We start from the raw sequence: 230,160 nt of genomic DNA, 5'->3' as shown, positions 1-230,160 counted from the left end.
ACCGGTCCGTTTATTCAATATACTCACGCCAGAATTCGTTCAGTACTTAGTAAAGCAGGTTACAATGAAGCGGCAGGTAGCGCATCGGTAACTACATTAGAAGGGGTAGAGCGCGACCTGATAGTAACGCTCACTAAATTTCCTGAAACAATACTTGCTGCTGCGGCAGACCATAGCCCGGCACTTATCGCGAACTATGTTTACGATGTTGCAAAAACATATAACAAATTTTATCATGAGGTATCAATAATGCAGGCCGATACTGAAAACCTTAAGCAATTTAGATTAAGCTTATCTGCAGGTACAGCTAAGGTGATTAACAAAGCAATGGCTTTGTTAGGGATTGAAGTACCCGAAAGAATGTAGAATACCTTCAACGAATTAACAAGAAAGCCGCTTCTTAGAAAAGCGGCTTTCTTGTTTTACAAATGTTTTTGGTGCCAGATTACCTCCAATGTCCACGTCTCCAAACGTACCCACGATTGCTGTGCACCCAGGCGCCTTGTACATACACGCGATTAGCACGGGGACGGGCGTAATACCCGTTACGGTAAACATATCTGTTTCCTCGCCAAACCCACTCGCCGGGTACCCAATAAGCATTAGCATAAGGTGCAACTGGCCTGACATATACCGGTTCAACTGGCCGGTCTGCCACATAGTAATCGCTTGCGCAGGATGAAAGAGATAGTGACCCCATCATTGCAAGCATAATTCCGATTTTATTTATTGTCTTCATCGGTAAATTGATTTGATGTTACTATCTGACAAAACACAGCTGCGATGGTTTAGCGCTGCTGCCAGTTTTAAAAAGCTGAAAGTTGCAGGCCAGGCTGCGTTTTTTTCATTGGTACATACACATTCCTGAAGTTGTCTGCAGTAAGCACTCGTTTACTAAACTTAAACTCCGCTACCGTTTTATATCGCGCATCTTCATTGAAGGCCTCCTTACGTAACACAGTAAGGTTATCGATTTTAAAGGTATGCTGAAATAAAGCGTTTTGAAATTTAGGCCATAACAAATCAAAGTTCTTTTTAGATAAGTTCTTTAAAATGGTAATGTGGGGAGTTTTGTGTTTAGGTTTTCCAGGAGCTATGGTTTGCATTTGATCAAACCAGGCTTTCGTCATTTCATCCATCTCTATAGAAGCGTATATGGTGTTACTTTCCTTAAAACAATCAAATCCATTTATTTTAAGGTTAATTGAAGGTAACTTTCTTAACCTATACTCCAGGTTCAGAAATGATGGCTCAACAAAGCTCAACATCTTTCTGTCGAGATAATTGACAGTTATATGCGCAATACTGTGCCGGCTTTCAAAACTGCCTATCACATCTGCAGACCAGCTCTTGTATTTCTTTATGAACTCTTTTACCTGTTCATCGGGAGAGAGTACGTATAGGTAATTATATAATTGTGTTATATGTTCGTGTAACATAAGCCTTATTTAAGATTGTTAACTACTGTCATTATTTTTCCGCCGAACCTGAATGTTTTGTAAGCCTCCCACTTTGGCTGGTTTGCAAATGTTTCGCGCTTAACTACTTTAATCTCGCTTACGAAAAATGGCATCACCAGTTGCTTGTGCCTGAAATGCGGCCACAAGGTGTTAAAGTATTCTACATTAATATTCCTCACAACAGTAATGTGCGGAATGATAGCTTTTTTAATACCCAGGACTTTCCTGATTGAGATTAACCATTCGTCTACGGCTGGTGTGATGCGGATAGCGGCGTAAATTGTATGCTTGTTATGCAAGTGTGTGAAATACTTAAACCCGTCTATGTACAGTTGTACTGGCGGGATTGTATTAAAACCCAATTCCATACGCTGGATTGTGCTATCTGCAAAAAACGGCTTTTGCCTTTCTACTTGTGCAAGGCTGATGTGCGCCGGCGAGTTCATGCTGGCGTATTGGCCAATTAACCTTGCCGAAGCACGCTTGTAGCGGTCAATCTCCAGTTTAACTTCTTCAGGAGGCGAAAGCAGGAAAAGATAATCGGCATACCCTGTCATGTACTATGTGTTTGTTGAACACAAAAATGCTAATAATTTTAGCATTTGCAAATTATTTTACATATTTGTGCATGGGTGTTAAACGCCATATAGTACACATAGACCTCGACTCGTTCTTCGTATCGGTTGAGCGCAAGTTTGACCCATCGCTCATCGGAAAGCCTGTTATTATAGGCGGTTCAAGCGATAGGGGCGTGGTGGCATCTGCGAGTTATGAGGCGCGCGCTTTTGGTGTACACTCGGCAATGCCCACGCGGCAGGCACTAAAGCTTTGTCCCCAGGCAGTAGTTGTACATGGCACTTACGGACGTTACAGCGAAGCATCAAGGGAGGTCACAGAGATCATTCACAGGTCAGTACCATTATATCAGAAGACGTCTGTAGATGAATTTTACATAGATCTTACCGGGATGGACCGCTTTTACGATCCTTATGATGTTGCGACTAACCTGCGACAAACGGTCATACGGGAGACTGGTCTGCCCATATCGTTCGGCATGGCATCTAGTAAAACACTTGCTAAAATGGCTACCAATCAGGCTAAGCCAAACGGGCAACTGCGAATACCGCATGGCGGCGAGCGGGAGTTTTTAGCTCCGCTGAACATTCGTAAGATTCCCGGGCTAGGCGAGAGTACCTGCCAAAAGCTGTATCAGTATGGTTTGGAGAAAATAGGGGACCTGCAGCGCGTCAATCTAAAGTTCCTTGAGGCGGTATTTGGCAAAATGGGGACGTATATCTATAATAAAGCAAACGGTATTGATGACAGTGACATTATACCCCACAGTGATCGCAAGTCTATCAGTACCGAAAATACCTTTGAGAGCGATGTGAAGGACAGGCGCACGCTGGAGAACATCCTCGTTAGCATGACTGAAGAACTGGCAGGCAAACTGAGGCGGGAGAACAAGGTTGCGGGCTGCCTTGCTATAAAGCTGCGCTATTCAAATTTCGAAACACATACCGTTCAACAAAAAATTGCACTTACCGCAGCAGAACACATTTTGATTCCGGGTATCAAAAACCTGCTGGATAAAGCGTGGAACCAGCATCGGCCAATAAGGCTGATAGGTGTGAAATTGAGTAACCTGAGCACCGGCAGTTATCAAATAAATTTGTTTGAAGACAATGAGCAGCGCATCCGCCTTTATCAAGCAATGGACACCATCAACTTTCGTTTTGGAGATAAGACCATTTGCAGGGCCGCTGGTATGGAGGTAGGCGCGCGTAGTTTTAACCCGTTCTTAAAGGATTGAAACCAGTTATATTACCGCTTCTGTTTCGCCTGAATTCATAGTATTTCTCTGTGGTTCTCTACGCAGAAACATGTAGGCAAGCGTCACAGCAGTAACAACAGCCGACGCGTAGATGATGTACGGCACACGTACTATTACATCATGGTAGTACCACCCGGCAAACAGCGCCCCCAAGCCAATGCCGGCTTCCAGGGATATGTACATGGTGGCAACTGCCTTTCCACGAAAGTCAGGCTTGCTCATATCTATTGTCCACGCGTTGAGAGCAGGGGACAGGACTCCGTTTGAGATACCATAGAGCACTGCGCCAACCATTAACCCGATAGAGCTATGTTGATAGCCGATCACAACCAACGCGATAACCAATAATGCCAACCCAGCTTTAATAACATGAATGCGGCCATGCTTATCGGATACTTTCCCAGCAACAAAACGGATCAATAACGAGGCAACTGTAAACACCATAAAAAACAAACCTTTGTTCGCTATGCCGACATGTTGACTCCAGTCGGGAACAAGGGTAAGTATGGCACCGTAAGAAACATAGCTAAGCAGAGTAACAATAGCGACGGGTAATACCTCAACGGCAATAATATCTCCCCGGGATATTTTGAGTGCTGATAGCTCAAATTTCTGCTTGTTCTTTAATGTCTCTTTCATATTCATCACCAGTACAATAGACATTAGTGCAAAGAATGATGATGTATAAAATAATGTGTTAAGTGAGTGCGACATACGGATGGCGCTGCCTATAGCGGGTCCAACAGCCATACCTGTACTAAAAAATAAGCCATGCATACCTAATGCTTCGCCCCAGCGTTCGCGCGGTACCATGTCTGCCACGTATGCCGCGGTTGCGGTCGGCTTAAAACCGGTTGAAAAGCCATGTATCAGCCTGATAAACAATAAACCTGAAACACTTGCAAGTACCGGGTATAAAAAACCGCACACAAAGCACACTATCGACCCTACGGCCATTACTGGCACACGTCCAAGTGTATCTGTAAGTCGCCCGCTAAACGGACGGGAAACGCCCGCCGTAAGCGTAAACAAGGCGATAATTAATCCTTTATACTGTGCCCCGCCCAAGCTGCTTAAGTATGCAGGCAGTTCTGGTATCAGCATGTTATAACTGGCAGAAAAAAGCAAAGAGCTCAAACAAACTAAACCGAAATGTAAGTTATAGATAGGGTGCTGAGGTTTAGTCATCAACTATAATTAAGGCCGCAAGTTAAAGTTTCCTGCTGATAGCAACGGTGCTAAAATGTAATTGGCTGCTTAACAAGCAACAAGCCCTTACCTAAGGTAAGGGCTGCCTTAATGTGCCGACGTTTTATATCTTATTGCAAAAACACATATGTCTTCTTGCCAAATTCCATAAACACGTTTAGCTGCTTTGTTACCACTTGATTGTTAGAAGTTACAGCCATAGTATAATTGCCAGGTTCCAGGTCAGAAAGATTGTATGCTTTTGCAACTGAATGCTTTGCAGAAAGATAGTCCCTCATAAGCTCTGAGTTTTTATCATCGTAAAAGGTTACGTAAGTTTTGCCGGTTGTTTCTTTAGCAATCTTGAGGTCTACTACAAGATTTCTTGCAGATGCTGCTACGGTTATCTCATCTTGTATAGGGTCTGCTTTAACGGTTGTAGCTGCGAACAAACCAGTGCTGGCCAACAATAAAAGAGCAGTTAATTTGATTGAATTTTTCATTTTATTCTTTATTTATTATGTTATCTAATCGTTTCAATAATCAAATGAACAACATAATAGCAGTTGCGTAAAATGAAATAGACCAACGGCCGTAAGTTATAGACATACCGTTCACTTAAACGGATATAGCTGATAACGAGCCTTTTTACCAGTATTTTGTGGTTTGTCGGTAAAAACAGCTGTTTGGCAGATCGTATAAGGAGACTGGTAGATAAAAGCCAATTAGTGACATCGTAATTGCCAATTACATAGCTAATTTATACTTACCACGTAATTATCATATTAAAAGTATTATTTTGCATGAGCAAATAGTAATGCAGCCCCTTACAACCTTGCACAACTGTTAATATGCTTTTTAACTCCTTATCTTTTGCAATCTTTCTGCCGATTGTTTTTATACTTTACTGGTTTGTAACCAACAAAAGTTTAAAGCTGCAAAACTTGCTTTTACTGGCATCCAGCTATTTCTTTTACGCTTGCTGGGATTATCGTTTCCTGTTCCTACTGGCTTTCTCCACCTTTCTTGATTTTTATACCGGCCAACGCATTTATGCAGCTGAAAATAAAGCAAGCAAAAAGTTTTGGTTATGGCTTAGTGTAGGTATAAACGTAGGGTTACTGGGTGTATTTAAGTATTATAATTTTTTTGCCGGCTCTTTTATTGATCTGCTTTCAGAGTTTGGCGTAAAAACAACCTTTAGTGCGCTTAACATACTGTTACCTGTCGGCATATCATTTTATACGTTTCACGGCTTATCGTATGTATTCGACATCAGCAACGGAAAAACAAAACCGTGTTACCAATTTGTGGATTATGCCGTTTTTGTGAGCTTTTTCCCTTTGCTGGTTGCAGGCCCAATTGAACGTGCTACACATTTACTTCCTCAAATTCAAAAAGAACGCAGCTTCAGTTACGCACAGGCAGTAAATGGTATGCGGCAAATACTTTGGGGATATTTCAAGAAAGTAGCTATAGCTGATAATTGTGCCGAATATGTGACCATGATATTTAACAACTATCAGCACTACCCAGGCAGCGTAGTGCTGATGGGTGCGGTATTGTTTACCATAGAGGTTTACTGCGATTTCTCCGGATATTCTGATATTGCGCTAGGGGTAGCTCGGTTATTTGGTATAGAACTGCTTCGCAACTTTGCCTTTCCGTTCTTTTCCCGCAGTATTGCCGAGTTCTGGCGCAGGTGGCACATATCCTTATCATCGTGGTTTAAAGATTACGTGTACATACCGCTCGGGGGCAGCAAAGTGAGTGCCTGGAAAAGGGTACGCAACACATTTATTATATTCCTGCTAAGCGGTATTTGGCATGGTGCGTCATGGACGTATGTTATCTGGGGAGCACTTAGTGCTTTATTCATCATGCCATCAATACTAATGAAGAGCAACCGTACCTACACGGATATTGTAGCAAAGGGTAAGCTGTTCCCAACTTTTGATGAACTTTGGCGCATGGCGCTCACCTTTGCACTTACCGTGCTATCATTAGCTATCTTTAGGTCGAGCGATATTGTTAACGCTTTTTACTTTATCGGGAGGATATTTTCTTCGTCAATATTGGTTAAACCAACAGGGGAGATGTTTATGGGCGGTTCGGTACATATTCTGTTCCTGCTGGCAGTTGTTACATTGTTTATGATGATGGAATGGCTGGGCCGTGAGAATAAGTTTGCTATTGAGACTACGGGAGACCGGAAGCCAAGACCAGTAAGGTGGGCATTTTACCTGGTAATAGTCATGCTTACCTTTTACATGACCGGCGTGCCACAACAGTTTGTTTATTTTCAGTTTTAACACATGAAAAGATACCTTTTATATTGTGCTGCTTTTGCTCTGTTGGTGTTGATGACTGCATTTGCCATGAACCGGAATTATTTTCCCGGTAAGGCAATTGGTAACGACGGATATATAGGTGCAATAATTGATAAACATGCCTGGGCTGATAAAACAAAATCGCCCCGTATTATTTTTACCGGGGGCTCGAGTGTTTGCTTTGGGATAGATAGCAAGATGGTAGAGCAGCATACCGGCATGCCTGTAGTTAATATGGGCCTTAACGGTAGCCTTGGGCTTGAATTTATCCTTAATCAGGCCAAATACATCGCTAGACCGTCTGACGTTGTTATCCTATCTGTAGAGTACTACCTCTCCAAAGAAGGTAGTTATAAATTTAAAAAGGAAGCAGAACGGTTGTATCCGCCAGCGGGTACTTTCTTTGAGCATAGCATCAAAAACCGGCTTAACGACTTTTTTATAGAAGACCTTCAGCATAACTTCCATATTACCTTTATGCACCTTATGGGGCGCAAAACAAGGGAATTTCCTAAGAATGTAGTTTATTCCCGTTCGTCGTTCAATGAAAATGGAGATGTGGTCAGAAACTTTGATCCGCATCCGTCTCACGAATTCGTTAACAAGTTTGTTTTAGATTATCAGGTAAACCCTGACATACCGCTGCTGAACGACTTCAAAGAATTTGCAGATAAGAAAGGCATTAAGGTTTATTTCGTTTATCCGCCATTAGATGCTGCCGTTTACAAACCAAAAGAAAAGGTTATCAGCAAAATAGCACAGGAATATGCTGAGGAAATGAAAATAAAAACACTGAATACCCCCCAAGATGCGCTGCTGCCTGATAGTTTATTCTACGATAACGAATACCATTTAATACCTGCCGGAAGAAAAGCACGTACTGAACATGTGTTGCAGCTAATGAAAGCGCACAACATAGTACCAATAAAATAAGCTTTCCTATATTGACCCAGATGTGATATGGTTAGGGGTTATATACATGCAAAATTGGTATTTTAGCGGCCATTAATACTTAGCACTAGCAAACTCATTGCAAAATGTCAGCGGAACTTAAGCAATTCATAAGCAGCTATGCCACGTTTGCGGCAGATGAACTGAATGATATTACCAGCCGTTTTACCGAGCGAAGCGTATTCAAAAATGGGTTCATGCTCCAGGAAGGTGAAGTGTGCACTGACCTTGTATTTGTTCAAAATGGTTGCTTAAGGCTTTATTACGTTGATAATGATGTCGAAATTTCTGTTTGGTTTGCTTTTCCACATTCTTCAGCAATTGATATCTATAGCTTTATAAGTGATAAACCATCTGTGTATTACCTGCAGGCAATTGAAGACAGCACAGTGTGGTACCTGCCAAAGGCCGAGCTTACCACTTTATACGAACAATACCCAAGAATGCAGGAGATGATGCGTAAGTTTTGGGAAGATGCAGTGCTCAACTTGATAGATCGGTTCACCGCTCTTCAGAGGGACTCTGCAGAAAAGCGCTACCTTGATCTAATGGCTAAACCACCGTACCTCCAAAAGATCCCTCAAAAGTACCTCGCGTCGTTTATAGGTGTAACACCTACATCGTTAAGCCGCATACGTAAAGGAATAAGGTAGCCTGTTACAGTTTTACCTCTCTTACCTTTGGCGTTAAAAAATGCATAAGAAGCCATGCTAACAGATATGCACAAGCGCAGATGGTGAATATTATATTATATCCCGCTGTGATGTTGCCCGCTGCCTTATAGTGGTCGAGTATTATACCTACAAGAAACGGAAATAAAATGCCTCCAACAGAACCTGCCATTCCGCCAATGCCCACCACGGAACTTAACGCCTTTTTTGGAAATATGTCTGACGCTGTGGTAAATATATTGGCACTCCATGCCTGGTGAGCTGCTCCTGCAAGGCTGATTAAAGCAACGGCTTGCCAAATATTAGTAGCATAACGCGCTGCAAATATCGGGATGACACAAAAAGCAAATAGCAGCATCGCCGTTTTACGTGCCCTAAAAATGGGCATGCCGCGTTTAATTAACCAGGATGACAGGTATCCTCCGCCGATACTCCCTATTGATGCTGCTGTATAAACAATAACTAAATGGATGTTTGGCTTTTTAAGATCCAGATTGAATGTACTTGAAAAGTAGGACGGGAGCCAGAACAGGAAGAACCACCAGATAGGATCGGTAAGAAATTTCCCTATGAAAAATACCCATGTCTGACGGATTACCAATAATCTAAGCCAGCTAGTTTTTTCGGTAGAAGTATTGTCGTTTGTCTCATCGGCTGCATCACTATGGATGTATTCATATTCCGCCGGATTAATTTTTTTATGTCGTGATGGTATTTCGTAAAAAATAACCCAGAATACCAGCCACACAAAGCCAATAGCACCTGTTATAATAAAAGCCATTTGCCAGTTATACACCCCCAGGATCCAGGGAACCATCACGGGTGCTACAACTGCGCCAATGTTGGCGCCGGAGTTGAAAATCCCTGTGGCCAAAGCACGTTCACGTTTAGGAAACCACTCTGCAACAACCTTAATTGCGGCCGGAAAGTTTCCCGATTCACCAGCACCCAACGCTGCTCTCACCGCGCCAAACCCGAAGGTTGATTTCACAAGTGCATGTGCCATGGCTGCTACACTCCACACTATCAGTGAGACGGTATAACCGAGTTTAGTCCCCAACTTATCTATAACGCCCCCAAAGGCCAATAACCCCATAGCGTAAAATGCCTGAAAAGCCATTACAATACGGCTATAATCCTCCTCAGTCCAATTAAATTGTTTCTCAAGAGTTGGCTTTAACAAACCTATAACCTGCCTGTCGAGATAGTTAATGGTGGTAGCAAAAAATAGCAGGACTACTACTATCCAGCGGTAGTTGGTTTTTTGATTGTTGCTCATATAGGTTGGTTTGCCGTTCTTACAAAGCGGCGTTTGTTATCATTGGTGTTAGGGCCACTCGAGGCGTTAAAAATTTGGCTTTATCGAACTTTTTATCTTTTCCACAGTACTGGTAGTTGCGTCACCTTCAATAAATAGCTTGTCGAAAGCCGCTGCTGTGGCAAAATCAACGATTTCAGATGGAGAGAACCTGTTGTAAAACCCATAAACGAGGCCGGCCATATAGCAATCACCACTACCTACTTTATCTACTACGTGGTTGGCATCATAAACAGCTGATGAATGTAACTGCCCATCAGTGTACAACGCGGTATAATACTCTATGCCTTTACCATCGTCAAATCTAAACGTATTGGCTACAGCTTTACATTTCGGATAGCGGCTCATGATTTCCTGCGAACTTGAAAGCGCCTCTTTAAGATAGATGCTGCGCTGTCCTGATTCATGTATATCAGGCATTACAGGTATGCCTAATAACTTTTCAGCAGACCATACATTGCCCATTATCAGGTCGCAATATTTAGCAAGTGCCGGCATAACCTCATACGGTACTTTATTGTATTGCCACAATTTTGCCCGATAGTTCAGGTCTATTGATATGGTTATGCCTTTGGCGGATGCTGCTTTTAAAGCTTCTTCACACAGGTCGGCTGTTGTTTGCGACAGGGCGGGGCAAATAGCACTAAAGTGAAACCAGCTTACACCATTTAAGACATTGTCCCAATCAACTACACCGGTTTTCAGCTCAGCAAACGAAGAGCCCGCGCGATCATATATTACAGCATCATGCTTCATGTCCTTTCCTTGGGTGAGATAGAACAAACCAAGCCGTGAACCGCCTTTGTGGACGGCTGATACATCAATGCCTAGGTTAGCTACGTACGATAACAGCTGATCGGATATTCCATTATCCGGCAATGCAGTAAAGTATTTAGAGGGGACTTCCCACAAAGCCAACGCGGTTGCAACATTAAGTTCTGCACCGCCGACATGAAAAGGGAGCTTGTTAGTACTAAGCCAATTGCCGTCAGCATCAGGGCAAAGCCTGAGCAGCAATTCTCCAAAAGTTAATACTGATCCTGTTTTATGTGCCTGGTTGAACATATTACACGCCACTGAATACAGAAAATCCACCATCAACACATATCATAGAACCTGTTACGAATTTGGAGGCATCACTTAGCAGCCAAACCAATGCGCCTATAAGCTCATCAGGATGGCCAAAGCGTTTAAAGGGTGTTTGGCGGATTACAGATTGGCCGCGGGGAGTGTAGCCTCCGTCGGGTGTGGTCAGCAGATTACGGTTTTGCTCTGTAAGGAAAAATCCGGGAGCTATAGCATTCATTCGTATGGCATCGCCATAGCGGTTAGCAAGTTCTACCGCGAACCATTGGTTATAGCAATCCACAGCGGCTTTGCCCATATTGTAGCCTAGGACCTTGGTTACTGCCCGTTTGGAATTCATGGAAGAAATGTTAACAATACTACCCGCTCCGGTTTTAGCGATAGCTTCACCGAATATCTGCGTAGGCAGGAGGGTGCCCCAAAGATTCAGATCAAGCACCTTTTTCATCCCTTCCATATTCATTGAGAAAAGGTCTTCCTCCGGCTGTAGCACACCGCCGGGCATGTTACCACCCGCGGCATTTACAAGCCCGTCTATTTTACCAAAACGCTCCAGAACTGTATTCTTCGCAGTATTTAAGGCAACTTCGTCCAAAACATTAGCCACCAGCGCTAATGCCTGACCACCGTTTTTGTTGATAGCATTTGCGCGCTCTTCGGCAATTTGCTGGTTGCGTCCAAGTATAGCAACAGCACCGCCGGCTTCAACAATACCGTTTACAAATGCATTTCCTAAAATACCGGTACCGCCGGTAACCACAATTACTTTATTTTTTAACGAAAACGAATTGTCCATAGATGATGTAAGGCAGAGTGCCAAAGGTTTATTATACTCGCAATTGTACAATTATAGCTTTTTATATAGAAACAAAATTGAGCTTATTTTAACGCAATCGTTTTCGGGAGCAAGCCTAAATTGGGGTTAATGATTTAAATACAATATTTATAACTTTACCTCATCACCATTATAAACTATCTAAATACAAAACTTATGCGCCGACTCTTTAAGGCTTCTGTTGCAGTGTTGCTGCTTTCCTGTTCAGCTATAAATTTATCAGCCCAGCAAGCTGAATTAAAGAAGGACCCCGATGTAATTGGTCGCTGGGATTTAACTCTACAAAAGGACGGTAAGGAATTGCCATCATGGCTGGAAGTTCAAAAATCCGGTACACACACCTTAATAGGCAGGTATACTTATGCATTTGGCAGTGCCCGACCTATATCTGAAGTAAAACCTGCTGACGGGAAGTTTAGCTTTTCTATTCCGCCACAGTGGGAGGAAGGAAACCGTAATATGGATTTCCAATTTGAAGTAAGCGGTAATGCAATTAAAGGGACAATGGTTTATACCGATGGTAAAACTTATGAGTTTAAAGGTGAACGTGCGCCTTTGCTTGCAAGAACTAAGGCGCCTGTTTGGGCAGCACCTGTACGTTTATTTAATGGTAAAGACACCAAAGGTTGGCACACTGAGGGCACAAACCAATGGGTAGTAGAGAAGGGTATATTAAGAAGCCCGAAATCAGGGTCTAACCTGATCACAGACAGGAAATTTACAGATTTTAAATTACATATCGAGTTCAGGTACCCACAAGGTAGCAACAGTGGCGTTTACCTAAGGGGCCGTTACGAATTGCAAGTAATTGATACGAAAAGCGGAGAGCCAGAACCGATTAACAATCAATTTAGCTCGATTTATGGATTTTTGCCGCCTAACAAGATGACGGCCAAAAACCCGGGGGAGTGGCAGTCGTATGACGTAACATTGGTTGGCCGCAAAGTAACTGTTGTGGCAAATGGTACTACTGTTATTTGCGATCAAATAATCCCAGGCATTACCGGTGGTGCAATAGATAGCAAAGAAGGTGAACCAGGACCGATTCTTATCCAGGGAGATCATGGACCTATAGACTACCGCAATATTGTTATTACACCCGTGAAGTAACGCTAATAAATAATCCATAGAATATAAAAGCCTGAATACACTTCTTTATTCAGGCTTTTTCCGTCTTCAGCTTATTCTGATAATCAGACGGGGGCATTCCAAATTGCTTAATGAAGTTTCGTCCAAAATGGGTTTGAGAGGTGTAGCCTACAATTTCGGCAATCTCAAAAATCTTATGATCACCTGCTGAAAGTAGCTCAGCGGCTTTTTTTAACCGTGCAACGTTTATAAGCTCGTTAGGAGTAAGGTCGGATATCGCTTTTATTTTTCGGTACAACGTTGGCCTGCTCATGTTCATAAGGTCAGCTAATTGTTCTACATCAAGGTTTACGTTGGTGAGGTTTTTATTAATCTCATCGTTTAACTTGTCCAGGAACAACTCGTCAGCTTTAGAGTATGCTATGGTATTTACATGTACCAAGGGCGAGCTGGCAAAATAAGCTTTTATCTTGCTGCGATTTTTAAGCAGGTTAGCAATTTGGACTTGCAGATGCTTCGGTGAAAACGGCTTTTCTATATAGGCATCCGCGCCGATTTCAAGTCCTTCAATCTTTGATTGCAGCGTATGTTTTGCAGTGAGCATTATCACTGGTATGTGGCTGCTCTGAATATCAGACTTTATTTCTCTGCATAGTTCAAAACCATCCATCACTGGCATCATCACATCAGTAATTACAAGGTGTACAGCTTCAGTTCTTACTTTATCTAAAGCTTCAACACCGTTGATTGCTGTTAAAACATTGTAATCAGCGGATAAGTCTTCACCTATAAAATCTAAGATCTCTTCATTATCATCTACCAGCAATATAGTCGGCTTATCCATAAAAACTAAAGGTTAAATTCAATATCCTGGTGTATTGGAAGGACCAGAGCAACAGTATTCATGTTATCTTCGGATAGCATTAGGTTAAGAGAGCCTTTGTGCAGTTCAGCCAAATAACGTGATAATGGTAAACCTATTCCGGTGCCGGATTGTTTCTCTGCCTCTTTCATCCGGTAAAATGTTTCAAATATTTTGTCCTTCATCTCAAAAGGAACAAGCGGACCATCATTTTTTACAAGTATGGTGAATGTATTGTCATCTTCACTTGGTGTTAAAGAGATTGACACCTTGCTTACGGCATATTTAAGGCTGTTATCAACCAAGTTTGATAATATCTTATTTAGCGCTTCGGTGTCAACATAGGCATAAAAACTATGATGCGGCAATGTGTTTTTAACCTGCAGTTTTTTGTGCTCTATAGTAGGACGGAAGCGTAGAAGGACATCTTTGATAAATTCGGTTATGTCCGTTTTTACAAAGTTTAGCGAAAATCCATGTGTTTCGGTTTTCCTGAAATCCAACAGCTGATTAGTAAGCGTAAGAAGCCTATCTATGTTACGCTCCATGATGGTGAGGTTCTTTTTGACGTCGGGGAAAAGCGCAACTTTATGCATAACTTTCTCCATAGGGCCTTTTATGAGCGTCAATGGGGTGCGTATCTCGTGAGCTATATGAGTAAAAAAAGTAATTTTCGCATGATAAAGCTCCTTCTCCTTTTCATTTTCCAGCAGATCTATTTTGCGTCGGTTTTTTTCATTAACCGCCCGGTGATAATTTCGCACCAAAATGTAAATGCCAGAAGCAATAAGCACCCCATAAATTAGCCACGCGTAAATACTTGCCCAGTACGGTGGATCAATTATAATGGTAAGCGATGCGTTGTACTGGCTCCACAAGCCGCTGCTGTTAGTAGCCTTAACTTTGAAATGGTAAGTGCCGGTTGATAGCCGGGTAAAATACACCTTCCTGTTAGTGCTTAAGTATACCCAGTCTTTATCCAACCCGGCCATTTTATAAGCATAACCTGCGGTTTGGGGTGAAGTATAGCTTAAAGCCGCAAAATCGATGCTAAAAGAGGATTGGTTGTACTGAAGCTCCACAGTATCTGTAAAGCTTACAGAACGCGACAATGGTGAACCCTTTTTAATTTCGATCTCCTGGTTATTTACCTGAAAGCCGGTTATATACACCGGTGGTTTATAGGTATTGGTGACGAAATTGGCAGGATTGAATTTGATCATGCCTTTCACACAACCAAAATACAAATTCCCTATACTATCTTTATAGCCCGAGTTATAGTTGAACTGGTCACTTAACAATCCATCCGCTTTGGTGTATGTTTTTAAATTACCTGTGTGGCTGTCGCGCTTAACCAGGCCTTTTGACGTACTTATCCAAAGATTTCTTTCGTCGTCTTCAAGCATTGTATATATAACATTACTTGGTAGCCCGTTTTGGATACTAATACTTAAAAAGTTTTTCCTCGTTTTATCGTATTTACAAAGTCCGTTTTCAGTTGCAACCCATATCTCACCACTGCTATCTTCAAATATCCTGTTTACTTTATTGCTGCTGATGCTATGGCTATCATTTACATTGTAGATATAATGTTGCGATTTCCTTATCTTGGAATTATAGTAAAACAGTCCTTCCCGATAGGAACCAACCCAGATGTTTCCTGCTGAGTCCTCCATAATGCTGGTATAAAAAGCGGTGGTTGGTATGTTGGTGATAACCCGAAACTTATGTGTCGCGGGATAGTATTGGTACAACCCCCGCGTTGTACCGGCCAGTATTGCTCCTGACCTGGTTTGATACAGCGTATAGAAGAAGTTGCTTTTGAGTGTTGTATCCGAAAAAACAGTATAATGCCCTATTACTTTCCCACTCGCTTTGTTCAATATATCAAGGCCATGCTCAAAGGTGCCTATCAGCAACTCTTTATCCGTATTCAGCAAACCATGAATGTTTGAAGTGGATATGTCTGTAGCTTTACCCAAAGGCTTGAAATTTTTAAAAAGACCTTTGTTTATATCATACTGGCTTAGGCCACCATCTTCTGTGCCAATCCACAAGCTTTTTTTATCAGCAGCTATTTCTCTTACCGCGTTGCCCGCTAGCGAATTTTCTCCAACCTTTGGAAAGTACTTTTCAAAATAACTATATTGTTTAGCATAATAATTTAGCCCGCCAAAATAAGTACCCGCCCAAATGCCGCCTTCACGATCTTTACAAAAAGTGTATACCGCGTTATCGGTTAACGAATATGGGTCATTGTATTGTTTATGCAAAAGGGCTGCTTTACCTGTATTTAAGTTGAAGTTATATATGCCCGACTCTGTGGCTGCCCAGTATTCATTACCGCTTTTCTTTATAAAGTCACGAACAAACACTTCGGTTTTATCCTCATTATTGGTGATAACGTCACGGTATGTTCCGGCAGTAGTATTAAGCAACTTAATACCCTGGTTAGATGTTCCAACCAGCAAATTGCCATTACCTGCATCAGCTAGTTTTTGAATCCAATAAGCCGTACATGGTTTGGAGTGGCTAAAAACGTCAACCGATGTAAAATGGTCGGTATTGGCATCGTACTTTGTAACCAACCGCGCTGTTGTGGATACCCACAGGTCACCATTAACAAAAGCCATTGATACCGCGTTAATACCTTGCTTATTGTAAACGGTCAGTTTGTGGTTGGCAAGGTTGTATTTGTGCAAAGTTATGCCAGCTATAAACCATATGTTACCGCTACGGTCAGCCTTAATGTCCCGTATCTCGTCGTCTGTTCCTAAGTTAAAAAGTGCAAACCGTTCTGTGAGCTCGTTATACAGGTAAATGCCCCTGTCCGTGCCTACCCAAAGTCTTCCGTCTTTATCTTGATATAAGCAGTAGATGATATTATTACCCAGGCTTCCTTTTTTATCAGCGTCGTTTCTAAATACCTTAAAAGTATACCCATCAAAACGGTTCAGTCCGTCCTTTGTACCAAACCACATAAAACCTTTGTTGTCCTGCAAGCTGCTTAACACGGCATTATTTGAAAGTCCGTTTTCTACCTGGTAATGCACAAAAGAGTATGACTGGCCTAATAGCGTTGTAGTTGATGCGCAAATTATCAGTAAACAATATGTAAGCTTTTTAAGGCTCCGGCGGGAGTACAGATGCATTAAATTTAATTATCGGTAAAAAAGCTGGTGAAAGAATGCTTTTGATTATTGGTATTTAAAAATAACAACAATTGTTTACTAAAATGAAAATTGAGACAAAATGATGAAAGATTGATACGCACGTGCAGCGGCACTCTGTTTTATTCATTCATCTTTGACCTAAGAATCATTAACCTATTGTCCTCCCATAGGACTTTTACTACTAACCAATTATAATATATGAAAAAACTCTTACCTCAAAATTTGGGTTTGATGCGTAATCATTCACCTTATGGAGACGAAGCCCGGCCTTTAAGCTCCAAATTATTCCACTTAATTTACCTGCTATTAATAATTTTTGCTGTTACGCCCGCAGTGGCGCAAACATCAGGACAGATTACCGGCCGAGTTACTGATGCAACAGGACAAGGGCTTCCGGGAGTTACTGTCAGAATTAAGGAAAGTACCGGCACTACAGGCGCAGTTACTGATGTTAATGGCCGCTACAGGATTGCAGCAGCAAGCGGAAATACGCTTGTGTTTTCATTTATTGGTTTTACGCCTCAGGAGATTAGAGTGGCCGATCAGGAGGTGATTGATGTACAGATGCGGGATGACGCCCGCTCACTTAACGAAGTGGTTGTTATTGGCTATCAATCTGTCCGGAAGCGCGATCTCACAGGAGCAGTTTCTTCTATAAGCCCGACCGAGGCCAACCGCGTATCTGCAAACAACGTTGCCGAATCGTTACAAGGTTTAAGCCCCGGCGTAACAGTACGCAGCAGCGGGGCGCCAGGCCAAAATTCTCAGATTGAGATCCGTGGTGTTGCGAGCTTTATTAATGCATCTCCGTTATACGTGATAGACGGGATGATAGCAGATGCAAACAGTACCGTAAACAATGACGATGTAGAATCTATCCAGATATTAAAAGATGCATCAGCTGCGGCGATTTACGGTTCACGCGCGGCAAATGGGGTGGTAATTATCACCACCAAAAAAGGTAAAAAGGGCGCTCCTAAAATAAACTTTACTGCTAAATATGGTCAGCAGCGTATACCTAAGCAGTGGGATGTGATGAACAGTACACAATATGCGGCAACCAAAAGCCAGGCTTATACTAATTCTGGGCTGCCTGTTCCTGCAAGCATTGGGTCTGCATTTAACACTGCTGTAAATACTGACTGGCAGGACCTTGACCAACGTACCGGTAATAATCAGGATTACAATCTTTCTGTGTCAGGCGGATCAGACAACTCAACTTACCTGATATCCGGAAGTTATTTTCGTAACCAGGGCGTGCTAAAAGCATACTCATTCGATCGTGCCAGCCTTCGCATTAACACCGAAACGAAAAAAGGGAGGCTCACTTTTGGCGAAAATGCCATGTTAAGCAATAGCAATAACTATCACCCTAACAGGGGTAACCCGTTCTATGATCTTCCGCAGCTTTTACCAACAGTACCGGTACAAAGTAATGGCTTTATAACAAACAACAATGTTAACCCGATGGGTTATAGCACCGGCACAGCTGATAATGGTGGTGATGTTACTTATGCCTACAACTCGCTTGCTGTAAACGATCTTAGCCAGGGGTATAACAATTACGCTAAAATATTGGGCAACGCTTTTGCTCAGTTCCGCGTATTTGATTGGCTAGACTATAAATTTAATGTAGGTTTGGAAGCTAGCTTTGACTATAACCGCGACTTTCGTAAAAACGGCATATTCTCTTACGCCCAACAGCCTGAACTGAGTTATATTGATCAGGATAGGGAGCGTTTCAGAAACATATTACTTGAGCATACGCTTAACTTCAACAAAACTTTTGGTGTACATAACATTAATGGTGTGGTTGGCTTTAGCGAACAAAGCTCCTATCGTGACCTTACGTCGGCTCGCAAAACAAACTTAACTGTACTATCTACGGGCGAATACCTAACAGAGATAAACTCAGCAGGTGGCGCTCCTTCCGTTTCTGGTCGTGTGGCGCAGGATGATAGGATACGTTCTTACCTGGGCCGTTTAAACTACACTTATAATGACAAGTATCTCCTTACAGCATCTGGACGTATTGACCAGGACTCAAGGTTCGGGCCCAACTATCGAAGTGGATTCTTTCCTTCAGTAGCAGTTGCCTGGAGGCTTAGTAAAGAGGATTTCTTTAAAGCTGACTGGGTTGATAACTTGAAAATTAACGCATCATATGGTGTGCTGGGTATTAATACAATCAATTCCTACCAAAATATAGGCTTAATCAATAATTCTCCTCGTGCGATATTTGCGGGAGATGCAATATTCGGTGGAGCTTACCAGTCAACTTTATATAACGCTGATCTGCGTTGGGAAAAGCGGAAAGAAACCAACATAGGTTTTGATGCAAGTTTATTTCACGACAGGCTGTCTGTTTCAGCTTCTGTTTATAATAACAAATCGGAAGACGTACTGGTTAACCAGGTGTTAGGGCAATTCCTGGGCAACGCAGGTGGCAACCCGCCTGTGAATGCGGCATCCATAAGCAATAAAGGTATAGAGGTAGAGGCAACCTACCGAAATAACAATAATGCATTTAAGTGGAGTGTATCCGGCAACGTTACCACAATTAAAAACAAGGTATTAGCCTTAGGTAACCAGGGTGTCGGCGTCAACTATATTCAGCAGGGTAGCACCCGGTCGCAAATAGGTTATGCGCTTGGCCAATGGTATGTTTTGAAAGAGGTTGGTATATTTCAAACTCAGGATGAGATAAACAACTACAAACGTGCTGATGGTAGCCCGATAGAACCATTTGCAAAACCAGGTGACGTGAAGTTTTATGCTGATCCTAACGGAAAAGGTACAATAAACAATAACGACCGTGTGTTTAACGGATCGCCGTGGCCAACGCTTCAAACAGGTTTGCAATTCAATGCTTCCTACAAGCAATTCAATGTTAATCTGCAGTTGGTCGGCATATTCGGGCTTACTATTTACAACGATATCAGGAGAATACTCGACGGCTATCAGAACTCTAACTTCCGCGCAGACATAAACCCGTGGACACCGACTAACACCAGCACTACCGATCCACGGTTAGGTATTGCTAACGGCGATCCCGGTATAGCCAATAACAACACGCCTGAAAGTTCGCGTTGGTTAGAGAATGGCTCTTACGGACGCATACGTAACCTCGAGATTGGCTACACTTTTGGTAAAGCGGCACTGAAACCTCTGCATGTAGAAAATGCAAGAATATTTATCAGCGGCCAAAACCTGCTTACGGTTACCAAATACAAAGGCTTAGATCCTGACTTGGTAGGTAACGGGTTATTACAGCGCGGTGTGGACGCTGGTAACTGGCCGGCAAACCGTATATACTCGGTTGGTGTCAGCTTTGGGTTTTAATTTTAATTGTTAAAGAAATGAAAAAAACGATCATACTAACTATAGCAGCACTGGTTATTGGTGTAACCAGCTGTAAAAAATTGGATGTTGTTAATCCAAATCAGCCTACTACAGCTGTGTTTTGGAAAACGGCTGACGATGCACAAAAAGGCGTTAACTCAATATACAGTACTTTTCACCGTGCTGGATTGTGCCGCTGGTTCTTTTTTGCCACAATAGTCCGTTCCGATGAAGGCTGGAGTACCAGCCCTGATGCTAACCTTCAAAACAACTTTGACTTGTTTATCAACAATGATTATAACTACGGTAATTATACAGGTATATGGGCAGATCTTTACATCGGCATAGCAAGAACAAACCAGGTTATTGATAATGTACCTAACATAAACATGGATGCTGGCTTAAAAGCACGCTACATAGCAGAGGCAAAGTTTTTACGTGGGTTGTTCTATTTTCATCTGGCATCGCTCTGGGGCAATGTTCCCCTGCAATTGCAAAGTTCGACACCGGTAGATTTGCCGGCTACTGCAAGCCGTGATCAGGTGTGGGCACAAGTACAAAAAGACCTTACTGAAGCTGCTGCAAACCTTCCTGCTAATTACTCAGGTGCCGATGTAGGCCGGGCAACAAAGGGGGCTGCAAATGCTTTACTGGCAAAAGCCTTTATGCAACAGCGTAAGTTCCAGGAAGCTTTGGCTCCATTGCAGGCTGTGATACAAAGCGGGGTATATACTTTAACAAGTAACTATCAGGATAACTTTCTATCTACAACAGAAAATAACTCTGAGTCTGTATTCGAGTACAACAACGCACTTAATCCGAATGACAACCACGACGACGATACTGACCCCAACAACCAGGATAACCTGAACTATGGTTCATCGTTACCGCCATTTTTTGCACCCCGGCCAATTGGTTTTACTGACGGGCAGGCAAGAAGGTGGCCACTTGCCGAGTTTGAGGCAGAAAGAACTACCAACAATCAACGTGATCCTCGGCTTGCTGCTACCTATTTATACGCTTTTACTGATGAAAGAGGTCCTGATTTCTCTCTTATCTACGGGCAAACATTTACTCAGCGGTATGGTAACGCCGTTAACAACGATGTTTGGTTCAGGAAAATGCTAAATGACCAAAACGGGACGGCAACAGGTGATAGTTTTCACTCGCCAAACAACTACCGCTTTATCCGTTACGCAGATGTATTGCTGATGTATGCAGAATGCCTTAACGAAACCAATGCAACAGCGCAGGCTTACCAGTATGTAGATAAGGTAAGGCAACGCGCGGGTTTAGCCACGTTAACATCTGTTAAACCAGGGATGAACCATGACCAGTTTTTGGCGCAGATAAAGCACGAGCGCGTTACCGAGCTTACAGGTGAAGGGCACCGTTGGAATGACCTTGCTCGTTGGGGGGACTTGGATAAACCACTTTCGGCGCGTGATTCAGGCTTTCAAAACTTTGTTAAGGGTAAAAACGAACTGTTGCCGATACCGCAGCAGGATCTCGACATCAATCCCAACCTCAAACAAAATCCGGGATATTAATAATGTTCTTACGGGATGAGTAGCGATGCTCATCCCTTTTATAATTTTCAGCATTTAATCTACCTTAAATGAAGCTACAAAAACGAATACTTTTACTGGCGCTGAGCGTCACACTAGGGCTGTCAGCCTGTAAAAAGAATGGCCCTTTACCTACACCGGATCCCCCGGTAACACCGCCTGTAACGGTACCTGCTGCTCATGCCGACGATCTGCCGCAGGTGGATAATGCCATACCCGCAATCAACATAACCTGGGAGGCTTCAGCAAGGAAAATCTCACATGATGTTTACTATGCGGAATATGGCAGAATCCACAGGGTAGGCCCCAATACACTTGTGCTTACTTATCATTGTGGCGGCACAGCCGATTACTGGAATAACATTGCCATTAGGCGCAGCGAAGATAACGGTACCACATGGGGTGCCGCTCAGATTATCATGAACAGCAGCACGCCAGGATACTACGGATTTTCTAATCCAGAGATACTGGTGATGAGCAATGGCTGGCTGATGCTGGCCTATGTTGGACGTGGTAACCCAGATGACAACGCACACGACAACGTTCAGATACGCATCAGCAAAGACAATGGGTTAAACTGGGGCGATCCGAAAATAATTGCTATAGGCCGATCTTGGGAACCAGGGATGGTACAACTGGCAGATGGTGATATAGAAATGTTTTACTCTAGTGAAGCTGCCTGGTGGCCAAGCGGAAGTCCGGAACAGGACATTCTAATGATACATTCTACAGATAACGGCAGCACCTGGTCTTCGCCAAAGCGGGTGGCCTATTCGCCTGGCGACCGCGACGGTATGGCTACGCCATTGGTATTAAACAATAACAAAGGCATAGTATTCCCAATTGAGTCAGTTAACAATACCAATTCGCCATGGGTGCTTTGGTCATCTACTGACGCAAGATGGAATTATAACACAACCGGTACTACACAAAACGGTCGGCGGTGGCTTGCCACAAGCGATGCGATATTTGGTGGTGCGCCGTTTATGGTACAGCTAAGCACCGGTGAAACCCTGTTATCTGCACAGGATGCAGGTGGAAGAAACATTGGCAGCGATTGGAAGAAAAGCACAATGATGGTGTACAAAGGCAATAGCACAGCAAAAAACTTTAGCCGTGTAAATGATCCATGGCCAAATTTACCAACGGGTGAGGGTGCTTATTATAGTTCAATGTTCCTTAAAGATCAAAATACAGTTGTTTTGGTAACCACCAGGAATTTTAGCGATGGGCACAGTGAAGTATACTGGAAAGAGGGCCACATAACTCACTAATTTTTGCTGCTAAAAATATTTGCTACTACAACACGAAGGATAACGACGGAGATGAAATTGAACTTTGTTAAATTATTATTTATTGGTCTGATCTGTAATGCGCTAAGCACCTCGAGCGCTCTGGCGCAAACAAAAAAACTAAAAACATTCACAAACCCAATATTGCCTTCGGGCGCTGATCCATGGATTACGTATAAAGACGGCTATTACTACTACACAAATACTTTAGGCGACAGTCTCATTATCTGGAAAACAAAGGATATTGCCGACTTGCGCAATTCACCAAAAAAAACTATTTGGGTGCCACCTACAGGTAAAAGCTATTCCCGGGAACTTTGGGCACCGGAGATTCATTTTATAAATAACAAATGGTACATGTATTTTGCTGCAGACGACGGTAAAAATCGTAATCACCGCTTGTACGTTCTAGAAAATACGTCGGCTGACCCATTATTAGGCACATGGACTTTTAAAGGGCCTTTGGAGGAAGCATCAAACAAATGGGCTATTGATGGCTCTGTGTTTGGGTACAAAGGGCAGCTATATTTAATATGGTCTGGCTGGGAAGGTGATGAAAATGGCGAGCAGGATATTTATATTGCGAAACTAAAAAACCCATGGACAGTAGATGGTAAGCGTGTGCGTATTTCTAAGCCGGAGTATGATTGGGAGATGGTAGGAGACCTGCACGATGCGAACAATCCGCCGCATGTAAACGTGAACGAAGGGCCAGAGGTATTGGTACACGGCAATCAAATCCATTTGATTTATTCTGCAAGTGGATGCTGGACAGACAACTACGCTTTGGGTATGTTAAGCGCGCCGGCTTCTGCTGATCTTTTAGATCCGAAATCATGGAAAAAGAATGCTAAGCCGGTATTTCAGCAAAGTAAAGAAAATAGCGTTTATGCACCGGGACACAACTCTTTCTTTAAATCACCTGATGGTAAAGAGGATTGGATACTTTACCATGCCAATTCAAAGCCGGGTTGTGGTTGTGGCGGTCAGCGCTCACCGCGCATGCAAATGTTTACTTGGAATAAGGATGGCACGCCTAATTTTGGCTTGCCTGTAAAAACAGGAGTAGCTATAAAAGCACCGTCGGATATGGTGTATGTAAAGGCTAAACCGCCTAAGGGCAGCGGCACAAAAAAAAGTAACGTTAAACCTGCAGTTCGAAATCAAACTATCTTCTTAAAAAACAAAAAGGACAACTAATATATGATCATGAGAAAACTAAGCAACCTTGTTGTACTACCGTTACTGATATTTTTTGTAACGGCAACAGCCTCTGCACAGGCACCTAAACCTAAAGTAAAGCCAATAGATAAGGGTAAGATATGGACTGTAGATAAAGCTAACAAATGGTACGCCGAACATAAATGGATGATTGGTGCTAATTTTATTCCCAGTACTGCTATAAACCAGCTAGAAATGTGGCAGGCTGATACCTTTGATCCGGCGACGATTGATAAAGAGCTTGGATATGCCGAAGGTATTGGTTTTAACACCATGAGGGTGTTTTTACATAGCGTAGCTTATGGAGTAGACCCTAAAGGTTTCAAGTCCCGGATGAACAAATACCTCGAGATTGCTAATAAGCATCATATACAAACCATATTGGTGTTTTTTGACGATTGCTGGAATCCAAACCCCAAACCCGGCAAGCAGCCTGCACCAAAAGCGGGTATCCATAACTCCGGATGGGCGCAGGACCCTGGTGTTAGAGAGGTAAAAGACCCTAAACAATTCAACCAGTTAGAAGGCTACTTTAAAGATGTGATGGGGGAGTTCAAGCACGATAAAAGGGTGATTTTATGGGATCTATATAACGAGCCGGGTAACAGTACTAAGCGTGATACCTCGTTAGCCTTATTAACAAAAGTATTTACCTGGGCCAGAGATGTAAATCCTGATCAACCCGTTTCTGTAGGCTTATGGGCCTGGGATTTCGAAAAATTGAACGCATTTCAGGCGCTTAATTCAGATATTATTACCTATCATGAATACGAAGATGAAAAGTCACATGAACGTGTTTTGCAGTTGCTTAAAACTCATGGCCGACCATTAATATGTACTGAATACATGGCTCGTTCACGAAATAGTACGTTCCAAACTATACTGCCTTTGTTGAAAAAAGAAAATATTGGAGCGATAAACTGGGGTTTGGTTGCAGGTAAAACCAACACCATTTACGCCTGGGATACCCCAATGCCACAGGGAGGTGAGCCAAAGTTGTGGTTTCACGACATTTTCCATAAGGACGGCACACCTTATAAGCCTGAAGAAACATCTTTCATCAAGCAAATCACCACTCAGCCCAAAACAGAGACGCTAAAATAGCAGTAATGAGTTGGTAATAAGAATATAAGAGCCCTGTGAGATTTTCTCACAGGGTTTAATCTTGAGAACTTTGTTATGTGATCATTCTTGTTAATCTTCCATCATGTAATTTAATTATTGTAAGTATATTAGGTTCTTGTCTCCTGATACAACCACTACACCATGAAAGGCTTACTTAAAAATATTTCAAACACTGCATTAATTATAATGTGCAGTATGCAGGTTTTAGCTCAGATGCCTGTCAGAAAAGGGCCCGCACCTGCCGCTGAAATTAAAGCCGCAAAGGCAGTGGCGGAAGCTTACCCTGACAGCATCAAAGCACAGAAAAAATTTATATATGCGATGGGCTTGGAAAATCCGGAGCTTATTCCGCAATATAAAATCTGGATGAAGAACCACCCCAATAATGTAAATATCCCTTTGGCGATTGGTACAGTGTTTAATAACGCTGAAATGGCGCAGGCAAGGGAGTTTCTGCTTAAAGCCGCAGAACTTGATCCCAAGAATGCAAACGTGTGGTACATGCTCTCGGCAGATGCGGAAAGGTGGGGGCAAAGTGCGCTCGCGAAAAACTATATAGAAAAAGCCACCATTGCAGATCCGGCAGATGTTACCTATGCTTACGTGAACCTGATGTACCTTAAGGATAGCAACCCCGATGTTTACAAACAGAAGGTATACGATTTTACAAAACAGTTTCCTGAGAACGAACGTGGTGCACAAGCGCTGTACTGGTTGGCAGTAGATGCTACAAACATGGATATAAAGAGGAAATACCTAGAAGATCTTCGCACACTTTATCCGCCACAAAAATTTAATTGGTCATATGAGGGAATGACCAGCTTGGCTGATATATACCTTCAAACGGATCCTGAAAAAGCCCTCTCGCTAGCCTCCGAAATGCGTGAAGAAGAAGATTGGAAGATTAGGAAACAAGTTGCCCTTTCGTTAATACAAATCAACAAATTAGAACAAGAGCAAAACTACAAAGAAGCTTTAAATCAACTTAAGCTATTAACCCTGCCAAGATGGAATTACATCAGGAATTTTATTGAGTTGAAAAAATCTTCTTTGCTGGCAAAGTCAGGCGATGTAAAGGATGCTTACGATAACCTTGTATTAAAATTTGCCAAATTACCCAACGATGAATTGTACAGTGCAATAAAGATTTACGCTCATCAAATGGGTAAAGACGAACTGCAAATAGATAAGGACGTAAAAGTAATAAGAGAAGCTTCTGCGGTACAGGCTTTTCCATTTGAATTGGGTTTATACACCGTAAAAAATAAGTTAAAGCTGAATGACTTGAAAGGTAAAGTTGTGCTGCTTACGTTTTGGTTTCCGGGCTGCGGCCCGTGCAGGGCAGAGTTTCCGCACTTCCAGGCAGTTGTAAACAAATTTAAGAATAAGAATCTGGTTTACCTCGGCATTAACGTTACGCCAGAACAAGATTCTTATGTACTGCCTTTTATGAAAAACAGCGGCTTCTCGTTTATACCCTTGCGTGGCAACCCGGAATTTGCAGCTAAGAGTTATGGAGTTCGTGGAGAACCCGAAAACTTCCTGATTGATAAAGATGGAAAAATAATTTTCAAGAACTTTAGTATAGATGGCAGTAACCAAAGAACACTTGAGCTGATGATATCATCGTTATTACAATAACTCACGTTTGCAAGGGGTGAGCCTAATAATTATGTTTTTCATTTTTTAAGATAATGAAGAGCCACACACCCGGACTTGAAGTTTATAGTTTCTATCAGCTTAAGGTCGAGTTTTTCCTGCAGATTGCCGGTATCTAATAATCTTCGTCCATTACCTAATATAACCGGGTGAATCATCAGCTTGAATTCATCTATGAGCCCGGCTGCTATTAGTTCAGGAAGCATGCTTATGCTATCTACAGAAATTGTTTTGCCGGGAAGTTGTTTCAGTTGCAAAAGTTCTTCTGCAGGATTTGCACGAACTATCCTTGTATTTTCATCTGATGTAGTTAATGATCTGGAAACAACTACCCTTGAGATCGAAGTAATTTTTTCAGCAAATTTGTTTTCATCGTATGTGCCGGATTTATCCCTCGCCACATTGGCCCAATAAGGAAACATGAGCTGATACATAATCCGTCCAAAGAAAATAAGGTCTACCTCGTTCATCACTTCAGTGAAGTACTCATGAATTTCCGGGTTTGGATTAAAAAGCGTATGGTCGCAAACGCCGTCAAGGCTTATGTTTATGGCAAAGGATACTTTTCTCATCAACCTGTTGATAAAGTGTTTTCTAATCAAAAATATGTGATAACTTACAGTAATGTAGGTCTGTTTGCGACAAAACGGGGGGGGGGTAAAACAAAAAACCCCCTTTACTGATGTAAAGAGGGTCGTACCCAGAGCCGGAGTCGAACCGGCACGGTTTCCCACAGGTGTTTGAGACCAGCGCGTCTACCAATTCCGCCATCTGGGCATTTGCAGGTAACTAATTACCTAAGCGGGCTGCAAATGTATCTAAACTCTCTTTAATACGCAACAGATATTTTTGCCTGTAGTAAATATTTGCAATTTCGTTAAGCCTGCTTTCCTTTGCAGTGTCATCCAGCGTTTCGTAATCTGCCGTCAGTGTACTTAATGCTTCGTTAATATCACTCTCTATAGCAAGCACTTCTGTTGTTACCTCAGCAAGTTGGGCAGTATCATCAACCTCCATTAGCCGTTCGTTGATGTCCATCATTTCCATCAAAAAATCTGCCGGTAATTGTGGTTTTGCCCCTTCATTTACCAGGTTGTGCTCCTTCAATATGTATTCCAGCGTCTTATTTCCGTCGCTAAGTGTTTGGTAGGCCTTGTTGTTAAGAGTAGAGAGCTCCAGTATTTCTTGTTGCTTACTATCATCTTCATTTGCGTAAAAGTCGGGATGATATTGCTTGCTCAGGGTATAAAATTGTTTTTTTAATGCCGCTGTATCCGGGTGAAAAGACTCTGCGATGTTATAGAAGTCGAAATAATTCATCATTCAAAATTAACGTTTAAGATAGAAAACGAGATAATAAACTTGTAAACGCTATGAGCGGTTTAAAAAAAAACCGCTCATAGCGTTTACATTAAGTAACAGAAGGTGAAATTTACTATCAACCTGTAAAATAAATATATATTTGCAAGCTAATTTAGCCGACATGTTGATTGATTGTCAAGGTTTGTCATTCACCAACTTTGTAAGAGTAGATGAAGCACCTTACCTTATTAGAACCGATCAAGGCATTATTTGTAAAATATGAATTTTTTTAGACCCATTTTGGTACTTGTTTTAACCGCTTTAATTGTTTTTGGGTTATCCATGGCAAAGGCGCAAACTATACCTCAAAATCTTTCAGGCGTAAACGTTAACGAGATCTCAGATATCCAATTGCGGCAAATAATGCAACAAGCGCAATCTTCTGGTCTAACCGATGCACAGTTGCTTCAGATGTTACAATCACGCGGATTATCTGCAGAACAAAGCAGAATTTTGCAAGATAGGGTTACTTCACTACGTAAAACTTATACAAATGCAGATGGACAGTCACCTGCTCTAACTGATCAGTCCTTAACCCGCGGTCTCAATTATAAAGCAGACTCAACTGCCAATCCACCAGCAAAACAGCGCGATATTGCAGATATGTTTACACCAAAGGTTTTTGGAGCTGACCTGTTTAGGAATAGCAACATTACTTTTGAGCCGAACTTAAAACTAGCAACTCCTGTTAATTACATTCTGGGCCCCGAAGATCAGTTAAATATAAATGTTTATGGTGCATCTCTGGTGAACTGGAAACTGGATGTATCTCCTGAAGGTAACATTAATATACCCGGTGTAGGTATGCTAAACGTTTCGGGGAAAACAATTGAGCAGGCAACATCCGCCATTAAGGCAAAACTTACAGCTAATAACTATGCTGTGGGGCGTGGTACTACAGTGGCAGTCACGTTAGGCAACATACGCAGCATAAAAGTGGTGATGGTAGGTGAGGTAGTGAAGCCTGGTACATATACGCTACCTTCGCTTGCTACTGCATTCAATGCTTTATCCTCTGCAGGTGGGCCAAATAATAATGGTTCATTCAGGCAAATTGAGATATACCGTAACAATAGAATTATTCGGCGTTTAGACGTTTATGATTTTCTTGTAAAAGGCGATCAAAAGAGCAACATAGGATTACAAGATCAGGACATAATCAGGGTGCCGACTTACCGCACCCGTGTGGAATTGGTGGGCGAAGTAAAAACCCCGGCCTTATTTGAAGTACTGCCAGGAGAAACTTTGCAAGATGTACTTAGGTTTGCAGGCGGTTTTACTGACCAGGCTTTTACCGGCAGGATAAAAGTATCGCAGATTGAGGACCAGCAACGACGGATCACGGATGTAGTAGAGGCAGATTACAAGAACTACATTCCCTTGCGCGGTGATAAATACACTGTTGATCGTATTTTAGAGCGATATGAGAACAGGGTTATTGTTAGAGGTGCAGTATTTCGCCCGGGCGAGTACGAACTTCAGAAAGGTTTAACTGTCTCTCAGCTAATAAAAAATGCCGCGGGCCTCAAGGAAGACGCTTTTACAGGCCGCGGAAGTATAACCCGTTTGAAGGCTGACAACACAACTGAGTTAATCTCGTTTGATGTAAATGCTGTTATTAACAAAAGCCAACCAGATATTCTGCTTCAGCGAGAAGACGTTGTGAACATATCATCAATATTTGACCTTCGTGACGAATACCGCGTTACAATTAAAGGTGAAGTACGAAACCAGGGTGATTTTGCGTATTCTGAAGGTATGTCCGTCGAAGATCTTATTATAAAGGCAGACGGATTAACTATTGGTGCAAGCCCAAAACGGGTTGAAGTATCTCGTCGGATAGATAATAGTAATCCCAATTCAAAGACAAGTGATTTGGCTCAAGTTTTTACAGTAGATGTCGATTCGCAAATGAAAAAAGGAGAAGCAAATTTCAAACTTGAGCCTTTTGATATAGTATCGGTTTATAGTTTACCTGGGTATGAAAAACAAAGTACAGTGAAGATTGAAGGTGAGGTGCTGTATCCGGGCTACTACACAATCAAGAAAAAAAACGAAAAAATATCTGACGTAATTGCACGTGCCGGTGGTATAACGGCTTCTGCCGACCCTGATGGCGGAACGTTGAAACGTGATAACTTTGCCATATTGGGAGTTAATAAAAATAAAATTGACACAAGTGCTGTAGAGAAAGAACGTCTTGACAGGCTGAGCAGGCTAAAGCAAAATTATAAAGACTCTACCAATATAGAAGCTCCGCAACTTAGGAACAACTTTGTTGGAATTGATCTTAAGAAGATACTCCAGCAGCCTGGCTATAGCGGAGACCTTATCCTTGAAGATAATGACATAATCAGAATTCCTAAGCAGCAACAACTTGTGAGAGTTAATGGTGAGGTGCTCTATCCAAGCGCAGTCGTTTACGAGAAAGGCAAATCTTTTCATGACTATGTACTTAATGCTGGTGGTTACTCGCCAAACGCGTTAAAAAAAGGTGCTTACGTGGTGTATCCAAATGGTACTGTAAGAGGAACGCGAAAGTTTTTATTCTTTAATTCACACCCAAGCGTTCGGCCGGGCAGCGAGATTTATGTAACAAAGAAGCCAGAACACCGCGGCCTTTCTGTAACAGAAGCTGTAGGCATCACGACTGGTTTGGCTTCATTAGCAGCGGTTATATTGGGTATAATTAACATTTCTAAATAGCATGGGACAGCCAGAAACTACTTATAACGACCAAAATTCTGACGAGATTTCCATGCGTATTATAGCACTCAAGGTAAAGAGTGCTTTCCATTATATAGGCCGTAAATGGCTAACGTTGTTATTGGCCGGCCTTTTAGGAGCAGGAGCAGGGGTGGCTTTTTCAATATTTAAAAAGCCTGTGTACACTGCAACTTCCACATTTGTTCTTGAGGAAGAAGGGGGTAGAGGCGGCGGTTTAGGTCAATATGCCGGGCTTGCATCATTGGCCGGAATAGATATGGGACGTGCAGGCGGCGGCATCTTCCAGGGCGACAACATTTTACAGTTGTACAAGTCGCGTGTAATGATAGAAAAGACACTTTTAAGTGAGGTCGACATAAACGGAAAGCGACAACTGCTTATAGACAGGTATATTAATTTTAACAAATTAAGGAAAAAATGGAAGAACAATGCCAATGTGACATTTACTGGTGATCCAGCTAAATTTAACAGAGTACAAGACAGTATTATAAGCGATTTAACAGAAAACTTTAACAAAAATTTGCTTTCGGTAACAAAGCCCGACAAAAAGTTAAGCATTATTAACGTTGACGTGAAGTCGGATGACGAGTATTTTGCAAAGGCATTTAACAATAAACTTGTAGAAACTGTAAATAATTTCTACACATTTACAAAAACCAAAAAAAGCTCACAAAATTTAGCAGTACTTCAAAGGCAGGCAGATAGTGTTAAAAGGGTGCTTGGCTATTCTATAAGTGGGGTAGCATCAGCTATAGATGCCTCTCCAAACGCCAACCCGGCCTTTACGAGCTTAAAAGTACCGTCCCAGAAGAAACAGGTTGATGTGCAAGCCAGTTCTGCTATCTATGCCGAAATTGTGAAAAATCTTGAGATATCAAAAATATCACTCAGGCAAGAAACACCGCTCATCCAAATAATAGATCAACCGGTATATCCTTTGCCTGTAAATAAATTAGGAAAGGCGAAAGCAGCTGTAATTGGTTTTATCGTAACAATAGTATTGACCATAGCGGTGCTGATCGCAATGAAGATGTTGAAGTCGATATCCGTTTAACACTCCTAAGTTCTTCAAATATATTGATGAGGATATTTGATTGTCGCTATCCATAACTATTACTTACAGTTGTTGCTGTTATCAGTCATTGAGGTTATATTTGTAAAACTAAATATCTACCTTTCAAATGATTTTAAGAAAAGATACGGACACTAGACGTTAAGCTACCATGATCTTAAGTTCAATAACTGAATTCTTTCAACCATATAATTTCCTTGCTCACTCTGAAGCTTCTTTAAAAAAATTACTTAATTTGGTTGTAAAAGCTGTAAGCTAGTAGTTTATGCAGCTTTTTACCTTAAAAGTCATAGACATTCGACCCGAAACTGCCGATGCTGTTACGGTGGTTTTCAAACAGCCTGCATTAAAAAAAATCAAGTACCGGGCCGGGCAGTATTTAACATTAATGTTTCGTATAAACGGGCGCAGGTACTTACGTCCGTACTCATTTTCATCGGCTCCATCTGTCAGTCCTAACTTAGAAATAACAGTAAAACGTGTGCCGAACGGTATTATATCTAATCATATTATTGATCAGGTAAAAGTTGGTGATGTAGTGGAAGTAATGGAAGCTATGGGCCACTTTATAATTGATGAAGAGGTTATTTCTCAAGAAAATCACCTAATTTTATGGGGTGTAGGTAGCGGTATCACACCTTTAATGTCAATTGCTAAATACACCTTGCACCATAATACATGTTCTCATGTAAAACTGGTATATGGTAATCGCAATAATGAAGAAACGATATTTAGAAAAGACATCGAGAATTTAAGCGAAAAATTTGGCGATAAGTTTTCGGTGTGTCATTTTCATACAAAACCTACTATAGCTGTTGACGGTCTTTCTATTATCCAGGGGCGGATTAATCCAGATAAAGCACTTTCAATTATTCTTTCTGAGGGCGATCTGAAAAATTCTTTTCATTATATCTGTGGCCCATCAGGGTTAAAGGAGTCAGTTAAAGAAGCTTTGAGCCGGCTTAATGTGCCATCAGAGAGGGTTTTCGCCGAGGATTTTGAAGCAGTGCGCGATCCTGGGTTATTTAACGATATTGTTACCAGGCAAGTAACATTAATTGTGAATAAAATAGAAACCAAAGTAGAGGTAGTTAAAGGTAAAAGCATACTTGATGCTGCACTTGATGCCATGCTTGATGTGCCTTATTCGTGTCAAACCGGAAATTGTTTGGTTTGCAAAGGAAGGCTTCTTAACGGCGAAGTTAAGATGATTGTAACGGGAGAAATACCGGAGGATTTACAGAGTAACGAAAGATTGCTTTGCAGTAGTTTTCCAACTAGTGAAAACGTAATTATGTCAGTTGACTAGCAATATGAAAGTTGTATTATTAGCCGGAGGATTGGGCACCCGTTTATCTGAAGAAACAGTATTTAAGCCTAAACCTATGGTAGAAATAGGTAGTATGCCTGTACTTTGGCATATCATGAAGATTTATTCTACACATGGTTTTAACGACTTTGTTGTTTGCCTGGGATACAAAGGCTACCTCATTAAAGAATATTTTGCTAATTACTTTCTTCATAAATCTGATGTTACCATTGACTTGAGCGACAATTCAATTAGAGTACATGATTCCCAAGCGGAACCATGGAAAATTACCCTTGTAGATACCGGCAACGACTCTATGACCGGCGGACGGATAAAACGTATTCAGCGCTTCACCAATAACGAGCCATTCATGCTCACCTATGGTGATGGCGTAGGAGACGTTAATATTAAAGAACTGCTTGCCTTTCATAAAGCTGGTGGTAAATACTGTACGGTAACGTCGGTGCAGCCATCAGGAAGGTTCGGCGTGCTTGATATAAATGAAAAAAACGAAGTTTATTCGTTTTTTGAGAAGCCAAAAGGCAATGGCTCTTGGATTAATGGTGGTTACTTTGTTTGCGAACCTCAAGTTTTCAATTACATAAATGATGGCGACAGTACTATTTGGGAGAAAGCGCCAATGGAAGGTATTGCAGCCGAGGGGCAAATGGATGCTTACCGTCACCATGGGTTTTGGCGACCAATGGATACCTTAAAAGATAAGCACGATCTTAACGAAATGTGGGACAGCGGCAATGCGCCCTGGAAAATATGGTAGCGACAATAGATTATTTAAAGACTTATTACCAAGGAAAAAAAGTTTTGTTAACCGGACACACCGGATTTAAGGGTTCCTGGCTTTTAAAGATCTTATCTATGCTTGGCGCTGATGTTATGGGTTTTGCATTAGCTCCTGAATCTGGCGCTAATCTTTACGAGTTAATAGATGGGGATAAACTCTGCGAGTCGGTGATTGCAGACCTTCGCAATCGGGAGGCACTACATGCTGCAGTCAGCTCTTTCCAGCCAGACTATATTTTTCATCTGGCGGCGCAGTCGTTAGTTCGTTTATCCTATGAAATACCTTCTGAAACTTTTGAGGTAAATGCAATAGGTACTGCAAATTTATTAGATGCAGCTAAACAATTGAATAAACCCTGCAACTTAGTACTTATTACTACAGACAAGGTATACCAAAATAACGAATGGACCTATCCTTATCGAGAAAATGACCGGCTTGGCGGATATGATCCTTACAGCGCTAGTAAAGCTTGTACAGAACTTGTAATAGATTCATACCGGAATTCCTTTTTCAACTTATCTGGTTATGCTAACCATAAGAAAGCTCTTGCGGTTGCAAGGGCGGGGAATGTTATTGGCGGAGGCGATTGGAGTAAAGATAGATTAGTACCTGATATTGTTAAGGCACTATCAAGGCAAGATGCAGTGATAGTACGAAATCCACGATCGGTTAGGCCATGGCAACACGTTCTTGAACCTTTAGCAGGCTATCTACTTTTAGGTACACAGTTAGCTGCTAATCCACTTAAATTTAGTGGCGCCTTTAATTTTGGGCCTCACTTTACTGATTCTTTGCCGGTTATCGAAATGGTTAAAACGGCAATTAGCAAATGGGGGGCAGGATCTTTCGAAGTTCACGAGGATCCGGATCAGCCACATGAAGCTGCTTTATTAAAACTCGATATCAGTAAAGCGCTTATTGAGTTAGGCTGGCAACCAAAGTTTGATGCTGCACAAGCCGTGGCTTATACAATAGACTGGTATAAAAAATGGCTCGTAAATCCGCAATCAGCGGCGACATATACTGAAAAACAGATTATTGATTTTTTAGCATGAAGTATTACTTGCCGGAAGAAGACTTGCAGCAAATTTTGGCAAGAACCCGCAACCTTTGGCCCCTGGTTGCTGGAAAGAGTATTTTGTTAACGGGAGGTACAGGCTTTTTTGGTAAGTGGATAACTGGTGCTTTTATTTATATAAATAGAGAACTTCGCCTTAACGCTAAGCTTTATATATTAAGCAGGCAGCCGGACAAATTTCTATCAACATACCCGGAGTTTGAAGACGATGCTATAACCTTTATAAAAGGTGATGTTACCAATTTTGGATTTATATTTGAAAAACTTGACTTCATCATACATGCAGCAACAGATGCGAATACCGCAATTAACAACGACAATCCTGCTTTAATATTTGACACCATAGTAGAAGGGACCAGGCACATACTTGAGCTGGCAAAGGATAAGAAGGTTAAATCGGTATTACTGACCAGTAGTGGGGCAGTTTACGGCACTCAACCCGTTTCGGTAACTCATATAAGTGAAGATGATTTCTTTGCTCCCGATGTTTTAGCGAGTAATGCTGCTTATGGCGAAGGCAAAAGAGTAGCAGAAATGCTTTGTGCTATGTATTATCAACGATACGGAATAGAATGCAAAATCGCCCGCTGTTTTGCATTTGCAGGTCCTCACTTGCCGTTAAATGGACGTTATGCATTAGGTAATTTTATTTTCAACGCTATTAATAATCAAAAGATAACCATAGTTGGTGATGGCTCTCCATATCGTTCTTATCTTTACGCCGCCGATCTTGTAATTTGGTTGTTTACAGTATTATTAAACGGACGCCCAAACCAAGCCTATAACATAGGATCGGATGAGGAAATCAATATTCTTGATCTTGCGGGGAAGATAAATAATTTAGCCGAAAAGAAATTACAGGTAGACGTAAAACAGGTGGCGCGCAATCGGGATATGCCGTCAAGATATGTACCCTCTGTGGAGAAAGCAAAAAATGAATTGGGACTTAAGGTGTACACCGACCTTGATACCACAGTAAAGAAAACGTTAGAGTTTTACAGAACAACAACAACGAACACTATTGCTTAGCTAATGTTTTTACCTTGTTATGCAGCTTAGTTTTACAATGAGGTTACTGTTATTAGTTAACCGGATAACTAACAAATTAACAGATAATCATAACTGATGAAGGCATCTGATTTCATAGCTACTTTTTTAGAGAAAAAAGGTGTCACCCATGTTTTCGAACTTTCGGGAGGTATGATTACCCATTTGCTTGATTCTTTAAATCAAAAAACAGCAATAAACATTATCACCATGCACCACGAGCAGTCTGCCGCTTTTGCCGCTGATGCTTTTGGACGTGTTACTGGCATTCCGGGTGTGGCACTCGCAACTAGTGGCCCCGGTGCAACCAACCTTTTGACAGGAATTGGAAGTTGTTATTTTGATTCGACCCCAGCTATATTTATTACTGGACAAGTTAACCGGCATGAGCAAAAAGGTGAAAGGCCTGTACGCCAATTAGGGTTTCAGGAAACGGACATTATAGCAATGGCTAAGCCGGTTACTAAAGCCTGCTTCAAAATTGAAAGCGAACATGATTTGCCAAAGGTGCTGGAAGATGCGTTCCGAATAGCTACAGAAGGTCGCCCGGGTCCGGTGTTGATAGATGTACCGATGGACGTACAGCGCGCGCAAATAGAGCCGAGCCACGAAGTAGAGAGCAACTCAGAGCCAGTTATACTTCTACATGATCAAATGCAGAAGATGATAGTTGATATAGAGAAAGCTGAAAGGCCCCTTTTGCTTGTTGGCCGAGGTGTAAGAGCAGCCTTTGCTATAAGGGAGATGAATGCTTTTCTCGAAAAAACCGAAATACCGGTAGTTACCACTTTGCTTGCTGTTGATGCTATAGCTCATGATAACCTGTTAAGGTTTGGTTTTATAGGTAGTTACGGCAACCGTTGGGCAAACATAGCTTTTGGCGAATGCGATCTGCTTATAGTTGTTGGCAGCCGTTTAGACATCAGGCAAACAGGTGCAGATGTGAAGTTTTTTGAAAATCGTACCATTTACCATGTGGATTGCGAAGCCGGAGAAATAAACAATCGAGTAAAAGGCTGTATACCATTAGTTATGGATGCCAGGCAGTTCTTCATTGATTTTAACAACACCGCCCGAGATATCTCCTTTAAAAGGCCAGATATGTGGTTTGATTATGTAAACGGCTTAAAAGAGCAATGGCCTGATACCAAAGAGCTCGAGCCTAAGGGCATAAACCCTAACATTTTTATGCATAAACTTTCGCACAACTCAAGAGTGGCTAAATGTTATGTGGCAGATGTTGGGAGCCATCAAATGTGGGCAGCGCAATCAGTAGAATTATATGAAGACCAGCTTTTTTTAACCTCTGCAGGCATGGGGGCTATGGGGTATGCATTGCCGGCCGGCATCGGAGCAAGTTTTGCACTTGGTATTAAGCCGGTGATTGTAATCGCCGGCGATGGTTGTATGCAGATCAATATCCAGGAACTGCAAACCATAGTACGTAACAAGCTGCCGGTTAAAATTGTCATTATGAATAATAAAAACCTTGGAATGATACGCCAGTTTCAAGATAGCTACTTTGAATCTCGCTATCAATCAACTTACTGGGGTTACAGTGCACCAGATTTTCAAAAGGTTGCCGAAGCTTATGGTATAAGTTCTATGACAATAGTCGAACAAACCGAAATAGATGACGCGGTACGATGGATGTGGAATGAAGCCAATGCCGATAAACCTATATTACTGCAGGTAATGATTGATCCACATACAAATACCTATCCGAAGATTGCATTTGGCAAACCCATTACAGAAATGGAGCCTTTTGCCAAGCCGATAGAAATGGAAAGTACCTGATTCATATCAAATAGAAAAATGATTAAAAACATAACTACTCCTGAACTGGAACAGAGCCTCCGAGCAATAGCTAAAGCTAAAACCACTCAAGTTATTGTACCAGGGAAAAACTATATACCCGTTACAGGGAAAGTTATTGATGAAGACGACATCTTGCTTGGTGTTGATGCCGCATTAGACGGATGGCTTACCGCCGGCAGGTTTGCTAATGCTTTCGAAACAGATTTCGCCAGGTACTTTGGCGCATTTAAGGCATTACTGGTAAACTCAGGGTCGTCTGCAAATCTTGTCGCTTTTTACGCCCTTACGTCGCCAAAGCTTGGCGAGAGAGCGATTAAGCCGGGTGACGAAGTGATCACGGTTGCCGCTGGTTTTCCAACCACGGTAAACCCAATGATACAGTTTGGCGCTGTACCCGTTTTTGTGGATATAGATATAGCAACGCACAACATTTTATCATCTGCAATCGAAGCAGCTGTATCGCCAAAAACTAAGGCCATAATGATAGCGCACTCACTGGGTAATCCCTTCGATTTGGATGAAGTAATGCGGGTTGCTAAGAAATATAACCTGTGGGTGGTGGAAGATGATTGTGACAGCCTTGGCGCCACCTACCGCGGACAAAAGACCGGCACCTTTGGCGACATCTCTACTTTTTCATTCTACCCGGCACATCATATTACAATGGGCGAGGGCGGTGCGGTGATGATAAATAACCCGGTGCTGGCTAAAATTGCCGAAAGCTTCCGTGACTGGGGCCGCGATTGCTATTGTGAACCGGGAAAGGACAATACCTGCGGATGCCGTTTCTCACAGCAACTCGGCACCCTGCCTTACGGCTACGACCACAAGTACACCTACTCGCACATCGGCTTCAATCTTAAAGTTACCGATATGCAGGCGGCGTTTGGTGTGTCACAATTAAAGAAAATAGATCATTTTGTGCAGCGCAGGCGTGAAAACTACAAAGCACTATACGAGCGCATGAAGGAGCTGGAGGAAATCTTCATATTGCCGGAACCAACACCTAACAGCGACCCCTCGTGGTTTGGCTTTTTGCTGACCCTGCGGGAGGGTGATGCCGCGGACCGGCATATGCTGGTACAGCACCTGGAAGAAAAGATGATTGGAACCAGGCTGCTATTTGGTGGCAACCTGCTAAGACAGCCCGCCTATGCAAACATCAATCACCGGGTAGTAGGGGAGTTGACCAATACCGACATCATCATGAACCAATCGTTTTGGCTTGGGGTTTGGCCGGGCCTCAACGAAACTCATTATGATTACATTTTGGACGTTTTTAAGGACTACATTGCATAATGTTGTTATTTGTTGCAGCTTCAATTCAATATCTTGTACAGAAATAAAATGCAGTTTAAAAAAATGTGGTTTTTGAAGGTTTTGGACAATGTAATTATCTGATCAGGAATATGAATTTAACAGAGGTAAAACTCATCAATTTACCAAAGGTGCTGGATGAAAGGGGTAACTTGTCCTTTATGGAAGAAGGGGAACATGTACCTTTTGACATTAGGCGTACCTATTGGATATATGATGTGCCCGGTGGTGAACAAAGGGGCGGCCATAGCTATAAAACCAATCAGGAACTTATAGTAGCACTATCAGGCAGTTTTGATGTAATAGTGCAGGATGGCGCTGAAACAAAGGTGTTTACCCTGAACAGATCTTATTATGGGTTGTATATTCCTGCCGGCATCTGGCGGCATATGGAAAACTTCTCCACCAATTCGCTTGCCTTTGTAGTAGCTTCAACAGACTTTGATGAAGATGACTACGAGTGCGAGTTTGATGATTACGTAACCTTTAAAGCAGCTGCCCGATGAATACTGTTTACGATTGCTCATTATATGAACTGCCTCGTATTCAGAACCGTACCGGTAACATTACACCAGTGCATAATAACCTGGAGATACCCTTTGCCATAAAAAGGGTGTTCTATTTATATGATATCCCCGGTGGCGAATCTCGTGGCGCACATGCTCATAGAACCTGTCACCAGTTTCTTATAGCAGCCAGCGGCAGTTTTGAGATTTTTTTGGACGATAGTAAGACTAAGCGTATTGTGCAGCTTAATCGACCCTATATAGGCCTGCATATTCCACCAGGAATATGGGCGTCCGAAGTTAATTTTTCCTCGGGTTCAATCTGCCTCGTATTTGCCTCAAATAAGTACGATGAAGCCGATTACATCAGGGAATACCACGATTTTTTGGCGCTCCGCAATAGCAAAAATTTGATCCGCTGATGGTGCAGTTCTTAGATTTATTAAAGGTTAATCAGCCGCATGCTGATGAACTTAGAAAAGCCTTTGAGCGTGTATTAAATTCTGGCTGGTATATACTAGGCAACGAGGTAAAGAACTTCGAAAATGAATTTGCACATTACTGCGGTGTTCAACATTGCATAGGTGTGGCTAACGGCCTGGATGCGCTTACACTCATTTTCAGGGCTTATAAAGAACTCGGCTTAATGACCGATGGCGACGAGGTACTTGTCGCTTCAAACGCTTACATTGCCAGTATTTTAGCAATTTCTGCCAACAATCTTGTTCCTGTGCTGATAGAACCCAATATTGACACCTACAATATTGATCCTTTGCTTATTGAAGAGAAAATTACTTTAAAAACCAAAGCAATTCTACCGGTTCATCTTTACGGACAATTGTGTGATATGGCAGCCATAAACACCATCGCTCAAAAGCATGGGCTTAAGGTAGTTGAAGATTGCGCACAATCGCATGGCGCTCAGCTTAACAGCAAAAAATGTGGCAACCTTGGTGACGCTGCAGGCTTTAGCTTTTACCCAACCAAGAACCTTGGCACCTTAGGTGACGCCGGTGCAGTTACCACTAACGACAGCAAACTAGCCGAGACAATAAGAGCACTACTGAACTATGGTTCACACGTTAAGTACCAAAATGTGTACAAGGGGGTAAATAGTAGACTGGACGAGTTGCAAGCTGCCTTTCTATCTGTTAAGCTAAAGTACCTTGATGAAGAGACAGGCATCCGCAGAAAAATAGCAACTTACTACCTAAACGAAATTAAAAATCCCGAAATAATTCTTCCGGAAGTAACATCAGAAGAGTCGCATGTTTGGCATCTATTTGTCATTAGGTGTAAAAACAGGGACAATCTGCAGGCATTTTTACAAAAACACGGCATTCAAACAGTTGTACATTATCCCATTCCGCCGCACAAGCAACTTGCCTATCGAGAATGGAATAAGGTATGTTATCCAGTAAGTGAGAAGATCCATAATGAGGTATTGAGTTTACCTTTGATCGAGCTTTTCGATCACTTAACAGTGCAAAATTTAATTAGCCGTCTTAAAGCGTATAAGTATAAACAATAAATCATAACAAAAATCAACAATTAACATTCAGTCATTCAGGCACAAATAACCTCTTTTATTGTGAAATGGCCAGGTTAACTCTTTTTGTAAAAAATGATGGTATCTTTGGAACTTTTCAAGAATTAAATCTTTGGAAGATGAATAATAAAAGAACTTAATTTACGAGCTAATCCCGTGTCTACCACCAAAAGTAACTACGTATTCAATCTCTTATTAACTATTGTTAACTTAATTTTTCCTATAATAAGTTTTCCATACGCAGCTAGGATATTGGGACCCGTCGGAATCGGAAAAGTTCAGTTCATAACATCTTTCGCTCAATACTTTGCCTTGGTTGCTGCTTTGGGTATTCCAATATACGGCATTCGAGAGATTGCCAAAGTTCAAAATGACAGAGAAAGGTTAAACAGAACATTCTCTGAATTAACCTTAATTTATGTATTTACAAGCGTTATCATCAGCGTTGTGTATCTCGGAGTTATTTTAATAGTTGACAAATTTAGGGTAGATCAAAGCAGTTATATAGTATCTGCCGGTATAATACTCCTTGGTTTTTCATCTATAGATTGGTTTTACTCAGGCATCGAAAGATTTAAGGTTATAGCAGTTCGGTCTGTAATAATTAAGGCGATCTCATTATTGTTGTTATACTTATTTGTAAAAAAACCATCAGATGTTTTTACTTATCTGATCATCAACATTTTTGCTTTAGTTGGTAATAATCTAATAAGCATGTTACTGGTATGGAAGGATGTAACTTTCACAACCAAGGAGCTTAATTTTATAAGACACCTGAAGCCATTGTTTTTCATATTTAGCACGTCTCTAGCATCAAGTATGTACACACTTCTAGATGTTGTTATATTGGGTTTTTTGTCGGATGAACGCGCTGTAGGCTTTTATTCTGCAGGAGTGAAGCTTGCTAAGATCACCATACCATTTGTTACTTCACTTGGGGTTGTAGCAATGCCTAAAATCAGCTTTAGCTTGAAAGAAGGTGATATGAGTAATTTTTACAATTTATTGGACAAATCATTTAGGTTTATAGCTTTTATTTCAATTCCAATTGCCTTTGGGCTATTCCTTCTTTCACATGAAGCTGTGGTTATCTTTTCGGGAGACAAGTTTTTACAGGCTACCGGGGTCATGAGAATACTTTCAATTATGCCTATTATTATCGGATTTGGCTACTTTTTCGGTATCCAAATACTCATTTCATCAGCCAAAGACAAACAGATGCTGATTTCAGTTACAGTAGGAATGATTGTTAGCGTAGTAATGAACTTTTTACTCATTCCATTTCTAAATGAGATAGGAGCCGCAATTGCAAACATTGTTTCTGAAGTGTTCGTAACTTTAACCTATATGTACTTTGTAAAAAAATACTTCAATTTTAAAGTACCTTATAAATCACTTTGGCAGGCCTTGCTTTCCTCAATTATTTTTGTACCGATAACCATAATGTCTCGTTACCTTATTGGTAATATGATTTTTCATACTGTTATTGCAGTAGTCACATGTGCAATATCTTATGCAGTTATCCAACAGGTTTTTTTTAAAAACGAGTTATCTGTTTGGGTGTATGAAGCACTTATTAAAAAGTTTAAGAGTATAAAACAATGATAGCAGGTTGCACGGTGATTTATAATCCTGAATGGGAGGTGATAGGTAATTTAAAAAGTTATGCTGCTACATTGTCTGTATTGTATGTAGTTGACAATAGCGATATCAAAAATCACAATGTTCTATCGGCCATTAAGGCGATCCCACAGGTAATATACATCGATAATGGAGGCAACAAGGGTATAGCTAACGCTTTAAATGTTGCCTGTAACTTAGCTTTGAAAGCTGGCTATCACTGGATATTGACGATGGATCAGGATACAAGCTTCATGAATACTGCTTTTTTTCACACGGTTGAAAACCTCAATGATGATACAATAGCTATCTGTTCTGCCTCCTATACTGGTAGTTACGATCGTTGGACTAAAAACTTTGATAAAAATTTTGACGAAATTCATTTTGTGGTAACCTCAGGAAATCTACTTAATCTCAATGTGTGGGTAGCGCTAAAAGGATTTGAAGAGAAGCTGTTTATTGATGAGGTTGATCATGACTTTTGCGCAAAGGCTAGAGTTGCTGGCTTCAAGATTCTTACAAGTAAACAAATTTATTTACAGCATAACTTGGGAGTGCCTTTAACTACCCATGGAAGTAATGTCGTTACGGGGCATTCGCCGTTAAGATATTATTATATTACAAGAAATACCCTTTACATAACATTCAAATACTTTTTCAGTGACTTTGCGCTTGTATCAAACAGGATTAAGCATTTGTTCAAAAGTGTGGTAAGAATTATCCTCTATTATCCTGACAAAAAGAATTACGCTAAATTTATAATTAAAGGAGTTTACGATTTTTTAACAGGTCATTATGGTAAACTTGAAATAAATTATACTAAATGAAAAAAGGAGCTTTTACAATTGTAGCAAAAAATTATTTTGGCCTTGCCGAAGTATTAGGATCGGCAATAAAAAAAGTTAACCCGGAGGTTGACTTTCATATTTTCATTGCAGATGAAGTTGATGATGATAAGGCACTTGGGGCAATAAAGCAAAGCAAATTCTTTTATCATGTTGCCAAGGAAACACTGGATTACGCCGAAGACTTGTGGTTTGATACCGCCTTTAAATATAACATAACTGAGTTTTGCACGTTCCTAAAGCCACATTGCGCTGAGTACCTGTTTGGCAAAGATTACGACAAAGTGATTTACTTTGATCCAGACATTTACGTGTTTTCTGCCCTAGACCCAATATTTAGAGAACTGGATGATTCCTTTGTTGTGGTAACTCCGCATATTACCACGCTTGAAATTAACTATACAGGTAACGCGTCGCAAAATGACCTTTTAGCCACTGGTATATACAACTTGGGTTTTGTTGCTTTTAGAAAATGTGATCAGAGTAGCCAACTTTTAAGTTGGTGGAAAAGCAGGCTGCAGGACATGTGCTTTGTAGACAGGGCCGATGCTTTATTTACAGACCAGAAATGGATGGATTTTATTTTCTCGTTTTTTGACAGCGGCATACACGTGTCAAGAGATCTGGGCAGAAATTTAGCACCTTGGAATTTTCATGAGCGCAAGATCAAAAGTGTTGATGGCGCGTTTTGGGTAACAAACCGTGTAACCGGGAAAGAAGATTTTGCACTTATATTCGTGCATTATTCCGGCGTAAACTATCGCAACTTTAAAGATAGTAATCTAAATCTGCCAGATCTCAATTTAGAGAATTATCCTGATTTGCTGCCTATATTTAGCATATACGAACAGGAAGTTACTAAGGGCCGAATAGCCGATTTTCTGAACTTAAGTTATAGCTATAATTATTTTGATAATGGGATAGAAATTCTTCATCTGCAAAGGCGTTTATACAGGCGGGCATTAGCAAATAATGTTACATACGGGAATCCGTTTAAATCGGCTCCTCAAGCGTCTTTTTATCAAAGGCTGAAAAAACAGAAACTAGTAGACTCGTCTTTTGTTAAAAACGAACTGGATAAAATGAGGAAGGACACCTACGGTGATTATTATAAAAAGGTAAGCTATATAAATAAATTTTTCTTCATTGTTAACCGTTTGCTTGGGTTCAAAAAATACTACATACTTGCTAAGTTTTTTATCAAATATTTCAGGCCCGAAAACCAGTATTTTTTGCTTGATAAAAGCGACGTAAGTAAGACCCTGTAAACGTCATGATAGAAATTGCTGTTGATGGACGGCCCCTGCAGGGGCCGCTGAGTGGAGTAGGTAAATACGTGTGGCAAGTCATAGTGAACATTTTAAAGGTTACTTCAAATGTTACTTCTATTATATATACTAACCGCCTACTTTTATTTCCCATTACAGAGTCTAGGGTTAAAGTGTATATAGATAGTCGTTATCAAAACATGAAACCCTTAATTTGGAGGAAATTTTTCCTAAGCCGGATCATAAAAAAGAATCCACCGGCTTTTACATTTTTCGGCGGAACCTTTACCACTTTTAAAAAGTTACCTGGTAAAAGTATTGTTATAGCGTTGATAATAAAGCGTATAATGCAAAGAGATTAACATCACTGCCCGTGAACTTATTTATATGCTCATGACTCCTTATACTTATAAAGAACGACTTATTAAAATGCTTGCTCTGCAATTTAGATGATTTGGATTTTAGAATCCTAAGAAATCCCATTTATTAAACTTGTATTACAATAAACAAATTTCCTGTTATGATGGTCGGTTTATACCAAATTGCTAATAAAGAATGTTACATCATCCTTAAGATTCAGTAAACTAATGATTTTCGCTGTTGATGGGGTTCGATTATCTAGAAAGCCCTCTGGTGTTACATACATCGCTGTATCATTGATTAAGCAACTTGCTGCCGAGCGGCCAGACTGGATTATATATGTTATATTAAGATCTGAAATTCATCCGTTATTAAACGGTGTGTTTAATGAGCATAACATTGAGTTTGTCAAAAGGCCTTTGCCTTTATTTAACAACATTGGTTTGCTATGGTCTTTAATCAAGCTTAACAGAGTTGTTGCGCAATTAAAACCAGATTATTATTTATCACCAAGTACATATCTTTACCCTTTTTTTAACAGAAATCAAATTAAGCAAATTACATTTGTGCATGACATGGTTTTTAAAAAATGGCCAGATACCATGTCGATCGCCAATCGGATATTGACAAACTTACTTTTTAAATATAGTATAAGACGTGCGGATCTGATTTGGTGCAATTCACATTACACCGCCGATGAGCTTAAAAACTATTATCCTGATATAGCATCAAACAAAAAAATTTTTATAGGTGCTGGATTAAACGTTGATTTTAAGGAAGCCTTAGCTCAACGTTTTCAAATTTCTTCACAAGTATCTTCTACAAAAAAGCCGTATTTATTTTTTGTAGGAACCTTGGAGCCTAGAAAAAATATTGAGTTGTTATTAGATATATTTAAACACGTAGCCGAACGATACGATCTGATTATAGTAGGAGGAAGTGGTTGGGGAAATACATCTGATGCAATTTCAACTAAGTTAAATAGTTCCGGCTACCCAAAAGATCAAGTGAAGATTTTACCGAAGGTTGATTTACAAGACTTGATAGGATTGTACAGTAACGCCTATTGTTATCTTACTACATCTTTTAACGAGGGCTTGGGTCTGCCGCTGCTTGAAGCGATGAGTTGTGGCTGCCCGGTTATTGCAGCTCATAATTCGGCAATGATAGAAGTAGTTGAAGGTGCTGGCATTACGGTTAAGTCATGGCTGATTGATGATTGGCTCTCCGCTTTAAAAGATATAGAAGATAACAGAGAAGCCTTGGTAATTGCCGGTTACGAACGATTGGAAGCTTTTCAGTGGAAAATAGTAGTTCAAGAATTTATAGCTTTTATAAGTCAACCTTAACAATGCTTTTAACTGTTTCGATAGGTTTCTCTCTTAGTATATTTTCTTTAGGAAGTTATTTTATTTGGTTTGATAAGCGAAATATTTTCAATCATTTAAGTTTAGGGCTGTGCCTGGTTGCCTACATTATCCCGGCTTTTGTGGTAGATTTTACAGACTACACCAGTAAAGATATTATTGAGCTTTACTCCTTGATTAATTTAATCGGTTCTATAACATACTTAGCTGGTTTGTTTCTAGGGTATAAGTGGAAACAATTGCCTGTGCTTAACACTATACTTCAGTTTAATTTCATAGCCAAACTCGCCAAAGATGAACATAAAGTATCGCAAATCTCAAAACTTTGCTCGCGTATTTACTTGATATCTTTGATCGGTATTTGTACAAGTTTTTTGCTGATGGGTTTCGTTCCGATATTTGCCGCAGACCCTTATATGGCTAAATTTTTTAAAGGTGAATACCAAGCTCCATATTCCAGAGTCGCATTTTTGTATCGCACTTGCAGGCAGCTTCTCGAATTTTTGATGCCATTAAAGGTATTAGATCTTTATTATAGTTTTAACTTAAAAAGTCTAGCTCTGGTTGCCTGCGGAGTGATACTTATTGCGGTAAGTTTGAACAGAACGCCAATATTTAGCGGCATTTTGGTAGCGGTATCTATAATCGTTGCTCTTAGAAAAACTAATAGTGCATTTTGGGTATTTTTGTTTTTTGTACTTTGCTCTTATATTCTCGGCAGCAGCATCTATTATATCCTTGGGCTTTTATATCCCGATACTATCTTTGGCTTGGCGGCTCACGACGTTAACTTCTTCCAAGCTATTGCCTACGGCGCACCCGATATTACCGATCAGCTTCAGTTCTTAAATGCATTTGTAACTGCAGGAAACAAATACACCTACGGACTTACATACGTTGGCGGACTAATACCGTTTAACTTTCCCTGGAACCCATCTGTTTATACACTACTTGTTTTAAATGATACGAACGATATAACACAAATAGCGTCAGGGGGGCTTAGACTGCCGCCATCAGTCTGGGGCTATGTAAGTTTTAGTTGGTTTGGGGTTATCATGTTGCCTTTTACTTCAGGCTTTTTATTAGGCTATGTGGTAAAAAAGTTTAAGAGAATAGCAAACCTCTTACAAGGAAATTCATTAGGTTATTTTACATTTTTCCTAATACAATTTGCGTTTAATAATATTGCTGGCTTTTTCGTCAACTTCTACTTAATCAGTATTTACTCATTACCCGCTATAATAATATATTACTTATTTATAAAGGTCGGAAAGAAAAGGGTGCAAAAACGTGCCGTTGATTCGACTCCCATGATGCCATAATCTTAATATTTTCACTAATGGATACTAAAGTAGTATGTAATGTACGATGCATGATCACAGCCCTGACCGGTATACAACGTTACACACAGGAAGTACTTTCCGGTTTTCCGCCGGACATGATAGAAGAGGTAGCACCGTCACCTGATATTGCACGCGGTTTCAAAGGCCATATGTGGGAGCAGCTTTACTTGCCCGGCTTGTTAAAAGGACGCCTGCTATTTAGCCCAAGCATTACAGGGCCATTAGCTGTTAAAAACCAGGTGGTTGTTATACATGATGTTGTTCCGTTGCAACATCCCGAGTGGATAAACAAATACTTCGCTAAATGGTATCAGCAGCTTTTACCACGACTTGGTAAACAGGTAAAACATATTATTGCAATCTCCGATTTTACCAAGCAAACGATACTGGAACACATAGATATACCAGAAAGTAAAATATCAGTTGTTTATAATGGCGTAAACCATGACTTTTTAACAGGTGAAAGCGCGCCGCTCAGTATCCCGTTTAATAGATACGTGTTGTCGCTCGGATCTTTAGAACCCCGTAAAAATTTACCTCTCTTGTTAAAAGCTTGGAAAAACATATTACATAAAATACCAGAAGATGTTGGTTTAGTTGTTGTTGGGAAAAAAGGAAGCCCTTTGGTGTTTTCCTCTAATAATATTGACGAGATTCCAGAACGTGTATACTTTACTGGGCACGTTAGCGATGAACATATACCATGGCTTTATACTAACGCTATGTTTTTTGCCTACCTGTCTTTTTATGAGGGTTTTGGATTACCTCCGTTAGAAGCTATGGCAACTGGGTGTCCGGTATTAGCTGGCAACAAGACAGCCATACCAGAAGTGATCTCAGATGCTGGTTTATTAGTTGACCCCTATAGTTTAGCAGAGATAGAGGCGGGCATGCTAAAATATTTTGAAGATGATGAAGCCAGAAAAAAAATGGGTGAAAAAGGTAAAGAAAGGGCGAAGTTTTTCAACTGGAAAAAAACGTCAGCTCAAACATGGGATATAATAGACCAGTTTAGAAACTAATAATTTTGCGCATGACAAAACAAGTAAAAACGGCTTTACTTATTCCTACTTACAATGCTGGTGCGTTGTGGAGTGAAGTGTTGAAAAGCGTAATGGCGCAAACATTAACACCAGAGCGCAAAGTAATTGTAGACTCCGGCTCGTCAGATAATACCGTTAGGTTGGCTGCTGAATACGGATTTGAGGTGATTACCATCCCTAAAGCTGAATTTAATCATGGTGCTACAAGGCAGTTATTAGTTGATAGAGTAGAAGGTGTTGACGTATGTGTATTTCTTACGCAGGACGCTATTTTGGCTGACCCAATGAGCCTTCGAAATATAGTTAATATATTTGAAACCGACGATCAGGTAGGTATTGCCTACGGCAGGCAATTACCGCACAAAGGGTCTAAAACGCTTGAGACGCACGCTCGCTTATACAACTATCCTCCTGTATCTGAAGTACTTTCTATAAAGGATAAAGAAAAATTGGGCTTCAGGATATTTTTCTGTTCAAATTCTTTTTCAGCTTACAGACGGTCTGCATTGATGAGCGTTAGTGGGTTTCCATCTGACTCTATAATGGGAGAGGACGCAATTGTAGCCGCTAAATTGCTGCAGGCAGGTCAAAAAAAAGCTTATGTTGCCAATGCTACTGTGCGTCACTCCCATACTTATACATTAGGGCAGGAATTCCGTCGCTACTTTGATACGAGAGTTTTTCACGAACAAAACATATGGCTCTTAAACGATTTTGGAAAAGCCGGAGGGGAAGGTTTAAAATTTGTAAAGTCCGAGATCGGTTATGTAATGAAACATGATAAGTTGAGCATTTTTAAGTCAATTGCTTCGGTATTTGCTAAATGGATGGGGTATAACAGCGGCAGGTTTTACAAAAGGTTGCCGGTAAGTGTCGTAACAAAACTGTCCATGCACGGTTTTTATTGGAAATAACTATGGTAGCCGAAATTACAAACACCAAAATACTTGTAATAGGTGATCTTATGCTTGATCACTACATATACGGAACCTGCAACCGCATTTCTCCGGAAGCACCGGTCCCTGTTGTAGAAATTTCCAGGGAATCGTTTACACTTGGCGGTGCAGGCAATGTGGTAAAGAACCTTGTAGCTCTCAATTGTCTGCCCACTATCATAGGCATAGTAGGAGATGATGACAAAGCAGATATAGTACTTAACGAACTTTCTGCATTTGGAATATCTTTAAATGGGATAGTTAAAGACTCTGACCGTTGCACTATAGTAAAATCACGTGTGTTGGTAGCTAATCACCAGCTAATCCGGTTAGATCGCGAGGTAACTATACCAGTAGCTCCTGAAAAAGGGCAGCAAATTTTAAGCAAACTTCAACAAATTGTAAAGGAGTACGACATTGTTTTAATATCTGATTACAACAAAGGGCTTTTAACTCCGACCTTGTTAGAAGGTGTAATTGATATATGTCGCCAGCAAGGAGTAATGACCCTGGTAGATCCTAAGGGGTTAGAATTTTCTAAATACAAAGGAGTAAATATTATCAAGCCAAACCGCAAAGAGGCTGTTATAGCATCTGGTATAAACATTACTGATAATGATACGCTATTAGCGGCTTGTGCTAAAATACAGGAAATTACAGCATGTGAAAGTGTAGTTGTAACGCTGTCAGAAGATGGTATAGCTATCTTCAATAACAATAAACTTGAGATTATATCTACCCGGGCTCTTGACGTTGTTGATGTAACCGGTGCTGGCGACACTGTTCTGGCAGCATTGGGAGTTGCGCTGGCATCCGGCGAAAGTATTTACGAAGCCTGTAAGTTCGCAAATCAAGCTGCTGCGATAGTTGTAAGTAAAGTAGGTAGCGCTACCGCCACTTTAAACGAGATACACCAAAAAATTGCCGATGAACGTTTTGACAGATAGTAAACCTGTTATAATAGTAACAGGGGCCGCTGGCTTCATTGGGTCGTGCATGGTTCAATTCCTAAATAATTTAGGGCTCGATAACCTGGTGCTGGTTGATGAATTTACATCAGATGGTAAAAAGCCCAATTGGGAAAGCAAAAAGTTTGTTGAACAGGTAGAACGATGTAATTTGTTTGATTGGCTGGGGGCATTTACCGGCGATATCAGCGCCATTATACATCTTGGTGCGCGCACCGACACCACAGAGTTTGATTACAGTGTACACCAAAAGTTAAATGTTGAATATTCAAAGGCGGTTTGGAATTATTGTGCAGAAAAAAGTATTCCGCTTATATATGCATCTTCAGCAGCAACTTACGGTGCAGGCGAATTTGGATATGATGATGATCACAAAATTGTAAGCCACCTTGAGCCCTTAAACCCCTATGGAGTAAGCAAAAATGAGTTTGACAAATGGGCGCTTGCACAAACATTTACCCCATCTGCATGGGCAGGGTTGAAGTTTTTCAATGTTTACGGGCCTAACGAATATCATAAAGGCCGTATGGCAAGCGTTATTTGGCATTCTTATAATCAGATAAAACAAAGCGGGGTAGTTAAACTTTTTAGGAGTCATCGTAAGGAGTTTGAAGATGGTCAGCAACTTCGCGACTTTATATATGTGAAAGACTTACTAAAAGTGATGTACTGGATGCTGAAAATGATGACCATTGGTAAATGGACATTGGCTGAAAGTGGCTTGTACAATTTAGGCACAGGTAAGGCCAGGAGCTTTTATGACTTGGTAACTGCGACTTATAACGCACTGGATACAGAGCCTATTATTGTTTTCATAAATATGCCAGAGGATATACGTGAGAAATATCAATATTTTACTGAGGCAAATATGCAAAAATTACAAGCTGCAGGTTATACTGATAAGTTTTACACGCTTGAAGAAGGAATTTACGATTACGTAAAAAATTATTTAGCTGAAGAAGTTTATTACTAAGATGACAGAAAAAATTGACAGTGTTTTTCAAGATCATATAGAGGTTGCTCAAGCAACACTAGCACAGTTAAAAGGCACCATTGAGAAAGTATGCCAAGTAGTAATTGATTGTAGCAAAAGAGGTAATAAGGTACTACTTTTTGGAAACGGCGGCAGTGCTGCAGACGCTCAACACATAGCCGCAGAATTCGTTGGCCGCTTTGTTAAAGAACGCCGGTCGCTGCCCGCAATAGCATTAACAACTGATACATCTGCAATCACCGCCATAGCCAATGATTATGGCTATGAAAGGGTGTTTGAGCGGCAGGTTGCAGGCCTTGCGGTAAAAGGCGATGTAATTATTGGCTTATCTTCCAGCGGCAATAGCCTCAGCGTCATAAACGGTTTAATTAAAGGTCGTGAATTGGGCTGCAAAACTATCGGGCTTTCCGGACAAAGAGGTGGTAATATGAACCAGCACTGCGACTTGAATATTGTAATCCCGTCTAACACTACCGCCAGAATTCAGGAAATGCATATTCTTATTGGTCATATAATTTGTGAAACAATCGATGATGTTTTCTAAAATAAATGTATTATTCCGCAAGGTTGTAAGCTGTTAAGTTGGCATTGTTTTAGATCAACGCTTTTAGTACTTATCAACTATTAATATATTTTGGTGATAAATTCGTAAATAAAAGCTAATTTTGAAGAACATATTTCTACTGTTTACCCTATGAATACACGCTACTCTAAACACCTTCCGGGGCTTGTTTTCCTGAGCGATCTGTTACTTTTGAATATTGCACTTTACACTTCTCATTTTGTAAAGTTTAATAATCTTGTTTTTAGCAATACATCAATCACCTTTATTTTATTGGTAAACATTGCCTGGGTTGTTGTATCGGCACTTTCTAAAAGCTTTTACGTTTTTAGACCGTTATGGTTACGTGATAACATCAACAAATTCTTACTAACGCTTATCTATCATCTCCTTTGCGTTTTTGGTATAATTTACTTTTTTAAAATATTTAACATTTCCCGTACTGAGGTAATGCTTAGCTACACATTGTTCTTTTTGTTTGTAGTTGTACAACGTTCGGTGCTGTTCTTTTTTCTAGACTATATCCGTAAAAATGGATACAATCATAGACAGATAGTAATTATAGGTGATAATAATATTGCCGACCGTTTGATGAAATCTTTTTCTCAGCATCCTGAATATGGATATGACCTTGCAGATTATATCTCTGAGGAGCAAATATCAGGAATGGAAGAGCCTCAGCTTATACAACACCTATTAAGTAAAAGTCCCAGTGAGATATTTGTATGTTACAAAGAAATGAACACCGACTTGCTAAACAGGCTGGTGAGAATTGGCAATACTCATTTCATAAAAATTAAGGTTGTATCAGACCTGATGCTTGGCAATAACTACGCTCAGTTGATAAGTTATGATGATGTACCGGTGTTACAACTGAACTCCCACCCGGAAATAGGACTTAAAATAAGATTTTTAAAGAGGAGTTTCGACATTGGATTTTCGTTGGTAGTCATGGTTTTAGGTGCTCCAATATTTTTCATGCTGTACGTTATTACAAAGCTATCTTCAAAAGGACCTGCATTTTTCAGACAAGAGCGTGTAGGGCAAAACGAAAAGCCTTTTTACATCTACAAATTCCGTAGCATGAAGGTAAACGCGGAGCTTGCCGGCCCACAGTTGTCCAAGGATAACGACCCTCGAATCACTAAATGGGGACGTATTATGCGCAAGACCAGGTTAGACGAGTTACCGCAATTCTGGAACGTTTTAAAAGGAGATATGTCTGTAGTAGGGCCACGTCCAGAACGTCAATACTTTATTGAGCAGATAGTAGAAAAAACGCCTAGCTACAAAAAATTGCTGCGGGTAAAACCAGGTTTAACATCTATTGGCCAGGTGCATTATGGTTATGCGGAAAACGTTGATCAAATGTGCGACAGGGTGCGGTATGATATGTTGTACCTGCAGAACATGAGCCTTAACTCCGACCTTAACATTATCCTTAAAACTGTTAAGGTGATGGTACAGGGAAAAGGTAAATAATTGTGCCTGTATTTTCAGACCAGCTGAACAGGGCGGTATACACACTGGATTTTCCACAACAAATAATATCTATAGTTCCGTCACAAACGGAACTTTTGTTTTATCTGGGGCTTGGCGAACGTGTGGTTGGTATAACTAATTACTGTATCCACCCGTCACCAGATGTAAGAACAGTTACTAAAATTGGTGGCACTAAGAAGCTGGATATGCAAGCCATACACAGCCTAAAGCCCGACCTCATCATTGCTAACAAAGAAGAGAATGAACGTAGCCAGGTAGAAGCGCTAATGAAGCATTATCCGGTTTGGGTAAGCGACATAGCTGACCTTAATGATGCTTTAGAAATGATTAACGGGGTGGGGCAGATTACTGGAAGCTTTATAGCAGCAAACCACCTTGTTAATAACATAGCGCTAGCTTTTAACGGCATACATCAACTTATGTCATCAAAAAGTGCTGCGTACTTTATCTGGCGTAAACCTTACATGGTGGCTGGTAAGGGAACCTTCATTGATCAGATGATGGGGTACTGTGGGCTTATAAATGTTTTTGATGTTGGCCGATATCCAATTGTAACAGCAACGGACCTCATAGCGGCGGCACCCAAAGTTATTCTGCTTTCCACGGAGCCATATCCATTTGTCGAAAAACATCTGGAAGAGTTTAAGCGAATGGTGCCTAATGCCGATATAATTTTGGTGGATGGTGAGATGTTCTCTTGGTATGGTAGCAGGTTACTACTTGCACCAAAATACTTCAACAGCCTTATTTTCGGCTTACAGCCGTAATTTATTAGCATTGTTAAGCTTCAGGAGTTATAAAATAAAAAGGCCTTTACAGTTGTAAAGGCCTTTTGTGCGGAAGAAGGGAAAAATTGCTTCCCATTTTAGTGCCGCTATTTCAATAAAATTATATATGCATGTAGGGTTCCAAAAAGCCATATTTTTTAGCATTTAACTGGTTAGTGCCTCATTTTTGCTAAGTGCCGATAGGCTTTTTTAGTGCCGCTTATATCTCGTAATCTTTAGCTACAAACACCTTAAATGTTTTGCCTTTAGGATATTCGATATTCTTACCTTTCTTAAGCAAGAAAAAAGGTGTAAGTAGTACGGCCTCGGTAACAGCTGCACCGGTGGTAGTTTTTCCAGTTTCTTTAATGTCGTGATCAGTAAGCTTGACTATGCGGCCATCTTCTAGGGTAAGATAGTCTATAGTAAAAGTCAATGATCCAGGCTTACCCATGCCCCGGGCTTTAGCACATTCAGTTATTTTTCCAAATACTTTCAAGCCCTTATTCAAAATAACTCGATCACCTACGATCAACGGTTCAGAAGTTTCAAATTCCAGCATATCCCCGCTGTTATTCGTTTTGCTTGACACAGCGTTTAGCAGTGAAACGGTGATCATTGAACCTTCTGAAAGGGTTTTCTTGTTTGATGTAGAGGTGTTTACAGCCTCAGGGCCTTGTGCGAATACGGCACAAGATGCCAGCACCGCGAACGCGGCCAGTAGCAACTTTTTCATGTGATTGGTTTGTTTGGTTGGTTAATGTTTACTCAATAATTCAATAATTTTTTCCTTGTCTTTTATAGTGTTTTTTAGAATGTCGATATTCTCTTTAAGAACTTCCATCTGCAACTTATAAGCTATAGCAGTTTCTGAAAAAGAGGTGCCATTACTAGTCTCCTCATTCAACCTTTTAGGGAAGAGGATAGCAACTGGCACATCTAGTACCTCTACCAACCTGACAAGGTCATTGTATTTAATTGAACCATTTACAAGTGCAAGGCGTAAGCCATCAACTGTACGGTTCATCTCATTAGCTAGCCACGAAAGTGATCTTTTTTGGTCTGATAGCACTCTATCAACCGCATCTTTTAAAATCATTACTAAAATTATTCTGCCTGAATAACAGCCAATTACAAAATAAATAGGTGGTATTAACATAAAATATTTGGTATTAATTACCTAATATTTTAGTATTGCATCATAATATTTTAATAAAACTATTAAAAATTTTATAAACGGGTGCTAAAAAACTAGAGAAAGGCAGTAGCCAATTAGGGCGGGTAGAGGTGTAGATCATGTGTGATAAAGTTGTATGCCCGGTTAGAGCTAAATAGCTGCTGTTAGTTTAAGCGTTAAGTGTCATTATAGTATCACAACAAATGAGAATAAGAAGGATGAACAGCAATAAAAAATATCGCATTAACGAGGCGCTGGATAAGCTGCCAATTAAGAAGCATAAGCAGGCCCTGCATATTCTGCCGGCTCTGCTAGGCGTGAGCCAGGCCACGCTAAATAACTACCGGGCAATGGAGGTAGGAGATAAGCAGGATATCCCGCACACGGCCGTGTTAAAGCTCGAACGCTTTTTCGATTTGCAAGCCGGCGAACTGCGAAATTTTGATGTAGATGTAGTGCCGATTAGCAAGCGCCCGGATGAACCGGACGATGTTGCCGGCGACTTTAGCCTAAGCAAATAACCTTAAAACCTATAACCATGACAAATTACACTATTGAGCAAGCTGAACAGCTTAAAGGAAAAGAACTGCTAGATGCCGAAAAGAAGATCGTAGAGCTATTTGGCAACGATAGCAATTATGAAATATACCTGGACCTTAATGGTCATATAGCTGCAAGGTCGCTAAAGGGTGCTAACCTAAGCAGGTAGCCAGGCCATGAACGCCAATATAGCCGCCGCCGTTGCTGAATACCACGTGCTAAAAGATCAGCTCGCAGTTTTATCCCAGGGCCTTGCTGATCATTATGTAACCGATGATGATATCGAGGTGGTACCGGTAGAAGAAATAGAGCTTAAAAGGGCTTTGTTACGCATGTATCTGATAGAAGATAGCATGAAAAAGCTCGAAAAAACCATAGCTCACGATCTCCAATTTGTAAGCCTAACCAATTTTTAACTTATAAAATTTTTGAGAAAATGGACTTTAAAACAGAACCTGGTACGCTTTCCCGCAAACGGGAGTTGATCCAAAAGCGGGAGGCCCTGGAAGCGCAAATTTCGGTAACGGTTGATCCGGCAGCACAGGCGCTGCTACGTAAGGATTACCGCGAAGTAATTAATGAGCTTGATAGCTTTTACGATGATATCCCGGAGGGCCAGCATAATGGATAAATACCCATCTACAGCAGAGCTTCGCCCGGAGATCGTAAAAGCTATTAAAGAATACGGTACCGGCACCTTTTTTTCACCTGATGGCCGCTTCCGTTTGGTAATTGAGTACGGCGAGGCATTCGGTATGTACTTAGTTGATTTTTATTACCTGTACATCTGGATGCATTACAGCTTTTCGATACCTGATAGCGAAGTAAGGGAGGTTGCAGCATGAAATACGGAATTGACATGCACTGGCATGTTTCTATAACAGTTGATGCCGAAACACCTGAACACGCGCTTGAACTAGCCGCTAAAATTTACCCAAACCATACGGCAGATTACATGTACCCGGAAAAAGGTACGTGCATAAGCGTGTACAGTTGTAACGGGTGTGGTGCCCACATTTTAGAGGGAAAAATAGCCGGGATTGATCCCGAAACCGGCGACAGTTACTGTAGCGATTGCGCAGAGGCAATGAAAGAGGCAGACAGGCAGGAAAGGGGGGAGCAATGAGCCAGTACATCAAATTTAATTTCAACTATAACAATAAGCTCATTTGCCCGAGCTACACCACCATCCGTTTGCGGGATGATGCACGGTACAAAGTAGGGGAGAGCTACGATATCTACTTTCAGCTTCGGGATGGCATTAACGAAAACTACCTGGGCAAAGCCATTATCCGCGATATAAGGCATTTTAAGTTGAACGAGCTTAACGTGTTTATGAGCCATATAGATATGGGCTTGCACCCTATTGATGGCAAAAAAGAGCTGTTAACGATGTACGAAGATCAGGTTTCCAATTGGGCCAGCCAGGAGCTTAGTTACATCCTGTTAGAGAACCAGGAGGCCGGCATCCGGTCAGTGATCCCCGACCGCATACGCCTTAAAAATCCATCTGTCAACCTGTTTAACACTGTGCCTTTCGGGTACGAAATAGCCAAATAAACCATGCTTAACCTACTTAAAAAAACCGCTATCGCCGTAATAGTTATTGCGGCACTTTGCTTTCTGATCTTTGGCGCTTACACTATATCCGTTTATATCGGAGCGCCCTGGTGGCTGCTTACGGTGCCTATGGCCCTGGTAATTGGATGGATAATTTATGTGATGTGCAAACTTGCTCAATGGGATGCAGAAGATCGACGTAACTGGTAACCAAAGCACCCGCCTATAGCATAAAACTCTACTCCCTACTAATTTAATTTAACTATGTGCCCTACACCAAAGTACAGCATACGGAAATTCCTGTATGCTATGAACGGTAAAATAACCAAAAACCGTTACCTGATTTGCATTGAGCTCGACATCACCGAGACAACGCTTGACAACTGGATGAACACCCCACTAGGTGCTAAATTCAGCATACCGAGTGACCCGTTCCTAAAGCTCTGCAACATATTCAACTGTCAACCTTCCGAACTTATCAATGGCTAAACAATCCAAAAAGGTCACAAAGATTGACCCTGCAACAATCGATACCTATTTCAAAAAGCGCATGTTCGAGATCGGTATAACCGACACTTCCGAGCACTACTTTGTTGTAGAGGGCGACTTTCCATCACCGGATTTTAAGCAGCCGATATTTGCGCCGGCAGATGCTAACGACCCAAACAGCAACATCGTTATACATTACCCTTGTTTATACGGTGGAGCGGAGCCGATCGACGGCAGCGAAGTACCATTTACACGTGTACGTTATTCGCCGGAGCATCAGCCGGCCGGCAACGTTAAGTACTTCCAGGAGCGCGGTACCGGCGTTCACATTTTTCACCCGCCTGCAGTAGTAAAAAAGTTTAAGGCGAAAGAACACATCGACACGCTGATACTTACCGAGGGTGAGTTTAAAGCCTATACCGGCAGTTTAGCCGGCCTGGACATAATCGGCCTGGGTGGTAAAGATAGTTTTCGGGATGCCGATAAAAAGAACCTGCACCCGGATATTGCGGCCATCGTGCGCGATTGTACCGTTACCAATGTTTTATTGCTACTGGATGCCGATACATTGCAGGTAAAATGGGATCAGGAAGAAGAACCGTATAAAGACCTTCAAAAATCTCTGCACGGCTTTTTCCTTACGGCCGTAAACTTTAGAGAGGCGGTAAAAAACGATACCCTGGGCATCCGTGATGTGTTTTTCGGGCACCTTAAACTAGATAACATCAAACCGGATAAGCCCAAAGAAAGCATAAAGGGACTGGATGATCTGCTTTACAAGAAGCGCCTCGAAAATCCCGACCTGGTTAAGTTTGTTACTGATGATATTGCCCGTTTAGGCGGCGCAAAGGTGTACTTCGATGTAATTAACCTGGGCACCTTAACCCCTAAGAAGATCCGCGATCATTTTTGGTTAAGCCTTAATCGCAACGTACCATCTGCATTTTATGCAAACAATCAGCAGCTTATTAAGGAGCGCGAATTTGTGTTCGGAGGTGCTACTTATAAGTTTAATCCCGAAGTAGGCTTAGAGCTGCTAAAACACGCCGATACAGACAAGTACGTGCGTATAGGCATTAAGTATTACAAAATGATCGAGATCCCGGATGCAAACGGCGTTTTGCAGCCGCAACTCGAAATTTGGTCGCCTACTGAGATCGAGCGCGACTATGGCAAGGGTTTTCTTGCATCGGTTGACAAGTACGATGCCTTTTGTAACGTGCCTTGCAATACCGAAAAGTTTGAAAAAACACCGTTCGGTTGCTTTAACGTGTATTATCCGCTTACCCACGAGCTTGAACCGGGCGGCTGGTCAACTATCGAGGGCGCTTTAAAACACCTTTTTGGCGAACGTGTACTGGCATCGGGTTTTACAAGTTACGAGCTGATACTCGACTATTACACCATCCTGTACAACCATCCAACGCAGGCCCTGCCAATTGTGGTGCTGTTCAGCGAAAAACGCAACACCGGCAAAAGTACCGGCATGTGGATCGCGGAGGATATGTTTTTAGCCAACTACACCGAAATAACCGGCGATATCCTGGAAGATCACTTAAACGATGATTGGGCCACAAAACTAGTTATCGGCATTGACGAGGGTATTATCGAAAAAAACAAAACCCTGCAAAAGCTAAAATCATTAAGCACGGCTCACAAGATCAAGTTACGCGGTATGTACGCCGGCCGCAAGCCAGTACCATTCTTTGGTAAGTTTTGGATCACTACCAACGATAAAAACTTTGTCAAGGTAGACAAGGAAGAAACCCGCTTTTGGATTAACGAGGTACCGCAACTTAAAGCCATCGATCCCGATATCAGGCAAAAGATACAAGCCGAAATACCGGCATTCCTGGCTTATCTGTCAACCCGGGAGATATTACACAAGAAAGTAAGCCGGCATTGGTTTCACCCGGATGATCTAGCGACCGATATCGGCAACCAGGTTAAAGAAAATTCGCGCGGGTGGTTTGAGAAAGAACTAACGGTTATCCTAACTAACAAGTTTTTTCATTACAAGTATCACACGCTCTACTTTACCCACGAAGAAGTTGAGCTATGGTTTGCGAACAAGGCCGTTAAGTTCCGCTCTGATGATATTCGTACGCAATTAAAAGAGAAGTTCGGCCTTGTAGCAAAGCTCGGCCGCTGGAAACAGCCCAACGAGCCGGATATTAACCTAAACACCGCCGTATCTACCTGTACAAAACATCTAAGGTGCTATACATTCAGGATTGAGGATTTTGTATCGGAAGAAGTGATCCGGGAAGAACTATCTGAATACATGGACTACGATGCTATTGTATCTATGCGCGGCACCCAAAAGCACACCTCAAACGATAACGACGATTTACCATTTTAGCATATAAAACATGAACAAAGTACTAAATGTATGGCGTTTTCAACGCTTGTCAGAGAGCTTAGAGAATCGCAATTGGTATAAGGGTTATCTTTTCATGGAAACGCCTAACGGGAACGTTATAGTAACAATTGATCACCGCCACTTTGCCTTTTGGCAAGCAGAGTTCGGGGTCACCTTAGAGGACATCGAAAGCAGGCTTTTACCGCCTATCATCAGCCCACCATCAAACAATGACAATCAACTGTAAAACCCCGATCACCTATTACGGCGGTAAGCAAAATATGCTTAACGATATATTGCCGCTCATTCCGGATCATAAATTATACTGCGAACCTTTTTTTGGTGGAGGGGCTGTCTACTTTGCAAAGCCGCCATCGGAGATCGAGGTTATTAACGATAAGAATGATTTTGTAATCAACTTTTACAGGGTACTTAAAACCCGGTTCGATGATCTTAAACTCGAAGTAGAAGCCTCGCTATCTTCCAGGAGCATACACCGCAAAGCCGGCTATATATTCAAGAATCCAGGCTTGTATGATGAAGTTAAGCTAGCCTGGGCGTGTTGGTACCTATGTAATTGCTCATTTATAAGCAAGTTAACGGGTGGTTGGAAATATGACAGCACAGAGAACAAAGATTGCCAAGTGCTGATTAACCGTAAGGCAAGCTTTAATTACGACTTGGTAAAACGTTTAGAGCTAACACAAATAGAGTGCGACGATGCAATTAAGGTGATCAAAAGCCGCGATAAACCCCATAGTTATTTTCAATTAGATCCGCCATACGCCGATACAGATCAGGGCCATTATAAAGGCTGGACAAGAGAAAATTACGAAGAATTGCTAAATACAAGCGGTAACTTAAAAGGTAAATTTATGTTGCACGGTTTTCCAAGCAATCTACTGCAGGACTACATTGATAAATTCGGCTGGATTTACAAGGAGATTACTAAAGCAAGCCCTGCACGGCGCAACTACACCGACAGCACCTTAACCAGGGGCAATAAAATTGAAGTGCTTGTTATGAACTACAAGCTCGAAAGCAAACAGCTTACGGCGTTTTAGTAACAAATTAAAAAGTTTGACACGTGTCAATAGTGCAGGTGTAAATGTATGTATCGACCTTAGCTGCATAAGAAATAAATAATATGAAAAAAAATCCTTTTATCGAAATCGTTGGATCAAATTCCAATGTTGTATCAATTAACGTTCACTTTATTACTCGATTTGAACCCGCCGGCTACAAAACCAATATCTATGTACAAGAAGGCAACAATGTTGTGTTTTATCCCGCTGACATTCATTACGACGATTTAAAAGGCATGATTGATCGCGCGACTGACTAAACTACTTTCACGCCCATTGTCGGCCTTGTAAATGTGCGATGGTGATTAGACTTGCTACTTATTAAAAGCAAGACTAATCACCATTTTGCGTTTATGCTCATCCTAAGCCATCAGACAGTTCAAGAGCTAATAAATTGGCACAATCATTGGCTTTCCCGCTTTATAAGGCGCTCGCGTAGCAGCGCACACGTGAGCGATAGCGAACACCTTTTAATGCCTTCGTGAGCGATAGCGAGCAAGGCACAACCGGGAGCGGGAGCGACCGCCTTTTTGTTTTTTCGAGAAACGCGCGGCCTTGATCATGCGGGGAGGGGGGCGACCATCAAAAAAATTTTTTACCGCGCCTACAAAATTTAATTCTGCGCTTCTTATATATAATATTCAATTATAAAAAATATAGTGTTACACTGTTACACATAACAAAAAAGAATAGCAACTATACTGATTAATTGGGAGTTAAATGCGTAACAGTGATGTAACACTTTAACTAAAAATGCTGTTACAAGCTGTTACGGTGCTGTTACAAGCTGTTACGCCTCTGTTACGGCGTAACCATCTGGAAAACAGCGTACGTACATCATTTGTAACAGTGTAACAGCGTAACAGCAGGTTTGCGCAACTCTGCATAAATTACTTTTTACCTGTTTTTTGCTCTTTTCCCTCTTTTACCTGCACGTGCTTACCATAGAATATTTGGCAAGCATACTGATATAATGCCGGCAGGTAATTGCTAAACTTTGGTAAACTATTGATTACGCCGCGAAAACGCCCTTTTTGCGTGCAGAATTTTATTTGCCTAATTAATTTAAACTCTATATGCACACCCCACCACCGCCGCCGGCTGTTCACCGGCCGGTACCTGAAATAAATCGGCCAAAGGCCGCCGAAAACTATCCTACAGAACGTTCTTCCATAAGAAGTACAAATTTATTTCGTGGCTTGCTATCCGGCCTAAGCCGTTATATCCCTGATATGCCTAGCTCGCCGATTTGGTTTGGCAAATCATCACGCGGCAAGCATACAAACCGCCTGCATAGCCGAAAACAAGCGAAAAAACGCGCTAAACGGAAAGGCCGGTAATGACAATCGAAAACCAACCCCCGCTAAATAACGAGCTGCCTCCCCAGGGGCCGGAACCGGATGCTTCACAAGGTTATAGCGCCCCGGCCCCCGCAGCTTTACCGCGAAACCGCTTTGCAACCGTAGAGGAACCAAAAAACAAGCAGTTTACCGGTCGAGCAACTGAAAGGGAGTACAACCGCATCAATTCCGCGTTAGCAGCCCGAAAACAAGATGGCAGGACATACGATATCGTTCGCCTTTGCCTGGATATGCTGGATCATATCGAGGATGACATTTTGCAATCATTTACAACTAAGTAATGGAAGATAATAGTAGAGAGCCAGTTCCGGAGTTTGACAATTACCCGGTGGAACCCGTGGAAACAGTAACGGTGCCGGCTAATCAGTTGCAGGCCCTTATAGAGCAAAATGCCGAAATAAAAGCGGATATCCTTATCCTGGTAAATGTGCTGAATGGCTTGCAAGGGCTGTTTTCGGGCAAAGCTTCGCTTATGAGCATCGTACCAGTGATCACGAAGCTTATCAACGACCAAAGGAAATTAAAGGAGCTATCTGCCATCGTGCCGGTACTCGAAAAATACATAGCGAAACCAAAGCAAAATGAGCAATAAAGGAACGCGTACACCGGCAGGCGACGAAAGCCCTATCGACTTAACATCTGTTTTAGCCAAGCCCGTAGCCGGCGCAATATCAGCACCGGTGTTTTCACCTGATACCACCGAAAACGTGGTAGAGCTTGACCCTGAACCCGAACCGGAGCCACAACAGCAACAGCAGCGCCCGGGCGTTTGGGATACGCCGCCTACTGATTACAGCCAGGAGCAACCCTACGAGCCTCAAAGCCTTAGCCCGGATGATCTAGCCATAATAGGCGTAAACATGCTTAACGGGCTGCAATCAACCTTGTTTGCAATGATAAAGCGTAACAAAGCGTTTGAGGAAACCGAATTGGAAATGCTTAACAAGCTAGATCATAGCGGTACCACCGTTTACCCGACTGGTAGTAAGGAAGCTATCGCTATGTCTAAGCTTGCCAGGCATAAAGAATTTGTAAAATCTTTGCCGTTTTCACCGGAGGAAAAACAACGCCTAACCGATGCAACGGTGATCTATGCGCGTACTACTCAAATTAAGGTTAGCCCAGCAATGGGCCTTATCCTGGCTTATGGTGAAGTGTTGGGCACCCGGGCGTTTACAGTATTAGGAGGTACCGACTAATGACTGAAAACACCGGAAAATGGCTTGCCCCAAAAGCGGTGATCATTGCAACCGGCATAGTTGCGTTGATCTTAACAGCTGCTTACATCCTAACCCGTAAACCAAAGCAGGAATACGAGGAACTTGCCGCTGAAACCATGCCGCACGTAGAGCTTAAATAACCAACCATGATACAAAAAGTAACCCTGGGTATTGTGCTGCTCATCCTTATGGTATCGCTTATCACCTTAAACCGCGTTTTCGGCTTGAAAGCGCTCATGCAATGGGAGCTATCTAATTTCGAGATGATCATTAAGCAGCGTACCAAAGCCTTTTTAGATGTATTCCGCAAGTTTAAACAGCACGAAAACGATGGACACTAACCAAACCACGCCGGCCGCTACGCTGAAAGCATTCGGCAACGATTACGTTTACCAGGAAACGTTCGCGCCTGGTGATCAGCAGCTCGAACAATCCGAGGCAATATTTAAGAAAGCCGGTCATAAGATCATGCGAAAACAAAGCAAGGTTACGCCCGGGAGCATCGATCTGTACATCACTCAAAAGAACCGCTTCTAGTAGATGGCATCGAAAACACGCGATCTGCATGTTACCGGCATTGTTGTAGGCCGTAAGGGAACCGGCAAAAGCACCAAGCTTGCCAAAATTGCCAGCGCTTACCCGGCTGATAGTAAGGTGCTCATTATTGATGTAAACGGTTCGCCGGCATACAATCAGTTTAAAGAGATCACCATTAACCAGGTGAAGCTTTTGCGAAAAGGTGTAGTAAGATTGTTAGGTACGCCAAGCACGGAAACTTTGCTGATCATTGCCCGGGATTTCCGCGATGGCTTAGTAATTTTCGAGGATTGCACAAAATACATTGAGGGTAACGTTCGGCCGGAAATAAAAACGTTCCTGGTAGATCATAGGATGTTTCGCGTTGATCTCATTTTTACTTTCCATAGCTTGAAGCGGGTGCCGCCTTTCTTTTGGGAGATGATCAGCTATGTAACCCTGCTGAAAACACAGGAAACATTTAGCCAGGGCATGTACCGCAACCGAGTACCTAACTACGAAAAGGTACTGGCAGCATTCAACAAGGTGAACGCTCACCCGGACAATTATTACAGTATCACCGTTGAAACCCTGATATGACCACCGTACACATTGGAACCGCATTTCTTATCCGGGCCTGTTCCAAAAAGGAGCTGAGGGAGGCTTACTGCGTGTCGGTGAAAACATTTAACAAGTGGCTTGCCGGCGTTCCCGACCTGGGAGCGTACGAGGGCAAAACATACACACCAAAGCAAGTACAAAAAATTGTTGACCATCTAGGCACACCATGAGCGAAAACGTAGTACCAAACATCGAAACCATTAAGACACTGCAGGAAGCCTGGAAAAAAGGCGAATTGCAGTTTATAGCATCATCAACTTACTGTAAGCAGCGGGCGCCGCTCGGTTACATCTATTATCTTATCCTTTATCAAACGGGCGGCCAGGTGGTTTACCAGGGCGCTTACATGATCAAAGTAACCTTAGAAGCTAAACTGCAAAGCCAGGATCGGCTAATAGCATACTTATGCTTTATGCTTGCCCAGGAGCTTGAATAAAATCGCGGGTTTTTCTTTCATTTTTACCGCGATCTCACGCCGGTACCACTGACCAGGTACCGGCCTTTTTTATGCCCGATTTTCCCGTTATGTACTGATAATGTGCTATAAAGCGCGTTCATGTCCCTAAGTAGTAAGCCGGCATCCGGGCGGTGGTAAGTTTGGTTTTAATCAATCAACACACCCACAAAACTATGCTCGGTTTAATCGACAAAAAACAACTTGTAACCCTGGTGCTTGCAGGTGTTCTCCTGTTCCTGTTACAAAAATACCTTACCAAAAAGGTTACCAAACAAAATGGCGAAGTAGCTCACTACATCGGGAACGATGAAATAGGCGTGATCTAACCCGGTAATCAAAGCAAAGTACTCAACCCCTACAACAACAAACTATTTTTTAAGAACCACATGAAAAGAGGAATTTATGCAGGCCGTTCAGTGGCCTTTTTAGGCGCAGGATTAGGCCCGGGCGCAGTTGCAGCTTTAGGCCGCGCTAACAGGTATACAGCCGAAGACCTGGAAAACGAAGCGGCCGGACTGTCTAACTTTAGCGGCGGCATGAGCGGTTACACCGGCGAAGGTGACGATTTCTTAGAGTTTTCGGGCGAAAGCAACGGCAGCTTTATGGATGCCATCCACAAGGGTAAAATTTTTAACCTAACCTTAACCAATGGTAACGCGGCCACCCGTACCGCTTTATTGTGCCCTGGCTTGGTTTTCGCAGCAGCTGGCTTAATTGCTGATGGTGCGTTTAACGATGCTTCAGGAGCTTCAGGTTTAACCGGTACCGGTAACCCGCAATCAATCCTTTTGTTCAACAACTTTATCCGTAATTACCCTACGCTGGTAGCCGGCTTCAAGATCTCTACATCAAACATCAATCAGTTTGAGTGTGTGTTGACCATCCAAAAGGAAAGCCCGTTCTCTGTACACGAGAGCAAGATCATTAACCCGGCTATCTATGCAAGCGAAGCCAACCCTAACACTACTTTAATAACCGTTGGTGAGGCTTTCTACATGGATAACCAAACCAAAATATCTTACCAGGTATTAGGTAGCTCATCCGTTAACATCGGCCTGATCTTCGGAGCCAGCCTTAACCCGGCAAAAGCGCTACGCTCAAAAGCAACCCGCGCCAAAACTACAGTAGCAGCAGTATCAAGTTTTAGGGGCCGTTAATCCTTAGAACGTGTTACTAGAGAGAATTAAAAAACTTATTGAGCAGCAACCCCGAGTTGTTGCTCAATTGTTTACACGGTACGATATCGATGCGGATGTTACACCCCGCAACGTAGGCAACGCAGCAGCTGTGTTTCGCCAACCGTTCGTAAACGACCTGCTTAGCCTGTTACCTGGTTCTAAATTCTCAAACCTTACCGGTGATGATACCCCTGTAAATTTTCAAAATGTTATTGACGGCCTTGCACGTATTAGCCTGGGCACAAGCAATATCATTAACGATGTGAAGGGCAAACAGCGCCTGGGAGCTTACCGCAACCCGATAATACCGCAACGGGCCTACGGGTACCCTGATGATGGTTACGATTATTACGATAACGACCGCATCCTGGGGATTAACAAAGTGGTGTTTTTTATACTGGCAGGTTTGCTCATTTGGGCATTCATGTCGCAAGGGCACAAGAGGTGAACGGATGGGCTACCGAAATAACAAAAGTAACCTGGGTGCCCGATTTGGGCGCGACACCGGCAAGGGTTAACCGCCGCACCGGTGAGATGTTCTTAAGCTATAAGCATATGAAAGCTTTGCCAAAAGAACACCGGTTATTTATCATGCTTCATGAGATGGGGCATGTGGTGCTGCAAAGCACCGACGAAATGCAGGTAGATGATTGGGCCTTTAAAAAGTATGCAGATATGGGTTACTCCCTTAATGCATCTGTAAAGGCACTAACAACAATACTTAACGATCAAAAGCCGGAACATGCCTGGCGAATGTACCTGCAGCTTGAAAGAGCAAAGGAATACGACCGGGAGCATTACGGTAACACAAATATTTAGCACAATGATCGCAAATTCCGACACTACATCCACACCGACTATCCTGGACAGCGTTCCCAACGTTGGACAGCCGGTATACGCCGCACCAATGCCGATTCCGGCACCCACAGTAGGTTCGAGCAATAACAACCAGGTACCAAAAACCGGTATAGTAGCTTCAATCAATACGTATGATGCTGATGATGATAGCGAATTTGAGCCGCGTTTTTGGGACAGCGAAGATGTCCTGGATGAAAGCGCGTTCCTAGGCATCAACTTTAAGAAGGTAGGTCACGCCCTTGGTAACGCAGGCAGGTTCGTTCTTCATAACGTTGGTAGCGCTGGTAAGTTCTACATAAGGCACCTTACGCCATACGGTCAAATTGAAAAGCTTGACAATGATGATTTTACCGGCAGTGATCTTTACAGTAACTATATGGGTATCGACCTGGATGCTGTAGCGCCAAACTTCGCCGCCATCATTAAAAAAGCAGGTGAAAGCGGAGTATTGCACGTTCCAACCCGAATTTTAACTAACCGGGTATACCATAACCACCTGGTAGAAACGCAGCCCTCAAATTACACCGGTGATGACTATTCAGATTTTACCGGCTTAAGTGAAGCTGATCTGCATAAACACCAGGCATTCTTTAACAGCCTAACACCCGCCGAACAAGATGTATACAGCGATTTCCTGGGTATCAACTTCAAGAAGATCGGCAAAGCTATTGGCAGCGCGTTTAAGGCGGTAGGAAAGGCCGGTAAGTTCGTTGGTAAAACGGTAGGTAAAGTAGGCGGCTTTGTGGGTAAAACCATCGGTAAGGGTGCTGTAGGGCTTGGTAAGCTTGCCGGTAAAGGCATAAAGCTAGGGTTAAAGGTGCTTGCATCACAAGCGGGCCTCGATCAGCAAACCGATATGTCCAACGGAGTAGTTATGCCGGCTAATTGGGGCGCGGGTGCTTACGGCGCTGCAAACGAGGACTGGAACCCGGAGCTAGGCGATATCGACCAGGAATACAACCCCGATTTACAGGATGATTACGCCTACGGTTCGCAGTTGGATGATCTTGCAGATCAGCCAAACCGCAGCAGCGCCCGGGAGCTTATCGAAGATGCACTAGGCCCACGGCCCGAGCCGGTACAAAGCGGCCCTAGCATTTGGCTTTTCGTGGCGCTAGCCGCATTCCTGGGCATAGGTTACTATCTCGTTAAACATAAAAAAGTCTAGTCATGAGCCGCAATCTGATATTGGTTATCGTACTGGCAGTGATAGGCTTTGCAGTATGGCTGTATTACAAGGGCAAGAATGCCGGTTTAACGTTTATTCCTGATGTAGCATACCCACACGGTACCGAGGCCATACCTAGCAATTATAACCCTAATCCGCTTGCCGATGAACTGCATGAGGTAATGAAAGGTTTGTTCACTTCGCCGGCCACAAAGGAGAAAGCATTTCAAAAGCTCTATAACCTGCCAACTGATGATCTTTTGGTATTGGTGTATAACACATTCAATAAAAAATACGGGCGCGAAGGTTCCGGCAGCTTAACCAAATGGATAGATGATGAAGTGATCCACACTTACGGGTTCTTTACCTCATCCATCAAATCTAAGCTGCTAGCCCGTTTACGCTCTATAAACCTCAAATAACCCCTTAATTAATTTATATCATGTCAAACAACACAAAGTACATCCTGATCGCGGCAGTGGTAGCAGTTGCCGGCTATTTCCTTTGGAAAAAGTATCACGTAGTTAAAAAGTAAGCCGATGAACCAGGGCAACGGCAACGGCAATTTGGCCGCTATTTTATTCATCATTGCTGCAGGCGCTCTAGCTTTCTTCGGTTGGAAGAAAATTACAGGTATAGAACAGGCGCTGGCATCAAAACCAGCGCCTGGGAAACCTGAACCAACCCCGGAGAAGCAATTACCTGGCAAGCGCGTTATGCGTGTTGTGCAAGGTGAAGCAAGCCTACCGGCCGCAGCGAAAAAGGCTATACTACAAGGTTTGAGCATTGCCGGCTTTTACAGTCCGACCAAAAAAGGGCCGTTGGTAAAAGATTACGATGTTGTTTTCGGCAGCGGTTTTACCGATAAGATACAGCAGTATGCCGGCGCTTTGGACCGTGCAGATCGTGAGGCCGCAAGCTTTTTAAACAAGCTAGGCACCACTGGCTACATTAATACCACCCTGGCTACTATAAACGCCCTGCCTGATGCCGACTTTATACAAACCCTGCAGTGTTGGAAACAGTACCGCAAGGATCGCAGCTTTTACGAAAGCAATTTGTACAAAGCCAACATCGATAATCACGGCAAAGTAGACCTTGTAAACCGCATCTATAAACTAAACATCGGTTGGTAATGCAACAAAAAAGAACCGTGCTAGGTGCTATCCTGGGTAATACAGATCTCCCGGATGTAAAGCTTAACGTAGAGCTGAGCACCCGCACTATAGTCGATCTAAGCCTCGCATACGTTTGCGCCGGCATATTGGTAATTATCCTTTACAACAAATTTTTTAAATAATCATGTCAAACGATCAATTAGAAAAGCTTGCAGGCCCTATCGTACTGATAGCGGTTGTAGTGTTCCTGGTTTGGGATTTCAAGAAAAACAACCTAAAAGGTTTAACTAAGTAATGGACGGTCAGCGCCTAAAATACATCAAGTCAATTGCCGCCGATGCTGTAGAAGCAGCGGCCGGCACAAACTTGTTTCCATCGGTGATGATTGCCCAGGCAGCGCTAGAAAGTGGCAACGGTGTAAGTGTGCTAGCTAAGAAGTACAATAATCACTTTGGTATTAAAGCCTCAGCCGGTTGGACTGGCGCGATAGCTTACCTGCCAACTACCGAGTATATCAGAAACGTAGCTACTAAAGTAAAAGGTGCTTTCAGGTCGTACAGCTCGTTAATTGATGGCTTTGTAGACCGCATCAACTTTTTAAAAAAGAACAGCAGGTATACTAAGGCCGGAGTATTTACGGCCGCAAGCCCGGAAGCGCAGGCAAAAGCACTGCAGGCCGCAGGTTATGCCACCGATCCGCAGTACGCAACCAAGATTGTAGGTATAATCAATAGCTACAACCTTAAGCAGTACGATACAGCCCAGCCCGAACCAATTAAAAAAAAAGCCTAATCACCTGGGTAATTGCACTAGCTATCGCGGTAGTGATCATTTACCTGGTATTTGAAGATTAACAATGTCAGCCATAGCAAAAACTTTCGCAGAACAAATCGCGCCTGATGTAGTAACTGCTTGTGTAAACACCGGCGTATTTCCATCGGTAGTAATTGCCCAGGCCATTCAGGAGAGCGCGGCCGGCCAATCTAAACAGGCCCGTTTCTTTAACAACTTGTTTGGGCATTCGGCCACAAAAAGTACCGGCAAGCAAACTGTAAAAGGCGGTAGGTTTTGGCGCTTTTATGATAGTGTGAGCGAAGCCATTCAGTCACACATTAACTTACTAAAACGCCCGCTTTACAGGCTTAAGGGTGTCACCTCTGCAAAAAGTCCTTATGAGCAGGTATTAGCCATACAAAAAACCGGTTACAATGCCGGGCCTGATCGCGACGTATACGCCAAAAAATTAGCCGCGATCATCAAAGCTTACAACCTGGAGCGGTACGATAGAGAGATGCAACGCATCGAACAGGAAAAAAATACTAACGGCCTGGCTTATGCAGCTCAACCAGGTATCACCCTAGCATTACAAAATTTATTCGGATAAGATGGCTTTTGAAACTGATGATGATATACCGGTAGGAGGGCAAGGCCCTGAGTTTCCCACCGAACCGGCAGCACCGGCGCAAACAACCGGTTTATTTCTTACCGCATCTGTAAAACGTGCCATTGGTAACGGTACAATGCGTTTAGATGCTACAAAAACGTGCGTATTGCCACCGATCACACCGGGTGCTCAATCTGCTATTATGGTAATGGAGCCGGCACCGGGCGCAACCCCGGGCAGAGTATTAGCTCGTTTTTGGATGGATGGAACCTGGCCCGGTGTAGCATCCGGCCTCCCTATTTATGAGGGTTCTATCATTGAAATCATAGGCTTGCAGGACTTGACAAACACCCGCATCATATCTACTGATGGCCTGCAGCACAAATTGAATGTACAATACTTCAGCATCTAATGAAAACCAACAGATCAAGGTTATTCGAGGGAAAAAACACCGGTGGCGGTAGTGGTAGTGGCGGCGGAGATTCAGCTTTTAATGGACAGCGCCCTATCACCCGCCAAACGCCGGGTTTAATTGGTGTCAACCCTGATGCTTTAACCGTTATCGAAATGCTCGAAAACGTGTTTTACCCGCCGGTAGCACCTATAACAGCTTTAACGGTAAATAATCCGGTGAGGGAGATAGGGCAGAGCGCCGCTTATACCTTAACCTGGAACGTTACCAGGCAAAGCAATGCAATCACCGGCATTACAGTCGATGGCGTTGCTAAAGTACCAACAGGCGACAGCCAGGCCGGTACACAAAACGGAAACTTTCCCGGTACCATCGGCACGTTTACTAAGAGCATGACTGCAACAGATGGCACATTAAGCAGCGATGCAACAGCAACGGTAACTTACATGCCGCGTATGTTTTGGGGAACTACCACCAAAGATGGCAGTAGCGCTCATCCTATTTTGGATGCTGATATTTTGGGTCTTGCAGGTTCAGAGCTTCGCGAAGATCGTTTCAAGAACTATGCGAATTTAGGCGGCGGTGGTACTTACTTGCTTTTTGCGTTCCCTTCATATTTCGGTACGCCATCATATGTGATCAACGGCCTTGCAAACACTGCATTTACAAAAGTGCGATCCGCAAGCAACTTTGTAAACAGCCAGGGCGCTACTATCGTGATGGATGTTTGGATCTCCAATAATTTTTATAATTCGGCTTTAGCCAGCGTAACTATAAATTGATATGTCAAAGAATACAGGAACGTTAGTTGCAGCGCCTATAAGGCCCAATGATAGCGCAGATCAGTACCCGGCAGCATATCAAAGTGAGATTAAGGGCGGGCACCACACCCGCGCTACCATTGCCGATAGGGATGCTATAGGAGCCTGGCTTAGAGAGGCCGGCATGTATTGCTATGTTATTGCCGACCAAAGCACTTACAGGCTAAAAAACGACCTGGTAACCTGGGAGCTTGTAGGCGGTAACGGTGATGGCGAGGGCGATAATGATGCCGTACAGCTAATATCCGGCAATTTTGGTGTATGGACAAAATTAGGCGCTTACCACGCCGCTATTGTTGACCAAATGGGGTTATCGTTTAAAACGGATCTTTCTTCATTCCCTACCAGGGCGATAACTTACGTGCAGGGGCAATTTGCCCTTGATGCTGCTTTTGCCGGCACGACAATTACCCTGGGAACGATCCCTGCCAACAACCGCCCGAAAGCTCAGCTAAAAAAATATTTGATCACCGGCAACATAGAAATGTTCTTAGTGATCGAGACAACAGGAGCGGTTAAGATCGTGAGTAAAGATGGGTTCAACCTGCCAGTAAACAACGGAGCAGAGCCTTATTATTTAGATGCTTTCTACAATCCTGATGTTACCCTGGGTGAGATTGTAACCTATACAGCTATAAGATCAGCGGATTTTACTCGGAACGATTGCGGAGTAGGTTATGCCGGCACGGTAGTGTCATTCTCTAAAACGTATCAAAGTACAACTGATCAGGCCACAGCTGATAACATGGCAGCTAATGATCCGGCCTTTGACAACGACGGACAAGCTTACGCCAACTCAACCGGATCATGTACTATAGTGCCCACAAGCTTTATCATAACTAATTTTTACAGCAAGCCCGTAAAGGTTACCCTTGCCAATGGCCAGGTATATAGTGTTAACTATAATCAGAGCAGAACCTTTAATGCACCAGGTGTAACCCGATTTGAAGTAAACATAGGTAACATCGGTGAAACTGAAAATTGGTGGCTCTATGATCCCTCTGATAGCACCATGCAAAACGGTACCATTACAAGTGGTATACCTATCCAAATTCCAATCTATAACGGCCAAACATTCGTGCTTTCGGCAAACGAACCCTTTTACTATTAATCATGAGCGACAGATTTCTAAAACAATCAGAAATAGCCGACCTATTTGCTTCTGCAATTGAGGCGGCACCCGTTTATGCAGATGAAGAAGCGGCAACCGACTTGCCAAATTATACGCTGTACAAAACGCCCGGAGGAGAATTACGCTACAAATTAGCCGTGGCAAGGCCGGAGCCACCTACCAACGGCATAGTCGATGATGAAAACTACAAATTTACGTTTACGGGAGGTACACTCTAATGATCAGACCAATTACAGATCACGAATATCAAATTAACGGCGGCGCCTGGATCGCCTGTAGTAACAGCAATACAATAAGCAACGGTTACGGCACATACACCATTATCGATGGCAACCTGAATGCTGATATTCCGGCCGGTAAGTTAAAAGTTCGTGTAAAGTCAATTAGCGGCAATCCGCCAAGCGCTGTACTTGTAAATTTTACTTCTTTTTCGGGTTTAGTAGTTGACAATGATGCTCAGGCATACTTAACAGCAGCAGGCATACAGCCAGGCCAAACATACACAGCGGGTAACAACCCTGAAGATTTTCCTTTGGCATCTGATAGGGTAATCCGTGCCGTTAATCAAATGTTTGTTGAACTAAAGGCGGCAGGCATCTATAATAAGCTTAGGGCGCTATATCCGTTTTTGGGGCCTACCAACGCGAATAACTTTGTTAATGCTGTAAACCCCGGCACATACGACCTGGTGCCGACCGGTGCTTTTGGTGCAACGTTCGGCCGTTATGGTATCTCTTTCGATGGTGCTAGCAGTCTAAAAACAGGTATTTTTTTAAGTGATTTTGGTGAGAACAATATCAGTTCCGGATTATACCTTATTGGTAACGGAGGCGGGTTTGACTATGGTGTACAGTACTCCGGCACATATCAATATGGCAGTTCTCTACCCAATTTCATTTGGTACAAATGGTACCAGCAGGAAACGACCGGCGCGGCGAACCGTGCCGCAATTTCGGGCCTTAATATCATGAACATGCAGGCCGCAAACTTATCGAATTTCTATTCGAGAGGGGTAAAGCTGCTTACATCCACAAAAAATAATACGCCGAGTGCCACCTTTGCAGGTAAGGACATTTGGCTAGGCAACTTAAACAGTGATAACGCCTATCATGCAGGTGGTTGCAGTACATCTACTTACGGTTTGTTTTTTCTGTCTACTGGCTTAACAGATGCCGAAAGCGTGACCATGACTAATATAATTGAAAAATGGGCATTCTTGATCGGCAGAAATAAAGGCGAGATTCCTTATAACACTTTCCAGTTTTTTGGGGATAGCATCACGTTTGGGCAAGTTGCTGCTCCGGCATATCATGCCTGGTCAAAAGCGATAACCTATTACCGCCGCGCCACTGAAAAGAATTGGGGCGTAAACGGTACTACGATAGTTGATTGTAATACAACGGCTATAAACAACCTCATACCAAAAGGCGGCAATTATACCAAAGTCTTTTTAGCATTTAGTACAAATGATTGCCGTAACGATAACCTGTACGGCACTATGAACATCGAAATGTTTGCTACAAACTACGCGGCCGTTATCGATAAGATATTTGCGGCCGGTTATCAGCCCGATGATGTGGCAATAATATCGGGCTACGCTATGAGTACAACCGATACCGACCAGCATCCGGGCTTAGCCGCGCTGCAAGATCAATACATCCAACGAGTGGCTACCGTAGCCGCAGCCAAAGGTATAACAAGGGTGTTTAATATGAAAGCAGCCATGTTCGCCAGTGGGGGAGAGGATTTTATCAGCGGCATCCACCCTAATAATGCCGGTCACGATTTTATCGGTAGTTACCTCAACGCCTCATTGGGGCCATTTTAACCAAGCCTAATTAATTAAACTATATATGCAAAAAGACACATTATCGGTAAGCAATGTGATTGATCGCCTTGTTTCACCAACCCCGCCATTTTGGAAGAAAGTACGCAAAATTGGCCTATGGATCACCGGCGCGGCGGGTATAGTAGTAGCTGCCAGCGGCGCGGGCCTGGTGCTGCCTGCAGTAGTACTAACGGCCGCAAAGATCATCGGCGCGGTAAGCACCGCAAGCGTTATACAGGCGCAAGCCACTAAAACCGACAGCGATGCCACCGCAGACACCAAATAAGCTAATGCAGGTGCTGCCTTACCTGTTCTCACTCCTTACTTTTTTAAGCGGTTTTTACATTAGCTACCTGTCCTACTCCTTTAAAGTTGATGCCCTGGTAACACAAATTAGCGGCTTAACTAATTCCATCAATACCCTTTCTTCTAAGCAGGAGAGCGCAAACGCGCTGTATAATAACCTGGATAAACGGGTATCGATACTGGAAATGAAAGCGGAGGTAAAGCCGGCAACCGTAAACATCGACAACGATCAAACGCACAAGTGAAAGTTTTCCGCTACCATCCGCCATATAAGCCGAGCGGCCGTACATCATTCCCCGAGACCGCAAAACGGTCCGGGGTTTATCTTATCAAGGAAAATGATAAGTTGGTATACATCGGCGTATCATTAACAGATCTCTATAAAACGCTTTACCGGCATTTTCAAACCTGGAACGATATAAATTACCGCACACAGAAGGTAAAGCCGCCATCCGACCGGGTAACTTACAAAAACCGCATGAAGCGCAACCGGTACACAGTTCGCATCGTGTTTTGTCCACCTGGACAAGCTGCCAGGCTAGAACGCGCACTGATTATAAAGTATCAACCGCGAGACAACGATGTAAAATATTCCCAGTACACGCTTACCCTGGCAGATACAAAGTGCATTAAAGAGTACGATTTTGAACCGGTAGAGCAGGAATGCCCGTTTTAGTTTTTAATGTTCTATATTGCCGCCTCTATTACATGGCTCTTGCCATATAATTGTGATAAGGTTTAGGTTAAAGGCCCGGGACTGCGAGAGTACCCGGGCCTTTGTTTTTCTAAAATAATTAAAACTTAATGATTCCTTTGCTGTCTAATTAGCACGCTGCCAAAAGCAAAAACCGCTTTAAGGTAGATTTAACAACCGATCCAAGATTATATTTGCTAAGCCCGCCTGATCAGCGGGCATATTTTTTTATATGGCATTGGTGTTTAAATCGCCGGGCTTTTATCAATGATCTCCGAATTTTCGTACAGGTCAAGCGATTTCAAATATATATCGGTCTCGTGTAGCGATTGGTGCCCGATCTGCTTTTGCAAGGTCTTAATATCAATCCCCGCTTTATAATGCAGCACCACGCCGGTATGTTTCCAGCTGTATAACGTGTATTCTTTTCCAAACCCCAGCTTACGGGCAATTTTTGAATGTGAGAGGTTTGCGTAATTCTTTTGGATGGGTATAGCGCCGGTAACCAGGTTAATACCAAAAACGTAGTGATCCGGCCGGTAAAGCTCCAGGCTCATAGAGCTGATGTATTCGGCGAAGTGTGGCGAAATGGTTACAGTACGCGGCTTCCCGTTTTTGGTGATGGTACCGGGTAGTTTAATCTCCTTTGTCTTAAGGTTGATCATACGTACCTGTAAACGGCCTATTTCTGCGGGCCTGATGAACCCGTAAAGCATAAACGAGACAAATAGCCAAAGCCTGGGATTTTGTTCGTTTATAGCAGCTTTAAGTACCTCTATTTGTTCGGGAGTGTACGCAATATTGCCGCCCGTTTCTTCTTTCAGGAACTTGATACCGTGACAAACGTTTTTGTCCAGGGCACCCCGTTCCTGCAGCATGGTAAACATAGCAGCCAGGTAGCTAAGATATTTATTGCGGCTGGCATTAGAAACACCGGCTTTGCCCTCTTTCGGCGCTTGTACATAGTCCAGGAATGATATAATGTCAACTTTTTCAAGGGTACGCAGCTTCCATCCAGTCCATCCGGCCAGCTCGCAAAATTCAAGAAATAAGTTCGTGCAGGAATTATAGCTGTTAAATGTAGCCGGCCGTTTTGAGTTCTTTACAACCGGCAGGATGTATTTAAAGGCATCATAGATCGAATAATCTTTTGTGCGATCCGCATAAAGTGCCGCTTTTTTTTCCCGGAGTAATTTCGGGTTGCTATGGTAACCCTCCGCAAGCAGTTTATTGATACCGGCAATACGTGTTTTTGCGTAAGCCAGGCGCTCCATTTTGGTTTTTTTCAGGTTGACCTTGTAGCATCTTTTGCGAACTTTCTTTTGCTTAAGTGCATCCCACACCCAAAAAACGATGTACCAGCGTTCAGTTACAGGCTTTTCGCTGTTTACCAGGTGAGCAGGAGTATAGGGCGGGGTCGCCATGTCTATATTAGGTTTTGCTAAAGAATATTTGTCCGGCAGTGCCGCAATTAGTGACGCAAAAAACAAAAAACCGCCTCTACATTGCTGTAAAGGCGGTATAGTGCGGAAGAAGGGACTCGAACCCCCACGCCTCGCGGCGCCAGATCCTAAGTCTGGTGCGGCTACCAATTACGCCACTTCCGCATTTGGTTTTTAAGAGTTGGCAAAGATAGCTTTAATTAGCAAACTTTAAAACAGAACTTTCATTTTTTAGCTATGTGCCTCATTATGTCTGAATTAAATTTTACATCAGCACTAATGATGTAAAAAATACGTCGGGTTAGCGTTTAAGAACGCATTGCTTGAGCCAAAATTTCGTAAGAACGCAGTTTTGCTTTATGGTCGAAGATATGTGATGTTACCATTACCTCATCAATACCGGTGTGTTCTACTAATGCTCCCATCTTGTCCTTAACCGTTTGTGGCCCCCCAAAAATCGCGTATGACAACATTTGCTCAACAGCTTCCTGCTCGTAAATGTTCCAGGCACCGTCCATACTGTCAATAGGTGGTGGTAGCAACTGTCGTTTGCCTGTTACCACGCCTTTTATAAACAATTGTACAGATGTTGCCAGTCGTTCGGCTTCTTGATTAGTATCCGCAGCCACAACATTGATGCAAGCCATCATGTACGGTTTTTCTAAGTGGACAGAGGGTACAAAGTTCTCCCGGTAAATATCAATGGCCTCCAAGAAGTAAGTTGGCGCAAAATGGCTTGCAAATGCGTAGGGGAGGCCTTTGGCGGCAGCAAGGCGTGCACTATCTGTGCTGGAGCCTAATATCCATATTGGGATATCCAACCCTTCGCCTGGTATGGCCCGTACCTTAGCGTCTGCGTTATCTGCCGAAAAGAAGTTTTGCAACCGTTCTACATCTTTTGGAAAGTTAAACGCTGCGTTAAAGTTTTCGCCCCTTATGGCTAATGCGGTAAGCTGATCAGTGCCCGGTGCCCGGCCTAAGCCGAGATCTATCCTGCCCGGGTAGAGCGATGCCAGCGTACCAAACTGCTCTGCCACAACCAGCGGAGAATGGTTAGGCAGCATAATACCACCGGAGCCAACCCGGATAGTTTTAGTACCACCGGCTACGTAACCAATAAGGATTGAGGTAGCAGAACTTGCCACGTTCATCATGTTGTGGTGTTCGGCAAACCAATAGCGGTTATAGCCCCAATGTTCCGCGTTGCGTGCAAGGTCAAGACTGTTAGGGAATGTATCTGCAGGGGTTTGGCCATGTACCACAGTTGCCAGATCGAGTACTGAGTAAGGTATATGAGAGAGTGTGTTAGACATATGTAGATATTTACCTCAAAAATAATGCTTGGTAAATTCAACAATTGTCAATTGTTCACAAATGACTTTGCTTACACACTAATAAAAGCGAGTTCATGTTATCGTATTTATAATAAGTTACTAACCTATTGTTTTATAAGTAGTTATTGGTAAATTCACATAAACCAAATTAAACCTGTTTACCAATGAAGAATGTACAACACATCCTTGCACGAAAAGGAAGTGCGGTTATTGCCGTTCCTGCTGCTACTACCGTATTAGACGTACTAAAGCTAATGGCCGAAAAGAACATCGGTTCGGTAGTAATAACTGATCATGACAATCAATACTTGGGCTTAGCGACAGAACGGGACTATGCCCGTAAGATCATCCTGATGGGTAAGCACTCTGATGATACAACAGTAGGTGAGATCATGAGCATTAACCTGCCGCACATTACGCCAAAAACATCAATAGACACATGTATGCTGCTCATGAGCGAAAATAACATTCGTTATTTGCCGGTATTTGATGATCTGCAGGTACTTTGTGGCATTGTCTCCATTAATGATGTGGTTTACGAAACCATTCACTCACAAAAAGAAACTATAGAGCAGCTGCATAGCTATATCCACGCTACTTAATTATCTACTATAAACATAAGTTACAGAATATACTTTCAATAATTATTGAAAGTATAGATAATTGTTTTACATTTGTGTTGTCTAAATCAACAAGCAAATGTTTAGTACCCTAATCACCAACAACACACTTCTACAACTTGCCGGACTTGGCCAGGTGAGCCTGGCGCTTGGCTCATTGTTTATTCCCGGTGTATTAAAATGGCGGTCAGAACTGTCTAAGGTCAATCCGCTTATAAAGCAGATGTTTTGGGTGTACGCCGCTTACATATTTGTTATCAACCTCAGCTTTGGTCTGCTATCCATTTTTTGCAGCAATGATTTACTCAGCCACTCCAGGCTGGCAACCATAGTTACCGGCTTTATAGCGGTGTATTGGCTATCTAGGGTAGCTATTCAATTCTTTTATTTTGATCGTTCGGCTCTTCCTTCCGGTAAATGGCAACGCGTGGCCGAAGTAGTATTAGTACTACTGTTTACCTGGTTCAGCCTGTTTTATAGCTTTCTGTTCTACGTGAATTTAAAGGGCTTATAAGATGGAAACAATTACACATGTTAGTTGCTTTGCGGTAATTAATTTGCTGGTGATATTGGTTGGCTACAGCCTTATACGTGCAAAGGCTATATTGCTAAATTGGACAATTCTTATAAGTACTATTGCTGTTGTAAGCTACCTGTTTATTCAGGAGGGTGCGATATTGCGTATGCTGGCCATTATTGCCACAACCTTTACGGGTATGAAGGTGATTGCAGTTACAGAGGGTTACCGCAACAAGAACCTTACACTTACTTTTAAACAGTGGTGTGTATACGCGATAGGATGGGTAGGCATGCGTGCCGAACCGTTTGAAACCTTAGGTGCAAAACCGCTCCCGTGCGCCAGATCAATGATTAACACAGGTATCAGCAGGGTAGTGGCTGGTGCCGCGCTTATCTTGTTAGCACGGTATGTAGAGCATCGGTATCATAGCGATGAGTTCACCTATTTAGCTGTCACGGCTTTGTTGTTGGTGGGCTTTAGTCTTGTGTTGCACTTTGGCTTTCTTGCTATAAGTGCCGGTATGTGGCGGTTCAGCGGGGTGAATACGTACCTGCTATTTCGGCACCCTGCCAGGGCGCTTAGCTTAACAGAACTTTGGAGCAAACGCTGGAACATAGCATTTAGTGAGATGACGTCTGTGGCTGTTTTCCGGCCGTTACGGAAAAGAATGGGTCCTGCGGCGGCATTGCTTATAGCTTTCGTTTTTTCTGGTTTACTGCACGAACTTGCATTGAGCGTGCCTGTGAATGCCGGCTACGGCTTGCCCACGTTATACTTCTTGCTACAGGGCTTGCTCGTCCTGGTAGAAAAGCTTCTTATGAGCAAGAATATCTTTTTCTTAAAAAACAATTTGGTTGGGCGTGTATGGGTGTTCTTCTGGCTGGTGTTACCTATGCCGTTGTTATTTCATCCTGCATTTATCAAAGGAATACTATGGCCGATGGCAGGCTTGTAGCATTGTAGTAGGTAATTTGATGAATAATTTTGTGCGTATCTTACAGTCCCATGAATTTAAACAAAAGACAACCCGAATGGGGCTTTTATGCTGCTGATGGTACAATTGTACCTATATCAGCGTTAACAGCCTCCGGCTTGAAGTATTTAGAGTATTCGGCTACTCAATTGAAGCACCTTTTGGAAGAGAAGATCCGCGAAGAGCGGTATGAACAATGTGCTAATATTCGCGATGAGTTGTTGCGAAGAGCTAAAACTTTATAACTTTCCCATCATCTTTATTGCAACACTTACTACAGTCTGCAAATCCCTTCGCGTCTGATAATATTCGGACGTCACAATTAGCTAGATTCTTTATTTATTAATTTATTTAATTAGTAATTAAAACAATTGCTCAATTCTTCCTGTTGATTCTATACAGTTCACGACAACTGAATATCTAGAAGGTCCATATTACCGGGAGAGGTGTCTACCTATCTCAGATACTTTCCGCTCACCAACAACCAGTTTAACATTAATAATTTATAAAGGAAAGTATGCATTCCCATATAAGGTATTTCTATGTAGTGTTTTGTTGTTTATTGGCGCCTGCGGTACCATAATTTAAGGTTACTGCAGGCTCAATTAACGCGTGAATACAATTAAAGCTTTGTAATAAAAAGGACTTCTATATCAATATTATCTTAAAACAACATCTAAAACCATGAAAAAGTTAGCAACAGCGTTTTTAACACTGGCAGCCATGTTCGCGGCACAGTTCACCAACGCACAAACCAATTCTGCCCAGCCGGACACAGCTACCGTAAATTTTATTACACAGGCCAGTACAGGCAGTTATAAAGAAATAGCTACAGGACGCCTTGCTCAAAAGAAAGCACAAAGCGGACAGGTAAAAGCTTTTGGCTCCCGTATGGTAGCCGACCACTCGTTAGCCAATAATCTGCTTATGCGAATTGTAAAAGCAAAAGGCTACCAGGTACCTGCGCCACCATCAGCGGATGCGGTAAAAGATCCTATGCTCGACAATGCCAGTGGTGCAGCGTTTGATAAAGCATACGCGGCCATGATGGTAGTTGACCACCAAAAAACGATAGCGTTGTTTCAGCACGCTGCTAACACGTTGCCCGACGCGAAGGTTAAAGCTTTTGCCAAAGCACAGCTGCCAGTGTTAAAGAAACACCTTACCATGATACAGCAAATTAACAATAAGGTGAACGGCGCTAAGTAATAACCTGGAAAATGATACAGCACGGTAGCGTAGTGAGAGATTTGGTTGTGGATGAAGGGCGTTACTGTGCTGTTTTCATATTCTGAATAAAGCAGACTAAATGGAAAGTGAAAACATAAAGGCCGCCGGCGACAATGATAATGTTGTACCCGGGCAGCAAAATTACCCAACGCCCACCGATCTGGGCAACCACAATGCGCAATCCGGTGAGCAGATCATCCGCGGTGCTTCGCAGGAAGACCAGCTCGACTCACTAAAACAGAATGCGGCCGATACAGGCCCCGGTTCCAACGAAATAGGTGCAACACCAAGCACGGGCGACGGAGAGCAGCACGGAGAAGATTAATTTAACAAACATCTACACAAATGAAAAAGCACTTAATTATTGCAGGCCTTTGTGCCTGTATGGCCTTTGCTGCTTGCGGCGGGCAAAGCCAAAATAACGACGCTAGCGACAGCGGTATGAAAACCGACTCGGCCAGCAGCAATCGGGATGTTGGTAATAGTGCTGGTACGCCAGACAGCATCCATAGTATGGGCAGCGATTCGTCGATGAGCCGTGCTAAGGAAAATGACACTTCACAACGCATGAAATAATCAATCAAATCAATAACTAAATAATGGCAAATTTCAATCCCGAACATAGCGAAGGGCAGTGGCTAAAGCTATAGAACAACAAACAGCTAAACTGCCGTCAGATTTATTTTTATGGGCTGCATTAGCATCAATGGGTGCGTCGGCAGTTCTTAAAGTAACCAGCAAGCCACACACCGCGCTATTTGTAGGCCAGTGGGCAGCACCTTTTTTGCTGCTGGGCCTTTACAACAAACTAGTTAAAGTAGAAGGCAGCGAATAACGCAACGTGGTTGAAAGTTAGCAACAGTAAAGAGCCCGCTAGTTACCAGCGGGCTCTTTACATTTATAAAAAGACGTTAATATTGTTTACATAACTTAGATGTTGTAAATGCATTTAATCATCTCGCTAATATAATAAAAGCCGCTAAATGTATTAACAAGTTAACTGGTGTGTTATTTGCCGCTTAATCCGAAATTTAACAGTAAGCCATTTAGCCGATTGCAGTCTTTTGGAGACATGGACCTGTAACATGGTAAGTAAACAAGCCAATTTAGCTGCAAATGATTTGTTGTTGTAGCAGCTTCCAACTCAATCAAACTTGATGCTTTTTGAGTAGCGTCAAAACCGTTATTTCTTAAGTAAGCTATTAATTTTTCAGGCTGGTTGTGCTTTACCGGCAGTACCCAATAAGTATTGTTAGTGTTTATACCACCAGCGATTGCAGCCAACGCTAAACCTTCAACAATTTCCCTGGCTTTAAGGGTGCGTGCAAAATTGTTGCTCAAATTAAAATTATTCAATCGCTGTTTTAACAGTATTATATTAGCGCGGCAGGGCCGATAACTTATTTTACCTAGCACATCCGTCCCCGGGATGCCCCGCGTTGCGGAAGATAGCACCTCATCGGGGTCGCGATTAGTTTTCAGGCACCATTTGTAAAATGCAGAATACAACGTTTTTCCGGTAAGCAGCTTTATAGCCAATACCTTCAAAAGCTTTTTACGGAATATTGAGGTCGATTGGCAAGGAAGCGAGTTGCTTAAGTTTATTACTTTTTGCAGCAAATTGGGGTCTCTTATTTGTATCACCGCGCCGCTTACCGCAGTGTTGGTTTTAATCAACCCAAAACTGAACATGGTAATAGCGGCGTTGCTTACATTATCGCCGTAGTAGCCTCCGAATGCTTGCGCGCAATCTTCAATTAACAACAGCCCGCGTTGTTTTGCTAAAGCCGCAATTTTCGTTGTGTCCATTAACGCCCCAAAAAGATGGCTTAACAAAATAACTCTGGTGTTTTTGCTTATCACCGATTGTATATCCTCAGTACTTACCGTAAGTGTATCGAAACGGACAGGTACGGGTATTGCTTTAAGACCATGTGCAGCTATAATGGCGTACATGTCGGGAATGTTGATATTACTTACAATGACCTCTGAGCCGGGAGGTAGCGACAGCGCACTTAATACAAGGTGAAAGCCTGTACGTACAGATAGCGTAATTAGTTTATTCGCATTCAACCCGTATTCTTGTTTGGATAATAGGCGATCGGATGCGCAGTACCAAATCGCCTTGAAGACTTCGCTGTAACTGATATCTAATTTCCCCCGCGGTACCATACCGGTAAATATACCCGTTTACAGCCAAATAGTTGAGCTACTGTTGAGCGTCGGAGGTGTCGATGTCATCCAGTAGGGCGTGGAGGTCACCCGGTAAAGCTGCATGCTCATCAAACCGTTTACGCAGCCTTGCATATTCTTGTCGCTCAAAAAGGCCAAACTTACTTTTAACATCATCCAGCAATGCTATAGCATGGTTTAGCAACTCCTTCAGGTTGGCATCGTGCGGTGTCATAAGCTTTGTATTTGTTTGCAAAGCTAAGTAACTATTTAGTTAAATACTAATATTTTTAGTATTTCTCATATGGGTGGTAGAATTTAATTGTTGGTGCATGTACTATAACCAAGCGGTAAACCGCCTATGATTATACTGCACAATGCATTCAATCTAAAATTATTATAAAGTGTAACAATACCCTGATTTGTCAAAAAAAAGTGTAACATAAACCTCAAACTGTAACATGTTAAAACATGTATATTCTATAGTTTATTGAAAAACAAGCTTATAGAAATTTATAAGTTAAAAAGGGTGTATCAGGTGTAACACTTTCGTATGTTACACCTGATACAAGAAAGGCTTTCCGTTGGGAAAGCCTTTCTTGTTATGCTTATATACCTCCTGACAGGTGTACGTCGGGCTTATGGCCTTCCGGGTCGGGATCTTCCTGCCAGTTGTTACCGGCAAAATCGCGGCGGTCTTCAGTTGTTTCCTGTTGCTCATCCGCTTGTGATTGCTGTTCCTGTTCGGCGGGTACTTCAGCAACAAATACCTCTTCTACCACTAGTACCGGTGGTTCATTGTAGGTTTCATCGTTGGCGCTGCTGGTAGCGTTACCGCCATCCTGCAGGTCCATATATTGTTTAAAGTTGCGTACGTCGCTATCTACCATGTTCTTAAACACCGGATTTAGCAGGTGCGCAACACCGCCGCCAAAGCCACCTGCCGGTGGGCGATAGGAGATAGTAACATCAACCAGGGTGCCATTACCTTCAGGGCTATCCTTAAAAGTAACTTTACCTGCATTATCAACCAATGAATCAGGCAGCGAACTCCAGCCGATCTGGTAACCTGGCGTATCATTCACGATCTCTGCATCCCAGCTTACTGCAGGTACGCCAAGGGGTAGCTTTAATACCCAGTGAGAACGTTTCTCATCAATAACCTCAACGCTTTCCAGGTGTTTCATGAAGAGCGGCAGGTTATCCAGCTGACGCCAGAAATCATATATCTCCTGGCGTGGCTTATTAATAAAGTATGATGAACGTATGTTAACGTTAACCGGTTCGGTAGAGTTGCGGCCCATGCGTGCATATAATTCGCAATGCCCGGTAATGCCGCGGCTAAGCAGGTAACCGCCCGCTCCAATTTTAACTATACTCGAGAACGGGCTTTTAAATATTGATTTCAGCCCCGATAAAGCCAGGCGTGTGCCACCGGCAATAGAGAGGGTACGTTCGGCACTGGAGAGGTTAACCCCCGGCTCCTGATCCCTTACAGGTTCGCGCCATCTGCTGTTTAGTGTTGCTGTTGTTGTCATGGTTTCTAATGTGTTATCAGTTATCTAACAGCACATATACCATCGGGTTTTCTTTTAATGCAATTTATTTCCCTTGCTGTAAATAAACTTAAATTTTGAAAGGTCAGGCAAATACTTCTTCTTTCTAACGAGTTCATGCTGCATAACAAGCTGACCAAGGTTCTTCAAAAAAGGCAGGCAAACGGTGTTATATTCGTACTTATTATCGTTAAGAATGCCGTCCTCATTAGATTGTACAACGGCTGTCAGCATAAATTCAACTTTGTTCTTAAAGTCTATTATATAAGCATTGTCTATATCATAGCCGTATGAGTCGCCTACTTTGTTAAATATCCTTACATCGGGGTTGATGTTGGCCAAGCTGTCGGCACCGTAATACAAAAACTTACAATAGGCAGGGTAGTAGTTGGGCCGCGCGTAACCGGGCTTAGTGCTTTCTGTAGGGTACATACTCATATACTGGTAAATGAACTTGTAGTCTTCGGCACTTAAAACAAAACGTTCTTTAAAGGGGAACGCTTCAGGAAACAGCAGCCTCTTAAGCACCATTTGCTGGTCTTCTAAAGGATACACATTTTTATCGCTAAAGTCGAAGGGTTTCATTACCAGCTTGTCTTCGCTGTTAATATGACCATTACCTTGCTGCATGTTTTCCAGTTGCATAGGATAGTTGTTGCTGTCGCGTTGTGCAGGTTTGGCGTAGATAGCTGCGTTATCTGCATAGAACACGACAGGGTTGGTATTACGTGCATTTTCGCCGCCGTCTCCAACCGCTAGCCTCCCAACAATGCGGGTGTTAGTGAGCCCATACTTTTTAAGTTTCTTGTTGATCTCTTCGCGACCTGCAAATTCGTATATGCGGTTATAAGCATCGTTATCGCTTACTAATAATATTTTTTTTATATAGTTGCTTATTGAAGGGTTACCTGTTTCTGATGAGGTATCCGTCATGATCCTGGTTTGGCCGGAGTAAGCACTATCTGTAATCATGTCGGCGATTTTAAGGCTCTTAATACCTAACCTGTTCGCTTTTTCAAGAGCGAATATGGCAGCAGGCAATTTTACAGTACTGGCAGGGTAGAAATAATGTTTGGGATTAAGCCGGTAAGTATAAGAGGTAAAGTGAGGTAGATTATTTTTATCGCGATCAATTTGTGTGTAGATGATCTGCACCTCGTTTTGAGCAGGATGTTTTAGTATGCTGCCGAACAGATCAGGCCGGGATTGCAACAGTTTTTTCAGGAACACAGTATCAGCCTTTTGGGCACATGCGACACTGCTTAAAAATACCAGCAATAACAAGAGTCGAGTTGTCATAGGATAAATATAGACCCTTTTATTTGCGGATGATAATTGTTGTTGTACTTTTACCCCGCTTAAGGTTCCCGGTGTTGCCATCGAGATTAAAAGGGAATATGGTGTAAATCCGTAACTGTCCCGCAGCTGTAAGCTCCAATAACCAAAGTCCATTCATATGGTCACTGTTGCCGAAAGGTGGTGGGAAGACCGGGCGGAGGGGAGCAAGTCAGAATACCTGCCTCAGCATCATATTATTCATAGCTTTCGTGGATTGAAGCCTGGATGTTACTGCACTGCCCGTTGTGGTTGCGCGTGTTCCATTCTTTTTTATTCGTGCTATGTGATGATATGCGGTTTACGCAATTACTATTTACATATATCACAACATGAACAAAGTTCTACTTAAATTATCTCTTCCAACAGTTTTAATAACCAGCTTGTTATGTGCTGAGTCTAAAGCGCAGGACAGCACCCGCTCCATAAACGAGGTAGTAGTTACAGCTACACGGTCGGCTAAAAAGCTAAGTGAGACCGGCCGCGTTGTTACTGTGATTTCAGCACAGGAAATTGCACGTGCACAGGGCAGGAGCCTTCCTCAATTGTTGAACACAGTACCCGGAATCACCTTCTCCGGAGCTCAAAATGCACCTGGCCTTGCCACTTCGGTTTTCCTGAGGGGGGCATCAACCGGTAATACATTAATTCTGATCGACGGCTTCCCGGCCAACAACGCAGGATCTATCGACGGCAGTTACGACCTGAACGCTTTCCCTGTTGACCAGATAGAACGTATCGAGATATTAAAAGGCAGCGGATCTACCATGTACGGATCGGATGCTGTGGCTGGTGTGATTAACATCATCACCAAACACGCGAAAACAGCGGGTTTAAAGGGTAACCTGCAGGCATCCGGTGGTAGTTATAACACCTTCCGGCAGTCAGCAGGGTTGAATGGTAAGTTAAACAAAACAGGCCTGGCTATTAACCTGTCCAACAACGACAGCAAAGGTTTTCCTGCAGCAGTTGATACTCTAGGTACCGGCACTTTCCGCAAAACGGGATTTCATCAGCGTTCGGCAAGTGTGAATGTTGACCAGGAGCTATCAAGAAAGTTCATACTGAACGGAAACCTGCAGGTAAGTCGCAATACAGGCAACTTGCCTAACGGCACTTTCACCAACGATGAAAATTATGATTACCGCAACACTTTTCTCTTCGGTGGGCTTGGCGCTACCGTGCTTCTGCCAAAGGGCGCTCTGAAATTAAAGGTTACTCAAAACACCGTTAAGAACAACTTTGAGAACCTTGGACCGGATAACGACTCCACCCACCAGGTTACGCGCAACATAGGCCGGATAACCAATGCAGAGGCTGTATTCAACTATGACCTTGGTAGGTACTTTGATATTACAAGCGGCGGTGGTTACAAGTATACCAACAGCAGCCAGTACAGCTTGTTTGAGCAGGCCTTTTACCATCCCGAGCCAAGTGTAATTCCTGCAGGTGCAGCAAACAACAGCATCAGCAGTGTTTATACATCGTTGTTCTTTAAGTCAGATATCTTCCACATGGAGGTAGGCGGCCGTTACAACCACCACAGTACTGCAGGCAATAAATTCACTTATACTATTAACCCGTCTGTGTTACTGGCAGATCAGTTGAAGATATTTGGAAACCTGTCTTCGGCGTTCAAAGCCCCGTCGCTGTATCAGTTAACGTCTCAATACGGCAACCTGGAACTGAAGCCAGAGTACACAAAGTCCTACGAAGCTGGTTTCGACTGGGAGATTGTATCTAACACCCTGTCATTCAATACAGCATTCTTCAAGCGCAATACCAGCAATGTTATCTACTTCTTTACCGATCCTAAAACATTCGCGTCAAACTATGAGAACGGCAGCTTTCAAAAAGACAAAGGTTTCGAAACAGAACTTAAATACAACAGTAAGGTGCTTACCGCCACCGCCTGGTATGCTTATGTAACAGGTAAGCTAACCGATGCTAATGGACTACAAACCAATAATTTATACCGCCGTCCAAAAAACACTTTCGGTGCCAACGTAGCGCTTCAGGCGACCAAGCAAGTTTCTGTAGGTGTAACCTATAAGTACACCGGTGAGCGCCGGGATACTTACTTCAATCCGGTAAGTTTTAAAACAGATATCATCAATCTTAAACACTACAACCTGGTTGATCTGCACCTGGGCTGGGCTGCTACAAGCAAACTGAGCTTATTTGGTGATGTTAACAACTTGCTGGACGTTAAGTATACCGATTGGGTGGGCTACAATACCATGTGCGCCAACTTTACCGTGGGTGCCAACTACCAGTTTAAATAGTGTTTTACATTGCAGAGGATTATCAATAAATTTGCTTCAACATAAAACTGATATGTCATTACAAAAGATCAATACCCGTAATACCGTACTCATCCTCATGATCATCGCAGCTGCGGCATTCCGTTTTTTAAGTTACAAGTATACCGCGTTAAGTAATTTTACGCCCGTAGGTGCTATTGCACTTTTCGGTGGAGCATACTTTACAGATAAATGGAAAGCTTACCTGGTGCCGCTTGTTACCTTGTTTGTGAGCGACATTTTTATCAATTACTTGTATACATCTAAATGGGTATTGTTCTACAGCAGTTCTATATGGCTGTACCTTTGCTTTGCTCTGATGGTATTGGCAGGGTCGTTGATAAAAAAGGTTAACGTTGGTACTGTCGGGCTTGCTTCATTAGCAGCTGTGCTCATCCACTGGCTTGTTATGGATCTGCCATGGCTTTACGGTACCATGTACCCGCATACGCTTACCGGCTACGGTACTTCGCTGGTTGCAGCAATCCCATTCGAGAAAAATATGATTCTCGGCGATCTTCTTTTCGGTACAATCCTTTTCGGGGGATTTGAATTAGCTAAAAGCAAGTACGCCGTTCTGCAAGGCAGGAAACAACTGGCACTTTAAGCTGGCTCCTGTAAATTATACAAGCGGCTTTGCATTTGCAGGCCGCTTTTTTGTTTTATATCGATGCCTTTATGGTCTTAACAAAAACGATAAATGAAAAACATAATAGTACTAACCGGCGCGGGAATAAGCGCTGAGAGCGGCTTAAAAACCTTCAGGGACAGCGATGGATTGTGGGAAGGATATAACATTGAAGATGTAGCCACCCCTGAAGCATGGCAGCGCAACCCCGAACTGGTTCAACAATTCTATAATGAGCGGCGCAAAAATGTTTTGGAGTCACAACCAAACGCTGCTCACCTGGCACTGGCCCGACTTCAGGAGAAGTATAACGTTACTATCATCACCCAGAATATAGATGACCTGCACGAACGGGCGGGATCAACTAATGTGGTGCACCTTCATGGTATAATCACCCGGTCGCAATCCAGCATAAACCCAAATTTGACCTATCCAATGTCCGGCTGGGAAATTAAAATGGGAGAGACCTGTGAACTTGGTTCGCAGCTGCGCGCCCATGTGGTTTGGTTTGGCGAGGCTGTGCCTATGATAGAAACCGCTGCACAACTTTGTAGTGAGGCCGACGTGTTTATACTCGTAGGTACTTCTTTGGCCGTATACCCGGCAGCCGGCCTTATCCACTATGTGCCGCGTGATGTTACCCGCTATATTATAGATCTAAACATTCCGGTTTCATCAGGGGCCAGGGTGGTAGAAATGCCTTATAAAGCCACCATTGGTGTGCCTATGCTGGTAGATAAACTGCTCACAAACGCTTAACCTTAAAATCAATGACTTCTTGTATATTCAACTGGAGCGGCGGTAAAGACAGCGCGCTCGCGCTTTACCATTGCCTGAATAATCCTGAATTAGACATCAAATACCTGGTAACAACGGTTAATGATGCTGTTGATCGTATTTCTATGCACGGCGTACGCACTGCACTGTTGGAACAGCAGGCAGAAAGCATAAGCATCCCTTTGTATCAAATCCGCCTTCCGGAGATGCCGGGTATGGAAGCCTACGACACAATTATGCGCACACACCTGGAGCGTTTTAAAAGTGAGGGAATCACACATTCCATCTTTGGTGACATCTTTTTAGAGGATTTAAAAAAGTATCGGGACAACAGGCTGGCCGAGGTAGGGCTTACAGGTATTTACCCCCTTTGGAAGCGCGATACCCGGGAGCTGATCAGCGAGTTTTTGAGCCTTGGCTTTGGCACCGTGATAGCTTGTGTGCAGGAGCGATTGGAAGAATTTGTCGGCCAGGAAATAGGGGAAGAGTTGATAGCCAAATTACCGGATGATGTAGATGTATGCGGCGAAAACGGCGAGTTCCACACGTTTGTTTTTAAAGGCCCTATCTTTAAAAAAGATATCAGCTATACCACTGGCGAAAGAGTTTTCAAATCTTATAATGCGCCTAAAAACTCTGACGATACTTGCGGCGGCACTGTTCCTGCAAAATCTTCAGGTTTTTGGTACTGCGACCTTTTGCCTGCCTGACTTCGCATTAATTTGGCATATATACTCACCAAATTTAATTATTTAGTATTGTATAAATAACTATAAATCAGGTTTTAATATCTTATTTGGTAAACTTGAATGTTAATTAGGCTCTACTTTTGAAGCAGAAATAAGTACTAATTGCCAAATTAAATTCTGTTTATTTGTTTAGTAAATCTGAAACATCTATTTGCTAGCTACTTACAAAAGTTAGCGTTAGTAATTATATCTATAATATGCTTCTTTGTAGTCTTTCAGCATATCAGCAAAACGGTCGGCAACAGTCTTTAGAAAAGCTTCATCCAGTAACTCAAAAACACTGTTTACACCATCGGTTAAATCCATTTCAGGTATTTTGAAAGTTTGCTCAAGAGAGCCTTTTTCTATCTTGACAATGAACTTTTGGTTCATGCTCAATATTGATATTTTAAAATCCGGGTGCGGGAGTTCTGCAATTATTCTCATGTGTTTTTAGTTGTGGTAAGAAGCCCCTGCAATGGGTCTTGTCCGTTAATAGTGCCTGTACTGCTAATGATCTGGAACCTGGCAAAAAGCTCCTCGCTGTACCAACCCTCACTACGGGTTTTCTTTATCACCTCTGCATGTTGCTTGCTGCCATAAGCAAAGGCTTTCATCTGGTCAAAACTCTCCCATATAGAAAAGGTAGCTTGCCGGTAAACCGGTGCTTCGCCAACGCCAATGGAGGTAATGTACCCGGGAGCTGTAGTCATTAGGTTGGCTACTTCATCCACGTGCGACCAAAAGTTTTTCAATCGACTCATTTTAATGGTTGCCCGGGTGAGTACCGCTATTGCACCAGTTGTAATCTTGTTATCCGGTTTTCCAAAGGGTTCTTTGCCGTCCCACTTGCCATGGGCCTGCATTGGCCTGCATAAGATAGTCCAGCTTTCACGTCCCAGTAGCTTCCACCATTTGGCAACGAAAGAGCTTTCAGCAAACTGCTCATAATCTTCTATGCTGTCCCATGCGGCCATCAATCCCCACTGCTGCCAGTCGGGCTGCAGGTCAAACGTGCCATTTCTACCGCTGCCAAGCAGTTTCCAAAAGGTACAGCCCTGCTGCAGTGCCATTGGCAGGCGGTGTACGGCCATAGCCAGTAAGGCAAAAGGAACCAACGATTTTCTGTATCGAACAATGGTGAGGCTAACGATCATCAACTGCTAAATAAATTATTAAATATGATATTTGGCTTATTTAGTTTTACACCTCGCTTTCTACATTTGTTTTATGGCAGAAGACCTACACATCATCCAGTCGGCAACTAAGGCCGAACAATACGAATCGCTCATCCCACAAATTGAGGCACTGTTAACCGGAGAGCCAGATTTGGTGGCCAACCTGGCTAATGTTTGTGCCGCGTTGAAGGAACAGTTTAAATGGTTTTGGGTAGGCTTTTACCTGGTTAAAGATGGTGAACTGGTGCTGGCGCCGTTCCAGGGGCCGGTAGCCTGTACACGCATTGCCAAAGGAAAAGGCGTATGCGGATCGGCCTGGCAGCAGGAAAAAACCCTGATAGTGCCTGATGTGGAACTTTTCCCGGGCCACATTGCCTGCAGCTCCTTATCAAAATCAGAAATCGTTGTGCCTCTGTTTAGCAACGGGCAAGTTGTGGGCGTACTGGACGTTGATGCTGACGAAACCGACCAGTTTGACCACGTAGACGAAAAGTACCTTACCCAAATAGTTGAGCTGATTAGGTTTTAATGACTAAGGTTTACCTAATTTCCGGCTTGGGTGCAGATAAGCGCCTGTACAAGAACATCATTTTGCCTGATGGTTATGAGGCTATGACAACTGATTGGCTGCTGCCATATCCGGAGGATACCCTAATAAGCTTTGCACAACGCATTATAGATGCATATAAGATTGCTGATGGCGCTATCGTAATCGGAGTGTCCCTGGGCGGCATACTTGCCGTAGAGATCGCAAAAAAGGTTAAGCTCCAGAAAGTAATCCTGATATCGAGCATTAAAACCGATAGCGAGGCGCCATGGTATTTTAAGTTGTTCAGGAACGTACCAGTGTACAAGGGCATCCCGGGCAATCTCATGACGAGGGTTGGCTTTATGGTACGCCCGGTATTTGGTCATATGATGCCGGATGACCTTGAATTATTCAAAAGCATGCTGCGCAACTCATCGCCGGTATTTATGAAGTGGGCCATGCACGCGGTGCTGCAATGGCGAAACAATATTATCCCACCAAACCTTTATCATATTATTGGCGATAAAGATCAGGTTTTTCCGCCCGGCTACATTAAAGATCCAACAGCGGTGATCAAAGGCGGTACACACATTATGGTGTTCGACCGTGCAGCTGAGATAAATAAGCTATTGGCAGATATACTAAAACTACCGTGAAGTTAACTCCAGAATACTACAACAGCGACGACGTGGTTGCCTTAAGCCGCGACCTTATTGGCAAGTACTTATTTACCTGTATTGATGGTGAAGTTACCGGTGGATATATTGTTGAAACAGAAGCTTATGCAGGCGCAATAGACAAGGCGTCACACGCATATGGCAACCGCCTAACCCCGCGTACGAAAACCATGTTTGAGCGGGGGGGCGTGGCATACGTTTACCTTTGTTATGGCATACACGAAATGTTTAACGTAGTCACTTCGGAAGCTGGCCGTCCGCATGCCATACTCATTAGGGCTATACAGCCTACAGATGGTTTAGAGACCATAATGCGGCGCCGCAACATGGAAACAGTAAAGCCCAACATTACCAAAGGCCCCGGTTCGGTAGCGAAGGGCTTGGGAATATCCAGGAACATAAATGCTTACAGTTTGCAAGGCGACACCATATGGATTGAGGACAGGGGCCTTGTTTTTCCTGACGAGCAGGTAGCAGCAGGCCCGCGTGTAGGGGTAGATTACGCCGGAGATGATGCTTTACTACCTTACAGATTTTACGTTCGCGGCAACATTTACGTAAGCAAACCGAACAAATAATCAACATAGCTGTTATACATTCATCTATAAAGAAAAACAGATGAGTGACTGGTCGAAAACAGAGAGCCTGAAATACCTTCAGGACAAAATTAATGAAGTCAGGACTGCTATGCTTACCACATACAACCCTGAAAAAGGGTTTAGCAGCCGCCCGATGGGAACAGCAGATGTAGACGCCGAAGGCAATATTTGGTTCTTTACCAATGAATTTTCTGCTAAAGTAAGCGAGATATCCGTAGAGAACACCGTATCGTTAACCTATTCGGACCCTAAGAACCATACTTACTTAAGTATTATGGGCGAGGCGGAAATTGTGGAAAACAAAAACAAAATGAAAGAACTTTGGAATCCTTTCATAAAAGCCTTTTTTCCTGAAGGCCTGGATGATCCAAAACTTGCCCTGATCAAAATTGTACCAACCGACGCGGAGTACTGGGACAGCAGCAGTAGCAGCATGGTGGTATTGTTCAACATGCTTAAGGCGGCAGTAACCGGCAAAAGGTATGACGAAGGAAACCACGGCAAGATAGATCTGTAGCAAACATTAATATTCTTTAAGGCCGTACTTTTTGAGGACGGCTTTTTTTGTGCATCAGCAATACGCCTTGTGCTTCAGTCCTCTAATGGGGTGTCCCGCTGCTATCTTTTATAGGTGTCCCAAGCGCTTAATAAAAAATAGCAAAATTTCCATAACGTATTATCTAACAGGAAACTAAGTGTAACTTGTTAAATCTTTTGTACTGTCCCTGAGTGTCCCGCCTTCGTTATTCAACTTACTGTAAGCTAATTTGTTAAGTATTTTGGGTGTCCCTGGTGTCCCGCTCTGAAAGCGGGACACCAGGGACACCGATGAATCTAAATGTAGGTTGAACCATGTTGATATTAATTTTGCGGTTTCTGCCTGTAAATGGTGAAATTAGTTGCCGATGATGTACCAGAACAATATAGACTTTGCGCGGGAGCTAGATGCTCAGGATGAGCTTAAAGATTTCCGTAATGAGTTCCTGATCCCTCAACACAAGGGTGAGGACGCCATTTATCTATGCGGTAATTCGCTGGGTTTGCAGCCGCGGTCTGCAGTAGCTTACGTGCAGGAACAACTTAACTCCTGGCAGCAAAACGCGGTAGAGGGCTGGTTCATGGGCAACGATCCATGGCTGAGCTACCATAAGCCGCTATTGAAGCCCCTGGCAGATATACTTGGCGCGCAGGAAAGTGAGATAACCATCATGAATTCGCTTACGGTGAACCTTCACCTGCTAATGGTAAGTTTCTACAAACCAACCGGTAAAAGGTATAAGATCATCATGGAAGCCGGAGCTTTCCCGTCTGATCAGTACGCGGTTGAAAGCCAGGCCAGGTATCATGGGTTTGATCCCAAAGAGGCTATAATTGAAGTAGCGCCGAGGCCAGGAGAACTTACGCTGCGCACCGAAGACATAATCCAAAAAATAGATGAACATGCTGATTCACTTGCATTGGTGTTGTTCAGTGGGATTAACTACTACACCGGGCAGTTATTCGACCTGGAAGCTATTGCAAAGGCGGGACATGCCGTCGGCGCTTACGTTGGTTTTGACCTGGCGCACGCAGCAGGCAACGTGCCTGTAAAGCTGCATAACTGGAACGCTGATTTTGCCTGCTGGTGTTCTTACAAATACATGAATTCGGGTCCTGGAGGGATAAGCGGAGCCTTTGTACATGAACGGCATTTTAACGATACATCACTTAACCGTTTTGCAGGATGGTGGGGTTACCGTCGTGATAAGCAATTTTTGATGGCACCCGGCTTTGAGCCCGAAGTTGGTGCAGAAGGATGGAACGTGAGCACGGCACCTATTCCGTTGTTAGCGTTACACAAGGCTTCGCTGGATATATTTGCCCGTGCAGATCTAAACAGACTTCGCGCTAAAAGTGAGCTTCTAACAGGCTATTTGGAGTATTTAATTGCAGATGTTAATACCAAGATAGGGAATGAGCAGTATAGCATTATTACACCCAATAATAAGTTTGAACGTGGGTGTCAGCTTTCGGTGGTTTGCAAAAGCAATGCTAAAGCTACCTTCAACTATTTAGCAGATAACGGCATTATTGGCGACTGGCGCGAACCGGATGTGATCCGTTTGAGTCCGGTTTCGTTGTACAACACCTTTACAGATGTTTACGCAGCCGCAGAACACCTTTTTAAAGCTTTTACAGACCTTAACTAACAACAATGGTATCTTATAACCCGCGGGAATGGTTCGCGCTCATATTCAAGTTTAACAAAGCCGATACGCTACGCGAGCTTCTGCCACTGATGTTAACGGTTAGCTTGTATGCCGGACTGGTTACATTTGTCATGTTGGATGTATGGCAGGTACCGGAGACCAGTCTTATTCGTAAGATAATTTATGTGCATCAAACCATTGGATTCGTGTTCTCCTTACTGTTGGCCTTCCGTATTAATTCTGCTTATGACAGATGGTGGGAGGGCCGCAAACTTTGGGGTAGCCTGGTGAATAACAGCCGCAACCTTGCTATCAAGTTAAAACATCTTGTTGATAATCAAGATGCATCATATTTCAATCACATCATTCCCCTTTATGCCCGCAAACTACGCGACCATCTTCGCGACCTTTACCGCGATGAAAGCACGCAGACGATATCGTTGGAGCCCACCAAGCATGTACCAAACCAGGTAGCGTCGGCAATTATCGGGCGTGTGTATCAGTTGAATAAAGCGGGAGTGATAAACCCGGAGCAACTGGTAAGCATTACCGCCGAAATCACGTCGTTCACTGACATCTGCGGTGCTTGTGAGCGTATTAAGAAAACGCCTATACCATATTCCTATAGTGTTTTTATCAAGAAGTTCATCTTTATCTATATCATGACTTTGCCTTTCACATGGTGTTTCGATCTCAAGTACTTTATCATGCCCGTGATCGCCGTTATTTTGTATGTATTTGCAAGTATTGAGTTGATTGCTGAAGAAATTGAAGATCCTTTTGGTTTTGATGAAAACGACCTGCCTCTTGATAGTATTTGCGAAGGTATCCAAAAGCACGTGGGAGAACTACTAGGCGCATAACCATGCTTAAAATAGCTTACGATCCTATCTACGCGCACCCGCTGCCACCGGGGCATAGGTTTCCCATGCTTAAATACGAGCTGATACCGGCTCAATTACTGCATGAAGGAGTGATAACTGAGGAGAATCTTTTTTCGCCCGAGCCATTGGATGAGGAGACAATTCTCCTGACACATGATCGGGATTACTGGCATCAGCTTCGTGATCTCACGCTGCCGGCAAAAGAGCAACGAAGAACAGGTTTTCCGCTCTCGGCAAAGCTCATAGAAAGGGAAATACGCATCGCTAAGGGTACCATCGATGGTTGCGGCTATGCCATGAAATATGGAGTGGCGTTCAATGTTGCCGGTGGTACGCATCATGCAGGCAGTAACTGGGGAGAAGGATTTTGCCTGTTAAATGATCAGGCCATTGCTGCCAATTACCTATTGAGTAAGCGGTTATGCTCCTCTATATTAATTATTGATCTGGATGTTCACCAGGGGAATGGTACAGCTCAAATCTTTGAGCATGAACCGAGGGTATTTACTTTCTCTATGCACGGCGACAAGAACTTTCCTTTCAGAAAAGAACGTTCCGATTTTGATATCCCGCTAGACGATGGTGTTGGCGACGAGAAATATCTTAAGCTACTAAGAAATACCTTGCCAGAACTTATTAAGAACCGGAAGCCGGAACTTATTTTTTATTTGGCAGGGGTAGATGTGCTGGCATCAGATAAGTTAGGCAAGCTGTCGTTAAGCCGGGAGGGTTGTAAAGCACGCGACCGCTTTGTATTAGAGCAATGTAAGCTTAACAATATACCTGTACAAGTAAGCATGGGTGGAGGCTACTCTCCGGATATTAAAGACATTGTTGAAGCACATTGCAACACCTACAAGCTAGCAGTGGAGCTTTTTTTCTGATCAAACGATAGCTCCGCTTCATGCTTCTTACTCATTTTCTGGAACCGGAAGAACAGCATGATAGATGCGGACATTAACCCGCAGACCAGCCCGAACCACACCCCAATTACACCATAGTTAAAATGTATACCAACCAAATAACCTATTGGAAGTCCAATCACCCAGTAAGATAAGAAGGTTAAGATAGTGGGCACGTTTACATCACCCATGCCCCGCAATATGCCAAGACCAACTACCTGTGCGCCATCAAACAGCTGAAAGAAGGCAGCAACGATAAGTAACTGTGCTGCAATGCTTACCACTGTTATATCTGAAGTGTAAATATAAGGCAGCCATTGATTAAATGCTGTGAATATTACTGCGGTAAAGCACATAAATGCTATAACAATGTGATAATTAGATATGGCTGATAATCGAAGTTTAGCATGATCACCTGCGCCAAAATAATTGCCCGACCTGATAGATGCCGCAGCTGATATGCCGGCTGCCATCATGTACGTTGTGGATGCTAAACTTATTGCAACCTGGTGAGCAGCCTGCTGTTTGAGCCCGATGGTGCCGATCATGATAGCAGCCCCACCAAACGCGCTCACTTCAAATACGTATTGCATAGCTACCGGAGCACCAATTTTCACCAGCTGTATAATCCTATCCCATTCAAAATTACTAACTGCAAAATTCTCCAGATATTTTTTGAACAGGGGAGAGCGCATCACATAAAATCCCATTACTATCGCCATCAGCACCCTATCAAGCATTGTGCTATAGCCCACACCTTTAATACCCTGCGGTGGAATGCCGAACATCCCTTTCACCAGTATAATACCCACAAGAATATTAAGCACATTACCCCAAATAGTTATTTGCATTGCTTGTTTGGTAAAGCCAAGCCCTTCCGCAAATTGTTTAAAGCCGTTGAAAATAAGCATAGGGATAAGCGACAAACACAGCATAAAGAGGAATGGCTTAGCTTCGGCAACAACCGCAGGCGCTTGATGCAATTTATCAATGAAAAGCATTACACCGTAATATCCTAAACAAAACAAAATAATACCAGCAATTACGTTAAGCAGCAAAGTGTTGGATAATAATCTACCGCATTCATCATAATTTTGCCGGCCATTATGTTGTGCAATCAGAGGTGTTATGCCATAGCTTATACCTATTCCAAGCACCATCGGTACAATAAAAATGCTAATTACCAAAGATACTGCGGCTAAAGAGGTAGTACCTGCAAAGTGACCGATGATAATAGTGTCGGACAGCTGCACCAGGGTATGGCCAAGTTGCGATATCACTACTGGTATAGCCAGTTTAAGGCTGTCCTGGTAATAGGGTTTATATTTATTGTAAAAAGCTCTCATTACTTTCGGGGTGCAAAAGTAACGATTATATCGACGCAGATGCGTTAAGAGTAGCTAACAGCGTTCGAACTTGGCACAAGATAAGTACCCGTAGTAGTACCTGGCGGGCTAACTGGCTGTGTAGAATTCTTCTTTTTCTGTTGTATGCACCCTGATTACGCCACTTAGCACCAGGTTCACGAGGATACGTTGGGCCCTGCGACGGCCAATGTTCAGCATCTCACAAAACTGCTTAATGTTTATCCGCTCTGATTTATCAAGATGTTCCAATAAGGCTTTTTCTTTTGACGAATATTCAATAAGTACACCTTTATTGCTGGATGACTGTCTTAATACTTCAACTACTATTTTGCTCGCTAATACGCTTTTATCTTCAACCCGTATGTAAACCCACCACTTGCCATCTTCAGCCAGCGAGTAATGCGGTTTTTCGCTGCTTTTAGGTATATCTACAACCAAAACCAATTTATCATCGTAGTAGATCTCCTCAAATATAGGATCCAGTGCGGGGCGGCAAAAGAAAGTTGCGGCACGGGTAATCATGTAACGTTCTTCATCTTCAGATTTCACTCCCTTAATAGTACCATCATCCAGCACACCTATAAGCAGCCGCCCACCAACATTGTTAGCAAAAGACACCATTGTTTTGGCAATCTTCTCGCAACTGGTAATGGTCTTCTTGAAATCGAGCGATACGCCTTCACCCTCTAAAATCTGTCTCCTTAAGTTCATTGCCGTTTCTTGTTAATCTTTTTTGTAAGGCGAATGTATCTGCATCCAGTTCTCAGGATTGCTAACAATGCTGAAACCAAATTGACTGTACAATCCATGCGCATCCGCAGTTGCTAAAGACCATCTTCGTAGTCCTTGCAATTCTGAGTGTGCAAGAATAGTTTGCATCAGCCATTTGGACAGCCCGGTTCCCCGATGTCCTTCAAGTATAAACACATCACATAGGTAAGCAAATGTCGCTTTATCCGTGATTACTCTGGCTAATCCAACTTGAGCATTGTTTTTGTATACCCCAAAACACATGGAGTTATCCAAAGCTATCCTGAGCTTCTCCTGCGGCATTCCTTTAGCCCAGTAAGATTGCTTATCAAGGTAGTTAAATATCAAGTCAAAATCAAGCTTTTGCTTATCCGTAGAGATCTCGTAACCCTTTTTGTGAAAGGCATTGTCGTTCATAAATATAGCCATATTTATATAAGGGTTTTAGAAAGGTCAAGGTCTCTTACATAAACCTGTACCAGTACAGATACGCATAGCTCGCCTGAGTTGTTATAAAAATCAATTGGGAAGAATTGTTCGTACTTACCCATTACAATTAACGTCTCCTTAGCTTCTTGTATTGCTTTATCGTCTATACTAATCTCAAAATGCAGATCAGTAAAAGCAGGCTTTAGAAAATCAATTTTAGCAGATTTTGACCATACTTTCAAATTGCGTTTGCGATCTGAATTTAAAATCTGGTGAAACAGTACAGGGAAGAATGGATCTGCTGCGGCAAAAATAGTCCCTCCGAATATTGATCCATTATAGTTTTTGTTGAGTAAACTCTTGTTTACCTTAACCCTTACACCTTTAAAATCAGGTAGGAAACCTATAGTCCAAATCCTCTGAAAAAGGAGAGGGGGGTACATACGCAAGAGCCATTTGAGGGTAGTTGCCGATACTAGCATTGAGGCTAATATCAGAAAAAACATCTTGAATTCAGACGGCTGCTGCCAGTTTAATTTAATGTTGGTACGGTGTTTGCCAACTTTCAACTGATTTGGAAAACAAGTTAAAAGCTAACTGGTTGTACCATTTTATGTAATTAACAAAATCGTCAACTCTAACTTATACTACTATGAAAAAGCAAATTTTGAGTTTCGCGCTTGTCGCGGCAATGATCGGTGGATTGGCAGCAGGATGCAGTTCAGAGAAAGCAGCAGGCAGCGGATCAGATAGCACCAAAACAGATTCTACTGCAACAATGTCGACACCGGCAACTACCTCTGACAGTACTGTTAAAAGCGACACCACAACAAGGGATACCAGCAAAAAAGTTCCCCAATAATTTTTTGCAATCACAAAAAAGAGCCGGACAATCGTCCGGCTCTTTTTGTTGTACTAGAATGCTGATTTAAGTACACCGCCATCGGCACGTAAAGTGGCGCCGTTGGTGGCTGATGATAACGGGCTAGCCACATAAGTCACCAAATTGGCTATTTCTTCCGGCTCTATAAATCTTTTAATAAGCGATGTTGGTCTGATGTGTGCAAAAAAGTCAGTTTCTATCTCTTGCTGAGATTTATTTTGTTCTTTAGCCATCGCTTTGATAAAATCTCCAGCTCCTTCAAAAGCTGTAGGCCCGGGTAAAACAGTATTCACTGTGACGTTTGTGCCGGTTGTAAGCTCAGCTAATCCACGACTAACGGCAATTTGTGCAGTTTTGGTCATGCCATAATGGATCATTTCCGCAGGAATTTGATAACCAGATTCGCTTGAAATAAAAATAATACGTCCCCAATTTTTTGTGAGCATTTTAGGGAGATAAGCACGTGATAAACGTACACCGCTCAAAACATTTACTTCATAAAACCTGAGCCATTCTTCATCAGGGATCTTTCCAAATTCTTTCGGATCAAATATGCCAACGTTATTTACAAGAATGTCTACATCTGGTAACGATGTTATAAGATGATCAATCTGCTGCACGTCAGAAAAGTCGGCAGCAATACCCCGAACGTTTTCATTACCGGTTTCGGACTTTATCTTTTCTACCGCATTGTTCACGCGTTCTGCACCACGGCCATTAATAACTACAGTTGCACCTTCGTTTGCCAACGATTTCGCAATAGCATATCCAATACCTGCTGTTGATCCTGTTATTAACGCTACTTTGCTTTTTATTTGTAAATCCATCGTGTTAGTTGTCTAAATTGAACAATCTTAAGCATGAATTGATGATAATTTATCATCTTGATATCATTATATAATTAGTCCGGAATTGTTGAATTTAAAATAGAAAAAACCACTCAAATATATTATCACATAATTAACATTATGTTAAGTAATATAAGTAAAATCTTGTCCTTTCTGACTAGTTACTTGCCGGGTTTGATAAACAAAAAAGCCACCCTTGCGAGGTGGCCTTTTCTAGTTAGAGAATGTTTATTTAAGTTCATTTAATAACTTGTTGTACTTAGCAACATTAGCATCGTCTTTTTTGCCTTTATAATAAGTAATAAGGTTAGCTAACGCATCGGGATTTTTCGGCTGTAGTTCCACTGCTTTAACCAAATACGGTTTCGCGACGTCAAACTGGCCACTAGCTTTGGCCATTAATCCGTCGTATTGCTTTTGTGATGCTGCATTTCCTGGTAAGTTATTAGCCGCATTAAACGTCTCAATTGCAGGAGCTAACAATACATAACCTAAATTTAAATTGGCTTCAAAGTAGTTAGGATCAATAGCTAACGCCTTTTTATACATATCAGCAGCTTTTGTATAGCTTTCAGTTTTGGTAGCGTTTGCTGCTGCTTTATCTGCAGCAACCTTTGTAGCTTTAGCTTTAGCAGCAGCTCCGTCCGCTGTTTGCGAATAAACTAAACCAGCATAGTAATAAAGCGAAGCATTTTTGGGATCATTGTTAATTGCAGCCAATACTTTGTCAAGTACTTCTTTCGACTTACCGCTCTGCAGGCTAATCTCAATTTCTTTTTTGCGCAATTTTGCACTGTTAGGATATTTAGCAACACCTTCGCTCACAGCTTTAAGAGCACCTACAGTATCTTTATTGAAGAGGTAAGCGTTTGATAGCACCTCGTCATAAATTGTCTCCCCGCCAGAGTATTTAGTAGTCACCAATTTACTAAAATTGCTGATGGCCGCCGGGTAGTTTTGACCATTGTAGGCTGCAAGGCCTGTATAAAGCAACGCAGTGGTATCATCCGGGCGAAGGTTACGATAATAATCGAATGCTTTATAGGCATCACCATAGCTCTTGCTTTGGTAAGCTTTTACTCCTGCATTAAATTGCTGGCGCGACAAGGCTATTTCACCATCTTCAATCACCTTTTTGTATTCACCTTTTGCATCCAGTGTTTTAGCTTTCTTCAATGCTTCTTCAGCAGTTGAAAACAGTTGCGCAGATGTTGAAGTGCTATCAAGATCTGCTAATGTGCCATAAATAGCACCTTTCAACGCTTGCGTTTGTGCCAAATTGGAAGTTTTAGCATCAGCGGCAGCTTTATCAATGGCTGTTTTAGCATTAGTAAGGCTGGTTTTCGCTACAGCAGGCTGTATTTGAAACAGCCCTTGGTATTTGTCAAACTCACTTTGAGCTGTCTTTACGTCTTTTTGCGCAAAGGCAGTCATCGACATAACACCTAAAAGGCCGGCCATTAAAAATTTAATTTTCATACTTTCTGTTTTTGTATTTAAGTTGCGATGAACGTCGGAGCTCCTCTCCTCTTCATCCTAGTTGGTTACTTGTTTTAAACGTTCTGAAATATTGTCCAGCTGTGTTTGATTGCCGGTTTTTGCATAGGCTAATTGAAGTACTTCCAGGCACTTTTTATCTCTGGGCACCATCTCATTAGCTTTTTCCAGCCAAAGTATTGCGTTTGTTATATTTCTGCCGTCGGTATCAGTTTTTACTTCGCTCTTTTTCAGGTACAGCAAGCCTAAATTAAAAACAGGCTCATATGCAGCACCATTTAACTCAATAGCTCTTAAGTATAGAGACTCTGCCTTATCATACTGGTTTAGTCTGTCATAGCAATTTGCCGCCACAAATGTTATTTCTGCGTTAGCAGGGTTGTTCTCTATAAGTTGAATTAACAACGGTTCTAACGAGCGATAATCTTTTTTGTTGTTGTAAATATTGGCCTCGTCCTGTAGCAACTGCTTATCATTAGGCAGCAATCGCCTTCCTCTTTTAATGACTTGAAGCGCCTTTGCAGTATCACCCATGGATTTATAAATTGCTGAGGCGGCGGTTATATACTCTATCCTTGTGCTGTCACTATTTAATAAATTAGTGATGTTTTTTGCTGCTTCCTGTAAATTTCCCTGCTTGTTGCTGGCAAATGCAATGTAGGCGTTTATACGTTTGTGATCCGGCGAGTAGGCCTTTGCTTTCTGGAAAGCGGCAGTTGCTTTTGCAAAATCATTGCTGCTGCTGTATTGAAACCCACGCCGTATGTAAACGTTTGTTAGGCAACGTTTTGAATAATCAATCTCTGGCTGAAATTTATAGGCTTTTTGTCGTGCCGCAAGTTTTTCCAGTAAAGCCGATGTTTGATCCAGGAAGTTCTCCGGCTGATTAAGCTTGTTAAGAGAATCAATGTACAGGATACTTGAATTAACGATAAGCCTGTACATGTTCTTGTCCAGATCGTTAGAGTCTGACCGCGTTACAATCAAACTATCTGCTGATTTTTTCGCTCGTGCTAAAAATTGCAGGTCGTTCTTCTGTTTATAAAAAGCAAGGTTGTTTACTACAACCTTTAACGCTTCTGATTGTGCAGAAGCAAAAGAAGTAATAAACAACCCTACAATTATCAGTAAACCTATTTTACGGGTATGCTGCATAGTAAATTATTATTGTTCTGTTGAATCGTCGGCCGGCTCCTCTCCTTCTTCGCCTGTATCGATTTCTGTATCCGGGCGAATAGGCAGATCTTCTGTACCTGCTTCAATATCGGCATCTGTTTCCAAAGCTATTTCTTTATCCATTTCTGCCTCAGCTACTATTGCCTCTTCTAAAGCTTCTTCCTCGCTGTGTTCTATTTTAGCAACTGATGCTATTGCGTCGTTATCCTTTAATGTTATTAGCCTTACCCCTTGCGTTGCACGGCCCATAACACGCAGCTCATTCATAGCTATACGGATAATGATACCTGATTTGTTAATGATCATCAGGTCTTCCTTATCTGTAACACCTTTTATGGCTACAAGGTTTCCGGTTTTTTCAGTTATGTTTAAGGTACGTACACCCTTACCACCACGGTTAGTAACGCGGTAATCTTCAATATCAGTACGTTTTCCATAACCTTTTTCAGATACCACCAACACGGTAGTCTCTTTATCATCAATGGCTATCATACCTACAACAACGTCGTTGTCGCTATCTAAGCTTATGCCACGCACACCTGTTGCGGTGCGGCCCATAGGCCTTACGGTAGACTCATTGAAGCGTATTGCCCTGCCAGATTGCAGTGCCATAACAATTTCGCTGCTGCCGGTGGTAAGTGTTGCCTCTAGTAAAGAATCGCCCTCGTTAATGTTGATGGCGTTTATACCATTGGCACGTGGGCGTGAATAGGCCTCCAAAGACGTTTTCTTGATAACGCCCTTAGTAGTACACATGATAATAAAGTTATTTTCCAGGTAATCCTGATCTTTAAGGCTCTTCAGCTTAATATAAGCCTTGATGTTCTCCTCTTTTGGTATGTTGATAATGTTCTGGATGGCACGACCCTTAGAGGTACGTGTACCTTCAGGAATTTCGAATACCCTAAGCCAGAAACAACGACCTGCCTCAGTGAAGAACAGCATGTAATTGTGGTTAGATGCTATTAACAAGTGTTCTATAAAGTCAGCATCGCGGCTGTTGCTTCCTATAGCGCCTTTACCGCCCCTGCCTTGTCTGCGGTACTCGGTAAGGGAAGTACGTTTGATATATCCTTCACGTGAGATGGTAATTACAACGTCCTCATCCTCAATAAAGTCTTCTGTTTGCATTTCTGCAGACGAGTGCACTATTTCGGTCTTACGTTCGTCGCCATACTTTTCTTTTATCTCCAGCAGCTCATCTTTGATGATCTGCATACGTAAACCTTCATCAGCAAGTATTGATTTCAAATAATCAATAGTTTTCATCAGCGCATCGTACTCGTCACGGATTTTATCACGCTCCAGTCCGGTTAACCTTCTTAAGGTCATGTCAAGAATGGCTCGTGCCTGTATATCGCTTAAACCAAAGTTTGATATCAAACCCTCTCGGGCTTCATCAGGCGTAGATGATGCACGAATAAGGCGGATAACCTCTTCTATATGATCTAGCGCTATAAGCAAACCTTCCAGGATGTGGGCACGCTTCTCAGCTTCAGAAAGCTCATACTTGGTCCGGCGGATAACTACCTCATGGCGGTGCTCGACAAAGTGGTGTATAAGATCTTTAAGGTTAAGCAGCATTGGCCTGCCGCCCACAAGCGCAATGTTGTTTACGCTGAAAGATGTTTGCAGCGCTGTGTATTTATAAAGGTTGTTAAGAACGATGGCTGCGTTAGCATCGCGCTTAATCTCGTAAACCACCCGTATACCTTCGCGGTTACTTTCATCGCGAATGGCTGATATACCTTCTATTTTCTTTTCGTTAACCAGTTCGGCAGTACGCTCAATCATCAGCGCCTTGTTAACCTGGTAAGGCACTTCAGAAACAATGATGCGTTCGCGATCGCCGTTGTAGGTTTCTATTTCGGCACGGGCGCGGATAACTACACGGCCCCGGCCTGTTTCCAAAGCCTGACGAGGGCCTTCAAAACCGTAGATGATACCACCTGTAGGAAAATCTGGACCTTTTACGTACTTAAGCAATTCGCTGATCTCTATCTGACGGTTGTCTATAAGCGCTACAGTTGCATCAATAACCTCAGAAAGATTGTGCGGCGCCATATTGGTGGCCATACCTACCGCAATACCCGAAGCGCCGTTTACCAGCAGGTTAGGGAACTTGGCTGGCAAAACCGTTGGCTCTTGCAATGAATCGTCAAAGTTCAGCTGGAAATCAATAGTATCTTTATTGATGTCGGCAAGCATTTCTTCGGCAATCTTCTCGAGCCTTGCCTCGGTGTAACGCATTGCCGCTGGTTCGTCGCCGTCTATAGAACCGTAGTTGCCCTGTCCTTCTACAAACGGATACCTGAGGCTCCAGTCCTGCGCCATACGCACCATGGCATCATAAACAGATGTATCGCCATGCGGGTGGTACTTACCAAGTACCTCTCCCACTATACGGGCAGATTTCTTATACGGTTTATTATTACTAAGCCCCAGATCAAGCATGCCGTAAAGTACACGCCTGTGCACGGGTTTTAAACCGTCGCGCACATCGGGCAGCGCCCTTGATACGATAACCGACATCGAATAATCGATGTAAGCTGATCGCATTTCCTCATCAATGTTTATCGAAATTATCCTGTCTTCTCTGTGAGCGCTATCGTTTTCTGTCTCTTCAGCCATTGTGTTTCTAAGTGAGAAATATAATTAGTAAGTCGCTAATAATAGATGTTTTTACACGACCTGCGAAGGTAAGAATTAATATGCTTGCAGGGGCAACTTTTTGCTAACAATCGGTTGTTTTATCCACCTGTTTATACTTAAAACATGATTAAAAGCCCAGCGGAACAATATGCAGCTACTTTACTTTTTTCCAGTATTCCAATACCGTTGTGCCATTGGGTAATTTACCGCTGAAGGCAAGCGTGTCATGGCTTATTTTATATTGATAACGAAGTGTGGTGTTAAGCCATTTAGAAGGCTGTGAACTAAATGTTTGTGTTTCCAGGCAGGTGTCGGGTAATAGCTTATAGTCGCCCTTCTCGTATATGATAGTGTCCTCACCGGGTGCTATAAATGTACCCTGGTAATCGGCCTTGCCATACACACGCAGTAATTTATATTCGGTCGAGGCTTTTTCGGGTTTACCGTTGTATATACCTCCGGCATATTCGTAAGTGCCTTTGAAGGATTTAATAGTTGTGAAGGATAGCGAAAAAAAAATCACAAATACCAATGATAACCTTTTGATCATATTATATCCAATTAATACCCTTTTTTAATAACGATAACGTTCTTGCTTCTTCGCTGCCTTCTTCAGCTTGATAGTTATACGGCCACTTAGATGTTGGCGGTAAACTCATCAATATTGATTCTATTCGCCCGTTAGTTTCCAGCCCGAACTTAGTACCGGCATCATACACCAGATTAAACTCCACATAACGTCCTCTCCGCAGGTATTGCCATTGCTGCTGCGCCGGAGTAAACGGCTTGCTGCGGTTACGATTTATCAGCTCGACATACGTAGGGATAAACGACCGGCCAAGCGCTTTCGAGAACTCAAAAATCGTTTCCCAACTTAGTTCGTCACTTGCCGTAAGTCTGTCGTAGAAAATTCCACCTATGCCACGTGTTTCGTCCCGGTGTTTTATAAAGAAGTAATCATCTGCCCAAACTTTAAATCTGTGGTAGAACTCCGTATTAAACCTATCGCATACGTCCTTTAACTGCTGGTGGAAAAAACGCGCATCTTCATCAAACACGTAGTGTGGTGTAAGGTCTATTCCGCCGCCAAACCATCTCACAGGTGCGTCGCCGTCTTCGGCGGGCATTTCAAAATACCTGATGTTCATATGAATAATGGGCACCAACGGGTGGTTGGGATGTATTACAATTGATACCCCTGTGGCAAAAAAGTTATCATGCGGTACGTTAAGCGCCTTTTGTACCGAGGCTGGCAGCTTACCTTCAACTGCCGAAAAATTAACCCCACCCTTTTCCAGAACGTTTCCGTTTTGTATAACCCTTGTGCGGCCGCCACCTCCACCTTCCCGCTCCCAAAGTTCTTCTTCAAACTTTGCCAGTCCGTCGGCAGCTTCAAGTGCTGCACATATTTCGTCCTGAATTCGGCGGTAATCTTCGGCTATTTGCTCTTTAGTAGGCATATGAGGTTAGTTATGATCAACCGGATAGCTGATCTTATACAAACAATGTCAAGTAGGCAAAGTTGTAAACTATTTAGCCGATAATCAAAAAAGAATTTGGTTGAGCTATTCACTAGCGACTAGTTTAACAAGAACTAGATAGTCCCTGCTTCGTCCTCAACGTAATTCAGATCCTTACCAAAGCTCTCTTTAAGGCGACTCAGAGAGAATAATGCAATAGCTGTTACGATGAACATCATTACGTACCCTGCCTTGATAATGCTGGAATCTTTACCGCCATGTGCGGTAAAGTACCGCACAAACCATTCGAAGATTAGAGTTATGGGAATAAGCGCGCCACGAACAAAGTTGGGCACAGTTGTAGTGACTGTAGACCGAATGTTGGTGCCGAACTGCTCGGAAGCGATGGTGACAAACGTTGCCCAGTACCCTACGGAGAAGCCCATGAACAAACACAGCCAGATAAATTGTTTTTCGGTAATGCCGTAAGCGTTAAGATAAAGGATAACACTGATTAAAGAAAGCACCTGAAACACCAGCATAGTAAGCCTGCGCGAGCGTGTTAGCTGTGCAAATACACCTGCAAAAAGGTCACCTATGGAAATACCGATGTAAGAATACATGATACCATCTCCGGCATTTAGCGGTTCCTTAGCGCCAAGCTCACGGCCAAATTCCGGTGATTGGGTGATGAGTATGCCCACCACAAACCACAATGGCATACCAATGAGTATACAATTCAGGTATTTAAAGAAGCGTTTTCTATCGGTAAATAGCATAAGCATATTCCCTTTAGATACTTTGCTGTCCGCCACATTTTTGTACATGCCCGATTCAAACGTACCTATACGCAGCAGCAATAATAGTACGCCTAGACCACCGCCGATAAAGTAGGCATTTTGCCAGCCGTGCTTAGCTGCCAGGTTTGCAGCTGTGGCGCCAAACAAACCTACCACTGCCACTATCATGGTTCCGTAGCCACGGTTCTCTTTACTTAAAGTTTCGCTTACCAGCGTAATGCCTGCACCCAGTTCACCTGCCAGGCCAATGCCTGCTATAAAGCGGATAATAGCATATGTATTAATGTCGTGTACAAAGCCGTTTGCGAAGTTAGCAACAGAGTAGAGCAGTATAGACCCGAACAGCACTTTTATGCGGCCGTACTTATCACCTATTATGCCCCACAAAATACCACCCAATAATAGACCGAACATTTGGCAGTTGATCACGAATTCTCCCTGTACCCGCATGTCTGCGTCGGGGATACCGATATCATGAAAGCTGGCTTTGCGTACGATGGCAAACACCAGCAGGTCATATATATCTACAAAGTAACCCAGCGAGGCTACTATAACCAGGAAAACAGCGTTTTTGGTGATTTTTGCTGAAGGAGCTTGCGTCATAATGTCAACAAAGAAAATATTGGTTTGGCTAATGTAGATATTGCTGATAATGCAGCCTAATTTTTCTGCACAAAAAAGCCCCTGCTGCATGCAGGGGCTTTTATATTTAAATTATGTCTGGTTAAACTTTTTTAACGTTTACAGCCTGCAATCCTTTTCTGCCGTCCTCAACATCATACTCTACAGTATCGTTGTCTTTAATTGCGTTAACACCGCCCTGCACATCTTTGAAGTGTACAAACAGGTCCTTACCATCTTCAGTAACTATAAAGCCATAGCCTTTTTGTGTGTTAAACCATTTTACTTTTCCAGTTTTCATAAATAATAAATTAATGGATTAAATTTTGTTAAATGATCAGTAAGTAATTCAACTGAGTATAATGGTTTATAGATCAAGTATGGAATGTACAACTATCTACATCAAATATATAAAATTATTAATATCCAAGTAAAATATTTTCCGGGCGTTAAGAAAATGTAAATTAGGCATTTAAACAACAAAAGCCGCCCTGTAAAGAGCGGCCTTTGCCTATAACAATTTTGTGGATTTCAGGATTATTTTACAGCCTGGAAGAAAGCTACATTTGATGATGGAGTAACTTTCAACAAGAACTCGTCGGTACCTTTCTTAAGGTCAACAAAGTATACTGTGTTCTCAAAGCTGTTATCTTCGCCGGTTTCGTATTTGATTACTTCTTTAGCAAAGTAGCCTTCGTATTTAGCTGCGATTTCTTTTTTAGCTTTTTCTGGAAGAGCTTTGTATTGTACAGTTTGTGTTGTACCAAGCAATTCGCCACGCAGGCTGTAGAAAGCCGACATTTGATTACCGTCGATAGTGAAAGTAGCTTTTTGGAAGTTACCTGTAACTTTCCAGGTCACGTTTTCAGCTTTAACAAAATCGGTGTTGAATTTAGTAACGGCAGCGTAAGTTGCGTTATCGCCTTCGTTAGTGGTAGCAGCAGTGTTAGCAGCGAATGAATTAACGGTGAACAGTGCAGCAGTTGCGATGGTTAAAAATATCTTTTTCATATGTCTTTACTTTTTAATTTCTGCAACAAATTTAAAGCGGTGTTGAAGAATTTCCAAATTAAGAGCAATTTTTAAGATATTTTCATAACGGATAGTCTATAAAAAGATATTTTTAAAAAATTGGGTGAATACTTAGTGTATATTTTACAATATGTTAATGAAAACATGTGTTGGTTATTGTATAATGTACACTAAGTAGATTTTGATACAAGTTGCATGGATGATTATGACGTTTAAATGACATAAATGGTCATTCTCAACCATTATCTGCAAAGCCGGGATATAAAGTCATCCCGCCGTCCATGAATATAGTGGTGCCTGTAATGTAGTCTGACTGGTCTGAAGCGAGCCAAACAGCAAGATTTCCAATATCTTCCGGCTTGCCTATACGGCCATAAGGTATTAGTTCCAATAATTTATTGAGTGCTTCTGGTGTATCCCAAGCCTCCTTATTTATCGGTGTTTGTATAGCGCCCGGGCCAATCCCCACCACCCTTATTTTATGTGGGGCAAGTTCCTGCGCCATGCTCTTCATCATAAGGCTTATACCCCCTTTGCTGGCTGCATAGTTTACGTGGCCAGCCCACGGTATAACCTCATGAACGCTGCTCATGCATATGATCTTTCCTGCTGCTTTGCTCACCCCTTCTACCACGCCCTTTTTTATAAACTCGCGGGCAGCCTCCCTAGCGCACAGGAACTGGCCTGTTAGGTTCACACTAATAACCTTATCCCATTCGTCAAGTGTCATATCTACCAGCTTGGCGTCCTTCTGCAAACCGGCATTATTTACCAGTATATCTATATTGCCGTATTTATCTTTTGCAGCAGCAAACATTTTCATTACCTCTGGTTCCTGGCTTACATCAGCCTGAAAGACGAAAGCTTCCCCGCCAGCTTTCTCAATTTGCGCTAAAACTTCGTTTGCAGATTTTTGATTATGAACGTAGTTAACCAATACTTTTGCGCCTGCTGCCGCCAGGGCAATAGCTATGCCTTTACCAATGCCGCTATCTGCACCGGTAACAACGGCAACCTGATTTTTGAGAGTTGTATTTGAGATCATATTTACCTTTTAAAAGGGAATGCCTTTAAGTAAATATGGTTTTAAATATTTGCAGAATTACCCTTCTTAATAGAAGTTGGGTCAATAAACTATCAAAACCTTAAAACGTGGTAAGTACCAATTTAGGTTGGAGGTACTTACAACGCCTTTATATAATCTAAAAATAGGTGTAAAGCTTTCTTTTTATCTTCGGTAAGATCAAAGTCCAGTCGGTGCATGAGGTAGTCTTCCAGGTCGAAATCTATACGCTTTGGGAGCTCCTGCAAAAGCTCTTTACGATGGTCAAGACCATACTTTAGCGCCTTATCAAACTCTTCCATGAAATCGTCCGGAATAGGCTTGTTGGCTATCCAGGCAGCAAATACCATCGGCAAGCCTGTAAACTTCTGCCACTCTTCGGCAAGGTCATATACAAACGGGTATTTGTCTGTTTTGCCAAAGGTACGGTCGCCAATCTGTACGAAGGCGGTACGCTCATCAGTTGGCGCCGCATAGTCAGCGGCATCTATCATCAGTTCTGGTGTTACTTTCCAATAGTTCTTCAACAGCACTTTTGCCAGGTTATTGGAACTGCGTGATTGCGGGTCTAACTGAACACGTGTTGCTTCCCTGATGTCGCAGTTGCTGAAGATGAATACGGAGTTCACCGGGCCAACCGCGCCTATACAGTAAGCCGAAACAATTTCCCATTGTGGCAGGCTGAGTGTAGCCGCTACAGGTATAAGGCCAATATCGGCTTCGTCGTCAATTAGTTTTTGAGCGCAGTCTGACGGCATGTCCAGGCTCAGGTCTATCCTGTCCATTATTGCCGAGCGCTGTAGTCCGTATAAAAAGGGTTTGGTGTTGGTGTAACTAACGGCGGATATTCTGATCTTTCTCACGTATCTGTTCTGGATTCTTTAAATGTTGAGCGTTGTTGAAATCGATGATCTCGTATCTTTCACCGTCGAATCCAATCTTGTAAAGCACAAGGTTCTGATGAGGGAAGCTGTCCATCTCGGTAAGCGGCTTGCCGGTAAGTACACATAGCAGCAAACGTAAAGCACGGCCGTGCATACATATCAACACGTTTTTTTCTTCAGGATGGCTCATTATAATTCCTAACGCTTCACGCTGGCGTACCTCCACTTCATTAGGGCTTTCGCCACCTTCAAATTTCACATCGAGGTCGCCGCTCACCCAAGACCGCATTAACTCTAGAAAAGCACCTTTGGTTTCGGGCGTGGCAGGCTGCCCTTCATATTTACCCCAAGCCAATTCGTCCAGTCCCTCCAGTTTTTCGTAAGGGATTCCGGCATCAATAAAGGGTTGTATGCTTTGTTGGGTGCGTTTAAGCTTAGAAATGTAGATCTTATCAAACGGTACATTTTTGTAAGCATCATAAAACTGCTGCGCCTGGGCCCGGCCCTCCTCGTTAAGATCGGTATCGCGCCCGCGCCCTTGTACTATACCTTGTTTGTTAAGTTCGGTTTGACCGTGGCGTACTATGTATAGCGTCTTTATCATTTTGTTAGATGCAGAGAGCCAAGCTTCAGGACTATTCCACTTTAAGCTTTATTCTTTCTGCTTTTAGCTTAATTAATTACCGGCAGTTTGTAGTAGCGGGGTTTTTCCTGTTCCTCAAACTGATGATCTTTATAGTCAGTTACTACGTTGTACAGCGTATCCCGTTCTATCGGGTGACGTCCTGCATTTTTTATCAGCTCTACCAATTGCCTGGTGCTCATGGCCGGGTGTTGCTCCTCTGCACCTGCCATAGAATATATTTTGGTGGTATCGTCGAGTGTGCCGTCAATGTCATCCACACCAAAATTAAGCGAAAGCTGTGCCGTTGTTCGGCTTATCATGGCCCAGTATGCTTTTACATGGTCAAAATTATCCAGGTAAATACGGGCTATGGCGTAGTTGCGCAGATCTTCCACTACTGTGGATTCCGGCACGTTGCTCATTTGGTTATCCTGGTTGCGGAACTTCAACGGGATAAACGTTTGAAAGCCGCCGGTACGGTCCTGAAGTTCGCGCAGGCGCTCCATGTGGTCAACCCGGTGCCAGTATTCTTCTATATGGCCGTAAAGCATGGTGGCGTTTGAACGCATGCCCAGCTTGTGCCATTCCTCGTGTATAGCCAGCCACTGGTCGCCGGTACATTTATCTTTAGCGATCTTTTCACGTACCTCCGGGTGAAATATCTCTGCTCCTCCACCTGGCATTGATTCTAGCCCGGCATCCTTCATCAGTTTCATGCCGGTAGCATAGTCCAGTTTGGCTTTCTTGAATATATAGTGGTATTCTACAGGAGTAAGCGCTTTTACGTGCAAATCCGGACGGTGAGCCTTGATCCGGCTAAATAGTTCGGCATAAAAGGGAACATCATATTGGGGCAATACGCCGCCTACTATGTGCACCTCCGTAACCGGTTGATCATCGTATTTCTTTACGATGTCCAGCATTTCTTCCATGGTGTACTCCCATCCTTCGCCACGCTGTTTTATTAGTCGCGAGTAAGAGCAGAACTTACAATCGTACACGCACAAATTTGTTGGTTCGATGTGGAAGTTGCGGTTAAAGTAAGTTTTATCGCCGTGTTTTTGTTCGCGTATGTAGTTGGCTAAAACGCCAAGGTAACCGAGTTCTGCTGTTTGGTAAAGCAGCACGCCATCGTTAAAAGTTATGCGTTCTTTTTGAAGAACCTTTTGAGCGATGGCCTTAAGTTCGGGTGAAAGCTGCGGGTTGTTTATCAAAACCTGGAGGGCTTCTGGTGCTTCCATTTAACAAAATAATTTAGGCAAATGTAGCAAAAAGCGTGGGTATGGGGCAAAGTCAATTTACCCTACCAGGTGTTTGAACATCTAAAATGACGGTCAGTTTACCAAATCGGATTAGGTCTCGCAGATTTAGGATCATTACAACTAAGAAAATCATAGTAGTTTTCACTAACTGCTGATTTCAATGCATCTCCTTGCAGCGTTTTCTCCAATAGCTTTTTTCTTCTACTAAAAAGTGTGGAAATTGAAGGTTTTGGAACCGCAAAACGGTCCTATGCACCTACTTGATCTCTTTCACAAACACCTTGATTTCTTTAATTTTGATACCGGTAAAACAATCGTCAGCACAGTTTTTGGGCACATAGCCGGCAGATGAAATTATACCGTTGTTTTCAGCTTCGAAGTAGATCTCGTTCTGCTTTTTGTCAACACTAAGCCACTCCCGCTTCGCTTTAGTATACACTTCATCTATGGTGAGTAGAGGGTGGCCGTCGGCATGGGTGTTTAGTGTAGCGCCGCTTTCCGTCCAGCTGTTTTCGGCGACCAACTCGTTTGTATTTGGCTTGTAATGACCTGATTTATATTTGCGAATAGTTACCTTACCGTTGACAACTGTCAGCTTCGTTTCTGCATGGAAACCTGTCCAAGAGCCGAAATATGCAATATAAGAGTAGGTATTATTAGATGAGGACTTAAAATCTGACCATGCCTCGAGACTTTGATCCAGATTTGTGTTGATGCCTTCTTTTTTGCAGGCAGAAAGGCCCAATATTGTCAATAGTACAATTGTGTAAAGGTATTTCATCAGTTTAGGGTTTTGATGTCTTGAGGTAATTACGTTGAGGATATGAATAACGCTACAACATTGCCGAATATTTCTTTTTAATTTGGCAGCATAAATTACGGAATATGAAACTGGAAACTATAGCGATACACGCCGGAAACCATATAGATGAAACATCACGAGCTGTAGTACAGCCCATAGTTATGGCTACTACATTTCAGCGCGGCGAAGATGGTGGTTACCCCAGCGGCCACATGTATAGCCGCGCATCAAACCCAAACCGCGCTTTTCTGGAGAACGTAATAGCAAAACTGGAGGGCGGTGTAGAGGCTGCAGCTTTTTCTTCCGGTAACGCAGCGGGAATGTCGGTGTTTCAGGCGCTGCAACCAGGCACACACATCATCGCACCGGATGATATGTATCACGGGCTTCGCAATCAGCTCAAAGCCTTATTTGCAGGTATACTGGAGTTTGATTTCGTAGACGTGAATGATGCTGGGGTGTTGAGGTCGCACATAAAAGCAAATACCGGTGTCATATGGTTGGAAACGCCATCTAACCCGCTCTTAAAGGTTACGGATATTAAACAAGCTGTAGCGATAGCTAAAGAACGCGGCATTAAGGTGGTTTGTGACAACACTTTTGCAACACCGGTTTGTCAACAACCACTTTCCTTGGGCGCTGATCTGGTGATGCATTCCACAACAAAATATTTCGGCGGGCATAGCGATCTAATGGGCGGCGCGCTGATTACCGCAGAGAAGAACGAATGGTGGGCGAAAATACGCAACGTACAAACCATGGGTGGCGCTATCCCCTCGCCTATGGATTGTTACTATCTAACTCGCAGCATAAAAACATTGCCTTACCGTGTTCGCGGGCATGTTGCAAATGCGCAACTGCTTACAGCTTATTTAAAAAAGCACCCGAAAGTAGAACAGGTATTGTATCCAGGATTACCCTCTCACCCCCAACATGCAATAGCAAAAGGGCAAATGAGTGCATTTGGGGCAATGTTCTCTTTTACCGTGAGTGGTGGCGAACAACAAGCGTGTAGAGTGATAAACAGCCTTAAACTGTTCACCCAGGCTACCAGCCTTGGTGGTGTGGAAAGCTTGATAGAACACCGTGCATCCGTTGAAGGTCCTGATACCAAGACTCCTTTTAACTTGTTGAGAGTATCTCCAGGACTTGAGCATATAGATGACCTTATTGCTGATCTGGAGCAAGCTTTAGGTTAATGGCGGTATGTTAAACAGTTGCTACGCGCTATTTATCTATTCAACACAACGCAAATTCACCAAATGTTTATAGCATGTTAATACCTGATTGACTTTTAGTAAACAAGTTTGAAGCATGAAAATTACTATTATAACTGGTGTTTTATCGGTGTTAATGTATACCGTAGCATCCGCTCAAATGAAGAGCTCGTTCGGCTTGGGTGCAGGCGTAAATCAGCCTTTAGCTGCAGGGTTTAAAATTGGATGGGGCGCTATAGCTCAGGGCAGTATTCGTTTAAATGATAAATTGGGGCTTGTACCCGCCATTGGGTACGAACGACTTAATGCTGAAACAAACCATACCTACACAATTAACAATGCCATTTACATTACCCGCAAAGCCGATATCTTATACGGTGGGTTGACCTTAAAGTACTATATCTCTAATTGCATCAGCGTTAAACCGGGTGCCATGGGATATATCGTAACTGGCAGCGATGACATAGTTGCAGGAGTTTCCCCGTCGTTCGCTTTAGCTTATGAGCCGACAATCAATAACAAGAAAAACATCGAAATAAGCCTTAGAGCAGATGCAATTAAGTTGCGGACCAATCCAGGCGATACCAGGGGGATAGTAGGTCTGCGGTTGGCATATAATTTCGCATTAAGAAGATAATAATTTAGTTCTACTGCTTCTATCGGTAACTAAAACTTGACTATCATTGAGCCATGTGCAGGTAAGTGATATTTATGATATGACAATAAAATTGAAATATTATTTGGATAGTAAAATTATATCGCCCTATATTTGGAACATTATTTGGTAGCGATACCTTGATCAATTCCCTCAAAAGGATTTTGGTTTATAAAGAAGCGGCGAGAGATCAGGCTCAAAGAACCGCTGGCAACCCTCCGGAATGGAGAAGGTGCCAATTCCTGTCCCGGAAAATAACCCCGGGGGATATAAATTTTTAATCATGAAAAGTACGATCCACTTCCAGCACAATAATCAGCAATCACAAACGGTTAACCGTTCTGCATACAACCATATAAATGGCTGTATTTGTATGTGTTGCTGCTGCTAGCCGGTAAACACACGTCCCTTTTGTTTCTGAAGAAACGTGAACAGCAGGATACCTTATCCTGACGCCTCAATCGTAATATTTCAACAAAATCCTTAAAATCTACAGAACATGTCAAGCTTAAAATTCGAAACCTTACAACTTCATGCCGGACAGGAAGTTGATGCCACTACAGGTGCGCGTGCTGTCCCCCTTTACCAAACAAGCTCTTACGTATTTAACAGTGCCGAGCATGGTGCAAACCTCTTTGCCTTAAAGGAATTTGGGAATATTTATACCCGTTTGATGAACCCGACGACTGATGTGTTTGAAAAACGCATTGCAGCTTTAGAAGGTGGTGTTGCTGCTTTGGCTACCGCGTCAGGTCAAGCTGCACAATTTATAGCTTTGAATAATATCTTGCAGGCTGGTGATAACTTTGTTACTTCTCCTTTTCTTTATGGTGGTACTTATAATCAATTCAAAGTTGCTTTTAAACGCCTTGGGATAGAAGTTAGGTTTGCCGAAAGCGACACTGCTGAGGCTTTAGAAAAGCACATAGATGATAAAACAAAAGCAATTTACGCAGAAACTATCGGCAACCCGGGATTTAACATCCCTGACTTTGAGAAGGTTAGCGGCCTGGCAAACAAACACGAGTTACCACTTATAGTCGATAATACATTCGGAGCGGGCGGCTACCTGTTTCGTCCGTTGCAGCATGGCGCACACGTAGTTGTAGAATCGACCACTAAGTGGATTAACGGCCATGGTACCAGCATCGGAGGCGCTATTGTAGACGGCGGCAACTACAATTGGGGTAATGGCAAATTCTCGCAGTTTACCGAACCTGCAGAAGGTTATCATGGTTTGGTGTTTGCTGATGTATTTGGTGTTAACGGTCCTTTTGGAAACATACAGTTTATTATCAGAGCTCGCGTAGAGGGATTGAGAGATTTCGGTCCGTCACAATCCCCTTTTAACGCCTGGCTTAATATACAAGGATTGGAGACGCTTTCTTTACGTGTGCAGCGTCACGTAGACAATGCCCTGGAACTCGCTAAGTGGCTGGAGCAACATCCGCTGGTTGCCAAAGTCAACTATCCAGGTCTGGAGTCATCACCTCAACACACATTGGCGAAAAAATATCTTAAAAATGGTTTTGGCGCCGTACTTTCATTTGAAATCAAAGGTGATAAAGAGCTTGCTTCCAAAGTAATCGACAACCTTAAGCTTGTAAGCCACTTAGCCAACGTAGGCGATGCTAAAACATTAATTATTCAGCCATCGGCTACAACTCACCAACAACTAAGCGAAGCCGAGCAAGCCGCAGCTGGTGTAACACCGGCAGGGCTTAGGGTAGCTGTGGGAATAGAACATATTGATGATATAAAGGCAGATTTTGAACAGGCATTTGCTAAAATAGAGCAACCTGAACTGGCATAACGATTTTAGTTTTTTTAGTTTTTAAGTGATGTTATCAGGGAGCAACCAAATAAGTTGCTCCCGCGGTAACGATAAAAAAGAAATGAGTTTACAAACTTTTAAATACACAGGCACATTTGAATTTGAAAATGGCCGCAAGTTAAAGGGCCTGCAAATAGGCTATCATACCTACGGTACTTTAAACAAAAATGCTGATAACGTAATATGGGTATGCCACGCTTTAACTGCAAACTCTGACGTATTTGACTGGTGGAAAGGGCTGTTTGGCGACAATGACCACTTTAACCCCGATGAGCACCTTGTGGTATGTGCAAACATTATTGGTTCACCTTATGGCTCTGATAACCCGCTTACCATAAACCCGATAACAGGTCAGCCTTATTACCTTGCTTTTCCTGAATTTACCACTCGAGATCTGGCGAGAGCGCATCAACTCCTTGCAGATTACCTGGAAATATCAGCTATTGAGATACTGATAGGCGGTTCGCTTGGAGGGCAGCAAGCTATGGAGTGGAGCATAAGTGAGCCTGAACGCATAAAAAATTTGATACTCATTGCTACCAACGCACGCCACTCGCCGTGGGGTATTGCTTTTAACGAATCACAACGTTTGGCAATTACTGCTGATCGTACTTTCTACGCCGGAGCGCCAGATGGTGGTGCTAAGGGCTTGAAAGCCGCACGCAGTATAGCACTCCTATCCTACCGTGGTTACAAAACTTACGACATTACCCAGCAGGAAGACGATAGCGCGCTTTTAAGTGACTTTAAAGCATCATCTTATCAAAACTACCAGGGACAAAAACTTGTGAATCGCTTTAATGCATATAGCTACTGGTATCTTACCAAAGCCATGGATTCGCACAATGTTGGTCGTGGCCGAGGTAGTGTGGAGAAAGCGCTGAGCCTGATAAAAGCCCGAACTTTGGTCATAGGCATCAAAACCGACGTGTTGTTTCCTATAGAAGAGCAGCAACATCTATTCAGGCATATTCCAAAGTCGGCTTTTGCTGAGCTGGATTCTTTTTATGGCCACGATGGATTTTTAATTGAAACAGAACTACTAACAAAAATAATTACGTCCTTTTTTAAGACAGACGTTAAAGGAAAAATAATAGAATTGCAAAAGATAGCTTAATGAGTAAGAAATTAAATATTGGCCTCTTCGGCTTCGGAGTTGTAGGCCAGGGACTATATGATATTATCCGTACCAAAAACCTCAACCTCGAAATTGTTAAGATCGCTATAAAAGATCCAAATAAACAGCGTACGCTTCCGGAAGAGCTATTCACAACCGACCGTGACGAGATACTTAATAACCCCGAGATAAATACAATTGTAGAGTTGATAAACGATACCGAAGCAGCATTTGAAATTGTTTCGCGTGCACTTAGTTCTGGTAAGAACGTGGTTTCTGCAAGTAAAAAAATGATTGCTACTTACCTGAACGAGCTTATTGAACTTCAACATAAGCATGGTACGTCCCTGCTTTATGAAGGTGCAGTTTGCGGTAGTATACCAATCATCCGCAACCTTGAAGAATACTACGACAACGAATTGCTGCACTCCATCAGCGGCATTTTCAATGGTTCATCTAATTACATCCTTTCTAAGGGCTTTTTGGAGAATCTGGATTATGATTCGGCACTAAAGCAGGCACAAGAACTTGGCTTTGCTGAGACCGACCCGACGATGGACGTTGGTGGCTTTGATGCTAAATTCAAGCTCATTATTGCAGCTTCGCATGCTTATGGTGTTATTGTAGACCCTAAAGATGTGCTTAACATAGGGATACAAAACCTTTCTGCTAACGACATCCAGTACGCGCGGGAGAAAAATCTGAAGATAAAATTGGTACCAGTTGCTAAGGAGCTCGATGCACGGCATGTAGCAATGTTTGTATTGCCAAAATTTGTTACCGAAAGCGAGTTTCTCTATAACGTGGAATACGAATATAATGGTGTTACTGTACAAGCCGCATTTGCCGACCAGCAATTCTTTTTCGGCAAAGGCGCAGGGGGGCACCCAACCGGCTCGGCTGTGTTGTCAGACATTGCAGCACTGCGTTACGATTATGCTTACGAATACAAAAAAGCAAAAGCTGTACGCGACTTAAACTTTACAAACAATGTAGAGTTAAACATTTATCTGCGTTATGAAGATGAAGAATTGGTTAACGCGCTTGCATTTATTCATATAAAAGAACGCTTCTATTCAGGTGATTATAAATTTGTCACAGGAAAAATCAACTTGCAAAAACTAATAGACAATCAACAGCGTATATCGGATAACAAGGCATTCGTTGCCTTTGCCGATCAGCTAACAGGGGTCAGCTTAGCCTCGGCATAAATATGAGAACGGAGTTTTTAGTAGATACTCCGGACGATTAAAAACAAAAGGCCCAAATTGGGCCTTTTGTTTTTAGCAAGAAATCACATTTAATTAACTATATCGTTCGGTTGATGTCCCATTTCTCCAGGTAATCCCCCACTTTTCTGACAAACCTTCCGCCTAACATGCCGTCTACAACGCGGTGGTCGTAGGACAAGGACAAGAACATCATATGTCTTATTCCAATCGCATCACCTTGTGGTGTTTCAATAACGGCAGGTTTCTTTTTAATAGCACCAACAGCTAAAATTGCTACTTGCGGCTGATTGATAATAGGTGTGCCCATTACGTTGCCAAAAGTACCTACGTTAGTAATTGTAAAGGTGCCATCCTTCACATCATCAGGTAAAAGCTTGCCAATACGTGCTCGGTTTGCCAAGTCGTTTACAGATTTTGCCAGACCAAGTAAACTCAGTTCATCAGCCCTTTTTATAACCGGTACAATCAAATTGCCATTTGGCAAAGCTGTAGCCATGCTGATGTTTATATTCTTTTTCTTAATGATTTGTGTTCCGCTTACAGAAATATTGATCATCGGCATATCAATGATCGCTTTTACTACCGCTTCTATAAAAATTGGTGTTAGGGTGAGTTTTTGTCCTTCACGTTTTTCAAATGGCCCCTTTACCTTATCGCGCCACTCTACTAATTCTGTAACGTCAACTTCCACAAAGGAGGTTACATGCGGCGATGTATGCTTGCTGTAAACCATATGGTCAGCTATCAACTTACGCATACGGTCCATCTCTATTATTTCATCGCCACCTGATACAGATACAGCAGGTTTAGACGCTGGCTTTGCTCCTTCCACCGCTGCTTGCTGGTTAGTAGCAGCTTTAGCTTGCTCAGGTTCTTGTATTTGCGCCGGGGTGCCCTGTTCAACAGGCTTTGGCTGTGCAGCTGGTTTGGGTGAACTACCAGCCGTTCTGTGTTCTAAATATTTTAGCAGATCGTCTTTGGTCAGGCGACCTTCAGCGCCAGTGCCTGGTATACTGTCAAGTTCGGCAGTATTAATTCCTTCCTGTAGTGCTATACTTTTTACCAGCGGAGAATAAAATCGATTTTCAAACTTGCCGGCTGATGCTTTCGGTACTTCTGCTTCAGCAGCATTGCTCTTATTTCTTTCTAGCTGACTTAACCCAGGTATGTCTGATACCACCGAGTCGTCCTCTGCTTTTGCCTCCTGAGGCGTAGATGGCGGAGGTGTAACTGCAACAGGTGCTTGTTGTGCCGAAGTAGGTTCTTCCTCATTGCCAGGGTCGGTTTCAATAACGGCAATGGCCGCACCTACCTGTACTACATCATCTTCCTTGTAAAGCTGTTCAACTAGTTTGCCCGCCACAGGAGATGGCACTTCAGAATCGACCTTGTCGGTCGCAATTTCCATCACTGCTTCATCAATCTCGATGTAATCCCCCAGACTTTTAGTCCATTTGATTACCGTTGCTTCCGCAACGCTTTCCCCCATTTTCGGCAGTAACAATTGGTATTTGGCCATACGCAGACTTTACTTCAAGTGGTCAAAATTATAGAATTTATAACATTATTCTTCAATTTCGTGCAGTAAAGTATTCAACATCGAAAATGCAGCTGTAGCACTTCTTTCAATGTTTTGAATACGTTTATTGCCGAATGTGAATTTCTTTGCTGATGTTTTTGCGCCATTGGACACTGCTATCCAAACTGTACCCACTGGCTTATCGTCAGTGCCACCATCAGGACCGGCAATGCCTGTTACAGCAACAGAATAATCGGACTTAAAGGCCGTCAGCGAACCCGCTGCCATTTCTTTAACCGTTTGCTCACTAACTGCGCCGTATTGCCTTATGGTCTCACTGTTTACCCCGAGGGTATTTTCCTTAGCCATGTTAGAGTAAGACACAACACCCCCTAAAAACACCGCTGATGAACCAGAGTGTTGTGTAATAAGGTGGGATATATAGCCGCCTGTACAGCTTTCGGCGGTTGAAAGCGTTAATCTCCTCTTAGTCATCAAATTTAAAATTGCCTTTTCCAAAGCAACATCCTCATCTGCAACCACAGCATACTTAACACGTTCAATAATCCTAGCGGCATAATCTTCTATTTCTGCACGTAATTGCACCTCGTCATCGCCATCGGCACTCAAGCGTAACCTCACCTGCCCTAACTTTGGCAAGTATGCAAGTTTAATGTTCGGCGGCAAAGCATCTTCTATATCAGCAATTTTCTCGGCCAGGAACGATTCTCCTTCGCCAGCAGTTAAAATGGTCTTGTGGATAATAAAAGGTAGTTTAAAGGTGTCCTTGAGCTTAGGCATAACCTCTTCTTCTACCATGTACTTCATTTCAAAGGGAACGCCCGGCATCGATACGTAAATTTTCCCGTTGTGATTAAACCACATTCCCGGAGCTGTACCATTCTTGTTTAAGATAACTTCGCAGTTGGCCGGCACTTCTGCCTGTTTCCGGTTCACGTCGAGCAAAGGGCGATTGTACTTGGCAAAGATTTGTTGCACGTTTTGTAACGCGGCTTCGTTTTGCACCATGCCTACATTGAAGTATTCTGCAAGAGTTTTCTTGGTAATATCATCTTTAGTTGGCCCTAGTCCACCTGTTATCAGGATAATTTCCGCGCGGCTGGCAGCTTCTTCCAGCGCTTTTAGAATATGTAAGCGGTCATCCGAAACAGATGATATCTGCTTTACTCTAATACCAGCCTGATTTAGCTTTTCGGCCATCCATGCAGAGTTGGTATCTACTATCTGGCCAATTAATATTTCGTCACCTATGGTTATGATCTCTGCCAGCATTAGTTAAAAGATTGATTATTGGTGTAGTCGTTTCGTTTACTCAGTTTCAAATCCTGCAAGATAGATGCTTTAACTTTCAACGTTACGTTGTACGACTTGTAAAAGCCAAAAGGCAGCCACTGTATCGATAAATCCCAGCAATGTAAGTCGCGATAAATGGCGAAAGAAGTTGCGCTACTTAACTTGCCTGCCCTGATATCATAACTCGTATTGTACTGAACTTTCCATTTTTGAGTAAGGCTTACATCGCCGCTTAGCATAACCGTATTGCTAGACGAACTGTTGATGATATTGTTTTGAAAGTTAAATGAATAGTTGATGGATAAATTCCACGGAACATTAAAGTCGATATAAGCACCCGGGTCGCTGTTGATCATTGCCAGGCGTTGTTCCTGATCGGGCGTCATGTTTGCTATTGTATTATCGGTGCGCTGCTTTGGTCGAAACGTTGATGGGTTTAAGCTTGCGCTCATGGAAAGATTAAAGTTTTGAAGCAGCGGGAATTTACCGTCGCTGAAACGAAGCTTGTTTACACGGCGAACATAGTTTTGCTTTACACCGTTTGATATAGAATCTCTCACGAGGGTTTGGTAAGGATCAAACAGGCCGCTAAAATTGATATTGACTTTCTGGTTAAGTATAGATGTGTGACCGGACATGTTGATGGTGGAAAGCTTCAATGAGTCTGCCGCAAAGTTGTAAAACGTAGAAAATGTTAAACCTTGCAGTATTGGTATTTTCCGGTCAACGCCAGATGTGTCGGTACTTTTCGCCTTTACTTTTGCCTCTATTGTATTATCCAGTGAAAAACCAATACCGGCCTGCTTTCCTATTGATGGCCCGCCATATACCGACTGCTCAAAAATAGAGTAACGCTGCGCTGTGTAAGGGTATGGTACCGATGCAGTGCTCACAGCAGTACGGTAGTACCCGTAACTTGGGTCGCCATAGTCGGGACGATAGTTAAAACTAATTTGTGGTGTGGTAGTGGTGCGTATGGCTTTTATATTACCTTTTCTAAACTGGATGGTGCTGTAAACCTTGGTAGACACACCAGCATTTAAGTTGTATTCGCCAGCGCGGGCAAAGCCCCCAACCGTATCAGTTATCGGTATCAATTGGCCGTTAATACTACCACGATCGTAACTTTTTCTAATAGTTTGAAAATACCAGCGTTCCGTATAACTACCGCCGGTGTTAAACTGGAAGTATTTCAAAATGTTAAGGTTTAATGATATAGGTACCTGGTGCTGGAACCCGTTTTGTAAACGGCGGGTGAGCGTTTCTTTGGTAAATAGCTCAGATTCTGGAACGGCGTTCAACTTGTTAGTACCAACAAGACTATAACCTACATTTATCTTCTGATACCATTTTTGCTCCCCGACACGGTCTTTAGGATCAAACGGGCTAATAGTAGCCATGTTAAAGCTGAAAGTGGGTAATTCTAACGTAACTTGTTTTTTTGTTAAATCCTGAGAATGGCCTAAGCTAACGTTTAAGTTAAATGGGGTACCGGCCCAGGTCTTGCCATAAGTGATACTTGACCGAAGGTTGTTTTGAGTTAGCGCTTCGAGGTTATAGTTATTTTGACCGGGATTGTTCTGGTAATAGCTTGATGTTCCGGCGTTCACTGATGCACTGAAGGTTGTACCCGGATGTGCATTAGGATCCTGTGAGTGAGACCAATTGATGTTGAAATCTTTACGTGGAGGATCGCCTACTAAACCATAGTTGTGCGAACCGTAACTCAAAGTAAGGTTACCGCCGTATTTATAACGTTTAAGATATCTTGAGTTAAGGCTTAGCTCATAAGATCCTTTGGAATAAATAGAGCCCATTAACGTAGCGTCAACGTTGTCATTTATGGCTTTATAGTAACCCAGGTTGCGTAGGTAGAAACCTAACCGCTGGTCTTCCCCAAAAGTTGGCAATATCAACCCGGAGGAGCGTGAATTTGGTTTCGGAAAAAAGCCAAAAGGCACAGCCAGCGGCAATGGTACGCCCTCTATCTCCAGGTAAGCAGGACCAGATATTATACGGTTCTTTTGGCCTATACCCTTTGTGATTACAATACCAAAGTGAGTATCTGGAAACGGCAGCTCACAGGTACTAAAAATAACGTTTCGGTAAGCAACTTCATCTTCGCTTATGCGCTTAGCCTGACCACCGGAAATATAGTTACCATCCTGTGTAGTGGCAGGGTTCCAAATCTTCCCCTTCTTACTGTCATAATTAAACAACAATGAGTCAGAAGCTACCGGCTTTTCTTCTTTTTGCTTAGATAGCGGACGGCCTACGTAACGTTTTGTTTTAGGATCAATAGCTCCCCTGGCGAAAATTAAATGCTTCTTTTCATCTATGCGGATGTACTCGGCGTCGAGTTCAAAATCTTCATAGGTTACGTGGGCTTTACCATACAGGTAAGACAACTGATTTACACGATCGGTATGTGTCGAATCTTCCGCCGTAGCTTTAATTATCGACTTTAGTCCGCCCTTTGCTGTTGTATCGCTGCCTCCGGCCGACTTACGTGAAGAAGATTTAACTGTGCTTTTCTGAATTGGTTTTTTCTTCAGGAGCTTGCGATCCCGTATAGTATCAAGCTTAATAATTGTATCTTTAGGAGCAATTTTGATAGAAATACTGTTTGCAGCAGCTATCGTGTTTGCTGTTAACAGGCTCGCAAGCAGAAAAAAGAGGCTTAGAAATTTCAAAATTAATATTGAATATTATTTTTGCAGATACAGTTAATACGGGTAACAGCGTTCAAAACTAATGAAAAATAAACTATTGAGCAGATTGAAAAAGTTGAACTTTGGTTGTGCAGCATTGGTAATAGCCTTCTCATTCTTTTCTTTAAGGTCGTTTTCGGCGGACAGGGATACGGTTTTAAATAGTCATAAGATAAAAACCATTATTATAGATGCTGGTCACGGTACCAGGTCAAATGGGTCCAGGTCTGGTGCTAATGGGTCATTCTCTTACGAAAGTAATGTAACGTTGTCTATAGCACTTAAATTACAGCAGCAGATAGAAAAATCGTTGCCCGATGTAAAAGTAGTTATGACCCGATCTACCGATGAGGATGTACCCTTCCGTACAAGGGCCAATATAGCCAACACAAATAAGGGTGATCTTTTCATCTCCATACACTGTAACTCACTGCCAGACAGGCGGCATACGGAAGTTGTAGGTTATAAAAAAGGCAAACGAGGCAAAAAAACACCTATTTACAAAACAGTTTCATCAGCAGATCGTTCAGGTAAGGGAGTTCTTTTACTTGTTTATAGTACCAAACGCACCGGACCGCAAGTGGAAGCCTTGCGCGAAAACGCCGATTTGTATGATGATAAGGATTACAAAGATCAGTACAATGGGTACGATCCTAATGATCCTGAATCATTTATCATATTGGAGGCGTTTAAAAACCGGTTCAGAAAACAAAGTATCCACTTCGCTAATTTAATTAACAGCGAGTTTGTTGATACTGACGGCCGCCGAAGCGAGGGTGTACGCGAACAGGTACTGTTTGTGCTTGACCATACAGCAATGCCATCTGTACTTGTAGAGACCGGTTATATTAACAACCCGGATGACGAAGAATACCTGAATTCGGAAAATGGACAGCAAGAGATTGTAAATTCCATAGTTAGGGCAATAACAAACTATAAAAAAGAAGCAGAACAACCACGGACTGAATAACTATAAAACAAAATCTACCTGCCTTGAAAATATCTAATGAAACTAAAGTCGGCGCGTTAACTGCTGTCGCCATTACAGTGCTTATATTATGTTATAGTTTCCTAAAGGGAAATGAACTGTTCTCCAGCTCTAATAAATTCTATGCCGTATACCGCAGTGTAGAAGGGTTAACTGTATCAAAACCTGTATTGGTTAATGGTTTTCAAATTGGTTCGGTCTCAAAAATGCAATTGCATGATGACGGCCGCACTACTGTTGAATTCAAGATCAACAACGATTACAAAATACCCAACAACACACTCGCACGGCTGGAAAGTACTGATTTGCTGGGCGGAAAGGCGATTGTATTTGAACTGGGTAACAGCCGCGAATATGCCGAGGATAAAGACACCTTGCGGGCCGATATCCAGGGTAGCCTGGCAGAAAGCCTGCAGCCTATTCAGCGTAAAGCAGAAGTGCTGATGAACAAGGTAGACTCTGCAATGGGCGCCATTAACAAGATCTTGAATCCTAATTTCCAAAAGAATGTGGACCGGAGCTTTGCAAGTATTGCTAACTCGTTGCAAACTTTAGAAGGTACTACCAAAAAGCTAGACGGTATAGTGGGTGCTCAAAGCAGTCACATCAATCAAATTATGAGCAATGCCGAAGCTACATCTGGCAATCTTAGAACAAGTACTGCAAAATTGGACGGTATCGCCACTAACTTTCAAAAATTCAGCGGCGATTTATCTAACTCAAACATACAGCAAACGCTAGAGAACGCGAATAAAGCGGTAGCCGACTTACAAGCTACAATGGCTAAGATCAACAGTACACAAGGCTCTCTCGGCTTGTTAATGAACGATACCAAGATGTACGATAACCTTAATAATGCATCTAAGAGCTTAGACAACCTGCTAATCGACTTTAAAGCACATCCATCACGTTACGTACACTTTTCAGTGTTCGGAAAAAAGGGTGACTAGATTATTGATATTCATTAAGCAACAAAGGGCGATGATTTGATCATTGCCCTTTGTTATTTTAAATCTTTTCTAAAGAAAGTCTTTGTAGTATCTACTCGCTTATCACAAATGTTTTGCCTTCTATTGCAAGCTCGGTATTAGGGAATATACTTTTTGCTTCTTCCAATAACTCATTCAATGTTTTGTAGCGCGCAGAAAAATGGCCTATAACAAGCTTTTCTGCACCTGTCTTTAAAGCTGCTTCGCCTGCTTGTAACGCAGTAGTGTGGTGCGTTTGATTGGCCCTGTCAAGCATATCGTGCATAAAGGTAGCCTCGTGGTACAACAAAGATGTTGATTGAATCTGATCAAAATATTTGCCTGTGTACAAGGTATCTGAGCAATAAGCGTAACTTTTAGGCTCTTCAGGATCAGTAGTTAAATAGCTGTTTTTATAAATAGTACCATTAGGTGCTTCGTAGTCGCTTCCTTTTTTGATTGCTGAAAAATACGGAGTTGGAATCTCCAGCTCTTCTACCCTCTCTTTAATAATCTTCCGCAATCTTCTCTTTTGCTTGAACAGAAACCCAGTTGTAGGTATCCTATGATCGAGCGGAATGGTTTCTACATTAATGTCCTGGTTGTCCAGAATTACTGCCGGCTTATCTGCTGATGTAAAAAAATACTCAATAGGATAGTGCAGGGTTGTTTCTGAGTATTTTAGTTGTACCTCTATAATCTCCTTTAAAGGTTCGGGGCAAAAAAGCTTGAGCGGCTTTTTACGGCCGTTAAGATGCATAGAAGAAAGCAGGCCAACCAACCCCAGGTAATGATCGCCATGAAGATGACTTATGAAGATGTGGTCTATACGGGCCGCTTTAACGTCAAAACGCAACATCTGCTGTTGCGTTCCTTCGGCGCAATCTATAAGGTACAGCTTCTCATTTATATTAAGAACCTGTGCCGTAGGGTTGCGATTAAATATGGGTGTTGCAGAACTGCTGCCCAGTATAGTAACTTCAAATTTCATACCGGGAAAACAAACTAATTATCTTGCTTCTTTTTTCAATTCTTTCTCTATCTCTTCCATAAAAATAAGGTCGATGGCTTCTTCGCAAGAAGGTACAATTGAAAGCACATTATCTAGCTGTGAAATGGTTACTAAGCGGGCTACAGCCTCGTTTAAACCAGAAAGAATAAAAGACCCGCTAGCGTTTTTGCAAAGACGATGACCTACCAGTAAGCTGCTTAAACCTGACGAGTCAGCAAACTTTACTTGTGATAAATCAAGTATTATATTACGCTGGCCTTCCGTGTTGATCAAGATCAACTCCGATTTTAGCTGCGGGGTAACGAGAGAGTTAAGTTTAGATTCGTTAAGCTTGATAAGTATGTACTTCTCGTGCTTATCAACAGTATATTTCATTTTCGTTGAATTAAAGAGCTAAGATATAATTAATTTATCTTTTAATAAAAATTAGAGTTCCAGCAGTGCGCTGTTTATATTGCGTTCTACCCGTTGTAACACGTCTTCATCCCCAGGTTTAACAAAGGCTTCACCCGTAATTTGCTGGTAAAGTTCGATATACCTTTCTGATATAGATAGTACAATCTCGCGGGTCATCTCCGGGACAATTTGCCCGTCTTTCCCCTGGAAGCCATTGTCAATAAGCCACTTTCTTACAAACTCTTTAGATAGTTGTTTCTGAGGCTCGTTATTTTGCTGGCGCTGCTCATAACCGTCGCTGTAGAAGTAGCGGGACGAATCAGGCGTGTGTATTTCGTCAATCAAATATATCTGGTCGGCTACTTTGCCAAACTCATATTTGGTATCAACCAGAATAAGCCCCTGCCCTGCGGCGATCTCTGTACCACGAGCAAACAATTTACGGGTGAAGTCTTCCAGTTGTACATAATCAGCCTCAGTAACAATGCCTTTAGCTAATATGTCCTCACGGGAAATATCCTCATCATGGCCAACTGACGCTTTTGTGGTTGGGGTTATGATCGGTTCAGGCAATTTGTCGTTCTCCTTTAAGCCTTCTGGCAGGGTAACACCACAAAGTGTGCGTTTGCCGGCAGCGTATTCACGCGCTGCGTGGCCGGCCAGATAACCGCGTATAACCATCTCTACCTTAAACGGTTCGCATATACGGCCAATAGTAACGCTTGGGTCAGGCGTGCTTATCACCCAGTTAGGTAAAATATCTTCCGTAGCTTTCAGGAATTTAGCTGCTATTTGGTTGAGTACTTGTCCCTTGTACGGTATCGGCTCTGGTAAAACAACGTCGAAGGCAGAAATTCGATCTGTAACTACCATTGCCAGGTACTTATCCTTAATAGTATAAACGTCTCTTACCTTACCTTTATAGAAGGCAGTTTGCCCTTCAAATCCAAATTTTGTTTCTTTTATAGCGTTCATGTTAGTTGATGAGAGGTTAGTTAAATAGAGGTAAATCAACGGGTTCAGAACTAGGTTAACCTCTAAACTCTAATCATTTATTGTATGTCACCGTAAGCCTCCAGTATGCGTCGTACCAGTTTATGGCGCACTACGTCCTCTCCGCTTAGGTACACAATGTCTATACCTTTAATATCTGTAAGTATACGCAAAGCAGTGTATAAGCCAGACTGCTGCTTTTTAGGAAGGTCTATCTGTGTAACATCTCCCGTAACAATAAACTTTGCCGAAGGGCCCATACGTGTAAGAAACATCTTCAGCTGCATATCGGTAGCGTTCTGCGCTTCATCCAATATTACAAAACAGTTATCCAGGGTACGGCCACGCATAAATGCGAGCGGAGCAATTTCAATAGTGCGGTTTTCCAGGTAAAGCTTTAGCTTTTCTGCAGGGATCATATCATCCAGCGCGTCATATAATGGGCGCAGATAAGGGTCTATTTTTTCTTTAAGATCACCGGGTAGAAAACCAAGGTTCTCCCCTGCTTCTACCGCCGGTCGGGTAAGGATAATACGCTTGATCTCCTTATTTTTCAGCGCCCTTACCGCTAAAGCTACAGCTGTATAGGTTTTACCTGTACCTGCGGGTCCGATAGCAAAAAGTATGTCGCTCTTGTTTATGCTATCCACCATGCGGCGCTGGTTGGTGGTACGCGCGCGCACCATAATGCCATTGGGGCCAAATACCAGTACTTCGCCGCTGGCAAACTTATCTGCAGGTGCACCCTCACTGGTAGCAGATGCAGGTGCTGGTTTTGCACCAAGTATACGCTCTACGTCTATTGAAGTTAGATTTTGAAATTTTTCTACGTGTTGTACCAGGTGATTGAATTTATCTTGAAAAATGGCAAGCTCATTTTCATCCCCTAAAACTTTTACGTCGCTGCCGCGTGCAACTATTTTAAGCTTAGGGTATTGCTTTTTAATGATCTCGAAATGGTCGTTATTTGGTCCCCACAGTACAGCGGGATCTATGTGTTCAAGTGAAATTTTTAGCTCGTTCAATACTATTGATTTTTCAGTTGGCCGATTTTTATGAATTAAAAATTGAATATTTGCACCTTTAAATGCTATCACAAGATTAGCAATAAATATTTACAAAATTAATGGCAATTATAACTTTAACTACCGACTTGGGCGATAAAGACATTTATCAGGCAGCCCTTAAAGGTAGCATCTTAAAGTTGCTCCCAAGCGTAAATATTGTTGATATCACCAATAATGTGGCTGCCTTTAATGTGCAGCAGGCGGCGTTCATTCTAAAAAACAGTTTTTATTACTTTCCGGAAGAAACTGTGCACCTGATTGGTATCGATACGGTGTATAACACCTATACCCGCTACCTTGCAATACGTTACAAAAACCACTACTTTGTTGGGGCAGATAACGGCATTTTTTCGCTGATGTTCGACTCACAGCCGGAGGATATCTTCGAGATAAATATTATGCAGGATCTTAAATTTCTACATTTCCCTCTTGCCGATATATTCGTTAAAGCTGCGTGTCATCTTGCTAACGGCGGCACTCTTGCCGAGATAGGCCTGCCGGTTACCGAGGTGGAAAACAAAATGAACCTTCAGCCAACTGTCGACCGTAATCAAATAAAAGGAATAGTTATTTATATCGACTCCTTTCAAAACGTGATTACCAATATCACTAAAGATTTCTTCAATCGTGTCCAGCAAGGGCGGCGGTTCGTGCTGTATTTTAAACGGAATGAAACTATCAGTCAGCTTAGCTGGCACTATAATGAGGTTCCCGAAGGTGAAAAACTTTGCCTTTTCGGCATAAGCGATCACCTGGAAATAGCCATAAATAAAGGAAACGCCAGCGGTTTGCTGGGATTAAATTTGGGTGATAGTGTGATTATTGACTTTCAATAGCTTACTGCATCTCCACCACGCTACCATCAATCCCCACGTTTTCGTCAAATTCATACTAGTTATCTGCAATACTCCGTTTAAAGCGTATTTTTACACTTTTGGATAAACTAGAGAATGGCAAGAGGACGATTGAATAGCGGCGCAAAAGCTGAAGCAGAACTACCTAAAGCAAAGATTGATAAACAAACCCTTCGCAAAATTGGCAAGCTGGTAAGTTATATTAAACCGTACCGGGGTAAATTCATAGGCGGCTTACTGTTTCTGATCATCTCCAGCCTGGTTGGGCTAGCATTCCCGGGCTTTTTTGGAGCGCTGATTGACGCATCTCAAGGTATACAACGCTTCACTTTTATTCCAGCTAACTTGGCAACCATAGGTAAAATAGCTGTTGTTGTACTGTTTTTACAAGGATTTGTTTCTTTTTTCAGGATAACGTGGTTTGTGCAGGTAGCCGAGAACGCGCTTGCTGCGCTGAGGCGTGATACCTATTTCAAACTGGTAACATTGCCGATGAACTTTTTTGCTAACCGCAGGGTTGGCGAACTGAACAGCCGTATATCGGCAGATCTTTCGCAGATACAAGATACACTTACCACAACCTTGGCTGAAATTATAAGACAGGTGATCATCATGATCGGTGGTATTATCCTGCTAATGGTAATTTCTATTAAGCTTACTATAGCGTTGTTAGTGGTGCTTCCTATCCTTATTGTAGTTGCAATAGTATTCGGAAAATTCATCAGGAAACTATCCCGGCAGGCTCAGGATCAACTGGCAGAGTCTAACACTATTGTAGAAGAGACTTTACAAGGCATTGCTAACGTAAAGGCATTTGTTAACGAAGCTTTTGAAGCCGGAAGATATCAGAAGAACTTACAGAATGTAGTTACGTTGGCAGTTAAGGGTGCAAAATATCGCGGCTTATTTGGAGCATTTATAGTATTTTGCCTCTTCGGTACTGTTTTCTGCGAAATATGGTACGGCTCTTACCTGGTGTCTATACATGATCGGGGATTAACCTTTGGCCAGCTAACTAACTTTATAATTTACGCAGCATTTATCAGTGCAGCAATGGGTAGCCTGCCCGACTTGTATGCCAACCTGCAGAAAGCCGTGGGCGCCAGTGAACGTGTGCTGGAGATTTTGGAAGAAACTGGTGAACCGGTCTCTATAAACGCCATTGAAAATGCCATTGTACAAAAGATAAGCGGCAATCTTTCATTCCAAAACGTTGAGTTCTCTTATCCGTCCCGGCCTGAAGTTAAAGTTTTACACGGTGTAAGTTTTAACGCCGATGCAGGGCAGAAAGTAGCTATTGTTGGGCCAAGCGGCTCAGGTAAATCTACTATGGCGGCGCTTGTTCTTCAGTTCTATCATCCGCAGGGCGGCACCATTTTATTCGATGGGAAGCCTGCAGCTGATTATGCGCTTACAGATATCCGCAACCAGGTGGCCATTGTACCGCAGGATGTGCTGCTTTTTGGCGGCACCATACTGGAGAACATCGCCTATGGCAAACTTAGTGCAAGCAAAGAGGACATTATACAAGCTGCCAAACGCGCAAATGCCGATCAATTTATCACCTCTTTTCCCGAGGGATATGATACAGTTGTTGGCGAACGTGGTGTCAAACTCTCCGGCGGTCAACGCCAGCGTATTGCTATCGCACGCGCATTGTTGAAAAATCCGGCTATTTTGATCCTGGATGAAGCTACCTCTTCTCTCGACTCTGAGTCGGAGCGCTTGGTACAAGAGGCCTTAGAGGAGTTAATGAAAGGCCGCACTTCTATCATCATCGCCCATCGTTTATCTACTATACGTGAAGCAGATAAGATCATCGTGCTGGAAAAAGGCGTTATCATAGAAAGCGGGACTCATCAGGAGTTGGTAGCGAACGAACAAGGCCTATACAGGTACCTTAGCCAGTTACAGTACGACGCAGTGCAGAGTTAAAGTGTCCCGCTTTGAAAGCGGGACACCCGGGACACCTGAATTGTGCAAGCAGCTTATAGCCAATTAGTTGACATAGTAAAGCGGGACACTGCGGGACAGTACAAAAACTTTAACAAGTTGGCCACAACTAATTATCTGTGAGGAACTTATATCATTTATCGCTTTAAGCCAAAGTAACGGCGGGACACCTGTACTCTGCGTTGCCTGGGACACCTGACAGAACCTGAATTCTTCCGGAACTGATCTTAAAATTACCGGCACTGTTAGCAACTATTCAATCAAATCAAGTTCTCCATCAATACCAAAATCGTCAATTTCCACACTAAATTCAGGGTGTAAATTATGCAATTGATATGCCTAAACTTAGACGAACCTAAACTATATTGCGGGCTAATTAAAACACCTACTTTTGAAAAATAGCTTACTTGCACTTCTGTTCGTTGCTTCAGCTTCTGCGGCATCTGCACAAACTATCACTAAAGATAGTACGCTCCAAAAAGCAATACTGGATACCGCCCGTTACGATTCGCTGATGATACGTATGGCTAACGGCGACAAGCGCTGGCCTGTAAAAAAAGCGCCCTTGCCCCTGCCAGGCGCCATACTGCCGTTTAACCGCGTTGTTGCTTATTATGGCAACATGTACTCCAAAAATATGGGTGCCCTTGGCCAGTACGAACCGGTAGAAATGCGTAAGAAGCTAATGGCTGAAGTCAAAACTTGGCAAGCGGCAGACCCGTCTACCCCGGTTAAGCCCGCCCTGCATTATATATGTGTGACCGCCCAGGCCGACGCAGGCCGCAATGGATTGCACAACCTGCGCATGCCCTTCAGCCAGATAGATAAAGTAATAGAAATGGCTAAACCTATTAATGCATTGGTGTTCCTGGACATACAGGTTGGTTTCAGCGATGTACAAACCGAGGTTCCGCTATTAGAAAAATACCTTAAAATGCCTAACGTTCATTTTGGCATGGACCCGGAGTTCTCCATGAAAGAAGGCAGTGTCCCCGGTAAACGCATAGGCACCTTCGATGCCAAGGACATTAATTATGTAAGCGAGTACCTCGCCGGCTTGTGTAAGAAGTATAACCTGCCCCCTAAAATGCTGGTAATACACCGCTTTACTAAGCGCATGGTAACCAACTATCAGGACATTAAGCTGCGTGAGAACGTACAGTTGGTAATGGACATGGACGGCTGGGGCGGCCCGGATCTTAAAAAAGGCACCTACAAGTATTTCGTACAAGGCGAACCGGTACAGTTCACCGGGTTTAAGCTGTTTTACAAAAACGATATTAAACCTGTACCCCACCGCATGATGACGCCTGAAGAAGTGCTCAAGCTGAAACCCGTGCCGATGTACATACAGTACCAGTAATAAAATATTTACCAGATAAGCCGCCCATTATAGCAAACGTCTGAACTCGAATTTAAAGAATTTATTTAATGCACAGAATTCCTTAATTCTATTAATCCGATAAATTCGAGTTCAGACAAGCTAATAAGCGCCCCGAAAAAAATATCTCTTGCAGCATGTACGCCCTGCTGAAACAAAACCTTGCTGAACGCCTGCCGCATTTTACTGATGAACAGGTTAATAACTTCTGCAGTTATTTCAAGGCAAAAACAGTTAAACGTAACGAAATACTTTTGCATGCGGGTGACGTATGCCCGTACCTATACTTTGTAAATACAGGTTGCTTACGTGTGTACATGCTGGATGCAGCAGGTCGCGAGTCTACCCGGTTTTTAATTACCGAGGACAGGTTTGGTACAGCATTCCCCAGTTTTAATTTACAGGAGCCATCGTTAGCTTACATCCAGAGCATTGAGGCGGGCGAGGTACTTTTTATAGATCATCGCAGCTTCAATAGCCTTTTTGATGTTTTCCCGGGTTGGGAACGCGTGTACCGTATCGCCATCGAAAAGGATTATATAGCCTCTATCAAACGGATAGAAAGTTTAATTACCATGGATGCTACGCAGCGTTACAATAATCTCCTGGCCACCCAACCTACACTGATACAGCGGCTGCCGTCAAAGATCATTGCCGATTATCTGGGTATCTCACAAGAGACCCTGAGCCGTTTAAAATCTAAAAAGTAAATTATTGACATTTGTCAAATTTTGTTGTTCCGGTTTTTAGGTCATTTGCATAAACAACAACAGTTATGTACAAAAAGCCTTTCTTACTCACGCTCTTGCTCTTGCCTTTATGCTGCCTGGCGCAGCAAATAAAAATTGGTGAGCGTACTTTTAAATTTAACGATACACTGAGGCACCGGCCATTAACAACGGAAGTATGGTACCCTACTACCGATGCCCGGGAACCATTTGAGATACCTAACTACCCCTTTGTGCATGTAAATACCGTTAGGGAAGCAAAGCTGCCGAATGCCAAGTGCCCGCTCGTGCTAATATCTCACGGCACCGGCGGCAGCCGTATGACCTTAGAGTGGCTTGCAGATGCGCTTGTGGCTAAAGGTTTTATTGTAGCCGCGGTAGATCATTGGGGAAATACTTACGACAATAAAATTGCATTAAACTTTGTTACGCCATGGGAACGGCCGCGAGATATCAGCTTTGTGTTGACGCAACTACTGCAACACCAGGAACTAAGCAAAGTAATAGATGAAAAGCGGATTGGCGCAGCAGGCTTTTCTATTGGTGGTTATACCGTTATAGCCCTTGCCGGTGCAGCGCTTAACCTTGATGCGCTTATTAAGTTTTCCGGCACACCACAGGGCATTAAAGAAATGACCATACCAGAATATCCTAACCTGTCTGCATCGCTGGATGAAGGCGCTGTAAGAGCCTCATTCAAAAATAGCCCTGATCTTAAAGATAATCGTATCAGGGCATTTTTTGCCATGTCGCCAGCGGCGGGGCAAGGTATGCCCGATAGAAAGAGTGTGCGGAGAATTAAGTCACCCTTATTTATCGTTGGTGCGCAGAGCGATAGCATCTGCCCGGTAACTACAAATGCCGGTTGGTACCATAAACTTATCTCACCATCTAAACTATACATTGTGCCGGGCAAAACAGGACATTACGTATTTCTGAACGAAGCTGTGGGAGATACCAAAAAACAGGGAGGTATTTTATTTAACGATGACGCTGCCGTGAACAGGCGTGCGGTGCATGATAAGGTAGCGGCAATAGCAGTAAGTTTCTTTAGCGAAAGCTTAAATTAAAAGCCCCTTTCGGGGCTATATTACAATTTATCTAACGCTTCTTGTTCTTTAAGGGCGTCTATATTGTTTGTGCTGTTGTAATTATCGGCCTGGCTGGTAAAATCCTCCAATATGGAAGCTATCGTATCCAGGTTATCTGCAACGCGCTGGTGCATATCCGGCAGTTCTTTTTCAAGACGTTTATCGCCCAGGTCAATATTGTCAACTTCAATCTTGCCAAGCTTCTGAATAAAAGCTTGCTGACTATTTTTCAAATCTTCCAGCTCGTTAACTATTTTGTGCATCAGCTCGTATTTCCTGATCTTATCCATATTATATGTTTTAGTGTACTTTACCAACTCCCTTAAAAATTTATTGTTTTACTATTTGGATTTATAGTTTTCAACTAATAATTTAGTTGATATGAAAAACATCACCTCTGCCCTGTTACTTACCTGCCTGTCGTTAGCGGTATCTGCGCAAACCAAAGTAGACGACGGCCGGCTGTTAGATTATTACCAAACACAACGCTTTGCCGAAGCCTCAGCATATTTGAAGTCGGTGTATACAGAGCCCGTTACCGATAAAAAAGCATTGTCGCAGTTGGCGTACACGTCGAACATGGCAGGTAACCTACCGGATGCAGAACGGTACTACCAGCGCATATATGATGCAGACTCCAGCAACACGGGCGTACTGCTTAGCCTTGCCGGCATAAACCTGCGCCGGGGGAACAATACTAAAGCAGAAAATTATTACTTACAGCTTATAAAAAGAGACAGCTCCAACTTTTTGGTTTACAAGCAGCTCGCCCGCATTAAGCAGGAGAAAGGCGATATAGCCGGCAACATAGGGTACCTGCAAAAAGCAAATAAGCTGAACCCCACGGAACCGGATGTAGCATCTGACCTGGCGGAGATGTACATTAACCTGAAGATGACCCCGGCGGCAGAAAAGGTGCTTAATGTAGCCACAGCTGCCGACCCGGAAAATATTGTACTGCTGGAAAGCCTGATGAAGCTTACTTATGCACAAAAGAAATGGCAGGAAACAGTAGATGCTTGTTTAAAGCTGATAAAAGCAGGCAGTGAATCTAGCATGATAAAAACCAAGCTGGCGGTATCTTATTACAACCTAAAAAACTACACCTGTGGCGTGGAGACCCTTGCGGAAATACCTGGAATTGGCCAAAATGAATTCACTTATTATTATTCGGCCATGTGCTTCAAAGCACTTAAGGATAACAAACAGGCTATTGTGTTTCTTAATAAGGCTATAACCGATGGCATATCTCCCAGCATAGCATCTTACTACGGCGAGATAGCAGATAGTAATGAAAAGCTCATCAGGTATAAAAAGGCAATAGCAGCCTACCAAAAAGCACTGCAGTTCGACGAGAACCCAATGCTTTACTACTCGCTGGCAAACTTATACGAAACCTATCTTAAAGATAAACCCAGCGCGGTAAGGTATTATAAGAAATACCTCGCAACAAAGCCGCCACTAGTGCAAAAGGATTATATAGCCTACGCCACCAGCCAGGTAGAAAAAGGCAAATAATGTTAGCGCTGCATTAAGCGGGCAACGTACTTTCCAATAACGTCAAACTCCAGGTTTACAACACTTCCCTGGCGCACATTATGCAGGTTGGTATGCTCGTAGGTGTACGGGATAATGGCCACTGAAAAATAGTTAGGTCCGGAGTTGACAACCGTAAGGCTTATACCATTAACGCAGATAGAACCTTTTTCTACCGTAACATTGCCAATGGCAGCGTCGTACTCAAAGGTATATTCCCAGCTGCCCTCCAATTCGGTAAAATTGGTGCATACCGCGGTTTGGTCTACGTGGCCCTGCACAATGTGCCCATCCAGCCGGGCATTCATTTGCATGCAACGTTCCAGGTTCACCGGCTCACCAATTTGCAGGTGCCCTAACGAGGTTTTGTTCAGCGTTTCTTCGATCGCCGTAACGGTGTGTGTACCGTCGGTTACGGCAACAACTGTGAGGCACACGCCATTATGCGCTACAGACTGATCTATTTTCAACTCGTTAGCTATAGAAGATTCAACGGTGATGTGCAGGTTGCCCTGTTCCTGTTTCAAATCAGTTATCTTACCCAGCGTCTCAATTATACCTGTGAACATTATTAAATTCTAGATTGTTGCGGCAAAGATATTGAGGCGATGTGATATCGCGAACTGCTGAATGTCATTTTTGATGATAAGAAGATGCGCTATTTAAAGCAGCTTGGCAGGTCTATGCGCCTGTTGCGGAGGTCCTTCCCTCCTTCCAGTACAGATTTTAGATTTGTTAGATAAAAAGTCCATCCAATTTGGCACTGTACCAGCAAGTTTTTTGTCGGGTCGGGTTCCTGTGGTATATCTTCCTGCACAAGTTCCACTATGGTAAGGCCGTTTCGGGTACTTAGGCTAACCGTAACGGTGGTGTTTTGGGTGAAGGTGAATTTAAGCTGATCTTTTCCGTTCGCTTCCAGCACACTTCCGCGCTCTACCACATCGTTATCGTAACCGTGCCAATGCCATTGATAGGTATCATCTTTTGAAATCTGTTCATCAGCCTGGCGTTTGCGCATTGCTATAGAAAAGAAATCTGCTTTACGCAGAAACCAGCTCTCCAGTCCGCCAGGCGTTGCCCATGCAAGATAAACACTGCGCAAATCGGCGCGGTAATCGCCGCAAAGTTTAAATTGTTTCCAGCGGATGTCTTCCATGGCAATAAGAGGTTAATTGGTTTGTAAAGTAAAACTAAGTATAATGTGCGGTGTTTTAATTATCAATCAAGCCATTATGCCAAAACAAAGTGCCGGTATCCTGCCGTTCCGTATTCATCATAACACCCTGCAGGTGTTCCTGGTTCATCCGGGAGGGCCTTTCTGGAAAAACAAAGACGCAGGCGTATGGTCAATAGCTAAAGGCGAGTACGAAGACAACGAAGAACCAATTGATGCTGCAAAACGCGAATTCACTGAAGAAACGGGGCAAACCATTGATGGTGAATTTACAGATATTGGATATGTTAAATACAAGAATGGCAAAGTAGTACGTGCCTGGGCGGTGGCCGCCGATGTTGATGAGCAAAACATTACAAGCAACGTATTTAAACTGGAGTGGCCGCCAAAATCAGGCAAGATGATTGATGTGGAAGAAGTGGATCGCGCCGGGTGGTTTGATGTGTCGACAGCAAAAGAAAAGATTATCCCCGCACAAGCCGAACTGATAGCGAATTTACAAAAGTTGTTGGACAGCAACCGCTAATCGCCCGGCTCATAATCCACCGGAAGCATGTTGGCGAGTTTGGCTTTAGACCAGGTACCTTCATAAAGCGGACTTTCGGCAACAACAATTCCGTTCATGTCGAAGATGGCGTAGTGCTTGCTGTTGAGTGTGATTACGCTGGTCTCAAAATTTTCCATGTCCAACGGCCGGTATATGTCCCTGAACTGCTCTTCCTCATGCTTTTTAGTGTAAACCACATACAAGTAAGCCGGGAAAGTTATGGCAAAGATTCCCTCACTTGGTGTACTCCTCACCACATTAGACGACGTAAGCGGAGGTTTTATCAAATTCTCATGCCACCATTTTGGCACCTGTTGCTGGTTATACCAATACAAAGCAGAGTCGCGGTTAACCTCGCGGTATTGCTTTAGCTTACGCAGTACCAGTTCTTCCGGAGGGCGGTTTGGGTTGGGTTCGCGGGTGTAGTTGTACATTACAAAACCCTCGCTGGCAAGTTTATTCCTGTATAACGACCGATAAAAGTGCTGCGGCGAACCGTAGTAAGCTTCCTCACGTTTTGCTTTCCATTTCTTTTTCTGCGCCTCGCTGCCGGGCAGATCCTCGAACAAAGCCTTGCCCGAATAGTAAATAGTGTGCGATATACCGTCGCTGCTAAAGCTATTGAGGAGGAACTTGGTGCGGTAGCCTAAAGCAGCATTTTCTACAATCAGGAACTCATCTGAAGACGCTTCAAGGGTTTGTTTCTTACGAAAGTATACCAGGTCCAGAACCCGGGGATTCACAACCTTGCACAGCTTGGCGTTATCATTTACGCCGATGAATTCTTTCTTGAACTGCTCGTAGTTTTTCTTCCAGTCGGCATTGCTGATGATAGTCACCTGCCGCATCATCATCACCTTGGGAGTGAGTTCTATCTGCATATTTATCGGCCCGGAGCCCACCAACACTTCTTTAGAATACTCTTCAAAGCCGATCACCGTTACCACAAGGTTGTACTGCCCCGGCTTTACACCTCTTAGAGTGAAGCTGCCGTCCTCGGCAGAGGCTGTGCCGTAGCTGGCATTGCTGAGAAACACGCTGGCATTAGCAACAGCGCTTTTAGTTACTGCGCTGGTAAGTTTACCGATTATCAAACCATTTTGCGCCATACATACAATCGGCAGGCAAAAACATAACAACACAAACCAAAAACAGCGCATTAACAGGGTTTATTATTTATCGCGAATAAAGCTAAGATTTATGAAGAAGAAATGAAAACGCATTGGTGCAACTGTAACAATAATGTTGAGTAGAATGGCAAGGCTTAGTCGCGCCATAGGTACGGAAAAAGTATTAGTGATGAGGCGATAACAATAGCATTTATAGCAAATAGCACCCCTATGCTGCCATAGCTCACGCTGCGTTCCAATCCATCCATTGCGGCTTTACTCACACGGATAAGCACCAGTATCACAGGAATAACCACCGGAAAACTAAGAATGGCCATCAGCGTACCATTATTGGCCGCTTTGGAAGCAATGGCGGATATCATGGTAAATACGGTAGAAAAGCTGGTACTGCCCAACAGCACGGCAATAAAGTAAAAAGGCATGTCGCCCACATTATTAGGGAAGAACAATAGGTAAACTACTATGGCAAGCAAGCTAAGCAAACCCATCAGCAACGCATTGTAAATGGTTTTAGACAGGATAATAGCCTGCGGACTAGCAATGGTGTAGTAGTAAAGCAACCTGCCCCTGCCCTCCTGCATAAAGCTCTTGGCAATTGCATTTACCGATGCAAATAACATTATGATCCAAAATAGTATGTTCCACACAATTGGATACCCGGCACTATCGCGAAAGCCGGCGTTAAGATTGAACGAGATGTAGCAAACGAATACCGTTGAAACAATATAGAGCAGTATGCCATTGAAAGCATACTTGGAACGCCACTCCAAAACAATCTCTTTTTTTAGCAGGTTAGTGGTTTCTGTAAAAAGCGCCATTGGCGCAAATATATGCAATAATGCAATCCATTTATTAGCTTTACAGTTTATGAGGAAACTTGAACTAAGGGGTAAATGGGTTTTGGTTACCGGCGCGTCTTCTGGTTTGGGGCAGGAAATGGCAAGGCAGCTGGCAGTAAAATACAGCGCTAACCTGATAATTGCTGCACGTAGAAAAGACAAGCTGGAAGAACTTAAAACAGAACTGGAGCAAACCGGCATCTCAGTAAAAGTGATGACCGCCGACCTTTCCGTACATGACGATGTGGTAAGGCTAATTGACGACTGCCTTGCAGATGGTAAATTGTACGGCGCTATTCTCAACGCTGGCATCACTTACTTTGGCAGGCACAGCGAATTACCCTGGGAGCAAGCCGAAACTATTGTTAAAACCAATGTAAGCAGCGTAGCTTATATGACAACACGCCTGGTAGCACATTTCGAGAAAACAAAGGCAGAAGGTGGCGTGATGATCGTAAGCAGCATGGCTGCCCTGTTCCCGGTGCCATATCAGGCAATATACTCCGCCAGCAAAGCTTTTATACTGGCGTTTGCCAATGCCCTGTCCGCAGAGATACAAAACCCCGCACTGTCGTTAACGGTATATGCCCCCGGTGGGATAGCTACAGAAATGACCGAAGGTAAAAAGTTCGACGACCTTAAGGGTTGGCTAATGCCGGTCAAGCAGGCAGCAGCTGAGGGACTAAGTGCATTTATCGGCCGAAAACACATACATATCCCTGGGTTTTTCAACCGCGTTGGTAATGTGTTCATGAACTTTTTGCCAAGAAAGTTTCTTACTAAAAACATGGGCAAGGTATACTACAAAGCACTTTTAAAAGCCGAAGGCGTATGAGTAATGTTTGAGGCGTACCATAAAACACCGGTAGGTTTTGTGCGCATACGTGCAGATGAACATGCGATCACATCTGTAAGCATCAGGGATGAAGAGCATGAAGAAAGTGTATCTGCATCTCCGCTAATTGATGCAGCTATTTTGCAATTAGACGAATATTTTGCAGGTAAAAGGCAATCTTTTAATTTGCCGTTAAATCAGTCAGGTAGTACTTTTCAAAAGGAGGTTTGGGATAATTTGATGAGCGTACAGTTTGGCACGACGATGAGCTACCTGCAGCTGTCCAACCAAATGGGCAATCCGCTGGCGATTCGTGCTATCGCTACAGCCAACGGTAAAAACAACTTGTGGATAATAGTGCCGTGCCATCGCATTATTGGCAGCGATGGTAGCCTTACCGGCTATGCAGGTGGCCTTTGGCGTAAGCGGTGGCTGTTAGATCACGAAGCAAGTGTTTTGGGAATTGGGCAAACTAAATTGTTTGTGTAAAATTGTTACTCTTATTCACCAATTCAGCTATTTTCTTGTGTAGTTCTTCGGGCTCAAACGGTTTGGGTAGTACATCATTCATCCCGGCGGAGATTGCCTCCTTATGCTCGTGCTCATAAGCAGCTGCCGAAAGCGATATGATCGGTACGCTCCGGTTTGGTTCCTCAAGCTCCATTCTTATTGCACGTGCAGCCTGGTACCCGTTCATACCCGGCATGTGTGTATCCATTAGTACAAGGTCGAAGTCTCCATCCTTTAGCTTTTCTAACGCGACACTACCATTATCTGCAACTTCTACATTTATGCTCCAATCCTTAAGCATCTTGATGAGCATAAATTGGTTAATCATGTTATCCTCAGCCACCAGTACATTCAGATTGGTAAATGGCTCAAGCGTTTTGCTTTTTTTGACAGGCTTCTTTTCAACTGTTCTTGCAACCGCAAACCAATTAATAAAATTAAAAACGCTACCTTGCCCTACCTGGCTGCTTACGGTAAGTTCGCCGCCTTTAAGTTCAACCAATTTTTTAACAATAGTTAACCCTAAACCAGTCCCACCGTATTTGCTTGTGGTATCATCTTCCGCTTGTTCAAAAGAATCAAATATTTTAGAGAGGCTTTCTGTAGCAATGCCAATTCCTGTGTCTTCAACGCTAAATTTCAGTTTCACGTTATCGCCCTGCTTCTGTAGTACAGACACCTTTAGCTTCACCTCTCCCCTGTCGGTGAATTTAATTGCATTACTTAGCAGGTTCATCAAAATCTGGTTTATCCTTAAGGAATCTATTATCAGATTTTCGGGAACATCATCATCAACACTTATTGTGAACTCAATGCTTTTTTCGTCAGCACTGAATTTCAACAGGCCGTGAACCGACTGAATTATCTCTCTAATGTTGTGGGAAGAACGTACAATGTTAAACTTTCCGGCCTCTATTTTAGATATGTCCAGTACATCGTTTATAACGCCAAGCAATGATTTGGATGATGTCTCCATCATGTTCAGCAAGTTATTTTGTTGTTCATTTACACCCGTGTTACGCAAAAGGCTTGTTAGTCCAATTATACCGTTGACGGGTGTACGGAGCTCGTGGCTCATGTTAGCTAAAAACGTTTCTTTTACCTTTCTGCCATATTCGGCAGCTTCTTTGGATTTTATCAGTTGCTGCTGATAACTTTTTTGTGGCGTATGGTCGCTAATGTTCATGAAAAGCACTTTGTTGCGATAGGACACACGGCATTCTGCCCACATAATGCTTTTATCAAACGTATTGAACTGGAACTCAAATACAGAGAACTTTTGATTATCCTTTATAACTTGCCCGAGCCGTTTTTTGAATGAATCCTGATCAGATTCTATAGCCAGGTCGATAATGCTTTTGCCATAAACTTCAGCTTGTTTATAGCCTAATAAATCTTCCACTGCCGGGTTGATCGTTTTGATGCGGAGCGTACTGGCATCAACAGAACAAATAATATCCGCGCTATGCTTTATTACTATTGCGTAGTTCTCCAGTTCGGTATTCTTAAGTTTTATTTCTTCCTGAGAACGGGCAAGTTGTATAAAGGAGTCTACCTTGGCAGAGGTAACATAAGGGTCAAGCGGCTTGTAAAGGTAATCAACAGCTCCGGCACCAAAACCCTTTACTACATATTTGCTTTCCTTTGATATAGCAGTAACAAAAATTACCATTATATCTTTAGTTCGCGGGTTCGATTTAAGCATCTCTACCAGTTCAAACCCATCCATTTGGGGCATCTGAACGTCAACAAGCGCTATTGATATATGATTTTCCCAGGCAATCCTAAGCGCCTCATTGGGAGATGTTGTAGTAAAAAGCTTTATATCCTTACGTTCCAAAAGGGCTTGAAGCGTAACAATATTTTCTTCCCGGTCGTCAACTACCAGGATGTTAATGGGGGCCATGTAATAAAAGGTTAAGTACTGTTTTGTAAAAGCTCAAAAATCTCCGTCGTGTGCAATATATATTCGGCAGCATCAATCCCTATAGCGGCGCCCGGCATTTCGCTCATCTCGGCGTCTTCCGGATTTTGAGCTATTGTTAAAGCTCCGCTTTGCCTCAATTTCAAAAGGCCGTTGGCACCATCCTGATTAGCACCTGAAAACAAAATAGCGGCACAATCCTTTCCATAAGAATCTGCAACACTTTCAAAAGTAACGTCAATAGACGGCTTTGAATACCATACTGATTCAGACACATCCAGCGAAAAGTAGCCACCTTTCTCTACCAGCGTATGATAATTTGCCGGAGCAATATAAATAGCATTACTATCTATCGGGTCCTTATCGCTAATTTCCCGGATCAACATACGACTGTTTTCTGCAAACAGTTTTTCTATTTCGCTAAAAAAATTTTTCTTCCGATGAATAACAATGATAACCGTCTTCTTAAAGTCGTGAGGGAACATTTTAACCATGCGGAACAATAGCTTAAACGAACCTGCCGACCCACCTAAAAGCAAGAATTTGGCGGCCTTAAAACGTTTTATCAAATCGTCTTTAGCTGCCAATTTTTTGATAGATGTTTTCCTTCTGATTAATCACCTTAAACTTCTTGCGAAAGTTGTCGCTGCGAATAGTCTCCTTATTTCCTAAACACAAATAACCCAGCGGGCAAAGGCTGTTATAAAACAGATCGAGAATTCGCTCCTGTAACTCTGTCTCAAAATAAATAAAAACGTTACGACAGCTGATCATTTGAAACTCGTTGAATACAGTGTCGGATATGAGGTTGTGTACGGAAAATAAAGTATTTTGTTTCAACTCGCTGTGCACAGCGGCAGCATCATACATTATTGTAAAGTGATCTGTTATGGAGCCGGGCAATCCGGTAAGCATATAGTTTTCCGCATAGCTTTTAATCTTGCGTAAACTATAAATACCTTTTCTTGCCTCTTTAAGCACACCGGTATTAATGTCGGTACCGTAAATAAAAGATTTCTTCGCCAGGTTCTCCTCTTTAAGCAAAATAGCTACTGAGTACACCTCCTCGCCTGAAGAACAGCCGGCACACCAAATCTTTGCATGCTGGTAAGTGGATAAGTATGGAACAACCTGATCACGTAAGGCCCTGTAAAATGCGGGATCACGAAACATTTCGGTAACGTTCACGGTGATCTCTTCTAAAAACTCCTGAAAAAAAGCCGGATCGTTTACAAGGATATGTTTCAGGTCATAAAACTCAAGCTTTTTCAGCATCATAATACGGGCAAGCCGCCTCTTAAACGATGCTTTGGTATAGTCGCTAAAATCAAACCCATGAATCTTCCGCACGAGGTCTATAAGCTCGGTTAACTGGGCAGATGTAATATTTATTTCCTTACCTGTAATTTCTCTCATATCAGCTATCAAGCCACAGCTGCATAAGGGCAATAAGCCTGTCCATATCTACTGGCTTGGTGATGTAGTCATTTGCGCCGGCTGCTATGCACTTTTCCCTGTCGTCCTTCATTGCTTTTGCGGTTAAGGCGATAACAGGCAATTTTGACCATTTGTTTTGCTTACGGATATACCTGGTAGCTTCGTACCCATCCATTTTTGGCATCATTATATCCATAAGCACAATATCTATATCCGGTACTTCTTCCAGCTTGGCAATGGCCTCTTCCCCATCATTTGCAATCACCACATTCAGGTCATACGTCTCAAGCGCGCTGCTCAATGCAAAAATATTGCGCATGTCGTCATCCACTACCAGCACCTTTTTACCTTTAAGGCTGTCCTTGGTAGCAGCAATGGCCTTCTTAGGGGATATTGCTGTTGATGATTGCTGTGCGCCGGATGTCTCACTGATTTTGTTCAGGAAAAGATTAACCTCATCAATAAGCCTGTCGCTTGATTTGCTGGTTTTTACCACCATGGCATTGGCATATTGCATCAGCCTGTTTACTGAACTTTTATCAAGTTCCATAGCGGTGTTAATGATCACAGGTAAAGAAGAGAACTTTTCATCTGCCTTAATCTTGTCCAGCAGGTCAAGTCCGGATATATCAGGCAAATTGAGGTCAAGGATAACGCACTGATAGTCGTTTTCATTAAGCATCCTGAATGCCGATTCGCCATCAAAAGCCTGATCTACGGTAATGCCCTGTGCTTGCATCAAATCTTTTAATGCCTGGCTTTGTGCCTTATGATCTTCCACAAGCAAAATCTGCTTGAAACTTGTGCCGCTGGTGCTCATAATGTCTGTAAACAACTTATCCAGCGATTCTGTGCTAATTGGTTTCTTTAAAAAGCTTATAGCACCTTCGTTACGTACCCGGTTTGCTGCGGCATCTCCTGCCGACATCATGTGTACCGGAATGTTTACGGTTTCTTCGTTTGCTTTAAGCTCCTTTAATATTTGCCAGCCGTCTTTACCAGGCAGCATTATGTCCAATATGATAGCGTCAGGCTGCTTTTCTTTTATAATGTCGACAGCCGACGTACCGTCATGAACCATAACGGCTTTATAACCATGATCACGGGCGTAATCCTGCAATATGTTTGCAAAGTTTTTGTCATCCTCAACAATTACTACAGTTGGTTCACCTGTTGAGGTTGCCTTCTTCGGTACAGAGCTTAAGAAATTGGTAGGTGGTGTAAATGTTTCTACCGTCGGCACGGATGGTTCTTCTTTTACTTTAGCTACAGCTTCAAAAGGCAATATCAGGGTAAATTCGCTACCCTCAGCCGGCTCGCTGGAAAGTGTAATGTAACCGCCCAACAGGCTAGCTAGTTCGCGACTAATTGAGAGCCCCAGACCTGTGCCACCGTATTTACGGCTGGTTGAGCCATCTGCTTGTTGGAAGGCTTCGAAAATGATTTTTTGTTTTTCGGCAGGTATTCCAATGCCTGAATCCTTTATTGAAAATGCAATGGTATTTGCTAACGGCCCCGGCTTTGCGGTGACGGATATCTTCCCGTTTTCCGGTGTGAACTTGAAGGCGTTAGATAGCAAGTTCTTTACCACTTGTTCTACCCTAACCTTGTCGGTAGTGATTGTATCCGGAACATCAGTCAGAGTGGTTTTAAAGTCAATGTGCTTGTTAATAGCCATTTCTGCAAACAAGGATTGCACGTCGGCCAAGATGTCGGCAATGCGGATATCCTCGATTTGCATATCCAGCTTGCCCGATTCTATTTTCGAAAGGTCAAGAATGTCATTGATCAGCGTAAGCAGGTCGTTGCCGGCATTAAATATGACACTGGCATATTTGATCTGATCTTCTGAAAGGTTAGCCGGTTTGTTATCCTTTAAAATGCGTGCAAGTACAAGTATACTATTTAGCGGTGTGCGCAATTCATGGCTCATGTTGGCCAAAAACTCCGACTTGTAGCGTCCCGTTGTTTCCAGTTCGTCGGCCTTCTGCGTGATAGATTGGCGGGCTTCTTCTATTGCCTGGTTCTTTTCTTCCAGCAAACTTGCTTTTTCTTCAAGTTCGGCGTTAATGGTACGTAACTCCTCCTGCTGCACGCGTAGCTCTTCTTCAGAAGCTTGCAGCATCTCGGTCTTATTCATCAACTCTTCGTTGGTAACACGCATTTCTTCCTGCTGTGCTTCCAACTCTTCTGCCTGTTGCTGGGTTTCCTCAAACAGGTCGTGCATAATGGTACGTGCCTGTGCGGTGTTTACTGCTATACCTATATCATTTGCCACCAAAAGGATGTAGTCCTTAACACTTTCCTTCAGTTCGCCACGGAAACCAATTTCCATTACGCCCTTTAGCTTTTTATCGAAGAAGAACGGAACAACAATGGCTTCAATCATCTCATCCTGTACCAACGATGATCCTAAAACCAATTTATCGTTCAGCTTTCCTTTTACAACTACAGCACGCTCGTCCTGTGCAGCCTGGCCAATCCAGCCTTCAGTAATGTTAATACGTGTCTTTAAACCGCTTTCGTCACCAAAGGCGTAGGATGCGTAAAGATCCAGATGATTCTCAGCCTCATTAAATAGATAAATAGTGCCCGTTAGTGCGCCGGCATAAACACACACTTCTTTTAGAATATTGCTGCTGAGTTCTTTTTCACTTTGCTGACCCTGCATCTTTTCGTTAAGGGTGCCTGTGCCCGTGAGCAGCCAGTTTTTCGATTCGTTTTCGGCCAGCACTTTTTCCAGCTCAATATTAGCAACACGAATCTCCTCTTCAATTTTCTTCTGCCTTGCAAAGGTGCCTTGTATGTAGTAAAACAGTATAACAACAATAAGTACAAATACCATTGAACCAATAAGGATAACGATAATGGCTCTGTTCGATGCAGCATCAGACTTAGCTTTGCGCTGTGCAAGCAAACTATTCTCCATGCTTATAACGCGCTCATTAAGCCCCCGGATACTGTCCATGTTCTGCTTGCCGTTTAGGAACATATGGTTATTCACCATAAACTCCAGGCCTTTTGCTTCACGAGTCTCAATATTGGTTTTTAATACAACCAGTTGCCTGTTTACAAGGTCTTTTAATGAATCTATCCTGCGTAGTTGCTCCGGATTGTCCTGCACCATTTGTGATAGCTGGTACAAATTTTCGGTTATACGTGGCACCGCCTGGTTGTAAGGTTCAAGGAAAACTTTGTTATTGGTGGCACCATAACCGCGCATGCCGGTTTCACCATCAATAAGCAATTGCAGAACATTGTTGGTAGTTTTTATCACCTTCTGAGTGTGATCAACCATTACGGTGTCATCCTCTAATTGCTTTATACTATTAAATGATAGTACGCCAACAGCTATAACAAGTATAATTGATACCGCAAAACCTGCCAGTACCTGGTTTCTGAACGAAAATTTAAACATTGAATAAGATGTGGTTTTATCGTACAAATATGTTTAAAAAAACACTTGTACACTAATTATGCAGCAAGTTGCTGCAAATAAACATTATATGTGTATTAAACTTGTTTATAATCGCTTATCTGAGGCTTTCTGGTAAACAGCGCACCTGCAACCGATAATAAAGGGCCTGCAAATAACACATACCATCCCCATTTAAAAGCAATTTGCCTAGTAAGGAATGCATTTATACCCTTGAATGGTATAAAACTAAAGCTGGTTTTTACCTTAAGCACTGCGGCTATAAGTAACAAAATGACTAAGGCCAGTGATATAAACGCAGCCAGCTTTGTAACCTTTGACTGGTTAAGCACCGCGCATATGATGCCTATAATACCTACAAGCATCAATAAAAAACCAAATGGCTGGTTTAGCTGGTAAACGTTCCAGTTAAAGAGGTGAAAAGGCCGGAGCATTGGGCAGTACGTGCCTATGATAAGAATAATAAACCCTAAAACAGAGGTTAGCGTAGGCAGGCGCATGTGTTTACTTTCTAATATCCATCTTGTCTGCGAAGTGGGCGCAATAATCGCGAAGATCTTCCACAATATTCTTTTCGCCGGTTGCACGTAAGAATGTATCGCCCATAGTTTGCAAGGTCTCATAAAAGAATCGTTTCATTTCATCAACCGGCATATCCTTAGTCCAAAGGTCTATTTTAAGGGTGTTCTTAAAACTTTGATCCCATAGCGAAAGCATCATGGCTTGTACAGGCAGCGCCTCTTTGTTCTGAGAATCTGTAGACTCCCACAGAATGTTTTCAGGAACGTTATTGTCGTCGAGTTGAATAGTGAGCTTTATTTCGGCAGTTTTCATTTTACAAGAAAGAATATTACAGCCACCAAAGTTATAAAGCTTAGCTCTATAACCCACAGCTTTTTAGTTTCAGTGAAGAAATTACGAAAAATTATATCCAGCAATGACACAACTACTGCAAAAAGAATAAATATCCAGCCTATTGTGGTGCTCCAATGCTCGTATGGGGAACCGGTAATTTTCGCCCCGTTTATAAAGATGTAGGTAGCAAGAGCAAAAAAGCCTGCAGTAGCAAAGTTAAGCGGTGTGAGCCTGAATTTGCGTGGTTGATTAATGTTTGCGGCCGCTTCGTTTTTGTGCGCCATATTTCTTCGCTGGTTTACTATTTGGATGGTTTGGTTGTTTCTTTGCTTTGGCAGCTTCAAATTTCTTTTTCTGCGCAAGCGACTTCTTCTCGTGAAAGGCACCTTTAAACTCAGGGTCTTCGCGACGCTTTTGCATATCTATTTCCTTAGCCTGCTCCTGGCGTTCGTCGTAAGGTGTCTCTTCCACAAAAACATCCTCCGGGAGTTTAGCTACAGGTATGCTTTGCCTGATCAGTTTCTCTATTTTACGTATGTAGTACTCCTCGGCAGGGTTGCAAAACGTGACGGCCTCCCCATGCTGGTATGCCCTGCCCGTACGGCCTATACGGTGCACATAATCTTCGTACACAACGGGCACATCAAAGTTAATAACGTGGCTTACATCACTTACATCAATACCACGGGATGCCACATCTGTAGCTACCAGCATCTTCACCTCATCGTTTTTGAACGAGTTAATGGAGTTAATGCGCGTGTTTTGTCCTTTGTTGGCATGCAGTACCTTAACCTCCGACTCACCGAATTTACGGATCAGGAACTTAGATACATCTTCTGCTGCTGTACGGGTTTTGCAGAAGATCATAAGCTTTTTAATCTCGTCACTTCTGTCCAGCAGTACTTTAAGCAGATGTATCTTGGTTTTATTGTTGGGCACATGATACAAGGTCTGATTAACAGTTTGCGCCGGTGTGGCCTGCGGCGTAACCTCTATCACCACGGGGAACTCCAGGAAGTTCGAGGAAAGGTTATGCACCTTGTCTGACATGGTGGCGGAGAAAAGCAGGTTTTGCCGTTTTACCGGCACCACTTCCAGTATGCGGTTTATCTGCGGCATAAAGCCCATGTCCATCATCTTGTCAGCTTCGTCAAGCACCAGTACCTGCAACGTTTTGGTAACAATATGGCCGGCGAGATAAATATCCATCAGTCGACCCGGTGTAGCAACAATAATGTCGACACCTTTATTTATCTGTTCAATTTGTTTTTTTGGGCCAAGGCCTCCGTACAAGACTACTGTACGTAGATCGGTATTTGCTGCAAAGGTTTTTATATTCTCCTCTATTTGCATTGCAAGTTCCCTTGTAGGTGCAACTATCATAGCGCGGGCATGCTCGCCCTGCGCATACTTTAGTTTCATAAGTATAGGTAGCACATACGCGGCAGTTTTTCCTGTACCGGTTTGCGCAATACCCATAACATCCTGTCCGTTTAAAATAGGCGGAATGGCTTTCTGCTGTATAGGCGTAGGCTCGGTGTAACCGGCGTCGGCGATCGCATTTAATATCTGCCGGTTAAACTTAAGGTCTTCAAAGGATACAGCCATAGCCGCAAAGATAGTGTTTTAGTTGATTGAGGCCGAAACCTTGCAGGCCATCAATTTACCAAAGCCCTGCTTTCGTGGTATTAATTGAACATATCCGGCTAAAACCTATCTTTGCTTTATGGGCACAATTCTCATCAAATCGGCTACAGTTGTTAACGAAGGAAAACAAATAATTGCCGACGTTTTGGTAAAGGACGGTTTAATTAATCGTATAGATAAAGAGATCAGTTCGAATGCTGACAGGGTAATAAACGCGGAAGGAATGCACCTTTTCCCAGGGTGTATAGATGACCAGGTGCATTTTCGTGAACCCGGACTTACACATAAGGGTGACATTTACACAGAGTCGAGAGCGGCTGTTGCAGGTGGCATAACTTCCTTTATGGAGATGCCTAACACGGTGCCTAATACTTTAACGCAGCAACTGCTTGAAGACAAATACCAGATAGCAGCCCGTAACTCCCTGGCTAACTATTCGTTTTTTATGGGCGCGAGCAACGACAACCTGGATGAGGTTCTGCGAACCGACGTTAAAAACGTTTGTGGTGTAAAGGTGTTCATGGGCTCTTCAACAGGTAATATGCTGGTTGATAACCCAACAACCCTGGAGCAAGTCTTCGCGCAGTCGCCCCTGCTCATAGCAACGCATTGCGAAGACGAAGCAACGATAAAGAGTAACCTCGAGGATTTCAAACAGCTGTTGGGCAACAACCTAACACCTAAAATGCACCCTAAAATACGAAGCGCTGAAGCTTGTTACCTCTCCTCTTCTATGGCTGTAAACCTGGCTAAGAAGCACAACACCCGTCTTCACATCCTGCATATTTCTACAGAACGTGAGACGCATCTGTTCAGCAATGAGTTGCCGTTAGCCCGGAAACGCATTACCGCAGAGGCTTGCATCCATCACTTATGGTTTAGCGATGCAGATTACGCAGAAAAAGGCAACCTGATAAAGTGGAACCCTGCAGTTAAAACTAAGGACGACCGGGACGGTATATTAGCTGCCGTTCTTGACGGTCGTATTGACGTTATTGCCACAGACCATGCACCACACACCATTGAGGAAAAAGCTCAGCCTTACCTGCAGGCTCCAAGTGGCGGGCCACTTGTCCAGCATGCCTTAGTAACCATGCTGGAACTTTATCATCAAGGCAAAATAACCCTTGAACAAATAGCAGAGAAGATGGCCCACAATGTTGCTACCTGCTTCCAGATAGAGCAGCGGGGTTTTATTCGCGAAGGATACTGGGCAGATCTGGTGCTGGCTGACCTTGCAAAGCCATGGACGGTGACACCAGAGAATCTTCTTTATAAAAGCGGTTGGTCGCCTTTTGAGGGGCAAAAATTTAACTCTGCGGTTACGCATACCGTAGTATCAGGTAACCTCGTATACGAGCAAGGCCAATTTGTAGACGAGAAAGTTGGCAAGCGAATGACCTTTGACCGTTAGTTATTGTTCGATACCGCACGATTGTTGCATGGTTTCGTAACAGAGAGCATCATTCAAAACGAACAAAATCTTGTTATACAATAAGTTAACTAGATGGCATCTAATTTGTTGCATGTTGCTATCATCGTTGTATAATGAAAAGTAACAGGCCACTTATCAGAATGACTTTCAGGCAGGAACGCTTCGATATCCTGATAAAAAAGCAGCGCAACGGTAAGGCTACTTTTAACGATCTCACTGAACTGGACGATATTGTTAACCGTGACCCTGATATACGTGAAAGCATATTGGAGGAGATGCAGGCAGATAGCAAACCACCTGCGCCCCATCAACCAAATGAATCAATTCTTAATTCACCAGCTAAACCTTCAACTATGTTGGAACAGATAAAAGCCTTTATAAACAGATTATTATACACCAGCAAATCCGGTTTCTCGCTTGGTTACAAAGGGTAGCATTTCTGCTGTTAGGATTCCTGAGCGGGTGGAATGTTAGTCGCTTTTTTTTCAGGTGGTGTAGATACCAATTCTCCGTCTTCATTAACATACGCCATCATGCTCTCTAAATCAGTGGCACCTGGGTTGTCTTTGCGCGCTTGTTTACGCTCTTCTTTGTCTTGTTTCTTTTTTTGCCGATTTTTTTCCAGCTGTTTTTTCATGAATGTTGCCTGGGATTTAGCCATGTACCGATTAAAATTTAAATGAATAAAAAAGCATCTGCCTGTAGGCAGATGCTCACGATTAAATATGATGTGATATTTTAAACCAATTTTACATTTACCGCGCTTGGGCCTTTTTTGCCTTCTTCTATTTCAAACGTTACGTTATCGTTTTCACGGATAGTATCGATCAAACCTGTTGAATGAACAAAAACGTCGTTCCTGTTGTCACTCTGTGAAATGAATCCAAAGCCTTTAGTGACGTTGAAAAACTTTACTGTACCTTCTTTTTGCATTATGCTATTTTTAATAAGTGCGCAAGGTAGGCATAAATTACCGGTTCACGGCATTATTTAAAGTTTTACTTTAATTTATAAGTTAAACGCACTAACTATCAATAATTAAAGTTATATTTAAAGAAATACTTCTAACAAATTGTCCGGCATCCTCAGTCCACCTGTACCGGCAGGTATAATTATCTAAGTACAACATCATGAGTAAGGAAAAAAGTTCTTCCAGAGAGAAGAAAAAAGAAAAAAGTGTTACGGTTAACAAAAAGGTATCTTCCTACCAGTCTGGTAAAGAAACAGTATCTGCTACACTTAATCCCAAACAAAAATAATCATGAACGAAAAAACGGTTGAGGCAGAAACCCGCCTTTATTCATACGAACTAATGAACACTGCCCGTGAACATGGCTTTAAAGCGGATGATGTATGGGAACTTAGCCTGGTGTCAGACACGGAGAAATCGCGGTTGCAAAAAAATTATTATCCTACTATAGCAACTAAAATGCTGCCGGAAGCGGTACTGGAGGTATATACCCAGCTTAAATCGCGTTTGAGCAACTCACTTAGTACCAGCGAAAACACACCGGACAAAAAGACCATAGCTGCTGATAGCCTTAACTATCTGGTAGCTTATAATCTAAAGCGCCCGCGTAACTAGTAATAGATGTGTACCAAAGTATTTTTGGTACACATCTATTTTATACCGTTTCGTTGTTCCCTTCTGGTGGTGTATCCAGGTAACTCTTACTTACTGTGTCTGCTCCCGGTTCGCGTCGCTTGCCGTAGAATTTGGTTTGATTGAAATGGTCATGGTCATAAAAGTCTGTACCCACCATTACATTAGCGTCCGGTGCGACAAATACATTTCTTATTTGTGCTTCAGTGTCTGAGTCGATATCACGACCGTACTCATAAAGCGGCAGAGACAGTATTTGCGCCTTTGTAATATCGGGGATGATTACATTGTCTTTATGTTCATCCAGTTCTGCAACGCCTATTGGCATCAGCACACGGCCATCCTCAAGTCCAATATCGTTATTTTCCATGTGAACAATAATGTAACGTACTTTGCGCGAAGCCGGATTAAAAAGCAATTCGTCCACCTCGCCTAATTTGTTCCCTTCAGAATCCCGAACGTCCCATCCCTGAATATCAGGTTGCCCGTCAGCTATTTCAAAGTCACTATCGCTTAGCTCTGTAAGCTTACTAATGTCATCGGTGTTATCTGTAGAAGCCATAATTAAAAAATTTAAAGTTTGCTTTGCTAATTCTTTACGGTATCTCGCGGGAAGGCTACTATCTCCACGCTCCTGTTTTGCTGCCGGCCACGGGCACTACCATTTTCTGCAATAGGTTGTGATTCGCCCAACGAGTGTACAGAGATCATTTCCCGGGCTAAGCCGCCTTTATTCACCAGCCAGTCGGTTACCGCATTCGCCCTTTTGGCACCCAGGCTTCTGTTTTGCTCCGTGGTGCCCGTGCTATCTGTATGGCCGTAAACGCCAATAGCAGCATACTTGAACCGCTTGTTTAACGAATTAATTATCATTTGTAATCGTCCATCTGCACTGCCTTGTAACTTGCTGTCATTGGGGGCAAAAAGTACATTTTCACCTAACCCGTAAATGGTATATTTGGTGTTGCCTCTAACCGCAATCGCTGTATCAGTAACTTCATTATAGCTGGATCGGGCAAGATCAAAATCAACAGATTCCCAGTCAGGCTGCGAAGTTGCCACAGTTTTTGCGGAATCAACATTATTGGTGCTATTTTTTCCAACAGAATCTACATCAGTGGTTTTAAGTGCAGTGGGCTGGTAGCTTTTGTTACAACCACGGGCCAGTAAAAATATTACACCCAATAATACTACAGCCAGCACTATCCATATCCATATAGGGCTTCTTTGCTTCGGTTGTACATCCAGTTGTGCCATAATTAAAATTGATGGGGTAAATGTTTATATATCAAAGTCCCGCGAGCATTTTTGGTTTTAAAAAATGCATTTAAACTTAATTGTGAGCAGCTTTATACACTACTGAATTTAAGATCTCGTGTAAAATCTTTGTTTCTGTGCCTCCAATACAGCTGTTACTTTACTTACATTAGCTACATGAAAACTACCAACACCCTTGGCCGCCTTACCCGCGGCTGCATCACAACATTATTAGTGGTACCGGCTCTTTTGTCTGCAGGAACGTCTCTTGCGCAAACTAAAGACCCTGTAGTTGATGCCATTGTTAAAGAAGAAACCGACAACTCGCAACTGCAGCCTTTGGCACACCAGCTGCTGGATGGTATAGGATCAAGGCTGGTAGGCAGCCCCGGCATGGCTAAAGCCGGAGAGTGGGCTCTTGCCAAATACAAAGAGTTTGGTATTACTGCACGTCAGGAAAAATGGGGTGAATGGCGCGGCTGGGAGCGCGGCATATCACATATAGATATGGTATCACCCCGGGTACGATCGTTGGAAGGTACGCAGCTGGCGTGGAGCCCTAATATGAAAAAACCTGTTACTGCGGAATGCATTATCCTGCCGGAATTTGCAGATTCAGTAGCATTCCAAAAATGGCTTCCTGCGGTTAAAGGCAAGTTCGTGATGATATCTATGCTGCAGCCAACAGGGCGGCCGGATTATAACTGGACTGAGTTTGGAACTAAGGAGTCATTTGAAAAAATGAAGACTGATCGTGCGGCACAAATTGATGCCTGGCGCAAACGCATAGCAAATACAGGGCTAACATCGCGTACGCTCCCTCCCGCATTGGAGAAAGCAGGTGCAGCCGGTATTGTCACCAACAACTGGTCTGCCGGCTTTGGTGTAGATAAAATATTCAGTGCTTATACAAAAAAGATCCCGACGGTTGACATTGCCCTGGAAGACTACGGAATACTATACCGCCTGGCTGACGGTGGCGAAAAGCCGATGATTAAAATCCAGGCAGAATCAACGGAACTTGGTGCTGTACCAACGTTTAATATTATAGGTGAAATTAAAGGCACAGAAAAGCCAAACGAATACGTAATGCTTTCTGCTCACTTCGACTCGTGGGATGGCGGACAAGGCGCTACAGATAACGGTACAGGTACTTTAACCATGATGGAAGCCATGCGCATCCTCAAAAAAGTATATCCCAATCCAAAACGCACCATCCTGGTAGGCCACTGGAGCAGTGAAGAACAGGGCCTTAACGGTTCGCGCGCGTTTGTTGAGGATCACCCCGAAATTGTGGCAAATCTGCAGGCACTGTTTAACCAGGATAATGGCACAGGGCGTGTAGTAAACATTGGCGGCCAAGGCTTTCTTAATAGCTATGATTACATTAGTCGTTGGTTAACAAAAGTACCGGCTAACATTCGTGAAGGTATTACTACTACCTTTCCTGGCAGCCCGGGTGCCGGTGGTTCAGACTTCGCGTCTTTTGTAGCCGTAGGAGCACCTGGCTTTTCGTTAAGTTCGCTTGGCTGGTCATACGGCAACTACACCTGGCACACCAATCGCGACACTTACGACAAACTTGTTTTCGATGATATTAAGAACAATGCCATCTTAACAGCAATTTTGGTTTACCAGGCATGTGAGGACCCCAACAAAACATCACGCGACAAAGCCGTTATGCCAATTAACCCTCGCACCGGCGAGCAAAGTAAGTGGCCGTCACAAACCAAGGCAACCCGCCGCGGTGGTTTAGATTAAAGATAATAAACAGCATTTGCAGCCGTCTTGTAAGTACACACAAGGCGGCTTTTTTTTACAACCAACTTCAAGAGAAAAACGTTATTGTATATACCCTTGCTATTAAATGTACAACTCTTACCTTTTTACTGCGTATAACATATTATGCCTGCAACTTGCTGCCGGTAATATCATCCACTCCGCTCAAATGAGTTTAAGCCTGTTTAAAAGTCCTGCTATAACATTAGCTGCCGTGGTGATGAACCTTGCCCAGTGCCACACCAGCCAGGTTAAATCCACCATGGATGCTGCTGCCGATAGCAGCACTCGTCAAAGGCACATTCATGCGGCCGTTCCCCTAAAAAATATGTTTGGCATCAACAGTTATGAATGGAATTTCTTAGAGAACCCGGCCGCACCAAACAACCGCAATGGCATTTACGAAGATAACATGGCGCTCATTAAGTCGTTTAGCGCGGTTAGACATTATCTAAACTGGAATAAACTGGAGAGTACCGAAGGCAATTACACCTATAACCCTACAAATAATGGCAACTGGAACTATGATCTTATTTATACCCGCTGTAAGCAGGATAGCATTCTGGTGCTTGCGGATATAAAAAACCTTCCGGTTTGGATGATGAACTCCTACCCTGCCGACCAACGTAACGACGAGAACGTACCTGCTTACTATAACGCTGACCGGAGTTCACCAAAATCGTATGTTGTACAGGCACACACAGCCTTCCAATTTGCTGCGCGTTACGGTTATAACACCAAGATCAATCCTATGCTGGTAAAAGTAGACGCAAGACCACGATGGAAGAACGATCGGGTCAATGAAGTAAAAATTGGCATGGGTTTGATTAAATACATTGAATGCGGAAACGAGAACGACCGCTGGTGGAAAGGCAGCAAGGCAACTCAAACTCCCGAAGAATACGCTGCTAATCTTTCGGCATTTTACGACGGCCATAAGCATACCCTCGGCCCAAATGCCGGTGTAAAAACGGCAGACCCAGGAATGCAGGTGGTTATGGGCGGACTAGCTACTGCCGATGTTAATTATGTAAAACGTATGGTGGACTGGTGCAAGGCAAATCGGGGTTATAATGCCGACGGCACCATAAACCTGTGCTTTGATGTGATCAATTATCATCTATATTCTAATGACGGCAGCGTGCTTACGCACCGTAAAGCAACAACTGGTGTAGCACCGGAACTTTCCGAAGCGCCAGAAATTGCCAAGTCCTTTATAGATTATGCTAACAGCCTGCCCAACCATCCTCCTGTATGGTTAACAGAGGCTGGTTATGACATAAACCAAGGCAGCTACCAAAAGGCACCGCCAATTGGCACCAAAACACCGCTGATTACACAAGCTGATTGGATCTTGCGTACTTCACTATTGTATGCGCGAATGGGTTTTAACCGTTTGTTCTTTTATCAGTTGTTTGACGCTTATCCAAACAAAGCACAACAATACTCAACATCCGGACTTGCTGAAGGAACAAAGCGGCGTCCTGCTGCTGATTATATTCTACAAACTAGCAAATTAATGGGCGATTACTCTTATGTAAGTACACTAAACAGTGATCCGTTAGTAGACAAGTACCAAAAAGGTAAACAGGCGATGTATGTATTAACTGTGCCCGATCAAAAAGGAAGAACGACGCCCTATACGCTTACGCTTGGAGAAGGCGTCAAATCTGCAACACTGTATAACCTTATCCCGGGTTCTGACACTATGAAATCCACACAGCTAAAAGTTAACAACGGCAAAGTAACGATACAGGCATCTGAAACCCCGGTTTTTGTACAGCCTTTTAAATAACAAGTGCTGCTCGCAAGGTGGCTTGCAGTTGATGCACGTAAGTGCCGCCAAATAAATTAACATGAACCAGCAGCGGATATAAGTTCCAGAGCTTTACCCTTTGCTCCCATCCCGGCTGAAGCGGATAGGTAGTGTTGTAACCCTCATAAAATACATCGCCGAACCCACCGAATAGCTTGGTCGTTGCTATATCCATTTCGCGGTTGCCATAATACACCGCAGGATCTATCAGGTATGGATTGCCACCGTTGTTAATCAGGTAATTACCACCCCAAAGATCACCATGTACCAAAGCAGGCTGTTCTTTTGGATAAATGTCTGGTAGCTTACTGTGAAGTTCTTCAAAATCTTTAACGTCATGCTTACTCAGCAAGCGGGCGTCAAAAGCTAAACGCAACAAAGGAGCAATCCGTTCTTCAATAAAGAAATCAGTCCAGTCCTCATTGATTTTGTTGGCTTGATGTAACGAGCCGATAAAGTTGTCGGTTGAAAAACCAAAATGCTCATTGCTAACCTTGTGAAGCTTGGCTAGCTGCTCTCCCAGTTTTCTTAAGTTGTTATTAGTGGGCTGAACGCTATCTATCCACTCCAAGAGTAAAAAGCTATCGCTATCCACTTCGCTTTGTAAAATAACCTCCGGCACTTTGATAGTTTGACTAGCACTGATAGCTTCCAGCCCTTCTTTTTCCCGTAAGAACATGTACGGATAGCGGTCAAAAGAGTTTACTTTCAGGAAGTATTTACCTCTGGAAGTATTTAGCTGATAAGCTTGATTGATGTCGCCGCCGCTGACTGCATGATAGGTATTAACTGTAAAACTCAGTATGTCTTCTATGTATTTAATAATTGTAATTACTGGCATAATTCATAAAGGAATTCAGCGTACAATTAGTTTAATGAAGCCGCCTATGCCAAATATCCGCTTAAAAAGTTATTTTTGCGATTGAATGAAGCATATCCGTAATTTTTGCATTATAGCGCATATTGACCACGGCAAAAGTACCCTTGCCGACAGGTTGTTAGAATATACCAATACTATTACTCAGCGCGAAAGCCAGGCTCAGCTTTTAGATGACATGGACCTTGAGCGGGAACGGGGTATCACCATTAAGAGCCATGCCATACAGATGGATTATGAGCTTGATGGCCAAAATTATGTGCTGAACCTGATAGATACACCAGGACACGTGGATTTCTCCTATGAAGTATCACGTTCTATTGCTGCTTGTGAGGGCGCCTTACTAATTGTAGACGCTGCGCAAGGTATACAGGCGCAAACCATATCTAACCTTTACCTGGCGCTTGAAAACGATCTTGAAATTATACCCGTACTAAACAAGATGGACCTTCCCGGCGCTATGCCCGAGGAAGTTAAAGACCAGATAGTAGACCTGATAGGCTGCAAACGCGAGGATATACTTGCGGCATCCGGTAAAACAGGCATGGGTGTGCATGATATTTTACGTGCAATTGTAGAGCGTGTGCCAGCTCCAGTTGGAGATCCTGAAGCACCTCTACAAGCGTTGATTTTTGATTCGGTTTATAACTCCTTCCGTGGCATTGTAGCTTACTTTAAAGTTGTAAACGGCGAGATACGCAAAGGTGACCGTGTGAAGTTCTTCGCTACAGAAAAGCAATATATTGCCGAAGAGGTTGGCACACTAAAATTAAAACAACAACCTAAGGATGTTATTAAAACCGGTGATGTAGGTTACATTATCTCTGGCATAAAAGAATCTCGGGAAGTTAAAGTTGGTGATACCATTACCACTATTGCCCGCCCATGCGAAATCGGCATACAAGGCTTTGAAGAAGTAAAGCCAATGGTATTCGCAGGTATTTACCCGGTAGATACTGAAGACTACGAAGAACTGCGCGAATCTATGGCTAAGCTTCAGCTGAATGATGCTTCGCTGGTTTTCGAGCCGGAATCTTCGGCAGCTTTGGGTTTTGGTTTCCGCTGCGGTTTTCTGGGCATGCTGCACATGGAAATTATACAGGAGCGTCTTGAGCGTGAGTTCAACATGACGGTGATCACCACCGTTCCCAACGTGTCTTACCTGGCACACAGCACCAGAGGTGAAGAGATAACGGTGAACAACCCGTCTGACCTGCCTGATCCGAGTAAAATTGACTTTGTTGAAGAGCCTTATATAAAAGCAACCATCATCACCAAATCGGAGTTTGTTGGCCCTGTTATGTCGCTGTGTATACAAAAACGTGGTTTTATTAAAAATCAATCGTACCTCACCTCAGATCGTGTAGAACTGATTTTCGAAATGCCAATGGGCGAGATTGTATTCGACTTTTATGATAAGTTAAAAACCATTTCTAAAGGTTATGCATCATTCGATTACCACCAAATAGGTTATCGCCAGAGCGACCTGGTAAGGCTGGACATAAAACTAAACAGCGAGCCGGTTGATGCATTGTCATCATTGATATTCCGCGGAAACTCCTACGATTTCGGTAAAAAGATCTGCGAAAAGCTTAAAGAATTGCTGCCGCGCCAACAGTTCGAGATTATTATACAAGCATCTATTGGTGCCAAGATCATAGCACGCGAAACCGTAAAAGCAATGCGTAAAGACGTTACAGCAAAGTGTTACGGTGGTGACATATCACGTAAGCGTAAGTTGCTGGAAAAACAAAAAGCAGGTAAAAAAAGGATGCGCCAGGTGGGTAACGTAGAGATACCACAAAGCGCATTTATGGCTGTTTTGAAATTAGATTAACTAGAATCAAGAAACAAGAGTCGAGATGCAAGACAATGAGTATAAGTTTTGCTTTCTTTCCTGACGCTTGAATCTTACATCCTGACTCTATTATGCAGTTATTAGACGGAAAATACGTATCAGAAAAACTCAAGGTTGAAATTGCTGAAGAAGCAGCTAAAATACTGGAGCGCACCGGCCGCAAGCCGCACCTGGTTGCGGTGCTTGTAGGCCATGACGGTGGCAGCGAAACTTACGTGGCCAGCAAGATGAAGAACTGCGAAAAAGTAGGGTTTAAATCTTCCTTGGTTAGGTACGAAGATACCGTTACCGAAGAAGAGCTTTTGGCCAAAGTGGCTGAACTAAATGCCGACGAGGACATTGACGGCATTATTGTACAGCTGCCGTTGCCAAAGCACATCGATCCGGAAAAAGTTACCGAACGAATAGACCACCGTAAGGACGTGGATGGTTTCCACCCGGTAAACCTTGGTCGTATGCAGCGTAACTCACCTTCCTTTATCCCGGCTACACCTTACGGCATAACATTGATGCTTAAAGAATACGGAATTGAAACCGCAGGTAAGCATTGTGTAGTTGTCGGCCGTAGTAACATAGTAGGCTCTCCTATGAGCATACTGATGGCGCGTAACACGCGGCCCGGCAACTGTACCGTAACCATATGTCATAGCCGCACACCTGATATTAAGAAATTCACCCAAGATGCAGATATCCTGATCGTTGCTATAGGTAAAAAGAATTTTATTACTGCCGATATGGTTAAGGACGGTGTAGTGGTAGTGGATGTGGGCATGAACCGTGAAACTTCAACTGTGACTAAATCTGGTTACAAGTTGTATGGCGATGTAGACTTTGACGCTGTTGCACCAAAAGCTTCCTGGATTACACCGGTACCGGGCGGTGTTGGGCTAATGACGATAGTAGGTTTGTTAAAGAATACCCTTGCGTCAGCAAATAAAGAGGTTTACAGCTAAGCAGGTTATCTAAACGCCTGCTTTAGCTTATCCCAAAAATACTCCATACCGACATATAGCACATTATCTTTCACTTTAATAGGATAATGCTCTATGTAGTCGTTTTGACCGGGGTTGCCTTTGCCGGTATGCAGGTCATAACCAAAGCGGTGTATAGGGCAAATAAGTTTACCTTCTTTACACCATCCTTTACTCAGGTCAAAGCCCGCGTGCGGGCACGAGCTACCCAGCGCATACACCTCCCCTTCGTAGCCTACCAGGCAGATACTCTTGCCGCCGGCCTTTACTTTTTTTATAAACGCTTCACCCGTTGGTACCGGTTCATCTATAGCAACCCACTTCATTAAAGGTCTATCTTCAGGTTCATTAACGATGGGTTCTTCATTACTTCGTCCATACTGGTTACCAGTGTTACAGTGCGCCTGTCGGCAGATAGCATAGCCTTGCTATTATTAATCTTTTTTACCGGCCGCGCAAATCTTAACACCACTTTACAGGGCATATCAATCAGCATTGCTTTAGCTACTGATAACTTTGATCCAACCTTTTTCAAAAACAAGTTGAATTTAGTCTTGTCAACGCTCCGGTAGAATTTATTATCAGATATTTCGTAAACGTAATAGTCTTGCCCTGCTGTAAAACGCTGCCCTGCATCTAGAGCATTGTTAATTTTAGATGATCCATTCACCACGGTGAAAGCCGGACTATTTATCGGCAGGCTTGATATATGTTGGAGGTAGTACTGCAACTCGGCGGTAGTACTGGCTTTGTGCGTCAGGTTTACCTTCATTACATTGTTCTTCAGGTTCATTTTAACAGCCAGATCACTGCCTTGCGCAAGCTTTATCTCTTCAGCGTTCATCTTGTTGGCTATGCTGTCTGGTAAAGCATTGTAGAAATTTATAGTGGTATCCTTAACCAGGCTGAACTGTGGTGTCTCGCGGACTGAGTCGGACAGCAAATTGGTTAATACAGAGACCGCCCTGCTCATGTCAACGCCATACACTACGTTGCATGATCCATCTTTATTAAAGTCGTACCGTTCTTCAATATCAACGCATGAAGAACAGCATAGCATCAATATAAATAACGCCGGAAAATAAAGTTTCTTCATACAGGTCGGGCTGAGTATAATTATACCACTGGTCTACAACACTTTATTCTATAAAGCTAAAGGCAATATCTTACAAATAAAAGCGATTGCCCAACAAAACCGGCTATTCATCACCAAAATATCACCTTTCGTCTTTGTGCTTTATGCTTTGCTGGTAATGGTGTACCTTTGCAGCCTTAATTATGGCACACCAGGTTCCGGAAGATGGCACGCTGCTTCCTTTAATGGAAGAGTTTTATACGATACAGGGAGAAGGATATAATACCGGCAAAGCAGCCTACTTTATCCGCCTTGGCGGCTGCGATGTGGGCTGCCACTGGTGCGATGTTAAAGAAAGCTGGGACGCCGAGCTGCACGCCCTCACCCATGCGGACCTAATTGTGGCCAATGCTGCTATGCACCCGGCAAAAGCAGTGGTAATTACTGGCGGCGAACCGCTGATTTACAATCTTGACTACCTCACTGCTAAATTACATGATGCCGGTATCCGCACGTTTATAGAAACATCAGGCGCCTATCCAATTAGCGGTGAGTGGGATTGGATCTGCCTTTCTCCCAAGAAATTCAAAGCACCCACACAAAGCGTTGCAGATGTTGCGAATGAATTGAAAGTGATTGTGTTTAACAAGTCGGATTTTGCCTTTGCAGAACACCACGCTAAATTGGTTGGGCCTGGTTGTAAACTTTACCTGCAGCCCGAGTGGAGCAAGCATCTTGAAATGACCCCGCTTATTGTTGATTACGTTAAAGCAAACCCCCAGTGGGAAATATCCCTCCAAACGCATAAGTATTTAAATATCCCTTAAATGTGTAACTTAGGGTATTGATTCACGTATCAGTACCACGATGCGCATTCCTATTCTCCTCATTTTAGTTTACCTGTTCGTCCCAACTTTCGTATTAGCCCAGCAACGGCAATACACTACTACTGATAAGGACGCCATAAAGAACTTTGCCCTTGCCAATGAAAGTATTGACGAACATCTGTATGACGATGCCGTAACTCAACTCGAAAAGGCAATATCATCAGACAACAAGTTTATTGAGGCGCATTTCTTATTAGGAGATGTACTTCGTATGAAAAGGAACAATAAAGGGGCCGTGCAGCATTACCAAAAAGTCATTGATCTTAACCCTGAGTTCAATCGATCTGTCTACATGAAAATTGGTGACTCAGAGATAAACGAGGGTTTGTACGCAAACGCTCAACAGCACCTGGAAAAGTACATTACCTACCCTAACCTGACTCCACAAAACGAGGCTGCAGCACGCAAGCTATTGCGCGATTGTACTTTCGCCATTGATGCATTGCAGCATCCGGTAGCGTTTAAACCGTTGAATATGGGCGCCGAGATAAATACTGCAGCGGATGAATACCTTCCTGTAGCTACCGCCGACGAGAGTACCCTGATATTTACCCGTAAAATAAACAATAACGAAGATTTTTATAAAAGCGACAAGCTGCCAACCGGAAAGTGGAAAAACTCTGCATACTTAAGTAATGTGATAAACACACCAGCATATAACGAAGGTGCACAATCGATATCGCAGGATGGAAAGTATCTGTTTTTTACCGGCTGTAACCGGCCCGATGGACAAGGCCGCTGCGATATTTACATTTCCCAACGCAAAGGTGATGACTGGGGGAAGCCATTCAGCCTCAGCGCGCCATTGAACACTCCTGGTTGGGAAGCACAACCATCGGTAAGTGCTGATGGGCGCACCATGTATTTTGTAAGTAACCGCAAGGGTGGTTATGGTGGATACGACATATGGAAATCGCAACTGACCGAAAAAGGCTGGAGCAACCCCGAAAATATGGGGCCAAACATCAACACTGTTTACGATGAGCAGTCGCCGTTCATCCATCCGGACGATAGCACTTTTTACTTTTGCAGCAATGGCTGGCCGGGTATGGGCGGCAAGGATCTTTTTATTAGCCGCATTGGTAAAGATGGTAAGTGGGGAAAACCCGCTAATCTTGGCTACCCTATAAACTCTAGTGGAGACGAGAATGGCCTTACCCTTACAGCCAACGGCGCTTATGCCTTCTTCTCCTCTAATAATCTGAAGGGTTTTGGCGGGTATGATATTTACACGTTTGAACTACCCGTAAACTTGCGCCCCAACGTTGTTACCTACGTGAAGGGTAACGTAAAAGACATAAAAACTAAAGAGCCATTGGAGGCGGTTGTTGAGATAATAGACTTGGAGAAAAACCTTCCTGTTTACCAGGATTACAGTTCTGAAGATTTGGGTGAGTTCCTGGCGACACTTGCATCCGGTAAAAATTACGGACTCAACATATCCCGCCAGGGTTATTTATTTTATTCGGATAATTTTTCGCTGATTGGACATGTCACCAAGAGCGCGTTCAACATTAATGTGCTGCTCTCTCCGATTGAAGTCGGCAATAAGGTTGTGCTTAAAAACATCTTCTTCGATACAAACAAATTCGATTTGAAGATGGAATCGAAAGCGGAGTTACAGAAGCTTATTGAATTTTTAACGCTGAACCCAACTATCAAAATTGAGATTTCGGGCTATACTGACGATATCGGTAATGATGTGGCTAATCAGTCACTATCTGAAAACCGCGCGAAAGCTGTTTACAGCTACCTTGTTGGCAGCAACATCGCGGCAAGTCGGCTACTGTTTAAGGGCTATGGTAAAGCTGATCCTATTGTACCCAACACATCGGACGATAACCGCAGCAGGAACAGGCGAACCGAGTTTAAAATCATTGGTAAATAGCTTTCAGTAAAAAGTCCAAAGCCTAAGCACTGATGGCTTCGGCTTTGGACTATATGAAATTTTGCTTTAAGACTAACTTAATTGCCTACTTCAGACATAAATTTAATGCGCATTAGTTGCACTTCTTCACGGGTATAATCGTCGGTACCCAGTTCTACCAAAGCATCGTCAATTGAGTCTATTTCTGCCGTTTTAAAATAGTCAAAAACTTCCTCCTGCTTGTCCTCGTCTATAACCTCGTCTATATAATAATTAAGGTTAAGCTTGGTACCCGAGTTCACAATGGTTTCTACCTCTTTAAGTATCTCCTCGTAAGTTAAACCCTTTGAAGCAGCAATGTCTTCCAAATCGAGGTGCCGATCTATATTCTGGATAATAAATACCTTCAATGCCGATTTGTTGGCTGCCGATTTGATCACCATATCTACAGGGCGGTCAATATCGTTATCCTCAACATATTTCTTTATCAGGTCAATGAACGGTGCGCCAAACTTAGCTGCTTTACCTGCGCCTACACCATGTATCTGTTTCAGTTCATCAACGTTAACAGGATAGTGTGTGCACATTTCCTCCAGAGATGGATCCTGGAATATAACGAATGGTGGAAGGCCCTTCTGTTTTGCAATTTTCTTGCGCAGGTCCTTTAGCATTTGCAGCAAAGCGGTGTCCAATGCCCCACCGCCTTGTTTAGGCCCATCCTCGCCCTCATCCTCATCAGTAGGCCCCATTTCCCGGTTCAGTATAAACCTAATGCTGTAAGGATTCTCAAGGAAGTTAAGACCTGCTTTAGTAAGATGAAGCAGACCATAATGGTCAATATCTTTAGCTATAAAGTTGTTAAGCAACGCCTGGCGCAGTAGAGAGTTCCACAGGTTCTCACCGGCTTCTATCCCCGATCCAAAGTAATCTAATTTATCATGCTCGTAATTTTTTACCTGAGCATCATCCTTACCCATCAGTATGTTCACGATGTGGCAATCGTCAAACTTCTCACCAATGTGCTTTATCAAACTAAGCGCCCTGTGCAGGTGCTCCTCACCATCAAAATGCATTTTTGGTGCACAGCAATTGTCACACATATTATTGCAACCTGCCTCGTTAAAGTTCTCACCGAAATAATGCAAAAGCTGCTTACGGCGGCAAACAGAAGATTCAGCGTAATCGATAACCTCTTTAAGTATCTGTGTACCTATTTCACGTTCGGCTACAGGCTTGTCCTTCATGAACTTCTGTAGCTTGTCTATATCTTTAGCAGAGTAAAAAGCTACGCAAACACCTTCACCACCATCTCGCCCGGCACGACCGGTTTCCTGGTAATAACCCTCCATGCTTTTAGGCATATCATGGTGTACTACGTAGCGAACATCGGGTTTATCAATGCCCATGCCGAAGGCTATGGTCGCAACGATAACCTCAACATCTTCCATAAGGAATTTGTCTTGTGTATCGGCACGCACTTTGGGATCAAGCCCCGCATGATACGGTAATGCCCTTACGCCATTCAGGTTGAGCGCCTCAGCTACTTCTTCTACCTTTTTACGGCTTAAGCAATAGATAATGCCAGACTTACCCTGATTCTGCTTTACAAACTTTACGATCTCTTTAATAGCATTACGCTTTGCCCTCACTTCATAAAACAGGTTAGACCTGTTAAAGGATGATTTGTAGACTGTAGCGTTGTTCATCTGCAGGTTCTTCTGAATGTCCTGCTGAACTTTTGGTGTAGCGGTTGCAGTTAAGGCGATGATTGGAATATCGTCGCCAATATTGCTGATCACCTGGCGTATCTTGCGGTATTCCGGGCGAAAGTCATGACCCCACTCAGATATACAATGCGCTTCATCTACCGCTACAAACGATACCTGGTTAAGGCGAAGAAAATCAACATTCTCCTGTTTGGTAAGCGATTCCGGTGCAACGTAAAGTAGTTTGGTTTTGCCGCTCAGGACATCGTCCTTAACGCGTATGATGTCGGCTTTGGTAAGTGATGAGTTTAAAAAGTGTGCTATGCTGTCAGAGCCGCCAAATGCACGCAGTTGATCGACTTGATTTTTCATGAGTGCGATCAGCGGAGAGATCACTATCGCAGTGCCTTCGCTCATTAGAGCCGGCAACTGGTAACACATGGATTTTCCACCCCCTGTGGGCATAATCACAAATGTGTCGTTACCTGCTAAAATGTTAGTTATAATCGCTTCCTGCTCCCCCTTAAAATTATCAAACCCAAAGAAGTTCTGCAGGTTATCAAAAAGCGATTTTTTAGCTTCAATCATTATATGTACTGTACTTAAAAGTTTTAAATTATGGTTCAAAATAACTAAAATTTATAAATAAACGGCGGCTTTAGTTAAAAATTTTATATAAAAATGATTAATCAACCAAAAACAATTTGTTTATTTACGCGGTTAAAAGAGGTGTAATTTAAATGTTGAAATATTTAGTTTTATTTCATATTAAATTTACAAATTAATGCCCACATTTAGCCATGGGTTTACCAAATAAAAATTCTTTTACCTTAGCATGAATAAGAACTACTATGCCATCATCATGGCAGGCGGTATCGGCAGCCGTTTTTGGCCGATAAGCAGAACTTCTCACCCGAAACAGTTTATTGACATTCTTGGCACAGGCAAAACGCTTATTCAGCAAACGTATGATCGCTTTTTGAAGGTATGCCCGAAAGAGAACATTTATATTGTCACTAATGAGAATTATACCGGGCTGGTAAAAACTCAGTTGCCAGACATTGCCGACGACCAGATACTTACAGAGCCGGTTATGCGCAACACAGCACCTTGCGTTGCTTACGGATGTTTCAAAATTGAAAGCATAAACCCTGATGCCGCTATTGTGGTAGCACCATCAGACCACCTGATATTAGATGAGGCGGCTTTTGTTAGCGCTATAGAAAAGTCTATGCAAACCGCCATGTCGCAAAATTGCCTGGTGACCCTTGGTATTAAGCCCTCAAGACCAGACACAGGCTATGGGTACATCCAATACACTGATCAAACAGTTAACGAGGATTTTCATAAGGTGAAAACCTTCACCGAAAAACCAACTGTTGATATTGCCAAAACCTTTATTCAGAGCGGCGACTTTTTGTGGAACGCTGGGATATTCGTGTGGTCGGCAAAAACTATAGTTGCGGCATTTGACAGCTACCTGCCTGAAATGCACGAGATATTTGCCGAAGCCCGTTCTGTATACAACACCGAGGAAGAAAAAGAATTCGTACACAAGATATACCAGCGTTGCATAAACATCTCTATAGACTACGGTATTATGGAGAAGGCCAGCAATGTTTACGTGCTGCCATCCGAATTTGGCTGGAGCGACCTTGGAACCTGGGCTTCTATTTACCAGTTGGCTGATAAAGATTATGTAGGTAACGCGGTTATCCCATCAGAAAAAGTAATTATGTACGATAGCAGCAACTGCATGGTTAACGTACCTGGCGAGAAACTAGTGATACTACAGGGATTGCATGATTACATCGTGGTAGAATCTAACAACTCACTATTGATTTGCCCGCGCGACCAGGAGCAGAACATCAAACAGGTGGTATCTGACGTGAAGAATAAATTCGGAACGAAGTACATTTAAAAGATATAAGAATCAAGAGACGAGAGTCAAGAACGCCTGGCATTATTGTTCAGGCGTTTTTCTTTCCTGATTCTCGGTTCTAACTTTCCTGACTCTACTGTTGCCTCTGCCTTATAGCCTCGTACAATATTACACCGGTAGAAACGGAAACGTTGAGTGATTCTATTTCCCCGAACATCGGGATCTTGGCCAGGTGATCTGCTATGCGGATGATCTCGTTACGGATGCCATCCTCTTCGGAACCCATAACTATGGCGGTAGGCGCTGTATAATCCGGTTTGTATATATAATCATTGGTTTTCTCGGTACAGCACACCAATTGTAAGCCCGATTCTTGCAGAAACCGCACTGTTTGCATGAAATTATCATGCCTGCAAACAGGTATTTTGTACAGTGCCCCGGCTGATGTTTTTATTGCGTCCGGGTTTACCTGCGCCGATCCTTTTGCCGGTATGACAATCGCGTGTACGCCCGAGCATTCCGCCGTGCGGGCTATGGCTCCCATATTGCGTACATCGGTAATTCCATCTAGTACCAGTATCAACGGCACCTCTCCTTTTTCGAAGATCTCGGGAATGATGTTTTCTATCTTTTGGTAAACTATAGGAGATATAAAAGCAATAGCGCCCTGGTGGTTCTTTTGGGTGAGGCGGTTCAGTTTTTCAACAGGCACCTGCTGTGCAATTATCTGGTGCTGCTGCATTACCTGCTTCAACTCCGTCAGCAAACCGCCGCCTAAGCCACGCTGCAAGTACAGCGACTCTATCTCTTTGCCAGCCAGTATCGCTTCTATAATCGCCCTAATGCCGAAAACCATTTGGTTGCTTTCGCGTGGCGGCCTCGTTTCAAATGCCATTCCTTAGTTATTGTATTCGCGCAAAAGTAGTTATAAATACAATATTACCCCATAGTGTACTTCTAAGCGCCTAAATAGCCCTACTTTATTAACACCTTCAAACTTTATTAACATAGTTTGATTATCAGTGTATTAACAACATCATAAACAAGTTATTAACATCTAATGTGGAGTAAATACCCGAAAATTTATGGTGCTGAGAATGATTTAGTTATCCACACGATACACTATGTGAACTATTCTGATGCACTGAACCCCAATTTTTGATATATTTTTGTTGAATGATCTTCGAGAACGATTCCACCAGTAATAAGCCGGGCACCGAACGCAGAAATCGCTTTAATACCCCTACACCATACGCCGGACTAGGCAAACTGCCGCCACAGGCAACTGACCTGGAAGAAGCAGTACTTGGTGCGCTTATGTTGGAGAAAGACGCTCTCTCCTCTGTTATTGATGTTTTAAAACCTGAGGTATTCTACAAAGACAATCACCAGAAAATATTTAACGCGATAAGGATCCTGTTTGAGAAAACCTCGCCTGTGGATATCCTTACAGTAACCGCGCAGCTTCGCCAACAGGGCGAGTTGGAGATGATCGGTGGTGCTTATTATATTACCGAGCTTACCAATCGCGTAGCATCAGCAGCTAATATTGAATATCACTCGCGTATCATTATCCAGAAGTTCATTCAGCGCGAATTGATCCGGATCTCTACCGAGGTAATTAATAGCGCCTACGAAGAAACCAGCGACGTACTGGACCTTTTAGATAAAGCAGAAAAAAACCTTTTTGAGATAGCACAAAGCAACCTCCGCCGCGACTCGCGTAAGATGGATGACCTGGTGCACGAGGCCTTAAAGGAGATTGAAGCACTTAAGGATAAAAAAGACGGCCTCACAGGTGTCGCATCCGGCTTTACTGAGCTTGACCGTATGACCTCAGGCTGGCAAAAATCCGACCTGGTAATTATTGCAGCTCGCCCTGCGATGGGTAAAACGGCGTTTGTGTTGAGCTGCGCGCGTAACGCAGCTGTAGACTTTGATAAACCGGTAGTAGTGTTCTCACTCGAGATGTCCTCGGTTCAATTGGTTAATCGTTTGATATCCGGCGAGACCGAAATTGAGCAGGAAAAAATTCGTAAGGGTACGCTGGAAGAATGGGAATGGCAGCAGATACACTCTAAAGTAGGCAGGCTTGAGCAAGCTCCGCTTATTATAGATGACACGCCATCGCTAAATATATTTGAATTTCGGGCCAAGTGCCGCCGTTTAAAGTCGCAGCATGATATACAGCTAATCATCATTGACTACTTGCAACTGATGCAGGGCAAGGCTGATGGTAAAGGCGGCGGTAACCGTGAGCAGGAAATTGGTAGTATCTCACGCGCGCTTAAAACGGTAGCGAAAGAGCTGAACGTGCCGGTAATTGCACTGTCGCAGTTGAGCCGTGCGGTAGAGAACAGGCCGGGCGGTTCTAAACGCCCGATGCTGTCCGACTTACGTGAATCCGGCTCTATTGAGCAGGACGCGGATATGGTGCTATTCCTTTACCGTCCGGAATACTACGGACTTGATGTTGATGAAGATAACAACCCTACTCAGGGTGTTGGTGAAGTAATTATAGCCAAGCACCGTAACGGTGAAACCGGCCGCGTACGCTTGAAATTCGTTGGTAAATACGTTAAGTTTACGGACTTGGAGACCAATATGGACGGGTTCCCTCCTATGGGTAACGCGTTTACAGGGTTGACTCCTTCGCAGGATTTTGAAAAGCCAAACAACTTTATCATTCGCCCGTCGAGCATGAATGATATGGAGGACGAACCTCCGTTTTAGTCCCCCTAGCACCCTGAAGGGGGAACTTCTTTATAGGGCTTTAACTAGTTTACAGGTGTTTCGCTTTCGCCAAGCGAAACACCCGGAACACCGCATTCTTCTAAACAGCTGTTTTTGAGGTTCTTACATTTTAGAGCGAAACAATCCGAAACAGTACAATAGCTTCAGGCTAATTGCTATAAGTGCTTGTTTAATAACACATTATAAATATTTTACTTCTTTGTGTAGTTAGCGCGAAACACATTTGAGCGAAACACTTGAGATTAAGATATTCTTACAATAGTATCCCTGCTGCAATGCCTATCAAGATAATTACCGGCGCTTTTATCCTGGTATATCTCAGTAGTAAAAACGTAACTACCATTGATCCGTAGGCTAAAACATTCAGCTTAAATGGCATTACCAGCAATATAAAAGCCGTAGCCATAAAGCCCACGGCTACCGCGTTAATTCCACTCAGCGAATTCTTTATCCTTGTAATCTTCTTCAAATCGTTCCAGAACGGCACAATAAATAGGATCAGGATGAGCCCGGGTAAATTGATGCCGATAACTGCCACTAAACTACCTATTACCTGCCCAATTATTCCGTAACCCTTGTTACCCATGCTAATGCCGCCTACAAAAGAGGTGAAGGCAAACGTAGGCCCCGGCAGGGCCTGCTGCAAGGCATAACCTGTCAGGAACTCTGAATTGCTGAGGTAGTGTTTAAGCTCCACAAATTCCGTGTACATCAAGGGTACAAGCACCTGCCCGCCACCAAAAATCAGGATTCCGTTACGGTAAAAGTTTTCAAACAAACGGATAGGCAAACTAAACGGCGACGTACGGTTCACGATAGCGCCAAGGGCAGCAAAAAAGAGCAATATACCGATGAAATAAGCTACTTTATTGGGGTTTACGTTGGAGTATAGCCTTACCCTCAGCTCATTTTCTTCCTTTTGGGTTTCCAGCGCTGATGAAATAATGCCACCGAGTAGGATCAGGATTGGGAACGCATACGGGTTTTGCAGGATCAGGGTAGACACAAGCGAACCAACCGCCAGCATAGCAGTGACTTTCGTCCGCAAAAACTTACGGGCAAAGGTGTAGGTAGCATAACCTACAATGCCAACCGCCATGGGCTGTACTATGCGCAGTATAGATGCAAATTGTGCACGGTCGCCAAATATTTTGTAGCTGATGGCGGCTAAACACATTATTGCGGCAGATGGCAATATCCATATCAGGAACGTAATAATGGCCAACCTAAGCCCGCCTACTTTCCAGGCAATACCAACAAGCGTTTGGGTAGATGAAGGGCCCGGCATAATTTGCGACAAGGCATTCAGTTCCATCAACTCTTCCTCTGTTACGTAGCGTCGTTTTTCTACAAACTCGCGCAGCAAGACAGCAATATGCGCTTGCGGTCCGCCAAAAGCAGTTAGCGTATAAAGGGCTACATCCCTAATAAATAAAAGCTTTTTACCCTTCAAGTCTTTATTAAAAAGTAAGCGTTATTCAATTGGTTTAAAAAGATATCTAGCGATATTTCATAATTCCATTCCTCTATCTCATCGTAAAAAGAGACATAGTGTTTCCGGTCTTGCATTCCCAAATAGATGTTAGGAATATCGGTACCTCTTAATCCAAATCGTAAACCATGTCTGACCCGATAACTATAAACGGCATCTAAAAGGTCATCATCTAGATGTTCATCATCTAAGTTTTTGTAAAAATCGAAAAGGCACTTTGCAATTGATTCTTGACAAACAGGTATTGGAAGAGGCTCATTAAGTATGTTAATTATATTCTGTTGCAACCAACTGAAGAAAACGACAGCATCCCATTGCCAATCTACTATCGTCTTAAAATGTGTATCATCTCTGAATAACTTCAACTTGATGTTTGCCCAACGTTCTCCAATGCTGCTTGGCTCATGTTTATGGGGGTGATCAAGTAAGTCATATTCCAATATCATGTCCATTCCCAGCGCCTTACATTTAAAATACTGTTACAGAACTTAACATCTTTTTAACCATCGAAAAAGAGCTTAGTTGATAACCTTTATCGAGCTAGAGGCCAAACCAATAACAACTTTTAAGTTAGTTAAAGCGCCAACATCACCCGTTTTTCAACTTTATAATGTTACTGTTTATCTACCATATAATTAAGTTCCGTCACACCGCAGGTGAATTGCCGACTTCCAGGTACTAGTTTTAACTTTACCTTTACCTTATGTTTAATATTGGTAAACAACGGAATACCTTCGCCAAGGATTACGGGGTTTACAAACAGCCAGTAACCATCAATCAGGTTTTCCTGTATCAACGCATGAGTCGCGCTTGGGCTTCCAAACAGCAATATTTCACTGCCGTCAGTTTGTTTGAGTTTGTTAATGTTTTCGGCCAGATCATCGCTGATAATGGTTGTATTTGGCAAATCTGCGCCCTTTAGCGTTTTTGACAACACTACCTTACGTGCACCCTTATACCAGGCAGAGTGCTCAATATCATGCTTACTGGCGTCTGGCGAATCTGCCGCAGTCGGCCAGTAACTTTCCATCATGTCATAAGTTACCCGGCCGTATAACGCTGCATCGGTTTCACCAATACGTTTGCCGACATGATTAAAAAGTTCTTCATCAACCTTAATCCAGTTCATTTCTCCGTTTGGCCCCGCTACGAAACCATCGAGGGAGATGTGCATAAATGATATTATTTCTCTCATAATTTTAGTATACAGTTTATTGATCCCTAGATTTGATTGTTATTTCCAGCGCGTCATTGCGAGGTACGAAGCAATTTCATAGCTCACTATTCAGCTATTCATACCTGCTTACTCTGTGTAGAGATTGCTTCGTATCTCGCAATGACGTTGACCAATATAAGCAGATAATGATATCTTAATAATCGTCGTCGTCATCATCGTCAAAGCCCTTAGCCGCCATATAAACGCCCTGCAGCTCCGAAAAAGCATGCATATCCCTTTTCTCCTTGGTAATGCGCATACCGGTTTCATAGGTGCTTATCGCCTCATCTTTACGGCCCAGGGCTTCGTACAATTTACCTAAATGATAATACGTGCCGGTATAGCCCGGGTGATTGGTAACCAGGTCCTCATAATAACTTAAAGCTTTCTCTGTCTCGTTAAGGCGCAGGTACTCTGTGGCTAAAGCATATTTCAGGAATTCGTCGTTTGGTTCGTTCTGTATAAATGCCAACAGCTTGTCTAATCTGCTTGTGTCCATTTTTTACTGTGTGTTTTTTAACTAAATTTGCAACACCAAATACGTCTACCCGCAAATAAACCGCTTATGATGAAAATATTGGTATGTATCAGCAACGTGCCCGATACAACTACAAAAATAACCTTTACAGATAACAACACGCAATTTAATACAAACGGGGTACAGTTCATTATCAATCCGTATGATGAGATTGCCCTTGCGCGCGCTATTGAGTTGACTGATGGTGGTAAGGGTACTGTAACCGTAATTAATGTTGGAGATGCAGGCACCGAGCCTACTATCCGTAAAGCACTTGCAATTGGCGCTACAGATGCCGTTCGCATTAACGCTAAGCCGCACGATGCCTGGTTTGTTGCTTACCAAATAGCTGAATACGCTAAAGCGAACGCATTTAACCTGATACTTACCGGCCGCGAGTCTATCGACTACAACGGTTCTAAAGTTGCAGCTATGCTGGGCGAACTGCTTGATATCCCTTCCGTATCCATAATCAAAAAACTGGATGCTGAAGATCAGCAGGCAACTGTTGAGCGGGAGATAGAAGGCGGTAAAGAAGTATTAACTATACCCTTCCCTTTTGTGGCCGGCTGTGCTGAAGGCGTTTCCGAACCAAAAATACCAAACATGCGCGGCATCATGAGCGCACGTACAAAACCACTCGCCGTGGTTGAACCTGTAGCTGTTGAAACCTTTTCGGAGATCATCAGTTATGAAACACCTGCTCCTCGCGGACAGGTAAAACTGGTTGGCGCTGATGAACCTGCACAGCTTATAGAGCTGCTGCATACACAGGCGAGAGTTATTTAATAATTACCAAGAAGATTCTACTATGTCAGTTTTAGTATATGCGGAGAATGCCGCAGGCAAGTTCAAAAAATCGACTTTCGAGGTGGTGAGCTATGCCAAAGCAGTTGCCGATCAAAATAACACCAACCTCATCGCTATTTCTATCGGCGATGTAGCTGCGGACGATCTTGCGGTGTTAGGAAAATATGGCGCTGAAAAAGTGCTGAATGTATCTAACGATAAGTTAAAGAACTTTGTAAACCAGGCTTACGCATCGGTAATTGCCGAGGCTGCTAAAGCTCAGGGTGCAGATGTTATAGTGCTGTCAAATTCATTCTCAGGCCGCGGACTTGCACCACGTGTGGGTGTGAAACTGCAGGCCGGTGTTGCCGATGGCGCGGTATCATTACCTGACCAGAATGGTGAAAAATTTACGGTTAAGAAAACTGCGTTTTCCGGTAAAGCTTTTGCTACGGTCGAGCTTACATCAGCTAACAAAGTGATTGCGCTGACGCCTAACTCTTTTAAGGTGGTAGAAAGCGGCAATACAGCACAGGTGGAAGACTTTAGTGTAGAAACTAAGGAATCTGATTTTAAAGCTATGCTGAAGGACATTGTTCAGTCTACCGACAAGGTGTCTCTGCCGGATGCGGAAATTGTAGTATCTGGTGGCCGCGGTTTAAAAGGCCCGGAAAACTGGGGATTGCTGGAGGAACTTGCCGGTTTACTTGGCGCGGCAACAGCTTGCTCCAAACCGGTGTCTGATGCCGGATGGCGCCCGCACAGCGAGCACGTTGGCCAAACCGGTATAGCCGTAAGCCCGAATCTGTATATCGCAGTGGGAATTTCAGGTGCTATTCAGCACCTTGCAGGAATAAGTTCATCAAAAGTTATCGTTGTCATCAACAAAGATGCCGATGCGCCGTTTTTCAAAGTAGCTGATTACGGTATAGTAGGCGACGCATTAGAAGTATTACCAAAATTAATTGCTGCTGTAAAAGAGTATAAAGCTTCAGCATAAAACAGACAGGTTGTGATGGGTAACGATATGAAAAAGATTAAGCTGGATATTGTTGGGCTGTCCTACAGCCAAACGCAATCCGGCGCGTATGCATTGGTTTTAGGCGAAGTTAGCGGCCGCAGAAGGCTGCCTATCATAATTGGCAGTTTTGAGGCTCAGGCAATTGCTATCGAGATAGAGAAAATGACGCCAAGCCGCCCGCTTACCCACGATCTGTTCAAGAGCCTGGGGCAGGCATTCAATATATCTGTGCAGGAGATTATCATTTACAACCTGGTTGACGGCATTTTTTATGCAAAGCTGGTTTGTTTTGATGGCAAACGCACGGTTGAGATAGATGCACGCACATCTGACGCTATAGCGGTGTCGGTACGATTTGAGTGTCCTATTTATACCTACGAATTCATCCTTTCCACAGCAGGCATCGTTATAGAAGGTAACGATTTTGTTTACCTCGAGAACATCAACGAAACTAAAGAAGAGAAAACACCTACAACTCCTGCCGGATCATTCAACTCCTTAAGCGACGACGAACTCAAGAGCCGTTTACAGCAGGCCCTTTCTGAAGAGGCTTACGAAAAGGCGGCCAAGATTCGCGATGAACTAAACAAACGTCGCGCATCCTGAGATGACTCTGGTTGTAATTTAATGCCAATCTTTATAGTTTAGCGTGATTTGTACTGTTTTGAGTTTTCCAATTCGCAGTAATTCGCTATTTTCCCCCTTTTAATATAACATTGATAATCTTGTTTAAACCAGTGCAGTATGAATATTAAGTATCGCTTAATAGTGATGAATTTTATGCAGTTTTTTATCTGGGGGGCGTGGCTGCTAACTATTGGCGCGTACTGGTTTCAAAACAAGCAATGGAGCGGTGCCCAATTTGGGGCTATCTTCTCTACCATGGGTATTGCTTCTATTTTCATGCCTACCATCACGGGTATACTAGCAGACAGGTACATAAACGCCGAAAAGCTTTACGGCATTATGCACATACTTGGCGCTGCTACACTTTGTGTGCTGCCTATGGTTACCAATCCTACTACCTTCTTTTGGGTAATGCTCGTTAATATGGCGTTTTATATGCCAACGCTTTCCCTGTCGATAACAGTATCTTATTCGGCGCTTAAAGGTGAGGGCATCGATGTGGTAAAAGCTTTCCCTCCTATCCGCACCTGGGGAACTGTGGGCTTTATCGTGGCTTTATGGACGGTAAGCTTAACTCATAATGAAACATCTGCCAACCAATTCTATATTGCTGCAGCAATAGCGTTAGCTTTGGGATTGTATTCCTTCTCACTGCCTAAATGCCCGCCCTTATTAAATCAGGCGGAGAAAAAATCATTTTCAAGCAGGTTGGGTTTGCATGCCTTCGCTCTGTTCAAATCTTCACGTTTCGCCATTTTCTTTGCGTTTTCGTTGTTGCTTGGCGCAGCCCTCCAGCTGACAAATGCTTACGGCGATACTTTTATACACGACTTCAACAACGTACCCGCCTACAAGGACACCATAGCGGTGAAATACCCGGCCATTATCATGTCTATTTCGCAGATCTCAGAGACGCTGTTTATCCTGGCTATCCCATTCTTCCTGCGGAGGTTTGGCATTAAGTACGTAATGCTGTTCAGCATGCTGGCCTGGGTACTGCGTTTTGGTTTGTTTGCCTTTGGCGATCCTGCCAACGGTTTATGGATGATCATTATGTCATGCATCGTTTATGGTATGGCGTTCGATTTCTTTAATATTTCAGGATCATTATTTGTAGAAACGCAGGCAGCGCCCGAAATCCGCGGCAGCGCTCAAGGGCTTTTCATGATGATGGTGAATGGTTTCGGCGCTTTCCTGGGCAGTAACATCAGCGGCTGGGTTATAGACAGATTCTTCCTGCTGCCAAGTGGAGCTAAGGACTGGCACGGCATCTGGCTGGCCTTTGCGGGCTACGCGTTGGTGATAGCCGTAATATTCCCATTTGTATTTAAGTATAAACATAATGCGGCACTTAAGCACGCAATACAACACGCTTAACGGCTCTGATGAAAAAGCATTACCGGCACGCCAACGATTGTCTTAACTGCGGCACTATACTGGAGGGTAAGTTCTGTCACAACTGCGGGCAAGAAAACCTGGAAATGAAGGAAAGCTTCGGCCACATGGTAACGCATGCAGTAAGCGACTACTTTCACTTCGACGATCAGTTCTTTAGTACCCTGAAGCCGTTGTTTTTGAAGCCGGGTAAATTAACTGTTGATTACCTGGCCGGCAAACGGGCCCACTACCTGCACCCGGTGAAGATGTACATCTTCATCAGTTTGCTTTTCTTTGTTGTATTATTTAAGGGTGGCAAGCACGACCCTATTAAGATAAACAACGACGCCGAAACTAAAGAACAAAAAGGCGCAAACGAATTTCAACAAACCATTGCTCAGGATATTTCTAAAGACAAGAATCTTACCCCGGCTCAAAAAAGGGAATTACAGGGAAAGCTAAATACTTACGTTCCCGGTTTGGCAGGTACTGCTTTAAAAGACACAACAAAGTCTAAAAAAGAGCATGAAGGTAATTTTATAGTTTTCGGCAATGATCAAGAAAGCAAAACCTACGAGGAATACCTTCTTAAACAGAGCAAATTGCCGGAGAGTAAAAGAGATAACATCTTGGAACGTTATATCACCAAAAAGAGCTTTGACTGGCAAAAGCTTGGTAAAAGCGCGCCGGAGGTCTTTGCAGAAAGTTACAAGCACAATGTACCCAAGGTAATGTTCCTGCTGCTTCCGCTATTTGCACTGATATTGCAAATAGCCTTTTGGAAGAATAAGAAATATTATGTAGAGCACATCATTTACTCTATTCACCTGCACTGTTTCATCTTCCTGTTCTGGATAGTTGTTCTGGTATCACAACTGGTGATCCCTTACAAGTGGTTTTCCGATCTTACAAATACCATCTCCTTCTTTGTTATCCTGTGGTATATCTATCGTTCGTTGAGGGTGGTTTATAACCGCAGCCGCTGGCGAACTGTTAGTAAAATGCTGGGCGTTTTCATCATGTACATGCTCACTACGGCTTTCTGCTTCTTTATATTTATTGTTATTACGGCAATTACGTCTGTTTAGGGCTTAAGCTCTTTTTGCAAAGCCTCAATAGCATTTGCAAGGTAAGCTACCGGAGCGTTCCAGTTTATTGCAATCTCGTTTGTTGCGTAAGAACGATCATCGTCTATGTAAGCTTCATCTGGAGCGGTTGAGGGTACCTGTATTTTATCCTGCATTCCGGGGTTCGGTCCGCCGGCTAACAGCCCGGGTATCGGATCCACTACCCCGTCCGCTACCGAAGGCCGGTGATGAGGGTGCATAGTTGGTTTGCTGCCAAAGCCTGTAACATAGCAATAGCCGCTACCGTTCCTGCCCAGTAGGTAGTCCAGGTTGGCGAGGGCGTAATCCAGGTACTTTTTGTTGCGAGTCAGCTTATATGCTTTTATAAGCAGTATACCCTGGTTTGCCGCGTTGCTGTTGCTACCCCAGTTGAAGTTCCCTTTAAATTTGGTCATTACTGTTTGGTAAGCATTGCTGTCTGCACCGCTTACAAATATATCGGCAAAGTTGATCAACCTATCTTTTATATCTGCCAGTATCAGGCGGTGATCCGGGTCTAACTCTTTACTGTCTGCCAGCGCATAATACCCCAGCAGCTTCACGTTAGACCATGTTGGTACCGATACCATTTCGCTTTTAGTCATGTTGATCTTACCAAAATATTCGTCCTTGCCGGTCGCTTTGTACAATTCAGCCGATGCCCATAAGAACTCATCAGAAACATTCCGGTCACCGTAAGTGCCGGTAGTAACGGCAGGTTTAAACTGCTTGTTCATGGCATCCTGTTCGTACAGTACATTAGGGTTTTTAACTGCCCACTGGTAAGCATATTCCGAAACTTTCAGGCAAGAGTCAGCAAAACCTGGCAGCTCTTTATCAAAACCCTTAAATATGCGTGAGGCCTGTGCGGAAACTGCGGCAAGGTCCAAAGCGGCTGCTGTACTTTTTTGCACCACATAGCGGACCGCCGTATCTTTATCCGGCATTTCCATTTTATCAAACTTGGCTGTAGTGAGTTTATGATAGACACCGCCGTCGTTAGGGTCCTGCATGGTCAGCATCCAGCGCAGGTTCCATAACACCTCATACAAAACATCAGGCAACTTGTTGTTACTTTCAGGGATGTTTAGCTTAACGGTTTTCATGTATTCCGGAAAGTCCTCATACAGTGAGAGCAACGTAGCTGTAGAGATACCACTGTTTACCACATATTTGTTGTAGTCGCCGGCATCGTACCATCCTCCGGGTGAAGAGATGACCGTACCTGCAGGCCTTTTGGCATCAGCAGCTGAGGGGTGCACCAGCACCTTATTGTCCGGGTGACCTGATGCCCGTTGCCATTTACCTGCATACTTTTTTTCCAAAGGGGCTGATGCGCGCATAAAGTAGAAGGCTTTTAATGTACCCGTCGCTACCCCGCTGTTAGCTGAATTACTAATATTGAAAGGATATGATTGTCCCACACCTTTTACGGTTAACGTGTAAGTACCGGGTGTGGTAAAGTTGCTAAAATCCGCTATGGATGTATATTGACCTGAAAAACCCGGCTTTAAAGATTGCTTTAACTTGCCGGTATAAACCACCTTGCCTGCTTTCCTTATCTGGAAATCTCCGGTTGTACCCGTTGTTACTATCGCTGTTTTTGGTGCCCCTGGGTAAAAACCAATCTGGTTTAGGCGGATGGTGGACGCACCGCTACTGGTATCCTGAGCATCCAACTTAAGACTTGCTAATAGTATTAATAAGCAGGCAGAAAAAAAGCGTTTACTATGGTAAGCCATTGCTGTAAAATTTCTATAAATATAACTCAGCGCTCCCTGTTATTGTAATACTTTATCTACATTACTTAGTAATATAACGTTGATTATAAGGCAACAAAAAAGGCCCGCAACATTGCAGACCTTAAAACTTTTAGTTTAAACCCCTATTTAGAAAGCGTATCCAAGGCTTAAGTTAAACAGGCTTACACGCGTTTTGTATTCGCTTCCGCCGGTAATGTAACTCTGCTTGGTAAGCCCGGCCTCGTAGCGCAGGTCTACAGATATTTTTTGTACATCTAAGCCGGCTCCTACTGTCCAGGCGAAGTTAGAATCCTTGTAGCGCAGGTTAATTGCGTCGCCCGTTGCTCCTATGAAATTCTGATCGCGGTTAATGGCGAAAGACAATAGCGGGCCTGTGTAAAACCTGCCGCCTAAACCAAACGCGCCTACTTTACCGCCAAACAGCAAAGGCACATCTATACTGGTGAACTTGGCTTTTGTAGTAGCAGAATTTGATGAACCGTTGTTGATATCTACATTCTTGCTGGTGATGTACAACTCCGGTTGGAAATTAAAACCTAAAGCACCAAAGCGCGCCCAAAAACCCGCAAGATAACCAGCACGGTTATCACTGCTAAGCGAACCGCTGCCGGATGATAAACTGGTTAGGTTGGCGCCTGCCTTTACACCAAATTGTACTTTAGGTAATATCTGAGCTTGTGAAGCCAAAATACCGCCGAATACGATACAGGCTGTAAGTAATAATTTTTTCATTTGTGATATAATTTTAGTGTTTAACAAAGGTTTGAAGCATTTGTTTAAGGCTCGCCTTTAAATGGAAATATCCGGCTAGCCGTTGATAATGGCTAGCCGGATATACGGTGGGATTTCTGCGATAAATGTAATATAATCTTTTAATATGATGCAAATTTTATTATAATGATAATTTGCCCTGGTAGTAATCTAAAATCTTGTTATAAATGTACACATCGTACCTGGAGTTGATAAGGTTGATTTTGGCCCTGTCCAGGTTGTTCTTCGCTACCACAAAATCAACTGAAGTGAGTACGCCGGCGTTAAATCTTATCTCTGCCGTCCGGAACGATTCGGTATAAGCTTCTACCTGCTGTGCCGATGCCTGGTAGCGCTCATATGCCGATGTCATGTTCAGATATGCCTTTTCTACATCCTGCCTCAACTGAACTTTTGTGGTTTGCTCTACATAAATATTGTTTTGCAGCTGAATTTTAGCCAAAGCAACCTTGTTGCGGTTTTGAAAATAGTTAAGGATGGGTATGCGCAAGCTAACGCCAAACTGGGTGCCGTAATTATTTTTAAACTGATCCCAATAACCTATGGTTTGGTTATTAAGCGTAGCTGCACTTGAGTAGTTGGTAGATACGCCACCATACAAGCCTATACTAGGCAGCAAGCTTCCCTTGGCAACGCTTACTCCCTTTTCGGCACTCTGGCGCCTTAAGGTTGCTGCTTTCACATAAGCAAGCTGATTAAGCGCTATATCATAAACCTGATCGGCAGAATTTGGCGTCTGTTTAGCCAGTTCCTCCGCGTTTATTGGCTGAAGTGTGATATTCTCTTTATAAGGAATATTTAATATCTGCAGCAAATTAAGCTTGGAGGTTTTTAGCGTGGTAGCGGTATTTACAACCGAAAGTTGGTTATCGGCATAAGTACCTTTAAGATCGTACAAATCAGATGGCAGCTTGTTTGCCCCTTCTTTCTCCAGTATCTGCAAACGGGCAACTTGCTGCCTGGATACCTCCAGCTGGTTTTTTACCTGCGCCAAAAGTTCGGTATTGTCCAGCACCATCAGGTACGCGGTTATCACATTAATGGTTACCTGGTCTTTTGCCTGCTGCAGGTCCATTTTGCCGGCCTGGTAAGCCAACGATGTTTGCTTTATATTGTTCAGATTTTGCAACCCGCTGAACACTGTAAGATCGCTGCTCAGGTTGTAATTACCAGATTTAAATGATTGCTTAACGTAGGTGTTGGTTGACGGATCGATACCTCGGCCATTGTTTATGCCGTGGTCAACCTGCCCGTAAAGTGTTGGCAGCATGTTCTCCCGCGCCTGGTTAAAGTTAACATGTGATGTTTGCACCGCCAGCTCGCTCTTTTTCACGTCGAGGTTGTTCTTCACGGCAATGTCTATACATTGCTGTAAACTCAGCGTTGTATCGGCAGATTGGCTGTGTGCAAGTGCCGGTGATAATAAAGTAAGACTAACAATTAAGTATTTAACGTATCGCATTTTGTGTATCAGTTCAGAATTTTGTTGAAGATTCTACCCTTCCATCCAACAGGTTAATAATGCGCGAACCGTATTCTGCATTCTTTTCAGAATGAGTTACCTGGATGATAGTAACCCCGTCTTCTTTATTCAATTTTCTAAACAGCTCCATAATGTCCTCCCCTTGTTTGGAGTTAAGGTTACCGGTAGGCTCATCTGCAAGTAATAACTTAGGGCTCGCAATAAGCGCGCGGGCTATACCAACCAGCTGCTGCTGACCGCCGGAAAGCTGCGAAGGAAAAAGATCCTTTTTACCAACGATCTGGAATCGATCGAGCATATCAGCTACCATCGCTTTACGCTCCGAACCTTTTACGTCCTGGTAGATCAGCGGTGTCTCAATGTTTTCATAAACGGTAAGTTCATCAATCAAGTGATAAGCCTGGAAAACAAAGCCGATGTACTTTTTGTACAAAGCGGCACGTTGCTTTTCTTTCATTTGATGAACAGGCTGCTCTACAAAATAGTGATAGCCTGACGATGGTTCGTCCAACATACCGATGATGTTGAGCAAGGTTGATTTACCAGAACCGGACGGGCCCATAATGGATACAAATTCGCCCTCGTCAACATCAAGGCTGATATCGTTTATAACGTAGTTCTTATTGCCGCCTACCTGGTAATACTTAGAAATGTGCTGTAGTGATAACATTTTAGTTGCTTGAGATAAATGAATGGTTGTTTACTGTTCGCAATTTCTTGATTTCATTTTGGCATTGAAGTATCAATAACATACCAAATTATCAAAATACTGTAATACAATAAGTTATAATTATTTTGGACAAGATTACTGTACGCTTATGTACAGACAGCCGTTCGGTATTGATACAGTTAAAGCTGCAACGGCGCTTTCATCAAAAGAAAGCAGGTCTTAAACCGGGAAGGCGGTGGTAAGCAAAGTAAGAGGTTGTTGCCAGATGCAATCGGTTGCGCTTGTGTTATAACAATTATTGACTTGGTCTGGATACTTAAATGTTAATACTTGTGTGGTGTGCCTTATTGTGAAGCAATGAATAACCTTGCGGAATTTGTATTGTACAAGGTGTGTAAGTGCCTTACGAAAGTGTCCCACTTTCAACTTCTAAAGGGTGTCCCAAGGAAGTTATTGATGAAGCGCATATTTACGCATAACAATCACACATTAAGGTATTTGAGTGTAAACAGCTGAAGTATTTGTACTGTCCCGGTGTGTCCCGCCTTTTTAATGTATTTAATTAGTAACCAGTAGATTATATAAAACGACTGTCCCGGGTGTCCCGCTTTCTAAGCGGGACACCCGGGACAGCAAATCGTATTTCGGGCGGTATTAAATTACCTCGTTAATGCTCATTTCCTTCAGTTCTTTAGGAACATTAGGACGGCCGTTTTTGAACGCCTTACGCGGACTAAGTCCCAGCAGTTCGAACATTGCCATATCCTCATCAAATGACGGGTTTGGCGTAGTAAGTAGCTTTTCGCCTGCAAAAATTGAGTTGGCACCTGCCATAAAGCAAAAGGCCTGTTCCAGTGTGCTCATTTCCGTGCGGCCTGCAGAAAGGCGTACAACGGTTTTCGGCATGATTATGCGCGCTGTTGCAATCATTCTTACCATATCCCAGATAGCAACTCTTGGCTGATCTGCCAGCGGTGTACCCTTAACCGGCACCAGCGCGTTAATTGGAACCGACTCCGGGTGTTTAGGCAGGTTTGATAGCGTTTTCAGCATAGATATACGATCCTCAACAGTTTCGCCCAGCCCAATAATGCCGCCACTGCAAACAGATATCTTTGCTTTACGAACGTTTTCAAGTGTTTTCAAACGGTCGTCGTAGGTGCGGGTTGTAATAATGCGTTTGTAATCGTCCTCAGATGTATCGAGATTATGGTTGTAAGCATATAGGCCAGCATCCGCTAAGCGCTGTGCCTGGTGCTCGGTAAGCATACCCAGGGTACAGCAAACCTCCATATCCAGCTCGTTTACAGCTTTAACCATGTCCAGCACTTTGTCAAAGTCGCGGTTATCGCGTACTTCGCGCCACGCAGCGCCCATGCAAAGCCTGCTTGCACCGCCATTTTTAGCGCGTTGCGCAACAGCAATAACTTCTTCCTTAGGCATTATGGCGTGCACATCCACGCCGGTGTTATAACGCGCGGCCTGCGGACAATACGCGCAATCTTCCGGGCAGCCGCCGGTTTTGATAGAGATCAGCGAACTAATCTGCACTTCAGAATAATCTTTGTTTTCGCGGTGTATGGTAGCAGCGCGGTAAACGAGATCCAGCAGTGGTGAATGGTATATTTCAGAGATTTCTTCGGTTGTCCAGTTGTATCTTACTTCGGTCATAAGCATTGGTGTTATCGGCCCAAATTTATTTAAAAGTTTTGTTTACCTGTGTAATAAAAGCGTACTTGCCAGCCACAGCGGCAATAAAAATCCTATACAATCTGTAAAAGTGGTTATGATGATTGACGATGCAACAGCTGGATCGACTCCTACCCGCTTTAAAATCAGAGGTATAGAAGCCCCTGTTACGCCTGCAACAATTAAATTTCCAGTCATCGCCAGAAACAGTACCAACCCAAGTACCAGGTTAGCATCGTAAAAATAAGCCACTGCAAAAATGATCAATCCGTTTGCTGCACCGTTAATTAAACCTACAAGGAATTCTTTTAATACTGTATTATAAGCTTGCCTGTCGCTAAGGTCTGTGAGCGATATACGGCGAACCGTTACTGCAAGCGCCTGTGTAGCCGTATTGCCGCCCATTCCCGCAATAATAGTCATGTAGGCAGAGATAATGGCCAAATCTTTAATAGTTGCATCAAAATGGCGGATAATAGAAGCGGCTAGAAAACCCGTAGCAAGGTTAATTACCAGCCATGGTAAGCGGCTTTTTACCGCTTCCTGCCAGTTACCGCTCAGTTCTTCATCTTCGCTTACACCGGATATCTTTAAGATATCCTCGGTGCTCTCCTGCTCCATTACGTCGATGATGTCATCCACCGTAATTCGGCCCAGCAATTTCATGTTATCATCTACTACCGGGATAGCAGTAAGGTTATATTGCGATATAAGTCCAGCAACATCCTCCTGGTCGAGGTCAGCCTTTACATATACGAAGTCTTTGATCACCAGATCACTTACACGCGCGTCAGACCGGGCCTTAATAATGGACTTTACTGAAAGTATGCCCTGAAGTATATCGGCATCATCTACCACATAAATGGTATAGAACTCCTCCATCTCCTCGCTCTGGCGGATGATCTCTTCCAGCGCATCTTTCTTATCAAGATTGATGTTTACCTTAATAATCTCGGAGTTCATGAGGCCGCCAGCAGTGTCCTCGTCGTACTTCAGCAGCGCCCGGATGTTGGTGGCATCCTCGTGATCTATATCCGCTAGTATCTCGTGCTGCTCATGCTCCTCTAACTGAGATATAATGTCGGTCGCATCATCATAGTCCAGTTCCTCAACTATTTCAGAGCGCTTTTCAGGGTCAAGATTCAAAAGAAGCTCTTCGGGATGGGCCTCCTCCGTCATTTCCGATAGCACTTCAGATGCTATATCGGCGGGCAAGAGGTTGATGATGCGCTCGCGGCCCTCCTGCGAAAGTTTTTCGAACAGTATTGCAATCTCCGAGGCATGGTATTCTTTCAGAACATCTTCAAGACCAGAATCGTCGCCATCAAGCGCTACTTTAATTCGCTGCAAGTCCGATTTGTCTATTTCAAAAGATTGCATATGCAGGCAAATTACGGATTTTTACTGAATGGCGGGCAGTCAAAAACCTCTATTTGAAAGCAGTTTTCAGATATTACCCGCTGTAGTTATAGGTTATCCTGGCTTTCTCTACTTTGTTGAGTTTGGCCATAACAGATTCTACCTGCGTTTTCCTGACAGAAAATTTTACGCTACAATTTAGTTCTAATGTTTGTTCAATGATTGATAGTTGCTCTTCTTTTATTATCCGCATTACGTCGTTCATTTGCGGGTACTCGAATATAATGGTGTAAACATCATTAACGGTCTTCTCTACCACGCTAGCTTCTGCTAGTGCAGCCTCTGTAGCCGCTTTGTACGCGTTTATCAATCCAGGTACACCCAGTAGTGTTCCGCCAAAATAGCGCACAACCACAACCAGTGTATTGGTGATGTCTTTAGAAAGCAAAGTATTAAGTATTGGCCGGCCGGCAGTGCCTGAGGGTTCTCCATCATCGTTCACACGGAATACAGATCGGTCTATACCCAATCTTACAGCCCAGCAATGATGATTCGCCTTTGGATGAAGCGTTTTTAGATTTGCTACCAACGGCTTAACCTCGGCGTCGTTTGTAATTGGATAAGCAAACGAAAGGAACTTACTTCCCCGATCGCGAAAAACACCTTCAGCCGGTTGGGCGATGGTTTTATAAGTATCTTCAAAAAGCATCAATGTTGAGAGATCGTGATGATAATGATTGCAACTACCGCTAAACCGATGCCTATCTTATTCAATAAGCTGAGGCGCTCTTTAAATATCATTAAACCGACAAGTGCGGCTACTGTTATCACGCCTATATTCATGGCAGAAAAAACAGCTGATGGGCTTGTCGATAGTTGTTGATGAGCTTTAATGTAAAACAATATATTGCCGAAATTGGCTACGCCCAATATCCAACCAAACATCATGTGCGGCCAGGAAATGCGTGCCTTACCAGTAATTACATGGTACAATAACGCAACAAGCGCAATAACAAAGGCTAGTATAAAGATAACGAAAAGAGAGGTTGTATATGGCAGCACCTTTACTCCGGCTACTTGCTTAAACAAAATATCTATCGCACCAAAACCAATGAAAACAATAAGCAGGTAAATCCAGGCATTGCTGATGACCTTGCGATTGGCAGTTTGTTTTTGCCAAGGGATTGAACAGAGTATGGCAGCAAACCCAACAATTATTCCTACTATTTTCAAGGGAGTAAACGTTTCTCCAAACAGAAAATAGGATGCTACTAACGGGATGAATAACGAAAGGCGTTGTGCAACATCTGTACGCACAATACCTGCTACACGTACTGAAGAAGCCATTACCATAAAGATTACCGGTAGCAAAATGCCAACGGCAATATATATAGGGAGCGGCGCACCATTCAGATCAAGGTCCTGCAACTTAGGCCTGAAGAAGAACCACGTGAGCAAAATAGCCATGGAGTAGTTCCAAGTGATAGCCTGAAATACGTGTATGCTGTAGCGCCTGGACAGTTTCAGCAATATTGAAACTACCACACTACAGCAAACACTTAAAAAAACGTATAACATCAGCCTGTTAGCTATTGTAAAACAATTGTAATTGGTCGGCACCAACGGTATAGTGACCACCATTGGTGCCACTTATAACCGGTGCAGGAATGCCTTGGTTCAGCACACCTGGTCCGGTAAAAATACGCGCTTCATCCCACAATCCATCTTTAATAAAAGAATTTAATGTATGTGCGCCACCTTCTATAATTACTGATTGAATATCCTGCATCCAGAGCTGGTACATCATGTATTGTGGCAGGTAGTGGTTAAAGTCCTCTAACGCGATATACTTCACGTTGCCCTCTATATCCGTCTTCAGCTCATTAAATATCAAAGTTTCTGTCGACTGATCAAACAGGTGCAGGTCCTTAGGCAGTGTAAGCTCGCGGTCTATAACCACCCGTTTTGGATTGCGACCTTCCGCATATCGTACATTTAGCTGGGGATTGTCATTTAAGGCAGTGTTTCTTCCAACCAATATGGCATCTTCTTCGGCGCGCCATTGGTGTACCAAATTGCGGCTTTCAGGTCCGGTAATCCAATGTTGGCTACCATCATCAGGAGCAAAAAAACCGTCTACTGTTTGCGCCCACTTTAAAATAATATAAGGGCGTTGCTTTTGTACACGGGTAAAAAAACGACGATTAAGGCGGCGGCTTTCCTGTTCCAACGCACCAACGGTTACATCAACACCTGCAGCCTTTAATTTATCAATACCCTTACCGTCTACCTGTGGGAAAGGGTCGCGGCAGCCTACAACTACATTTGGTATTTGGTGTTTAATAATTAAATCTGCACAGGGTGGAGTTTTGCCGTAATGCGCGCAGGGTTCAAGGGAAACATAAATTGTCGATTTTTTTAGCAGATCTATCGCATCCGGGTACTTTTCGACAACCTGATTGATAGCGTTTACTTCGGCGTGTGGTCCGCCATATTGCTTATGGTAGCTTTCCCCAATCACCTTATCGTCACACACCACTACAGCACCCACCATCGGATTAGGGCTTACAAACCCAGCTCCAAGTTCAGCAAGTTCAAGACAGCGCTGCATGTATAGTTGATGATCAGGCATGCAGCAAAAGTAACATTAATCTTAATTGGTACCTTAATTATGCACCAGCTGATTGTAATTCAGCAGTAATATAGGCCCGGGTAAATGCCCGGGCTAATTAGTGTTACAGTTTAGCGTAAACCGCGAGAAGTATTCGGGATTTATGATACTGTGACTGGAATATTGCACTAAATGGTGGGTAATTATATTATCACTTGAGCAAGGTTCCGTACAGTGCTTGTAATTCCTGTTATACTGTTTACTTTACTGGCAAACCATTCTTTAAATTTACCTATTATTGCCATCGGACTTATATAGTATATGTATGCAAACGTTGCATGTGATTAAAATTGGTGGTAACGTAATAGATAATTCTGAAAACCTGCACAGGTTTTTAAAGGACTTTACCGCACTTGAAGGATTTAAGATACTGGTACACGGAGGTGGCAAAGTGGCTACCCAAGTGTCTGAAAGCATGGGCGTAGAAGCGCGTATGATCGACGGCAGGCGGATAACAGACATTGACACCCTGCGGATTGTAACTATGGTATACGGCGGCTTGATCAACAAAAACATTGTCGCTCAATTACAGCGTTACGGTACCAACGCTATTGGATTAACCGGTGCCGATGGGAACTTCATCCGGGCTAAAAAGCGTCCGGTAAAAATAATTGATTACGGCTTTGCAGGCGATTTAACCGAAAATTCCATTAATCCGGAAAGCATTGGTAAATTACTTGATTCAGGGTTCACTCCCGTTTTTTGCGCGCTCACACATGACGGTGAGGGACAGTTATTAAATACCAATGCCGATACTATCGCTTCTGCGCTGGCTGTTGCGCTATCTGAACTGTACGATACAACGCTGGTGTATTGTTTCGAGAAAAAGGGTGTTCTTCAGGACATTGATGATGAAGATTCATTGATACGCGAAATAGACCTTGAACGATACGAAAAGTTAAAGACCGACCAAATAATCCACAGCGGAATGCTGCCAAAGATGGACAACGCATTTACAGCTATATCTTGCGGGGTTAAGGCTGTTATAATTGGTCATTCCGATGATCTCGGTCAGCTGAAAAAAGATAAAGGTTTTGGTACACGCTTAAGCAAATAACATGGAAACACAACAGCATATAGCCATATTGGGCAGCGGTAACATAGGATTGGCATTGGCCAAAGGTTTGGTAAAGGCAGGTATATTTACTCCGCAACAAATTACGCTCACGCGGCGCAATACAGCGGCGTTAGCGCCACTCGCGGCCGACGGCTACAACGTTACAGCAAATAATACTGAAGCTGTTACTAAGGCAGACATTGTTGTGCTTGCCATTTTACCGCAACAGCTAAATAAACTGCTTGACGAAATTAAGCCAGCTGCTATGGAAAGCAAGCATTTGCTGATATCTGTTGTGTCCGGCGTAAGCTGCCAGGATATTCGCAATCAGCTTGGCCTGCAGGTGCAGGTGATACGAGCTATGCCAAACACAGCAATAGCTATTGGTCACAGCATGACCTGTATAGCTACTGATAATGCCTCCGCAGCTAACGTAAGCCTGGTTAAATCTCTTTTTGATACAGTTGGTGTAAGCATTCAGATTAATGAGGAATTAATGACTTCCGCTACCGCTTTATGCGCTTGTGGTATAGCATTCTTCCTGCGCTCTATTCGCGCTGCATCACAAGGTGGTACCGAAATAGGTTTTCATGCTCATGATGCGCTTAAAATGGCTGCGCAAACAGCTAAAGGAGCTGCTGATCTTCTGCTTCAGCTTGCCTCACATCCTGAACAGGAAATTGATAAGGTAACATCGCCAAAGGGCTGTACCATTGCGGGCCTTAACGAAATGGAGCACAATGGCTTTAGCTCCGCCATGATAAAAGGCATAAAGCTATCAGCAGAAAAGGCCGGAGTGCTTTACAAGGGCAGTGAATAAAGCGTTATAATTAGATAAATTGTATACTCCAAAGCACTTTCAGATGCCAGATGTGCGTGAAGCTGTAAGCTTTATGCAACGCTATAGTTTTGCCACCATGGTTAATACCCTGGATGGTGTGCCCGTGGCTACTCATATCCCCTTTATTGTAGAGCAGCGAGATGGTACAATAGTTCTGTTATCGCACTTTGCAAAAGCTAACCCCCAGGCTGCTGCCAGTTTTAATGGAACGTCTTTGGTCATCTTCTCGGAACCGCACGCTTACATCTCGCCATCTAATTACGAGAAGGTTCAAAATGTGCCCACATGGAACTACATTTCGGTTCATGCTTACGGAAGAGCAAAATTAATCAGTGATGTGGCTGATATAGAAGTGCTACTGAAGAAGATGATCGGCTTTTACGAGCAAGGCTATATGCAGCAATGGGACAATTTGGAAGATGATTATAAGCTGAAGATGATGAAAGGCATTGTGGCATTTGAAATTGTGGTAGACGATCTGCAGGCTAAGAAGAAACTTAGCCAAAACAGGACAGAAGCCGAACAGCAAAATATCATAGAAACATTTAGTAAGTCCGGCGATGCTAATGAACGACAAATAGGCAAATACATGAGCGGCAAAGGCTAGGTGGCATCTTCCTTGGTTTTATACGCTGAGTTGATCATCCGGTTGAGTGTTAATCCCTGCACGATTATAGAGAAGATCACGATAAAGTAGCTTCCGGAAAGTATAAAATGCCTGTATGGTGATGCCGGTAAAGACAAAGCCAGGGCTATAGATATACCACCCCTCACTCCTGCCCAGGTAAGTATATTTACATTATTGTAATTAATGTTTAATGACCTTCTAAGGAACGTTAGTGGCACCAGTATGCTCAACCACCGTGCAGCTAATATCAGCACTATTCCTATTCCACCGGTAATCCAATAGTTTTTAATGTAGGGCAGATTGATCATCTGTAAACCAACCATCACAAAGAGGATTGTATTTAATAACTCATCAATTAAGTTCCAGAATTTCTCAAGCGCCTCGTGCGAATGCTCCTTTGTGTCTGCGTTAATAGATCGCGCACCTGCGAATAAACCAGCGGTAACAACAGATAGTGGTATAGATAGATTAAGATAGGAAGCTGCCACGGAATTAAACATTACCACGCCGAGTGACACCAATACAATTGTTTGAAAGTCATTTACTGAGCGCATCAGCCTAAACGACAAATACCCACTTGCCGCACCTATAGCAATCCCGCCAAAAACTTCCTGTATAAAAAGCATAACCGTTTTACCCAGGTCAAAACTGTCGGTTCCCGAACGGGTGATTTCCAGAAGAGTGATGAACAGCACCAAGCCTATCCCATCGTTAAACAAAGATTCGCCGGCGATAATAGTTTCCAAATTCGAGGGTAGCTTTGAATGCTTTACTATAGCACCCACCGCAACGGTATCTGTAGGCGAAACTAATGCGCCAAACAGCAGGCAGTAAATAAACGGTATTTTAATATCTATAAGCCCCGCAACGAAATAAAGCAATGTGCCGAATAACGCTGTAGAAAGAAGCACGCCAATAGTACTAAGGAGCAGCACAGGGCGCATTTCGCGCTTTAGTTTTCTTACGTTTAAGTTGAACGCGCTGGCAAACAGCAGAAAGCCAAGCATAACATTAAGTACTATAGTAGAAAAGCTGATGTTGTTGGCCAAAATAGTAAGGTATTTGGCCACACCGGGGTATATATTTTCTACGGCGATCGTTACCATAGACCCTGCAATAGCTAAGGCCATAATGCCGATAGTACCGGGCAGCCGAAGAAAGCGGGCGTTTATGTACGAATAAAACGCACACACCATTACCAACAATGCTATAATTAAGAAAAGGTGCATACGCGTATCAGCTAAATATTCAGCTCCACGGCTATTTGGCCGTAGGATCTGTCATCATAGTATTTGTATCAAAATGGTGTATCACCAGCCTGTTATCGCTATTACGCGTAAGGTAGTTTGTTGCCCAGTTAAAAAACACGATTGTTTTATTGCTAAACCCAGCTAACGACAACAGATGCACAAACATCCACAATATCCAGGCGAAGAATCCCTGGAACTGCAGGTGCTTAAGATCAGCCACAGCCTTGTTGCGGCCAATAGTTGCCATCGTACCCAGGTCATTGTACCTGAACGGCTTGGTTGGCCGGCCTTCTACTATATTCACCAGGTTTTTGGCCAGCTGCTCTCCCTGCTGTAGTGCTACTTGTGCTACGCCGGGATAACCGTTAGGAGCACCTTCAGTAACTACAGAGGAAACGTCACCAATGGCAAATACATTATCATAGCCAACTACCTTGTTTATCTCGTCTGTTATTACCCGGTTGCCTTTGGCGATCTTTTCTGCAGGTAGGCCTTGAGGCATCTCGCCTCTTACACCTGCCGCCCATAACACATTACGCGTTTTAATCACCGTACCGTCGTCAATCTTTAGTGTAAGGCCATCGTAACTCTCCACATGCACACTATTGTAAATAGTGATACCCAAGTCTGTCAAAAACTTCTTGGCTTTGCTTGATGCCCCTTTAGACATTGCTGCCAGCAGTTCTGGTTTACCTTCCACCAAAAACACCTTCATATCGGCATCGCACAAGCCGGGGTAATCTTTACAGAGGATGTACTTTCGCAATTCGGCAATCGCTCCGGACAACTCCACACCTGTGGGACCGCCCCCAACCACAACAAAGGTGAGCAAGGCATTGCGTTCGGTTTCATCAAAGGTAACCAAAGCTTTTTCCAGATTTTGAAGTATAAGGCTCCGCACGTTCAGCGCCTCAGCAATGTTCTTCATGGGAAGCGTGTAATGCTCTAGTTGTTTGTTCCCGAAGTAATTGGTATTTGCCCCTGTTGCCAGTACCAGGTAATCATAATGTATATCGCCTATGTTGGCTGTAACTATCCTCGCTTCGGTATCTATCTTTTGTACTTCGGCTAAATGAAAAGTAAAATTCTTTTGCCTGCTGAAGATCCTTCGTATCGGAAAACCGATGGAATCGCCCTCCAGCGCACCCATTGCAACCTGGTACAGCAGCGGCTGAAAAGTATGGTAGTTATGTTTATCAAGCAGTAACACCTCAACAGGTGCGTTCCTGAGTTTTTTGGCAAGTTGTATACCGGCAAAGCCGCCACCGATGATCAACACACGGGGCCTTGCCTTAAGTTTTTTATCCATATTGATGTTTAACCCGCTGCAAAATAAGCATAAACAGATGGGTATGTTGTTTAGCAATAACAGGCTAAAGTAAATATGTGTTTGCTTTAGTTCATTTTAACCAATGTTAATGGCTGTCATCATTCCAGAGCAGGTGATGATCCAGGCTTTCCGGCTGAATGATAACAAAGCGTACCAGCTTGAACTCCGCTTTCACTTTATCGCGTATGCGGTCTATAGCAATGTTTATTTCTTCCGTATCCAGGTCATCCTTAAACGCTACGATCAGCATGAGCAACACCTCACTGGGTGACTGATAAGTTGATAATATGTGCTGTACTTTCACCACGTGATCATCGCCTTCCACCATGTGACATATTTTTTCTCTCGTTTGAGTTGACACGCCTTCGCCCATTAATAAACTGCGGCTTTCGCGTGCCAGGATAGACGAAACAATGATCAAAATTATACCAACCAGCAGCGACGCGACACCATCCAAATAAGGGAGATTAAGCTTGTGGCTGAGGTATACACATATGATTACAATAAACAACCCCGCTACCGCCGCTGCATCCTCAAATAATACCAGAAAACTGGACGGATCTTTACTTTTAACTACGGCCTCCCACCACGGTGTAGCGCCGCGAACCTGGTTAAATTGTTTTAAGGCGATAAACAATGATGTCCCTTCAAAAACTATCGATAGTGAAAGTACGATGTAGTTGATTGTTGGGTCACCCATTTTCTCGGGGTGGATAATGTGCGTTATACCCTGATAAATAGACACGCCACCTCCCAGTCCAAAGATCATGATAGAAACGATAAACGACCAAAAGTATAACTCCTTACCATACCCGAACGGATGCATAGCATCGGGCTGTTTTTTGCTGCGATGAAGCCCCAGCAGCAGCAATAACTCATTTACAGTATCAACTACAGAATGTACTCCCTCGGCTATCATCGCTGCGCTGTTACTAATTGCACCTGCTATAAATTTGGTTATAGCGATAAGTAAATTGGCAGCCAGTGCCGCGTATATTGATAGTTTTGATGATGCCATGAATTAGCCTGATAACAGTATTTGTAAGGTTAAGTTTTAGCTTTCGGATGCGTTAATAAGCGGTATTTGCATATTCTTTCCTGCATTTACTTTCAAATTGTTATTATTGACGACAAAACTACTATACATTAATGTACCAGTACCGTCGCGTCATTGTTAAGATAGGCTCTAACGTGATTACTCAGCCAAATGGCCTGCCTGATCAAGAACGCCTCTCCCATTTGGTTGACCAGGTGGCCGCCATAAGCAAGCAGGGTATTGAGGTGATCTTGGTATCGTCAGGAGCCGTAGCTTCAGGGCGCAGCCTGATCAAGGTTGGTGACAAACATGATGCTGTAGCTGCGCGCCAGTTGCTGGCTTCGATAGGGCAAGTAAAGCTTATAAATACTTACGCGCAGCTTTTCGAAAAATATGACACACTTTGTTCACAAGTGCTGGTAACCAAGGAAGATTTTCGTGACCGGGTGCATTACCTCAACATGCGCAACTGTTTGGAGATATTGCTTCAAAACCAGGTTGTACCGGTGATAAATGAAAATGATGTTGTATCAGTAACCGAGTTAATGTTTACCGATAACGACGAACTTGCGGGGCTTATCGCCTCTATGTTGAATGCCGAGGCGCTAATTGTACTAACCAATGTTGATGGTATTTACACCGGCGACCCTAAACTCCCCGGTTCTGAAGTGATACAAGAAGTTACAAGTGAAGGTATAGACCTTTCTTCGTTTGTGAGTTCGGCACGATCGCAGTTTGGGCGTGGCGGCATGATAACAAAATCCTCTATTGCGCACAAAGTAGCTCAATTAGGTATTACAGTTCATATTGCCAATGGCACAACTGATGATATTTTAACAGAGTTGCTTGCAGGCAAGGCTGTGCATACCCGCTTTGTGCCTGAAAAAAAGAAATCGGGTAAGAAAAAATGGCTTGCCCATGCAGAGAATGCCGCAACCGGTGTGGTGCAAGTAAATGAGGGCGCGCGTAGTGTTCTGCTCTCCAATAAGGCATCAAGTTTACTGCCCGTAGGTATTATAGAAATCATTGCTGATTTTAAGAAAGGCGACATCATCCGCATATTGGATGAACACAACAAGCTCATAGGGTTAGGACAGGCCGAGTATGGAGCTGACAAGGCCCGGGAACTTCAGGGATTGAAAAAACAGCGCCCGCTTGTACATTACGATTATCTTTACTTACAGGCATAGCCATGGCATACCACATATATTTCGAGAACGCGGTCGCTGCCGCCCGGACGCTGAACCTTGCACCCGATTTAATAAACGCGGTATTACTGGACGTAGCAAAAGCAGCCGTGTCGCAAACAACGATACTACTGGCAGAAAACCAGAAAGATCTAGACAGGATGGATCCTGCCGATCCCAAATATGACAGATTGAAACTAACTGCCGACCGTATAGCTGCTATTGCTGCCGATATTAAGAATGTGGCGGGATTGGAGAGCCCGCTTGGCAAAATTTTGTCGGACGATACACGTCCTAATGGCCTGCAGATAACAAAGTTAAGGGTACCTCTGGGTGTAGTAGGAGTCATCTATGAGGCCAGGCCAAACGTTACTTTCGATGTATTTGCTTTGTGTTTTAAAACAGGTAACACCAGCATACTAAAGGGTGGCAGCGACGCCGAATTTTCTAATAAAGCTATCATCAAGATTATTCATGATGTGTTACAGCAGTACAGGATCGATGTAAATGCCGCCACCCTCCTGCCACCCGAACGCGAAGCGACTGAAGCCTTGTTAAATGCCGTTGGTTATGTAGATGTACTGATCCCACGCGGCAGCCAGGGTTTAATAGACTATGTACGCATCAACGCTAAAGTGCCGGTGATAGAAACCGGGGCTGGTATTGTGCACACGTATTTGGATGAGACCGCCGATCTGCAAAAGGCTGCTGCTATTATCGACAATGCAAAAACCCGGCGTGTAAGCGTGTGCAATGCTTTGGATTGCCTTATCATCAATTCTGCAAGGTTAAATGAACTTCCTTTTCTCGCGTTACCACTAGCCAGCAAAGGCGTAGAACTTTATGCAGATAAACTGTCCTTCGCTTTTCTTGAAAGCCATTATCCTGCCTGGCTGTTGCACCACGCGCAGCCAGAACATTTCGGTACAGAGTTTTTATCAATGAAAATGGCGATTAAAACAGTTGACAATATGGAAGAGGCACTGGTGCATATCGCTAAAAACAGTTCAAAACACAGCGAGGCAATACTATCCGAAAACCCTCAACATATTGAAGCCTTCCTGAACCGGGTAGATGCGGCTGCTGTATATGTGAATGCCTCTACGGCATTTACTGATGGAGCGCAGTTTGGTCTCGGTGCTGAGATTGGCATCAGCACACAAAAGCTGCATGCCCGCGGACCCATGGGACTGGAAGAACTCACCAGCTATAAATGGATAGTACGTGGCGAAGGACAAATAAGGAACTAATATTAACACCTGGGCTAACAATGCCCTAAAAGCCTGCGGCCAAAAAGCTTGCCTTTGGACACCTGCAGATTCGCCCATATTTAATAAGTATTGAGATAGTTATTAATGAAAATGGCCCATCGATCCGATAGGCCATTCTGTAATTAAAAAACTTTCGGTCTACACAGCTATACTCTCCACCGCTTTTTCAAACGCATGTTCAAGAACGCCTGGCACCTTTAAGCCTTCAGCACGGTAAACGGTCACATCGCTGACGCCCAACATCCCGAATACACTTTTCAGATAAGGCTCTATAAAGTCGTATCCTTTCATCGGGCCTTCAGAATAGATACCGCCGCTGGAGATAGCCAAATAAACTTTCTTGTTGTGCACCAATCCCTCAGGACCTTTCTCTGAGTAACGGAAGGTTTTACCAGCACGGATGATGTGGTCTAACCAGGCTTTCAATGTTGAGGGAATACTGAAGTTGTACATGGGCGCATCTATTACTATAACGTCAGCGTCCATTAGTTCGGCTATTGCTTCATCGCTGTGTTTAACGGCGGTCGCCAGTTCCGGGCTGTGCTGTTCTGCAGGTGTGAAAAAGGATGTTAAATGTACCTCTTCCAGGTGCGGGAACGGTGTACTGGTAAGATCGTGCACCGTAACTACGCTGTCCGGTTCTTTTGCCTGCAGCCTTTCTACTATTGCGTTACCCAGTTTTCTACTTACCGACGCGTTGCCGCGGGGGCTCGAAATAAGATGTAATATTTTCATGTTTTATCTATTTTAATGATGGACAAACCTATGTTTGTTTACTATTAAAAAGATATTACTATCCCAAAGGATAGCGGTATGCTTTAGGATAGTTAGCACCTTTGCGCCATGCCATACGACAGAAAACATAGTAGTAAAGAATGTACCGGAGCCATGAATTCTGTAAAGGATGCGCTGTACGTACTAAGTGGTAAGTGGAAGTTGCCCCTTATATTGGCGCTTAGCGAAGGGCCGATGAGATTTAATGAGGTGCAAAAAGCACTAGCGGACATTACTCCTAAAGTATTATCAAAGGAACTGCGCGACCTGGAACTAAATGAGTTTGTGGAGCGTAAGGTGTTTGATACCGTACCGGTGACCGTTACTTATGAACTTACGCCATATAGCCAGTCTGTGTGGCCCATTATTGACGCATTGAAGGAATGGGGATCGCAACATCGTGAACGGATAATCAAGACCAGGCGAACTGTTTCGACCACCGAGAAAGCATAACAGGTGTCCCGCTTTTAAAGCGGGACACCCGGGACAGGTAAATATGTTAATGTACTGACCATTAGATGTTTACATATTACAAGCGAGACACTCCGGGACAGTACAAATACTTCAACAAAACTTGCCTAATATGCTATTTGATAAGTACTTATGCAATTATTACAACTCTCAAACTGAAAAGGCTGGGACACTTCATTTACGACAACTGGGACACCAGTCTTCTTACACTGGTCGCTTATTTTAGCTGATCCAGATGATGCCTTATATGGGCTATATAGTCGTTCGCCAGGAACTCTACTGTAACAAAGCTTACTTCGTGCCGGCCATTGTCGCAGGTGATGCTTATTCTGTTGGGTGGATAGTTTACAAGCACTCTTACTATCTGCATGTTTATTAAACGCCAAAGCTGCAGCAGTTCAAATATGTCGGCATCATTGTAGTGCTGTACCTGCACCCATTCATCCTGGAAGTATACCAGCTTAAAGCATTCTTCGTAGGTGCACCTCACCAGGCGCTGTAAGTTAATGTGCGCGCTATCTATCAGGTGTCCTATAATCTGCTTGTTGCTCCATTTACCGGGCGCGCCGGTATGGTTCCAAATAATGAGGGCCGACCGGCTACCAAGAAACCCATTCACTACATCTTTCAATTGATTGGCGACATCTATCATGCTAAGGCAGGTTTAAAGAAATTTGATTTTAAAGATGGCGATTTCCACATTAATAATTCAAAAAAAATTAACTTCAAGCCCTTAAACACTACTATGGCGCTTAATTACATCTGGATAGCCTTTTTTCTTATAGCATTTGTTATAGCATTATGCAAGCTCATATTCCTGGGCGATGTTGACGCTTTTAAATTGCTGGTGGATGGCATGTTCGATATGTCGAAGTCATCGGTAATGGATATTGCTTTACCCCTTGCGGGCAACATGGTGCTGTGGCTGGGTATCATGAACATAGGGGAACAAGCCGGCGCCATGAACTTTTTAGCGCGCATAGTAGGCCCTTTCCTTAGCCGGCTCTTTCCGGGGGTACCAAAAAACCACCCGGCCAACGGGCAAATGATGATGAATTTTTCGGCTAATCTTCTAGGGTTGGACAACGCTGCTACCCCGCTTGGGCTGAAAGCAATGGGCAGCCTCCAGGAGCTTAATCCAGATAAAGAAACCGCATCTAATGCGCAGATTATGTTCCTGGTGCTGCATACTTCTGGTTTACAGCTCCTGCCGGTAACCATTATTGCGCAACGTTATATACTACATGCTAAAGATCCTGCAGATGTGTTCCTGCCCTGCATAATAGCCACCTATGTAGCAACTGTAATTGGTATGCTTGCTGTAGCGATAAAGCAGAAGATAAATCTGTTTGACAGGGTTATACTAGCCTGGCTCGGCGGCATGACAGCCTTTATAACCCTGTTAGTTTGGTATTTCACCACGCAACTCAATCACGATCAGATATCTTTAGTATCAAAGGTCATTAGCAATACGCTTATATACTGTATCCCGGTGGTTTTCATCTTAGGAGCAATGCGTAAACGTATAAACGTGTTTGAAGCATTTATAGATGGCGCTAAAGAAGGCTTTGGCGTGTCTGTCAAGATCATTCCGTATTTGGTTGCAATGCTGGTTGGTATCAGTGTTTTTCGTAATAGTGGTGCATTAACTTACCTTAACGATGGCGTACGCTGGCTGGTGACCCAGGCAGGGTTAGACACCCGTTTTGTTGATGCCTTACCGGTAGCTTACATGAAACCACTCAGCGGCTCTGGCTCAAAAGCGATGATGATCAGCACCATGCAAACTTATGGGGCGGATAGTTTTGCCGGTAGGCTGGGATCTGTATTCAACGGTTCGGCAGATACCACGTTCTATATTGTTGCGCTTTATTTTGGTTCGGTAGGCATCAAAAAATCACGCTACGCTATTCCATTTGGTTTAATAGCTGACCTAGCCGGTGTTATAGCAGCAATTTTTATCAGCTACTTATTCTTCGGATAGCAATGTAATATCTTAAGTTACTTTATTAAAATCTAGCTGACGCAAAACATTTCGGCACTCTTTTTAAGATTACCGCTATCTAAAGTGTAGATGATACAATATCCCTCTATTGGTTATAGGTCACTTAACTGTTTATCAGCAAGTTAAAATTTCGTCGTTTTTTTTAATTTAAAGCAACTTTCAAGCATCCACACCCGTAAAAATAATCGATTACACAAATGACAACCGCTCTGCTTTGCAATTGGTTTAACTGTGAAAGTCTCCCTCTAATTGATTTTTGCGAGTTTGAATGGATAGAATTTCTACTAAAGTCCTTTTACTTACTTGTTGCTTATTCTTCCTGTTTGCTGCAAGCGGCTTTGCCCAAACAATAACAATAGGTACTATAGATCCCGGCCCATACGGACAGGGATCTACCATTGCTGCACCCTTTGAGTTGAACACATCCTCAGGATGCACAAGCTCTACCAATATCTTTACCCTTTACCTTTCAGATGCCGCCGGCAATTTTAGTTCTGCTACGGCTATAGGAACATACAAGGGTTTTTATGGAACTTTTGTAAATGGCATAATCCCTACTGGAACACCGGCAGGCAGCGGCTATAAATTGCGCATAACCAGTTCAGATCCCGCTGTACTGCCAACTACTTCGGCACCATTTACTATAACAGCGTCAGATGGCATACAGGCCGGCGTTACATCGCAATCTATTAATAGCGACAACCCGGATGTATTTGGCGCCTGTATTGGAACTAACAATGCCGCATACCCGTTTGTAAACGCATCATCTAACGGAGCTGCGACAACCGCGAGCTTTTATAACGAACTATCAAAAACAAACGAAGGCACCATTGCTGTAGACGGGCATTCGTTTATTGCAAAAGCTGCAAACTATACGGTGTTGGCAAGAGCCGAAAGTAATGGAGTAGTTGGCACAAAGGCTTACACGCTTATCAACAACGTAGTAAACAATAGTTTTGGCGCATCTGGCAGTAACCTGGTTTGTTTAAACGACAAAAATAAGCTCACCTATATAGTAGATGTAAGCACAGCAAACGGTATCCAGAAAAACTATCCAGGCATTATCTATAATGTTACCTGGGGAGATGGCTCCAGCACCAACTACACCCTTTGTGATCTTGTTAATTCAGGAGGATTGATACAGCATCTGTACAAGGCTGCATCCTGCGGAAACGTGGTGAACGGCCAGGTAAACGTGTTCCAGGTTGATTTGCAACCTACCAGTCCCTTTTGCGGTAAGGTAGGTACACTTGTTACCGGGTATGCAAAGGTATTGTCCCCTCCTATCAACAAAATATCCGGTCCACTTACCGGCTGTACAAACACGCTTGTTTCGTTTAACAATTCATCAGAAACCGGGCAGGATCCGAATGCTAAAACTGCTGATTGTTCAAATGCAAACGCCAAATACACCTGGAGTGTAGACGGAGTTGTTGTTGCTTTAAATTACCCCGTGTCGCAGCCTTTTGAACACACCTTTACCTCCAATGGGCAGCACACAGTAACATTGCATTTGCAGGACGGCAGTAACATCTGTGATGTTAAGGATGTAGAAACGACTATTTGCATCCAAAATGCGCCAAAACCATCTTTTACTTTGCCAGATGGTGGGGCTATATGTACCGCAGGTCCGCTTAAACCTGTAAACACTTCGGTAGTAGACGAGGTATGTAACACAGGAACCGTATACAAATGGATAGTTAAAGGGCCGCAGCCTATAACCTATTTAAGCGGTACAAACGCCAACAGTAAAGATCCGGTCTTCAATTTTACGGCGAGTGGTGTTTACACGGTACAATTAAGCATCAACACGGCGTCTTGCGGTGAAGTACTATCATCTACCGGTACAGTCGCGGTTAACCTTACTCCTACAGCAACATTATCGCCCGACGCGTTATTGTGCGGCAAGGGACTGACGCTAACTTTCGGTCCGTCGGGCACGGTAACTAAAACCATTCTTACCGGCACCCAGCTGGAATTACCGGGTACCTACACATGGATAGTTGGCGGTGGCGCTTACAGCTTTGCAAACGGCACAACTGCTAACAGTAAATCGCCTCAGATCTTGTTTAACGATTATGCGGTTTATACTGTGAAAGTAACTCATGTTAACAATTGCGGTACCGCCACCGATTCGCAGCAGCTGGCTTTTCAGGAGGCACCCGTTGTTACCTCCGGTGGGGATCAAACTATTTGCGAAGGTAGTTCTGCAACGCTTGAGGGTAATATCACCGGCAATGTTGTAAGCTATAAATGGTCAGGCGGAACGGGTACCTTCTCGCCATCGCGCAATGTACTGCAGGCAGTTTACACGCCATCCGCAGCAGAAATAAGTGCAGGCACAGTGACGTTGTCCCTGGATGCATTAACCACACTTGCGGCTCCGTGTAACCTCATAAGCAGCACCGCTACCATCGCTATTACACGTAAAGACAATATTACCAGTACAGCAACAGCAGATGTTTGTACAGGACAAAATTTCAACTACAATATAACTTCGGCTAACCCTCTTAGTACCTACAGCTGGACTGCGGTACTCACTTCTGGTAACGCGACCGGCTTTGCGGCTACGGGCAGCGGCCCAACTATAAGCGAGATCATCAACGCTACCGGTACGGGCGATGCTGTAGTTACCTATATCATCACGCCGACAACGAACGGCTGTCCCGGCAATCCATTTAAGCTTACTGTAAACGTTAACCGTATACCAAACATCAGCGCATCGCCATCAGCTGTTTGCAATACGCAGGCTGCTAATGTTGTTATCACGTCGAGCACGGCAAACACCACCTACACCTGGACAAGTATTGCTACAACGGGTGTAACAGGTAATAGCAAACAAACTACACCAGTGGCAATTAGCGCCATTCAGGATGCTCTTACCAATACCGGCAATGCAAACGGCACGGTAACCTACACTATTACACCTTATCATGGCGCGTGTTCTGGCGCGCCCATAGATGTTATTGTAACTGTTTATCCTGCTCCTGTACAGGCGAGCGCAGGCCCTGATGAAGCAATATGCGCAGGCCCCACCTATCAGCTTAAAGGAAACTCGCCCGCGCCGGGCACAGGCGTATGGACGCTGGCTTCCGGCCAAAGCGGCATAACTTTTTCCGACAACACTAATCCTAATGCTATAGTTAGCGGCCTGCAACCCGGTAACGTTTACCAGTTTATATGGTCGGTTTATTCGTCACCATCCTGCCCGCCTACAAGCGATGCTGTTAACATCACAGTAGATGAGCCAACTATAGCCGGTACTGTAGCCGGTTCGACAACCACATGTTCAGGTTCAAATAGCGGCTTGCTTACTTTATCAGGCAATAATGGTAAAGTGCTGAGCTGGGAATCATCAACAGATGGTACAACCTGGGTTAATATTGCCAACATCACTGCGCAGCAAAGTTATCTTAATCTCACCCAAACCACTTTTTACCGGGCAGTTGTACAAAATGGCGGCTGCAATGTAGAACGATCATCAACAGCTACTATTACAGTCAATCAGCCTGTACAAATAGCCAACGCAGGCGCCGATTTTACGGTTTGCAACGCCGCGTCCGCCAAGCTAAACGGCAACAGTCCCCTGCCATATACGGGCCATTGGACACAGGTAAGCGGCCCGGCAGTAACTTTTGCTGACGCGGCAGACCCTCAAACCCAGGTAAATGGACTGATATCGAATAATACCTATAAATTTACATGGACAATTACCGGCCTGCCACCCTGCGGCGACTCGCAGGACACCGTAGAAGTATTTGATGCCCCTGATGTAATTGCCTCTTTTAAAGCCGATAAAGCAGAAGGTTGCGGACCCGTAACTGTGCAGTTCAGCAATACGTCGTCGCTTATCACAGGTACATCGTTCCTTTGGGACTTTGGTGACGGTTCCGCCACTTCTACAGAGGTAAACCCTGTACATACGTTCCATCCAAAAACAGACGGCAGGGATACTATTTATCACGTTTTGCTAAACCTTCCGGGCAACTGCGTACAGCGATCACCGTTTGTGTTGGACATTTTGGTGAGGCCAGCTACCCCGATTATTAAGATATCGCCGGATGAGCTAACCGGCTGCGGAAGTTTAGCCATACGTGCACAAAACCTTTCGCCAGGCAATAATACAGGTTACGACTACTACCTGTACGACAATAAAGGAAAGCTGGCGTTGCCGGTCATACACAAGACGGATAAGTCTCCCGTGCAATTCGCAGCGCTCTCGCCAACTGTTACTACCGTTTATACACTTTATGCAGTAGCTACAGGATTTTGCGGCACTACAAGCGAGAGCACGCATATTAATATTACCGTTTCCCCTGCTGCGTTTATTGCACGCGCTTTTGCGAAAGACAACCTGCATAAAGGCTGTGCCCCGCTAAACGCCACGTTTGTAAATATATCTACCAGTGGGGATACCTTTAGGTACCGCATTACAGATGCCAATGGAAAGCTGGTGGAAGAGATACAAGGCAGCCCAACAGAACAACCATATACATTTGCAAAACCAGGTATTTATTACGTGCATACCATTGCCATAAACGATTGTGCTGCTGTTGTATCTAAAGACAGCATACAGTTTGAGGCCTACGCCTTGCCTGAGCCAAACTTTGATGCAGATATAAGATCAGGATGTAAGGCTATCACGGTTAGTTTTAGTAATCTCACTCAAGCCAATGCAGGCACTCCGGCTTCATCGCTTAGCTATGACTGGGACTTTGGCGATGGCAAGCACTTTTCAGGCTTTACGCCGCTGCCGCACACTTACTCGTCAAAGAGCCCTTCGTATACCGTGAAACTCACCGTAACTAACCTGGCAACAGGCTGCGCCCAAACAATTACAAAAACGGATTTTGTAAAAGTAACGGCTGCTCCAAACGTCGATTTCACAGCAACACCTGGTTTTATAACCAGCATACCTAATTATCACTTTGCATTTGACGACAGAACATCCGGAAACCCGGTAAGCTGGCATTGGGATTTTGGTGATGGAACGACGGACATCGGTCAGAACCCAAGCCATACCTATGCCGACACCGGCACTTACAAAGTGACGTTGCGCGTGCTTAACCGTGAAGGCTGCGACAGCACCATTTCACATAATGTGCAGATCACAGGCATCCCCGGGCAACTTTATCTGCCAAATGCGTTTATGCCAACCGGCAGTACTACCGAACTACAAACCTTTATGGCTAAAGGTTCGGGAATTGAAAGCTGGCACATGCAGGTATTTAACAACTGGGGCCAATTAGTGTGGGAAACCACGAAACTAAGCAGCAAAGGCGAACCTACAGAGGGTTGGGATGGGACCTTCAAAGGCAGCCCGGCTCCGCAGGGTAATTACGTTTGGCAGGCAACCGCACATTTCCTTAACGGAACAGATTGGAAAGGCATGAGCTACAATAACTCCCTGCCTAAACGCACGGGTATAATACATTTATTAAGGTAAGATGAAGAGGATAACGACGGTTTGTATTATTGTATTTATGGGGTTGCTTAAGGGGTTGAGTGCAACGGCACAAGACCACATGTATTCGCAATTCTTCAACAACCCCGTATATCTTAATCCTGCACTTAATGGGCAATTTGAGGGTGATCTGCGCATGAACCTAATTTACCGCAATCAGTACACTACTGTTGGCGGCGGCGGACTCTCCTACATGTCGGCATCAATAGATTACAACGTGCCGCGTTTTGGCGGCGGGTTTGGCCTTATCTTCACCCGTGCCAGCGAGGGAACAGCCTATTTAAATAAGAATAATATATCGGGTATTTACTCCTACAGTGTTGGGTCTGATGATTTTGTATTGTCTTTTGGCTTGCAGGCGGGCGTTAGTAACCGCTCGGTAGATTACAGCAAGCTGGTTTTTGGCGACCAGATAGATCCACGCTTAGGGTATATTCCCGGGTTACCTACAGCGGCAGATGCGGGGCTATTCAACAACAAGTTTTACTTTGATTCTGGTGCCGGTGTCAATGTCACAGCCGGTGAGTTTAACATAGGTGGTGCTTTGCAGCACATCAACCAGCCAAACGAATCGTTCACGGGTGTACCGGCAAAGCTTCCTATGCGGGGAACTTTTCATGTGAGCTATCGCTACAACATCACGCAGGACGACAATGTGGATGAGGATCAAAAATCGTATATCATACCTTCTGTAGTGCTTTACAAGCAATCTACTGCACAGTCGCTAAACGTAGGCGTCCAATATAAACGACGTAGCATAAACGCCGGTTTGTGGTACCGCAGCGATGGCGTTAGTGGCCCGGGTGCAGTGGTGGTCTCTTTTATTTTCGACGTTTTTATCAATCGCGAGGGTGCAGAAAAAATGCGACTTGGTGTAAGTCATGATGTACCTTCTGGCAGAGGCCTCAACTACAGCAATACCAGCGGGACCACCGAGGGCAGTATAGGCTACGAAACAACCTTGCCATCGCGACAGAACGACTACCGCAAATTTAATGGTGCCCGCAGATGCTACGATTTTTACTAGTTTTGGAACTTATTACGATTTAAAGCGTAGTAAGCTCTTATGAATCAGGATTACTTACAGGATAAAACAGTAAAAAAGAAATCTGCTGTTAAAGCAGCTTACCTGCTGGTATTAGCGGGGATAGCAATTGTTATAATTGTGGCTAAAATTGCAGGTTCCGGATCGTTGCCGAGCTTCAATGGCCTGCCAACAAGTGACGCGGCATATTCCATAGCCAAGGTGTATATAAGGCCAACAGTACGGTCTAACAGCGTATCATTTGAGGACGGCAACTATAAATTTGCAAAAAAGTCCGATTCAGTCTACGTGATAAAGTCATCCTATACAGCTAAAGGTCCCAATGGAGAGAAATCTACTACAAATTTCACCATTTCATTGCGTTACCTCGGTGGTAATGCATCAAGCGAAAGCAGTTGGAGCATGCTCGATCTTAACCAGGATTAATCCCTATCTTCGAAAGGTATGGATACGGGAACAAAGGACTTTATCATAAACGGGTCGGCTGTTATTGGCAGGGCGCAATATCAAACCATAGTAAACAGTGGCCACCACAACATTATAGCTGATGAACCGGCTGAAGATGGCGGTACGGATACCGGTATGTCGCCTTACCAATTATTGTTGGCTAGCCTGGCGAGTTGTACCGCTATTACCCTGCGCATGTATATTAACCGTAAAAGGTGGGCAATAAACGAAATAAAAGTTAATCTGGAGATGTACCGCACGAATGACGGAATATTGATTGACAGCCGCTTATACTTTAAAGGGGAAATTACAGAAGATCAACGAAAGCGCTTGATAAAAATTGCTGATGCCTGCCCTATTCACAAAATCCTGGTAGGAAACATCACTATTAACACCAGCCTGGCGCAAGATTAACTATTTAAGTCCTTTTACAAAAATATCTATCAGCAGCAAACGCTTATTGTGTATCTCTTCAAGATGCTCCATTTTGGGGAATGACACCTTCTTTTGAGGCAGCGCGCCGACCTTAATCCCCTGCAACGCGTCCAGGAATACGTCAACAATCTCTGAGGGGTTTTTAACTGAACTGATTTTGCCAAGCTCAGCCTCCGCTTCAATAGCATTTACCAATAACTGCATTTCGGCTCCATGTATATCAGTTATCAGCGCCCATATGCTGTCAGGCAAATTCTGTTCGTTAAGTCTTATAAAATCGAAGAAGTTGTAATTAGTGACGATGAAATTGTGGTGAGTATTCACCTGGAACTCGAACGCGTCTCTCAAGCTGGTAAAATTGTCCCTTTTATCTTCGAGTTGTTTCAGGTATTCGTTAGCAAGCTTGCGCATCACAGCCATGTACAGCTCGCTTTTGTCCGGAAAGTAATAATAAAGCAAAGCCTTAGACATCGATAGATCGCCGGCTATTTCGTTCATTGTGGTTTTAGAATAACCATAATGCAAAAAACGCTGGTGAGCAGCGTCTAAAATTTTTTCACGTTTAATATCTTGAGGATCTATGCCTGCATTCATTATAAGTATATTCTCCCGGAAAGATGTATAAAGCCTGACTAATTTAACAAAAATATCAAAATTTCAGGAGCACGACTGCTCCACACTCAAAGATGATATTCAAATGGAAAAATCACGCGTTTTGTGTAATGGCTGCTCCGGCAGCAATTACCAGCACATCTTCAACTGCGCCAATATAAGGATCGGGAATTTTTGTGCTTTTAACCACAGCTCTGCGCAGTAAAAAACAACCAAAAGTAGAAGCAACTGCGGCCGCCCCTCCAATTAAACCGCCAACAACCGGCGGTTTTCCGTTTGCACGATATACAACACTCCCAACCAGCATTCCCGATATTGCCCGCCCTATTAATCCCGGAGCACTTGTACGATTAGGGGCGGTAGGTAGCTTATCTCCTACCAACTCTCCTGCAGCAAGTACCTTAAAAATCTTTGAAGCAGTTATGCTTTGCATAAAAGAAAGAGGATCATGACGCAGGTAGCGCGACTTATGTCTGCTGTACATATGCGAGGCGACTGCCGGCGCATACATAGTCCTCATGCCGGCAACTAGTCCAAGCCCTACCGCCTGTAAAAAAGCTTTATCTGGTGTGATATTCATTTTATCTGCTTTAAAGATTGTAGAAAAGCAACAATCATTCCTAAAGCAGCTATCAATCAATTTAAATAAACAATTAGATACCTAAAAAACTTATTATGATATAATACCTTAAACTAAACTTATGAAACTACATGAAAATAACGCTCTTGGGGAGCTTGGGAGCGCCATTGGAAAAGGCTTGCTTGCAGGGCTTGCAGCAACAGCAGCAATGACGCTTTCACAAACCATAGAGATGAAGTTTACGAAACGAGAACCTAGTGATGCTACGGTTACCGTGGCTGAAGATGTCACCGGTGCTAAACCGGCTACAGATGAAGACAAACAAAAACTTTCTCAAGAGATACATTGGAGCTATGGAACAGCCTGGGGTGTCGCGCGCGGAATAATCGGCTTAACGGGCCTGAAAGGCTGGCCGGCAACGCTTGTTCATTTTGGAGCGGTGTGGGGCACGGCCCTTGTAATGCTGCCGAAGCACGATGCTGCCAAGCCCATAACAGAGCAGGAACCAAAGGCAATTGCCATTGATGCCTTACATCATGCTGTTTACGCAGTAACTGCAGGCTTGGTTTATGATGCGTTGGACGCAGGGAGCAGGCGCGAACGTAAACTGCACAAGATGGCCCGCAACCTTAACAAACTAGTGCAGAGATACAGGTATGTTGCGTGATTTCTACCAAGCTACTTAAAACATGAAAGCCGCGCCAGGATACTGACGCGGCTTTCTTATTCAGCAAGAGCTATTAAACTTCTGCTATTTCTATTTTGCGCTTTTCTTCAACCGCGGTCTCTTTTTTCCCGAAGAAGTAATTCTTCATATTAACGCGGATGATATACATACATGGCACCAAAATCAGCGTGATGACTGTTGCGAAGCTCAGGCCAAAGATCATTGTCCAAGCCAATGGTCCCCAAAAGGCAACGTTATCTCCACCAAAGTGGATATGCGGATCAAAATGAGTGAACAAGCCCACAAAGTCGATATTAAAACCAACTGCAAGCGGTATTAACCCGAGTATAGCTGCTGTAGCTGTAAGCAGTACCGGTGTCATACGGGTATGGCCTGCTTCAACTACTGCATCGTGCAGGTTAGTGCCCTGTTCAATCAGCATATCTGTAAACTCCACTAGCAATATACCGTTTCGCACAACAACACCGGCGAGTGCTATTATACCTACCCCTGTCATTACGATAGCCATGGTCATACCAAAAATGCTTACACCAAGTAGTACACCAATAATACTAAAGAATATTTCGGAAATGATAATCACGGTTTTACCTACCGAGTTAAACTGGATCATCAGGATGATTAGGATCAAACCGAATGATGTTACCAGAGCTCCTCCAAGGAAGCTAACTGCTTCCCTCTGATCTTCCTGGCCACCACCCTGGCGTATGCTAATATCATCCGGGTGCTTAAAGTTTGCTAATGCTTTATAAATGTTATTATTTACGTCATTAGCGTTATACGGCTTTATCACACTCGAACCTAAGGTAAGCACGCGCCGCTGTTGCTTACGCTTAATATTACTATAAGTATCGGTATACCTGATGTCGGTAAAGGCCGAAATAGGTACCTGGCGTATAGCACCACCTGTTGCCAAATCGCGGTAGGTAATTTTTAAGTTGCGCAGTTCATCTATGTTGCCGCGCTGGCTTTCTAAAGCTCTTACTTTAATTTCGTAATCATCCTCTTTGGTGTTACGGAAGTCGGCAGCTTTAGCGCCAAATATAGCAGTACCCAGCGCTTGTGTTATTTGCCCGCTGGTTATCCCTTCGCGATTGGCACGTTCGCGGTCAATATCAAATACAATTTCAGGCTTATCGTTCTGTACGTCGGCAACCAGGTTTTCTATACCAGCGATGTTTTGTTTGGCAAGAAAAGTTTTCAAACGGTTGCTGGTTTTCACAAGCGAATCCAGGTTATCTCCTATCAACTCTATCGAGATGTCTTTCTGTACCGGTGGACCGCTATTCTCCTGTGCTACGTTTATTTTAGCTCCTGGTACGCCTTGTACCGCTTTACGAATTTTAGCCAGAATTACTTTTGTGTCTTTGCCATTGCGTTTACCAAACTCCTCAAAAGCTACGGTAACTTTACCTTTGTTTTGGTAATCACCCTGGTCCTCATCGGTCGGGTCGGTTACGCCTTTGGTAACGTTAGATATTACAGAAGTTACAATGTCTTTGTCCGGCTCAACAATAGCGGCAACACGCTTTTCTATCTTCTTGGTTACCTCGTTTGTTGTCGCCTGGTCGGTTCCTATGGGCATTGTGATGTAAACGTAAACAAAGTTAGGGTCGCCCGACGGGAAGAATTCAGGAGTTTTACCACGCACAACCATTAATATGATAGCCAGTATAAACAACACAAATGTTCCTAATAGCACGGTCACTGGTCGTTTTACCGCACGCTCCAGCCATTTAGCATACCAGTTCTGAAAACTTGGCCACACATTCTTTTGGAACCTGTCAATTATTTTAAGCAGGAAGAAGTGGTTAAGAAGGTAAAGCACTATAATAAGCACCATAAAGTTACCTATACCAAAGTTTATCAGGTAAGCTACAACCGTGGCAATGCCAAGGTAGATCAAAGCACGTTTGGTTGCTTTGTCAAACTTAGGATTATCATGTTCGCCTTCTACATGGGGTTTCATAAAATCTACGGCAAATACCGGGTTCATGATGTAAGCCACTACTAACGATGCCAGCAAGGTGATAATGAGCGTTATAGGCAAGAAGAACATGAAGTCGCCTATCAAGCTGTTCCAAAATGCCAGCGGTACAAATGGCGCAAGGGTTGTCATTGTGCCGGAGAATACCGGTAAGAACACCTCTCCTGCCGCGGTTTTAGCAGCTTCCTTAATGGGTACTTTACCGTTTTGGAATATACGGTGCGTGTTCTCTATTACCACAATGGCATCATCCACTACTATACCTAACGCAAGCAGGAAGGAGAACAGTACGATCATGTTGAGCGTGAAGCCTATCCATGGCATTACCAGGAATGCAATAAAGCACGATAATGGAACTGATAGCGCCACGAAGATGGCGTTAGTAGTACCCATAAAGAACATGAGGATAACCGTAACCAGTATAAAACCGATGATAATTGTATTAATAAGGTCATTCAGTGTAGTCTTCGTCTTGGTAGACTGGTCGCCTGTTACAGTGATGTCTAACCCTTTAGGAAACGATGTCTTTTTCTTATCCAGTATCAGGTTATTGATCTTTTCCGAAGCTTCGATCAGGTTTTCCCCTGCACGCTTACTTACGTTAAGGGTAATTACGTTTTTAAAGTTAGGGTTGTCGTTGGTCTTTAAACGCGCGTAGGTCTCCTGCTCCAGGAAGGAGTCCTTTACCTCAGCTATGTCGCGGAGGTAAACAGCTTGTCCTTTAGGGTTACGAATAACCATTGCAGCCACCTGGTCGGCGTTCTTAAAATCCTGCTTAATGTCAATACTGCGGCGTACACCGTCCAGCTTTATAGTACCTGCAGTAGAAAGGATGTTTTCACGTCCTACAGCACCTGTAATATCATCAAACGTGATCTGCGCCGCCGCCATTTTGTTCAGGTCGACATTGATCTGGATCTCGGGTGTTAGCGCGCCAATCTCGTCAACTTTAGAGATTTCTTTGTAGCTTTCTATTTCGTCTTTTAAGATATCAGCATACTCTTTCAGCTTTTTAAGATCATAGTCACCAGAAAGGTTGATGTACAGGATCGGCAGGTCAGACACGTTAATGTCCGATATTGTAGATTCTTTTAAGTTTACATCACCCTGGGGTAAATCCTGCTGGGCTTTGTCTACACCTTCTTTAACACGCACCTTAGCATCATCCAGGTCAACATCAGCCTGAAACTCGGTAGTGATGATCGATACGTTTTGCACCGAGTTAGATGTCACCTTCTTTAACCCTTTAAGGGATTTCAGCTGCTTTTCTATCTGCCTGGTCACCAGGTTCTCGATATTCTCAGGCGACTGGCCAGCATATATGGTGCTTATGAATACCTTTTTCTGCGCAATATCCGGGAAGTTTTCCTTTGGCAGGTTGTTATAGCTGATGAGGCCCATTACCGTGATCAACAAAATGAGCACGTAAATAGCCGTTTTATTATCTATGGCCCAACTGGAGGGCGCAAATTCTTTTTTTAGATCTTTCATGTTTTTAACAGATCAGGGGTAAATTAATTAGCAGATGCCGCAACCTTTAGCTTGTCGCCATTCTCAATATCAGTAGCACCTTCGGTAACTAATTGATCGCCGGCTTTAAGACCAGATAATATTTCAGACTGTCCGCCGTAAGTAACACCTACTTTAACCGGCACACGCTTGGCAATACCGTTTACGTTGGTGTAAACAAAGTCTCCGTCTTCTGAGCGCTGCACTGCCTTAACTGGTATAGCAATGGCGTCTGCTTTAGTGTAATCTGCAATTTTAATAATAGCAGTCATGTTAGGGCGAAGCGTAGAACGTACAGGTAACTTTATCTCAACTGCAAAGCTTCGTGAAGTTGGATCAATAGCTTTTGCAGCGAAAGTTACCTTGGTAGTAAGTGAATCTTTCGCATCAGGTATCAAGATCTTAACCGCGTTACCAGTCTTAACGCTACCGGCGTAAGACTCAGGGACGTCTGCTTTCACCTTCAGGATATCGGCATTTACAATGCGGATTCCCGTTTGTCCCGGCTGTGCAACCTGACCTAGTTTAAGATCCATTTGGTCGATTGTACCACTTATAGGAGATACTATGCGATACAGGTTAGCCTGTTCGCGCAATGCACTAAGCGATTTTTTACCAGCCTGTAAGTTGGTTTGCGCTTGAAGGAATTGCACTTCGGTACCTATCTTCTGATCCCACAAAGCTTTCTGACGCTGATAAAGTTGTGTTTGTAACGAGAGCTGTGCTTCTGCCTGTGCTATTTGCTGGCGCAGCACGCTGTTATCCAGTTGTACCAGCACCTGCCCTTTACCTACATGCTGCCCTACCTTTACATAAATATTAGTGATAGTACCAGGTGATTGCGGATAGGCTGTCACGTTATCCTGTGCATCTATCTTGCCCTGTATCTGTACATAGTTTACAAACGAACCCGATTTCACCTCGGCAACGCCTACTTCAATTGCTTTAGTAGAATCTACAGTTCCTACTTCGGCCTGCAGCTTGCTTATTTTGGAGTTGATCTCCTGCTGCTGCTTCTGCAGATCGGCAAGTTCAGCCTTTTTATCCTTTGGTTTAGAGCACGCCGCCGCTAACAGGATGACAGGTATGTATATTAATTTTTTCATGTTATATATTGTGTATAATGTTTTAGTTTATTACTGAATTTTGCCGTAAGCCCTGTTCAGATCTACGCGGCTCACCAGCGCATCATATAGGCTTTGTATATATTGATTATCAGCGGTTTCCAAAGCGGTTTGCGCCTGCGTAACCTCAATGCTGGAACCTACGCCCTGCTGGTACTTAATTTTAGAAACCCTTAAAACTTCCCTGGCTAAATCCTGATTTCGTTTTTGATTATTAAGCGACTGAATACTATTAAAGTACATGATCCTTGCAGACTCTGCCTGTAGCGTTAAACCATTTTTGAGGCCATTTAACAGATTGCGATTCTTTTCTACTACAATGGCCGCTTGCTTAACGCGGTTAGTACGCTGGAAGCCACTAAATATTGGCACATTCAATGTTAGGCCAATATAACTGGATGGAAAGCTAGTAGAATATAGATTGCCAAAGCTGTTGTTCTGGTATGATGATGCGTAACTGGCATTGGCACTTAATGTAGGCAAGAACTGCGCTTTTTGACGTTTAAGGTCAAACTCGGTTAGCTTTAGATTACTTTCACTTAGCTTGTATTCTATCCTATTCTTATAAAAAGTGCTGTCTGTGACCGTTTCAGCCACGTTCTGTTCAAGAGGAACACTGGTCAGATCGTCTCTCAGGGTCAACACATCGTCGGCACTCATCCCTAGCTGAAACTTAAGCAATTGATAGTTCAGCGCCAGTAACCTTAATGTGTTCTCGCGGGTTGTTACCAGGTTATTATACTGAACAGAAATACGATCGACATCTATCTTCTCTACAAAGCCCTGTTTGTTTTGGGCAGTGGTTTGTTTTACCTGTTCAGATAGTTGTGCAATGTTGGCGTCAAGCAGTTTTACCTGTTCGTTGCTCACAAGTACCTGGTAGTAAGCTTTTGTAACTTTAGCAGTAATGTCAATTCGTGTGTTTTGATAGCTGCGTTCGTAAAGTTCCTTATACGTTTTCCGTCCCTGTAAACCGATGATGTAACTCGGGTCAAAAAGTAACTGGCTAAGCGTTAGTGCAAGATTAGATTGATATTTAACACCAAACTTTACAGGAATAAAGGTTCCTGCCGGCTGACCAAAAAACTCGCCCGGAAGCAATGTTGTAGGCACTTTAAGATAATCCTGGAAAGTAGCTGCTCCACTTATCTGCGGGAAGCCCTGTCCAATAATTTCTTTCACCCGATAATCGGCGCTTTTAACGTCCAAGCCGGCGTTTATAGCGGTGTCCTTATGTGACAGCGCATAATCTACTGCTTCCTGCACGCTGAAGTTAAAGGTGTGGGGCGTCTGCTGTGTTTGCGCCCGTGCTGTAAAGCCGGCTGCTACACAGCTAATTATTAAGAGTATTCGTTTCATTTTATTATATGATAGGTCTGTTTATGTTGTTTGCGCAAAAAGAAGGTATTTATTGACAGCCTTATGTCAGCAGGCTTTTTATATAATTGCATGTTCTGTTTTGTATTGATCAAGCAATTTATGCCCCTTTAGGGTACAAATACCATAGTTAAAATGCTCCTGCAATTGCATCTGCACCTTCCACGTGTTAAATTGGCCTATAGGGAAGATCTGAGTATTAAAACCCATCTCCACCTGGTTCACCCGCATCCTGGCAACAATTTTAACATCCAGGTCCTCTCTCATACAGCCTTGTTCAATGCCTTTAATAATTAGTTCTTCCAGTTTATTGGTTATTACTTCAGATTTAAACCGTTGAAATTCGGCCCATGCATCGGGATGATATTTTTGCAGATCATGAAAAATAATGGGATTGATTCTGGAGAAGATCTCTTCAGAACATTTCATCATATTAATCATCTCTTCAATAACATTGGCGGAACTGTTGATTATGGCCGTCATCTGGTCCTCATCCTCCTTTAATTTAGCCTTAATCAAAGCAATCACCAATTCATTTTTGTCGCTAAAAAACTGGTAAATGGTTTTCTTAGACATCCCTAAATGACGGGCAATATCGTCCATGGTAACGCTCTTGATACCTGCCTGCAGAAACAGCTCTAAACTTCCTTGTATTATTCGTTCTTGTTGACTCATTGACTTTGATGGTCAAAACTATGGAAACATTTTTAGATTTCAAAGTTTCCAAGCAAAAATACTTGTTAATGACAAACTCATCTAAATCGCCGCACATTCTTTATTTGATTATCTTTGCAAAAACTCTATCAAATGGAATTAAATTCCTTAACCGCTGTCTCGCCTGTAGATGGCCGCTATCGCAATGCCACCGCAGATCTTGCAGATTACTTTTCTGAATTCGCACTTATAAAGTACCGTGTGTTTATAGAAATTGAATATTTTATTGCATTATATCAGCTGCCGGTAAAGCAGCTAAACGGCTACGACGATAGTAAAACTGGACTATTAAGGGATGTTTACCGCAATTTTACTGAAGATGATGCAGCATCGATTAAGGAGATTGAGAAAACAACCAACCATGATGTTAAGGCTGTAGAATATTTTATAAAAAAGAAGTTTGACGAGCTGGGGCTTTCAGCGTTTAAGGAGTTTATTCATTTCGGGTTAACCTCCCAGGATATTAACAATACGGCTATACCTTATTCATTTAAGGCGGCTATACATGATGTTTATATCCCGCAGTTGCACAGTCTTATTGATGTGCTGAGGCACTATGCTGCGGAGTGGGCCACTGTTCCGTTACTTGCACATACCCATGGACAGCCAGCTTCGCCAACACGTTTGGGGAAAGAAATAGAGGTTTTTGTAGAAAGACTGATAAATCAGCTGCACCTGTTGCGTGCAGTGCCGTACTCGGCAAAATTTGGCGGTGCTACGGGTAACTTTAACGCACACAAAGTAGCCTACCCTGATACCGACTGGAAAGCTTTTGGTAACCACTTTGTAAATGATGTGCTTGGCCTTCACCGTTCGCAGTTTACCACACAGATAGAGCACTACGACAATTTTGCTGCACAATGCGATGCGCTGAAAAGAATAAACAACATCATCATAGATCTGAACCGCGACATGTGGACCTACATATCTATGAATTATTTTAAGCAAAAAATTAAGGCTGGCGAAATAGGCTCATCGGCAATGCCACACAAGGTAAATCCGATTGACTTCGAGAATAGCGAAGGCAACCTGGGCTTAGCTAATGCCATGTTTGAGCATCTTGCTGCAAAACTACCTATATCACGTCTGCAACGCGATCTTACGGACTCTACTGTGCTGCGTAACATCGGTGTGCCGGTTGCTCATACCTTAATAGCATTGAAATCTACCATTAAAGGCCTTAATAAATTGCTGCTCAACCAAACAGCCATTAACGACGACCTTGACGCCAACTGGGCTGTAGTTGCAGAAGCGATACAAACTATACTGAGGCGCGAAGGGTATCCTAACCCATATGAAGCATTAAAAGAACTTACCCGCACTAACACAAAGGTGAACGCACATACCATTGCGGAGTTTGTTGATACTTTGGATGTGTCTGCGAGCGTTAAAGAAGAACTAAAAGGTATTTCGCCCCATAATTATACAGGCATTTAATAGGATATGTTCTTGTTTACCTATGTCAGCAAGGCGTAAAACTAAGTTTTGAAAGCACCAGCAATAAAAAAGCTGATTACATTTGTTAATATAAAATAGCAAACAATGAATATTAACGTATATACCGAATCTACCCCTAACCCGGCAACCATGAAGTTCATTGTGAACAAGTTGCTTATTAACGGCAGCGTGGATTACGCCACAAGAGAAAGTGCTGAAAAGTCACCTTTTGCTAAAGAATTGTACAAGTTTTCTTTTGTAAATGGTGTGTTTTTCGCCAGCAACTTTGTTACTGTTACAAAAACTGAGGGTACCGAGTGGGATGACATTGAAGCAATACTTAAAGAGTTTGTAAAAGGCGCTGTAGAATCAGAACTGAAAGTACAGGAAATTGAGCAAACCGGTGAGGTAGAGTTTGAAGGTACGGATACAGAAATAAAAATTCAACAAATATTGAATGACTACGTTCGCCCGGCTGTTGAACAAGATGGCGGTGCTATAAGCTACCGTTCTTTTGACGAAGGTGTTGTAACTGTAGAGCTTCGCGGATCATGCAGCGGATGCCCATCTTCTACCGTTACATTAAAAGCCGGTATAGAGAACCTGTTGAAACGTATGGTACCTGAAGTTACCGAAGTTGTATCTGAAGCCTTATAACTGATCCTTAAGATAAAATAAGAAAGCCGGTTGATTGATCAACCGGCTTTCTTATTAAGACACATTTTCGTTGATCAATCTTTAAAGTACTTATTGATGTAATCCAGCATTTCAGCAGTTATCTTGCCATTGGTAGCCAACAGTTCACGAGTGTTTACCACCTCGCCCCCACCTTTAAAGTTTACTACGTCGCCACCAGCTTGTTTTAAAATTACAATACCTCCTGCTATATCCCAGGGATTCAAATTGTATTCGTAATAACCCTCGAACCTACCGCAGGCCGTATAAGCAAGATCTACCGCCGCAGAACCTAGACGACGTAAACCATGGCAGTTGCGCATCAGGTCGGCAAAAAGATCTATATAAACTTGTTGTTTGCTGAAATCATAATAAGGAAAACCAGTAGCGATCAGACTGTCTGCAACCTTTGTCTTATTACTTACTCTTATCTCTTTTCCGTTCAGGTATGCAGGCGAATCGGTGTGGGCGTAAAAGCATTCATCCTGATTTATTTCATATACCACCCCAAGCATCAGTTCGTCGTTCTTTTGTAAACCAATACTTACCGAGTACACCGGTAAGCCATGGATAAAGTTGGTTGTACCATCTAACGGGTCGATAACCCAGTTGTACGTTTCGCCAACTTTCGTGGTAGTTTTTTCCTCGGTTATAAAGCCGGCTTCAGGTAAAACTTTTTCCAGTCCAGCCACTATCTTTTGCTCAGCACCTTTATCTACGTAAGAGACCAGGTCATTCAAACCTTTGTACTCTATTTTGTCGGCATCAAAGCTAAGCCGCTCCTGTCGGATAAAAGCGCCTGCTTCTTTAGCTATTTCAGTTACTTGCCCGATGATTTGATTGAGTATCATGACTGCGTTTGTGTTTTATAGATAAACTAAATGAAAATACTTTGTGTATAAAAAAGCTTGCCACAAACAAGCTTAAAGCAGCGCCAATACGTGCTACTGGTGGGTAAACATCTAATACCTGTATTAATATTTTTAGAATAGCCAAGTTGGCTATAAACCCGATCACCGCCACCGCAAAAAAGCGACTAAACTGCTTACTGGATGATGATTTTGAACCGGTAAACACCATGTACTTGGTAAGCGTAAAGTTGATAGCTACGCCTAAGCAGTAAGAAATAGCCAGCGACAAGGTTGCATTCCGCATGGTAAAAGCGGTGAACTTGTATGTTTTCTGTGTAAATACGTGGTGATATAACAAATAGAACGTTGATGCATCAACTAAGAAACCCGCACCGGCAGATAGCAGGAAGCGCATTACTTCGTTATTCTTAACTTTATGCCACAAATTTTTAGGCATTAGCTACCTTATGGTTTTGTACCGCTGGTTGCCAAAGTAAATTAAGGCAGTACCGCCTAATACCATAATTACAGATATAAGTTCTGCTTGGGTGAACGACAGGCCACCAACATTGTAACGGGTATTTACACGTATCAGTTCTACCATAAAGCGCTCTATACCGGCCAATATCATGTATATACCAAACAGCGCGCCTGATGCTTTAACCTTTTTGCGGATAGACCAGATAAACAGGAATAATAACAAGCAAACCACACATTCATAAAATGGCGTTGGATATACAGGCAACGTTAGCTGATTACAAAACTTCCCTACACAACCAGGAATATGATTCCCAGGGTCAGACTCGTTTACGTTATGCGGATAGCTGAATGACCACATCCAGTCGGGCGCCCAGCTAAACCAGCTTGGTTTTGGTTTAAGGTTAGGTATGCCCCAATCTCCGTCGCCGGCCATTTGGCAGCCAATACGGCCAAGGCCGTAAGCAAGCATCATACCTGCAGCGCCAATATCAAGCATATCCAAAGGCCTTACACCATGCTTATTAGCTATATATAATACTGCAGCACCGCCGCAGATCAGTCCGCCGTAGAAAGTTAAACCACTAAAACCGATAAGCATGCCGACAGGGTCGCGCATAAACTCGCCCCAGTTCTCGAGCGCGTTAAACAATTTCGCACCCGCAAACCCCCAGATAGCTGCCCATAGCAAAATGTTGCCCATCAGTTCATATGGATGAACGGTAACCTCCTGCTGTTCCGGCTTAGGCAATACTTGTTTCTTGTTTTCGTAATAAGCCCAATACGCCATACCCGCACCAAGTAAAATGCCCCCTATCCAGTTACCGCGAAGAGACAACAGAAACGCCTGCGAATCGTTGATCATTTCGTTGTAGTGTAAGGCGGCATCTACAACTTTATAACCAAATATAAAGCCGAACAAACCATTGCCTATCAGTTCTGCGGCAGATACGGGAGCGCCTACAGTAATGGTCTTTTTAAATGTGCGAATGTATCCTGCTTCTTCTTTGCGTTTAAACTCCTGTGTAAAGGCCCAATAAGCACCCATAAAGGCAATAGCTACAAAAAACCCAAATGTTTGTATAGGAAGCGGTAAGTGCAGGCCGGTTAGATATTCTATAAGCGAGGTGAGCGTTGGAAACATAGCAGGTAATTATAACGGCGAATATAGTTTTAATGCGCTAATATTTCCGCGCTTTCGGTTATTTCAACATCACCGTCGGGTGATATTTGCGTTAAGTGAACTGTCTTAAGTTCGTTAACCAGTACAGGATCGTACTTGGCTTTTACCTTTACATAGTTGCGTGTAAAGCCATGCATAAAGCCGTCCTTTATGTCGCCTTCAAAAAGCACTTCATCGCTTTTATTGAGCTGGCCTTCATAGAACGCGCGGCGTTTCTTATCGCTCAGGATGTGCAGCATTTTGCTTCTGTCGGCACGGGTTGATCCCGGCACTGTACCAGTCATCCCGGCAGCAAGTGTATTGTCTCTTT

239 protein-coding genes, 2 tRNA genes and 2 riboswitches (2 of these 243 cut by a window edge) are annotated in these 230,160 nt (G+C 43.2%); of the genes, 142 read left to right on the top strand and 99 right to left on the bottom strand.

Translation table 11 applies throughout. From position 1 onward, the window contains the following. On the top strand, positions 1-366 hold the final stretch of the coding sequence (gene argS / locus DYU05_RS04330) for an arginine--tRNA ligase (RefSeq protein WP_117381743.1). It extends 1,404 nt beyond the left edge of the window; only the last 366 of its 1,770 coding nucleotides appear in the window; the start codon falls outside the window, past its left edge; its stop codon occupies positions 364-366. 79 nt (positions 367-445) lie between these two features. On the opposite strand, the gene DYU05_RS04325 is transcribed toward argS, so the two are convergent. The 3 genes from DYU05_RS04325 to DYU05_RS04315 all read right to left on the bottom strand — a co-directional run bounded on the left by DYU05_RS04325 (position 446) and on the right by DYU05_RS04315 (position 2,017). Further along, a complete protein-coding gene (locus tag DYU05_RS04325) occupies positions 446-739 on the bottom strand; it encodes a YXWGXW repeat-containing protein (RefSeq protein ID WP_117381742.1) in 294 nt (97 codons plus the stop codon). A gap of 67 nt (positions 740-806) precedes the next feature. Beyond that, positions 807-1,439: a 2'-5' RNA ligase family protein gene (locus DYU05_RS04320; RefSeq protein WP_117381741.1), complete on the bottom strand. Its 633-nt coding sequence runs from the start codon at positions 1,437-1,439 to the stop codon at positions 807-809. A 5-nt stretch (positions 1,440-1,444) separates the two neighbouring features. After that, complete coding sequence (locus tag DYU05_RS04315) at positions 1,445-2,017, bottom strand: 2'-5' RNA ligase family protein (RefSeq protein WP_117381740.1); 573 nt, start codon at positions 2,015-2,017, stop codon at positions 1,445-1,447. Between the two features lie 71 nt (positions 2,018-2,088). Between DYU05_RS04315 and dinB the strand changes: the two genes are divergently transcribed. After that, positions 2,089-3,273: a DNA polymerase IV gene (gene dinB, locus DYU05_RS04310; protein WP_117381739.1), complete on the top strand. Its 1,185-nt coding sequence runs from the start codon at positions 2,089-2,091 to the stop codon at positions 3,271-3,273. A gap of 6 nt (positions 3,274-3,279) precedes the next feature. Here the strand turns inward: dinB and DYU05_RS04305 are convergent, their stop codons facing one another. Both DYU05_RS04305 and DYU05_RS04300 read right to left on the bottom strand, forming a co-directional pair. Further along, complete coding sequence (locus DYU05_RS04305) at positions 3,280-4,482, bottom strand: MFS transporter (RefSeq protein WP_117381738.1); 1,203 nt, start codon at positions 4,480-4,482, stop codon at positions 3,280-3,282. 131 nt (positions 4,483-4,613) lie between these two features. Next, complete coding sequence (locus tag DYU05_RS04300; RefSeq protein ID WP_117381737.1) at positions 4,614-4,985, bottom strand: hypothetical protein; 372 nt, start codon at positions 4,983-4,985, stop codon at positions 4,614-4,616. A 348-nt stretch (positions 4,986-5,333) separates the two neighbouring features. Between DYU05_RS04300 and DYU05_RS04295 the strand changes: the two genes are divergently transcribed. The 3 genes from DYU05_RS04295 to DYU05_RS04285 all read left to right on the top strand — a co-directional run bounded on the left by DYU05_RS04295 (position 5,334) and on the right by DYU05_RS04285 (position 8,416). After that, a complete protein-coding gene (locus DYU05_RS04295) occupies positions 5,334-6,794 on the top strand; it encodes an MBOAT family O-acyltransferase (protein ID WP_117381736.1) in 1,461 nt (486 codons plus the stop codon). Positions 6,795-6,797: 3 nt separating this feature from the next. After that, positions 6,798-7,745 carry a hypothetical protein gene (locus tag DYU05_RS04290; RefSeq protein ID WP_133300160.1) on the top strand — a complete coding sequence of 316 codons (948 nt, stop codon included), beginning with the start codon at positions 6,798-6,800 and terminating at the stop codon, positions 7,743-7,745. A gap of 104 nt (positions 7,746-7,849) precedes the next feature. Continuing rightward, positions 7,850-8,416 (top strand): Crp/Fnr family transcriptional regulator, encoded by a 567-nt coding sequence (locus tag DYU05_RS04285; protein WP_117381734.1) that lies wholly within the window; start codon positions 7,850-7,852, stop codon positions 8,414-8,416. A 4-nt stretch (positions 8,417-8,420) separates the two neighbouring features. Here DYU05_RS04285 and DYU05_RS04280 read toward each other — a convergent pair whose 3' ends face one another. From DYU05_RS04280 to DYU05_RS04270, 3 genes are all read right to left on the bottom strand, one after another. Next, on the bottom strand, positions 8,421-9,713 hold the full coding sequence (locus DYU05_RS04280) for an MFS transporter (protein ID WP_117381733.1): 1,293 nt from the start codon (positions 9,711-9,713) through the stop codon (positions 8,421-8,423). 66 nt (positions 9,714-9,779) lie between these two features. Beyond that, the gene (locus tag DYU05_RS04275; RefSeq protein ID WP_117381732.1) at positions 9,780-10,817 is read right to left on the bottom strand and encodes a sugar kinase; all 1,038 of its coding nucleotides are present in this window, start codon (positions 10,815-10,817) and stop codon (positions 9,780-9,782) included. Between the two features lies 1 nt (position 10,818). Then, positions 10,819-11,634 carry an SDR family oxidoreductase gene (locus tag DYU05_RS04270; protein ID WP_117381731.1) on the bottom strand — a complete coding sequence of 272 codons (816 nt, stop codon included), beginning with the start codon at positions 11,632-11,634 and terminating at the stop codon, positions 10,819-10,821. Between the two features lie 195 nt (positions 11,635-11,829). Here DYU05_RS04270 and DYU05_RS04265 point away from each other — a divergent pair, with 195 nt between their 5' ends. Further along, positions 11,830-12,783 carry a 3-keto-disaccharide hydrolase gene (locus tag DYU05_RS04265; RefSeq protein WP_117381730.1) on the top strand — a complete coding sequence of 318 codons (954 nt, stop codon included), beginning with the start codon at positions 11,830-11,832 and terminating at the stop codon, positions 12,781-12,783. Positions 12,784-12,832: 49 nt separating this feature from the next. Here DYU05_RS04265 and DYU05_RS04260 read toward each other — a convergent pair whose 3' ends face one another. Both DYU05_RS04260 and DYU05_RS04255 read right to left on the bottom strand, forming a co-directional pair. Then, positions 12,833-13,606, bottom strand: coding sequence for a response regulator transcription factor (locus tag DYU05_RS04260; protein WP_117381729.1), 774 nt, complete (start codon positions 13,604-13,606; stop codon positions 12,833-12,835). 5 nt (positions 13,607-13,611) lie between these two features. Then, complete coding sequence (locus DYU05_RS04255; protein WP_117381728.1) at positions 13,612-16,776, bottom strand: ligand-binding sensor domain-containing protein; 3,165 nt, start codon at positions 16,774-16,776, stop codon at positions 13,612-13,614. A gap of 219 nt (positions 16,777-16,995) precedes the next feature. Between DYU05_RS04255 and DYU05_RS04250 the strand changes: the two genes are divergently transcribed. The 6 genes from DYU05_RS04250 (at position 16,996) to DYU05_RS04225 (ending at position 26,986) form a co-directional block, all read left to right on the top strand. Next, a complete protein-coding gene (locus DYU05_RS04250) occupies positions 16,996-20,139 on the top strand; it encodes a SusC/RagA family TonB-linked outer membrane protein (protein WP_205771784.1) in 3,144 nt (1,047 codons plus the stop codon). Positions 20,140-20,156: 17 nt separating this feature from the next. Next, complete coding sequence (locus DYU05_RS04245; RefSeq protein ID WP_117381727.1) at positions 20,157-21,689, top strand: RagB/SusD family nutrient uptake outer membrane protein; 1,533 nt, start codon at positions 20,157-20,159, stop codon at positions 21,687-21,689. 68 nt (positions 21,690-21,757) lie between these two features. Beyond that, the gene (locus DYU05_RS04240; RefSeq protein ID WP_117381726.1) at positions 21,758-22,981 is read left to right on the top strand and encodes a sialidase family protein; all 1,224 of its coding nucleotides are present in this window, start codon (positions 21,758-21,760) and stop codon (positions 22,979-22,981) included. A 51-nt stretch (positions 22,982-23,032) separates the two neighbouring features. Further along, positions 23,033-24,199: a glycoside hydrolase family 43 protein gene (locus DYU05_RS04235; RefSeq protein ID WP_117381725.1), complete on the top strand. Its 1,167-nt coding sequence runs from the start codon at positions 23,033-23,035 to the stop codon at positions 24,197-24,199. A gap of 9 nt (positions 24,200-24,208) precedes the next feature. Further along, the gene (locus tag DYU05_RS04230) at positions 24,209-25,324 is read left to right on the top strand and encodes a glycoside hydrolase family 2 TIM barrel-domain containing protein (RefSeq protein WP_117382950.1); all 1,116 of its coding nucleotides are present in this window, start codon (positions 24,209-24,211) and stop codon (positions 25,322-25,324) included. 234 nt (positions 25,325-25,558) lie between these two features. Further along, complete coding sequence (locus DYU05_RS04225) at positions 25,559-26,986, top strand: TlpA disulfide reductase family protein (protein WP_165851992.1); 1,428 nt, start codon at positions 25,559-25,561, stop codon at positions 26,984-26,986. Between the two features lie 38 nt (positions 26,987-27,024). Here the strand turns inward: DYU05_RS04225 and DYU05_RS04220 are convergent, their stop codons facing one another. The 3 genes from DYU05_RS04220 to DYU05_RS04210 all read right to left on the bottom strand — a co-directional run bounded on the left by DYU05_RS04220 (position 27,025) and on the right by DYU05_RS04210 (position 28,327). Continuing rightward, positions 27,025-27,576, bottom strand: a complete 552-nt coding sequence (locus DYU05_RS04220) for a dihydrofolate reductase family protein (protein WP_117381723.1) — start codon at positions 27,574-27,576, stop codon at positions 27,025-27,027. A gap of 125 nt (positions 27,577-27,701) precedes the next feature. Next, positions 27,702-27,781: transfer RNA gene (locus DYU05_RS04215), tRNA-Leu, on the bottom strand. Between the two features lie 12 nt (positions 27,782-27,793). Beyond that, a complete protein-coding gene (locus tag DYU05_RS04210) occupies positions 27,794-28,327 on the bottom strand; it encodes an iron-sulfur cluster co-chaperone HscB C-terminal domain-containing protein (protein WP_317127849.1) in 534 nt (177 codons plus the stop codon). A 321-nt stretch (positions 28,328-28,648) separates the two neighbouring features. Here DYU05_RS04210 and DYU05_RS04205 point away from each other — a divergent pair, with 321 nt between their 5' ends. From DYU05_RS04205 to DYU05_RS04090, 23 genes are all read left to right on the top strand, one after another. After that, a complete protein-coding gene (locus DYU05_RS04205) occupies positions 28,649-31,072 on the top strand; it encodes an SLBB domain-containing protein (protein WP_235853947.1) in 2,424 nt (807 codons plus the stop codon). Between the two features lies 1 nt (position 31,073). Next, positions 31,074-32,147 (top strand): lipopolysaccharide biosynthesis protein, encoded by a 1,074-nt coding sequence (locus DYU05_RS04200; RefSeq protein WP_117381720.1) that lies wholly within the window; start codon positions 31,074-31,076, stop codon positions 32,145-32,147. A 283-nt stretch (positions 32,148-32,430) separates the two neighbouring features. After that, entirely contained in the window at positions 32,431-33,474 is a 1,044-nt protein-coding gene (locus tag DYU05_RS04195; protein WP_117381719.1) for a ferredoxin--NADP reductase, read from the top strand. Between the two features lie 4 nt (positions 33,475-33,478). Next, positions 33,479-34,252 (top strand): glucose-1-phosphate cytidylyltransferase, encoded by a 774-nt coding sequence (gene rfbF / locus DYU05_RS04190; protein ID WP_117381718.1) that lies wholly within the window; start codon positions 33,479-33,481, stop codon positions 34,250-34,252. Then, complete coding sequence (gene rfbG, locus DYU05_RS04185) at positions 34,246-35,331, top strand: CDP-glucose 4,6-dehydratase (protein WP_117381717.1); 1,086 nt, start codon at positions 34,246-34,248, stop codon at positions 35,329-35,331. The genes rfbF and rfbG overlap by 7 nt, the downstream gene beginning before the upstream one ends. Continuing rightward, positions 35,328-36,383, top strand: a complete 1,056-nt coding sequence (locus DYU05_RS04180; RefSeq protein ID WP_117381716.1) for an NAD-dependent epimerase/dehydratase family protein — start codon at positions 35,328-35,330, stop codon at positions 36,381-36,383. The genes rfbG and DYU05_RS04180 overlap by 4 nt, the downstream gene beginning before the upstream one ends. Before the next feature lie 96 nt (positions 36,384-36,479). After that, positions 36,480-38,198, top strand: coding sequence for a thiamine pyrophosphate-binding protein (locus DYU05_RS04175; RefSeq protein ID WP_117381715.1), 1,719 nt, complete (start codon positions 36,480-36,482; stop codon positions 38,196-38,198). Between the two features lie 18 nt (positions 38,199-38,216). After that, on the top strand, positions 38,217-39,518 hold the full coding sequence (gene rfbH / locus DYU05_RS04170; RefSeq protein ID WP_117381714.1) for a lipopolysaccharide biosynthesis protein RfbH: 1,302 nt from the start codon (positions 38,217-38,219) through the stop codon (positions 39,516-39,518). Between the two features lie 110 nt (positions 39,519-39,628). Next, positions 39,629-40,042 carry a sugar 3,4-ketoisomerase gene (locus DYU05_RS04165; protein ID WP_117381713.1) on the top strand — a complete coding sequence of 138 codons (414 nt, stop codon included), beginning with the start codon at positions 39,629-39,631 and terminating at the stop codon, positions 40,040-40,042. Then, the gene (locus DYU05_RS04160; RefSeq protein ID WP_117381712.1) at positions 40,039-40,464 is read left to right on the top strand and encodes a sugar 3,4-ketoisomerase; all 426 of its coding nucleotides are present in this window, start codon (positions 40,039-40,041) and stop codon (positions 40,462-40,464) included. The genes DYU05_RS04165 and DYU05_RS04160 overlap by 4 nt, the downstream gene beginning before the upstream one ends. Further along, positions 40,464-41,573 carry a DegT/DnrJ/EryC1/StrS family aminotransferase gene (locus DYU05_RS04155; RefSeq protein WP_117381711.1) on the top strand — a complete coding sequence of 370 codons (1,110 nt, stop codon included), beginning with the start codon at positions 40,464-40,466 and terminating at the stop codon, positions 41,571-41,573. Before DYU05_RS04160 ends, DYU05_RS04155 begins: the two co-directional genes overlap by 1 nt. Before the next feature lie 174 nt (positions 41,574-41,747). Then, entirely contained in the window at positions 41,748-43,196 is a 1,449-nt protein-coding gene (locus DYU05_RS04150; RefSeq protein WP_165851991.1) for a flippase, read from the top strand. Beyond that, on the top strand, positions 43,193-44,038 hold the full coding sequence (locus tag DYU05_RS04145; RefSeq protein ID WP_117381709.1) for a glycosyltransferase: 846 nt from the start codon (positions 43,193-43,195) through the stop codon (positions 44,036-44,038). Before DYU05_RS04150 ends, DYU05_RS04145 begins: the two co-directional genes overlap by 4 nt. Then, positions 44,035-45,324, top strand: coding sequence for a glycosyltransferase (locus tag DYU05_RS04140; RefSeq protein ID WP_117381708.1), 1,290 nt, complete (start codon positions 44,035-44,037; stop codon positions 45,322-45,324). The genes DYU05_RS04145 and DYU05_RS04140 overlap by 4 nt, the downstream gene beginning before the upstream one ends. A gap of 587 nt (positions 45,325-45,911) precedes the next feature. Next, positions 45,912-47,033 (top strand): glycosyltransferase family 4 protein, encoded by a 1,122-nt coding sequence (locus tag DYU05_RS04130; protein ID WP_117381706.1) that lies wholly within the window; start codon positions 45,912-45,914, stop codon positions 47,031-47,033. Positions 47,034-47,035: 2 nt separating this feature from the next. Next, complete coding sequence (locus DYU05_RS04125; protein WP_117381705.1) at positions 47,036-48,373, top strand: hypothetical protein; 1,338 nt, start codon at positions 47,036-47,038, stop codon at positions 48,371-48,373. Positions 48,374-48,489: 116 nt separating this feature from the next. Beyond that, positions 48,490-49,416, top strand: coding sequence for a glycosyltransferase family 4 protein (locus tag DYU05_RS04120; RefSeq protein WP_205771783.1), 927 nt, complete (start codon positions 48,490-48,492; stop codon positions 49,414-49,416). Positions 49,417-49,427: 11 nt separating this feature from the next. Then, positions 49,428-50,351, top strand: coding sequence for a glycosyltransferase (locus DYU05_RS04115; RefSeq protein ID WP_117381703.1), 924 nt, complete (start codon positions 49,428-49,430; stop codon positions 50,349-50,351). A gap of 2 nt (positions 50,352-50,353) precedes the next feature. Beyond that, entirely contained in the window at positions 50,354-51,319 is a 966-nt protein-coding gene (rfaE1, locus tag DYU05_RS04110; RefSeq protein ID WP_117381702.1) for a D-glycero-beta-D-manno-heptose-7-phosphate kinase, read from the top strand. Then, the gene (gene rfaD, locus DYU05_RS04105) at positions 51,300-52,313 is read left to right on the top strand and encodes an ADP-glyceromanno-heptose 6-epimerase (protein WP_117381701.1); all 1,014 of its coding nucleotides are present in this window, start codon (positions 51,300-51,302) and stop codon (positions 52,311-52,313) included. The genes rfaE1 and rfaD overlap by 20 nt, the downstream gene beginning before the upstream one ends. 1 nt (position 52,314) lies before the next feature. Beyond that, complete coding sequence (locus DYU05_RS04100) at positions 52,315-52,878, top strand: D-sedoheptulose 7-phosphate isomerase (RefSeq protein ID WP_117381700.1); 564 nt, start codon at positions 52,315-52,317, stop codon at positions 52,876-52,878. 150 nt (positions 52,879-53,028) lie between these two features. Continuing rightward, on the top strand, positions 53,029-54,378 hold the full coding sequence (locus tag DYU05_RS04095; RefSeq protein WP_117381699.1) for a sugar transferase: 1,350 nt from the start codon (positions 53,029-53,031) through the stop codon (positions 54,376-54,378). A gap of 2 nt (positions 54,379-54,380) precedes the next feature. Beyond that, positions 54,381-55,166 (top strand): helical backbone metal receptor, encoded by a 786-nt coding sequence (locus DYU05_RS04090; RefSeq protein WP_117381698.1) that lies wholly within the window; start codon positions 54,381-54,383, stop codon positions 55,164-55,166. Positions 55,167-55,386: 220 nt separating this feature from the next. On the opposite strand, the gene DYU05_RS04085 is transcribed toward DYU05_RS04090, so the two are convergent. Beyond that, positions 55,387-55,902 (bottom strand): hypothetical protein, encoded by a 516-nt coding sequence (locus DYU05_RS04085; RefSeq protein ID WP_117381697.1) that lies wholly within the window; start codon positions 55,900-55,902, stop codon positions 55,387-55,389. A 21-nt stretch (positions 55,903-55,923) separates the two neighbouring features. After that, entirely contained in the window at positions 55,924-56,325 is a 402-nt protein-coding gene (locus DYU05_RS04080; protein ID WP_133300159.1) for a hypothetical protein, read from the bottom strand. Between the two features lie 221 nt (positions 56,326-56,546). Between DYU05_RS04080 and DYU05_RS04075 the strand changes: the two genes are divergently transcribed. The 40 genes from DYU05_RS04075 to DYU05_RS03895 all read left to right on the top strand — a co-directional run bounded on the left by DYU05_RS04075 (position 56,547) and on the right by DYU05_RS03895 (position 77,435). Beyond that, the gene (locus DYU05_RS04075) at positions 56,547-56,864 is read left to right on the top strand and encodes a hypothetical protein (protein WP_133300158.1); all 318 of its coding nucleotides are present in this window, start codon (positions 56,547-56,549) and stop codon (positions 56,862-56,864) included. A 17-nt stretch (positions 56,865-56,881) separates the two neighbouring features. After that, positions 56,882-57,052: a hypothetical protein gene (locus DYU05_RS21010; protein ID WP_165851990.1), complete on the top strand. Its 171-nt coding sequence runs from the start codon at positions 56,882-56,884 to the stop codon at positions 57,050-57,052. A 7-nt stretch (positions 57,053-57,059) separates the two neighbouring features. After that, positions 57,060-57,299, top strand: a complete 240-nt coding sequence (locus DYU05_RS04070; protein ID WP_117381694.1) for a hypothetical protein — start codon at positions 57,060-57,062, stop codon at positions 57,297-57,299. 20 nt (positions 57,300-57,319) lie between these two features. Then, a complete protein-coding gene (locus DYU05_RS04065; protein WP_117381693.1) occupies positions 57,320-57,514 on the top strand; it encodes a hypothetical protein in 195 nt (64 codons plus the stop codon). Beyond that, on the top strand, positions 57,507-57,728 hold the full coding sequence (locus DYU05_RS04060) for a hypothetical protein (protein ID WP_117381692.1): 222 nt from the start codon (positions 57,507-57,509) through the stop codon (positions 57,726-57,728). The genes DYU05_RS04065 and DYU05_RS04060 overlap by 8 nt, the downstream gene beginning before the upstream one ends. Next, positions 57,725-58,009, top strand: coding sequence for a hypothetical protein (locus DYU05_RS04055; protein ID WP_117381691.1), 285 nt, complete (start codon positions 57,725-57,727; stop codon positions 58,007-58,009). The genes DYU05_RS04060 and DYU05_RS04055 overlap by 4 nt, the downstream gene beginning before the upstream one ends. Then, entirely contained in the window at positions 58,006-58,443 is a 438-nt protein-coding gene (locus tag DYU05_RS04050) for a hypothetical protein (RefSeq protein WP_133300157.1), read from the top strand. Before DYU05_RS04055 ends, DYU05_RS04050 begins: the two co-directional genes overlap by 4 nt. A gap of 3 nt (positions 58,444-58,446) precedes the next feature. Next, positions 58,447-58,653, top strand: a complete 207-nt coding sequence (locus DYU05_RS04045; RefSeq protein ID WP_117381689.1) for a hypothetical protein — start codon at positions 58,447-58,449, stop codon at positions 58,651-58,653. A 54-nt stretch (positions 58,654-58,707) separates the two neighbouring features. Beyond that, entirely contained in the window at positions 58,708-58,932 is a 225-nt protein-coding gene (locus DYU05_RS04040) for a helix-turn-helix domain-containing protein (protein WP_117381688.1), read from the top strand. Beyond that, the gene (locus DYU05_RS04035; protein ID WP_117381687.1) at positions 58,925-61,294 is read left to right on the top strand and encodes a primase-helicase family protein; all 2,370 of its coding nucleotides are present in this window, start codon (positions 58,925-58,927) and stop codon (positions 61,292-61,294) included. Before DYU05_RS04040 ends, DYU05_RS04035 begins: the two co-directional genes overlap by 8 nt. A 10-nt stretch (positions 61,295-61,304) precedes the next feature. After that, positions 61,305-61,541, top strand: coding sequence for a hypothetical protein (locus DYU05_RS04030; RefSeq protein ID WP_117381686.1), 237 nt, complete (start codon positions 61,305-61,307; stop codon positions 61,539-61,541). Beyond that, a complete protein-coding gene (locus DYU05_RS04025; RefSeq protein ID WP_117381685.1) occupies positions 61,525-62,358 on the top strand; it encodes a DNA adenine methylase in 834 nt (277 codons plus the stop codon). Before DYU05_RS04030 ends, DYU05_RS04025 begins: the two co-directional genes overlap by 17 nt. 83 nt (positions 62,359-62,441) lie before the next feature. Beyond that, complete coding sequence (locus DYU05_RS04020) at positions 62,442-62,639, top strand: hypothetical protein (RefSeq protein ID WP_117381684.1); 198 nt, start codon at positions 62,442-62,444, stop codon at positions 62,637-62,639. Between the two features lie 1,079 nt (positions 62,640-63,718). Beyond that, on the top strand, positions 63,719-64,021 hold the full coding sequence (locus DYU05_RS04010; RefSeq protein ID WP_117381682.1) for a hypothetical protein: 303 nt from the start codon (positions 63,719-63,721) through the stop codon (positions 64,019-64,021). Continuing rightward, complete coding sequence (locus tag DYU05_RS04005; RefSeq protein ID WP_117381681.1) at positions 64,021-64,332, top strand: hypothetical protein; 312 nt, start codon at positions 64,021-64,023, stop codon at positions 64,330-64,332. Before DYU05_RS04010 ends, DYU05_RS04005 begins: the two co-directional genes overlap by 1 nt. Continuing rightward, positions 64,322-64,939: a hypothetical protein gene (locus DYU05_RS04000; RefSeq protein ID WP_117381680.1), complete on the top strand. Its 618-nt coding sequence runs from the start codon at positions 64,322-64,324 to the stop codon at positions 64,937-64,939. The genes DYU05_RS04005 and DYU05_RS04000 overlap by 11 nt, the downstream gene beginning before the upstream one ends. Continuing rightward, positions 64,939-65,100, top strand: coding sequence for a hypothetical protein (locus DYU05_RS21005; RefSeq protein WP_165851989.1), 162 nt, complete (start codon positions 64,939-64,941; stop codon positions 65,098-65,100). The genes DYU05_RS04000 and DYU05_RS21005 overlap by 1 nt, the downstream gene beginning before the upstream one ends. A 6-nt stretch (positions 65,101-65,106) precedes the next feature. Then, positions 65,107-65,301 carry a hypothetical protein gene (locus DYU05_RS03995; protein WP_117381679.1) on the top strand — a complete coding sequence of 65 codons (195 nt, stop codon included), beginning with the start codon at positions 65,107-65,109 and terminating at the stop codon, positions 65,299-65,301. After that, on the top strand, positions 65,291-65,497 hold the full coding sequence (locus DYU05_RS03990; protein ID WP_117381678.1) for a hypothetical protein: 207 nt from the start codon (positions 65,291-65,293) through the stop codon (positions 65,495-65,497). Before DYU05_RS03995 ends, DYU05_RS03990 begins: the two co-directional genes overlap by 11 nt. Before the next feature lie 3 nt (positions 65,498-65,500). After that, positions 65,501-66,076, top strand: a complete 576-nt coding sequence (locus DYU05_RS03985) for a hypothetical protein (RefSeq protein ID WP_117381677.1) — start codon at positions 65,501-65,503, stop codon at positions 66,074-66,076. Further along, entirely contained in the window at positions 66,073-66,267 is a 195-nt protein-coding gene (locus DYU05_RS03980) for a hypothetical protein (RefSeq protein ID WP_117381676.1), read from the top strand. The genes DYU05_RS03985 and DYU05_RS03980 overlap by 4 nt, the downstream gene beginning before the upstream one ends. Beyond that, a complete protein-coding gene (locus DYU05_RS03975) occupies positions 66,264-66,533 on the top strand; it encodes a hypothetical protein (protein ID WP_117381675.1) in 270 nt (89 codons plus the stop codon). The genes DYU05_RS03980 and DYU05_RS03975 overlap by 4 nt, the downstream gene beginning before the upstream one ends. A gap of 194 nt (positions 66,534-66,727) precedes the next feature. Continuing rightward, complete coding sequence (locus DYU05_RS21000; RefSeq protein WP_165851988.1) at positions 66,728-66,880, top strand: hypothetical protein; 153 nt, start codon at positions 66,728-66,730, stop codon at positions 66,878-66,880. A 60-nt stretch (positions 66,881-66,940) separates the two neighbouring features. Next, positions 66,941-67,711, top strand: coding sequence for a hypothetical protein (locus DYU05_RS03970; RefSeq protein WP_117381674.1), 771 nt, complete (start codon positions 66,941-66,943; stop codon positions 67,709-67,711). A 67-nt stretch (positions 67,712-67,778) separates the two neighbouring features. Continuing rightward, positions 67,779-68,180 (top strand): hypothetical protein, encoded by a 402-nt coding sequence (locus tag DYU05_RS03965; protein ID WP_117381673.1) that lies wholly within the window; start codon positions 67,779-67,781, stop codon positions 68,178-68,180. Further along, entirely contained in the window at positions 68,147-68,551 is a 405-nt protein-coding gene (locus DYU05_RS03960; protein WP_133300155.1) for a hypothetical protein, read from the top strand. The genes DYU05_RS03965 and DYU05_RS03960 overlap by 34 nt, the downstream gene beginning before the upstream one ends. A gap of 4 nt (positions 68,552-68,555) precedes the next feature. After that, a complete protein-coding gene (locus DYU05_RS03955) occupies positions 68,556-69,758 on the top strand; it encodes a hypothetical protein (RefSeq protein WP_117381671.1) in 1,203 nt (400 codons plus the stop codon). Positions 69,759-69,760: 2 nt separating this feature from the next. Next, positions 69,761-70,180: a hypothetical protein gene (locus DYU05_RS03950; RefSeq protein ID WP_117381670.1), complete on the top strand. Its 420-nt coding sequence runs from the start codon at positions 69,761-69,763 to the stop codon at positions 70,178-70,180. A gap of 117 nt (positions 70,181-70,297) precedes the next feature. Further along, a complete protein-coding gene (locus tag DYU05_RS03945) occupies positions 70,298-70,894 on the top strand; it encodes a hypothetical protein (protein WP_117381669.1) in 597 nt (198 codons plus the stop codon). After that, the gene (locus tag DYU05_RS20995; protein ID WP_165851987.1) at positions 70,894-71,058 is read left to right on the top strand and encodes a hypothetical protein; all 165 of its coding nucleotides are present in this window, start codon (positions 70,894-70,896) and stop codon (positions 71,056-71,058) included. The genes DYU05_RS03945 and DYU05_RS20995 overlap by 1 nt, the downstream gene beginning before the upstream one ends. A gap of 112 nt (positions 71,059-71,170) precedes the next feature. Further along, positions 71,171-71,668 (top strand): glycoside hydrolase family 73 protein, encoded by a 498-nt coding sequence (locus DYU05_RS03940; RefSeq protein WP_117381668.1) that lies wholly within the window; start codon positions 71,171-71,173, stop codon positions 71,666-71,668. A 64-nt stretch (positions 71,669-71,732) separates the two neighbouring features. After that, positions 71,733-72,260 carry a glucosaminidase domain-containing protein gene (locus tag DYU05_RS21460; protein ID WP_117381667.1) on the top strand — a complete coding sequence of 176 codons (528 nt, stop codon included), beginning with the start codon at positions 71,733-71,735 and terminating at the stop codon, positions 72,258-72,260. A 1-nt stretch (position 72,261) separates the two neighbouring features. Next, complete coding sequence (locus tag DYU05_RS03930; protein ID WP_117381666.1) at positions 72,262-72,672, top strand: hypothetical protein; 411 nt, start codon at positions 72,262-72,264, stop codon at positions 72,670-72,672. Beyond that, positions 72,672-73,454 (top strand): hypothetical protein, encoded by a 783-nt coding sequence (locus DYU05_RS03925; RefSeq protein WP_117381665.1) that lies wholly within the window; start codon positions 72,672-72,674, stop codon positions 73,452-73,454. The genes DYU05_RS03930 and DYU05_RS03925 overlap by 1 nt, the downstream gene beginning before the upstream one ends. 1 nt (position 73,455) lies before the next feature. After that, positions 73,456-74,604: a DUF5977 domain-containing protein gene (locus DYU05_RS03920; protein ID WP_117381664.1), complete on the top strand. Its 1,149-nt coding sequence runs from the start codon at positions 73,456-73,458 to the stop codon at positions 74,602-74,604. A 2-nt stretch (positions 74,605-74,606) separates the two neighbouring features. Then, the gene (locus DYU05_RS03915) at positions 74,607-74,843 is read left to right on the top strand and encodes a hypothetical protein (protein WP_117381663.1); all 237 of its coding nucleotides are present in this window, start codon (positions 74,607-74,609) and stop codon (positions 74,841-74,843) included. Further along, positions 74,843-76,453, top strand: coding sequence for an SGNH/GDSL hydrolase family protein (locus DYU05_RS03910; RefSeq protein WP_117381662.1), 1,611 nt, complete (start codon positions 74,843-74,845; stop codon positions 76,451-76,453). Before DYU05_RS03915 ends, DYU05_RS03910 begins: the two co-directional genes overlap by 1 nt. Before the next feature lie 25 nt (positions 76,454-76,478). Continuing rightward, a complete protein-coding gene (locus DYU05_RS03905) occupies positions 76,479-76,739 on the top strand; it encodes a hypothetical protein (protein WP_117381661.1) in 261 nt (86 codons plus the stop codon). After that, positions 76,717-77,004, top strand: coding sequence for a hypothetical protein (locus DYU05_RS03900; protein WP_117381660.1), 288 nt, complete (start codon positions 76,717-76,719; stop codon positions 77,002-77,004). Before DYU05_RS03905 ends, DYU05_RS03900 begins: the two co-directional genes overlap by 23 nt. Beyond that, on the top strand, positions 77,001-77,435 hold the full coding sequence (locus DYU05_RS03895) for a GIY-YIG nuclease family protein (protein WP_117381659.1): 435 nt from the start codon (positions 77,001-77,003) through the stop codon (positions 77,433-77,435). Before DYU05_RS03900 ends, DYU05_RS03895 begins: the two co-directional genes overlap by 4 nt. 263 nt (positions 77,436-77,698) lie before the next feature. On the opposite strand, the gene DYU05_RS03890 is transcribed toward DYU05_RS03895, so the two are convergent. The 3 genes from DYU05_RS03890 to DYU05_RS03880 form a co-directional block, all read right to left on the bottom strand. Then, positions 77,699-78,877, bottom strand: a complete 1,179-nt coding sequence (locus tag DYU05_RS03890) for a tyrosine-type recombinase/integrase (RefSeq protein ID WP_133300154.1) — start codon at positions 78,875-78,877, stop codon at positions 77,699-77,701. Between the two features lie 101 nt (positions 78,878-78,978). Then, positions 78,979-79,060, bottom strand: a tRNA-Leu gene (locus tag DYU05_RS03885). A gap of 143 nt (positions 79,061-79,203) precedes the next feature. Further along, positions 79,204-80,208 carry an LLM class flavin-dependent oxidoreductase gene (locus DYU05_RS03880; protein WP_117381657.1) on the bottom strand — a complete coding sequence of 335 codons (1,005 nt, stop codon included), beginning with the start codon at positions 80,206-80,208 and terminating at the stop codon, positions 79,204-79,206. Between the two features lie 185 nt (positions 80,209-80,393). Between DYU05_RS03880 and DYU05_RS03875 the strand changes: the two genes are divergently transcribed. The 8 genes from DYU05_RS03875 to DYU05_RS03840 all read left to right on the top strand — a co-directional run bounded on the left by DYU05_RS03875 (position 80,394) and on the right by DYU05_RS03840 (position 84,407). Further along, positions 80,394-80,831 carry a CBS domain-containing protein gene (locus tag DYU05_RS03875; protein ID WP_117381656.1) on the top strand — a complete coding sequence of 146 codons (438 nt, stop codon included), beginning with the start codon at positions 80,394-80,396 and terminating at the stop codon, positions 80,829-80,831. Between the two features lie 97 nt (positions 80,832-80,928). Continuing rightward, on the top strand, positions 80,929-81,363 hold the full coding sequence (locus DYU05_RS03870) for a hypothetical protein (RefSeq protein ID WP_117381655.1): 435 nt from the start codon (positions 80,929-80,931) through the stop codon (positions 81,361-81,363). Position 81,364: 1 nt separating this feature from the next. Further along, positions 81,365-82,324, top strand: coding sequence for an MBOAT family protein (locus DYU05_RS03865; protein WP_117381654.1), 960 nt, complete (start codon positions 81,365-81,367; stop codon positions 82,322-82,324). Positions 82,325-82,374: 50 nt separating this feature from the next. Continuing rightward, on the top strand, positions 82,375-82,587 hold the full coding sequence (locus tag DYU05_RS03860; RefSeq protein WP_117381653.1) for a hypothetical protein: 213 nt from the start codon (positions 82,375-82,377) through the stop codon (positions 82,585-82,587). Between the two features lie 439 nt (positions 82,588-83,026). Then, the gene (locus tag DYU05_RS03855) at positions 83,027-83,551 is read left to right on the top strand and encodes a DUF4142 domain-containing protein (protein WP_117381652.1); all 525 of its coding nucleotides are present in this window, start codon (positions 83,027-83,029) and stop codon (positions 83,549-83,551) included. 100 nt (positions 83,552-83,651) lie between these two features. Further along, positions 83,652-83,897 (top strand): hypothetical protein, encoded by a 246-nt coding sequence (locus DYU05_RS03850; RefSeq protein ID WP_117381651.1) that lies wholly within the window; start codon positions 83,652-83,654, stop codon positions 83,895-83,897. 20 nt (positions 83,898-83,917) lie between these two features. Beyond that, complete coding sequence (locus DYU05_RS03845; RefSeq protein WP_117381650.1) at positions 83,918-84,148, top strand: hypothetical protein; 231 nt, start codon at positions 83,918-83,920, stop codon at positions 84,146-84,148. 58 nt (positions 84,149-84,206) lie between these two features. Continuing rightward, positions 84,207-84,407: a hypothetical protein gene (locus DYU05_RS03840; RefSeq protein WP_235853945.1), complete on the top strand. Its 201-nt coding sequence runs from the start codon at positions 84,207-84,209 to the stop codon at positions 84,405-84,407. 173 nt (positions 84,408-84,580) lie between these two features. On the opposite strand, the gene DYU05_RS03835 is transcribed toward DYU05_RS03840, so the two are convergent. From DYU05_RS03835 to DYU05_RS03820, 4 genes are all read right to left on the bottom strand, one after another. Beyond that, positions 84,581-85,645, bottom strand: a complete 1,065-nt coding sequence (locus tag DYU05_RS03835; RefSeq protein WP_165851986.1) for an aminotransferase class V-fold PLP-dependent enzyme — start codon at positions 85,643-85,645, stop codon at positions 84,581-84,583. Between the two features lie 136 nt (positions 85,646-85,781). Continuing rightward, the gene (locus tag DYU05_RS03830) at positions 85,782-85,979 is read right to left on the bottom strand and encodes a hypothetical protein (protein ID WP_117381648.1); all 198 of its coding nucleotides are present in this window, start codon (positions 85,977-85,979) and stop codon (positions 85,782-85,784) included. Between the two features lie 373 nt (positions 85,980-86,352). Then, positions 86,353-87,282: an SRPBCC family protein gene (locus tag DYU05_RS03825; protein WP_117381647.1), complete on the bottom strand. Its 930-nt coding sequence runs from the start codon at positions 87,280-87,282 to the stop codon at positions 86,353-86,355. A gap of 54 nt (positions 87,283-87,336) precedes the next feature. Beyond that, complete coding sequence (locus tag DYU05_RS03820; protein WP_117381646.1) at positions 87,337-88,599, bottom strand: serine hydrolase; 1,263 nt, start codon at positions 88,597-88,599, stop codon at positions 87,337-87,339. Between the two features lie 45 nt (positions 88,600-88,644). Continuing rightward, positions 88,645-88,838, top strand: a riboswitch (cobalamin riboswitch). Between the two features lie 129 nt (positions 88,839-88,967). Here DYU05_RS03820 and DYU05_RS03815 point away from each other — a divergent pair. The 4 genes from DYU05_RS03815 to DYU05_RS03800 all read left to right on the top strand — a co-directional run bounded on the left by DYU05_RS03815 (position 88,968) and on the right by DYU05_RS03800 (position 93,053). Then, on the top strand, positions 88,968-90,920 hold the full coding sequence (locus DYU05_RS03815; protein ID WP_117381645.1) for a TonB-dependent receptor plug domain-containing protein: 1,953 nt from the start codon (positions 88,968-88,970) through the stop codon (positions 90,918-90,920). Positions 90,921-90,972: 52 nt separating this feature from the next. After that, complete coding sequence (locus DYU05_RS03810) at positions 90,973-91,545, top strand: DUF6580 family putative transport protein (protein WP_117381644.1); 573 nt, start codon at positions 90,973-90,975, stop codon at positions 91,543-91,545. A gap of 93 nt (positions 91,546-91,638) precedes the next feature. Next, entirely contained in the window at positions 91,639-92,325 is a 687-nt protein-coding gene (locus DYU05_RS03805; protein ID WP_117381643.1) for an SIR2 family NAD-dependent protein deacylase, read from the top strand. 11 nt (positions 92,326-92,336) lie between these two features. Beyond that, positions 92,337-93,053 carry a Dph6-related ATP pyrophosphatase gene (locus DYU05_RS03800; RefSeq protein ID WP_117381642.1) on the top strand — a complete coding sequence of 239 codons (717 nt, stop codon included), beginning with the start codon at positions 92,337-92,339 and terminating at the stop codon, positions 93,051-93,053. Positions 93,054-93,269: 216 nt separating this feature from the next. On the opposite strand, the gene DYU05_RS03795 is transcribed toward DYU05_RS03800, so the two are convergent. After that, positions 93,270-93,518, bottom strand: coding sequence for a hypothetical protein (locus DYU05_RS03795; RefSeq protein WP_117381641.1), 249 nt, complete (start codon positions 93,516-93,518; stop codon positions 93,270-93,272). Continuing rightward, positions 93,515-94,228, bottom strand: a complete 714-nt coding sequence (locus DYU05_RS03790; RefSeq protein WP_117381640.1) for a DUF3291 domain-containing protein — start codon at positions 94,226-94,228, stop codon at positions 93,515-93,517. Before DYU05_RS03790 ends, DYU05_RS03795 begins: the two co-directional genes overlap by 4 nt. 73 nt (positions 94,229-94,301) lie before the next feature. Here DYU05_RS03790 and DYU05_RS03785 point away from each other — a divergent pair, with 73 nt between their 5' ends. The 7 genes from DYU05_RS03785 to DYU05_RS03755 all read left to right on the top strand — a co-directional run bounded on the left by DYU05_RS03785 (position 94,302) and on the right by DYU05_RS03755 (position 100,011). Further along, positions 94,302-94,778, top strand: a complete 477-nt coding sequence (locus DYU05_RS03785) for a GAF domain-containing protein (RefSeq protein WP_117381639.1) — start codon at positions 94,302-94,304, stop codon at positions 94,776-94,778. Continuing rightward, the gene (locus DYU05_RS03780) at positions 94,778-95,434 is read left to right on the top strand and encodes an alpha/beta fold hydrolase (RefSeq protein ID WP_117381638.1); all 657 of its coding nucleotides are present in this window, start codon (positions 94,778-94,780) and stop codon (positions 95,432-95,434) included. Before DYU05_RS03785 ends, DYU05_RS03780 begins: the two co-directional genes overlap by 1 nt. After that, a complete protein-coding gene (locus DYU05_RS03775; protein ID WP_117381637.1) occupies positions 95,431-96,033 on the top strand; it encodes a DNA-3-methyladenine glycosylase in 603 nt (200 codons plus the stop codon). The genes DYU05_RS03780 and DYU05_RS03775 overlap by 4 nt, the downstream gene beginning before the upstream one ends. Before the next feature lie 40 nt (positions 96,034-96,073). Next, positions 96,074-96,571, top strand: coding sequence for a pyridoxamine 5'-phosphate oxidase family protein (locus DYU05_RS03770; protein ID WP_117381636.1), 498 nt, complete (start codon positions 96,074-96,076; stop codon positions 96,569-96,571). 388 nt (positions 96,572-96,959) lie between these two features. Next, the gene (gene kynU, locus DYU05_RS03765) at positions 96,960-98,243 is read left to right on the top strand and encodes a kynureninase (protein ID WP_117381635.1); all 1,284 of its coding nucleotides are present in this window, start codon (positions 96,960-96,962) and stop codon (positions 98,241-98,243) included. A 5-nt stretch (positions 98,244-98,248) separates the two neighbouring features. Next, positions 98,249-99,106: a bestrophin family protein gene (locus tag DYU05_RS03760; RefSeq protein ID WP_117381634.1), complete on the top strand. Its 858-nt coding sequence runs from the start codon at positions 98,249-98,251 to the stop codon at positions 99,104-99,106. A gap of 2 nt (positions 99,107-99,108) precedes the next feature. Next, on the top strand, positions 99,109-100,011 hold the full coding sequence (locus DYU05_RS03755; RefSeq protein WP_117381633.1) for a histone deacetylase family protein: 903 nt from the start codon (positions 99,109-99,111) through the stop codon (positions 100,009-100,011). Here DYU05_RS03755 and DYU05_RS03750 read toward each other — a convergent pair. From DYU05_RS03750 to DYU05_RS03735, 4 genes are all read right to left on the bottom strand, one after another. Next, positions 99,981-101,375, bottom strand: a complete 1,395-nt coding sequence (locus DYU05_RS03750) for an MATE family efflux transporter (protein ID WP_117381632.1) — start codon at positions 101,373-101,375, stop codon at positions 99,981-99,983. The genes DYU05_RS03755 and DYU05_RS03750 overlap by 31 nt on opposite strands. 108 nt (positions 101,376-101,483) lie before the next feature. Beyond that, positions 101,484-102,107, bottom strand: a complete 624-nt coding sequence (locus tag DYU05_RS03745; RefSeq protein WP_117381631.1) for an AlbA family DNA-binding domain-containing protein — start codon at positions 102,105-102,107, stop codon at positions 101,484-101,486. A 12-nt stretch (positions 102,108-102,119) separates the two neighbouring features. Beyond that, entirely contained in the window at positions 102,120-102,575 is a 456-nt protein-coding gene (locus tag DYU05_RS03740) for a GNAT family N-acetyltransferase (RefSeq protein ID WP_205771782.1), read from the bottom strand. Positions 102,576-102,577: 2 nt separating this feature from the next. After that, complete coding sequence (locus DYU05_RS03735) at positions 102,578-103,018, bottom strand: DUF4442 domain-containing protein (protein ID WP_235853944.1); 441 nt, start codon at positions 103,016-103,018, stop codon at positions 102,578-102,580. Between the two features lie 209 nt (positions 103,019-103,227). Here DYU05_RS03735 and DYU05_RS20855 point away from each other — a divergent pair, with 209 nt between their 5' ends. Further along, positions 103,228-103,437 carry a hypothetical protein gene (locus tag DYU05_RS20855; protein ID WP_133300153.1) on the top strand — a complete coding sequence of 70 codons (210 nt, stop codon included), beginning with the start codon at positions 103,228-103,230 and terminating at the stop codon, positions 103,435-103,437. 53 nt (positions 103,438-103,490) lie between these two features. On the opposite strand, the gene DYU05_RS03725 is transcribed toward DYU05_RS20855, so the two are convergent. The 14 genes from DYU05_RS03725 to DYU05_RS03660 all read right to left on the bottom strand — a co-directional run bounded on the left by DYU05_RS03725 (position 103,491) and on the right by DYU05_RS03660 (position 118,159). Beyond that, on the bottom strand, positions 103,491-104,285 hold the full coding sequence (locus tag DYU05_RS03725) for an SDR family NAD(P)-dependent oxidoreductase (protein ID WP_117381629.1): 795 nt from the start codon (positions 104,283-104,285) through the stop codon (positions 103,491-103,493). 249 nt (positions 104,286-104,534) lie between these two features. Continuing rightward, the gene (locus DYU05_RS03720; protein WP_117381628.1) at positions 104,535-105,785 is read right to left on the bottom strand and encodes a tetratricopeptide repeat protein; all 1,251 of its coding nucleotides are present in this window, start codon (positions 105,783-105,785) and stop codon (positions 104,535-104,537) included. Between the two features lie 57 nt (positions 105,786-105,842). Then, positions 105,843-106,958, bottom strand: coding sequence for a tetratricopeptide repeat protein (locus DYU05_RS03715; protein ID WP_117381627.1), 1,116 nt, complete (start codon positions 106,956-106,958; stop codon positions 105,843-105,845). Positions 106,959-106,967: 9 nt separating this feature from the next. Next, positions 106,968-109,610, bottom strand: coding sequence for a DNA gyrase subunit A (gene gyrA, locus DYU05_RS03710; RefSeq protein WP_117381626.1), 2,643 nt, complete (start codon positions 109,608-109,610; stop codon positions 106,968-106,970). 175 nt (positions 109,611-109,785) lie between these two features. Next, entirely contained in the window at positions 109,786-110,181 is a 396-nt protein-coding gene (locus DYU05_RS03705; RefSeq protein WP_117381625.1) for a hypothetical protein, read from the bottom strand. Between the two features lies 1 nt (position 110,182). Then, the gene (gene hemF, locus DYU05_RS03700; protein WP_117381624.1) at positions 110,183-111,091 is read right to left on the bottom strand and encodes an oxygen-dependent coproporphyrinogen oxidase; all 909 of its coding nucleotides are present in this window, start codon (positions 111,089-111,091) and stop codon (positions 110,183-110,185) included. A 134-nt stretch (positions 111,092-111,225) separates the two neighbouring features. Then, positions 111,226-112,494, bottom strand: a complete 1,269-nt coding sequence (locus tag DYU05_RS03695) for an MFS transporter (protein WP_117382947.1) — start codon at positions 112,492-112,494, stop codon at positions 111,226-111,228. A 121-nt stretch (positions 112,495-112,615) separates the two neighbouring features. After that, on the bottom strand, positions 112,616-112,813 hold the full coding sequence (locus DYU05_RS03690; protein WP_117381623.1) for a cold-shock protein: 198 nt from the start codon (positions 112,811-112,813) through the stop codon (positions 112,616-112,618). Positions 112,814-113,049: 236 nt separating this feature from the next. Then, complete coding sequence (locus DYU05_RS03685) at positions 113,050-113,523, bottom strand: hypothetical protein (RefSeq protein ID WP_117381622.1); 474 nt, start codon at positions 113,521-113,523, stop codon at positions 113,050-113,052. A gap of 256 nt (positions 113,524-113,779) precedes the next feature. Continuing rightward, positions 113,780-114,589 carry an SDR family oxidoreductase gene (locus DYU05_RS03680; protein WP_205771781.1) on the bottom strand — a complete coding sequence of 270 codons (810 nt, stop codon included), beginning with the start codon at positions 114,587-114,589 and terminating at the stop codon, positions 113,780-113,782. Positions 114,590-114,726: 137 nt separating this feature from the next. After that, positions 114,727-115,470, bottom strand: coding sequence for a menaquinone biosynthetic enzyme MqnA/MqnD family protein (locus DYU05_RS03675; RefSeq protein WP_117381621.1), 744 nt, complete (start codon positions 115,468-115,470; stop codon positions 114,727-114,729). Continuing rightward, positions 115,442-116,095: a histidine phosphatase family protein gene (locus DYU05_RS03670; protein ID WP_117381620.1), complete on the bottom strand. Its 654-nt coding sequence runs from the start codon at positions 116,093-116,095 to the stop codon at positions 115,442-115,444. Before DYU05_RS03670 ends, DYU05_RS03675 begins: the two co-directional genes overlap by 29 nt. Before the next feature lie 68 nt (positions 116,096-116,163). Then, on the bottom strand, positions 116,164-117,357 hold the full coding sequence (gene mqnE, locus DYU05_RS03665) for an aminofutalosine synthase MqnE (RefSeq protein WP_117381619.1): 1,194 nt from the start codon (positions 117,355-117,357) through the stop codon (positions 116,164-116,166). Between the two features lie 277 nt (positions 117,358-117,634). Beyond that, positions 117,635-118,159 (bottom strand): hypothetical protein, encoded by a 525-nt coding sequence (locus DYU05_RS03660; RefSeq protein ID WP_117381618.1) that lies wholly within the window; start codon positions 118,157-118,159, stop codon positions 117,635-117,637. Positions 118,160-118,263: 104 nt separating this feature from the next. On the opposite strand from DYU05_RS03660, the gene DYU05_RS03655 reads away from it, so the two are divergent. The 5 genes from DYU05_RS03655 to DYU05_RS03635 all read left to right on the top strand — a co-directional run bounded on the left by DYU05_RS03655 (position 118,264) and on the right by DYU05_RS03635 (position 124,214). Next, the gene (locus DYU05_RS03655) at positions 118,264-119,379 is read left to right on the top strand and encodes a trans-sulfuration enzyme family protein (protein ID WP_117381617.1); all 1,116 of its coding nucleotides are present in this window, start codon (positions 118,264-118,266) and stop codon (positions 119,377-119,379) included. 115 nt (positions 119,380-119,494) lie between these two features. Beyond that, entirely contained in the window at positions 119,495-120,034 is a 540-nt protein-coding gene (locus DYU05_RS03650) for a hypothetical protein (protein WP_117381616.1), read from the top strand. A 184-nt stretch (positions 120,035-120,218) separates the two neighbouring features. Then, positions 120,219-120,328, top strand: a riboswitch (SAM riboswitch). 223 nt (positions 120,329-120,551) lie between these two features. Next, a complete protein-coding gene (locus DYU05_RS03645; protein WP_117381615.1) occupies positions 120,552-121,865 on the top strand; it encodes an O-acetylhomoserine aminocarboxypropyltransferase/cysteine synthase family protein in 1,314 nt (437 codons plus the stop codon). 82 nt (positions 121,866-121,947) lie between these two features. Then, positions 121,948-123,003, top strand: coding sequence for a homoserine O-acetyltransferase family protein (locus DYU05_RS03640; RefSeq protein WP_117382945.1), 1,056 nt, complete (start codon positions 121,948-121,950; stop codon positions 123,001-123,003). Continuing rightward, positions 123,003-124,214: a homoserine dehydrogenase gene (locus DYU05_RS03635; protein WP_117381614.1), complete on the top strand. Its 1,212-nt coding sequence runs from the start codon at positions 123,003-123,005 to the stop codon at positions 124,212-124,214. The genes DYU05_RS03640 and DYU05_RS03635 overlap by 1 nt, the downstream gene beginning before the upstream one ends. 97 nt (positions 124,215-124,311) lie before the next feature. Here the strand turns inward: DYU05_RS03635 and DYU05_RS03630 are convergent, their stop codons facing one another. The 3 genes from DYU05_RS03630 to DYU05_RS03620 are packed head-to-tail and all read right to left on the bottom strand — an operon-like array spanning position 124,312 to position 129,761. Beyond that, complete coding sequence (locus tag DYU05_RS03630; protein ID WP_117381613.1) at positions 124,312-125,754, bottom strand: dihydrolipoamide acetyltransferase family protein; 1,443 nt, start codon at positions 125,752-125,754, stop codon at positions 124,312-124,314. A gap of 45 nt (positions 125,755-125,799) precedes the next feature. Further along, positions 125,800-127,047: a competence/damage-inducible protein A gene (locus tag DYU05_RS03625; protein WP_117381612.1), complete on the bottom strand. Its 1,248-nt coding sequence runs from the start codon at positions 127,045-127,047 to the stop codon at positions 125,800-125,802. Next, entirely contained in the window at positions 127,047-129,761 is a 2,715-nt protein-coding gene (locus tag DYU05_RS03620) for a putative LPS assembly protein LptD (RefSeq protein WP_117381611.1), read from the bottom strand. Before DYU05_RS03620 ends, DYU05_RS03625 begins: the two co-directional genes overlap by 1 nt. 61 nt (positions 129,762-129,822) lie before the next feature. On the opposite strand from DYU05_RS03620, the gene DYU05_RS03615 reads away from it, so the two are divergent. Then, a complete protein-coding gene (locus tag DYU05_RS03615; protein ID WP_117381610.1) occupies positions 129,823-130,749 on the top strand; it encodes an N-acetylmuramoyl-L-alanine amidase family protein in 927 nt (308 codons plus the stop codon). 23 nt (positions 130,750-130,772) lie between these two features. Next, positions 130,773-131,717: an MlaD family protein gene (locus DYU05_RS03610; protein ID WP_117381609.1), complete on the top strand. Its 945-nt coding sequence runs from the start codon at positions 130,773-130,775 to the stop codon at positions 131,715-131,717. A gap of 91 nt (positions 131,718-131,808) precedes the next feature. Here DYU05_RS03610 and DYU05_RS03605 read toward each other — a convergent pair whose 3' ends face one another. From DYU05_RS03605 to DYU05_RS03590, 4 genes are all read right to left on the bottom strand, one after another. Further along, positions 131,809-132,726 (bottom strand): ribonuclease Z, encoded by a 918-nt coding sequence (locus tag DYU05_RS03605; protein ID WP_117381608.1) that lies wholly within the window; start codon positions 132,724-132,726, stop codon positions 131,809-131,811. 18 nt (positions 132,727-132,744) lie between these two features. Then, the gene (locus DYU05_RS03600; RefSeq protein WP_117381607.1) at positions 132,745-133,122 is read right to left on the bottom strand and encodes an STAS domain-containing protein; all 378 of its coding nucleotides are present in this window, start codon (positions 133,120-133,122) and stop codon (positions 132,745-132,747) included. 51 nt (positions 133,123-133,173) lie between these two features. Further along, positions 133,174-134,118, bottom strand: coding sequence for a phosphoribosylaminoimidazolesuccinocarboxamide synthase (locus DYU05_RS03595; RefSeq protein ID WP_117381606.1), 945 nt, complete (start codon positions 134,116-134,118; stop codon positions 133,174-133,176). A gap of 77 nt (positions 134,119-134,195) precedes the next feature. Then, positions 134,196-135,161 (bottom strand): PhoH family protein, encoded by a 966-nt coding sequence (locus DYU05_RS03590; RefSeq protein ID WP_117382944.1) that lies wholly within the window; start codon positions 135,159-135,161, stop codon positions 134,196-134,198. Positions 135,162-135,262: 101 nt separating this feature from the next. On the opposite strand from DYU05_RS03590, the gene DYU05_RS03585 reads away from it, so the two are divergent. From DYU05_RS03585 to DYU05_RS03565, 5 genes are all read left to right on the top strand, one after another. Continuing rightward, complete coding sequence (locus DYU05_RS03585) at positions 135,263-136,039, top strand: SAM hydrolase/SAM-dependent halogenase family protein (protein ID WP_117381605.1); 777 nt, start codon at positions 135,263-135,265, stop codon at positions 136,037-136,039. 114 nt (positions 136,040-136,153) lie between these two features. Then, complete coding sequence (locus tag DYU05_RS03580; RefSeq protein ID WP_117381604.1) at positions 136,154-137,992, top strand: ABC transporter ATP-binding protein; 1,839 nt, start codon at positions 136,154-136,156, stop codon at positions 137,990-137,992. A 409-nt stretch (positions 137,993-138,401) separates the two neighbouring features. Beyond that, on the top strand, positions 138,402-139,373 hold the full coding sequence (locus DYU05_RS03575; RefSeq protein ID WP_117381603.1) for a hypothetical protein: 972 nt from the start codon (positions 138,402-138,404) through the stop codon (positions 139,371-139,373). A gap of 155 nt (positions 139,374-139,528) precedes the next feature. Continuing rightward, complete coding sequence (locus tag DYU05_RS03570) at positions 139,529-140,101, top strand: Crp/Fnr family transcriptional regulator (protein ID WP_117381602.1); 573 nt, start codon at positions 139,529-139,531, stop codon at positions 140,099-140,101. A 65-nt stretch (positions 140,102-140,166) separates the two neighbouring features. Further along, positions 140,167-141,189, top strand: coding sequence for an alpha/beta hydrolase family protein (locus DYU05_RS03565; protein WP_117381601.1), 1,023 nt, complete (start codon positions 140,167-140,169; stop codon positions 141,187-141,189). 20 nt (positions 141,190-141,209) lie between these two features. On the opposite strand, the gene DYU05_RS03560 is transcribed toward DYU05_RS03565, so the two are convergent. Beyond that, positions 141,210-141,500, bottom strand: coding sequence for a hypothetical protein (locus tag DYU05_RS03560; RefSeq protein WP_117381600.1), 291 nt, complete (start codon positions 141,498-141,500; stop codon positions 141,210-141,212). A 91-nt stretch (positions 141,501-141,591) separates the two neighbouring features. Here DYU05_RS03560 and DYU05_RS03555 point away from each other — a divergent pair, with 91 nt between their 5' ends. Further along, positions 141,592-142,728 carry a tetratricopeptide repeat protein gene (locus DYU05_RS03555; RefSeq protein ID WP_117381599.1) on the top strand — a complete coding sequence of 379 codons (1,137 nt, stop codon included), beginning with the start codon at positions 141,592-141,594 and terminating at the stop codon, positions 142,726-142,728. Positions 142,729-142,730: 2 nt separating this feature from the next. Here DYU05_RS03555 and DYU05_RS03550 read toward each other — a convergent pair whose 3' ends face one another. Next, complete coding sequence (locus DYU05_RS03550) at positions 142,731-143,315, bottom strand: riboflavin synthase (RefSeq protein WP_117381598.1); 585 nt, start codon at positions 143,313-143,315, stop codon at positions 142,731-142,733. Positions 143,316-143,404: 89 nt separating this feature from the next. Beyond that, on the bottom strand, positions 143,405-143,902 hold the full coding sequence (locus DYU05_RS03545; RefSeq protein ID WP_117381597.1) for an SRPBCC family protein: 498 nt from the start codon (positions 143,900-143,902) through the stop codon (positions 143,405-143,407). A gap of 76 nt (positions 143,903-143,978) precedes the next feature. On the opposite strand from DYU05_RS03545, the gene DYU05_RS03540 reads away from it, so the two are divergent. Continuing rightward, positions 143,979-144,446, top strand: coding sequence for an NUDIX domain-containing protein (locus DYU05_RS03540; RefSeq protein WP_117382943.1), 468 nt, complete (start codon positions 143,979-143,981; stop codon positions 144,444-144,446). On the opposite strand, the gene DYU05_RS03535 is transcribed toward DYU05_RS03540, so the two are convergent. Next, the gene (locus DYU05_RS03535) at positions 144,443-145,576 is read right to left on the bottom strand and encodes a carboxypeptidase-like regulatory domain-containing protein (protein WP_165851985.1); all 1,134 of its coding nucleotides are present in this window, start codon (positions 145,574-145,576) and stop codon (positions 144,443-144,445) included. The genes DYU05_RS03540 and DYU05_RS03535 overlap by 4 nt on opposite strands. Positions 145,577-145,731: 155 nt before the next feature. After that, complete coding sequence (locus DYU05_RS03530) at positions 145,732-146,415, bottom strand: heme exporter protein CcmB (RefSeq protein WP_117381595.1); 684 nt, start codon at positions 146,413-146,415, stop codon at positions 145,732-145,734. A gap of 49 nt (positions 146,416-146,464) precedes the next feature. On the opposite strand from DYU05_RS03530, the gene DYU05_RS03525 reads away from it, so the two are divergent. Both DYU05_RS03525 and DYU05_RS03520 read left to right on the top strand, forming a co-directional pair. Continuing rightward, entirely contained in the window at positions 146,465-147,271 is an 807-nt protein-coding gene (locus DYU05_RS03525; protein WP_117381594.1) for an SDR family NAD(P)-dependent oxidoreductase, read from the top strand. 3 nt (positions 147,272-147,274) lie between these two features. Beyond that, on the top strand, positions 147,275-147,760 hold the full coding sequence (locus DYU05_RS03520) for a methylated-DNA--[protein]-cysteine S-methyltransferase (protein ID WP_117381593.1): 486 nt from the start codon (positions 147,275-147,277) through the stop codon (positions 147,758-147,760). Here DYU05_RS03520 and DYU05_RS03515 read toward each other — a convergent pair. From DYU05_RS03515 to DYU05_RS03480, 8 genes are all read right to left on the bottom strand, one after another. Continuing rightward, on the bottom strand, positions 147,744-149,687 hold the full coding sequence (locus DYU05_RS03515; protein WP_117381592.1) for a response regulator: 1,944 nt from the start codon (positions 149,685-149,687) through the stop codon (positions 147,744-147,746). The two genes, DYU05_RS03520 and DYU05_RS03515, sit on opposite strands and share 17 nt — an antisense overlap. Before the next feature lie 11 nt (positions 149,688-149,698). Continuing rightward, positions 149,699-150,292, bottom strand: a complete 594-nt coding sequence (locus DYU05_RS03510; protein ID WP_117381591.1) for a chemotaxis protein CheB — start codon at positions 150,290-150,292, stop codon at positions 149,699-149,701. Next, on the bottom strand, positions 150,282-151,121 hold the full coding sequence (locus tag DYU05_RS03505; protein ID WP_117381590.1) for a CheR family methyltransferase: 840 nt from the start codon (positions 151,119-151,121) through the stop codon (positions 150,282-150,284). Before DYU05_RS03505 ends, DYU05_RS03510 begins: the two co-directional genes overlap by 11 nt. 1 nt (position 151,122) lies before the next feature. Continuing rightward, positions 151,123-154,560 (bottom strand): response regulator, encoded by a 3,438-nt coding sequence (locus DYU05_RS03500; RefSeq protein ID WP_117381589.1) that lies wholly within the window; start codon positions 154,558-154,560, stop codon positions 151,123-151,125. Positions 154,561-154,655: 95 nt separating this feature from the next. After that, positions 154,656-155,078: a hypothetical protein gene (locus DYU05_RS03495; protein WP_117381588.1), complete on the bottom strand. Its 423-nt coding sequence runs from the start codon at positions 155,076-155,078 to the stop codon at positions 154,656-154,658. A 4-nt stretch (positions 155,079-155,082) separates the two neighbouring features. Continuing rightward, positions 155,083-155,412: a gliding motility protein GldC gene (gldC, locus tag DYU05_RS03490; protein WP_117381587.1), complete on the bottom strand. Its 330-nt coding sequence runs from the start codon at positions 155,410-155,412 to the stop codon at positions 155,083-155,085. Further along, complete coding sequence (locus tag DYU05_RS03485; RefSeq protein ID WP_117381586.1) at positions 155,409-155,717, bottom strand: hypothetical protein; 309 nt, start codon at positions 155,715-155,717, stop codon at positions 155,409-155,411. The genes gldC and DYU05_RS03485 overlap by 4 nt, the downstream gene beginning before the upstream one ends. After that, positions 155,683-157,041: a DEAD/DEAH box helicase gene (locus DYU05_RS03480; RefSeq protein WP_117381585.1), complete on the bottom strand. Its 1,359-nt coding sequence runs from the start codon at positions 157,039-157,041 to the stop codon at positions 155,683-155,685. The genes DYU05_RS03485 and DYU05_RS03480 overlap by 35 nt, the downstream gene beginning before the upstream one ends. A gap of 118 nt (positions 157,042-157,159) precedes the next feature. Here DYU05_RS03480 and DYU05_RS03475 point away from each other — a divergent pair, with 118 nt between their 5' ends. Beyond that, positions 157,160-158,494: a dihydroorotase gene (locus DYU05_RS03475; protein ID WP_117381584.1), complete on the top strand. Its 1,335-nt coding sequence runs from the start codon at positions 157,160-157,162 to the stop codon at positions 158,492-158,494. A 134-nt stretch (positions 158,495-158,628) separates the two neighbouring features. Beyond that, positions 158,629-158,949 (top strand): hypothetical protein, encoded by a 321-nt coding sequence (locus tag DYU05_RS03470; RefSeq protein ID WP_117381583.1) that lies wholly within the window; start codon positions 158,629-158,631, stop codon positions 158,947-158,949. Positions 158,950-158,960: 11 nt separating this feature from the next. Here DYU05_RS03470 and DYU05_RS03465 read toward each other — a convergent pair whose 3' ends face one another. Then, positions 158,961-159,152, bottom strand: coding sequence for a hypothetical protein (locus DYU05_RS03465; RefSeq protein WP_235853943.1), 192 nt, complete (start codon positions 159,150-159,152; stop codon positions 158,961-158,963). 101 nt (positions 159,153-159,253) lie between these two features. After that, complete coding sequence (locus DYU05_RS03460; protein ID WP_117381581.1) at positions 159,254-159,448, bottom strand: cold-shock protein; 195 nt, start codon at positions 159,446-159,448, stop codon at positions 159,254-159,256. Positions 159,449-159,645: 197 nt separating this feature from the next. Here DYU05_RS03460 and DYU05_RS21400 point away from each other — a divergent pair, with 197 nt between their 5' ends. Beyond that, entirely contained in the window at positions 159,646-159,774 is a 129-nt protein-coding gene (locus DYU05_RS21400; protein ID WP_262511247.1) for a hypothetical protein, read from the top strand. A gap of 2 nt (positions 159,775-159,776) precedes the next feature. Then, positions 159,777-160,100, top strand: coding sequence for a hypothetical protein (locus DYU05_RS03455; RefSeq protein ID WP_117381580.1), 324 nt, complete (start codon positions 159,777-159,779; stop codon positions 160,098-160,100). Positions 160,101-160,140: 40 nt separating this feature from the next. Here the strand turns inward: DYU05_RS03455 and DYU05_RS03450 are convergent, their stop codons facing one another. Both DYU05_RS03450 and DYU05_RS03445 read right to left on the bottom strand, forming a co-directional pair. Then, entirely contained in the window at positions 160,141-160,680 is a 540-nt protein-coding gene (locus DYU05_RS03450; protein WP_117381579.1) for a PRC-barrel domain-containing protein, read from the bottom strand. Positions 160,681-160,706: 26 nt separating this feature from the next. Then, positions 160,707-161,375: an OmpA family protein gene (locus DYU05_RS03445; protein WP_117381578.1), complete on the bottom strand. Its 669-nt coding sequence runs from the start codon at positions 161,373-161,375 to the stop codon at positions 160,707-160,709. A gap of 177 nt (positions 161,376-161,552) precedes the next feature. Between DYU05_RS03445 and DYU05_RS03440 the strand changes: the two genes are divergently transcribed. Then, positions 161,553-163,136, top strand: coding sequence for a M20/M25/M40 family metallo-hydrolase (locus tag DYU05_RS03440; protein WP_117381577.1), 1,584 nt, complete (start codon positions 161,553-161,555; stop codon positions 163,134-163,136). Between the two features lie 106 nt (positions 163,137-163,242). After that, positions 163,243-164,949, top strand: coding sequence for a hypothetical protein (locus DYU05_RS03435; protein ID WP_117381576.1), 1,707 nt, complete (start codon positions 163,243-163,245; stop codon positions 164,947-164,949). Here DYU05_RS03435 and DYU05_RS03430 read toward each other — a convergent pair. After that, positions 164,942-165,811 (bottom strand): fructosamine kinase family protein, encoded by an 870-nt coding sequence (locus DYU05_RS03430; protein ID WP_117381575.1) that lies wholly within the window; start codon positions 165,809-165,811, stop codon positions 164,942-164,944. The genes DYU05_RS03435 and DYU05_RS03430 overlap by 8 nt on opposite strands. A gap of 85 nt (positions 165,812-165,896) precedes the next feature. Here DYU05_RS03430 and lepA point away from each other — a divergent pair, with 85 nt between their 5' ends. Next, positions 165,897-167,684: a translation elongation factor 4 gene (gene lepA, locus DYU05_RS03425; RefSeq protein ID WP_117381574.1), complete on the top strand. Its 1,788-nt coding sequence runs from the start codon at positions 165,897-165,899 to the stop codon at positions 167,682-167,684. 92 nt (positions 167,685-167,776) lie between these two features. After that, positions 167,777-168,658, top strand: a complete 882-nt coding sequence (locus tag DYU05_RS03420; protein WP_117381573.1) for a bifunctional 5,10-methylenetetrahydrofolate dehydrogenase/5,10-methenyltetrahydrofolate cyclohydrolase — start codon at positions 167,777-167,779, stop codon at positions 168,656-168,658. Between the two features lie 5 nt (positions 168,659-168,663). Here DYU05_RS03420 and DYU05_RS03415 read toward each other — a convergent pair whose 3' ends face one another. Together DYU05_RS03415 and DYU05_RS03410 are read right to left on the bottom strand one after the other, a co-directional pair. After that, positions 168,664-169,002 (bottom strand): Rieske (2Fe-2S) protein, encoded by a 339-nt coding sequence (locus DYU05_RS03415; protein WP_117381572.1) that lies wholly within the window; start codon positions 169,000-169,002, stop codon positions 168,664-168,666. Further along, positions 169,002-169,772, bottom strand: coding sequence for a hypothetical protein (locus DYU05_RS03410; protein ID WP_117381571.1), 771 nt, complete (start codon positions 169,770-169,772; stop codon positions 169,002-169,004). The genes DYU05_RS03415 and DYU05_RS03410 overlap by 1 nt, the downstream gene beginning before the upstream one ends. A gap of 182 nt (positions 169,773-169,954) precedes the next feature. Here DYU05_RS03410 and DYU05_RS03405 point away from each other — a divergent pair, with 182 nt between their 5' ends. Together DYU05_RS03405 and DYU05_RS03400 are read left to right on the top strand one after the other, a co-directional pair. Next, entirely contained in the window at positions 169,955-170,578 is a 624-nt protein-coding gene (locus DYU05_RS03405) for a 7-carboxy-7-deazaguanine synthase QueE (protein WP_117381570.1), read from the top strand. A 40-nt stretch (positions 170,579-170,618) separates the two neighbouring features. After that, complete coding sequence (locus DYU05_RS03400) at positions 170,619-172,526, top strand: OmpA family protein (RefSeq protein ID WP_117381569.1); 1,908 nt, start codon at positions 170,619-170,621, stop codon at positions 172,524-172,526. A gap of 77 nt (positions 172,527-172,603) precedes the next feature. On the opposite strand, the gene recQ is transcribed toward DYU05_RS03400, so the two are convergent. After that, positions 172,604-174,796: a DNA helicase RecQ gene (gene recQ / locus DYU05_RS03395; RefSeq protein WP_117382942.1), complete on the bottom strand. Its 2,193-nt coding sequence runs from the start codon at positions 174,794-174,796 to the stop codon at positions 172,604-172,606. Between the two features lie 250 nt (positions 174,797-175,046). Between recQ and DYU05_RS03390 the strand changes: the two genes are divergently transcribed. After that, positions 175,047-176,132 carry a mannose-1-phosphate guanylyltransferase gene (locus tag DYU05_RS03390; protein WP_117381568.1) on the top strand — a complete coding sequence of 362 codons (1,086 nt, stop codon included), beginning with the start codon at positions 175,047-175,049 and terminating at the stop codon, positions 176,130-176,132. A 94-nt stretch (positions 176,133-176,226) separates the two neighbouring features. On the opposite strand, the gene rlmB is transcribed toward DYU05_RS03390, so the two are convergent. Then, positions 176,227-176,988: a 23S rRNA (guanosine(2251)-2'-O)-methyltransferase RlmB gene (rlmB, locus tag DYU05_RS03385; protein WP_235853942.1), complete on the bottom strand. Its 762-nt coding sequence runs from the start codon at positions 176,986-176,988 to the stop codon at positions 176,227-176,229. 281 nt (positions 176,989-177,269) lie between these two features. Here rlmB and dnaB point away from each other — a divergent pair, with 281 nt between their 5' ends. Then, complete coding sequence (gene dnaB, locus DYU05_RS03380) at positions 177,270-178,826, top strand: replicative DNA helicase (RefSeq protein WP_117381567.1); 1,557 nt, start codon at positions 177,270-177,272, stop codon at positions 178,824-178,826. Between the two features lie 274 nt (positions 178,827-179,100). Here the strand turns inward: dnaB and chrA are convergent, their stop codons facing one another. The 4 genes from chrA to DYU05_RS03360 form a co-directional block, all read right to left on the bottom strand. Next, positions 179,101-180,300: a chromate efflux transporter gene (gene chrA, locus DYU05_RS03375; RefSeq protein WP_235853941.1), complete on the bottom strand. Its 1,200-nt coding sequence runs from the start codon at positions 180,298-180,300 to the stop codon at positions 179,101-179,103. Then, positions 180,297-180,791, bottom strand: coding sequence for a hypothetical protein (locus tag DYU05_RS03370; protein ID WP_117381566.1), 495 nt, complete (start codon positions 180,789-180,791; stop codon positions 180,297-180,299). The genes chrA and DYU05_RS03370 overlap by 4 nt, the downstream gene beginning before the upstream one ends. Positions 180,792-180,952: 161 nt before the next feature. Then, the gene (locus DYU05_RS03365; protein WP_117381565.1) at positions 180,953-181,534 is read right to left on the bottom strand and encodes a dihydrofolate reductase family protein; all 582 of its coding nucleotides are present in this window, start codon (positions 181,532-181,534) and stop codon (positions 180,953-180,955) included. Between the two features lie 175 nt (positions 181,535-181,709). Then, positions 181,710-182,054, bottom strand: a complete 345-nt coding sequence (locus tag DYU05_RS03360) for a tetratricopeptide repeat protein (protein WP_117381564.1) — start codon at positions 182,052-182,054, stop codon at positions 181,710-181,712. 69 nt (positions 182,055-182,123) lie between these two features. Between DYU05_RS03360 and DYU05_RS03355 the strand changes: the two genes are divergently transcribed. The 5 genes from DYU05_RS03355 (at position 182,124) to DYU05_RS03335 (ending at position 186,974) form a co-directional block, all read left to right on the top strand. Further along, entirely contained in the window at positions 182,124-182,861 is a 738-nt protein-coding gene (locus DYU05_RS03355) for an electron transfer flavoprotein subunit beta/FixA family protein (protein ID WP_117382939.1), read from the top strand. Between the two features lie 22 nt (positions 182,862-182,883). Further along, positions 182,884-183,861: an electron transfer flavoprotein subunit alpha/FixB family protein gene (locus DYU05_RS03350; RefSeq protein WP_117381563.1), complete on the top strand. Its 978-nt coding sequence runs from the start codon at positions 182,884-182,886 to the stop codon at positions 183,859-183,861. A 27-nt stretch (positions 183,862-183,888) separates the two neighbouring features. After that, a complete protein-coding gene (locus DYU05_RS03345) occupies positions 183,889-184,488 on the top strand; it encodes a bifunctional nuclease family protein (RefSeq protein ID WP_117382938.1) in 600 nt (199 codons plus the stop codon). A gap of 138 nt (positions 184,489-184,626) precedes the next feature. Then, entirely contained in the window at positions 184,627-185,886 is a 1,260-nt protein-coding gene (locus tag DYU05_RS03340) for a nucleoside permease (protein WP_117381562.1), read from the top strand. An 8-nt stretch (positions 185,887-185,894) separates the two neighbouring features. After that, the gene (locus DYU05_RS03335; RefSeq protein WP_117381561.1) at positions 185,895-186,974 is read left to right on the top strand and encodes a DUF3667 domain-containing protein; all 1,080 of its coding nucleotides are present in this window, start codon (positions 185,895-185,897) and stop codon (positions 186,972-186,974) included. On the opposite strand, the gene DYU05_RS03330 is transcribed toward DYU05_RS03335, so the two are convergent. The 9 genes from DYU05_RS03330 to ribD all read right to left on the bottom strand — a co-directional run bounded on the left by DYU05_RS03330 (position 186,971) and on the right by ribD (position 197,359). Further along, positions 186,971-188,734, bottom strand: a complete 1,764-nt coding sequence (locus DYU05_RS03330; RefSeq protein ID WP_117381560.1) for a glycoside hydrolase family 9 protein — start codon at positions 188,732-188,734, stop codon at positions 186,971-186,973. The two genes, DYU05_RS03335 and DYU05_RS03330, sit on opposite strands and share 4 nt — an antisense overlap. A gap of 147 nt (positions 188,735-188,881) precedes the next feature. Next, positions 188,882-189,487 (bottom strand): porin family protein, encoded by a 606-nt coding sequence (locus tag DYU05_RS03325; RefSeq protein WP_117381559.1) that lies wholly within the window; start codon positions 189,485-189,487, stop codon positions 188,882-188,884. A gap of 160 nt (positions 189,488-189,647) precedes the next feature. Continuing rightward, complete coding sequence (locus tag DYU05_RS03320; RefSeq protein ID WP_117381558.1) at positions 189,648-190,988, bottom strand: TolC family protein; 1,341 nt, start codon at positions 190,986-190,988, stop codon at positions 189,648-189,650. A gap of 13 nt (positions 190,989-191,001) precedes the next feature. Further along, the gene (locus tag DYU05_RS03315) at positions 191,002-191,679 is read right to left on the bottom strand and encodes an ABC transporter ATP-binding protein (protein WP_117381557.1); all 678 of its coding nucleotides are present in this window, start codon (positions 191,677-191,679) and stop codon (positions 191,002-191,004) included. Between the two features lie 654 nt (positions 191,680-192,333). Then, positions 192,334-193,350, bottom strand: coding sequence for a biotin synthase BioB (gene bioB / locus DYU05_RS03310; RefSeq protein ID WP_117381556.1), 1,017 nt, complete (start codon positions 193,348-193,350; stop codon positions 192,334-192,336). Positions 193,351-193,392: 42 nt separating this feature from the next. Next, positions 193,393-194,748 carry a magnesium transporter gene (gene mgtE / locus DYU05_RS03305; protein WP_117381555.1) on the bottom strand — a complete coding sequence of 452 codons (1,356 nt, stop codon included), beginning with the start codon at positions 194,746-194,748 and terminating at the stop codon, positions 193,393-193,395. A 73-nt stretch (positions 194,749-194,821) separates the two neighbouring features. Continuing rightward, positions 194,822-195,436 carry an IMPACT family protein gene (locus DYU05_RS03300; RefSeq protein WP_205771779.1) on the bottom strand — a complete coding sequence of 205 codons (615 nt, stop codon included), beginning with the start codon at positions 195,434-195,436 and terminating at the stop codon, positions 194,822-194,824. Continuing rightward, the gene (locus DYU05_RS03295) at positions 195,436-196,305 is read right to left on the bottom strand and encodes a DMT family transporter (RefSeq protein WP_117381553.1); all 870 of its coding nucleotides are present in this window, start codon (positions 196,303-196,305) and stop codon (positions 195,436-195,438) included. Before DYU05_RS03295 ends, DYU05_RS03300 begins: the two co-directional genes overlap by 1 nt. 7 nt (positions 196,306-196,312) lie before the next feature. After that, a complete protein-coding gene (gene ribD / locus DYU05_RS03290; RefSeq protein WP_117381552.1) occupies positions 196,313-197,359 on the bottom strand; it encodes a bifunctional diaminohydroxyphosphoribosylaminopyrimidine deaminase/5-amino-6-(5-phosphoribosylamino)uracil reductase RibD in 1,047 nt (348 codons plus the stop codon). Between the two features lie 304 nt (positions 197,360-197,663). Between ribD and argB the strand changes: the two genes are divergently transcribed. The 3 genes from argB to DYU05_RS03275 are packed head-to-tail and all read left to right on the top strand — an operon-like array spanning position 197,664 to position 199,903. Continuing rightward, positions 197,664-198,455 carry an acetylglutamate kinase gene (argB, locus tag DYU05_RS03285; protein WP_205771778.1) on the top strand — a complete coding sequence of 264 codons (792 nt, stop codon included), beginning with the start codon at positions 197,664-197,666 and terminating at the stop codon, positions 198,453-198,455. 1 nt (position 198,456) lies between these two features. Beyond that, positions 198,457-199,275: a pyrroline-5-carboxylate reductase gene (gene proC / locus DYU05_RS03280; RefSeq protein WP_117381551.1), complete on the top strand. Its 819-nt coding sequence runs from the start codon at positions 198,457-198,459 to the stop codon at positions 199,273-199,275. Between the two features lie 19 nt (positions 199,276-199,294). Then, on the top strand, positions 199,295-199,903 hold the full coding sequence (locus tag DYU05_RS03275) for an FMN-binding negative transcriptional regulator (RefSeq protein ID WP_117381550.1): 609 nt from the start codon (positions 199,295-199,297) through the stop codon (positions 199,901-199,903). Here DYU05_RS03275 and DYU05_RS03270 read toward each other — a convergent pair. From DYU05_RS03270 to DYU05_RS03260, 3 genes are all read right to left on the bottom strand, one after another. After that, the gene (locus DYU05_RS03270; RefSeq protein WP_117381549.1) at positions 199,900-201,153 is read right to left on the bottom strand and encodes a cation:proton antiporter; all 1,254 of its coding nucleotides are present in this window, start codon (positions 201,151-201,153) and stop codon (positions 199,900-199,902) included. The two genes, DYU05_RS03275 and DYU05_RS03270, sit on opposite strands and share 4 nt — an antisense overlap. A gap of 31 nt (positions 201,154-201,184) precedes the next feature. Next, entirely contained in the window at positions 201,185-202,483 is a 1,299-nt protein-coding gene (locus DYU05_RS03265; RefSeq protein ID WP_117381548.1) for an NAD(P)/FAD-dependent oxidoreductase, read from the bottom strand. Between the two features lie 106 nt (positions 202,484-202,589). Then, positions 202,590-203,522: a cation diffusion facilitator family transporter gene (locus tag DYU05_RS03260; RefSeq protein ID WP_117381547.1), complete on the bottom strand. Its 933-nt coding sequence runs from the start codon at positions 203,520-203,522 to the stop codon at positions 202,590-202,592. Positions 203,523-203,653: 131 nt separating this feature from the next. On the opposite strand from DYU05_RS03260, the gene proB reads away from it, so the two are divergent. Next, entirely contained in the window at positions 203,654-204,730 is a 1,077-nt protein-coding gene (gene proB, locus DYU05_RS03255) for a glutamate 5-kinase (RefSeq protein ID WP_117381546.1), read from the top strand. A 2-nt stretch (positions 204,731-204,732) separates the two neighbouring features. Continuing rightward, complete coding sequence (locus DYU05_RS03250) at positions 204,733-205,977, top strand: glutamate-5-semialdehyde dehydrogenase (protein WP_117381545.1); 1,245 nt, start codon at positions 204,733-204,735, stop codon at positions 205,975-205,977. Positions 205,978-206,136: 159 nt separating this feature from the next. On the opposite strand, the gene DYU05_RS03240 is transcribed toward DYU05_RS03250, so the two are convergent. After that, complete coding sequence (locus DYU05_RS03240; RefSeq protein ID WP_117381544.1) at positions 206,137-206,733, bottom strand: FMN-dependent NADH-azoreductase; 597 nt, start codon at positions 206,731-206,733, stop codon at positions 206,137-206,139. Between the two features lie 108 nt (positions 206,734-206,841). Between DYU05_RS03240 and DYU05_RS03235 the strand changes: the two genes are divergently transcribed. Continuing rightward, positions 206,842-207,225, top strand: coding sequence for a winged helix-turn-helix transcriptional regulator (locus DYU05_RS03235; RefSeq protein WP_117381543.1), 384 nt, complete (start codon positions 206,842-206,844; stop codon positions 207,223-207,225). Positions 207,226-207,460: 235 nt separating this feature from the next. On the opposite strand, the gene DYU05_RS03230 is transcribed toward DYU05_RS03235, so the two are convergent. Continuing rightward, on the bottom strand, positions 207,461-207,895 hold the full coding sequence (locus DYU05_RS03230) for a DinB family protein (protein ID WP_117381542.1): 435 nt from the start codon (positions 207,893-207,895) through the stop codon (positions 207,461-207,463). A gap of 93 nt (positions 207,896-207,988) precedes the next feature. Between DYU05_RS03230 and DYU05_RS03225 the strand changes: the two genes are divergently transcribed. The 5 genes from DYU05_RS03225 to DYU05_RS03205 all read left to right on the top strand — a co-directional run bounded on the left by DYU05_RS03225 (position 207,989) and on the right by DYU05_RS03205 (position 216,618). Beyond that, complete coding sequence (locus DYU05_RS03225; protein ID WP_117382936.1) at positions 207,989-209,227, top strand: nucleoside recognition domain-containing protein; 1,239 nt, start codon at positions 207,989-207,991, stop codon at positions 209,225-209,227. Positions 209,228-209,516: 289 nt separating this feature from the next. Continuing rightward, complete coding sequence (locus DYU05_RS03220; RefSeq protein ID WP_117381541.1) at positions 209,517-214,694, top strand: PKD domain-containing protein; 5,178 nt, start codon at positions 209,517-209,519, stop codon at positions 214,692-214,694. Between the two features lies 1 nt (position 214,695). Next, complete coding sequence (locus tag DYU05_RS03215) at positions 214,696-215,739, top strand: PorP/SprF family type IX secretion system membrane protein (RefSeq protein WP_117381540.1); 1,044 nt, start codon at positions 214,696-214,698, stop codon at positions 215,737-215,739. 39 nt (positions 215,740-215,778) lie between these two features. Then, the gene (locus tag DYU05_RS03210; RefSeq protein ID WP_117381539.1) at positions 215,779-216,183 is read left to right on the top strand and encodes a hypothetical protein; all 405 of its coding nucleotides are present in this window, start codon (positions 215,779-215,781) and stop codon (positions 216,181-216,183) included. An 18-nt stretch (positions 216,184-216,201) separates the two neighbouring features. Beyond that, positions 216,202-216,618 (top strand): OsmC family protein, encoded by a 417-nt coding sequence (locus DYU05_RS03205; protein ID WP_117381538.1) that lies wholly within the window; start codon positions 216,202-216,204, stop codon positions 216,616-216,618. Here DYU05_RS03205 and DYU05_RS03200 read toward each other — a convergent pair whose 3' ends face one another. Next, positions 216,619-217,233: a TetR/AcrR family transcriptional regulator gene (locus DYU05_RS03200; protein WP_117381537.1), complete on the bottom strand. Its 615-nt coding sequence runs from the start codon at positions 217,231-217,233 to the stop codon at positions 216,619-216,621. It lies immediately after the preceding gene. A 112-nt stretch (positions 217,234-217,345) separates the two neighbouring features. Then, the gene (locus DYU05_RS03195; RefSeq protein WP_117381536.1) at positions 217,346-217,831 is read right to left on the bottom strand and encodes a DUF4126 family protein; all 486 of its coding nucleotides are present in this window, start codon (positions 217,829-217,831) and stop codon (positions 217,346-217,348) included. 121 nt (positions 217,832-217,952) lie between these two features. Here DYU05_RS03195 and DYU05_RS03190 point away from each other — a divergent pair, with 121 nt between their 5' ends. Beyond that, a complete protein-coding gene (locus DYU05_RS03190; RefSeq protein WP_117381535.1) occupies positions 217,953-218,498 on the top strand; it encodes a hypothetical protein in 546 nt (181 codons plus the stop codon). 73 nt (positions 218,499-218,571) lie between these two features. Here the strand turns inward: DYU05_RS03190 and DYU05_RS03185 are convergent, their stop codons facing one another. The 4 genes from DYU05_RS03185 to DYU05_RS03170 all read right to left on the bottom strand — a co-directional run bounded on the left by DYU05_RS03185 (position 218,572) and on the right by DYU05_RS03170 (position 225,188). Then, positions 218,572-221,994 carry an efflux RND transporter permease subunit gene (locus DYU05_RS03185; RefSeq protein WP_117381534.1) on the bottom strand — a complete coding sequence of 1,141 codons (3,423 nt, stop codon included), beginning with the start codon at positions 221,992-221,994 and terminating at the stop codon, positions 218,572-218,574. 23 nt (positions 221,995-222,017) lie between these two features. After that, positions 222,018-223,118, bottom strand: a complete 1,101-nt coding sequence (locus DYU05_RS03180) for an efflux RND transporter periplasmic adaptor subunit (RefSeq protein WP_117381533.1) — start codon at positions 223,116-223,118, stop codon at positions 222,018-222,020. A gap of 30 nt (positions 223,119-223,148) precedes the next feature. Next, entirely contained in the window at positions 223,149-224,495 is a 1,347-nt protein-coding gene (locus DYU05_RS03175; RefSeq protein WP_117381532.1) for a TolC family protein, read from the bottom strand. A gap of 78 nt (positions 224,496-224,573) precedes the next feature. Continuing rightward, the gene (locus tag DYU05_RS03170; RefSeq protein WP_117381531.1) at positions 224,574-225,188 is read right to left on the bottom strand and encodes a TetR/AcrR family transcriptional regulator; all 615 of its coding nucleotides are present in this window, start codon (positions 225,186-225,188) and stop codon (positions 224,574-224,576) included. A 132-nt stretch (positions 225,189-225,320) separates the two neighbouring features. Here DYU05_RS03170 and purB point away from each other — a divergent pair, with 132 nt between their 5' ends. After that, on the top strand, positions 225,321-226,664 hold the full coding sequence (gene purB / locus DYU05_RS03165; protein ID WP_117381530.1) for an adenylosuccinate lyase: 1,344 nt from the start codon (positions 225,321-225,323) through the stop codon (positions 226,662-226,664). 105 nt (positions 226,665-226,769) lie between these two features. Next, on the top strand, positions 226,770-227,321 hold the full coding sequence (locus DYU05_RS03160; RefSeq protein ID WP_117381529.1) for a NifU family protein: 552 nt from the start codon (positions 226,770-226,772) through the stop codon (positions 227,319-227,321). 74 nt (positions 227,322-227,395) lie between these two features. On the opposite strand, the gene DYU05_RS03155 is transcribed toward DYU05_RS03160, so the two are convergent. The 4 genes in view from DYU05_RS03155 to mtaB are tightly spaced (at most 29 nt apart) and all read right to left on the bottom strand, a layout consistent with a single transcriptional unit that may run on beyond the window. Next, the gene (locus tag DYU05_RS03155) at positions 227,396-228,190 is read right to left on the bottom strand and encodes an inositol monophosphatase family protein (RefSeq protein WP_117381528.1); all 795 of its coding nucleotides are present in this window, start codon (positions 228,188-228,190) and stop codon (positions 227,396-227,398) included. Next, positions 228,156-228,647, bottom strand: coding sequence for a GtrA family protein (locus DYU05_RS03150; protein ID WP_117381527.1), 492 nt, complete (start codon positions 228,645-228,647; stop codon positions 228,156-228,158). Before DYU05_RS03150 ends, DYU05_RS03155 begins: the two co-directional genes overlap by 35 nt. 3 nt (positions 228,648-228,650) lie before the next feature. Beyond that, positions 228,651-229,811 (bottom strand): prolipoprotein diacylglyceryl transferase, encoded by a 1,161-nt coding sequence (locus tag DYU05_RS03145; RefSeq protein ID WP_117381526.1) that lies wholly within the window; start codon positions 229,809-229,811, stop codon positions 228,651-228,653. A 29-nt stretch (positions 229,812-229,840) separates the two neighbouring features. Continuing rightward, a protein-coding gene (gene mtaB / locus DYU05_RS03140) for a tRNA (N(6)-L-threonylcarbamoyladenosine(37)-C(2))-methylthiotransferase MtaB (protein WP_117381525.1) crosses the window boundary here: on the bottom strand, positions 229,841-230,160 show its final stretch. Its footprint extends 1,000 nt past the window's final position; only the last 320 of its 1,320 coding nucleotides appear in the window; its start codon lies beyond the right edge, outside the window; it ends in the stop codon at positions 229,841-229,843.

Origin of the sequence: Mucilaginibacter terrenus (genome assembly GCF_003432065.1) — a bacterium.
Lineage (GTDB): Bacteria > Bacteroidota > Bacteroidia > Sphingobacteriales > Sphingobacteriaceae > Mucilaginibacter > Mucilaginibacter terrenus.
The sequence above is the reverse complement of the archived record's forward strand: the minus strand, read 5'-3'. Positions and strand labels throughout refer to the sequence as shown.

What these genes read in the sequence shown, in the direction of transcription:
- DYU05_RS03460 (WP_117381581.1), bottom strand. Translation starts at nt 159,448, where the DNA reads ATGCAAAAAGAAGGTACAGTAAAGTTTTTCAACGTCACTAAAGGCTTT.
- DYU05_RS03980 (WP_117381676.1), top strand. Translation starts at nt 66,073, where the DNA reads ATGACCACCGTACACATTGGAACCGCATTTCTTATCCGGGCCTGTTCC.
- DYU05_RS04245 (WP_117381727.1), top strand. Translation starts at nt 20,157, where the DNA reads ATGAAAAAAACGATCATACTAACTATAGCAGCACTGGTTATTGGTGTA.
- DYU05_RS04320 (WP_117381741.1), bottom strand. Translation starts at nt 1,439, where the DNA reads ATGTTACACGAACATATAACACAATTATATAATTACCTATACGTACTC.
- DYU05_RS03635 (WP_117381614.1), top strand. Translation starts at nt 123,003, where the DNA reads ATGAGTAAGAAATTAAATATTGGCCTCTTCGGCTTCGGAGTTGTAGGC.
- DYU05_RS03315 (WP_117381557.1), bottom strand. Translation starts at nt 191,679, where the DNA reads ATGTTATCACTACAGCACATTTCTAAGTATTACCAGGTAGGCGGCAAT.
- DYU05_RS03705 (WP_117381625.1), bottom strand. Translation starts at nt 110,181, where the DNA reads ATGATCAAAAGGTTATCATTGGTATTTGTGATTTTTTTTTCGCTATCC.
- DYU05_RS04230 (WP_117382950.1), top strand. Translation starts at nt 24,209, where the DNA reads ATGAGAAAACTAAGCAACCTTGTTGTACTACCGTTACTGATATTTTTT.
- DYU05_RS04020 (WP_117381684.1), top strand. Translation starts at nt 62,442, where the DNA reads ATGAAAAAAAATCCTTTTATCGAAATCGTTGGATCAAATTCCAATGTT.
- DYU05_RS03225 (WP_117382936.1), top strand. Translation starts at nt 207,989, where the DNA reads ATGGCGCTTAATTACATCTGGATAGCCTTTTTTCTTATAGCATTTGTT.
- DYU05_RS04175 (WP_117381715.1), top strand. Translation starts at nt 36,480, where the DNA reads ATGAAGGCATCTGATTTCATAGCTACTTTTTTAGAGAAAAAAGGTGTC.
- DYU05_RS03760 (WP_117381634.1), top strand. Translation starts at nt 98,249, where the DNA reads ATGGTATCTTATAACCCGCGGGAATGGTTCGCGCTCATATTCAAGTTT.
- DYU05_RS03830 (WP_117381648.1), bottom strand. Translation starts at nt 85,979, where the DNA reads ATGACACCGCACGATGCCAACCTGAAGGAGTTGCTAAACCATGCTATA.
- DYU05_RS03205 (WP_117381538.1), top strand. Translation starts at nt 216,202, where the DNA reads ATGGATACGGGAACAAAGGACTTTATCATAAACGGGTCGGCTGTTATT.
- DYU05_RS21000 (WP_165851988.1), top strand. Translation starts at nt 66,728, where the DNA reads ATGCTCGGTTTAATCGACAAAAAACAACTTGTAACCCTGGTGCTTGCA.
- DYU05_RS03265 (WP_117381548.1), bottom strand. Translation starts at nt 202,483, where the DNA reads ATGGATAAAAAACTTAAGGCAAGGCCCCGTGTGTTGATCATCGGTGGC.
- DYU05_RS03650 (WP_117381616.1), top strand. Translation starts at nt 119,495, where the DNA reads ATGAAAATTACTATTATAACTGGTGTTTTATCGGTGTTAATGTATACC.
- gldC (WP_117381587.1), bottom strand. Translation starts at nt 155,412, where the DNA reads ATGAAAACTGCCGAAATAAAGCTCACTATTCAACTCGACGACAATAAC.
- mqnE (WP_117381619.1), bottom strand. Translation starts at nt 117,357, where the DNA reads ATGGAAGCACCAGAAGCCCTCCAGGTTTTGATAAACAACCCGCAGCTT.
- DYU05_RS03470 (WP_117381583.1), top strand. Translation starts at nt 158,629, where the DNA reads ATGAAAAGTAACAGGCCACTTATCAGAATGACTTTCAGGCAGGAACGC.
- DYU05_RS03890 (WP_133300154.1), bottom strand. Translation starts at nt 78,877, where the DNA reads ATGGCGACCCCGCCCTATACTCCTGCTCACCTGGTAAACAGCGAAAAG.
- DYU05_RS03990 (WP_117381678.1), top strand. Translation starts at nt 65,291, where the DNA reads ATGGACACTAACCAAACCACGCCGGCCGCTACGCTGAAAGCATTCGGC.
- DYU05_RS03250 (WP_117381545.1), top strand. Translation starts at nt 204,733, where the DNA reads ATGGCATACCACATATATTTCGAGAACGCGGTCGCTGCCGCCCGGACG.
- DYU05_RS03685 (WP_117381622.1), bottom strand. Translation starts at nt 113,523, where the DNA reads ATGAAAAAGATATTTTTAACCATCGCAACTGCTGCACTGTTCACCGTT.
- DYU05_RS04195 (WP_117381719.1), top strand. Translation starts at nt 32,431, where the DNA reads ATGCAGCTTTTTACCTTAAAAGTCATAGACATTCGACCCGAAACTGCC.
- DYU05_RS03725 (WP_117381629.1), bottom strand. Translation starts at nt 104,285, where the DNA reads ATGGATTTACAAATAAAAAGCAAAGTAGCGTTAATAACAGGATCAACA.
- DYU05_RS03695 (WP_117382947.1), bottom strand. Translation starts at nt 112,494, where the DNA reads ATGACGCAAGCTCCTTCAGCAAAAATCACCAAAAACGCTGTTTTCCTG.
- DYU05_RS04295 (WP_117381736.1), top strand. Translation starts at nt 5,334, where the DNA reads ATGCTTTTTAACTCCTTATCTTTTGCAATCTTTCTGCCGATTGTTTTT.
- DYU05_RS04160 (WP_117381712.1), top strand. Translation starts at nt 40,039, where the DNA reads ATGAATACTGTTTACGATTGCTCATTATATGAACTGCCTCGTATTCAG.
- DYU05_RS03555 (WP_117381599.1), top strand. Translation starts at nt 141,592, where the DNA reads ATGAAAAACATCACCTCTGCCCTGTTACTTACCTGCCTGTCGTTAGCG.
- DYU05_RS03670 (WP_117381620.1), bottom strand. Translation starts at nt 116,095, where the DNA reads ATGATAAAGACGCTATACATAGTACGCCACGGTCAAACCGAACTTAAC.
- DYU05_RS21010 (WP_165851990.1), top strand. Translation starts at nt 56,882, where the DNA reads ATGACAAATTACACTATTGAGCAAGCTGAACAGCTTAAAGGAAAAGAA.
- DYU05_RS03355 (WP_117382939.1), top strand. Translation starts at nt 182,124, where the DNA reads ATGAAAATATTGGTATGTATCAGCAACGTGCCCGATACAACTACAAAA.
- DYU05_RS03785 (WP_117381639.1), top strand. Translation starts at nt 94,302, where the DNA reads ATGGCAGAAGACCTACACATCATCCAGTCGGCAACTAAGGCCGAACAA.
- DYU05_RS03950 (WP_117381670.1), top strand. Translation starts at nt 69,761, where the DNA reads ATGAGCCGCAATCTGATATTGGTTATCGTACTGGCAGTGATAGGCTTT.
- DYU05_RS03210 (WP_117381539.1), top strand. Translation starts at nt 215,779, where the DNA reads ATGAATCAGGATTACTTACAGGATAAAACAGTAAAAAAGAAATCTGCT.
- DYU05_RS04125 (WP_117381705.1), top strand. Translation starts at nt 47,036, where the DNA reads ATGCTTTTAACTGTTTCGATAGGTTTCTCTCTTAGTATATTTTCTTTA.
- DYU05_RS03390 (WP_117381568.1), top strand. Translation starts at nt 175,047, where the DNA reads ATGAATAAGAACTACTATGCCATCATCATGGCAGGCGGTATCGGCAGC.
- DYU05_RS03795 (WP_117381641.1), bottom strand. Translation starts at nt 93,518, where the DNA reads ATGAGAATAATTGCAGAACTCCCGCACCCGGATTTTAAAATATCAATA.
- DYU05_RS03560 (WP_117381600.1), bottom strand. Translation starts at nt 141,500, where the DNA reads ATGGATAAGATCAGGAAATACGAGCTGATGCACAAAATAGTTAACGAG.
- DYU05_RS04260 (WP_117381729.1), bottom strand. Translation starts at nt 13,606, where the DNA reads ATGGATAAGCCGACTATATTGCTGGTAGATGATAATGAAGAGATCTTA.
- DYU05_RS03485 (WP_117381586.1), bottom strand. Translation starts at nt 155,717, where the DNA reads ATGGCGCACAAAAACGAAGCGGCCGCAAACATTAATCAACCACGCAAA.
- DYU05_RS03915 (WP_117381663.1), top strand. Translation starts at nt 74,607, where the DNA reads ATGAGCGACAGATTTCTAAAACAATCAGAAATAGCCGACCTATTTGCT.
- DYU05_RS03480 (WP_117381585.1), bottom strand. Translation starts at nt 157,041, where the DNA reads ATGGCTGTATCCTTTGAAGACCTTAAGTTTAACCGGCAGATATTAAAT.
- DYU05_RS03805 (WP_117381643.1), top strand. Translation starts at nt 91,639, where the DNA reads ATGAAAAACATAATAGTACTAACCGGCGCGGGAATAAGCGCTGAGAGC.
- DYU05_RS03495 (WP_117381588.1), bottom strand. Translation starts at nt 155,078, where the DNA reads ATGCGCCTGCCTACGCTAACCTCTGTTTTAGGGTTTATTATTCTTATC.
- hemF (WP_117381624.1), bottom strand. Translation starts at nt 111,091, where the DNA reads ATGCCTACTAAAGAGCAAATAGCCGAAGATTACCGCCGAATTCAGGAC.
- dnaB (WP_117381567.1), top strand. Translation starts at nt 177,270, where the DNA reads ATGATCTTCGAGAACGATTCCACCAGTAATAAGCCGGGCACCGAACGC.
- DYU05_RS03570 (WP_117381602.1), top strand. Translation starts at nt 139,529, where the DNA reads ATGTACGCCCTGCTGAAACAAAACCTTGCTGAACGCCTGCCGCATTTT.
- DYU05_RS03585 (WP_117381605.1), top strand. Translation starts at nt 135,263, where the DNA reads ATGGCAATTATAACTTTAACTACCGACTTGGGCGATAAAGACATTTAT.
- DYU05_RS03940 (WP_117381668.1), top strand. Translation starts at nt 71,171, where the DNA reads ATGGACGGTCAGCGCCTAAAATACATCAAGTCAATTGCCGCCGATGCT.
- DYU05_RS03515 (WP_117381592.1), bottom strand. Translation starts at nt 149,687, where the DNA reads ATGGCCCCCATTAACATCCTGGTAGTTGACGACCGGGAAGAAAATATT.
- DYU05_RS04220 (WP_117381723.1), bottom strand. Translation starts at nt 27,576, where the DNA reads ATGAGAAAAGTATCCTTTGCCATAAACATAAGCCTTGACGGCGTTTGC.
- DYU05_RS03595 (WP_117381606.1), bottom strand. Translation starts at nt 134,118, where the DNA reads ATGAACGCTATAAAAGAAACAAAATTTGGATTTGAAGGGCAAACTGCC.
- DYU05_RS04225 (WP_165851992.1), top strand. Translation starts at nt 25,559, where the DNA reads ATGCCTGTCAGAAAAGGGCCCGCACCTGCCGCTGAAATTAAAGCCGCA.
- DYU05_RS03295 (WP_117381553.1), bottom strand. Translation starts at nt 196,305, where the DNA reads ATGTTATACGTTTTTTTAAGTGTTTGCTGTAGTGTGGTAGTTTCAATA.
- DYU05_RS20855 (WP_133300153.1), top strand. Translation starts at nt 103,228, where the DNA reads ATGAAAAAGCAAATTTTGAGTTTCGCGCTTGTCGCGGCAATGATCGGT.
- DYU05_RS04100 (WP_117381700.1), top strand. Translation starts at nt 52,315, where the DNA reads ATGACAGAAAAAATTGACAGTGTTTTTCAAGATCATATAGAGGTTGCT.
- rfaE1 (WP_117381702.1), top strand. Translation starts at nt 50,354, where the DNA reads ATGGTAGCCGAAATTACAAACACCAAAATACTTGTAATAGGTGATCTT.
- DYU05_RS03815 (WP_117381645.1), top strand. Translation starts at nt 88,968, where the DNA reads ATGAACAAAGTTCTACTTAAATTATCTCTTCCAACAGTTTTAATAACC.
- DYU05_RS03630 (WP_117381613.1), bottom strand. Translation starts at nt 125,754, where the DNA reads ATGGCCAAATACCAATTGTTACTGCCGAAAATGGGGGAAAGCGTTGCG.
- DYU05_RS03945 (WP_117381669.1), top strand. Translation starts at nt 70,298, where the DNA reads ATGAACCAGGGCAACGGCAACGGCAATTTGGCCGCTATTTTATTCATC.
- DYU05_RS21460 (WP_117381667.1), top strand. Translation starts at nt 71,733, where the DNA reads ATGTCAGCCATAGCAAAAACTTTCGCAGAACAAATCGCGCCTGATGTA.
- DYU05_RS03340 (WP_117381562.1), top strand. Translation starts at nt 184,627, where the DNA reads ATGAATATTAAGTATCGCTTAATAGTGATGAATTTTATGCAGTTTTTT.
- kynU (WP_117381635.1), top strand. Translation starts at nt 96,960, where the DNA reads ATGATGTACCAGAACAATATAGACTTTGCGCGGGAGCTAGATGCTCAG.
- DYU05_RS03715 (WP_117381627.1), bottom strand. Translation starts at nt 106,958, where the DNA reads ATGCAGCATACCCGTAAAATAGGTTTACTGATAATTGTAGGGTTGTTT.
- DYU05_RS04290 (WP_133300160.1), top strand. Translation starts at nt 6,798, where the DNA reads ATGAAAAGATACCTTTTATATTGTGCTGCTTTTGCTCTGTTGGTGTTG.
- DYU05_RS03580 (WP_117381604.1), top strand. Translation starts at nt 136,154, where the DNA reads ATGGCAAGAGGACGATTGAATAGCGGCGCAAAAGCTGAAGCAGAACTA.
- DYU05_RS03525 (WP_117381594.1), top strand. Translation starts at nt 146,465, where the DNA reads ATGAGGAAACTTGAACTAAGGGGTAAATGGGTTTTGGTTACCGGCGCG.
- DYU05_RS03900 (WP_117381660.1), top strand. Translation starts at nt 76,717, where the DNA reads ATGCCACCGCAGACACCAAATAAGCTAATGCAGGTGCTGCCTTACCTG.
- argB (WP_205771778.1), top strand. Translation starts at nt 197,664, where the DNA reads ATGCAAACGTTGCATGTGATTAAAATTGGTGGTAACGTAATAGATAAT.
- DYU05_RS03680 (WP_205771781.1), bottom strand. Translation starts at nt 114,589, where the DNA reads ATGATCTCAAATACAACTCTCAAAAATCAGGTTGCCGTTGTTACCGGT.
- DYU05_RS04080 (WP_133300159.1), bottom strand. Translation starts at nt 56,325, where the DNA reads ATGTTAATACCACCTATTTATTTTGTAATTGGCTGTTATTCAGGCAGA.
- DYU05_RS03170 (WP_117381531.1), bottom strand. Translation starts at nt 225,188, where the DNA reads ATGAGTCAACAAGAACGAATAATACAAGGAAGTTTAGAGCTGTTTCTG.
- rlmB (WP_235853942.1), bottom strand. Translation starts at nt 176,988, where the DNA reads ATGGCATTTGAAACGAGGCCGCCACGCGAAAGCAACCAAATGGTTTTC.
- DYU05_RS04300 (WP_117381737.1), bottom strand. Translation starts at nt 4,985, where the DNA reads ATGAAAAATTCAATCAAATTAACTGCTCTTTTATTGTTGGCCAGCACT.
- DYU05_RS03720 (WP_117381628.1), bottom strand. Translation starts at nt 105,785, where the DNA reads ATGAAAATTAAATTTTTAATGGCCGGCCTTTTAGGTGTTATGTCGATG.
- DYU05_RS04045 (WP_117381689.1), top strand. Translation starts at nt 58,447, where the DNA reads ATGCTTAACCTACTTAAAAAAACCGCTATCGCCGTAATAGTTATTGCG.
- bioB (WP_117381556.1), bottom strand. Translation starts at nt 193,350, where the DNA reads ATGACCGAAGTAAGATACAACTGGACAACCGAAGAAATCTCTGAAATA.
- DYU05_RS03970 (WP_117381674.1), top strand. Translation starts at nt 66,941, where the DNA reads ATGAAAAGAGGAATTTATGCAGGCCGTTCAGTGGCCTTTTTAGGCGCA.
- DYU05_RS03240 (WP_117381544.1), bottom strand. Translation starts at nt 206,733, where the DNA reads ATGAAAATATTACATCTTATTTCGAGCCCCCGCGGCAACGCGTCGGTA.
- mgtE (WP_117381555.1), bottom strand. Translation starts at nt 194,748, where the DNA reads ATGCAATCTTTTGAAATAGACAAATCGGACTTGCAGCGAATTAAAGTA.
- proB (WP_117381546.1), top strand. Translation starts at nt 203,654, where the DNA reads ATGTACCAGTACCGTCGCGTCATTGTTAAGATAGGCTCTAACGTGATT.
- DYU05_RS03780 (WP_117381638.1), top strand. Translation starts at nt 94,778, where the DNA reads ATGACTAAGGTTTACCTAATTTCCGGCTTGGGTGCAGATAAGCGCCTG.
- DYU05_RS03790 (WP_117381640.1), bottom strand. Translation starts at nt 94,228, where the DNA reads ATGATCGTTAGCCTCACCATTGTTCGATACAGAAAATCGTTGGTTCCT.
- DYU05_RS03150 (WP_117381527.1), bottom strand. Translation starts at nt 228,647, where the DNA reads ATGCCTAAAAATTTGTGGCATAAAGTTAAGAATAACGAAGTAATGCGC.
- DYU05_RS03540 (WP_117382943.1), top strand. Translation starts at nt 143,979, where the DNA reads ATGCCAAAACAAAGTGCCGGTATCCTGCCGTTCCGTATTCATCATAAC.
- DYU05_RS03995 (WP_117381679.1), top strand. Translation starts at nt 65,107, where the DNA reads ATGATACAAAAAGTAACCCTGGGTATTGTGCTGCTCATCCTTATGGTA.
- DYU05_RS03825 (WP_117381647.1), bottom strand. Translation starts at nt 87,282, where the DNA reads ATGACAACAACAGCAACACTAAACAGCAGATGGCGCGAACCTGTAAGG.
- DYU05_RS03925 (WP_117381665.1), top strand. Translation starts at nt 72,672, where the DNA reads ATGAAAACCAACAGATCAAGGTTATTCGAGGGAAAAAACACCGGTGGC.
- DYU05_RS03755 (WP_117381633.1), top strand. Translation starts at nt 99,109, where the DNA reads ATGCTTAAAATAGCTTACGATCCTATCTACGCGCACCCGCTGCCACCG.
- DYU05_RS04050 (WP_133300157.1), top strand. Translation starts at nt 58,006, where the DNA reads ATGAGCCAGTACATCAAATTTAATTTCAACTATAACAATAAGCTCATT.
- DYU05_RS03465 (WP_235853943.1), bottom strand. Translation starts at nt 159,152, where the DNA reads ATGAAAAAACAGCTGGAAAAAAATCGGCAAAAAAAGAAACAAGACAAA.
- DYU05_RS03855 (WP_117381652.1), top strand. Translation starts at nt 83,027, where the DNA reads ATGAAAAAGTTAGCAACAGCGTTTTTAACACTGGCAGCCATGTTCGCG.
- DYU05_RS03450 (WP_117381579.1), bottom strand. Translation starts at nt 160,680, where the DNA reads ATGGCTTCTACAGATAACACCGATGACATTAGTAAGCTTACAGAGCTA.
- DYU05_RS03910 (WP_117381662.1), top strand. Translation starts at nt 74,843, where the DNA reads ATGATCAGACCAATTACAGATCACGAATATCAAATTAACGGCGGCGCC.
- DYU05_RS04155 (WP_117381711.1), top strand. Translation starts at nt 40,464, where the DNA reads ATGGTGCAGTTCTTAGATTTATTAAAGGTTAATCAGCCGCATGCTGAT.
- DYU05_RS03420 (WP_117381573.1), top strand. Translation starts at nt 167,777, where the DNA reads ATGCAGTTATTAGACGGAAAATACGTATCAGAAAAACTCAAGGTTGAA.
- DYU05_RS03745 (WP_117381631.1), bottom strand. Translation starts at nt 102,107, where the DNA reads ATGAACTTAAGGAGACAGATTTTAGAGGGTGAAGGCGTATCGCTCGAT.
- DYU05_RS04280 (WP_117381733.1), bottom strand. Translation starts at nt 9,713, where the DNA reads ATGAGCAACAATCAAAAAACCAACTACCGCTGGATAGTAGTAGTCCTG.
- DYU05_RS03750 (WP_117381632.1), bottom strand. Translation starts at nt 101,375, where the DNA reads ATGAGAGCTTTTTACAATAAATATAAACCCTATTACCAGGACAGCCTT.
- DYU05_RS03770 (WP_117381636.1), top strand. Translation starts at nt 96,074, where the DNA reads ATGAGTGACTGGTCGAAAACAGAGAGCCTGAAATACCTTCAGGACAAA.
- proC (WP_117381551.1), top strand. Translation starts at nt 198,457, where the DNA reads ATGGAAACACAACAGCATATAGCCATATTGGGCAGCGGTAACATAGGA.
- DYU05_RS03615 (WP_117381610.1), top strand. Translation starts at nt 129,823, where the DNA reads ATGAAAAATAAACTATTGAGCAGATTGAAAAAGTTGAACTTTGGTTGT.
- DYU05_RS04030 (WP_117381686.1), top strand. Translation starts at nt 61,305, where the DNA reads ATGAACAAAGTACTAAATGTATGGCGTTTTCAACGCTTGTCAGAGAGC.
- DYU05_RS21400 (WP_262511247.1), top strand. Translation starts at nt 159,646, where the DNA reads ATGAGTAAGGAAAAAAGTTCTTCCAGAGAGAAGAAAAAAGAAAAAAGT.
- DYU05_RS03415 (WP_117381572.1), bottom strand. Translation starts at nt 169,002, where the DNA reads ATGAAGTGGGTTGCTATAGATGAACCGGTACCAACGGGTGAAGCGTTT.
- DYU05_RS04140 (WP_117381708.1), top strand. Translation starts at nt 44,035, where the DNA reads ATGAAAAAAGGAGCTTTTACAATTGTAGCAAAAAATTATTTTGGCCTT.
- DYU05_RS04325 (WP_117381742.1), bottom strand. Translation starts at nt 739, where the DNA reads ATGAAGACAATAAATAAAATCGGAATTATGCTTGCAATGATGGGGTCA.
- DYU05_RS04130 (WP_117381706.1), top strand. Translation starts at nt 45,912, where the DNA reads ATGATTTTCGCTGTTGATGGGGTTCGATTATCTAGAAAGCCCTCTGGT.
- DYU05_RS03260 (WP_117381547.1), bottom strand. Translation starts at nt 203,522, where the DNA reads ATGGCATCATCAAAACTATCAATATACGCGGCACTGGCTGCCAATTTA.
- DYU05_RS04005 (WP_117381681.1), top strand. Translation starts at nt 64,021, where the DNA reads ATGGAAGATAATAGTAGAGAGCCAGTTCCGGAGTTTGACAATTACCCG.
- DYU05_RS03455 (WP_117381580.1), top strand. Translation starts at nt 159,777, where the DNA reads ATGAACGAAAAAACGGTTGAGGCAGAAACCCGCCTTTATTCATACGAA.
- DYU05_RS03215 (WP_117381540.1), top strand. Translation starts at nt 214,696, where the DNA reads ATGAAGAGGATAACGACGGTTTGTATTATTGTATTTATGGGGTTGCTT.
- DYU05_RS03800 (WP_117381642.1), top strand. Translation starts at nt 92,337, where the DNA reads ATGACTTCTTGTATATTCAACTGGAGCGGCGGTAAAGACAGCGCGCTC.
- DYU05_RS03735 (WP_235853944.1), bottom strand. Translation starts at nt 103,018, where the DNA reads ATGTACCCCCCTCTCCTTTTTCAGAGGATTTGGACTATAGGTTTCCTA.
- DYU05_RS04205 (WP_235853947.1), top strand. Translation starts at nt 28,649, where the DNA reads ATGGCAAAGGCGCAAACTATACCTCAAAATCTTTCAGGCGTAAACGTT.
- DYU05_RS03475 (WP_117381584.1), top strand. Translation starts at nt 157,160, where the DNA reads ATGGGCACAATTCTCATCAAATCGGCTACAGTTGTTAACGAAGGAAAA.
- DYU05_RS03875 (WP_117381656.1), top strand. Translation starts at nt 80,394, where the DNA reads ATGAAGAATGTACAACACATCCTTGCACGAAAAGGAAGTGCGGTTATT.
- DYU05_RS03190 (WP_117381535.1), top strand. Translation starts at nt 217,953, where the DNA reads ATGAAACTACATGAAAATAACGCTCTTGGGGAGCTTGGGAGCGCCATT.
- DYU05_RS03430 (WP_117381575.1), bottom strand. Translation starts at nt 165,811, where the DNA reads ATGCCAGTAATTACAATTATTAAATACATAGAAGACATACTGAGTTTT.
- rfbF (WP_117381718.1), top strand. Translation starts at nt 33,479, where the DNA reads ATGAAAGTTGTATTATTAGCCGGAGGATTGGGCACCCGTTTATCTGAA.
- DYU05_RS03625 (WP_117381612.1), bottom strand. Translation starts at nt 127,047, where the DNA reads ATGCTGGCAGAGATCATAACCATAGGTGACGAAATATTAATTGGCCAG.
- DYU05_RS04065 (WP_117381693.1), top strand. Translation starts at nt 57,320, where the DNA reads ATGGACTTTAAAACAGAACCTGGTACGCTTTCCCGCAAACGGGAGTTG.
- DYU05_RS03600 (WP_117381607.1), bottom strand. Translation starts at nt 133,122, where the DNA reads ATGAAATATACTGTTGATAAGCACGAGAAGTACATACTTATCAAGCTT.
- DYU05_RS03930 (WP_117381666.1), top strand. Translation starts at nt 72,262, where the DNA reads ATGGCTTTTGAAACTGATGATGATATACCGGTAGGAGGGCAAGGCCCT.
- DYU05_RS03405 (WP_117381570.1), top strand. Translation starts at nt 169,955, where the DNA reads ATGGCACACCAGGTTCCGGAAGATGGCACGCTGCTTCCTTTAATGGAA.
- DYU05_RS04275 (WP_117381732.1), bottom strand. Translation starts at nt 10,817, where the DNA reads ATGTTCAACCAGGCACATAAAACAGGATCAGTATTAACTTTTGGAGAA.
- DYU05_RS04315 (WP_117381740.1), bottom strand. Translation starts at nt 2,017, where the DNA reads ATGACAGGGTATGCCGATTATCTTTTCCTGCTTTCGCCTCCTGAAGAA.
- DYU05_RS03195 (WP_117381536.1), bottom strand. Translation starts at nt 217,831, where the DNA reads ATGAATATCACACCAGATAAAGCTTTTTTACAGGCGGTAGGGCTTGGA.
- DYU05_RS03335 (WP_117381561.1), top strand. Translation starts at nt 185,895, where the DNA reads ATGAAAAAGCATTACCGGCACGCCAACGATTGTCTTAACTGCGGCACT.
- DYU05_RS04240 (WP_117381726.1), top strand. Translation starts at nt 21,758, where the DNA reads ATGAAGCTACAAAAACGAATACTTTTACTGGCGCTGAGCGTCACACTA.
- DYU05_RS03520 (WP_117381593.1), top strand. Translation starts at nt 147,275, where the DNA reads ATGTTTGAGGCGTACCATAAAACACCGGTAGGTTTTGTGCGCATACGT.
- ribD (WP_117381552.1), bottom strand. Translation starts at nt 197,359, where the DNA reads ATGCCTGATCATCAACTATACATGCAGCGCTGTCTTGAACTTGCTGAA.
- DYU05_RS04145 (WP_117381709.1), top strand. Translation starts at nt 43,193, where the DNA reads ATGATAGCAGGTTGCACGGTGATTTATAATCCTGAATGGGAGGTGATA.
- DYU05_RS03345 (WP_117382938.1), top strand. Translation starts at nt 183,889, where the DNA reads ATGAAAAAGATTAAGCTGGATATTGTTGGGCTGTCCTACAGCCAAACG.
- DYU05_RS03565 (WP_117381601.1), top strand. Translation starts at nt 140,167, where the DNA reads ATGTACAAAAAGCCTTTCTTACTCACGCTCTTGCTCTTGCCTTTATGC.
- DYU05_RS03975 (WP_117381675.1), top strand. Translation starts at nt 66,264, where the DNA reads ATGAGCGAAAACGTAGTACCAAACATCGAAACCATTAAGACACTGCAG.
- DYU05_RS03920 (WP_117381664.1), top strand. Translation starts at nt 73,456, where the DNA reads ATGTCAAAGAATACAGGAACGTTAGTTGCAGCGCCTATAAGGCCCAAT.
- DYU05_RS04040 (WP_117381688.1), top strand. Translation starts at nt 58,708, where the DNA reads ATGTGCCCTACACCAAAGTACAGCATACGGAAATTCCTGTATGCTATG.
- DYU05_RS04285 (WP_117381734.1), top strand. Translation starts at nt 7,850, where the DNA reads ATGTCAGCGGAACTTAAGCAATTCATAAGCAGCTATGCCACGTTTGCG.
- DYU05_RS04115 (WP_117381703.1), top strand. Translation starts at nt 49,428, where the DNA reads ATGACAAAACAAGTAAAAACGGCTTTACTTATTCCTACTTACAATGCT.
- DYU05_RS03145 (WP_117381526.1), bottom strand. Translation starts at nt 229,811, where the DNA reads ATGTTTCCAACGCTCACCTCGCTTATAGAATATCTAACCGGCCTGCAC.
- DYU05_RS04075 (WP_133300158.1), top strand. Translation starts at nt 56,547, where the DNA reads ATGAGAATAAGAAGGATGAACAGCAATAAAAAATATCGCATTAACGAG.
- DYU05_RS03645 (WP_117381615.1), top strand. Translation starts at nt 120,552, where the DNA reads ATGTCAAGCTTAAAATTCGAAACCTTACAACTTCATGCCGGACAGGAA.
- DYU05_RS03535 (WP_165851985.1), bottom strand. Translation starts at nt 145,576, where the DNA reads ATGGCGCAAAATGGTTTGATAATCGGTAAACTTACCAGCGCAGTAACT.
- DYU05_RS03180 (WP_117381533.1), bottom strand. Translation starts at nt 223,118, where the DNA reads ATGAAAAAATTAATATACATACCTGTCATCCTGTTAGCGGCGGCGTGC.
- DYU05_RS03300 (WP_205771779.1), bottom strand. Translation starts at nt 195,436, where the DNA reads ATGCTTTTTGAAGATACTTATAAAACCATCGCCCAACCGGCTGAAGGT.
- DYU05_RS03325 (WP_117381559.1), bottom strand. Translation starts at nt 189,487, where the DNA reads ATGAAAAAATTATTACTTACAGCCTGTATCGTATTCGGCGGTATTTTG.
- DYU05_RS04120 (WP_205771783.1), top strand. Translation starts at nt 48,490, where the DNA reads ATGATAGAAGAGGTAGCACCGTCACCTGATATTGCACGCGGTTTCAAA.
- DYU05_RS04180 (WP_117381716.1), top strand. Translation starts at nt 35,328, where the DNA reads ATGAAGTATTACTTGCCGGAAGAAGACTTGCAGCAAATTTTGGCAAGA.
- DYU05_RS03200 (WP_117381537.1), bottom strand. Translation starts at nt 217,233, where the DNA reads ATGAATGCAGGCATAGATCCTCAAGATATTAAACGTGAAAAAATTTTA.
- DYU05_RS04035 (WP_117381687.1), top strand. Translation starts at nt 58,925, where the DNA reads ATGGCTAAACAATCCAAAAAGGTCACAAAGATTGACCCTGCAACAATC.
- DYU05_RS03985 (WP_117381677.1), top strand. Translation starts at nt 65,501, where the DNA reads ATGGCATCGAAAACACGCGATCTGCATGTTACCGGCATTGTTGTAGGC.
- purB (WP_117381530.1), top strand. Translation starts at nt 225,321, where the DNA reads ATGGAATTAAATTCCTTAACCGCTGTCTCGCCTGTAGATGGCCGCTAT.
- DYU05_RS04255 (WP_117381728.1), bottom strand. Translation starts at nt 16,776, where the DNA reads ATGCATCTGTACTCCCGCCGGAGCCTTAAAAAGCTTACATATTGTTTA.
- DYU05_RS03220 (WP_117381541.1), top strand. Translation starts at nt 209,517, where the DNA reads ATGGATAGAATTTCTACTAAAGTCCTTTTACTTACTTGTTGCTTATTC.
- DYU05_RS03955 (WP_117381671.1), top strand. Translation starts at nt 68,556, where the DNA reads ATGATCGCAAATTCCGACACTACATCCACACCGACTATCCTGGACAGC.
- DYU05_RS03550 (WP_117381598.1), bottom strand. Translation starts at nt 143,315, where the DNA reads ATGTTCACAGGTATAATTGAGACGCTGGGTAAGATAACTGATTTGAAA.
- DYU05_RS03370 (WP_117381566.1), bottom strand. Translation starts at nt 180,791, where the DNA reads ATGGACATGATATTGGAATATGACTTACTTGATCACCCCCATAAACAT.
- DYU05_RS04070 (WP_117381694.1), top strand. Translation starts at nt 57,060, where the DNA reads ATGAACGCCAATATAGCCGCCGCCGTTGCTGAATACCACGTGCTAAAA.
- DYU05_RS03360 (WP_117381564.1), bottom strand. Translation starts at nt 182,054, where the DNA reads ATGGACACAAGCAGATTAGACAAGCTGTTGGCATTTATACAGAACGAA.
- DYU05_RS04305 (WP_117381738.1), bottom strand. Translation starts at nt 4,482, where the DNA reads ATGACTAAACCTCAGCACCCTATCTATAACTTACATTTCGGTTTAGTT.
- DYU05_RS03870 (WP_117381655.1), top strand. Translation starts at nt 80,929, where the DNA reads ATGTTTAGTACCCTAATCACCAACAACACACTTCTACAACTTGCCGGA.
- DYU05_RS03640 (WP_117382945.1), top strand. Translation starts at nt 121,948, where the DNA reads ATGAGTTTACAAACTTTTAAATACACAGGCACATTTGAATTTGAAAAT.
- DYU05_RS03445 (WP_117381578.1), bottom strand. Translation starts at nt 161,375, where the DNA reads ATGGCACAACTGGATGTACAACCGAAGCAAAGAAGCCCTATATGGATA.
- DYU05_RS03440 (WP_117381577.1), top strand. Translation starts at nt 161,553, where the DNA reads ATGAAAACTACCAACACCCTTGGCCGCCTTACCCGCGGCTGCATCACA.
- DYU05_RS03905 (WP_117381661.1), top strand. Translation starts at nt 76,479, where the DNA reads ATGCAAAAAGACACATTATCGGTAAGCAATGTGATTGATCGCCTTGTT.
- DYU05_RS03230 (WP_117381542.1), bottom strand. Translation starts at nt 207,895, where the DNA reads ATGATAGATGTCGCCAATCAATTGAAAGATGTAGTGAATGGGTTTCTT.
- dinB (WP_117381739.1), top strand. Translation starts at nt 2,089, where the DNA reads ATGGGTGTTAAACGCCATATAGTACACATAGACCTCGACTCGTTCTTC.
- DYU05_RS20995 (WP_165851987.1), top strand. Translation starts at nt 70,894, where the DNA reads ATGCAACAAAAAAGAACCGTGCTAGGTGCTATCCTGGGTAATACAGAT.
- DYU05_RS03155 (WP_117381528.1), bottom strand. Translation starts at nt 228,190, where the DNA reads ATGATACTCAATCAAATCATCGGGCAAGTAACTGAAATAGCTAAAGAA.
- DYU05_RS03850 (WP_117381651.1), top strand. Translation starts at nt 83,652, where the DNA reads ATGGAAAGTGAAAACATAAAGGCCGCCGGCGACAATGATAATGTTGTA.
- DYU05_RS03350 (WP_117381563.1), top strand. Translation starts at nt 182,884, where the DNA reads ATGTCAGTTTTAGTATATGCGGAGAATGCCGCAGGCAAGTTCAAAAAA.
- DYU05_RS03365 (WP_117381565.1), bottom strand. Translation starts at nt 181,534, where the DNA reads ATGAGAGAAATAATATCATTTATGCACATCTCCCTCGATGGTTTCGTA.
- rfbG (WP_117381717.1), top strand. Translation starts at nt 34,246, where the DNA reads ATGGTAGCGACAATAGATTATTTAAAGACTTATTACCAAGGAAAAAAA.
- DYU05_RS04095 (WP_117381699.1), top strand. Translation starts at nt 53,029, where the DNA reads ATGAATACACGCTACTCTAAACACCTTCCGGGGCTTGTTTTCCTGAGC.
- DYU05_RS04250 (WP_205771784.1), top strand. Translation starts at nt 16,996, where the DNA reads ATGAAAAAACTCTTACCTCAAAATTTGGGTTTGATGCGTAATCATTCA.
- DYU05_RS03160 (WP_117381529.1), top strand. Translation starts at nt 226,770, where the DNA reads ATGAATATTAACGTATATACCGAATCTACCCCTAACCCGGCAACCATG.
- DYU05_RS04270 (WP_117381731.1), bottom strand. Translation starts at nt 11,634, where the DNA reads ATGGACAATTCGTTTTCGTTAAAAAATAAAGTAATTGTGGTTACCGGC.
- DYU05_RS21005 (WP_165851989.1), top strand. Translation starts at nt 64,939, where the DNA reads ATGACTGAAAACACCGGAAAATGGCTTGCCCCAAAAGCGGTGATCATT.
- DYU05_RS03860 (WP_117381653.1), top strand. Translation starts at nt 82,375, where the DNA reads ATGAATTTAAACAAAAGACAACCCGAATGGGGCTTTTATGCTGCTGAT.
- DYU05_RS04085 (WP_117381697.1), bottom strand. Translation starts at nt 55,902, where the DNA reads ATGAAAAAGTTGCTACTGGCCGCGTTCGCGGTGCTGGCATCTTGTGCC.
- DYU05_RS03330 (WP_117381560.1), bottom strand. Translation starts at nt 188,734, where the DNA reads ATGGCTTACCATAGTAAACGCTTTTTTTCTGCCTGCTTATTAATACTA.
- DYU05_RS03435 (WP_117381576.1), top strand. Translation starts at nt 163,243, where the DNA reads ATGTACAACTCTTACCTTTTTACTGCGTATAACATATTATGCCTGCAA.
- DYU05_RS03505 (WP_117381590.1), bottom strand. Translation starts at nt 151,121, where the DNA reads ATGAGAGAAATTACAGGTAAGGAAATAAATATTACATCTGCCCAGTTA.
- DYU05_RS03320 (WP_117381558.1), bottom strand. Translation starts at nt 190,988, where the DNA reads ATGCGATACGTTAAATACTTAATTGTTAGTCTTACTTTATTATCACCG.
- DYU05_RS03530 (WP_117381595.1), bottom strand. Translation starts at nt 146,415, where the DNA reads ATGGCGCTTTTTACAGAAACCACTAACCTGCTAAAAAAAGAGATTGTT.
- DYU05_RS03690 (WP_117381623.1), bottom strand. Translation starts at nt 112,813, where the DNA reads ATGAAAACTGGAAAAGTAAAATGGTTTAACACACAAAAAGGCTATGGC.
- DYU05_RS04235 (WP_117381725.1), top strand. Translation starts at nt 23,033, where the DNA reads ATGAAATTGAACTTTGTTAAATTATTATTTATTGGTCTGATCTGTAAT.
- rfbH (WP_117381714.1), top strand. Translation starts at nt 38,217, where the DNA reads ATGATTAAAAACATAACTACTCCTGAACTGGAACAGAGCCTCCGAGCA.
- DYU05_RS04000 (WP_117381680.1), top strand. Translation starts at nt 64,322, where the DNA reads ATGAGCAATAAAGGAACGCGTACACCGGCAGGCGACGAAAGCCCTATC.
- DYU05_RS04055 (WP_117381691.1), top strand. Translation starts at nt 57,725, where the DNA reads ATGAAATACGGAATTGACATGCACTGGCATGTTTCTATAACAGTTGAT.
- DYU05_RS03740 (WP_205771782.1), bottom strand. Translation starts at nt 102,575, where the DNA reads ATGGCTATATTTATGAACGACAATGCCTTTCACAAAAAGGGTTACGAG.
- rfaD (WP_117381701.1), top strand. Translation starts at nt 51,300, where the DNA reads ATGAACGTTTTGACAGATAGTAAACCTGTTATAATAGTAACAGGGGCC.
- DYU05_RS03865 (WP_117381654.1), top strand. Translation starts at nt 81,365, where the DNA reads ATGGAAACAATTACACATGTTAGTTGCTTTGCGGTAATTAATTTGCTG.
- DYU05_RS03175 (WP_117381532.1), bottom strand. Translation starts at nt 224,495, where the DNA reads ATGAAACGAATACTCTTAATAATTAGCTGTGTAGCAGCCGGCTTTACA.
- DYU05_RS03400 (WP_117381569.1), top strand. Translation starts at nt 170,619, where the DNA reads ATGCGCATTCCTATTCTCCTCATTTTAGTTTACCTGTTCGTCCCAACT.
- lepA (WP_117381574.1), top strand. Translation starts at nt 165,897, where the DNA reads ATGAAGCATATCCGTAATTTTTGCATTATAGCGCATATTGACCACGGC.
- DYU05_RS03185 (WP_117381534.1), bottom strand. Translation starts at nt 221,994, where the DNA reads ATGAAAGATCTAAAAAAAGAATTTGCGCCCTCCAGTTGGGCCATAGAT.
- DYU05_RS03235 (WP_117381543.1), top strand. Translation starts at nt 206,842, where the DNA reads ATGCCATACGACAGAAAACATAGTAGTAAAGAATGTACCGGAGCCATG.
- DYU05_RS04200 (WP_117381720.1), top strand. Translation starts at nt 31,074, where the DNA reads ATGGGACAGCCAGAAACTACTTATAACGACCAAAATTCTGACGAGATT.
- DYU05_RS03660 (WP_117381618.1), bottom strand. Translation starts at nt 118,159, where the DNA reads ATGAAATACCTTTACACAATTGTACTATTGACAATATTGGGCCTTTCT.
- DYU05_RS03845 (WP_117381650.1), top strand. Translation starts at nt 83,918, where the DNA reads ATGAAAAAGCACTTAATTATTGCAGGCCTTTGTGCCTGTATGGCCTTT.
- DYU05_RS03410 (WP_117381571.1), bottom strand. Translation starts at nt 169,772, where the DNA reads ATGAAGAAACTTTATTTTCCGGCGTTATTTATATTGATGCTATGCTGT.
- DYU05_RS03270 (WP_117381549.1), bottom strand. Translation starts at nt 201,153, where the DNA reads ATGCACCTTTTCTTAATTATAGCATTGTTGGTAATGGTGTGTGCGTTT.
- DYU05_RS03655 (WP_117381617.1), top strand. Translation starts at nt 118,264, where the DNA reads ATGAAACTGGAAACTATAGCGATACACGCCGGAAACCATATAGATGAA.
- DYU05_RS04210 (WP_317127849.1), bottom strand. Translation starts at nt 28,327, where the DNA reads ATGATGAATTATTTCGACTTCTATAACATCGCAGAGTCTTTTCACCCG.
- DYU05_RS03500 (WP_117381589.1), bottom strand. Translation starts at nt 154,560, where the DNA reads ATGTTTAAATTTTCGTTCAGAAACCAGGTACTGGCAGGTTTTGCGGTA.
- DYU05_RS04010 (WP_117381682.1), top strand. Translation starts at nt 63,719, where the DNA reads ATGACAATCGAAAACCAACCCCCGCTAAATAACGAGCTGCCTCCCCAG.
- DYU05_RS04165 (WP_117381713.1), top strand. Translation starts at nt 39,629, where the DNA reads ATGAATTTAACAGAGGTAAAACTCATCAATTTACCAAAGGTGCTGGAT.
- DYU05_RS03820 (WP_117381646.1), bottom strand. Translation starts at nt 88,599, where the DNA reads ATGACAACTCGACTCTTGTTATTGCTGGTATTTTTAAGCAGTGTCGCA.
- DYU05_RS04265 (WP_117381730.1), top strand. Translation starts at nt 11,830, where the DNA reads ATGCGCCGACTCTTTAAGGCTTCTGTTGCAGTGTTGCTGCTTTCCTGT.
- DYU05_RS03545 (WP_117381597.1), bottom strand. Translation starts at nt 143,902, where the DNA reads ATGGAAGACATCCGCTGGAAACAATTTAAACTTTGCGGCGATTACCGC.
- DYU05_RS04025 (WP_117381685.1), top strand. Translation starts at nt 61,525, where the DNA reads ATGACAATCAACTGTAAAACCCCGATCACCTATTACGGCGGTAAGCAA.
- DYU05_RS04060 (WP_117381692.1), top strand. Translation starts at nt 57,507, where the DNA reads ATGGATAAATACCCATCTACAGCAGAGCTTCGCCCGGAGATCGTAAAA.
- DYU05_RS03810 (WP_117381644.1), top strand. Translation starts at nt 90,973, where the DNA reads ATGTCATTACAAAAGATCAATACCCGTAATACCGTACTCATCCTCATG.
- DYU05_RS03605 (WP_117381608.1), bottom strand. Translation starts at nt 132,726, where the DNA reads ATGAAATTTGAAGTTACTATACTGGGCAGCAGTTCTGCAACACCCATA.
- gyrA (WP_117381626.1), bottom strand. Translation starts at nt 109,610, where the DNA reads ATGGCTGAAGAGACAGAAAACGATAGCGCTCACAGAGAAGACAGGATA.
- DYU05_RS03880 (WP_117381657.1), bottom strand. Translation starts at nt 80,208, where the DNA reads ATGTCTAACACACTCTCTCATATACCTTACTCAGTACTCGATCTGGCA.